We start from the raw sequence: 228,330 nt of genomic DNA, 5'->3' as shown, positions 1-228,330 counted from the left end.
GAGTGCCGCATCACCGCCGCACCGGCGCGCCTGGCTGCCGGCACGCTGGTGGTCGATCCGCTGACCGCCAAGCGCCTGCAACTGGTGGCTGGTGATCAAGTGCGTGCGGTACCGTTGTCTGCTGCCCGGGAGTCGAAATAATGAATGCGTTGTATATCGCAGGGAGCTGGCTGGCTGGCCAGGGTGAACGCTTTGAGTCGCTGAACCCGGTGACCCAGCAAGTGGTCTGGGCCGGCAATGGCGCCAGCGTCGAGCAGGTCGAATCCGCGGTGCAGGCCGCACGCCAAGCGTTCCCGGCCTGGGCCAAGCGCCCGCTGCAAGAGCGCATCAGTGTGCTGGAAACCTTTGCCGCCACCCTGAAAAGCCGCGCCGATGAAATCGCCCGCTGCATTGGTGAGGAAACCGGCAAGCCTCTGTGGGAATCGGCCACCGAAGTCACCAGCATGGCCAATAAAATCGCGATCTCGGTGCAAAGCTACCGCGAACGTACCGGCGAGAAGAGCGGCCCTCTGGGCGACGCCACCGCTGTATTGCGCCACAAGCCTCACGGTGTGGTCGCCGTGTTCGGCCCTTACAACTTCCCAGGCCACTTGCCCAATGGGCATATCGTCCCGGCCTTGCTCGCGGGTAATACCGTGTTGTTCAAACCGAGCGAGCTGACCCCTAAAGTGGCCGAGCTGACGGTACAGTGCTGGGTCGAAGCCGGCCTGCCAGCGGGCGTGTTGAACCTGCTGCAAGGCGCGCGCGAGACCGGGATTGCCCTGGCCTCAAATCCAGGTATCGACGGGCTGTTCTTCACTGGCTCCAGCCGCACCGGCAACCACCTGCACCAGCAATTCGCCGGGCGCCCGGACAAGATCCTCGCGCTGGAAATGGGCGGCAACAACCCGCTGGTGGTGGACCAGGTGGCCGATGTGGACGCTGCGGTCTATACCATCATCCAGTCGGCCTTTATTTCCGCCGGCCAGCGCTGCACCTGCGCCCGGCGCCTGCTGGTACCGGAAGGCGCCTGGGGTGATGCACTGCTGGCGCGCCTGGTGGCGGTCAGCGCGACCATTGCCGTCGGTGCCTACGACCAGCAACCGCCGCCGTTCATGGGCTCGGTGATCTCCCTGGCGGCGGCCAAGGCCTTGATGGAGGCCCAGGAGTTGATGCTGGCCAACGGCGCCGTGGCGCTGCTGGAAATGACTCAGCCCCAGGCGCAGGCAGCCTTGCTGACGCCAGGCATCATCGACGTCACGGCCGTGACCGAGCGCGAGGACGAAGAGCTGTTCGGCCCGTTGCTGCAAGTGATTCGTTACGCGGATTTCGAAGCGGCGATCAGTGAAGCCAACAACACCCAGTACGGCCTTGCCGCTGGTCTGTTGTCGGACTCCGAGGCGCGTTACCAGCAGTTCTGGCTGGAGAGCCGGGCCGGTATCGTCAACTGGAACAAGCAACTGACCGGCGCCGCCAGCACCGCGCCCTTTGGCGGGGTAGGGGCATCGGGCAATCATCGCGCCAGTGCGTATTACGCGGCGGATTATTGCGCGTACCCGGTGGCGTCCCTGGAAACCCCGAGCCTGGTCTTGCCGGCCGCGCTGACTCCGGGTGTGACGCTGATCTAAATGTGGCAGCTGGCTTGTGTGGGAGCTGGCTTGCCTGCGATGCGGGCACCTCGATCTTTCAGTCAGATTGAGGGGATGCCATCGCAGGCAAGCCAGCTCCTACAATTGATCGGGTTTGCAGAGACAGATTTGTGGTGTGTTGAAGACCTTTGATGCCTATAAAAACAGATGTTCGTGGAGCCTCGCCGATGAAATCCTGTGAAGTCAATTTTGACGGTCTCGTGGGGCCGACCCATAACTACGGCGGTTTGTCCTACGGCAACGTCGCGTCCCAGAGCAACAGCCAGCAATCTTCCAACCCCAAGGAAGCGGCGTTGCAGGGCCTGGCGAAAATGAAAGCCCTGATGGACATGGGCTTTGTGCAAGGCGTGCTCGCCCCCCAGGAACGCCCGGATGTGGGCGCATTGCGCCGCCTTGGCTTTGCCGGTAGCGACGCCCAGGTGATCCAGCAGGCGGCCAAGCAAGCCATGCCGTTACTGGTGGCCAGTTGTTCCGCATCGAGCATGTGGGTGGCCAACGCCGCCACGGTCAGCCCGAGTGCCGACACGGCCGACGGCCGCGTGCATTTCACCGCCGCCAACCTCAACTGCAAATACCACCGCAGCATCGAACACCCGACCACCAGCCGCGTGCTGGGGGCCATGTTTGCTGACCAGAAGCACTTCGCCCACCACGCCGCGTTGCCGGCCGTGGCGCAGTTCGGTGACGAAGGCGCGGCTAACCACACGCGTTTCTGCCGCGAATATGGCGAGGCGGGCGTGGAGTTTTTTGTGTTTGGGCGCAGTGCGTTCGACACCCGTTACCCGGCGCCGCAAAAGTACCCGGCGCGCCAGACCCTCGAAGCGTCCCAGGCGGTTGCGCGCTTGCATGGCCTGCAGGATGACGGTGTGGTCTACGGCCAGCAGAACCCGGCCGTGATTGATGCCGGTGTGTTCCACAATGATGTGATCGCGGTGGGCAACGGCGAAGTGTTGTTCTATCACGAGGATGCGTTCCTCAATACCGAGCAAATGCTGGCTGAGCTGCAGGCCAAGCTGGGCAAGGTTGGCGGCAACTTCCAGGCGATCTGCGTGCCCCGCGCCCTGGTCAGCGTCGAAGACGCCGTGCGCTCTTACCTGTTCAACAGCCAGTTGCTGAGCCGCGCCGACGGTTCGATGCTGTTGATCGTGCCCGAAGAGTGCCACAACAACGAGCGCGTCTGGCACTACCTGCAAAGCCTGACCCGTTCCGGTGGGCCGATCGGCGAAGTGAAAGTCTTCGACCTCAAGCAGAGCATGCAGAACGGCGGCGGCCCGGCCTGCCTGCGTTTGCGCGTGGCGCTGAAGGAGGCTGAACTGGCGGCGGTCAACCCAGGGGTTATCATGACGGCACCGCTGTATGAAACGTTGACCCAATGGGTCGGCAAGCACTACCGCGACAGCCTGCGCGAAACCGACCTGGCTGACCCGCAGTTGCTGCTCGAATGTCGCACGGCATTGGATGAACTGACGCAAATCCTTAAACTGGGCTCGGTTTATCCTTTCCAGATCAATTAAAGCCCCACGGCTGAGACTTATTTATGACCACCGATACCCTGAAGCTGATCCTTGAAGACACCGACGGCACCCAGCTGGAAACCTCCTGCACCCGCCTCGCCGTGGTGTGGCAGGGCAAGGAAATCTGGATCCAGCACGACGGCCGTGGCCAACTGCTGATCGGCGTGGACGTGGAAGAGGGTGATGCCGAATACGCCAACCTGCTGATGCGCCCCCTGGCGACCAACCTGATGAGCCTGCAACTGGAAATGGAACCGGCCGACGTTGAAGGTGATGACGACGATCACGTCCACGGCCCAGGCTGCAACCACTAAGGAAGCTGCTCTATGCTCGCCCTCGGCAAACTGCTTGAACTGACCCTCGCCGGTCGTGAACCGGCGCAAAAAATTCAACTGACTGTCGACGGCGTGCAGATGCGCTGGCTCAGTGAGGGCGCCCTTGAAGTGCGGCCTCCCGAAGCCCGGGACAACGGCGCCGATGTGCTGCTGTCGTCCGGTATCCATGGCAACGAAACCGCGCCGATCGAATTGGCCGACCGCTTGTTGCATGGCATTGCCCGTGGGGAGATCAAGCCTCGCACCCGTATTCTGTTCCTGTTCGGCAACCCCGAGGCCATACGCCGCGGCGAGCGTTATCTCGAGCAGGACGTCAACCGGCTGTTCAACGGCCGTCACGAACAAAGCATCGGCCCTGAAGCCATGCGTGCCGCCGAGCTTGAGCAGTTGGCCCGCACCTTCTTCAGCGTGCCCGGCCGTAGCCGCTTGCACTACGACCTGCACACGGCCATCCGTGGCTCGAAGATCGAACAGTTCGCCCTGTACCCCTTCAAAGAAGGCCGTCAGCACTCACGCGCCGAACTGGCCCGTTTACGTGCGGCTGGCATGGAGGCGGTGCTGTTGCAGAACAAGACCTCCATCACCTTCACCGCGTTTACCTACGAGCAACTGGGCGCCGAGTCGTTCACCCTGGAGCTGGGCAAGGCCCGGCCATTTGGGCAGAACCAGGGGGTGGATGTGTCGCGCCTGGAAACCCGTCTCAAGCAGATCATCGAAGGTAACGAGCCGGCCACCGAGGGCCTGGACGGCCTGAAGTTGTTCAGCGTGGCGCGGGAAGTTATCAAGCACAGCGACGCCTTCACCCTGCATTTGCCGGCGGACGTGGAGAACTTTTCAGAGCTGGAGAAGGGCTATCTGCTGGCCGAAGACATCGCCAAGACCCGCTGGGTGATCGAGGAGGAGGGTGCGCGCATCATCTTCCCCAATCCGAAGGTCAAGAATGGCTTGCGGGCGGGGATATTGATTGTGCCGACCACAGATGTTGGCCTGGCCTGAACCCCGAGACTGACTCGGTCGAATGTGGGAGCGGGCTTGCTCGCGAAAGCGGTGGATCAGTCATACAGGTATTGACTGACACTCCGCCTTCGCGAGCAAGCCCGCTCCCACATTTGCTTTGCAGTGTCGCTTAAACCGCTACAGCACGCGGCTCATTGCGACGGATCGCGCGGATCTTGTGCAGGGTGTCGGCGCAGGTCTGCGCGGCTTCCTTGCCCTTGTGCACAAAGTGCTCAAAGAAGAAGTTGTGGTGCTCGCTGCCCGCGTGGAAATGATGCGGCGTGAGGGACACCGAGAACACCGGCACTTCGGTTTCCAACTGCACCTGCATCAGGCCGCTGACCACCGATTGCGCGACGAACTCATGGCGATAGATCCCGCCGTCCACCACCAGGGCGGCAGCGACGATGCCGGCGTAACGGCCGGACTTGGCCAGCAGCTTGGCGTGCAGGGGCATTTCAAAGGCGCCGCCGACTTCAAAGAAGTCGATATCCGACTCCTGGTAGCCCTGGACGAGCATTTCGGCGAGGAAGCCTTTACGGCTTTGATCAACAATATCTTTGTGCCAGCAAGCCTGGATAAACGCGACGCGCTCACCGTGGTGGTTTTTGCTCTTGCTGTCGATTGCGGTGGGTTGCATGTTCTGACTCCTGTTTATGAAAAAAACAGGGCGTTATGAATCGAATGGGATTTAAGGGTGCGAGCGGCTGGAGCATGCAGGCATGCCATCAGCGTTCGGCCCTTAGGCGCCAATCCCGTTCTCTCTTCATCCGGACTATGACCGTCGGCCCCGGGATCACACCGGGTCTGCTGACCTTGCCGCCGTCCTGCGTGAGCAGTTCGAGGCGCCAAGCGCTCGCGGGCTATGCGCATTGCGCGCAATTACCGCCGGTGGGGAATTACACCCCGCCCTGAGAACGTTGCCGCCAGAACCCTGGCGGCGGAGAGTTTTTACCATACATTTCGAAAAACTGCATAGGGTGCTTGTTAATATCGACTATCGACAGGTTTGCTGGCAGCTCCATTCAGGAGCCGGCTTGATATTTGCCGGTGATGCCCGCAGTAATCGGTTACAACAGGGAATTCCCCACTCGCAGAGGCAGATTTGATGTCGGTTATTGATCTTCGTAGTGACACCGTGACCCAACCCACCCCTGGCATGCGAGCTGCCATGGCCGACGCCCCCAGCGGCGATGATGTCTACGGTGAAGACCCCAGCGTCAACCTGCTGGAAGCCGAACTGGCCAAGCGCCTGGGCTTCGCTGCGGCGCTGTTCGTGCCTACCGGCACCATGAGCAACCTGTTGGCGCTGATGGCCCACTGCGAGCGGGGCGAGGAATACATCGTCGGCCAGCAGGCCCACACCTACAAATACGAAGGCGGCGGCGCGGCGGTGCTGGGTTCGATCCAGCCGCAGCCCCTGGAAGTCCAGGCCGACGGTTCGCTGGACCTGGCCCAGGTCGCAGAAGCGATCAAGCCGGACGACTTCCACTTCGCCCGCACCCGGCTGTTGGCCCTGGAAAACACCATGCAGGGCAAAGTCTTGCCCATCAGCTACCTGGCCGCTGCCCGCGCATTTACCCGTGAGCACGGCCTGGCCCTGCACCTGGACGGCGCGCGCCTGTACAACGCGGCCGTCAAGCTGGGCGTGGATGCCCGGGAGATTACCCAGCATTTCGATTCGGTTTCGGTGTGCCTGTCCAAGGGCCTTGGCGCGCCGGTTGGCTCGGTGCTGTGTGGCTCCAGTGCGTTGATCGCCAAGGCCCGTCGTTTGCGCAAGATGGTCGGCGGCGGCATGCGCCAGGCCGGCTCGCTGGCGGCGGCCGGGCTGTATGCCCTGGACCATCAGGTGGCGCGCCTGGCCGACGACCATGCCAATGCCCACTGGCTGGGCGACGAGCTGCGCAAGGCCGGCTACAGCGTGGAGCCGGTGCAGACCAATATGGTCTACGTGCAGATCGGCGAGCAGGCCCAGGCCCTGAAGGCGTTTGCCGAGGCCCGTGGGATCAAGTTGAGCACCGCGCCGCGCCTGCGCATGGTCACGCACCTGGACGTCAGCCGGGCGCAGATCGAGCAAGTGCTGGCGACATTTGTCGAGTTTTCCCGGAAATGACCGTGTATACCGTCTAATTGACTGTTTCTATCGTATAAACACGCTGTACCACGGGCAAAGGGCCGATATAATGCGGCCCTTTGCCGTCGCTCCGTCTGATGACGTTTAGCACTGGCCTTTGGCCGCAGCCTCCGTGGAAGAACCTAATGAAAAGCGCAGAAATCCGTGAAGCCTTCCTTCGCTTCTTCGAAGAGCAAGGTCACACCCGTGTCGCCTCCAGCTCCTTGATCCCAGGCAATGACCCTACCCTGCTGTTCACTAACGCGGGGATGAACCAGTTCAAGGACTGCTTCCTGGGCCAGGAAAAGCGCGCCTACACCCGCGCCACCAGCAGCCAGAAGTGCGTGCGCGCCGGCGGCAAGAACAGCGACCTGGAGAACGTTGGCTACACCGCCCGTCACCACACCTTTTTCGAAATGCTCGGCAACTTCAGCTTTGGCGATTATTTCAAGCAAGACGCGATCAACTTCGCCTGGACCTTCCTCACTGGCGTGCTGAAGCTGCCGAAGGAAAAACTCTGGGTCACCGTCTACGCCACCGATGACGAAGCCTACGACATCTGGACCCAGCAGATCGGTGTGCCGGTCGAACGCATGATTCGCATCGGCGACAACAAGGGCGCGCCTTACGCCTCCGACAACTTCTGGACCATGGGCGATACCGGCCCGTGCGGCCCGTGCACCGAGATTTTCTACGATCATGGCGCCGACATCTGGGGTGGCCCGCCGGGCTCGCCGGAAGAAGACGGTGACCGTTACATCGAGATCTGGAACAACGTGTTCATGCAGTTCAACCGCACCGCCGATGGCGTGTTGCATCCGCTGCCTGCGCCGTCGGTCGATACCGGTATGGGCCTGGAGCGGATCAGCGCGGTGATGCAGCACGTTCACTCCAACTACGAAATCGACCTGTTCAAGAACCTGCTGAGCGCGTCGGCCGCGGCCATTGGCTGCGCCAACGACAACCAGTCTTCGCTCAAAGTGGTGTCGGACCATATCCGTTCTTGCGGTTTCCTGATTGCCGACGGCGTGCTGCCTTCCAACGAAGGCCGTGGCTATGTGCTGCGCCGCATCATCCGTCGTGCCTGCCGCCACGGTAACAAGTTGGGCGCCACGGGTAGCTTCTTCTACAAAATCGTTGCCGCGCTGGTGGCCGAGATGGGCGAAGCCTTCCCGGAACTCAAGCAGCAGCAAGCCAACATCGAGCGCGTGCTCAAGGCTGAAGAAGAGCAGTTCTCCAAGACTCTGGAGCACGGCCTGAAGATCCTGGAACAGGACCTGGCTGAGCTCAAAGGTACCGTGGTGCCGGGTGATGTGGTGTTCAAGCTGTATGACACCTATGGCTTCCCGATGGACCTGACGGCCGACATCGCCCGCGAGCGTGAATTGACGGTCGATGAGGTTGGTTTCGAGCGTGAGATGGAAGCCCAGCGTGTACGCGCTCGTTCCGCGAGCTCTTTTGGCCTGGACTACAACACCCTGGTCAAGGTTGACGTGGCGACCGAGTTCACCGGCTATCACGCTACCGTCGGCTCGGCCAAGATCGTGGCTATCTATAAAGATGGCAAGTCGGTCGATGTCTTGAGCGAAGGCGAAGAGGCGGTCGTGGTGCTTGATCAGACGCCGTTCTACGCCGAATCCGGCGGCCAGGTCGGTGACTGTGGTTTCTTGCGTTCGACATCCGGTCGTTTCGACGTGCGCGACACCACCAAGACCGGCGGTGCTTTCCTGCATCACGGTGTGTTGGTGCTGGGTAACCTGACGGTCGGCGCTCCGGTAGAAACTCAGGTTGATGCTGAGGTGCGGCATGCAACCGCCTTGAACCATTCGGCCACCCACTTGCTGCACGCCGCGCTGCGCCAGGTATTGGGCGAGCACGTCCAGCAGAAGGGTTCGTTGGTCGACAGCCAGCGCCTGCGCTTCGACTTCAGCCATTTTGAAGCGATCAAGCCTGAGCAATTGAAGGCACTGGAAGATATCGTCAACGCCGAGATTCGCAAGAACACCCCGGTAGAAACTGAAGAAACCGATATTGAAACCGCCAAGAAAAAAGGCGCCATGGCGCTGTTTGGCGAGAAGTACGGCGACGAAGTGCGCGTGCTGAGCATGGGCGGCAGCTTCTCCGTGGAGCTGTGTGGCGGTATCCACGCCGCGCGCACCGGCGACATCGGCCTGCTGAAAATCACCAGCGAAGGCGGTGTGGCTTCCGGTGTACGGCGTATCGAGGCAGTGACCGGTGCTGCGGCCCTGGCCTACCTGAATGCGGCCGAAGAACAACTCAAGGAAGCGGCGACCCTGGTCAAGGGCAGCCGTGACAACCTGATCGACAAGCTCTCTGCCGTACTGGAGCGCAACCGCCAGCTGGAAAAACAGCTGGAGCAGTTGCAGGCCAAGGCGGCCAGCGCCGCGGGCGACGATTTGTCGGCCTCGGCCCTGGACATCAAGGGCGTGAAGGTTCTGACTGCACGTCTGGACGGTCAAGATGGCAAGGCGCTGTTGGCCTTGGTCGATCAGTTGAAGAACAAGCTCGGCCGCGCAGTGATCCTGCTCGGCAGTGTCCATGAGGAAAAGGTCGTACTGGTTGCCGGTGTAACCAAAGACCTGACTGGCCAACTCAAAGCCGGTGATTTGATGAAGCAAGCCGCCGCGGCAGTGGGCGGGAAGGGCGGTGGTCGTCCGGACATGGCACAAGGCGGTGGTGTAGACGCCGGAGCCCTGGACGCGGCCCTGGCCCTGACCGTGCCGTTTGTCGAGGCCGGTATTTAAGGCGCTGTTAATGAGCCCATGGTCTAGTCATGGGCTCGCTTAGCTGCTGGAAGATTTGTTTATTGGGCGCTCCTTTACGGGCTGAGGCGGCTTAGAAATGGCTTTGATCGTACAGAAATTTGGAGGCACCTCGGTCGGCTCTGTCGAAAGAATCGAGCAGGTCGCCGACAAGGTTAAGAAATTCCGCGATGCCGGCGACGACCTGGTGGTGGTGCTGTCGGCCATGAGCGGCGAGACCAATCGCCTGATCGACCTGGCCAAGCAAATCAGTGGCGATCAGGCGCCGCTGGCGCGTGAGCTGGATGTGATCGTGTCCACCGGTGAGCAGGTGACCATTGCCCTGCTGGCCATGGCGCTGAACAAGCGTGGCGTGCCGGCGGTGTCCTACACGGGCACCCAGGTACGGATCCTGACGGACAGCGCGCATACCAAGGCGCGCATCCTGCAGATCGACGACCAGAAGATTCGTGGTGACCTGAAGGCCGGTCGCGTGGTGGTTGTCGCCGGTTTCCAGGGCGTCGACGAGCACGGCAATATCACGACCCTGGGCCGTGGCGGTTCCGACACCACCGGTGTGGCGCTGGCGGCAGCCTTGAAGGCTGACGAATGCCAGATCTATACCGATGTGGACGGCGTCTACACCACCGACCCGCGCGTCGTGTCCGTGGCCCAGCGCCTGGACAAGATCACCTTCGAAGAGATGCTGGAAATGGCCAGCCTCGGGTCCAAGGTGTTGCAGATCCGGGCGGTGGAGTTCGCCGGCAAGTACAACGTACCGCTGCGCGTATTGCACAGCTTTAAAGAGGGTCCGGGCACCCTCATTACTATTGATGAAGAGGAATCCATGGAACAGCCGATCATTTCCGGCATCGCTTTTAATCGCGATGAAGCCAAGCTGACCATCCGTGGCGTGCCAGACACCCCGGGCGTGGCGTTCAAGATTCTCGGGCCTATCAGCGGCGCGAACATTGAAGTCGACATGATCGTGCAGAACGTTGCGCACGATAACACCACCGACTTCACCTTCACTGTGCACCGCAACGAGTACGATGCGGCCGAACGTATCCTGCAGAACACTGCCAAGGAAATCGGTGCTCGTGAAGTGGTCGGCGACACCAAGATCGCCAAGGTCTCGATCGTCGGTGTGGGCATGCGCTCCCATGCGGGTGTTGCCAGCCGCATGTTCGAATCCCTGGCCAAGGAAACCATCAATATCCAGATGATCTCCACGTCGGAGATCAAGGTATCGGTGGTGATCGAAGAGAAGTACCTGGAACTGGCTGTGCGTGCACTGCACACCGCTTTCGAACTAGACGCGCCGGCCCGACAGGGCGAGTAACGCGTTGCCAGGAAGGCGCGGTTGATCCGCGCCTTTCTTTTTTGTCGGCTGAGGGCGCAAGCCTGTTCTTTTGCCCGTGCTCGACAATACTAAGGCGTGCAGGTCCATGGCCGTTTGGTCATAGGCCCAGGGCCTTTTTTTGCAGACTGTTGTTCCCGAAATGAAATGCGTGAGGAGAAAGGTATGCTGATTCTGACTCGTCGATGCGCAGAAAGCCTGATTATTGGTGATGGCGAAATCACCGTGACCGTGCTCGGCGTCAAAGGCAATCAAGTGCGGATTGGGGTCAATGCCCCCAAAGAGGTGGCCGTCCACCGTGAGGAAATCTACCTGCGGATCAAGAAAGAGAAGGACGACGAACCAAGCCATTAATTTTTATCGTTTTTTATGTTTGCAAACGGGGATGAAGCTGGTTAATATACGCCCCGTGTTGCGGAGAGCTGGCCGAGTGGCCGAAGGCGCTCCCCTGCTAAGGGAGTACACCTCAAAAGGGTGTCGGGGGTTCGAATCCCCCGTTCTCCGCCATTATTTGCTTAGTACGTTGCAATCTGGTTTTTTCGCTAAGTGCTTGAAACTAAACGAAAAAATAGCTTTACATAGAGATTGAACGGCCTATAATGCGCGGCAACAAATGCACTCGTAGCTCAGCTGGATAGAGTACTCGGCTACGAACCGAGCGGTCACAGGTTCGAATCCTGTCGAGTGCACCATTTAAGAGTTAGTTGCAGCAATGCAGATAACTTGGCTTCAACCAGTTGTGATCTGGTATAAAACCACAATCTGCACTCGTAGCTCAGCTGGATAGAGTACTCGGCTACGAACCGAGCGGTCACAGGTTCGAATCCTGTCGAGTGCACCATACAAACAAAAAGCCCGCCTAGTGCGGGCTTTTTGCCGTCTGGGGTTTTTATTTTCCCGTGGGGGTGTGCTTGTGTAGGAATCGTCTGCGGCCTGCATGTTTTTCTCTCGGCCATGTGTTTTCTTTTCTGTCAGCGTCGTCGCAGTTTCATGCGTGCGGCCAACACTCAGCTTTGTTGCGCAAGCGCTTGTTCTTTCCAGTTTTTTAACGTTTAAAACGGCCGGGCGGTGTATCATTGCGCCCGTCAGCCCCGCCGGGGCTTGTGGAATACCTCCATGGACTTACCCAGTAGTTACTCAGTACCCCGTTTTACCAATCATGAATTGACTGATTGATCCTTCCGGCGTGCCCCGCTGCTGGGAGTGGAGTTCGCCTATGACCGAAGTAGAAGTAAAGAAAACACAAGAAAGCCTGCAGGATCGCCTGGCTCAAGTCGTTGAGCTGCTGCAGCGCCAGCGTGTGGTCGAAGATCTGACCCATCGCCAGGAAGGCCCTCATCAAGACCGGGTCGAGAACCTGGTCCATCGGCAGAATCTCGTCGAGTTGCAGCGCAAGCTCGATGACCTGCACTCTGCCGACGTTGCCTACATCCTTGAAGCTCTGCCGCTGGACGACCGTCTGACGCTTTGGCAGTTGGTCAAGGCGGATCGCGATGGCGACATCCTCCTCGAGGTATCCGATTCGGTTCGTGAAACCCTGATCGCCGACATGGACGATCACGAGCTCCTGGCCGCCGCCAAGGAGATGGACGCTGACGAACTGGCCGACCTGGCCCCTGAACTGCCCCGTGATGTTGTCCATGAGCTGATGGAGACCCTCGACGGTCAACAGCGTGAGCGTGTGCGCTCCGCGTTGTCCTATGACGAGGAACAGGTCGGCGCATTGATGGACTTCGAAATGGTCACCATCCGAGAGGATGTCAGCCTGGAAGTGGTCTTGCGTTACCTGCGGCGTCTCAAGGAGCTGCCAGGGCATACCGACAAGCTGTTTGTGGTGGACTACGACGGCATCCTCAAGGGCGTGCTGCCGATCAAGCGCCTGCTGGTCAACGACCCGGACAAACAAGTGGCTGAGGTCATGGCCAGCGACCCGGTGAGCTTTCATCCTGATGAAGACGCCTACGATGCCGCCCAGGCATTCGAGCGTTATGACTTGATTTCGGCCCCGGTGGTCGACAAGAACGGCAAGCTGATTGGCCGTTTGACCATCGACGAGATGGTCGACCTGATCCGTGAGGAAAGCGAAAACGAAGTCCTCAACATGGCGGGTCTGCGTGAAGAGGAAGATATTTTTGCGTCAGTCTGGCGCTCACTGAGCAACCGTTGGGCGTGGCTGGCGGTCAACCTGGTCACTGCGTTCATTGCCTCGCGGGTGATTGGTCTGTTCGAGGGCTCTATCGAAAAGCTGGTGGCGTTGGCGGCACTGATGCCGATTGTCGCCGGTATTGGGGGTAACTCGGGTAACCAGACCATCACCATGATCGTGCGGGCGATGGCCCTGGATCAGGTAAGCACCGGCAACACCTCGCGCCTGATGCGCAAGGAGCTGGCTGTGGGCCTGATCAATGGTCTGGTATGGGGTGGCGTGATCGGCGTGGTGGCCTACCTGCTGTATGGCAGTTGGTCCCTGGGCGTGGTCATGACCGCGGCCATGACCCTTAACCTATTGCTGGCGGCACTGATGGGGGTATTGATCCCCATGACCCTGGCGCGCCTCGGGCGCGATCCTGCGATGGGGGCCAGTGTGATGATCACGGCCATGACCGACAGTGGCGGCTTCTTCATCTTCCTGGGGCTGGCGACGATCTTCCTGCTTTGAACCTATTGGGAGCCGGCACGACGGCTCCTGCACAAAAGTAAAAATCCCGGGCAAAAAAAAGCCAGCGCAAGGCTGGCTTCAGCTTTCAGTTGCCGATTATTCGGCTTCTGCGGCTGCCTCAACGTCATGAGCAATCAGCGACACAAGCGCATTTTGCTGGCGGTGGGACAGTTGGCGAAACCGCTGTAGCAGCTCGCGTTCGTGCAGTGACAGCTCCGGGCTGTCCATACGCATGCTCGGCTCATCACCCAACGCGCCTTCCTGAATAAGGCTTTGCTCCATGCGCGCGATAATTTCAGAGTTCATGCTGCGATGATGATTGCGAGCCACCTCGGCAATGCGTTCCCGCATTCCGTCTGGCAGACGTACGACGAACTTGTCAGCCGTACGGCTGGAATAAATTGCCTGTTTCAATGGGCGCATATATTTAACCGGTTAGTTCAGGGGAGCGGTTTTTGGAATTGGCCGCAACATGTGTGTTAGGACAAGGCTTGCGGACAAATGTTCAACCCGAATTGCAAAGAGGCCGCATCATGCCTCAGTTTTGCCGGTTCCTTGGCGTCAATTCTGTGACAAATATTGAGCTTACTACAGGCTTTGTGCCAGTACTCATTTTCAAATTTGCGGACTGGTTGGAAAACTTTTCTGCGCAAGAACCGGGCCGCAGGCTCTCGCTCCGATGGGGTTTTCGGGCGCATATCCTATAGCAATGTGGCCTTTTGCCCTTAATTTTAAGACTAGTGGCAAATGGCCGATTTGCGAGCCGGGGCGACATAAGGTAGGGCGGTCAGGCGAGCAGGATTGAGACGGTATCAATCTCTCGTCACAGGCAGGGTCAGCGCAGGATCGGGTCGAACTTGAAGCGACGCCCGACGACCATGGCGATCACCAGCGCGACTGTGAATAGGGCACAGGCGCCCAGGCAAAGGGCTTGCCAGTCATTCGACGGAAGGTTGAGTCCCAGAATACCGGTGGCAAGGGCCAGGATCAGAAATAGCCAGACTGTCTTGGTCATGATGGGCTCGCTTAGAAAATCAGGTGTTCAGAAGAGCTGGCGGCCTGTGCACCCTGTGCCAGGTGCACCGATGATTGTCCATCGCCTGTCATCAGGGCCAGTTGAGGCCGTTGTTGAGCGTGGTAGCTGCCCGTTTGGCTGATCTGCGCTGAATCGCTGTCGTTGCCGGCCTGGAAGTGGAATGTCACCAGTACGGCCAAGGCCACGGCGTTCAGAAGCAGAAGGGTGCTGTTCATGGGTCTTTCCCCGTGTTCACGTGCAGGACAGTTTTATAAGTACATAGAGTGCAGTCATCATGCCAGCTATTATTTTGATTTAAATCCTTTTAAAACAATAACTTAAGTTGATCTCAAAAGTATGGCTCATTGCAATATGCAATGATGGCATTTCGCGCCAATGCATTTTGCACGATGGGCTCGGCAGGCCCGTGGGCAACGGCTTATCGCCGATTGGGTGGGATAAAGGCTTACGCCTAAAAAGCTGACGGACGACATGACAAAACCCACCCTGACCGTTAACATGCACGCCGTCCGTCGCAACGCCGTCTGGCCCAGCGCCTGTCATTAGTCCCAGTAGCTCAATTGGATAGAGCATCCCCCTCCTAAGGGGAAGGTTGGCCGTTCGAACCGGCCCTGGGACACCATATTTAGCCGGGTTTGAGCTTTTCTCGCACTTCACCCTCGGTTTGGGCTATAGCCGGGCCAGTGAAAGACATGCGCAAGGCATTTCAAAGCACATCCTCCCCGGCTCAGGATTCGTTCTGCGCTTTGTCACCTCGATTGGGTTAACTGGCTGGTGCAGCCTGCCTCGACTGTCGGGCTGATTGAAAACTGACCCTTCGTCGGAACTTTGTTGGAATGTTGGAGCATCATTTCCAAGTGATGACTTCAAGGCTACAGACGTTGAGTAGCATGGCGATTGCCTGACGCCATTAAGATTAGGGGCTTATCTCCACTTCCCGAACGTCCAGGCCGAGCGCTAGGGCGGGGCCCCCATTTTTCTCTCCCGCCCAGCCCCGCCAGCCCCACATCCCACCCTGCCTTCAAAGCAACTCCTGCGGAGAAATCACCCAAGCGCTGCAGGGCATCTTGTACAGCAGGTGTTCCACAGTGCTGCCGATTAATCGCTCCATGGCCCGATGGCCTATTCGGCCCATCACAATCACATCGGTCTCATAGGCACTCGCGTAGCTGGCAAGCACCTTGGCGGGGTTGCCCATGATCATGTGCTGGCGCTCCGGTGGAATACCGTTGCGCTCCGCCAGTTCGTGGAAGGCATCGGCCTGGGCATCAAACAGTGTCCGGGCTTTGCTGGAGGAGAAGAAGCTTGCGCCATTTTCGAAACCGAATTCATCGGCACTGATAGCTGAAAGGTCGTGGGCATAAATGACGTCTAGTTCTGCGTGACAGATGCTCGCTAGTTTCGCGGCCTCTTGCACAATGGTGTCGTTGAAATCTTTGTATTGCCCGTCGCGATGAAAAGGGTCTACTGCAGCGATGATCTTGCGGGGCAGGGCGTGGTGCATATGGCTGACGAAATGCAAGGGTACCGGGCATTCGCGCAACAGGTGGACATCCAGTGGCGTAAACATCAGGCGTGAAAGCAGCGATTCATGCTCCAGCGCCTTGATCAACACCGCCATGGGTTGTTCTTTGAGGTGGATGAGGATTTCCTGCAAGGGGTCGTTCACCCAGACCACTTCAGTGGTGACATGCACCCCGATTCTGCGCAACGGGCGGGCCTGGTCTTCCAACCATTGGCGATGGCGTTCGACATAGCCGATGCGCATTTGCTCCAGCGCTTGCTCGTTGACCAGCCCGGCCGTTGCCAGCCCCTCGAGATAGTCAAATGCCACGATGTGCAATGCCGCATCCGCAGCCTTGGCCAGGGCGGCGGCTCGATCAAAAGCGGGGCTGTTCTCCATCAAGGGTGGGACGACCAACATGAAGCGTGATTGATCAGACATGACATCTCTCCCGTAGGTAAATGCGCAGGTGCCCGCCCCAATCGCCGCGCAGCCATTGGAACCTGAAACCTCGCAATTAGAGTGTGGCGGACTGCGGGAGGTCGGGTTGATCTTTGTCAAACCCAGGGGGCAATCGGGTGGCAACCCGACGTGCGGTCGGTCAGCGACGAAATTGTTGACCATTATCAATCTTTCCAGTGTTTCCTCGGCGCAGTCTTATAGGCGTGCCGAACCTGGCGCACCCACAGTGGCGGAGGATCACCATGGCGACCATGAAAGCGGCTGTTTTCGTTGAAAAGAACCGGATCGTCCTGGAAGACAAACCCATCCCCACTGTGGGGCCTCTGGATGCTTTGATCCGGATTACCACGACGACCCTCTGCGGTACCGACGTGCACATCTTGCGCGGTGAGTATCCGGTGGCCAAAGGGCTGACGGTGGGGCATGAGCCCGTAGGGGTCATTGAGCAGTTGGGCTCGCAGGTGCGCGGCTTTGTCGAAGGGCAGCGGGTCATTGCCGGTGCCATCACTCCCAGCGGGCAAAGTTACGCTTGCCTCTGTGGCTGTGCTTCGCAGGATGGCCCGGACACCCGCCACGGTTTTCGCGCCACGGGTGGCTGGAAGTTCGGCAATAGTATTGACGGTTGCCAGGCGGAGTACGTGCTGGTGCCAGACGCCACCGCCAATTTATGCCCGATTCCGGACGGCCTCAGCGATGAGCAGGTGTTGATGTGCCCGGACATTATGTCCACCGGTTTTTCCGGGGCAGAGCGCGCCGAGGTCAGCATCGGCGATACCGTTGCGGTGTTCGCCCTCGGGCCAATCGGCCTCTGTGCAGTGGCCGGCGCGCGTCTCAAGGGCGCGACTACCATCATTGGCGTCGATGCCGTGCCTGCGCGGATGAGTGTTGCGCGGCGCCTGGGGGCCACCCATGTGGTCAACTTCAAGGACGGTAATGTCGTCGAGCAAATCATGGCCTTGACCGATGGGCGTGGGGTGGATGTGTCCATCGAGGCATTGGGCACGCAAGGCACGTTCGAGTCCGCTTTGCGGGTCTTGCGCCCCGGTGGTCGGTTATCCAGTCTCGGCGTTTATTCCAGTGACTTGCGCATACCCCTGGATGCCTTCGCCGCCGGGCTCGGGGACTACAGTATTGTCACGACCCTGTGCCCCGGCGGCAAAGAGCGTATGCGCCGGCTGATGGCGGTGGTTAACAGCGGCGGTGTGGACCTGTCACCCCTGGTAACCCATCGTTTCAAGCTCGACGACATTGAAGCGGCCTATGAGCTGTTTGCTCACCAGCAGGATGGTGTGATGAAGGTCGCGATTACGCCGTGAAGATGGGGTTAGAGGGGGTCTGGAGGTCGTCAATGCTAATTGATATCACGCAGGAGCAGGCAACCGCATGCTGGGTTGTGCACATGGAAGGTGTCGCAGTGGAGTTCAAAACCCTGGAAGGTGCGCAGGCATTCGTCAGGCGACTCCGGACGCGTATAGACGCGCCGCATGCCTGGCCGATCAATGTCGATCCGCCCCCTGTCCGGCGAGCGGCCCACGCAGCTCGATAGCCCAGCGACATGGTTGCAACGGTTCGGCCGACCTCGTGGAGTCACGAGTGGGTCGCAAGACAAGGCCAGCATCGATGACAAAACCATGAATGAAACCCTCGGCATGGCAGGCGCGGCAACCGCACTGGGGATCGGTATGCTCATTGGGCTGGAGCGCGAGCGGCACAAAGGGCAGGGACAAGGCCGCGCCTGTGCAGGACTGCGCACGTTTGCGATCACCGCGCTGTTGGGTTATGTGGCGATGCAGGTCGGCGCCGGTCTGCTGGTCGGGATCGTGGCGATAACCCTTGGGTTGCTGGTCACCGTGGCGTACTGGCGCAGCCTGAGCGATGACCCGGGCGTCACCAGTGAAGTGGCATTGATCACGGTTTTGCTGCTGGGGGCGATGTGCAGTACATCGCCCGAACTGGCCATCGCCATCGCCGTGGTGATGGCGGGCCTGCTGACCTATCGACAGAAGCTGCACTACTTTGCCCGTAACCAACTGACTGATGTGGAAGTGCGCGACGGCCTGGTACTGGCGACTGCCGCGCTGGTGGTGCTGCCGCTGGTCCCTGACCGCTTTATCGGCGCCTACGCCGCGATCAACCTGCGCACCATTTGCACGCTCACGGTATTGCTCATGGTAGTGGGGGCGGTGGGGCATATTGCTGTGCGCACCCTGGGCACCCGGTATGGGTATGCAATCAGTGCCATTGCTTCGGGATTTGCCTCCAGCACCGTGACCATTGCCACCATGGGGAATATCGCCGCCAGGGAGCCGGAGAACATCAAGGTCTTGAGTGCCGCCGCGATCTTCTCCAACCTGGCGACGGTCACCCAAGTCGGGCTGATCATGGGGGCGGTCGACAGCAGTCTGTTACGTCATATCTGGGGACCGCTGTTGTGCGGCGCCGCTGCTACAGCGCTGTATGGACTGTGCTTGATGTTTCCCCGGCCTGCGAATGACGTGGGGCAACCGATCAAGGTCGGCGGCGCGTTCAATCTCAAGCTGGCGCTGGTGGTCTCATTGACCATGACCGGCATCACTTTCCTGTCGTCGGTGATGCTCAATCACTTCGGTGAAATCGGAGTCATGCTCACGGCGACCCTGTCCGGCCTCGCCGATGCCCATTCCTCGACAGCATCAATTTCGACATTGGCCAAGTCCGGTCAGTTGCCACTTAGCGCCACCACTATTCCTATACTGATTGCAGTCAGCAGTAACACGCTGAGCAAATGCCTGGTGGCGTGGATCAGCGGCGGGCGACGGTTCGCCGCTTACGTTATCCCGGGCCAGGTCTTGCTGACGCTGGCCATGTGGGCCGGGATCTTGCTTCTTTGAAACACATTCAACCTGGTACCTGATGAAGATCAAGTTGGCTGAGTCGGGTGCGTTCACTCTATAGGTGTCAGCAACCAAAAGGCCACGTGCCGAGGTGTCCCATGTCGCAGGCTCAGCGTTTACTGTTAATTGCCCCCTCAACCCTGACCCGTACACCCGCGTTCGAGCGGGCCGGCGCGTTGGCCAAGGCGATGCAAATGCCTTTGCACATTGTCGCATTTGACTACTTGCAGGCCTTGGCGGTGGCCGGCCTGTTCGCCCCTGAGCAAATGAACCGGGCCCGTGACGGTTATTTGCAAAACCACAGGCAGTGGCTCACGGAGCAGGCGGGGTTGATCAGCCAACACGGGGTGCAGGTCACCAGCGAAGTGGTGTGGGTGCAACACCCTTACGAAGAAATCCTGCACTTTGTCAGTGAGATGCCACTGGCGTTGATCATCAAGGATGCGCAGGAAGAATCAGCCTTGCAGCGGATCTTTTTCGCACCCCTGGACTGGCAGTTACTGCGCGATTGTCCGGTACCTGTGCATTTGGTGACCAACGCGCTCAACCCTCGGCCGCGCAATATCCTGGCCATCGTCGATGTGCTGCGCAATGAGGAGCAGGACAATGTGTTCAACGACCAGATCATCAACGCAGCGGTAAAGCTGGCCAACGAGTGCGATGCCCACCTTGAGTTGATGCATGTGTATGACTGGGCGGCGATCTACGTCCAGGACATGGGCTTTGGTGCCTTGCCCCTGGCCACTGGGATTTATGAGGCGCTGGGCACGACTCAGCGGGAAGTGTTTGCCGCCATGGCTGAACGCCATGGTGTACCGCCAGAGTATCGCCACTTCATCGAGGGCAACCCGGTGTTGAGTATTTGTGAGTTCGCTGCCGAGCATCGCACGGACATCATTGTGATGGGCACGGTTCAGCACAAGGGGTTGAACAAGTTGCTCGGGACCACCGCTGAACAACTCCTGCAGCGGGCGCCCTGCAGTGTGCTGGCAATCAAGCCCGGGCGGGTATTGCAATCCTGAGCAGGCCACGGCCCCGCGCTGGAGCGTTGAGCGCAGCAGCGCGGGGCCGTAGCTCTACAGGTGACGGCTATGGATCACTTGGTGGGGGTCACGGGGATCAATGCATGACTCGAAGCCCAGGGCTCTGACCAGGTTACGCATGGGGATATTGCTCGCGGCATCCACCGAATACATCCGGCGGTAGCCATTCTTGCTGGCGGCGTTGAGCAAATGTTTCATCAGTAGAGTGCCCAGGCCCAGGTGCGCCCATTCATCGGCTACTGTTACTGCGCACTCACAGTCATCCTTGCCAGTAGCGGCGTAACGGCTGATGCCGATCTCGATCAGATGACCGTTTTCGTGCGCCAGCGCGATATAGGCCACTCGATGTTGGTTATCGGTGTCCATCAACGTATTGAGCAGGCTGTCACTGGGCTCGTTGATCTGCGCCAGGAAGCGCATATGTCTCGATTCGGGGGACAAGCGTTTGATAAACGCATACTCACGCTCGCGATCCTTGTCCTCGAGCGGCCGTATCAGTACGTGGCGACCGTCCCTGAGCGCTTCGATCCAGTGTTCTGCGGTGACGGTGGCATAAACTGCCGCCGCCCGATCATTGTGGTCTTTGAAGGTGAGCATGGGTGAACCTCCATCTGATGTGAAAGGCCGGCGCGCGCAGATAAATCTCGCGGTGCTTCCTTTCTACGTCGTTGAGGGCTTTGGGCGCTGATCTGGATCAGCTACTTGTGTTGGCATCCTTGATTTTCGGATGACTGAGGTGGATTACGCGGCGGCCCTGGGCGGATCAGCCATTTACGGAATTGGCGGCCCGTCACCCAGGCAGTTGATTGAAATCAACTGCACCTGCGTCATTAAGAGCGATCAATGGCACTTCCCTTGAGTATTCATGGAGACGGCTATGCATATGACATTTCTCGGTGCTGCGGGCACGGTCACCGGCAGTAAGTACCTGCTGCAGCACCACGACCATCATGTCCTGATCGACTGCGGCCTTTTCCAGGGCTATAAACAGCTGCGGCTGCACAATTGGGATGCGCTGCCGTTTCCGATCGGTGAACTCGATGCGATTGTGCTTACCCATGCCCACCTGGATCACAGTGGCTATCTACCGGTCCTGGTGCGCAATGGCTATCGCGGGCCGGTCTATGCCACGCCTGCGACCTGTGACCTGCTGAAGATCCTGCTGCTAGACAGTGGTCGCCTCCAGGAAGAAGAGGCTGAGTTTGCCAATCGGCATGGCTTTTCCAAGCACAGCCCGGCGGCGCCGCTGTATACCGAACAGGACGCCGAGCGAGCGCTGAAGCTGTTACGGCCGATCGAGCTGCATAACAGGATTGAGATCGTCACCGGCATGACCCTCCAACTGCGCGGCGCCGGGCATATATTGGGCGCGGCCACGGTCGAGGTGGTCGCCGATGGCGTTACGCTTGTGTGCTCGGGAGACTTGGGGCGACCCGACGACCCCCTGATGTTCGCTCCGGAGACCATCGAGCAGGCGGACTACCTGTTGGTGGAGTCGACCTACGGTGACCGCAAGCACCCGGCCGAGCTGCCAGAGGAGCAATTGGCCGACGTCATCACCCGCACCGCGCTGCGCCATGGCATTACCCTGGTACCTTCCTTCGCCGTCGGTCGGGCGCAGTTGCTGATGTACCACTTGTATCGGCTCAAGCAGCAACACTTGATTCCCGATGTGCCGATCTATCTCAATAGCCCCATGGCCACCGACGTCACCACGTTGTACCAGCGTTTTCGCAGCGAACACCGTTTGACCGCGCAGGAGTGCGAAGGCATGTGCCACGTCGTGAAGTTTGTGCGCACCACCGAAGATTCGATCCGCCTGGACCAGCAGCGCACGCCGGCGGTGATTATCGCTGCCAGCGGCATGGCTACCGGGGGGCGGGTGATCCACCACCTCAAGGCGTTGGCCCCCAACCCGATCAATACGCTGCTGGTTCCCGGCTTCCAGGCGGGCGGTACCCGCGGCGCGCAAATTGTCGCGGGGGCTCCTTCCGTGCGTATTCATGGCAAGGAGGTGCCCATCAGGGCCGAGGTGGTGCCGATGCAGTCCCTGTCGGCACATGCGGATGCCGATGAAATCATGCAATGGCTTCGCGGGTTCAAGCAGCCACCGAAACACACCTATGTGGTGCACGGCGAACCCAATGCCTCGGATGTGCTGCGCCGACGTATCAGCCTGGAGCTGGGCTGGTCGGTCTCGGTGCCGGAGTATCGCGATAGCGTCGAACTCAGCGCCACCGATCACCCTTCGAACATATCCGGCTGATAGCAAACAGTCCTTGCCGCTTTACGGCAGGCTCCAGACTGGCCAAGGGGTTGACGCAGCCAGCCGCTGACGCTCGGGTTTTTTCCAGGAGCAGGGCCTCGTTAGCCGTTTGGCCAGTGCCGTCTGGCTGGCGGGCGCGATATATTGTGCAGACCTTGTACCTTGCCCCCGGTCTGAGTGCGTCTGACACGTAACTCACAGAAGAAGGAACTGTTGGGTGTCGAGTTCATCGAAGGCTTCATGCTTCGATAAACCCGAAGTTGTCCCGCTTGTCGGATCAAAATATTCCCGGGTGCCTTAGGTGCCAGGGCTTAACGAGGCTTCGTCTTCAGGCTATCGTGTAAATAGCCTGACACCCACTGCAAGGAGCCGCTCGGAACGCCGATGCGCCAAATCTGGAAATCTTTTCGAGCCCTTTATTTCGCCTCCTTGATGATGCTGATCGGCTCCGGCCTGCTCAGTACTTACCTGGCCTTGCGCCTGGCGGCGGATAACGTCGACAGCCTGTGGGTCGGTGCGCTGATGGCGGCCAACTATTTTGGCCTGGTGCTGGGGGGCAAGATCGGGCATCGCCTGATCGCCCGGGTCGGGCATATCCGGGCCTATGCCACGTGTGCCGGGATCGTCGGTGCGGCGGTGTTGGGCCATGGCCTGGTGGATTGGCTGCCGGCCTGGATCGTGCTGCGGATAATCGTCGGCCTCGGCATGATGTGCCAGTACATGGTCATCGAGAGCTGGCTCAACGAGCAGGCCGACGCCAAGCAGCGGGGCGTGGTGTTCAGCGGTTATATGATCGCCTCCTACCTGGGCCTGGTGCTGGGCCAGCTGATTCTGGTCATGCACCCCCAATTGGGGCTGGAGCTGCTGATGTTGGTGGCGCTGTGTTTCGCCCTGTGCCTGGTGCCGGTGGCCATGACTCGGCGTATTCACCCGGCGCCCTTGCATCCGGCGCCCATGGAGCCACGCTTCTTTATCAAGCGCGTGCCGCAGTCCCTGAGTACGGTGTTGGGTGCCGGCCTGATCGTCGGCTCCTTCTACGGTCTGGCGCCGCTGTATGCGGCCCAGCAGGGGTTGAGCACCGAGCAGGTCGGTCTGTTCATGGGTAGCTGCATTTTTGCCGGCCTGCTGGTGCAGTGGCCGTTGGGCTGGCTGTCGGATCGTTATGACCGTGCGCTGCTGATCCGCTGCTTCGCCCTGTGCCTGGCGGTGGCGGCATTGCCGCTGGCGATCATGACTCAGGTGCCGTTGGAAGTGCTGTTTATAGCCGGCTTCCTGTGCTCGCTGGTGCAGTTCTGCCTGTATCCGCTGGCCGTGGCATTTTCCAATGACCATGTCGAAGGTGATCGCCGGGTCTCGCTCACGGCGATGTTGCTGGTGACCTACGGGGTGGGCGCCAGTGTCGGGCCGTTGCTGGCAGGCGTGGTCATGAAGCTGTTCGGCAACCAGATGCTGTATGCGTTCTTCAGCTTGTGCGCCTTGATCCTGGTCTGGCGCATCCGTCCCAAGGCGGTGACCAATCTGCATCAGGTGGACGATGCGCCGCTGCATCACGTGGCGATGCCCGACAGCATGTCCAGCTCGCCCCTGGTGGCTGCCCTCGATCCGCGTGTGGATGAGCAAGTGGTGCAGGACCAGATGCAAACCACCGCGCCGGAACCTGCGCCCGAAGCCGAACCTGAAGTGGAGCCACAACCTGAGCCCGAGCCGCCGGAGCATCCGGACCCGGAAGACCACCCGCATGACCTGAGCCGGGCCCGTCCCTGAAACGAAAAACGGGCAGTTCCCCAAGGAGCTGCCCGTTTTTTTGTGCCTGTGGTTCGGCGCTTACATATCGTCGTCTTTATCGAACCGGCGCGCCTCGCGCTGCAGTTGGTAAACAAAACGCTCAACCTGACGCTGCACCAGGCCGCTCATGTTGTGGAAGCGCACACCGGCAAAGGTGGTGTTGATCCTTTCTTCAAAGTGCAGGTAACGCAACTCCACCGCCGTGGTCATGCTGCCGAAGGGCAGGGCGGCGATAAAGCGGTCGTAGACCTGGCCCAATTGCAGGCGCTCGGAGATATCACCTTCAAAGCGCAGCTTGCAGCCGGTGGCGGAGATGTCCAGCAACTTGCCGCTGAGAGGCGCCTTGAGTTTCTCGCCGCCCAATTCGATATTCACCAGTTGCGCCAGTTTCAATGCCGCACGAAAGGCATTGCGGCGCTGATGGTAGACCACTTCTTCAGGCAGGCTGCCCTTGTAGATGCGGTGGCCGTCTTTTGTGCCGATGGTCAGGCTGCCATTGCTGTCCCAGGCCACGCGCACGCCTTCGTGGAAACCTTCGATGCGAAATGCTTCGCCATTTTCCAGATAGCGCTCACCTTCGGGCGGGATCATTTCGTCCAGGCTCAGGGTCTTGCTGTCCTTGTCGACATCCACCAGGTAGCTCTGGAAGCGCTGGTTGCGTTCGTGGAAGGTGATGATCAGCGGGTCGTGGCTCTCTTGCAGCAGCCGCAGGGTGCCGGCAATTTCCAGAGGGGTGGTGAGGACCTTGGGTGGCTGCGGAGCATCTTCCGCGTTGAGGGTGTTGAACACGGTTCTTCCATCTCCAGACAAAATACGACTACACGCAAGAACCGGCATTTTGCCAGTATGTGGCGCGCCTTGATAGGCCGCGCGATAAACCGGCGTCAGGCTTGGCTGAGGGTGCTGGGCTTGACCAGCCGTGAGGTGGAGCCCTGGGCGTTATACAGTGCTGGAGGTTCGCCACCGTGGAGGATGCGCAACTGGTTGGCGGTGGTGGCTTGCTGCAGTTGGATCGACTGGCCATTGAGCACATTGGCCTCCTGGCAACTGATCAACAACTGATTGAGCGCTGCGCTCTGAGCCAGCAACTGGTCACCGACCGATGAATGGCTGGCGAGCTGTTCCAGGCCGCTGTGATCAGCGGGCAGGCCCAGGCTGAGCAGGATCTGGCTGCGTTTCTGGCCGTGTTGTTCAAGCAGGATGATCAGCGATTGCTTGCGTGCCAGGATGTCTTCCAGCACGCGCATGTCGCGGCCGCACAGGGCCACGAATTCGTCTTGAAGCAGCTCCAGCAACTGTTGCGCCGGAGCCAGGTCTTCATTGATCAGTTGCAGCAGATTTTCGTCGTGCATGGCTGGCCTTGGGGTTTAAGCGTCCAAAAGCCTGGCGCAGGCCTTGGCCTAGCGCTCGGCTTTGATGATTTTGCCGGCTAAACGGTCGTTGTCGATCTGATAGCTGCCATCGGCAATTGCCTGCTTCAATTCGGCCACACGGGCTTTATTGACCACCGGCTGATCGCGCAGCGAGTCTGTGATCTTCTGCAACTGTTGAGCCTCGTTGCTCAAATGCACCGATTCGCCACTTTGGGTCGAAGCGGTCTGTTCTGCCTTGGCAGGCAGTGCCGGGGCCTTGGCTTCAACGCTGTCCTTGGCCGCGTTGGTACGCGTGCCGCCGGGCGTTGCCTGGGCGCTGTTCAATCGGCTGAAATCAATGACCATGTTAAAAAAACCTCTGGGTAATTGGACGCTTGCCATGTTTTCGGCCATACCCGGACAAACTTTAGGCGCGATCGACAATAAACCTGTGCACCGCCAGATCATGCGCACAGTGTAGGAAAAGCCAGCGTCCCACGCCAGTGATCTATAGCGCCACCTCCACTTGGCCAGGGGCTGTTACCCGAGCCTTGATCACACGTTTGGAGTTGAGGTTCTTCACGCGAATCTGCTCGCTCATCCCGCCACTGGCCAGGGCTTCCCCCGGCATTTTCACGTTCAGCCCCCCGCTGCTGGCGGATATCACCACATGGTCGCCCTTGCGCACCACTTCTGCCTGTTCCAGGTGAACCAGGGTGATGACCTGGTCGGTGACCATTGGTCGGGTCAGTTTTTGCCCGACGGCCTGGTCCACGGAGGTGAGGTAACCCTGTCTGATCTGGCTGATGTCCCGTTCGCGCAGGGCCACGTCTTCAAAACCGATGATGCCGGTGCGCTTGAGCGGGCGGGTGACGGTCACCACGTCACGATACAGGCGGACCTGGGCCGGCACGAACACGGTCCAGGGCGAACTGCCGTCGCAGCGCACGCGCACGGTCACGCGGCCAATGGGCTGGGCGGGGCTTTCCAGGGAGCCTGTCAATTCCTTGTCACACATGGGCATGCGCAAACGCGGGTCCAACTGGTTGACCTGGATTTCATAACGGCCCGGTGTCTGTGTGGTTGCCAGATAATCTTCTACAGTGAACTCAAGAAAGCCTTGAGTGACGCCGATAAGTAGATCAGGCAAGGTGACGTTGTCGGCACGGGCTGCAAGGCCGGTACCCAAGGCAAACAACGCCGTCCAGGCGCAGAGCAATCTGCGGTACTGTGGCGAGCGAAGGCGTCGGGAAACTGTCGTTTTGATGTCCATGGCCAATAAATAGCAAAGCGCGTGCCGTTTTGTGTTGGGTACGCGTCGTACCCGTAAGTTTTGTAGCGTAGGAGTCTGGGCATGGCGGGTGTAATGGATTCAGTGAACCAGCGCACACAGCTGGTAGGGCAGAATCGCCTGGAGTTGTTGCTGTTTCGTCTCGATGGCAAGCAGCTCTATGGCATTAACGTCTTTAAAGTGCGGGAGGTGCTGCAATGTCCCAAGCTCACCATAATGCCCAAGTCCAACCCGGTGGTGTGTGGCGTGGCCAACATCCGGGGTGCGACGATTCCTATTCTTGACCTGGCGATGGCCACCGGCTCTTCCGGCTTGCAGGATCGTGAGAGCCCGTTTGTGATCATCACCGAGTACAACACCAAGACCCAGGGTTTCCTGGTGCGCTCGGTGGAGCGCATCGTCAACATGAACTGGGAAGAGATCCATCCACCACCCAAGGGCACCGGGCGCGATCACTACCTCACGGCAGTGACGCGGGTCGATAACCAGTTGGTGGAAATCATCGACGTCGAGAAGATCCTCGCGGAAGTGGCACCCACGTCGGAGCAGATTTCGGTGGGGGTCGTGGATGAGCAGACCCAGCAAAAGGCCGTGTCCCTGCGGGTGTTGACGGTGGATGACTCCTCGGTGGCGCGCAAGCAGGTGTCCCGTTGCCTGCAGACCGTGGGTGTCGAAGTGGTGGCGCTCAATGATGGCCGCCAGGCGCTGGATTATCTGCGTAAGCTGGTGGACGAAGGCAAGAAGCCGGAAGAAGAATTCCTGATGATGATTTCCGACATCGAGATGCCGGAAATGGACGGCTACACCCTCACGGCCGAGATACGCAACGACCCACGCATGCAAAAATTGCATATCATCCTGCATACTTCATTGTCCGGTGTATTCAATCAGGCGATGGTCAAGAAGGTCGGTGCCGATGACTTCCTGGCCAAATTCCGTCCTGATGACCTGGCATCCCGGGTAGTCGACCGGATCAAATCTGCAGATCACGGCTAGGGGCTTTCTCCCTGGCGGTCACACGAGTTAAGAGGCGGTTTCATTGTCTACGGGTAATTTGGATTTCGAACAGTTCCGGGTATTCCTGGAAAAAGCCTGTGGCATATTGCTTGGTGAAAACAAGCAATACCTGGTATCAAGCCGTCTCAACAAATTGATGGAGCAGCAGGGCATCAAGTCCCTGGGCGAGCTGGTGCAGCGCATCCAGGGCCAACCGCGCAGCGGGCTCAAGGAGATGGTGGTCGATGCCATGACCACTAACGAAACCTTATGGTTTCGCGATACTTATCCCTTCGAGGTGCTCAAGAACAAGGTATTGCCCGAGGCGATCAAGGCCAGCCCTGGCCAGCGCCTGCGCATCTGGTCGGCGGCGTGTTCGTCGGGGCAGGAACCGTATTCGCTGTCGATGTCCATCGACGAGTTCGAGCGGACCAACATGGGCCAGTTGAAGGCAGGGGTGCAAATTGTCGCCACTGACTTGTCCGGCACCATGCTGACCAACTGCAAGACGGGCGAATACGACAGCCTGGCCCTGGGCCGCGGTCTGTCGCCGGAGCGCCTGCAGCGTTATTTCGACCCCAAGGGGGCCGGGCGCTGGGCGGTCAAGGCGCCGATCAAGAGCCGGGTGGAGTTCCGCTCGTTCAACCTGCTGGACAGCTACGCCAGCCTGGGCAAGTTCGACATCGTGTTTTGCCGCAACGTCTTGATCTACTTCTCGGCTGAAGTGAAGAAGGACATCCTGTTGCGCATCCATGGCACGCTCAAGCGTGGAGGCTATCTGTTTCTCGGTGCTTCCGAGGCGCTCAATGGCTTGCCGGATCATTACCAGATGGTGCAGTGCAGCCCCGGTATTATCTACCAGGCCAAGTGATGGTTTGAGCCCGTTCTTCAGGACGCGGCAAGCCGTGCAAACAAGGGAGACCCGCAAGGGTCTCCCTTTTTTGCGCGCGGGATGTTCCCCCTTCTGGAACTTATGTTTCTCAGCTCGCCACGGATGGGTGGGCAAGTTCCGTTCGTTCAAAACGTAAGCCGTGTTGACGAGGGCGCGAAGTCTTTATCGCCACGTTCACCGGAAGGAGGAGGGTATGGGAAACATTTCGACAGAGCATCGTCCGGGAGGTGCACGTTTTGCGTTCGATCCGGTTATTGAATCGCGGCGTGTGCAGGATCCCCCCGCAGGGGCGGCAAGGGGGTGGGCAGGTTCCAGCCCTATGCCTGGCACTCAGGCGTCCGGGGCGCCGAGCATCAGCTTTTCCCCGGTCAATAGTGGGGTTTCGAGACAGGCTTTTAGCTACGACTCTTTTGCCTCCAGTGACTCTCTACCGACAAACGATTTCTCTTCTTTTGGAGGGGGCGATTCAGTCCGTGCCGGACTCAAGGCCGGGAAAGATACCGGGGATGTTTTTGCAGGGTTTTTTCAAGGGCGAAATGGTAACTGCGCCACGGTTTCAGCCATCAAGGCAATGATGGAGCGCTATGGCAAGAAGGAGACCGACCTCTTCAAGGATGTGAAGGAAACCCAGAATGGCTACCACATCACGTTGAAGGACGGGAGTGAGGTGAATTTGACTCGCCAGGAGATGGAGGCGGCAGAGCGTCATGCCGGCTTTAAAGGTAATGATCCTGTGATGAAAAAGACCGCAGTCCTGGCCTATGCGACCAGTGCCAAGAAAGCACAGGAAGCCAACCATGAAAATTCGAAATATGACTTTTCCAAGGCCCTGGACTCCCTTGGCAATGGTGAGCACACCAAGGACGCCTTTATCCGGCTGGGCATGAAGGATCATATTCGGCAGGGAACCGTAAGTGATCTGCAGAATGGCCGGCTGGGCATCATAGAGAAGGACGTCGCGGGGCCCGGTACGGCCCATTCGATGGTGGTGGTTGGAGGGGTAGAGGATCACTGGGGGAGCAAGGGCGGCAGGGTCCAGAGGGGAACCATGACCGGAAACGGCGTCGTATTTAAGGAAAACGTAATCCTTTTGACTTGATGGCGCCTTTAAGGCGCGTGATGCCGATAGTGGAAACCTTGCAAGAAAAGACCTTTGGTTGCTCATCGTCAACCAAAGGTCCCGGCCGGCCATCGCTGGCGGCAACGCCATCGATTATCTCCCCGGCATAAAACGGCAACACCCATTGCCGCTTTCCTGACGTTTCGCGGTCAAGCGTTGCCGCTTTTCCGGCATTGCCACCGGCAATATCTCCCTAAGCCCTTGATTTATGGGCTCTGAAAAACCTGGCATGGCGCTTGCTATAACCCTGTTACAGAAAAGCAGGTCAGCCCCTAAAGGTTTCCGCCATGAGCATCAGCTTCGATAAAGCGCTCGGTATCCATGAACAGGCCCTGGGCTTCCGCGCCCAGCGTGCCGAAGTCCTGGCTAACAACATCGCCAACGCCGATACCCCGAACTACAAGGCTCGGGACCTGGACTTTGCCGCCGTGCTCGCCGCACAGAGCGACAAGACCAAGAACGGCTCCTTCGCCTTGAACATGACCAATAACCGTCATATCGAAGCGCAGGGCCTGAGCAGTGGCGATGAGTCGCTGATGTATCGCACGCCGATGCAGCCGTCGATCGACCAGAACACGGTCGACGCGCAGCTGGAACAATCGAACTACGCCGAGAACTCGGTGAACTTCCAGGCCAGCTTCACCCTGCTCAACAGCAAATTCAAAGGGCTGATGTCAGCCCTGCGCGGAGAATAAGCCATGTCTCTATCCAGTGTTTTCAATATTGCCGGTAGTGGCATGAGCGCCCAGACCACGCGTCTGAACACGGTCGCCAGTAACATTGCCAACGCCGAAACGGTGTCGTCGAGCATCGACCAGACCTATCGCGCCCGGCACCCAGTGTTCGCCACCATGTTCCAGGCCGGTCAGAACGGCGGCAGCGACTCGTTGTTCCAGAGCCAGGATGCTGCCGGCCAGGGCGTGCAGGTGCTGGGTGTGGTCGAAGACCAGAGCAACCTCGACGCCCGCTACGAACCCAATCATCCCGCTGCGAACGAAAAGGGCTACGTGTACTACCCCAACGTCAACGTGGTCGAGGAAATGGCTGACATGATTTCCGCCAGTCGCTCGTTCCAGACCAACGCGGAAATGATGAACACCGCCAAAGCCATGATGCAGAAGGTCCTGACCCTCGGTCAGTGATAAGGGGCGCTAAAGCATGTCCGTCACTAACGATGTGTCGAGTAACTCGACGGTCCAGAGTCTGTTCGACTCCAAGGTCAAGGATGCCAAGTCCACTCAGGGCAACCTGGCCGATACGGCCAAGGCGGCCTCGGGCAACCAGTCCCTGGGCAAGGATGCATTCCTGCAACTGCTGGTCACCCAGCTGAAGAACCAGAACCCGCTGTCGCCCCAGGACAACGGCGCGTTCGTGGCCCAACTGGCGCAGTTCAGCAGCCTGGAAGGCATCAACACCTTGAACGACTCGGTGAACACCATCACCGGCAACTATAAGTCGTCGCAAGCGCTGCAAGCGTCTTCGCTGGTAGGGCGCTCGGTGATTATTGAAACCGACAAGGCCCTGGTTGATACCAGCAAGAGCTTTACCGGCTCGGTTGCCGTGGGGGCGTCGGTGGGCAGTGTCACCGTCAAGGTCACCGACAAGGACGGCAAGCTGGTCAAGACCATCGAGCTGGGCGCCCAGAGCGCCGGCAAGTCGGACTTTATCTGGGACGGTAAAAACGAAGCGGGCGAGCAGCTTGATTCTGGCACCTACACCTTCGCAGCCAGCACCAAGAATGACGCCGGTGATTCGGTCTCCCTGAAAACCTCGCTGCCGGCCACGGTCACCAGCGTGACCTTGAGCCAGACCGGCGGCGAAATGCTGCTCAATCTTTCTGGCGGCATGGGCAGCATCAAGCTGTCGCAAATTCAGACTATCGGTACATAGAGCCGGCTAAATACGGCAAGAGGAGAGAAACATGTCTTTTAATATCGGCCTTAGCGGCCTCTATGCGGCCAACAAACAACTGGATGTGACCGGCAATAACATCGCCAACGTCGCGACCACCGGTTTCAAGTCGTCCCGCGCAGAATTCGGCGACATTTATGCCGCGTCCCGCCTGGGCACCGGCAATAAAACCATTGGCACCGGCGTGAACCTGGCGGCCGTTTCCCAGCAGTTCACCCAGGGTGAAGTCAACGGCAGCGGCGGCGTGCTGGACATGGGTATCCAGGGCGGCGGCTTCTTCGTGCAGAAGGGCAGCGACGGTTCGCTGGAATACACCCGTAATGGCTCGTTCCAGGCGAACAAGGACGGCTACATCACCAACAACACCGGCACCTCGCGCCTGCAGGGCTATGCTGCCGATGAAGATGGCAAGATTTCCAAGAGCGGCCTGACCGATCTGCGGATCAACCTGTCCAACCTGCCGCCTAAAGCGTCGACCAAGGTTGACTCCAGCAGCAACCTGAACTCCTCCAAACCGGTGATCGACCAGACGACCAACCCGTTTGACCCGACTGTAGCGAGCTCGTTTACCGAGCAGTACGGCACCACCTTGTATGACACTCAAGGCAACGCCCATGAGATGGTGCAGTACATGGTGAAAACCGGCTCCAATACCTGGAACTCCTACACCCTGATCGACGGACGTAACCCTGACGGTACGCCGCTCAAGGGAACCGGTGCGGTTGCTCCGGTGGCCTCCACGGTGACATTTGATACCTCAGGCACCTTGACGGGGATCATTACCCCGCCAAGCACCGTATCCAATACCACCCTGACCATCAGCGACTGGAAGCCGGGCGTCATGGAAAATGGCGTGTGGAACCCTGACAACGGGGCTGCTGCCAACCCGGGCGGTATCGCGATCAACATGTCCGACATCACTCAGTACAACTCGGCCAGCTACCGTAACCCGCCGATCACTGATGGCTATGCCACCGGCGAAATCACCGGGCTGAAAATCGACGGCAGCGGTGTGCTGTTCGCCACCTTCAGCAACCAGCAGAGCAAGGCCATCGGCCAGATCTCCCTGGCCAGCTTCAACAATGAGCAAGGCCTGCAGCCTGCCGGTGGCACCACCTGGAAAGAAACCTTTGCCTCGGGCCAGCCTGGCTACGATACACCGGAAGCCGGGACCCTGGGCTCGATCGTGGCCAACTCCCTGGAGAACTCCAACGTCAACCTGACCAATGAGCTGGTGGACCTGATCAAGGCCCAGAGCAACTACCAGGCGAACGCCAAGACGATCTCCACCCAGAGCACCATCATGCAGACCATCATTCAGATGACGTGATGCGCTAGCGCTCGACAAGAAGCCCCTCGGAAGAGGGGCTTTTTTGTGGGCGTTGGAAAATCCCCCGCGACGCGTCAGGTAACGCGGTGAAATCCTTAGGAAGGAACACGCCGCTTCTGCCTTGCCACTGATTGGTCCAGAGCCCTGCGGGCTCATCCATCAGGGGGGCTGAGAATGTGGAGTTCTGGGGTGTCTGCGCCAGGTGCTGGGCGCGCAATGTTTGTACCTGCAGCATCAAGCGTGCCATCGCCTGCCCAGTCCGTAAGCGCAGAGTCTACGGTCACGACGTCGCTGCGCCAGATGTTCGATGCTGAGCAAGGCGCCAGGACCCAGACGGTTCAGGATCTACGCGACAAGTTGAATGCGCTGCGCGAGAAGCTGGGTGACGAGAAATTCAAGGAAATTCTCAACAGTGAGATCAAAGACGCTGATGACAAGTTTCTTGAGTTTCTCAAGCGGTTGCTGGAGGAATGGTTTCCCGAGGATGTAGCACCGCCGACCCCGCCATCGCCAAGAGGTGGCGGCGGGGGTGGCGGCGGCGGTGGCGGTAGAGTGAGTCCGCGTGGGTTTGGCCCCACCGAGTCCATGAGCAATAAGCCGATTACCGAAGGCTCAAAGTATTACAACTACAAACCGGACAATAGTAACCCCGGGGAAAAGCCGAGCAATATCTGGAGCGGCTTCAGCCAGGGCGATGATGGCAACTGCATTACCGTTTCGGCGATAAAGGCCGCCATGATGCGGTACGGCCAGAAACCTACGGACATCTTCAAGGAGGTGAAGGAGACGGCCAACGGCTATGAAGTGACCATGCGCGATGGGGTCAAGGTGTCTTTTACCAAGGACGAATTGAAGCAGGCGGCCACACACGCTCGTTTCAAGGGTGACGACCCTCAGATGTTGACCGATGCCAACTTCCTGTATGCCGCAAGTGCCAAGCGCGCACAGATGGAAAACAACGACGGCACGGCCGGACGCAGTTTCACGGCTGCGATGGACAGCCTCAACGATGGTGAATACTCCCGCGAGGGGCTGGATCGTTTGGGCCTGAAGGGGCTTTACCGGCCGGCGACCGATGCCGACTTGAGAAACAGCAAGGTGGGAACCGTGGAATACAACGGCCACTCAATGGCCGTGATTGATGGCCGCATCGAGTTGTGGGGGCGGCGAGGCGGTGTACCTCAGTCGGGCCTGGCGACTGTGTTGATCTAGCCTGGGCCGGGTTTTTTGCCAGGCAAAAAAAGCCCCCGATACACCACTGGGCATATCGAGGGCTTTTCAGCCTAGGGATTTAAACCCAGGGCAGGCTCAGCTTATTGGCAAGCTTCGCAATCCGGCTCGTCAATCGCGCAGGCCTTTGGCACTGGTGCCGGGCCGGCTGGAGCAGCGAGTACCGAATCGTCACCGTGGTTGCCGCTGGATACAGCGTTCAGCTTGCCGGTGTTGATGGTCGACTTCTCGGTGCTGGTCGCGGCCAGGGCACGGAGGTAGTAAGTGGTTTTCAGGCCACGGTACCAAGCCATGCGGTAGGTCACGTCGAGTTTCTTGCCCGAAGCGCCGGCGATGTACAGGTTCAGGGACTGGGCCTGGTCGATCCACTTCTGACGACGGCTGGCGGCGTCAACGATCCACTTGGTGTCCACTTCGAAGGCGGTCGCGTAGAGCTCTTTGAGTTCTTGCGGGATGCGCTCGATCTGCTGCACGGAACCGTCGTAGTACTTCAGGTCGTTGATCATTACCGAGTCCCACAGGTCGCGGGCTTTCAGGTCGCGGACGAGGTACGGGTTGATCACGGTGAATTCGCCCGACAGGTTCGATTTCACATACAGGTTCTGGTAGGTCGGTTCGATCGACTGCGATACGCCGGTGATGTTGGCGATGGTCGCGGTCGGTGCGATGGCCATGATGTTGGAGTTACGAATGCCTTTCTGCACACGGGCACGTACCGGTGCCCAGTCCAGGGATTCGTTCAGGTCAACGTCGATGTACTTCTGGCCACGCTGCTCGATCAGGATCTGTTGCGAGTCCAGCGGCAGGATGCCCTTGGACCACAGCGAACCCTGGAACGTCTCGTAGGCGCCGCGCTCGTCGGCCAGGTCGCAGGAAGCCTGGATCGCGTAGTAGCTGACCGCTTCCATGGACTTGTCGGCGAACTCGACCGCAGCATCCGAACCGTAAGGAATGTGCTGCAGGTACAAAGCGTCCTGGAAGCCCATGATCCCCAGGCCGACCGGACGATGCTTGAAGTTGGAGTTCTGCGCCTGTGGCACCGAGTAGTAGTTGATGTCGATCACGTTATCGAGCATGCGTACGGCGGTGTTGACGGTGCGTTCCAGCTTGGCGGTGTCCAGCTTGCCGTTGACGATGTGGTTCGGCAGGTTGATCGAGCCCAGGTTGCAGACGGCGATCTCGTCCTTGTTGGTGTTCAGGGTGATCTCGGTGCACAGGTTCGAGCTGTGGACCACGCCCACGTGCTGCTGCGGGCTGCGCAGGTTGCACGGGTCTTTGAAGGTCAACCATGGGTGGCCGGTTTCGAACAGCATCGACAGCATCTTGCGCCACAGATCTTTGGCCTGGATGGTCTTGAACAGCTTGATCTTGCCTGGGTACTGGGACAGGGCTTCGTAGTACTCGTAACGCTCTTCGAAGGCCTTGCCGGTCAGGTCGTGCAGGTCCGGCACTTCGGATGGCGAGAACAGGGTCCACGGGCCGTCATCGAAGACGCGCTTCATGAACAGGTCAGGGATCCAGTTGGCGGTGTTCATGTCGTGGGTACGACGACGATCATCACCGGTGTTCTTGCGCAGCTCGATGAACTCTTCAATGTCCATGTGCCAGGTTTCCAGGTAGGCACATACCGCGCCTTTGCGCTTGCCACCCTGGTTCACTGCGACGGCGGTGTCGTTCACTACCTTGAGGAACGGCACGACGCCCTGGGACTTGCCGTTGGTGCCCTTGATGTACGAACCCAGTGCACGCACCGGCGTCCAGTCGTTGCCCAGGCCGCCAGCGAATTTGGACAGCATGGCGTTATCGTGGATCGCGTGGTAGATGCCCGACAGGTCATCCGGCACGGTGGTCAGGTAGCAGCTCGACAGCTGTGGACGCAGGGTACCGGCGTTGAACAGGGTCGGGGTCGACGACATGTAGTCGAAGGACGACAACAGGTTGTAGAACTCGATGGCACGGTCTTCTTTGTTCTTCTCTTCGATCGCCAGGCCCATGGCCACGCGCATGAAGAACACTTGCGGCAGTTCGAAGCGGATCCCGTCCTTGTGGATGAAGTAACGGTCGTACAGGGTTTGCAGGCCCAGGTAGGTGAACTGCTGGTCACGCTCGTGGTTGATCGCCTTGCCGAGTTTTTCCAGGTCGAAGGTGGCCAGGATCGGGTTGAGCAATTCGAACTCGATACCCTTGGCGATGTAGGCAGGCAGGGCCTTGGCGTACAGGTCGGCCATTTCGTGGTGGGTCGCGCTCTCGGCGACTTTCAGGAAGCCCAGGCCTTCGGCACGCAGGGTGTCCATCAGCAGGCGGGCGGTGACGAACGAGTAGTTCGGCTCACGCTCGACCAGGGTACGGGCGGTCATCACCAGGGCGGTGTTGACGTCGGTCAGGGCCACGCCGTCGTACAGGTTCTTCAGGGTTTCACGCTGGATCAGGTCGCCGTCGACTTCTTCCAGGCCTTCGCAGGCTTCGGTGATGATGGTGTTCAGGCGGCCCAGGTCCAGCGGCGCGAACGAACCATCAGCCAGGGTGATGCGGATCGACGGGTGAGCTTGCACGGCTTCGGCGGACGGCGCGTGTACGGCACGCTCCTTGGCGCGCGAATCACGGTAGATCACGTAGTCGCGGGCCACTTTCTGCTCGCCGGCACGCATCAGGGCCAGTTCGACCTGGTCCTGGATTTCTTCGATGTGGATGGTGCCGCCCGAGGGCATGCGACGCTTGAAGGTCGCGGTAACTTGTTCGGTCAGGCGGGCAACGGTGTCGTGGATACGCGACGAAGCGGCAGCGGTGCCGCCTTCAACTGCAAGAAACGCTTTGGTGATGGCGACGGTGATTTTGTCATCGGTATAAGGAACGACAGTGCCGTTACGCTTGATCACGCGCAATTGGCCGGGCGCGGTGGCGGACAGATCCATATTCGAATCAGCGGCCTGCGGCACGGAGCCTTGCGGGTTCTCGCGAGTTGTGTCGGTTTGCATGGGGGGGTGTCTCCACATTCTATATTTATTTGGGCACCATCACGGTGCCCACCGTTCCGTCCTGAAGCACTTACAACAGGCCTTGGCCTGGCATAACAACCTCGGGGCAGGAGGAAGGGAGCTGTTCGCGCCGCTTCCATGCCGAAGTCTTCGGTTCCGAGCCTTAAGCTCTTTGCCGTATTCCTGAGTGGGTGTTGCTTGTATTGCAACACCCGTACCGCTTTCTCCCATTCGGGGTTGGAAAACAGCAGCCATCCGCGTGCGCGGTTTGGGCTTTCGAAAAAGGTTTAAGTTCCACCAAACAGGAGCAAGAAAGGGCTTGAGTTTCTTGTCTGATTTGTGTTTGGTCTTTTCGCTTGAAACCCTACATGTAGGGTTTTTTTAGCGACGAGGTACAAGATAATGCGTTTTGGAAGGCTTAGCAACGCACTACCTGTGGATAACGCTGTGGGTAAAATGTGTATGAAAGGTGGAACCGCCGTGTAGGCCGCAGTACTGCTGCATCGCACCGTTTGTCACCGAATATGCCAAGCCGAGAACACCCGCTTGGATTTTTGCGGGCGCGAACCCTATCACAAAAAAAGGCGATCACCGAATGCATTTCCTGGCTTGTGTTTGAGGGCGGGGCCATGGCTACAATCGGCCTTCATTCCTACACGATTATGCCCTTTGTGCATGACAAATTAGGTACGGCTGGCGAAGATCAAAATAGGGGGGCTGGCTTGCCCGCTGCCACATTTGAACCTGCGCAGTCCTGACAGATCGCTTATAAAAACGAGGACCACCCGTGGAGCAAGAAGCCTGGCAGGTATTGATTGTCGAGGATGACCAGCGTCTGGCTGAGTTGACCCGTGACTACCTGGAAAGCCACGGCCTGCGGGTCTCGATAGAGGGCGACGGGGCCCAGGCGGTGGCGCGGATCATTGCCGAGCAGCCGGACCTGGTGATCCTCGACCTGATGCTGCCCGGCGAAGACGGCCTGAGCATCTGCCGCAAGGTGCGCGAGCGCTACGACGGGGTGATCCTGATGCTTACCGCGCGAACCGACGACATGGACCAGGTCCTGGGCCTGGACATGGGCGCCGACGACTATGTGTGTAAGCCGGTGCGCCCGCGCCTGCTGTTGGCGCGGATCCAGGCCTTGCTGCGGCGCAGCGAAAGCCCCGAGCCCGCCGTCCCGGAAAAGCAGCGGCGCCTGCAGTTCGGCCCGCTGGTGGTGGACAACGCCCTGCGCGAAGCCTGGCTGCACGACGGCGGCATCGAACTGACCAGCGCCGAATTCGACCTGCTGTGGTTATTGGTGGCCAATGCCGGACGTATCCTGTCCCGCGAAGAAATCTTCACCGCCCTGCGCGGCATCGGCTACGACGGCCAGGACCGCTCCATTGACGTGCGCATCTCGCGGATCCGCCCGAAAATCGGCGACGACCCCATCCACCCGCGCCTGATCAAGACCATTCGCAGCAAAGGCTACCTGTTCGTCCCCGAAGCTGCTGCCGATATGCTGCCGTGAACTCGATCTTCCTGCGCATCTACGGCGGCATGTGCGCGGCGCTGATCCTGGTGGCGCTGCTCGGCGTCCTGGCCCTGCACCTGCTCAATGAGGTGCGCAGCGGCCAGTACCGCGAACGCCTGGCCCACGGCACCTTTGCCCTGATGGGCGACAACCTGCAACCGATGAGCAGTATCGAGCGCCAGCGCGCCCTGGCGGTGTGGGAGCGGTTGCTGGGGATTCCCTTGCAATTGCAGGCGGTAGCGGACGCCCGCCTGGACCTGAGCCAGCGCAATCGCCTGCAACGCGGCCAGGTCCTGGTGGAGCAGACCGGACCCCATGCGGCGCGGGTCTTGCGCCTGGTCAGTGAGAAAGAGGAACTGCTGCTCAGCGGCGAAGTGCAGCAGATCAGCGAGCAATTGGCCCGGGCCACCATTTATTTGCTGGCCGACGAACTGGTGCGGTTTCCGGTGGCCGAGCAGCCGCAACGCTTGGCTGACTTGAAAGAGGCCAAGGGCTTCGGCTTTGAAATGCACCTGCTGAAGCTGGATGAAGCCGATATGGACGAGGACCAGCGGCGTCGCGTGGCCGAAGGCGATACGGTGATGGCCCTGGGCAAGGGTGGCGACTCAATCCGCGTGTTTGCCGGCATGGTCGGCACGCCATGGGTTCTGGAAATCGGCCCGCTGTACCAAATGAACCCTTATCCGGCGCAATGGCTGGTGCTGATTGCCCTGATCGGCCTGACCCTGATCGGCCTGATCGTGTACTTGCTGGTGCGTCAACTGGAGCGCCGCCTGCGTGGCTTGGAGGCGGCAGCCACGCGCATCGCCAAAGGCAACCTGGAAGCCCGGGTGCCGGCGCGCGGGGCTGACTCGGTAGGGCGTCTGGCGGCGGCCTTCAATGGCATGGCCGAGCACTTGCAGCGCCTGCTGGCGATCCAGCGCGAACTGGTGCGCGCGGTGTCCCATGAGCTGCGTACGCCGGTGGCGCGCCTGCGTTTTGGCCTGGAGATGATCGGCGACGCCGCCACGCCCGAAGCCCGGCGTAAATATATGGAAGGCATGGACAGCGATATCCAGGACCTCGACGGCCTGGTGGATGAGATGCTGACCTATGCGCGCCTGGAGCAGGGCTCGCCGGCCCTGAGTTTCCAGCGGGTCGACCTGAGTGCCTTGCTCGATCAGGTGATCGAGGAACTGGCGCCGCTGCGGCCGGGGATCGAAGTGGCGCGGGGGGTGTGCCTGTCATCGGCCCATCTGGACGCTGCCTGGGTCGATGCCGAGCCGCGCTACCTGCACCGCGCCCTGCAAAACCTGGTGAGCAATGCCATGCGCCATGCCCAGTCGCGGGTGCTGATCAGCTACCAGGTGGGCCAGGTGCGATGCCGTATCGACGTCGAAGACGATGGCCCGGGAGTTCCGGAAAGTGCCTGGGAACGGATCTTTACCCCCTTCCTGCGCCTGGATGACAGCCGCACCCGCGCCTCGGGCGGGCATGGCCTGGGCTTGTCGATTGTGCGGCGGATTATCTACTGGCACGGCGGGCGGGCGTTGATCAGCAAGAGCAACAACCTGGGTGGCGCCTGCTTCAGCCTGAGTTGGCCTCGGGACCAGGACAAAACTTGAGCCTGCGGTAGCTATCTATCAGGCGCCGATAGCCACCAAACTCAACAACTGCCCCTCGTGCACCACAAACTGCGCCTCCAGCTCCTTGCCATAACACCACTCACTGGACAGGTCCGTCAGCAACCGCAGGCGCAGCGAGCCTGCCTCAGACCACTCCAGCACCTCGGCATGTTCAAAATAGAAGCGCTTCTGCACGATCGGGTAGAGCGCCTTGAACAGGCTCTCCTTGGCCGAAAACGTCAGCGTCACCCATTGCGCAATCTGCTCTCGTGGCCCGGCGGCCATGCGTTGCAGTTCATCCGGGGTGAGGATTTCCCCGGCCAGGCGCTCGGCCCGTTCAAGGGACAGCAGGTTTTCCAGGTCCATGCCCAGCCCGCGCCATTGCGACTTATGCCCGACGATGGCCGCGGCGTGCCCGGTGCTGTGGGTGATCGAACCGCTGATATGGCCGGGCCATACCGGGGCGCGGTCCTCGCCGATGGCGGGGATGCAGTCCAGGCCTTCGAGCTGTTGCAAGGCGGCGCGGGCACACAGTCTGCCGGCGAGAAACTCGGCCTGGCGCTTGGCCACCGAGCGCTGGATACTGGCCGGTGGCGGCACGGCGCAGCGCTGGAAGTCGCCGGCCTCAAGCAATTTAGGCTCGAAGCGGGTGCTCAGGAACACCGTGCCGGGCAACGTGTCGGGCAGCGGCCAATGGTCATCAAGTGGGGTGCAGCAGGCGGGTATCGGGTTCATGGCGGCTATTCTGCACGGGGCGGCACACACCTGGGTAGCCCGCCGGTTCAGACTGTGTTCAGTTCAATGGCCGTAAACTGCGCAAGCATACCTGCAGGGCCGCTATGATGTTTCCCTGCAGGACAGTGGATTGGCCTTGGAGAGTGTTATGAAATTGCTGGTTGTCGAAGATGAGGCGTTGTTGCGCCATCACCTGTTGACCCGTCTTGGCGACAGCGGCCACGTGGTCGAAGCCGTGGCTAACGCCGAAGAAGCGCTGTACCAGACCGGGCAATTCAATCATGACCTGGCGATCATCGACCTGGGCCTGCCAGGCATGGGCGGCCTGGACCTGATCCGTCAATTGCGGGCCCAGGCCAAGACCTTCCCGATCCTGATTCTCACGGCACGCGGCAACTGGCAGGACAAGGTCGAAGGCCTGGCCGCCGGGGCTGACGACTATGTGGTCAAGCCGTTCCAGTTCGAAGAGCTGGAAGCGCGGATGAACGCACTGCTGCGCCGCTCCAGCGGTTTTACCCAATCGACCATCGTCGCCGGCCCGTTGCTGCTGGACCTCAACCGCAAGCAGGCGTCCCTCGACGAGCAGCCCCTGGCGCTGACGGCCTATGAGTACCGGATCCTCGAATACCTGATGCGCCACCACCAACAAGTGGTGGCCAAGGATCGGTTGATGGAACAGCTCTATCCCGATGACGACGAGCGCGATCCGAATGTGATCGAAGTGCTGGTCGGTCGCCTGCGTCGCAAGCTCGAGGCCCCGGCCGGGTTCAAGCCCATCGACACCGTGCGCGGCCTGGGCTACCTGTTTAACGAGCGCTGCCGTTGATCCGTTCGCTCCGTGTGCGCCTGATGCTGGCGGCCACCACCCTGGCCGTGTTGTTCATGCTGGGGCTGTTGCCGGCGATGCAGGGCGCGTTCAGCCTGGCGTTGCAGGATTCCATCGAGCAGCGCCTGGCGTCGGATGTGACCACGCTGATTTCTGCCGCGCGGGTCGATAACAACCGCTTGCTGATGCCGGCACAGTTGCCCGATGAGCGCTTCAACCTGACCGACAGCCGCCTGCTGGGCTACATCTATGACCGCGAAGGCCATCTGGTCTGGCGTTCGCGGGCCACCAGGGAAAAAAACATCAACTACCGCCCACGCTACGACGGGCGCGGCAGCGAGTTTGCGAAGATTCGCGAGGCCAACGGCCAGGAATTCTTCGTGTACGACGTCGAGGTCAAGCTGCTGGGGGGCAAGAGCGCGGCGTTCAGTATCGTCGCCCTGCAACCGGTGCGCGAATACCAGGTGACCCTTGAGGGGCTACGGGAAAACCTCTACCTGGGCTTCGGCGCCGCCTTGCTGGTGTTGTTGAGCCTGTTGTGGATCGGCCTGACCTGGGGCTTGCAGGCCTTGCGCCGGCTCAGCCAGGAGCTGGATGAAATCGAAGGCGGCACCCGCGAAAGCCTCAGCGAGCAACACCCAAGGGAGCTGCTGCGCCTGACCGGTTCCCTCAACCGCCTGCTGCACAGCGAGCGCGAGCAGCGCACCCGTTACCGCGACTCCCTGGATGACCTGGCCCACAGCCTGAAAACCCCGCTGGCGGTATTGCAGGGCGTGAGTGAAGACATGGCCCAGCGCCCCCAGGACCTTGAGCAGGCGCGGGTGCTGCAGTCGCAGATCGAGCGCATGAGCCAGCAGATCAGCTACCAGTTACAGCGTGCCAGCCTGCGCAAAAGTGGCCTGGTGCGTCACCAGGTGCGCCTGCGCCCGGTGTTGCAGAGCCTGTGCGACACCCTGGACAAGGTCTACCGCGACAAGCGGGTGCGGGTGTCTTTTGCGTTGCCGGAGCAATGCGATGTGCCCATCGAGCAGGGCGCTTTGCTGGAATTGCTTGGCAACCTGCTGGAAAACGCCTACCGCCTGTGCCTGAGCGAGGTGCGCGTGACCCTGGATGAAAGTGCCGATGGCGTGCGCTTGTGCATCGAAGACGATGGCCCCGGCGTGCCACCCGACCAGCGCGCGCGGATCCTGCAGCGCGGCGAACGCCTGGATCGCCAGCATCCAGGGCAGGGGATCGGGTTGGCGGTGGTCAAGGACATTATTGAAAGCTATGGCGCGCGGTTGACCCTGGGGGACTCTCCTTTAGGGGGCGCGGCGTTCAGGATTCATTTTCCGGCGCTGTGACCTTTATTGATTCGCCGGCCCCATCGCAGGCAAGCCAGCTCCCACATTTAACTGTGTTCGCACATCAAAATGTAGGAGCTGGCTTGCCTGCGATGACGCCCGACCAAACACTGCATCTTCAACTCTCCTGCGCCCGATAAGCCCCCGGCGTCACCCCCGTCCACTTCTTGAACGCCCGATGAAACGCCGACGGCTCGGAAAACCCCAGTTGCTCGGCAATTTCCTGCAACGACAAATCCGCCCGCCCCAGATGAAAAATCGCAATATCGCGGCGCAATTCATCCTTGAGTGCCTGGAAACTGGTGCCTTCCTCCCGTAAATGCCGGCGCAGGGTCTGCGGGCTGATGTGCAGGTGCTGTGCCACGGCTTCCAGGTCTGGCCAGGGTGTGCGGTCGCGGCTTAGCAGGCGACGTAGCTGGCTGCTCAGGCTGTCGCCTTCGTCTGGCCGGGACAGCAGGTCGGCGGGGGAGCGTTCGAGGAAGTGTTTGAGGGTGCGTTCATCCTGCAACAGCGGCAGGTTCAGGTAGCGACTGGGGAACACCAGGCTGCTGCTGGCCGCGCTGAACACCAGCGGGCAAGGGAACAGCAGGTCGTATTCGCTGGCATGGGCCGGCATCGGGTAGCTGAAGGTCGCTTGCTCGAGGCGGATACGCTGGCCAATCAGCCAACTGCCGAGGCGATGCCAGATCACCAGCAGGGACTCGCTCAAAAAGTGATCCGGATCCCACAGGTGCGAGTCATCCAGGCTCAGGCGTGCCATGTCGCCTTCACGGCTCAACCGCCAGCGCGGCCCCTGGGGGAACAGGCTGTAGAACAACAATCCGCGCTCCAGCGCCTTCTCCAGGGTGCGGCAATGAATCAATGCGTGGCACATCATGGCGAAAGTCCCGCGCTTGCTCGGTCCATCGGCAAAGCCCAGGTACTCGTCATCCAGCGCCTGCCACAACCGCTGCAACAGCTGCGTGAATTGCTCTGGCGCGATGCGCGCACGGGGTTCTGCCAGCAGTTCCGGGGCAATCCCCAGCTGCTGCAACAGGCTCGAGTAATCGTAGCCGGCCCGGCGCGCGCCGCCCAGGGCAGCGCGGGCGTAATGACTGGCGATGGTGCGTTCGCGCATGCAGGGGCCTCGTCCATTGAGTGGCCGATGGTAGCCATCGCGCCAGGGGCGGACAAGGCGGATATCCGCCAAATTGTAGGACGAGATTGGAGTGATGGGCGGATATCCGCCACCTGACTCAACCAAGAATGCTGCCGATGCACAGCCGACAGGCCCATGGTTTGTGGGCTCCAGGGCTTTTGCGGAAAGTGGCACGCCGTTTGCGATAAGGAATACAGATCTGCCAGCCAGCAGCTCGCCAAAACAAATCCCTCCAGTGCAGGAGGGTTCGCAATTCAAGTGTCGTGGGCAATGGCGGATATTTGCCCCACGGGACTCTTGAGGAAACTTTGCAATGACGACTCGTCAGCCGTTCTACAAAACCCTGTATTTCCAGGTAATCGTTGCCATCGTTATCGGTATCCTGCTCGGTCACTTCTACCCGCAGACCGGTGTGGCCCTCAAGCCATTGGGTGACGGCTTTATCAAGCTGATCAAAATGGTCATCGCCCCGATCATCTTTTGTACCGTTGTCAGCGGCATCGCCGGCATGCAGAGCATGAAGTCGGTGGGCAAGACCGGCGGCTACGCGCTGCTGTACTTCGAAATCGTCTCCACCATCGCCCTGCTGATCGGCCTGGTGGTGGTCAACGTGGTGCAGCCAGGCGCTGGCATGCACATCGACGTTGCGACCCTGGACGCTTCGAAAGTCGCAGCCTACGTCACTGCCGGTAAAGACCAGAGCATCGTCGGCTTTATCCTCAACGTGATCCCCAACACCATCGTCGGCGCCTTCGCCAACGGCGATATTCTGCAAGTGCTGATGTTCTCGGTGATCTTCGGTTTCGCCCTGCATCGCCTGGGTGCCTACGGCAAGCCAGTGCTGGACTTCATTGATCGCTTCGCCCACGTGATGTTCAACATCATTAACATGATCATGAAGCTCGCGCCGATCGGTGCCCTGGGCGCCATGGCGTTCACCATCGGTGCCTACGGTGTTGGCTCGCTGGTGCAACTGGGCCAGTTGATGATCTGCTTCTACATCACCTGCATCCTGTTCGTGCTGGTAGTCCTGGGTGGCATCTGCCGCGCCCACGGCTTCAGCGTCCTGAAACTGGTGCGCTACATCCGTGAAGAGCTGCTGATCGTACTCGGGACTTCCTCCTCCGAGTCCGCACTGCCACGCATGCTGATCAAGATGGAACGCCTGGGTGCGAAGAAGTCGGTGGTGGGCCTGGTTATCCCGACTGGCTACTCCTTCAACCTCGACGGTACTTCGATCTACCTGACCATGGCTGCCGTGTTCATCGCCCAGGCGACTGACACCCACATGGACATCACCCACCAGATCACCCTGCTGCTGGTGCTGCTGCTGTCCTCCAAAGGCGCTGCTGGCGTGACCGGTAGTGGTTTCATCGTACTGGCCGCAACCCTGTCGGCGGTTGGCCACTTGCCGGTTGCCGGCCTGGCGCTGATCCTCGGTATCGACCGCTTCATGTCCGAAGCCCGTGCCCTGACCAACCTGGTCGGTAACGCCGTAGCGACCATCGTTGTGGCCAAGTGGGTCAAGGAACTGGACACCGACAAGCTGCAAAGCGAGCTGGCTTCCGGCGGTACCGGTATCTCCGAAACCCGCGAACTGGATGACCTGGGCGTGGCCGAAGGCCCGGCACCAGCGCTTAAGTAAACGCTGACGCAGTACTGAAAAACCCATCTTCGGATGGGTTTTTTTATGGGCGTACGAGCACAACGGTCACTGTCGATGATGCTTACGGTGATTGCCGCTGCCGCGCAAGATTGCCTACTCTGTGTTCCATCGAATCGGAATCGGAGCTCCCATGTCAGGCCCCTTGGCGTCCCTCAAAGTGCTGGATTTCTCGACCTTGCTGCCGGGGCCTTTTGCTTCGCTGCTGTTGGCAGACATGGGCGCCGAGGTACTGCGCATCGAATCCCCCACGCGCATGGACCTGCTGCGGGTGTTGCCGCCCCACGACCGTGGCGTGTCGGCCAGCCATGCCTACCTCAACCGCAACAAGCGCAGCCTGGCCCTGGACCTCAAGCAGCCCGAGGCGCTGGAGATCGTGCGGCAACTGGTGGCGGAGTACGACATCGTGCTGGAGCAGTTCCGCCCTGGGGTCATGGAGCGCCTGGGGTTGGGGTATGAAGCGTTGAAGGCGATCAACCCGAAGCTGATCTATGTGTCCATCACCGGCTATGGCCAGACCGGCCCCTACAAGGACCGCGCCGGGCATGACATCAATTACCTGGCTTTGTCCGGCGTCGCCAGCTACACCGGGCGCCAGGACAGCGGCCCAGTGCCCCTGGGTGTGCAATTGGCGGATGTGGGCGGCGGCTCGTTGCATGCCGTGGTCGGCCTGCTCGCGGCGGTGATTGCGCGTCAGCACAGTGGGCTGGGGCAGTACCTGGATGTGAGCATGACCGACTGCGCCTTCAGCCTCAACGCCATGGCCGGCGCGGCTTACTTGGCGTGTGGGGTGGAGCCTGGGCGCGAAGACCAGGTGCTCAATGGCGGCAGCTTCTACGATTACTACCGCTCGCGGGGCGGGCGCTGGCTGTCGGTGGGTAGCCTGGAGCCGGGGTTTATGCAGCAATTGTGTACTGCGCTGGGGCGCCCGGAGCTGGCGGCCCAGGGCTTGTCGCCCAAGCCCGAACAGCAAAAGGCCCTCAAGCAGGCGCTGCAAGTGGAGTTTGAGCGGCACAGCTTCGAGGAGCTGTGTGCGTTGTTTGCCGGGGTCGATGCTTGCGTCGAGCCGGTGCTCAGTCTGGGCGAAGCCCTGCAGCACCCGCAGTTGCAGGCCCGCGAGCTGGTGAGCCAGGTGCCCCGCGGGGATGGCTCGTTCCAGGCGCAGATGGCCTGCCCGCTGAAGTTTTCCGAAGGGGTGCCGGAGCCGAGGCATATCGGTGCTGCGGTGGGGGCGCACAGTGATGAGGTGCTGGGGGAGTTGGGTTTCAGTACTCAGCGGATAGCCGAGCTGCGGGGGGCCAAGGTGGTGGGGTAGTGGCTGTTCGGGCCCCATCGCGGGCATGGGTATCTAGACAACTCTTTTATCTAGTGCTGATTGGGTTTGTGTACATATCCGTTGCTGCGGTTACGGCGGCTATTGGTTCCGCCCTTACGGCGGCTCACTTTGGAGAAGCGCCAAAGTAAGCAAAGCGCTCTTGCCCCACCACTCGGTGCCTCGCCTAGGCTCGGCATGCCCGCAGTCAGGCATTGCTCCGTGGGCCCGCCGCGATCGGCCATCCCTGGCCGTGTCGCGGCTACCCCGGCATCCATGCCGGGGTGCCCACTGCGCAATACCTGCCTGCGGCCATCGTGGTTTAACGGGGCGCCTGAGATCAAAAGCCAGATCAAAAGCAGAGCAACAGCAATCCCAAAGCGCGAAACTGCATTCCCTGTGGGAGCTGGCTTGTCGGATCGCCGCATCGCTGCGATGACGCCCGAAAGAACACATCAGAGTGTCAGGTATTCATTTGTCATCGTTAACGACCATCGCAGGCAAGCCAGCTCCCACAGGTGTATGCGCACGCCTCGACGATCAGGTCGGCTGTCAGGCCGCCTCGCTTTGCTTTTGATCTGAGGCGCCCCGTTAAACCACGCTGGCCGTCATCCGATTTTGATTTGGGGGGTAAACCGGCAGGACGCCGGTTTAGCCGCGCTGGGCCATGGATGGCCCATCGCGGCGGCCCCCCAAATCAATGTCGGATGACGGGCACACCGAGCCTGGGCGAGGTGCCGAGTGGTGGGGCAAGAGCCCTAATGAGATGGTCAGCCCGGCACGGGCCCCCGGTAAATCTAGACTTACCGGAAGGCCCACTTTCGCTAAGGAGACCGCTCATGAACAGCTTGGCATTACTTGGTCTTGATATTGGAAAAAGCACCTTTCACCTCGTAGGGCACGACGTACGCGGCCATGAGGTGCTGCGCAAGCAGTTCAATCGAAATCGACTGCTTCAGTTCCTGGCAAAGCTTGAGCCCTGCACGATAGTAATGGAGTCCTGCGGCGGCTCACATTGGCTCGCCAGGAAGCTTATTTCCTTCGGCCACCAGGTGAAACTTATAGCTCCGCAGCATGTGAAACCGTACGTCACCGGCAATAAAAATGACTACATAGATGCCGAGGCAATTTGCGAGGCGGCGTCCCGTCCCAAGGCACGCTATGTTGCGATCAAGACGGTGGAACAGCAGGTGCTCTCGACCCAGCACCGCCTCCGAGAGGCATTGGTATGCCAAAGAACTCAAACCATCAATCGTATCCACGGATTCTTGCTGGAATTTGGAATTGCGCTACCGGCGACCAAAGCCGCCATGAACCAAATTCATCAAATACTGGATGACCCTGCCGCTGAGTTGCCTCAACAGTTGACGCAGTTTATCGAGCATCTGTTGGAAGACATCAAACGGCTTACGGTAGAGATTAAGTCCATCGACCACAGCATCAAGGAACAGGTGGCAGTTGATGACGCGGGAACACGCCTAATGAGCATCCCCGGTATCGGCCCCATCATCGCTAGCGCGCTGCTGGCCGACGTCGGGGACGCTTCCAATTTTCACTCAGCGCGAGACTTCGCTGCTTCGCTGGGGCTGGTGCCAAGGCAGTACTCAACAGGTGGCCAAACCGTCCTTTTGAACATCAGCAAACGTGGTGATAAATACCTTCGAAAGCTCTTGGTTCAAGGCTCGCGGGCAGTTTTGGTGCGCATAGATAAACGCAACGACGCCTTGGGGGCTTGGTGCCGAGACCTGCTGACGCGAAAGCACCCAAACAAGGTTGCCTGCGCCCTGGCCAATAAACTAGCAAGAATCGTATGGGCCGTTTTAGCTCGCGGAGGTAGCTACAACGCGCAGTTGATGACTTGATCGAAACACTACCGGCTTTTGCGACGACAACGATGATGACGATAAACAGCTCAAATCTCGCCTGAGAACCTGGTAAGCAAAACAGCTTTTGAAGCTGAAGCCCTTTTCAAGGACAGGCGGGAGCGACTATTCATCAAGGGCCAAGCGGTGAAACTGCCGACTATGAGCCCGGATACATTAGCGCAAGCATGCTTTACCGCTCATCGTCTGTGGTTGCAGGGGGTGGGCTGACCATACATTTGCTTACTTTGGGCTGGGCCGGCACTCCGGCTCTTCCAAAGTGAGCCGCCGTAAGGGCGGAACCAATAGCCGCCGTAACCCCAGCAACGGATATGTACACAAACCTAGGAATCACTAAAAAGATGTGTAGATACCTATGCCGCGATGGGGCCAGTGAAACCACCCCAAAACCTCACTCCACCCGAGTCTCCCCGGTAAACACCAACGTCCCCCGACACTTGCGGCACAAGTACCGCCGACCCTGGTTCACCAACCCATGGCGCTGGGCCGAGAACGGGAAGTCACTGTCGGCACACGGGCACCGATAGATATAGCGGGTCACCCGCCGACGCTGAATCTCATAGGTGTGGCAGCGATCGGGCGGCAGTTCGTAGACCCCGCGCATGATCAACTGCCATTCCTCGCCATGGGGCTGGATGCGCTCGCCGAACAATTGGTGGGCGATCAGGTGCGCCACTTCGTGGGCCACCGTCTGTTTGAGGAAGTGTTGGCTGTTTTCCCGGTACAACTGGGGATTGAAGCGCAGCAGGTTCTCGTGCAAATGCGCGACACCGGCTTTCTGCCCACGCAGCTTGAGGCTGACCTGGGGGCGTTTGAAGCTTCGTTTGAAAAAGGATTCGGCTTGCAGGAAACAATCTTCGACGCGGGTATTGAGTTGCTCGGGCATGCTGTACATATCTCCAGAGATGTCCAGTATGCCGCATCCAGGGGTGTTTCCGAATCGGTCAGGCGCCGAATGGTCATGCATAACGCAAAAGCCACCTTGCGGTGGCTGTTCCTGCGCTGAAAAGACGGCTAGTTGGTGTAGATCGGACCGACGCCCAGGCCCCAGACAATCACGGTAAACGCCATGATCGCCACCAGGACCACCAGGCCTACCGCCAGTACCGAGCTGGAAAACAGGAAGCCTTCATCGGGGTCGATGCTCATAAAGGTCGGTAGCCCCACATAGAGCAGGTACACCGTGTAGCAGATGGCGGCCGTACCGACGATCATGCCCAGCCACATATGCGGATACAGCGCTGCCAGCCCGCCGATAAACAGGGGCGTGGCGGTATAGGTGGCGAACGCCACGCAGCGCGCCATGCTGGGGTTGGCGTCATAGGTGCGCGCCATCCAGTGGATGAAGGCGCCCATTACCGCAACGCCGCCGAGCATCGCCAGGTAGGACATGATGGTCATCCACAGCGCACTTTCCTGGGTCAGCATGACCGGGGAGCGATTGCCGATGACCCAGCCGACCTGGGTGGTGCCGATAAAAGCTGATACGGCGGGGATCGCCGCGAGAATCAGCGTATGGGTGAGGTACATGTGGCCGATGCTTTCTTCTTTATCGCCACGAATTTCCCGCCATTCCTGGTCGGGATGGGTGAAAAGCCCCACGACGTGATGGATCATGCCAGTCACTCCTGTCGTTATTGCCATCGCCCCCCAAGCGGAGCGCCCGCCGGCCAAGTGGCCTGAAAGGTCTGGATATGTGTGCGACCTTATGTCGCAGTATAGGAAGTCATGACCGGAAAAAGTGTGGGGCTTTAGAGCAAATTGCGCTGTAAACACTGGGCTTAATCGCGCCTGGGTCTGTGACGTGGAATGCAGCCCCCTGTGGGAGCTGGCTTGCCTGCGATGGCGGTGGGTCAGCCATGAATTTGTCGACTGACCTACCGCCATCGGGAGCAAGCCCCTCCCACATTGGAACTCGGTCGTTCATATCGTTAAAATACCCGGCTTTTCGTCCCACACCTTTTCGCGGATCCAAGCGCCATGGGCACCCTTACCGTCAATCAGAACAAACTGCAAAAACGCCTGCGGCGCCTGGCCGGTGAGGCTGTCGCTGACTTCAACATGATCGAAGAGGGCGACAAGGTCATGGTCTGCCTGTCCGGCGGCAAAGACAGCTACACCATGCTGGACGTGCTGCTGCACCTGCAAAAGGTCGCGCCGATCAAATTCGACATAGTGGCCGTCAACATGGACCAGAAGCAGCCCGGGTTCCCCGAGGACGTGCTGCCGGCCTACCTCAAGACCCTGGGCATCGAGTACCACATCGTCGAGAAAGACACCTATTCGGTGGTCAAGGAGCTGATTCCGGAAGGCAAGACCACCTGCTCGCTGTGTTCGCGCCTGCGCCGTGGCACGCTGTACACCTTTGCCGATGAAATCGGTGCAACCAAGATGGCCCTGGGTCATCACCGCGATGACATCGTCGAGACCTTCTTCCTCAATATGTTCTTCAACGGCTCCCTCAAGGCCATGCCGCCCAAGCTGCGCGCTGACGACGGGCGCAACGTGGTGATCCGCCCGCTGGCGTATTGCAACGAGAAGGACATCCAGGCCTACTCCGACTTCAAGCAATTCCCGATCATCCCCTGCAACCTCTGCGGTTCCCAGGAGAACCTGCAGCGCCAGGTGGTCAAGGACATGCTCCAGGAGTGGGAGCGCAAGACGCCGGGGCGTACCGAAAGCATCTTCCGCAGCCTGCAGAACGTGATCCCCTCGCAGTTGGCCGACCGCAACCTGTTTGACTTCACCAGCCTGCGCATCGACGAAACTGCGGCTTCGCGCTTCGTCAACATTGTGAACCTCTGAGCCTTTTCCAGGCTCTGACAGACGGCGCTGATGGGCGCCGTTTTCATTTCAACCCGTAGGAGAGGGCATGCGCGATTACAAATGGCTGCACGAATACTGTCTGAACCGCTTTGGTTCGGCAGCCGAGCTGGAAGCCCACCTGCCCGTGCCCAAGACCCCGGCGCAACTGCGCCAGATCAGCGACGACCGCTACCTGTCGACTCTGTCGCTGCGGGTGTTCCGCGCCGGGCTCAAGCACAGTGTGGTGGACGCCAAATGGCCGGCGTTCGAGCAGGTGTTCTTCGGCTTCGATCCTGAGAAAGTCGTGCTGATGGGCGCCGAGCACCTTGAGCGCCTGATGCAAGACACGCGGATCATCCGCCACCTGGGCAAGCTCAAGAGCGTGCCGCGCAATGCGCAGATGATTCTCGACGTCGAGCAGGAAAAGGGCAGCTTCGCGGCATTGATCGCCGACTGGCCGGTGACCGATATCGTCGGTTTGTGGAAATACCTGAGCAAGCACGGCCATCAACTGGGCGGGTTGTCGGCGCCACGCTTCTTGCGCATGGTCGGCAAGGACACGTTCGTGCCGAGTTATGACGTGGTTGCGGCATTGAATGCGCAGGAGATTGTCGACAAGGCCCCCACCAGCCTGCGGGACCTGGCGACGGTACAGGCGGCGTTCAACCAGTGGCATGCCGAGAGTGGGCGGCCGATGTGCCAGTTGTCGATGATGCTGGCGTTTACCGTCAACCATTGAGACCGCGATGGGGCCTGATCGGCCCCATATAACCCTCAGGCTGGCTGACCTTCCCCCGCCAACCGCCGATTCAACTGGAACCGCCAGCGCACATACAGCAGCGCTGTGCAGAACACCGCCAGGCTTGCCAGCATCTCCAGCACGCCAAACCACTGGCGGTTCGGGTCATAGGCCGCCAGGGCGCCTTTGATGAAATACAGGTTCACCACAAAGCACATCCACGAATGCCCGCGCGCACTGCCCATCAGCATGCCCGGCGCGAGGATCAGCAACGGCACCAGTTCGATCAGCAGGATGACCCAGGGCCGTGCGCCATGCAGGTCGGCGATCAGCAGGTAATACACGCAGAGCAACCCCACCAGGCCGAAAAACGCCAGCAGACTCAAGGCCCGTGCCACTTTGACCCGGGGTTCCAGCCAGGCCTGGGCCGGCAGGACTTTAGGCTTCTTGGCCACGGCCACTCTCCAGTTTCGCCGCAGTCTTCGCCAGGCGCAGGCCCAGGGCACGGCACAGGGCGATTTCATGGGGGTCCAGGGCACGTTTGCCGTCGGCGCCGGAATGGTGGCTGGCGCCGTAGGGCGTACCGCCGCCCTGGGTGTCGAGCAGGGCCTGTTCGCTGTAGGGCAGGCCGGTGATCAGCATGCCGTGGTGCAGCAACGGCAGCAGCATCGACATCAAGGTGGTTTCCTGGCCGCCGTGCAGGCTGGCGGTCGAGGTGAAGACCCCGGCCGGCTTGCCGACGAGGGCGCCGGTCAGCCACAGGTTGCTGGTGCCGTCGAGAAAGTACTTCAAGGGCGCGGCCATGTTGCCAAAGCGCGTCGGGCTGCCCAGGGCCAGGCCCGAACAGTTCTTCAGGTCGTCGAGGCTGGCATACAGCGCGCCTTCGGCCGGGATGCTCGGGGCGACGGCTTCGCACTCGCTGGAGATCGCCGGCACGGTGCGCAGGCGCGCTTCCAGGCCGCCTTGCTCGATGCCTCGGGCAATCTGCCGGGCCATTTCGCTGACCGAGCCGTTGCGGCTGTAATACAGCACCAGGATGTAGGGCGCGCTCACGGCAGAAGCTCCAGGATGTTTTCTGGCGGCCGGCCAATCACGGCCTTGTCGGCAGTGGCCAGGATCGGCCGTTCCATCAGCTTGGGATGGGCGGCGATGGCGGCAATCAATTGCGCCTCGCTGAGGCTGGCGTCGGCCAGGTTGAGGGTCTTGTATTCGTCTTCGCCGGTGCGCAGCAATTGCCGGGCGCTGATCCCCAGCTTGCCGAGCAGGGCTTCAAGCTGCGTGGCGTCCAGCGGGGTTTCCAGGTAGCGCACCACGTTCGGCGTGAGGCCACGGGCCTGCAGCAGTTCGAGCGCACCGCGGGATTTCGAGCAGCGCGGGTTGTGATAAAGCGTCAGATCGGTCATGTGCGGGTCGCATCTTGCGTAAGGTGGCGGGTATTCTACCTGCGCTGCGGCGTGTCCTTAAACCGTAAGAGGCGATCGGCCGCAGCCCACGTTCATTTTTGCTAAGGATTACCCCATGACACGGCGACTGATAGGCGCACTGGCAGTTATCACCACACTCCTGCTCAGCGGCTGCGGCAATGATTATGGCGTTGACCAATACGGCCAGAAAGTCGCGTCCGAGCGCGTCGACAAACAATGGTTGGTGATCAATTACTGGGCCGAATGGTGTGGCCCGTGCCGCATCGAAATCCCCGAGCTCAACGCCCTGGCCGAGCAGCTCAAGGGTCAGCCGGTCAGCGTGTTCGGCGTCAACTTCGATAATGTGCAGGGCGAAGAGCTCAAGAGCGCCAGCGAGAAGCTGGGCATCAAGTTCACGGTACTGGCACAGAACCCCGAGGCGATTTTTGATATCCCGCGCAGCGAAGCGTTGCCGGTGACCTACATCATTGATGACAAGGGCAAGGTGCGGGCGCAGATGTTGGGCGAGCAGACGGCGGCGGGGGTATTGGCCAAGCTCAAGGAACTGCGCGGCTAAACGGTTGCTCGCTGGCGATTGCGGTATGCCCGGCACACCGCAATCGCCAACGGATCAGCCTTCTTCCAGCCACAAACGCAGTGGCTTGCCCTCGGCAGGCCAGAAACGGGTCTGCTCGATGGGCGAGATGTCCCAGCGTTGCACGGTTTCCAGGGCCTTGAAGAAGCGCTGTTCCTGCTCCATCAGGGCTTCGGCACACAGCCTGCGGGTGCTGCCGATCTTGCCGAAGCTGAGTTTGTCACCGTCCAGGCTGTACGGCGCGAACCAGTGGTTGCAGCCGCCATTGCCATAGGCCCGGCCATCGGCACCGAGGGTCACGGTCAGGTGGGCGTAATCCATCAGGGGCCGCTCGCCGATCCACTCCACGATGTAGCTGTGATCCTGCTTGAGCTTGACCTCGTCGCTGGCGCAGCCGGCAAGGCCTGCGCCCAGCGCTGCGACCATCAGCAGGCTCTTCATGGCGCGGCCTGCTGGCATTTCGGGCAACGGTGCGTGTCGCCGACGGTGGCCCAGCCCAACTCGGCAATGCGCGCAGTGGCGGCCGGTTGCAACGGTTCCTTGGTCAACTTGGTTTCCACTGCGAACTCAAACTCCAGCACGGCGTCGCAGCTGTCGCAATTGACCTTCCAGGTGTGAATCTCCAGCTCGCCGAACTTCGGCCCTTGCGCCATGGCAACCCATTGCCCGGCCGGGCGGATGGAGTAGCGCGCATCGCCTTCGACGGTCAGGCGCATCGACAGGGTCTTGCTGCCGCGCAAAGTGACGATCAGCACGTCGCCATGCTTGATCGAGCCACCATTGCCGGTGACTTGATAACGACCGGGCACCAGGGCGCGGCATTCGATCAGGGTGTGTTGTGGGCTCAGCAAACTGAAGCGGAAATCGTGTTCGGCCATGGATCCTCCAAATAGGCGCGGCATCCTATCACGCTCGCCTGTTCACCATGCGCGCGGTAGATGACCGTTGATCATCCCTGTACCAGGTTTTGCGCCTGGCCGTTGGCCCAGGCCTGGATATTGGCCAGGGTGGTCCCGGCAATCGCCGCCAGGGCCTCGCGTGTGAGGAATGCCTGGTGCGCGGTAATGATCACGTTGGGGAAGGTCAGCAGGCGTGCCAGCACATCGTCCTGCAAGGGCAGGTCCGAACGGTCTTCAAAAAACAGCTGGGCCTCTTCTTCGTACACATCCAGGCCCAGGTAGCCCAGCTGTCCATCCTTGAGCGCTTCGATCAATGCCGGGGTGTCCACCAGGCCGCCGCGCCCGGTGTTGATCAGCATCGCTCCCGGCTGCATATGGGCCAGGGATTGCGCATTGATCAGGTGCTTGCTGTCGGCGGTCAGCGGGCAGTGCAGGCTGATGATCTGTGCCTCGGCCAACAACTGGGGCAGGCTGACATAGCGCGCGCCAAGGGCTTCGACCTGCGGATTGGGGTAGGGATCGTATGCCAGCAAGCTGCAGCCAAAGCCGGCCATGATCTTGGCAAAGGTCGCGCCGATCTGCCCGGTCCCCACCACGCCCACGGTCTTGCCCACCAGGTCGAAGCCGGTCAGGCCGTGCAGGCTGAAGTCGCCGTCGCGGGTACGGTTGTAGGCGCGGTGCAGGCGGCGGTTGAGGGCCAGCACCAGGGCCACGGCATGTTCGGCCACTGCATGGGGCGAGTACGCGGGCACCCGCACGATGGTCAGGCCCAGGCGCTTGGCGGCGGCCAGGTCCACATGGTTGTAGCCGGCCGAGCGCAGGGCAATCAGTTGCGTGCCGCCGGCCGCGAGGTGTTCGAGCACCGGGGCGCTGAGGTCGTCGTTGATAAAGGCACAGACCACTTTGTGCTTATCGGCCAGGGCCACGGTGTCGAGGTTCAGGCGTGCCGGTTGGAACTGCAACTCCATGCCCGCGGGCAAGGGTTCGGCGAGAAAGCTGTCGCGGTCATAGGTCTGGCTGCTGAAGAGGATGATGCGCATCAAGGGGCTCCCTGCAAAATAGCGTGTGGTGACACAAAACCTGTGGGCGCCGGCTTACCGGCGCCCACAGGAGATGTTGCCCGTCATTGGCGTTGGGCGTGTTGCTCTGCATCAGGCGTTGACCCGGGCCTCGCTGGCAAGGCGGGCGATGGCCATGTCCAGTTCATCCAGGGCAGCCATGGCCTTGGCGTCATCCTGCTTGAGCAAGGTTTCGGCGCGTTGGCAGGCTGCGCGCAATTGCGGCACGCCGCAGTAGCGGGTGGCGCCGTGCAGGCGGTGGACCCGTTCGATCAGGGCATTGTTGTCGTTGGCTTCGCGGGCGACGCAGACGGCCTCACGGTCAGCTTCCAGGGACGCCAGCAACATGGCCAGCATATCGGCGGCCAAGTCCGCCTTGCCGGCCGCTAGGCGCAGGCCCTCTTCATGGTCAAGTACCGGCAGTTGAGCGGCGGGGCCGTGGCCTTCGACTGCGCGTTCCGGGCCTTGATTGCGTAAGGCCAGGCCGGTCCATTTCAGCACCACCTGGGCCAGTTGCCGCTCGCTGATGGGCTTGGTCAGGTAGTCATCCATGCCGCTTTGCAGCAGGGCGCGTTTTTCATTGGCCATGGCGTGGGCCGTCAGGGCGACGATAGGCAGTGGCGTGCCGTGGCGCTCGCTTTCCCACTGACGAATCGCCTCGGTGCTCTGGCGCCCGTCCATGCCGGGCATCTGCACGTCCATCAGTACCAGGTCGAAGGCTTCTTTCTTCACCGCTTCGATGGCGCTATAGCCGCTTTCCACGGCCTGGACCTTGGCGCCCATGTCTTCGAGCAGGGTCTGTACCAGCAGCAGGTTGGCCGGGTTGTCGTCGACACACAGCACCCGTGGCGCACGGCTGGACAACGGCTCGCCCGGTTCACTGCGCAAGGGGCGCGGGCTGATCAGGTCGGACAGCGCCCGGCGCAATTTACGGGTGCAGGCCGGCTTGGCCTGCAACTGGCTATTGGGGTTGGGCACCGACAGGTTGAACAGCATCTGCTCGGTGGTCGGGCACAGCACCAGCACTTTGCAGCCCAGGTGCTCAAGGTCCCACAGGTGTTGGTTGAGGCGCTCCGGCGGAATATCGTTGGCGGTGATGCCCAGTACCGCGAGGTCGATGGCCTGCTCGGTCTGGTGTGCGCTGGTGATGCCGTTGGTCAGGTTCTCCAGGTTGTTGAACGGCGTGACCTCCAGGCCGCAGTCTTCCAACTGGTGTTGCAGGGCCTGGCGCGCCAGTTCGTGGTTCTCCAGCACCGCCACACGCCGGCCCAACAACGGCGGGGCGGGCAAGTCTTCGATATCGTCGCGGGTTTTTGGCAGGTTGAGGCTGATCCAGAACTCCGAACCCTCGCCTGGCGTGCTGTCGACGCCGATTTCGCCGCCCATCTGCTCGATCAGGCGCTTGGAAATCACCAGCCCCAACCCGGTGCCACCGGGCTGACGGGACAAGGAGTTATCCGCCTGGCTAAAGGCCTGGAACAGGGCGCGCACATCCTGGTTCGACAGGCCGATGCCGGTGTCCTGCACGCTGATGCGCAGTTGCACGCTGTCTTCCTGCTCGTCTTCGAGCATGGCCCGGGCGACGATGGTGCCTTCGCGGGTGAATTTGATGGCGTTGCTGACCAGGTTGGTGAGGATCTGCTTGAGACGCAGCGGGTCGCCCACCAGGGACAGCGGAGTATCGCGGTAGACCAGGCTCACCAGCTCCAGCTGTTTGGCATGGGCGGCCGGGGCGAGGATGGTCAGGGTGTCTTGCAACAGGTCGCGCAGGTTGAACGGGATACTGTCGAGCACCAGCTTGCCGGCTTCGATTTTCGAGAAGTCGAGAATCTCGTTGATGATGCCCAGCAGGTTGTCGGCGGATTTTTCAATGGTGCCCAGGTAATCCAACTGACGGGGCGACAGTTCGCTTTTCTGCAACAGGTGGGTGAAACCGAGGATGCCATTGAGCGGTGTGCGGATTTCATGGCTCATATTGGCCAGGAACTCCGACTTGATGCGGCTGGCCTCCAGGGCCTCCTTGCGGGCCAGGTCCAGCTCGATGTTCTGGATCTCGATGGTTTCCAGGTTCTGGCGCACGTCTTCGGTGGCCTGGTCGATGCTGTGTTGCAGTTCTTCCTGGGCGTTTTGCAGGGTTTCGGCCATGCGGTTGATGCCGGACGCCAACTGATCCAGCTCCTGGCTGCCCAGGGGCGGCAAACGGGTTTCCAGGTTGCCGTCCTTGAGCTGCGCCACCGCTTGTTTGATCTGGCCGATAGGCGAGTTGATCGTGCGGCTGATACGCAGGGCCAGGGCCGCCGTGCAGATCAGGCCGATGGCAATCAACAGCAGGCTGGCGAACAGGCTGCGATAGCCGCGCAGCAGCATGCCGTTGTGGGACAGTTCCAGTTCGACCCAGCCCAGCAGGCGATCGGCTTCGTCGGGAATCAGCTCGCCGGCGAGGTTGCGATGGCGGCCGAACACCGGCAGCAGGTAGCGGGTGGCGTCATTGCCGGTGCGTTGCAGCAGGTGTGAGCTGTTGCCGATGGGCGGCTGGTTGAGCATGGTCGGGCCGGCATGGGCCAGGGCCGAGCGGTCGGGCGCCAGGAAAGACACGGCCCGCACGTCGACTTGCTCCAGGGACTGGGTGGCGATGCGTTCCAGCAGGTCGGTGTTCTTGTTACCCAGTGCCGGTGCCACCAGCGGCGCTAGCTGTTCGGCGATCATCTCGCCGCGATTGAGCAGTTGGGTTTGCAGCTCCGAGAGCTGCATCCAGGTGAAATATCCGCCCAGGAGCAATGCCATCAGGCTGGTAGGCAACAAGGTCAGCAACAGTACGCGGCCTTTTATCCCCATTCTTCTTAGCACGCCACTCTCCTGCTACCACACTGATGTCGAGATTCTACGCAGGCATCCGGCCTGCGCTACCTGCGCAGTGTAGCCATATGAGGGGCTTGGAATCTTGCAAAAGATGCTTGAGGGGGATGATGGCGGGCTTATTGAGCCCATGTCCATTGCTGCGGTGCTCACCGGGACACCTCGGGTTGTCAGGCAGACAAACCAGCTCACAACAGGGGCGTTCGCCGACTACCGATTACGTTGCTGCCGTTTTTTCCACTGATGCCCCACCCACCACCGCCAATACACCATGGTCATGCAGTACGCCAGCGCGCCCAATACCAGGCCCATCACCACCGAGCCCAGGAGGAACGGCTGCCACATGGTCGACAGTTGCCCGCTGATCCATTCCCAGGTCAGTTCATCGGGCAGGGTGCGGGCGGGGATGTTCATCAGCCAGGTGCCGGTCATATAGGTGCAGAAGAACACCACGGGCATGGTAATCGGGTTGGTCAGCCACACCAGGCTCACGGCAATGGGCATATTGCCGCGCACGGAAATGGCGAGGAAGGCCGCCAGCAACATCTGCAAGGGTATGGGGATGAAGGCGGCAAACAGGCCGACAGCCATGGCCCGGGCAACTGAATGCCGATTGAGGTGCCAGAGGTTGGGGTCATGGAGCAGCGTGCCGAGAAAGCGTAAGGACTTGTGTTCCCGAATGCTGGTCGGATCGGGCATGTACCGTTTGAATAAGTGCCGTGGCATAAGGGGTCCAGATCAGTTCGAGGGTCAAGTATGCCCGTATTCTACGAACGGGAAATTCAGACTTTGTGACAAAAAATCATAGTTTGCCCTGAACCACTCGGCTAACACTCAATGGGTCACTCTCAAGGAATGATCCATGCGTACAGGGATGTTTGCGCTGGCGTTAGGGCTGCTGGCGTTGCGCCTGCTGCCCGTCTTGCCGCCGGTCGGTTGGTTGCTGGTGTTGCCGGTGGTGGCGTTGATGCTACTGCCGTTTCGTACTTATCCGCTGGCGTTTTTCCTGTTGGGCCTGGCGTGGGTCTGTTTCAGCGCGCAACGGGCGCTCGACGACCGGCTCGTACCCGCGCTGGACGGCCAGACCCGCTGGCTGGAAGGGCGCGTCAGCGGGCTGCCGCAGCAGAGTGGTGGGGTGGTGCGCTTCGAACTGAGCGACAGCCGGTCACGCCAGGACCGGCTACCCCAGCGCATCCGTGTGAGCTGGCAGGGCGGCCCGCCCGTGCGCAGTGGTGAGCGCTGGCGTTTGGCCGTGACCCTCAAGCGACCCTCCGGCCTGTTGAATTTCCAGGGCTTCGATCAAGAGGCCTGGCTGTTGGCCCAGCGTGTGGGGGCGACGGGGTCGGTCAAGGATGGCCAGCGCCTGGCGCCGGCCCGACATGCCTGGCGCGATGGGGTCCGCCAGCAGCTATTGGCGGTAGACGCCCGGGGGCGTGAAGCCGGGCTGGCCGCACTGGTGCTGGGCGATGGCTCCGGCTTGGCCGCCGAGGATTGGCGCATTTTGCAGGACACCGGCACCGTGCATCTATTGGTCATTTCCGGCCAGCATATCGGCCTGTTGTCGGGGTTGATCTATGCCTGGGTGGCCGGGCTGGCCCGCTACGGCTGCTGGCCCAGGCGTTTGCCCTGGCTGCCTTGGGCCTGCGGCCTGGCATTTGCCGCAGCGCTGGCCTATGGCTTGCTCGCCGGTTTTGCCGTGCCAGTGCAGCGGGCCTGTGTGATGGTGGGGCTGGTGTTGCTGTGGCGCCTGCGGTTTCGCCACCTGGGGATCTGGTGGCCACTGCTGCTGGCCCTGAATGCGGTGCTGCTCCTCGAACCCCTGGCCAGCCTGCAACCGGGTTTCTGGCTGTCATTTGCCGCCGTGGCCGTGTTGCTGCTGGCCTTTAGCGGCCGCCTGGGGCCCTGGCGGGCGTGGTGGGCCTGGACCCGTGCCCAATGGCTGATCGCGATAGGGCTGTTTCCGCTGCTACTGATCCTCGGTTTGCCGATCAGCTTGAGTGCGCCGCTGGCCAATCTGTTTGCGGTGCCGTGGATCAGCCTGTTGGTGTTGCCGCTGGCGCTGGCGGGCACGCTGTTGCTGACGGTGCCATGGCTGGGCAGTGGCCTGTTGTGGCTGGCGGGGGGCGCGCTGGATTGGCTGTTCAAGGCCCTGGCCTGGCTGGCCGGGCACGTGCCCGCCTGGATGCCGGCCGAGGTGCCTGTGGGCTACTGGTTGCTCAGTCTGCTGGGCGCGGTGCTGTTATTGATGCCCAAGGGCATTCCCTTTCGCCTGCTGGGTTGGCCCCTGTTGCTGCTGGCGGTGTTCCCGCCCCGTGAGTCGATCCCGTTGGGCCAGGTGGCGGTGGAGCAACTGGATGTCGGCCAGGGATTGTCGATCGTGTTGCGCACCCGCAACCACGTGCTGTTGTATGACGCCGGGCCACGGGTGGGGGATTACGATCTTGGCGAGCGCGTGGTATTGCCGGCGCTGCGCAAGCTGGGGGTTGGCCAGGTGGACTTGATGCTGCTCAGCCATGCCGACGCCGATCATGCCGGTGGCGCGGCGGCGGTGGCCCGTGGGTTACCCGTCCTGCGCGTGGTGGGCGGGGAAACCCAGGGGTTGCCGGCGTTCCTCGGCACTCAGGCCTGCGTCAGCGGTGAGCAGTGGGAGTGGGACGGCGTGGTGTTCCAGCTGTGGCAATGGGCAGATGCCCGCAACGGCAACGCGAAGTCGTGCGTGCTGCAGGTCCAGGCCAATGGCGAGCGGTTGCTGCTGACCGGCGATATCGACCGCGAGGCCGAGCGGGCCTTGCTGGCCACGCCTCTGGCGGTCGCCACGGATTGGCTGCAAGTGCCCCATCATGGCAGCCGCAGTTCCTCGTCCTGGCCGTTTGTCCAGCAACTGGCCCCCAAGGCGGTGCTGATCTCCCGTGGGCGAGGCAATGGTTTCGGTCATCCGCACCCGCAAGTGGTGGCGCGTTACCAGTATTTGCGCAGCACCCTTTATGACAGCGCCGAACAGGGCGCGGTGCGTCTGCGCCTGGGGGCTTTCGAGGCGCCGGTCATGGCACGCAGCCAGCGCCGTTTCTGGCGCGCGCCTGTCATCGACAGTTACCAAAGGCCGGTGCCTGCGACATGATGGCTGTCGGCCGGCAGGCCCTTCCTCGCCAGCCTATATGCTAAAGTGGCGCACTTTTTCGAGGGGACATTCACTGTGTGGGAATTGGTCAAATCCGGCGGCTGGATGATGTTGCCGATCATTCTGAGCTCCATCGCCGCACTCGGCATTGTTGCCGAACGCCTGTGGACCCTGCGCGCCAGCCGTGTAACCCCTGATCATCTGCTGGGGCAGGTCTGGCGCTGGATCAAGGACAAGCAACTGGACAAGGAAAAGCTCAAGGAACTGCGGGCCAATTCCCCTCTGGGCGAGATCCTCGCTGCGGGCCTGGCCAACTCCAAGCACGGTCGCGAGATCATGAAGGAGTGCATTGAAGAAGCCGCCGCCCGGGTAATCCACGAACTGGAGCGCTACATCAATGCCCTGGGCACCATCGCGGCAATGGCGCCATTGCTGGGCTTGCTCGGTACCGTGCTGGGCATGATTGATATCTTCAGTGCCTTCACCGGGTCCGGCATGACCACCAACGCCTCGGTATTGGCCGGGGGTATTTCCAAGGCCCTGATCACCACGGCGGCGGGCCTGATGGTGGGTATCCCTGCGGTGTTTTTCCACCGATTCCTGCAACGCCGCATCGACGAGCTGGTGGTGGGTATGGAGCAGGAAGCCATCAAGCTGGTGGAAGTGGTCCAGGGCGACCGTGATGTCGACCTGGTCGAGGGCAAAGCGTGAAATTTCGCCGCAAGCCACGGGAAACGGTCGATATCAACCTGGCGTCGTTGATTGATGTGGTGTTCATCCTGCTGTTGTTTTTTGTCGTCACCACCACCTTTACCCGGGAAACCCAACTACGGGTCGAACTGCCGGAAGCCGTCAGCGGCTCGCCGGCCGAAGACCAGCAGCTCAAACAACTGGAGATCACCATCAGCGCCGAAGGGGTGTTTTCGGTGAACAACCAGTTACTCGAGAAAAACGACGTGGCCAGCGTGATGGATGCGCTGCAGAAGGAGTCCGGCGGTGATACGCAAATGCCGCTGTCCATCAGCGCCGATGGCAAGACCCCGCACCAGGCTGTGATCACCGCGATGGATGCAGCCGGCAAGCTCGGTTTCAGCCATTTGCGCATGACCACCGTCGAGGCGGCGGGGCAACCCTGATGGCCTTGTCCGATCGTTTGCTCAAGGCCTGGTATGACGGCCACCCGGCGCTCAAGCTCCTGCAACCACTGGAGGCACTCTATCGCCGGGTGGTCAGGCGCAAGCGCGAGCGGTTCCTGGCGGGTGAGGGCACGATCTACCAAGCGCCGGTGCCTATAGTAGTGGTCGGCAATATCACTGTGGGTGGCACGGGCAAGACGCCGTTGATCCTGTGGTTGATCGAGCATTGCCAGCGCAGTGGCCTGCGGGTCGGTGTGGTCAGCCGTGGCTATGGGGCCAAGCCTGCGCAGTTGCCATGGCGGGTGCAGGCCAGCGACAGCGCGCAAGTGGCCGGCGACGAGCCCTTGTTGATCGTGCAGCGCAGCGGCGTCCCGCTGATGATCGACCCCGATCGCAGCCGGGCGGTGCAGGCCCTGTTGGCCAGCGAGACCCTGGACCTGATCCTGTCCGACGATGGCTTGCAGCATTACCGTCTGGCCCGTGACCTTGAGTTGGTGCTGATCGACAACGCCCGTGGCCTGGGCAATCGCCGCTGCCTGCCTGCCGGGCCGTTGCGCGAGCCGGCCGAGCGCCTGCACAGCGTCGATGCCCTGCTATATAACGGCGCCGGAGCTGATCGCGAGGATGGCTTTGCTTTCCGTCTGCTGCCGACCACGTTGGTCAACCTGCTGACCGGCGAGCGGCGGCCGCTGGACCATTTTCCCGTGGGGCAACGGGTGCATGCGGTCGCGGGCATCGGCAACCCACAACGTTTCTTCAATACCCTCGAAACGCTACACTGGCTGCCGATACCCCATGCGTTTGCCGACCATGCGCCCTACAGCGCCGAGGTCCTGAATTTTACGCCGTCACTGCCCCTGGTCATGACCGAAAAGGACGCGGTGAAGTGCCGCGCCTTTGCCCAGGCACACTGGTGGTACCTTGCAGTCGATGCCGCACCGTCACCGGCGTTTATCGCCTGGTTCGACACGCAACTGATGCGTCTGCTGCCTGCTCGACTTTTGCCTTAAAACGTTTTTATCCAGGAAACCCCCATGGACACCAAACTGCTCGATATCCTCGCTTGCCCGATCTGCAAAGGCCCGCTCAAGCTCAGTGCCGACAAGACCGAACTGATCAGCAAGGGCGCCGGCCTGGCGTACCCGATCCGCGACGGCATCCCGGTGATGCTGGAAAGCGAAGCCCGCACCCTGACGACTGACGAGCGCCTGGATAAATGACCACTGCCTTCACTGTTGTCATCCCCGCGCGCTACGCCTCCACCCGCCTGCCCGGCAAACCGCTGCAGATGATCGGCGCCAAGCCGATGATCCAGCTGGTCTGGGAGCAGGCCTGCAAAAGCAGCGCCCAACGCGTAGTGGTGGCCACTGATGATCTGCGGATCATCGAGGCCTGCAAGGGTTTTGGCGCCGAAGCGGTACTGACCCGTGAAGATCACAACTCCGGCACCGACCGCCTGGCCGAAGTGGCCACGCACCTGGGCCTGGCGCCGGACGCCATCGTGGTCAATGTGCAAGGCGACGAGCCGTTGATCCCGCCGTGTGTCATCGACCAGGTCGCGGCCAACCTGGCCGCCCACGCCGAAGCGCGCATGGCGACCCTGGCCGAGCCTATCGAAGACCTCGAGACCCTGTTCAACCCGAACGTGGTCAAGGTGGTCAGCGACATCAATGGCCTGGCCCTGACCTTTAGCCGTTCGACCCTGCCCTGGGCACGTGACGAATTCGCCAAACAGCGTGATGTGTTGCCGGCGGGCGTGCCGTATCGCCGCCATATCGGCATTTACGCCTACCGCGCCGGCTTCCTGCATGACTTCGTCACCTGGGGCCCGTGCTGGCTGGAAAACACCGAGGCCCTGGAGCAATTGCGGGCCCTGTGGCACGGCGTGCGCATTCATGTCGATGATGCGATGGAAGCGCCGCCGGCCGGTGTCGATACGCCGGAAGACCTCGAGCGCGTGCGTCGGTTGCTGGGGGCTTGATGGAAGTCCTGTTTGTCTGCCTGGGCAATATCTGCCGCTCGCCCACCGCCGAGGGCGTGCTGCGCCACAAACTGCGGGCCGCCGGGTTGGCGGACCAGGTCGAGGTGGCGTCTGCCGGTACCGGTGAATGGCATATCGGCAAGGCCCCGGACAAGCGCAGCCAGCAAGCAGCGCTGCGTCGTGGCTACGACCTGTCGGCCCAGCGCGCCCAGCAGGTGTCGCGCGCCGACTTTGCGCGCTACGACCTGATCCTGGCGATGGACCAGAGCAACCTGCGCAACCTCAAGGCCATGCAACCGGCCCAGGGCAAGGCCGAGCTGGACCTGTTCCTGCGCCGCTACGATGGGGCGGTGGATGAAGTGCCGGATCCGTACTACGACGGCGAGCAAGGTTTCGAGCAGGTCCTGGACCTGATCGAGGCCGCCTGTGATTTGCTGGTGATCGAATTGAAGGGACGGTTATGAGTCTGGATGTGCAGCCCCAGGTTTCCCTGAAGGCCTTTAACAGTTTTGGCATTGATGTGCGTGCGCAATGGTTCGCCGAAGCCCATAGCGACGCCGATGTGCGCGAGGGCCTAGCCTATGCGGCCGCACAGCAGTTGCCGTTGCTGGTGATCGGGGGCGGCAGCAACCTGCTGCTGACCCAGGATATCCCGGCGTTGGTGTTGCGCATGGCAACCCAGGGGATCCGAGTACTGCACGACGACGGCCAGCAGGTGCTGGTGGAAGCTGAGGCGGGCGAGGCCTGGCATCCGTTTGTGCTATGGACCCTTGCACAAGGGTTCTCTGGCCTGGAAAACCTCAGCCTGATTCCCGGCACTGTCGGGGCGGCACCGATGCAGAACATTGGCGCCTACGGTGTTGAGATCAAGGATGTCTTCGCCGGCCTGACCGCCCTCGACCGCCAGACAGGCGAGTTGCGGGATTTCAGCCTGGAGGAATGCAACTTCGCCTACCGCGACAGCCTGTTCAAGCACGAAGTGGGGCGCTGGCTGATCCTGCGGGTGCGTTTTGCCCTGAACCGCGTCGCACACCTGAAACTCGGCTATGGCCCGGTGCAACAGCGCCTGGCGGAGCAGGGCATTGCCCAGGCGACCCCGAGCGATGTCAGTCGGGCCATTTGCAGTATTCGCAGTGAAAAGCTGCCCGATCCTGCGGTCTTGGGCAACGCCGGCAGTTTCTTCAAGAACCCACTGGTCTCCCAGGAGCTGGCGGCGCAGTTGCAGCTGCAATATCCCGATCTGGTGGCCTATCCCCAGGCCGATGGGCAAGTGAAGCTGGCGGCCGGCTGGTTGATTGAAAAGGCCGGCTGGAAGGGCTTTCGCGAGGGTGATGCCGGCGTGCATCGCTTGCAGGCGCTGGTGCTGGTCAATTATGGCGCGGCCACCGGCCTGGATATTTCCAGCCTGGCCCAGCGCATCCAGCGCGATATCGCCGAGCGCTTCAAGGTCGACCTGGAAATGGAGCCCAATCGTTATTGAGCTACGCTTCTAGCGTGTTGAACCAAGCCCTGCATTGCAGGGCTTTTTTGTTAATGCTGGGTTAACTTAGCAGGCTAACGATGCCTGTTTATTGTTCGATAGACCCTGTTTATCAAAGGCCCGGTGAAGACCTGTCTTCACAAGAGAGCCCGATTAGCCTGAGCCATCTGCGTGTACCGACTCCGCTCCCTTGAAAGCGGCAGATAGCTCGACCCCATAATCCAATCACTATGCGGGCGTGCCCATGATTACTCTGAAACTCAACGGTCAAGATCATCCACTGGATGCCACCGAGGATATGCCTCTGCTGTGGGCGATCCGCGATGTAGCGGGTTACAACGGCACCAAGTTCGGTTGCGGCATGGGGCTGTGTGGCGCCTGCACCATCCATATCGACGGTGCGCCGGCGCGCAGTTGCATCACGCCCATCGGCTCGGTCAAAGGGCAGAACGTCAGCACTATCGACAACCTGCATAACGACCCGATTGGCCAGGTGGTGCAGCAGGCGTGGCTGGATACGGCGGTGGCGCAATGCGGTTACTGCCAGGGCGGGCAGATCATGTCGGCCACGGCCTTGCTGAAAACCAACCCCAACCCCAGCGATGCACAGATTGAAGAAGCCATGGTCGGCAATATCTGCCGCTGCGGCACCTATAACCGCATCAAGACGGCGATCCGCCAGGCCGCGACTCAGTTGCAGGGGGCCAAGGCATGAGCCAGTTACCGAGCAATTTCGCCCTGAGCAACCTTAGCCGGCGCGGTTTCCTCAAGGGCGTCGGCGCGACCGGCGCCCTGGTGGTGGCTGCCAGTTGGGGCTTGCCCCAGGCCTTTGCCGACGAAGTGAAGCAATACGGCGGGGCCGCGATGCCCAATGGCCTGGTCGATGATCCCAAGGTCTATGTCAGCATCGCCAGCGATGGCACCGTCACCGTGATCTGCAACCGCTCGGAGATGGGCCAGGGCGTGCGCACCAGCCTGACCATGGTGGTGGCCGATGAACTGGAGGCCGATTGGGCGCTGGTGAAGGTTGCGCAGGCGCCGGGTGACGAAGCGCGTTTTGGCAACCAGGATACCGACGGTTCGCGCAGCATGCGCCATTGGTTCGAACCGATGCGCCGGTGCGGCGCCGCCGTGCGAACCATGCTGGAACAGGCCGCTGCCGAGCAGTGGAAAGTCCCGCTGGGCGAATGCCGTGCACAGTTGCATAAAGTCATTCACCAGCCCAGCGGCCGCGAACTGGGCTATGGCGCCCTGGCCGCTGCCGCCAGCGCGTTGGCAGTGCCGGCGCGCGACAGCCTGCGGCTCAAGCAGCCCTCGGAGTTTCGCTATATCGGCAAGGAAGCCACCAAGGCCATCGACGGTGCCGATATCGTCAACGGCCGGGCGGTGTACGGCGCCGATGTGCATTTTGACGGCATGCTGTTCGCGACCATTGCGCGGCCCAAGGTATACGGCGGCAAGGTCAAGTCGTTCGATGCCAGCGCGGCGCTGAAAGTCCCCGGGGTGATCAAGGTCCTGCAAATCGAAAGCCGACCCATACCCTCGGAATTCCAGCCATTGGGTGGTGTGGCGGTGGTTGCTAGCAATACCTGGGCGGCGATCAAGGGCCGTGAGGCGTTGCAGATTGTCTGGGACGACGGCGCGAATGCTGGCTACAACTCCACCGACTATCGCAAGACCCTGGAGGCCGCGGCGCTCCAGCCCGGCAAAGTGGTGCGCAATACCGGCAGTATCGAGCAGACCCTGAACGATGCCGACAGCACCCTCGAAGCCACGTATTACTTGCCACACCTGGCGCAGTCGCCGATGGAGCCGATGGTGGCCGTAGCCCGTTATCAAGACGGGCGATGCGAGGCCTGGGCTCCGAGCCAGGCACCTCAGGTCACGCGGGAACGGGTGGCCGAGCGCCTGGGCCTGCCGTTCGATAACGTCACGATCCACGTCACCCTGTTGGGCGGTGGCTTTGGGCGCAAGTCGAAACCGGATTTCATCATCGAAGCTGCGCTGCTGGCCAAGGAATTCCCCGGCAAGGCCGTGCGGGTGCAGTGGACCCGTGAAGACGATATTCATAACTCCTACTTCCATACCGTCTCCGCCGAGTACCTCAAGGCCGGCCTGAACCAGGACGGCCTGCCCTCTGGCTGGCTGCACCGCACCGTGGCACCCAGCATCACTGCGCTGTTTGCGCCGGGCATGAACCACGAGGCAGCGTTCGAGCTGGGTATGGGCTTTACCAACATGGCCTACGCCATTCCCAATGTGCGCCTGGAAAACCCCGAAGCGGCTGCCCACACCCGCGTGGGTTGGTACCGTTCGGTGTCGAACATCCCCCATGGGTTTGCCATTCAGAGCTTTGTCGATGAACTGGCCCATAAGGCCGGCCAGGATCCGCTGAAATATCAACTCAAGCTGCTGGGCCCGGATCGTCAGATTGATCCGCGAACCTTGAGTGAAGAGTGGAACTACGGCGAGTCCCCCGAGCGTTATCCGATTGATACCGCGCGCATGCGCGGCGTGCTGGAAACCGCCGCCAAGGCCGCCGGCTGGGGGCGCATGCTGCCCAAGGGGCGCGGCCTGGGGCTGGCGGTGCACTACAGCTTTGTGACCTATGTGGCGGCGGTGATCGAGGTGGAGGTCAAGGATGATGGCACGCTGATCGTGCATAAGGCTGATATTGCGGTGGACTGCGGACCGCAGATCAACCCGGAGCGCATCCGCTCACAGTTCGAGGGCGCCTGCGTCATGGGCTTGGGCAATGCGGTCCTGGGAGAAATCAGCTTCAAGGATGGCAAGGTCCAGCAGGACAACTTCCATATGTATGAAGTGGCGCGCATGTCCCTGGCCCCCCGGGAAATCGCCATACATTTGGTCACGCCAGAAGGAGAGGTGCCCCTGGGTGGCGTCGGTGAGCCAGGCGTGCCACCGATTGCGCCGGCGCTGTGCAACGCGATATTTGCCGCCACCGGCAAGCGTATCCGCAGCTTGCCCGTGCGTTATCAACTGCAGGGCTGGCAGCAGGCGGCGAAAGCCTGATGGACAGCGTGGATCTGAACGTCCTGCGCAGCGTGCTGGAGTGGCGCCGCGCGGGGCAGCGGGTGTTGCTGTACAGCGTGGTCCAGACCTGGGGCAGCGCGCCACGGCCGCCGGGGGCGATGCTGGCCCTGCGCGGCGATGGGGTGGTGATCGGCTCGGTTTCCGGTGGCTGCATTGAAGATGACCTGATCGCTCGGCTTTACGATGGTCGCTTGCCTGACGAAGGGCCGCCGGTGCAACTGGTGACCTATGGCGTGACCCGGGATGAAGCGGCGCGCTTTGGCCTGCCCTGCGGCGGCACCTTGCGCCTGACGGAGGAGCGGGTAGGTGATCCTGCCTGGGTCGCCGAGTTGCTGGCGCGTTGTGAGGCCCATGAAATAGTGGCCCGGGAGTTGGACTTGGCGACGGGCACCGTGCGTCTGAGCGCGGCGAGCCAGTCCGACATTGTCAGTTTTGATGGTGAGCGCTTGCGGGCCATCTACGGCCCGCGCTGGCGCCTGTTACTGATCGGTGCGGGGCAGCTGTCGCGCTATGTGGCAGAAATGGCGCGGCTGTTGGATTTTGAAGTGCTGATCTGCGATCCACGCCAGGAGTTTGTCCATGGCTGGGAAGAACAACACGGGCGCTTTGTGCCGGGAATGCCCGATGAGGCCGTGCTCAATATCCAGACGGACGAGCGCACGGCCATTGTGGCCCTGACCCACGATCCGCGCCTGGACGACATGGCGCTGCTGACCGCGTTGAACTCCCGAGCGTTCTACATTGGTGCCCTGGGCTCGCGGGCCAATAGCCGCAAGCGTCGGGAGAACCTGGCGGTGTTGGGGCTGGGAGCCGAGGCGATTGCGCGGCTGCATGGTCCGATCGGTCTTCATATCGGCAGCCATACGCCGGCAGAGATTGCCTTGTCGCTGATGGCACACATCGTCGCGATCAAGAACGGTGTGGAACTGTTGCAAGCAAAACCGGTGCGGGAGGCGGTCAGTTGACGAGCGCCATTACCGCCATCGTCCTGGCGGCGGGGCAGGGCAGCCGCTTCCGCGCGCAAACTGGCCAAGACAAACTGCTGGCCCCTTGTAGGGGGCGAGATGGAGTGACACGGCCGGTCTTCGAGCAGGTGTTGGTCAATTTACCGGCCAGTATCACCCGGCGCTGGGTCATCACCGCGCCTGCGCGCAGCGAGGTCATTCGCCTGGCCAGGGCATACGGTTGCGAAGTGCTGCTTGTGGATTCGTCGGGCATGGGCGACAGCATTGCGGCTGCCGTGGCCGCCAGTGGCCCGGCGGCGGGTTGGCTGGTGGTGTTGGGGGATATGCCGTTTATCCAGGCGGCGAGTATTGAGCGGGTGATAGAGCGAGTGGAGGGTGTCAGTGTGCCGGTGCATGCCGGTCAGCAGGGCCATCCTGTTGCGTTTGGCCCGGAATTGGGGCCGGCCTTGATGGGGTTGACTGGGGATCGTGGGGCCAGGGCGGTGTTTGCCCTGGCTGAGGTGCGGGAAGTGCAGGTGGATGATCCTGGGGTGTTGTGGGATGTGGACGTGCCGCAATCACTGGAATTCAGGTAGGGGCTGGAAGAGCTGGTCGGGGTGTCAGGTATTTATCCGTCATCGTTAACGACCATCGCAGGCAAGCCAGCTCCCACATGTTGTCTAGTCCTGAAATAGGTTTACACCTATTTCAGTCTCAAAACGCCCGATGCACTGCATCGGGCGTTTTGTATTTCAGGGACAGGTGTGGCCGTTCCCCGTTGTAGATCAGCACCGACTCATCCACCATTTTCACTGCGTCCGCCAGATTTTTAGGGCGATACAGCAGGAACTCGGTCTTCAAAATGCCGTTTATCCTCTCTGCCAGAGCATTCTGGTAGCAGTCATAGCCGTCGGTCATTGAGCATCTGACGCCATGACTAGCGTGCAAGCGTTGATAAAGCTCAGAGCAGTATTGGGCTCCGCGGTCTGAGTGATGGATCAGTGGCAGCGTGCTTCGGCGTTCGCCAACGGCCTTTTCCATCGCTTTGATCACCGACTCGGTATGCAAGCTCTCATGCACATGATGGCCTACGATCTTGCGTGAGTAGGCGTCTGTCACCAGGCTCACATAAGCCACGCTTTCCTGTGTCGGCAGGTAGGTTATGTCTGCAACCCAGACCTGTTCTGGCCTATTGGCCACGACCTGCTCCTGACCTGCTTTGAGCAGGTTGGGATGGCGGCGAAAGCGGTGATGACTGTCCGTCGTTTTGTGGTAAGCCCGTTTGCGCACAACCAGTTTTCGAGCATTGCGCAGGATGCTAAACAGGCGGTCTCTGCCGACCCGCACTGATGCGCCAACTTCGACGCTCATCAGGTAATGCAGCTTGCGCGTGCCTATCCGAGGCTGACGGCGGCGCTTTTCAAGAACAAAGTCCATGACTTCTTGATCTTGACGAGCTCTCTCGTCGAAAGCCCGATTGCGTTGGTAATACGCTTGGCGCGAAATGCCCATGAACAGGCAAGCCCTGGTGATGCTCAGGCCTTGGATTTGCCCTTGCGAGAGGACTTGCCGGGTCGCTTTTTTACGACGGAAACACCGTAGTCATTCTTCAGAACATTCACGACGGCTTCGAAGAATTGCGCTTTCTGATTGCTTAGCGCCAGCTGTTCTTCGAGTTCTTTGATCCGCTGCTCGGGGGTCAGCGGGAGGGTTGGCTCGGTCATGGACCTGCTCCTCGGCTCTCGAATTGAGGCGCCTTGGCTCCAGTCCTGCCGGCCGTACTTGCGTAACCAGACCAGTACCGTGGACCGGCCCTGGATGCCATAGCGCCGTTGAGCCTCTTTATAACTCAACTCGCCCTTTTCGACCTGGTCTACGACCGATAATTTAAAGGCTAACGTGTAGTCACGCTGGCTCCGCCTTTTGCCCGATTCCATTGACTCCTCCTGAAGATAGGTCAGAAGGTGTAAACCTTATTCAGGACGGGACATGTCGCATAAAAAAGCCCCGCCTGATTGCTCAGGCGGGGCTTTTTAATTGCCGTTGGAATTAAGCGAGGGGTTTAGGCTCGTGCTCTTCTTCCAGGGCTTTTGGGTTGTGCTCTACCACTTCTTCAACGGAACGCAGGTTCTCGTCGATGGTTGGGGCAGTGTGCTCAACTTCTGCTTCGATGGCCGGTGCTGGCGCAACCGCTTCGACGACGGCCGGGGCCGCCGCCGCTGCTGCTTCGGCTTCTTTCTGCAGACGCTCGGCTTCACGCTTGCGACGACGCACTTCACGCGGGTCGTTAGGCGCACGGCCGTTTTCGGTCAGGGCGCTGACAGGGGCTTCAACCACTGGGGCGACCACTTCGGCAACCACTGGGGTTTCCACAACCACCGGAGCAGGCTCGGCAACCACAACCGGTTCTGCAACCACCGCTGGTTCGGCGATAACCACTTCAGCAACCGGTGCTGGAGCTTCTTCTACCGGTGCCGGGGCAGGTGCTTCGGCGACGACGGCCGGCTCGGCAGTCCACTGGAAGGCGGTCTGTTCTTCGCGAACTTCACGCACTTCTGGGGTTGCTTCAGCGGCTGGCGCTTCGACAACAGCTTCGACCACAGGCTGGGGCTCAACCACGATTGCAGGTGCAGCCACTACTTCGGCTTCAGGCTGGGCTTCGCGGACCGGTGCAACTTCAACTTCTACAGCGGCAGGTGCTTCGACCACGGTGGTGGCTTCGACAACCGGTGCTTCAACTGCGGCAGTTTCCTGCACGGCAGCGGTGGCACGTTCGGCCTGCTGGTTGGCTTCGGCTTCGGCAGGTGCACTGATGACCGAGCTGGCAACTGCAGCGGTAACGGCCAGGCCAGCAGCCAGTTCGGTGCTGGTCGGTTCGTTGTTGGCGCTTTCTTCAGTGGCTTCGCCGGTCTCTTCCGAGCCTTCGATCACATTGCCGTTGGCGTCACGCTGACGCTCACGACGGTTGCTGCGGCGACGCTGGCCACGGGAGCGGCGGCGTGGACGATCGCCTTCGGCGTTGTCCTGGCCATCTTCCTGTGGCTGTTCGTCGTTGTTCAGCAGTTCTTCTTCGCTGGCTGCGGCAGCCTGCTCGGCGCGTGGTTGACGCTCTTCACGCGGTGGGCGTGGAGCGCGTTCTTCACGGGGCTGGCGGGCCGGGCGTTCTTCGGTCGCGGCATCAGTTGCTACGGCGGCAACAGCTGGGGCAGCGTCCAAAGGTTCACGCAGTTCACGTACACGCTCTTCACGCTCGCCACGTGGCTTGCGATCTTCACGCGGTGCGCGAGGGGCGCGCGGTGCGCGTTCTTCACGTGGTGCACGCTCTTCGCGCGGAGCACGTTCTTCACGGGCTACGGCCGGGGTTTCTTCACGGGCTTCGCGCGGCTGGCGCTCTTCACGGGGTGCGCGCTCTTCACGCGGTGCACGTTCTTCGCGAGGCTTGCGCTCTTCGTCACGGCGACCGTTGCGGTTACGGCTCTGCTGGCGACCGTTGCGACGCTCTTCGTTGCGTGCAGGGCGTTCAGCGGCTGGCTTCTCGACCACGGCTGGAGCAGCAGGCTCTTCCTTGGTGGCGAACAGGCTGACCAGCGACTTCACCAGGCCCTTGAACAGGCTTGGCTCCGGCAGGACGGCAGGCGCGGCCACCGGGGCGGCGACTTCAGTCGGTACCGGTGCGTTGGCACGGGCCGGTGCGGTCTTGACCGCGGCTTCCTGGCGCACCAGGGTGCGGGTTGCGGCGGCTGGCTGGACTTCTTCGACTTCGGCAGCGGCAGCGGCGATTTCGTAGCTGGACTGGCCGCTGTGGGCTTCCGGGCTGTCATCACGCAGGCGCTGGACTTCGAAGTGCGGCGTCTCGAGGTGATCGTTCGGCAGGATCACGATACGGGCACGGGTGCGCAGTTCGATCTTGGTGATCGAGTTGCGTTTTTCGTTGAGCAGGAAAGCTGCAACCGGGATCGGCACTTGTGCGCGGACTTCGGCGGTGCGGTCTTTCAGGGCTTCTTCTTCGATCAGGCGCAGGATCGCCAGGGACAGCGATTCAACGTCACGGATGATGCCGGTGCCGTTGCAACGCGGGCAGACGATGCCGCTGCTTTCGCCCAGGGATGGACGCAGGCGCTGACGGGACATTTCCAGCAGGCCGAAGCGCGAGATACGGCCAACTTGTACGCGGGCACGGTCGGCTTCCAGGCATTCGCGGACTTTTTCTTCCACGGCGCGCTGGTTCTTGGCCGGGGTCATGTCGATGAAGTCGATCACGATCAGGCCGCCGATATCACGCAGGCGCAGTTGGCGCGCGATTTCTTCGGCTGCTTCCAGGTTGGTCTGCAACGCGGTTTCTTCGATGTCGCTGCCTTTGGTGGCGCGCGCCGAGTTGATGTCGATGGACACCAGGGCTTCGGTCGGATCGATCACGATGGAGCCGCCGGACGGCAGTTCGACCACGCGCTGGAAGGCGGTTTCGATCTGGCTTTCGATCTGGAAGCGGTTGAACAGCGGTACGCTGTCTTCGTACAGCTTGATCTTGCTGGCGTACTGCGGCATCACCTGGCGGATGAAGGTCAGGGCTTCGTCCTGGGCTTCAACGCTGTCGATCAGCACTTCGCCGATGTCCTGGCGCAGGTAGTCGCGGATGGCGCGGATGATCACGTTGCTTTCCTGATAGATCAGGAATGGCGCGGAGCGGTCCAGGGACGCTTCTTTAATAGCGGTCCACAGTTGCAGCAGGTAATCGAGGTCCCACTGCATTTCTTCGCTGCTGCGGCCAAGGCCGGCAGTGCGCACGATCAGGCCCATGTCGGCCGGAGCGATCAAGCCGTTCAGCGCTTCACGCAGTTCGTTGCGCTCTTCGCCTTCGATGCGACGGGAGATGCCGCCGGCACGCGGGTTGTTCGGCATCAGGACCAGGTAACGGCCAGCCAGGCTGATGAAGGTGGTCAGGGCGGCGCCCTTGTTGCCACGTTCTTCTTTTTCGACCTGGACGATGACTTCCTGGCCTTCGCTCAGGACGTCCTTGATGTTCACGCGGCCTTCAGGGGCTTTCTTGAAGTATTCGCGGGAGATTTCTTTGAGGGGCAGGAAGCCATGGCGCTCAGAGCCAAAATCGACAAAGGCAGCCTCAAGGCTTGGCTCGATGCGAGTAATCCGGCCTTTATAGATGTTGGCCTTCTTCTGCTCGCGTGCACCGGACTCGATGTCCAGGTCGTAGAGGCGTTGGCCATCTACCAGTGCAACACGCAACTCTTCGGGTTGAGTTGCGTTAATCAGCATTCTTTTCATGTTGTACCGTCGGTTTCCGGGCTGCCGGAAACGGCGTTCGGCACACACGACTTCTCACGGTCGGTGTCAGGTGCGTCAAGAGTGGTTGGCCACTCCAGTGTCCAGCAATACCGGCCAATTGGGCTGGTATCGCGACTTACGCGTCCTGCTTGCTGTGGTGACTTAATAAGCACTCAGTCAGGAGGAGGAATCAACCGGCGACTGTGGACGAGATGAAGCGTCTAAATATAAGCCTAGTGCTACACAGTCCGACGGTTGTGCATCTCCACCCTACACGTATCCCTGATAATTCGGGTGCTGCCGCGCGCAGAATCCGCAGCGGGTTGGCATTTACCGTGTTCTCCAATGGGGAGTTCACGCTCATGGCTAATAACAGGCGTTGTTTCCGAAGCATTCGCCGTGGTCTGGTACAAGACTGACTGCACTTTGTGAACTGGCCGTAAATATCGGCGCAAGAGACGAGTAATCACTCTGTTTCTTGCACTCGCTTCAGGCCTCATGTCACCTGCGCTTGTTACAATCTTGAGCCTTCCAGTGTGGCAAGAGCCCCGTAGGACGGCCTCGCGTCCTGATGAATTGCGATGGTCAGGGGCGGCAGTTTGCCGCGAGTCCTCTGTCCAGGCCGCTTTTGGCGGCGTTCGCGACTATAGCAGCAATGATTAAGTGCTTCAATTCCATAAAAAATTGTTATCATTCCCGACATGACGACTACCACCCCCCCGACCCCCAGCGTCCAGCTGCTTGAGGTCTCGCCGGAATATGCCGGCCAACGCATCGACAATTTTCTTCTGGCCAGGCTCAAGGGCGTGCCCAAGACCTTGATTTATCGCATTTTGCGTAAAGGCGAAGTGCGGGTGAACAAGGGCCGGATCAAGCCTGAGTACAAGCTGCAGGCGGGCGATATCGTCCGGGTGCCGCCGGTTCGCGTGCCTGAGCGTGACGAGCCTGTGCCGCTGGCCCAGGGCCTGTTGCAGCGCCTTGAAGCGTCGATTGTCTTCGAAGACAACAAGCTGATCGTGATCAACAAGCCGTGCGGCATTGCGGTGCACGGCGGTAGCGGCCTGAATTTCGGGGTGATCGAAGCCTTTCGTCAGTTGCGTCCGGATGCCAAGGAGCTGGAACTGGTCCATCGCCTGGACCGCGACACCTCCGGCCTGTTGATGATTGCCAAGAAGCGCAGCATGTTGCGTCACCTGCATACCGCCCTGCGCGGCGATGGCGTGGACAAGCGCTATATGGCCCTGGTGCGTGGCAACTGGGCGTCCTCGATCAAGAGCGTGCGGGCACCGTTGCAGAAGAGCAACCTGCGCTCCGGCGAGCGCATGGTCGAGGTAGACGAGGAGGGCAAGGAGGCGCTGACCCTGTTCAAGGTGCTGCGGCGCTTCGGTGACTTCGCAACCATGGTCGAGGCCAAGCCGGTGACCGGGCGTACCCACCAGATTCGTGTGCATACCCTGCATGCTGGTCACTGTATTGCGGGCGATACCAAGTACGGCGACGAGGGTTTCTCCAAGGAGATTCGTGACCTTGGCGGCAAACGCCTGTTCCTGCATGCCTACATGCTGACGGTGCCATTGCCCGATGGTGGCGAATTGAAATTGCAGGCCCCTGTGGATGAGATGTGGGCCAAGACCGTGGAGCGCCTGAGTGTCGCGCCCTGACTACAAGCTGCTGATTTTTGACTGGGATGGCACCCTGTGCGATTCCATTGGTCGGATTGTCGAGTCCATGCACGTGGCCTCGACCCGTTCCGGCTTCGAGCTGTGCAGTGATCTGGCGGTCAAGGGCATTATTGGCCTGGGATTGCCCGAAGCCATTCGCACCTTGTACCCGCAGATCGCTGACAGTGAGTTGGTAGCGTTTCGCGAGCATTACGCCGATCACTACATTGCCCTGGAGTCCGAGCCTTCGCCTTTGTTTGAAGGGGTGGTGCAGTCGTTGGCGGCATTGCGTGAGCAGGGCTATCACCTGGCCGTGGCCACCGGCAAAGCCCGGCGTGGCCTGGATCGGGTGCTCAAGGCCAATGGTTGGGAGGACTATTTCGACGTCACCCGCGCTGCCGATGAAACCGCGAGCAAGCCCCATCCATTGATGCTGGAGCAGATCATGGCCCATTGCGGCGTGTCTGCCCGTGAGTCGTTGATGGTCGGCGATGCTTCGTTCGATCTGTTGATGGCGCGCAATGCCGGCATGGACAGTGTCGCCGTCAGCTACGGCGCCCAGTCCCCCGAAGCCTTGCAGGCTTACGAGCCGCGACTGACGATTGATCGGTTTTCGCAATTGCACGCCTGGCTCAACCAGGCCCATTAAGTTTTTGCTGGGGTAGATGGCATGACCGATGAGTGGAAGGCACCGACCAAGTCCGGTGCTGACAATGGCGATGATAAAAGCTGGAAGTTGTTGGAAAAGACCCTTCTGGCGGGCGTCCAGGAACAGCGCCGCGCCCGGCGCTGGGGGATCTTCTTCAAACTCCTGACCTTCACCTACCTGATTGGCATGCTGGTGTTGTTCAGTCCTTTGGTCGATATGGAAAAAAGCGCCGCCCGCAGTGGTAGCTATACCGCGTTGATCGAGGTGAGCGGGGTGATTGCCGACAAGGAGTCGGCCAGTGCCGACAATATCGTCAGCAGCTTGCGCACGGCTTTCGAGGATCCCAAGGTCAAGGGCGTGGTGTTGCGCATCAATAGCCCTGGCGGCAGTCCGGTGCAGTCGGGTTACGTCTATGACGAGATTCGCCGGCTGCGTGCCTTGCATCCAGAGACCAAGCTGTACGCGGTAATCTCTGACCTGGGCGCCTCGGGTGCCTATTACATCGCCAGCGCCGCCGACCAGATCTACGCCGACAAGGCCAGTCTGGTGGGTTCGATTGGCGTGACGGCGGCCGGCTACGGTTTTGTCGGGGCAATGGAGAAGCTGGGGGTTGAGCGTCGTACCTACACCTCCGGGGAGCACAAGTCGTTCCTTGACCCGTTCCAGCCGCAAAAGGCTGACGAAACCCAGTTCTGGCAGAGCGTGCTCGACACCACTCATCGCCAGTTCATTGCCAGCGTCAAGCAGGGGCGCGGTGAGCGGCTCAAGGATAAAGAACATCCGGAGTTGTTCTCGGGCCTGATCTGGTCGGGTGAGCAGGCATTGCCGCTGGGCTTGATTGATGGTCTGGGCAGTGCCAGTTCAGTAGCACGGGATGTGATTGGCGAGAAGGAGTTGGTGGACTTTACCGTCCAGGAATCGCCGTTCGACCGTTTCTCCAAGAAGCTGGGGGCCAGTGTGGCGGAGAAACTGGCGCTGTACATGGGCTTCCAGGGGCCGGCCTTGCGCTGATCTCGCGATTGGCATAGCTCAAAATGTGGGAGCGGGCTTGCCCGCGATTGCGGTGGGTCAGCCAACCAATGGGTTGCTGACAGGCCGTCATCGCGGGCAAGCCCGGCTCCCACATTGTTTTTTGTGGGGCTCTCAGGGGATTTGCACGCCTTCGGCCAGCAACATATCCACCAGGCGGATCAGCGGTAGGCCGATGAGGCTGGTGGCGTCTGGCCCTGCGGTGCTCTGAAACAGGCTCACCCCCAGTCCCTCGGCCTTGAAGCTGCCAGCGCAATCGTAGGGTTGCTCGATCCGCAGGTAGCGCTCGATCTGTGCCGGTGCCAATTGGCGCATTGTGACGGTGAAGGGGATGCAGTCCACCTGGCAGTGCCCGGTGTCGCTATTGAGCAGGGCCAGGCCGGTCAGGAAGCTGACCTGTCTGCCGCTGGCCGCCAGCAATTGCTCGCGGGCCCTTTCAAAGGTGTGGGGCTTGCCGATGATCTGGCCGTCCAGGGTCGCCACCTGGTCCGAACCGATGATCAGGTGCCCTGGATGGCTGCCGGCCAGGGCGCGGGCTTTCTCTTCGGCCAGGCGCTTGACCAGGTCGATCGCGGACTCATTTATGCGATGGCTTTCGTCGATATCCGGAGAGCTGCAGATGAACGGCAGATGCAGGCGGTTCAGCAGTTCCCGGCGATAAACCGAGCTGGAAGCGAGTAATAAAGGCAACATGTGGCTCTCCTCAAGGCAGTCGCGGATTCTAGCGAGCGGACAGTCTGGCGCACAGGGCTGAATTTCCTTTGACATGGGCGGGTGCATCCCTATAATGCTGCGCCTATGTTGAATGACCCGATTCCACCTCACGTTGACCCGCGCAAATTGGCTGATCGTGGCACCACCCTCCAAGGTGAAGTGTTGCTGGCCGATTTGGAGAGACTCTGCGACCCGCTTTCCGACACTGTCGGTACGGTGCAGGCTAAATTCGTTTTTGAGCGAGATGAACGTAAATCTGTGGTAATCCACAGCTTTATCGACACCGAGGTCAAAATGGTTTGCCAGCGTTGTCTTGAGCTGGTCACCCTGCCGATCCACAGCGAATGCAGTTATGCTGTGGTGAAAGAGGGTGCGAATACCCAGTCGTTGCCGAAAGGTTATGACGTGCTGGAACTGGGCGAAGATCCTTTGGATCTGCATGCACTGATCGAGGAGGAGCTTCTGCTCGCCTTGCCCATTGTGCCTGCTCATCATCCGGAAGAATGCCAGCAGCCGGCGGGGCTCGATGACGAGTCCGAACCGAGCGAGGACGAGGTAACGCGGTCCAACCCGTTCAGTGTATTGGCGCAGTTAAAGCGTGACCCAAACGTTTAGGAGTTAATCAATTATGGCTGTTCAGCAGAACAAAAAATCCCGCTCTGCCCGTGACATGCGTCGTTCGCACGATGCCCTGACGGCAAGCACTCTGTCTGTAGAAAAAACCACTGGTGAAGTTCACCTGCGTCACCACGTATCGCCAGAAGGCGTATACCGTGGCCGTAAAGTGATCGACAAGGGCGCTGACGAGTAATCACTTGTCTGCTCAAGTCATCGCGATTGACGCAATGGGCGGGGACTTCGGTCCCCGCAGCATTGTCCAGGCATGCATTGCCAGCCTGTCTGCTACGCCCTCGCTGCACCTGACCCTCGTCGGTCAACCTTCCCTTCTTGAAGAACTGATTGCCAGTCATCCGGCTGTGGATCGCGCGCGCCTGACAATAATGCCGGCCAGCGAAACCATCGGCATGGATGAAAAGCCGGCCCAGGCCCTGCGTGGCAAACCTGATTCGTCAATGCGCGTGGCGCTTGAGTTGCTGCGCGATGGCAAGGTCCAGGCCTGTGTCAGCGCTGGCAATACCGGGGCCTTGATGGCGCTGTCGCGGCATGTGCTGAAAACCCTGCCGGGTATTGATCGGCCGGCGATGGTCGCGGCGATTCCGACACAGGGTGGCTATTGCCAGTTGCTGGACCTGGGGGCAAATGTCGATTGCAGCGCCGAGCACCTGCTGCACTTTGCCCTGATGGGCTCGGTCGCGGCCGAGGCGCTGGGTGTGGTGCGGCCACGGGTGGCCTTGCTGAACATCGGCACCGAGGACATCAAGGGCAACCAGCAGGTCAAGTTGGCCGCTAGCCTGTTGCAGCAGGCGCGGGGCTTGAATTACATCGGGTTTGTCGAAGGCGATGGGTTATATCGTGGCGAGGCCGATGTGGTGGTTTGTGACGGGTTTGTCGGAAATATCCTGCTTAAGTCCAGCGAAGGCCTGGCTACGATGATTGCTGCGCGGATCGAGGCGTTGTTCAAGCGCAATCTGGCTTCGCGGCTGGTGGGTGCCTTGGCGTTGCCGTTGATGCGGCGCTTGCAGGCGGACCTGGCCCCGGCGCGGCATAACGGCGCAAGCTTCCTCGGTCTGCAGGGTATTGTGGTAAAAAGCCACGGTTCTGCAGGTGTCCAGGGCTTTCAGAGTGCTATTGCGCGCGCGCTGATCGAGATCCAGGAGAACCTGCCGCAACGCTTGCATGGCCGTCTTGAGGATCTGTTGCCTTAGGCGAATCGGGCCGGGAATGCTTAAATGTGACCGGCCAGTTCAATTGACCATCCAATCTGTCAGTTTCTTGCGCTCCCAGCTGTGGGGCGTCAATTCACCGACGACCAGATCATTAGGGGCTTGTTACATGTCTACATCCCTCGCATTCGTCTTTCCAGGGCAGGGTTCGCAGTCCCTCGGCATGTTGGCCGAGCTGGGCGCGCAATACCCGCTGATCCTGGAAACATTCAAGGAAGCTTCCGCGGCCTTGGGCTACGACCTCTGGGCATTGACCCAGGACGGTCCGGAAGAACTGCTCAATCAAACCGATAAAACCCAGCCGGCCATCCTGACGGCGTCCATCGCGCTGTGGCGCGTTTGGCTGGCCGAAGGCGGCGCACGCCCGGCTTTTGTTGCCGGTCACAGCCTGGGCGAGTACAGCGCCCTGGTTGCGGCAGGCAGTCTGACCCTGGCTGAAGCGGTCAAGCTGGTAGAGCGCCGTGGCCAACTGATGCAAGAGGCGGTTCCGGCCGGGCAGGGCGGCATGGCCGCGATCCTGGGCCTGGACGACGCGGTGGTGATCGAAGCCTGTGCCGAAGCGGCCCAGGGCGAAGTGGTCAGCGCGGTCAACTTCAACTCCCCTGGCCAGGTGGTGATCGCCGGTGCCAAGGCTGCAGTTGAGCGTGCCATCGAAGGCTGCAAGGCCCGTGGGGCCAAGCGTGCCTTGCCGCTGCCGGTCAGCGTACCGTCCCACTGCGAACTGATGCGCCCGGCGGCCGAGCGTTTTGCCGAGTCCGTCGCCGCCATCAACTGGCAGGCACCGCAGGTCCCGCTGGTGCAAAACGTCAGCGCCGACGTGGCCCCGGACCTGGAAACCCTCAAGCGCGACCTGCTGGAGCAACTGTACAAGCCGGTGCGCTGGGTTGAATCCGTGCAGACCCTGGCTGCCAAGGGCGCGACCCAACTGGTTGAGTGTGGCCCGGGCAAAGTCCTGGCCGGTCTCAACAAGCGCTGCGCCGAAGGCGTGTCGACTTCCAATCTCAATACCCCGGATGGCTTCGCAGCCGCCCGCGCCGCACTGGCCTGAACTAAGGAGAAGCCTGCATGAGTCTGCAAGGTAAAGTTGCACTGGTTACCGGCGCAAGCCGTGGCATTGGCCAGGCGATTGCCCTGGAACTGGGCCGTCAGGGCGCGGTAGTGATTGGTACTGCCACCTCCGCCTCGGGCGCCGAGCGTATCGCCGCGACCCTCAAGGAAAACGGCGTGCAGGGCACCGGCCTGGAACTCAACGTGACCAGCGATGAGTCCGTGGCTGCCGTGCTTGCCGAGATCACCGCACAATTCGGTACGCCGGCTATTCTGGTGAACAACGCCGGTATCACCCGTGACAACCTGATGATGCGCATGAAAGACGACGAGTGGTACGACGTGGTCGATACCAACCTGAACAGTCTGTTTCGCCTGTCCAAGGGTGTTTTGCGCGGCATGACCAAGGCGCGTTGGGGGCGAATTATCAATATTGGCTCCGTAGTGGGTGCCATGGGCAACGCAGGCCAAGTAAACTACGCCTCTGCCAAGGCCGGCCTGGAAGGTTTCAGCCGTGCCCTGGCGCGTGAAGTCGGCTCGCGGTCGATTACGGTCAACTCGGTGGCTCCAGGGTTCATCGACACCGATATGACCCGCGAACTGCCAGAAGCGCAGCGTGAAGCGTTGCTGACGCAAATTCCGCTGGGTCGTCTGGGCCAGGCTCAAGAGATCGCCAATGTGGTCTCTTTCCTGGCATCTGACGGTGCGGCATACGTGACTGGGGCTACAATCCCGGTGAACGGCGGGATGTACATGAGTTAAATTGTGACGGATCGCTTCAAAAAAATGTCATACGAGCTGTCTAAAATCCGTTATAAAGCTGCAATCTATTTATAGACAGGTGGTCGGTAGGGTACGAGGGTGAAGCTTTCAGTTGAAAAGCTGAAAAGCCTTTCTATACACTTACCCACTGGCCAGCTGCCTGAATTTGTCCATTAGGAGTGAAAACAAGGTATGAGCACCATCGAAGAGCGCGTCAAGAAAATCGTTGCCGAGCAACTGGGCGTTAAAGAAGATGAAGTGAAAAACACTTCTTCCTTCGTTGAAGACCTGGGTGCCGACTCCCTTGACACCGTTGAGCTGGTGATGGCTCTGGAAGAGGAATTCGAGACCGAAATCCCGGACGAAGAAGCTGAAAAAATCACTACTGTTCAAGCTGCTATCGACTACGTTACTGCTCACAACGACAAGTAATTTGTAGTCGTCGCTTGCTGTTGGGAAAAACCGCACTGCTATAACGGCGTGCGGTTTTTTCTTTAGGTTTGATGCAAAGTGTCGTCATCAAGAAAAAGGAGAGTGCTGTGTCGCGTAGACGCGTCGTAGTCACCGGTATGGGTATGTTGTCGCCACTGGGCACGGATGTGCCGAGCAGTTGGCAGGGCATTCTGGCTGGCCACAGTGGTATTGGTCTGATTGAGCATACGGACCTTTCTGCCTATTCCACCCGTTTTGGCGGCTCGGTAAAGGGCTTCAATGTCGAGGAATATCTCTCGATCAAGGAATCCCGCAAACTCGACCTGTTCATTCAATACGGCCTGGCAGCCGGTTTTCAGGCAGTGCGTAATGCAGGCCTGGAAGTCACCGATGCCAACCGTGAGCGCATCGGCGTGGCCATGGGTTCGGGTATTGGCGGTTTGACCAATATCGAAGAAACCAGCCGCACGCTGCACGAATCCGGCCCTCGTCGAATTTCACCGTTCTTCGTCCCGGGCTCGATCATCAATATGATTTCCGGTTTCCTGTCCATCCATCTGGGTGCCCAGGGGCCTAACTACGCCATTTCCACGGCGTGCACCACGGGCACTCACTGCATCGGCATGGCGGCGCGCAATATCGCCTATGACGAGGCGGACGTGATGATTGCCGGTGGCGCCGAAATGGCCGCCTGTGGCCTGGGCATGGGCGGCTTCGGCGCGTCCCGTGCGCTGTCGACGCGCAATGACGAGCCAACCCGCGCCAGTCGTCCGTGGGACAAGGGCCGTGATGGCTTTGTACTGTCCGACGGTGCCGGTGCCCTGGTCCTCGAAGAGCTGGAGCACGCCAAAGCGCGCGGCGCAACGATCTATGCCGAGTTGATCGGTTTTGGCATGAGTGGCGACGCGTATCACATGACGTCGCCACCCGCCGACGGCGCAGGCGCTGCGCGCTGCATCAGCAATGCGTTGCGCGATGCGAAGATCAATGGCGATCAAGTGCAGTACATCAATGCCCACGGCACCTCGACACCCACTGGCGATCTGGCGGAAGCGCAGGCCATCAAGTCGGTGTTCGGTGAGCACGCCTACAAGCTGGCGGTCAGTTCCACCAAGTCCATGACCGGTCACCTGCTGGGTGCGGCAGGCGCGGTTGAGGCGATCTTCAGTGTGCTGGCGATCAAGGACCAGGTCGCACCGCCGACCATCAACCTGGATGAGCCGGATGAAGGCTGCGACCTGAACTTCGTACCTCACGAGGCGCAGAAAATGCCGATCGACGTGGTGCTGTCCAACTCGTTCGGCTTTGGCGGTACCAACGGTTCCCTGGTGTTCCGCCGGTTCGCCGAGTAATGCGCAGCTGGGTCGACGGTCAGCCAGCGGACGCAGTGCCGCTCAAAGATCGCGGCCTGGCCTACGGCGATGGTTTGTTTGAAACCCTCGCGGTCAAGGCCGGGCAGCCCGTGCTGCTCGACCGCCACCTGCAACGCCTCGACGAGGGTTGCAGGCGCCTGGCGCTCGTTGCGGATCAGGCACTGATCCGCAACGAGTTACTGGCCTATGCGGCGGCCCTCGGTGACGGCGTTCTCAAGTTGATCCTGACCCGAGGCGATAGCCTGCGGGGGTATGGCATCAACGCAGGCGCACCCGTGCGCCGTATCCTGCAAGGCAGCCCACCTGCTACCTATCCCCCGGCCCACGGTTCATCAGGTGTCCGCCTGTTCCCATGTGTCACGCGTTTGTCCGAGCAACCCTTGCTCGCCGGCCTCAAACACCTCAATCGTCTCGAACAGGTCCTGGCTCGCGCCGAGTGGCAGGATGCCGATCACGCGGAAGGATTGATGCTGGATATGTCCGGGCGCGTCATCGAAGGCGTGTTCAGCAACCTGTTCCTGGTGGATAACGGCCAGTTGCTGACCGCCGACCTGAGCCGCTGTGGTGTGGCTGGCGTCATGCGGGCCGAGCTGTTGGCCCGTGCCGAGGCGTTGGGGCTCGTCACGACCGTGACCGATATCAGCCTTGCGCAGCTGCAACGGGCTGACGAAGTGTTTGTCTGCAATAGCGTATATGGCATTTGGCCGGTGCTTGGATGTGGGCCAATGAGCTGGTCGGCCGGGCCGCTCACCCGTAAACTGCAAGGCATTGTTCGCGCGCTATTGGGTGTTTGATTTGAGACGTAAAATTGTATTGCTGCTGGAGATCGGTCTGGTCCTGGCGGGTTTGCTATTGGGCTTTTCCGCCTGGAAGCTGAACTCGGCCTTGAAGCAACCGCTGAATCTGCCCCAGGAGCAATTGCTGGATGTAGCTGCTGGCGCGACCCCTACGGGCACTTTCAATCGTCTGGAAAGTGACGGTGTGCTGGAGGATGCCTTTTGGCTGCGTCTCTACTGGCGCTTCAACCTTGACGGCCAACCGCTGCACAGTGGCGAATACCGCATGACGCCAGGCCTGACGGCCCAGGGCCTGATTGGCCTGTGGCAGCGTGGTGAAGTGGTGCAGTACAGCCTGACCCTGGTGGAGGGCTGGAACTTCCGTCAGGTACGCAGTGCCTTGGCCAAGCATGAAAAGATCGAGCAGACCCTGTCGGGCTTGAGTGACACTGAGGTGATGGAAAAAATCGGCCATCCCGACGTGTTCCCCGAAGGGCGGTTCTTCCCCGACACCTACCGTTTCGTGCGCGGCATGACCGATGTCGAATTCCTGAAGAAAGCCTATAACCGCCTGGACGACGTACTGGCCCAGGAATGGCAGCGACGTGCCCCGGATGCGCCCTATACCGACCCCTACCAGGCGCTGATCATGGCGTCGCTGGTCGAGAAGGAAACCGGCGTGCCTGAAGAGCGTGGGCAGATTGCCGGGGTGTTTGTGCGGCGCCTGAAGATTGGCATGCTGCTGCAAACCGATCCCACGGTGATCTACGGCATGGGCGAGCGCTACAACGGCAAGTTGACGCGCGCGCACCTGAAAGAAGCCACACCCTATAACACCTACATGATCAGCGGCCTGCCGCCGACGCCGATTGCCATGGTTGGCCGCGAGGCGATTCATGCCGCGTTGAATCCGGTACCGGGCAGCAGCCTGTATTTCGTGGCCCGGGGCGATGGCAGCCATATTTTTTCCGATAGCCTGGACGCCCATAACGCGGCGGTGCGCGAGTACCAACTCAAGCGTCGAGCCGATTACCGCTCCAGCCCGGCACCCGCGCCGACCACCGTTGAGCCTGCCGCGCCTGACGCTGCGCCCGCGCAAAGCCCGCAATGACTCTGACTAAGGACTGCCTGTGACTGGCTTGTTTATTACCCTGGAAGGCCCGGAAGGCGCTGGCAAGAGTACCAACCGTGAATACCTGGCCGAGCGCTTGCGGGCTGAAGGTATCGAGGTGCTGCTGACCCGCGAGCCTGGCGGCACGCCCCTGGCCGAGAAGATCCGTGAGGTGTTGCTGGCCACTGGCGACGAGGTCATGCACCCGGACACCGAGCTGTTGCTGGTGTTTGCCGCCCGTGCCCAGCACTTGGCCGAAGTGATTCGCCCGGCGCTGGCCCGGGGCGCGGTGGTGATCTGCGACCGCTTCACCGATTCCACCTACGCCTATCAGGGCGCTGGCCGCGGCCTGTCCCTGGAGCGCATTGCGACCCTGGAGACCTTCGTCCAAGGCGACCTGCGCCCGCACTTGACCCTGGTCTTCGACCTGCCGGTAGACATCGGCCTGGCCCGGGCCAGCGCCCGTGGGCGCCTGGATCGTTTCGAGCTGGAAGGCCGAGCCTTTTTCGAGGCGGTGCGTGCGGCCTATCTCAAGCGTGCCGAAGCCGCGCCGTCGCGCTACTGCCTGCTGGATGCCGCTCAGCCCCTGGAACAGGTGCAGCGGGCCATCGATGAGCTGCTCCCCAAACTGTTGGAGCTGTACCGTGGCTGAAGCCTATCCGTGGCAGGACAGCCTCTGGCAGCAATTGGCCGGGCGTGCCCAGCACGCCCATGCCTATCTGCTCCATGGGCCGGTAGGCATCGGCAAGCGTGCCCTGGCCGAGCGCTTGATGGCCCGCCTGCTCTGCCAGCAGCCGGCAGGGCTGGAGGCGTGCGGGCACTGTAAGTCGTGCCTGCTACTCAAGGCCGGCAGCCATCCGGACAACTACGTGCTGGAACCGGAGGAGGCGGACAAGGCGATCAAGGTCGACCAGGTGCGCGACCTGGTGAGCTTCGTGGTGCAGACCGCGCAGATGGGCGGGCGCAAGGTGGTATTGATCGAGCCGGTGGAGTCGATGAATATCAACGCCGCCAACGCCTTGCTCAAGAGCCTTGAGGAGCCTTCTGGCGATACGGTGTTGTTGCTGGTGAGTCACCAGTCCAGTCGTCTGCTGCCGACCATCCGCAGTCGCTGCGTGCAACAGGCCTGCCCACTGCCAAGCGAGGCCATGAGCTTGCAGTGGCTGGGCCAGGCCTTGCCCGAATGCACTGAGCAGGAGCGGGTCGAATTGCTGACCCTGGCAGCCGGCTCGCCCTTGGCAGCGGTCAGCCTGCAGGCCCAGGGCGTACGCGAGCAGCGTGCGCTGGTGGTCGACGGGGTGAAGAAGTTGCTCAAGCAGGAGCAGTCTGCCACGCAGTTGGCCGAAGGCTGGAAAGACGTGCCGCTGTTGCTGCTGTTTGACTGGTTCTGCGACTGGTCCAGCCTGATCCTGCGCTACCAATTGACCCAGGACGAAAACGGCCTGGGCTTGATGGACATGCGCAAGGTGGTGCAATACCTGGCGCAGAAAAGTGCCCAGGACAAGGTATTGAACATCCAGGACTGGATCCTCGCCCAACGCCAGAAGGTGCTGGGCAAGGCCAACCTGAACCGGGTGCTGCTGCTTGAGGCCCTGCTGGTGCAGTGGGTCGGGCTGCTCGGTCGACGTTGATATTTTCGGGGCCGACGGATGTTTCGTCGGCCAGACACTTCCTGTGACGCAAGTTGTAACTTCTTATGCTCGTAGATTCCCATTGCCACCTTGATCGCCTCGACCTCGCCGCCCACAACGGCTCCCTGGACGCTGCCCTCGACGCTGCGCGTCAGCGTGGCGTCGGGCACTTCCTGTGCATTGGCGTCAGCGCCGAGAACGCCGCCGACGTCAAGGCCCTGGCCGAACGCTATGCCGATGTGGATTGCTCGGTGGGCATCCACCCCCTGGACCTCAAGCCCGGTGAAGCCCCGGCCCTTGAGTGGCTGCTGGACGAACTCAATCACCCGCGGGTGGTGGCTATTGGCGAGACCGGCCTGGACTACCACTACGAGCCGGAAGCCGCCGAGTTGCAGCAAGCCTCGTTCCGCCTGCACCTGCAAGCGGCGCAGCAGACCGGCAAGCCGGTGATCGTGCATACCCGCGGCGCCCGCGCCGACACCCTGGCCTTGCTGCGCGAAGCCGCTCTGCCCCAGGCGGGTGTGTTGCACTGTTTTACCGAGGACTGGGAGATGGCCAAGGCGGCCCTCGACCTGGGGTTCTATATTTCCTTGTCGGGCATCGTCACCTTCCGCAACGCCGAGGCCCTGCGGGACGTGGCGCGCCAGGTGCCGGCCGATCGCTTGCTGGTCGAGACCGATTCACCCTACCTGGCGCCGATCCCCCATCGCGGCAAACCCAACCTGCCGGAATATGTGCGGGATGTGGCGGATTACCTGGCAATGCTGCGCGGCGAGTCGGTGGAGCGTTTTGCCGAGCAGACCACCGCCAACTTCAAGCGTCTGTTCCCGCTGGCCCACGTTCGCTGAATCCCAGGCAAAAAAAACCCGGGTTCTGGGGGGTGAATCCGGGCTAAGACCATTAGGAGTAAACAAGGATACGCGGTCCGTTGGTACCCATATCGGTGTGTCACTTGGGGGAGATGTCACACCGACAGATGAAGTATTGATCAGTATCCCGTGCAGTCCAGCCGCTTCTGGTCGTTTTTTAAACAGATTTGGAATACATCCGCTTCGCTTGAGTTCTCATGGGGCGGCAGTACATCGTGCGAATCTATGCTTTATTTCTGACCGATAGCGCCTGATTCGTTGGCGTGCTGTAAGTTTAGTGTATGGGTTGTTCATATAGACGTTGCCCAACGACCGTGCAGTCGGGATAATCCCTCGCACCGGGTAAAACGTTCCGTCATCGGCACGCTCATCCCTTCCAATACTGACCTCTGCAGACCTCTTTCTATGCACAAAGAACCCCGTAAGGTCCGTGAGTTTCGCCGCCGTGAGCAGGAAATTCTCGACACCGCGCTCAAATTGTTCCTCGAACAGGGTGAAGACAGCGTCACCGTCGAGATGATTGCGGATGCCGTGGGTATCGGCAAAGGCACGATCTATAAGCACTTCAAGTCCAAGGCCGAGATTTACTTGCGCCTGATGCTCGACTACGAGCGCGATTTGAACGAGTTGCTGCATTCGGCCGATGTCGACAAGGACAAGGAAGCCCTGTCCCGGGCGTACTTTGAGTTCCGCATGCGTGACCCGCAGCGTTACCGCCTGTTTGACCGCCTGGAAGAAAAAGTGGTCAAGGGCCACCAGGTGCCGGAAATGGTCGAGGAACTGCACAAGATCCGTGCCTCGAACTTCGAACGCCTGACCCTGCTGATCAAAGGCCGGATCAGCGAAGGCAAGCTGGAAGACGTGCCGCCTTACTTCCATTACTGCGCCGCGTGGGCGTTGGTGCATGGCGCCGTGGCGCTGTACCACTCGCCATTCTGGAGCAATGTGCTGGAAGATCAGGAAGGCTTCTTCCAATTCCTGATGGACATCGGCGTGCGCATGGGCAACAAGCGCAAGCACAGCAGCGACCAGCCTAACCCCGAGACGCCTGCCACCTAAGGCATTCATCCGGGCAATGGCCGGCTGATTTACTGCCGTATGTGATAACCCAGGAATATACTCAGGCAAGGACCTTGCTAAAATCTGATTTATGAGTCAGGTTTTAGCGCGCCCGAATTATCCTCTGCCGGAGTGATCCATGATCGTTGATCGTCAAGGCAGGCGTTTTCGCAATTTGCGGATCAGCCTGACCTCAGCCTGCAATTACGCCTGTACCTACTGCGTGCCCAACGGCAAGCGGCTGGTGGCTGCGCAGGACGAACTCTCGGCCGAGGCCATGGCGCGTGGCGTGGCCTACCTGATCGAGGCAGCGGGCATTGATCGCCTGCGGATCACCGGCGGCGAGCCGCTGGTCAGCCCCAAGCTCGAAACCTTTATGCAGGCCGTCGGGCAGATGGGCTTGAGTGATATCAGCCTGACCACCAATGGCCAGTTACTGGCGCGCAAGTTGCCACTGCTGGTGGATGCCGGCATTCGTCGTATCAACGTGTCCCTCGACACCCTGGATGCCGATGCCTTTCGCGGGATTGCCCGGGGCGGCGACCTGGCCACGGTGCTTGATGGCATGGACCAGGCACGTGCGGCGGGGATCAAGATCAAGGTCAATATGGTGCCGCTGCGCGGGCAGAACCTCGACCAGGTGATGCCGCTGCTGGAATATTGCCTGGCGCGCGGTTATGAACTGCGTTTTATCGAGTTGATGCGCATGGGCCACCTGGCTAGCGACTCCAACGCCTTCCTGCAGCAATTTGTCAGCCTGCAACAACTGTTGAGCCTGATTGGCGAACATCACGAATACCTGCAGGCCGACGCCCCGGTGGATGCCACGGCCGTGCGCTATGAAATTCCCGGCCAGGGCCACTTCGGCGTGATCGCCAATGAAAGCGTGCCGTTTTGCCGAACCTGTTCACGCCTGCGTCTGTCTTCCACAGGTTGGCTGCACGGCTGTCTGTCTTCGAGCAACCGCCACTATGTCGGCGACTTGTTGGACAAGCCGCGTCATCAGGCCTTGCCGGCGTTACAGGGCTTGCTGGTCAAGGCCTTGGGCGATAAGCAGGAAGTGGCGTTTTCGGGCGGGGCGACGGTGATGAAGATCATTGGCGGCTAGCCAGGCAAGCTGGCGCAAAATCTGCATCTCGTGCCCATTCGCCGGTTTTCCGTCACCGGCCTCTGGAGGATAGGATGCGTAGTCTGGTTTTGTTGCTGGCGTCGTTTGCGCTGGGTGGCTGCATGACAGTCAGCGATATGGCCGAAGGCACTCGCTATCAGATGAGCGATGCCGGTTTGCTGGACCACAGCGACACACGTCGTTCCAACTCGGTTCGCATTCAGCCCGATTCCTTTGTGTTTATCGCCCAGGGTGCGTTCACGCCGCCGGGCAGTGCCTACCCGCGACCCAATGTGGTGGCCGAAGAAGCCTTCAACGGTTTTATCGAATACTTCCCCATGGTCCGCCGCGCCCGCGCCCCGGAAGGTTTGGAGCAGGCCATGGCCGAAGCCCGTGAAGCAGGTGCCCATTACCTGTTGTACACGCGGTTCGCCAAGGCTGATGATCGCATTGGCAATGCAGATGAATGGGCCGACCAGGAAGCCCTGGACCGGCTGGGTGTCGACAGTGGCGTGATCCAGATTATGTTGATCGAGACCAGCACCCAGTATTTGATTGATACTGCACGGATCCGCAGTCGTGGCGGTTTACTGACGTTCCACGACAATAAACCCGAAGATTTGCTTGGCCCACCGTTGCGGCAGTACGCCCGCAGCCTGCTGGGCATGAGCGACCAGTAATTCAAAGGAGAACAGCATGACGGGTTCGGCCAAGGCCAATGATTTGTTGGCACAGTTGCCCAAGGGCAAGGGACCGGCTCCGGTTCATCTGTGGAACCCGGATTTCTGTGGCGATATCGACATGCGTATCGCCCGCGACGGCACCTGGTACTACCTGGGCACCCCCATCGGGCGTAAACCGATGGTCAAGCTGTTCTCCAATATCATCCGCCGCGATGGCGATGATTACTTTTTGATCACTCCGGTGGAAAAGGTCGGGATCAAGGTAGATGACGCGCCATTTGTGGCGGTGTCGATGGAGGTCGAGGGGCAGGGCGAAAGCCAACTCCTGCGGTTTACCTCCAATGTCGAAGACGTCATCGAAGCCGGCCCCGAACACCCGTTGCGGGTGGTGATTGATCCGCAGACCCAGGAACCGTCGCCCTACGTGCGGGTGCGCAACAACCTTGAAGCACTGGTTCATCGCAACGTGTTCTACCAGATGGTGGAGCTGGCGGTGACGCGCCTGATCGATGGCGAGAGTTGGCTGGGCATCTGGAGTGGCGGGGTGTTCTTTCCGATAGGCCTGGAACCCAGGGATTGATACCGGCGTGACGCAGAATATCTACGATACCCCAGCCTTTTTCGCGGGCTACAGTCAAATGGGCCGCTCCCTGCAAGGGTTGGCAGGTGCGCCGGAATGGCCCGCGTTGCAGGCGTTGTTGCCGCTGATGCAGGGATTGAAGGTGGTGGACCTGGGCTGTGGTTATGGCTGGTTCAGCCGCTGGGCCCAGGAACAGGGCGCCGAACAGGTGCTGGGGCTGGACGTCTCACAGAAGATGCTGGCGCGGGCGAAGGAAATGACTTCATCCTCGGCCATTACTTATGCCATTGCCGACCTCGAGCAGCTTGATCTGCCCGATGCGGCTTATGACCTGGCCTACAGCTCGCTGGCCTTTCACTACATCACCGATCTACCCGGGCTGTTTGCCCGTATTCATAAAGCCCTGAAGCCGGGAGGACGGCTGGTTTTCTCCATCGAGCACCCGATCTTCATGGCGCCCCGGCAACCGGGCTGGCAGGTCGATGAGCAAGGGCGTAAAAGCTGGCCGCTGGACAGTTATCAACTGGAAGGGCCACGGGTCACCGACTGGCTGGCCAAGGGTGTGATCAAGCAGCACCGTACCCTGGGCACGCTGCTCAACATGTTGATCAAAGCAGGCTTGAGCCTGAGCCATATTGAAGAATGGGGCCCGAGTGCCGCGGACCTTGTGGCCCGGCCAGAGTTGGCGGAGGAGCTGGAGCGGCCGATGATGTTGCTGGTGGCTGCGCAACGCCCAACGCTGTAGGTGATGCCTGGCGAAAGGGCGAGCACTGCGCACTCAAGCGCAGCCTCGCCAGGGCTCGACAGCCGCTACGGCTGGCTTTCCAGCTTGCGGGCGGCGTCCACGCCAGAGGCCGTCAGTTTGATCGGCAGGTGCAGCGCGTGTTCGCCGGCCTCGTTGCAGGTCACGTGGCCTTCCTTGATCAGTCCACGCTCCTGAAGAGTGGCCAGGGTGCTGGCCACGATTTTTTCGCCCCGGTAGTTATCCAGCACCTCCTTACCCAAACCGTTCGGGTGCGCGTGCAGCAGGCGGGTGAGGACTTCTTTCTCCAGGTTTTTATCGACGTTCATGCATACCTCTTCAGGGTCAGTGGTGGGGTAGTGTTCGTCTGTCGGTCAAGGGGTCAAGGTTGTTTCGGTGCGCCGGGCAGGTTGTCATCGTTGCCGCTCGGAGCGGCGTTCTTGCCGGGGCCGATCTTGCCGTTCTCCACATCGGTACCCAGGCCCTGGCGGTTGCCGTCATTGCCTTGGGTGCGTGGGTCGGCACCGTTCTGGATGATGGCTCCGCCATTGGTATCCAGGCCGGTGCCCATGGAGTCTTTGCTCTCTTGGGTGGCAGGGTTGGGCGGGCTGCCAATCGGGTCGGTCTTACCGGTGGAAGGGTCGGACGCGGCGAAGCTGCCTAGAGATACCGCAGACAGCAACCCGGCGAGGGCGAGGGCAGTCACTTTGGAAGTATTCATGGTGGAGCCTCCATAGGAATAAAGTCCTTACCTTAGGTTGGTCTGCCCGCCCTTATTGTTGGTGCCTGGATCACGACGAACGGTGTCAGCTCACCTGTAAGATTTTGTGTTTGGCAACCCGGCGCCAGATCAGGCGCGCCAGCGTAATCAGCCAGTTGAGCAAGGCGATGCCCAGTACGCTCGCCAGTAGGGTCGGTACGCCTTGCTCGACGATCAGCTTGCCGGCCAGCAGCGGGAAGCCGAAGACGCCTATAAAGTACGACAGGCTGAACAGCAGCAAGGCCTGGGACGTGCTGGCGTTCGGCGCTTCATTGGCGGCCAGGCCGTTGATCACCGAATAGGTCAGGCCGTAACCGACCCCCAAGGTAACGGCCGCCAGCAAGTAGCTGAAGCTGTCATGCACGCCGAAGCTCAACAGCAGGATCGACACCACCATCAACCCAGACAACACACAGGCCGACCAGTACGCATCGCGCCTGACCACAAAGCTGGCAATCAATAAACGACTGGTGATTGCCGCCCCCATGAAGCCCAGAAAGAACAGCGAATAATCCAGCCCATGGCGTGCCGCGTAGCTGGTCTGGAAACTCGACAGGCCGCCAAATACACAGCCGCCCAGGCCGACCATGATGATCGCGAACACCGCCTTGGAGCCCAGCACACGCCGGGTGCTGGCCCAGGAGATTTTCGAGACGGCGCCGGCGCCCAGCGAGTTGGGTTGTTGCTGGAGATGGCTGCCCAGGCGCCAGAAGATCAGCACGCCCACGAGGCTTGCGAGGGCCGCGATATAAAACGCGGTTTCCAGGGGCAGGCCCAGGGCGCTGGCCGCCCGTCCCAACAAGGGGCCCGAACCGATGCCGGTCATCATGCTGCCCGACAGCCAGGCGAAATATTTGGCTCTTTGGCTGGGCTGCACCAGCATCGCCACGATGATCGGGCCCAGGGTATAGAACACGCCCCAGCCCAGCCCGAGGGCCAGGCCGAACAGCATCAGGCCCTGGCCAAAACCCGGCGTCAGGGCAAAACCCAGGCAGGCGGCCACCAGCAGGCTCCCCAGGCAGGCAATCGCGCGTGCGGCATCCAGGGCGTCGGCCAGGTGCCCGGACACAATCACCGCGATAAACGTACTGAGCATCGCCATGGAGATCACGCTGCCGGCGTCATGCTCGTTGCCGCCTCTGGAATCAATCAGCAGCGATAACAAAAACGTCGAACCGTACGACAGTGACAGCAGGTAGCTGGCAAGGCACAACAAGGCGAAGAGCTTTCCGCCAACCGGAGCAGTGGGGTGCATGGGCGAACCTGGGCGTCTGTTGGATTTATGACGGACTTTTTACCATGCGCTACCGCCCGGTTTGTTCTGTGGTTACCGGTGCCAACATTGCTGCAGGACGGAGTAATCACCTGCATAAAACCCTGCAAGCGGTCATCAAAGGGCCTTAGTATGTGTCCTTTCTTTTTTAGCCGCAGGCCTGTTCATGACCATCGAGATTCGTCCCGCCGTGCCCAGCGATGCTGCGCAGATCCTGACCTTCATCACTGAACTGGCCGAGTACGAAAAAGCCCGCCACGAAGTGATCGCCAGCGTGGTGGACATCGAGCGCAGCCTGTTCAGCGAAGGCGCTACTGCCCATGGCCTGATCTGCCTGCGTGATGGCTTGCCGATTGGTTTTGCGGTGTTTTTCTTCAGCTATTCCACCTGGCTGGGCAGCAACTGCCTGTACCTGGAAGACCTGTATATCAACCCGGAGCAGCGCGGCGGCGGGGCGGGCAAGAAGTTGCTGCGCCACCTGGCCAAGATCGCCTATGACAATGGTTGTGGGCGCTTTGAATGGAGCGTGCTGGACTGGAACGAGCCGGCCATTGCCTTCTATAAATCCATCGGTGCCCAACCCCAGGAAGAATGGGTGCGGTACCGCATGGAAGGCGACGCATTGCGCGACTTTGCCCAGGGCTGAGATCGGCCCTGTCTTGAGGCCTGGCATTTGCCATAATGGCCGCCGCTTTCGCATTTCTAGATAGGTCCTACATGCAGGAAAACCCACCCATTCCCGCCAAAGACCCCGCGCCCACGGGCACCCAGACCCTGCTGCGCGGCCTGGGCGTGGTGCAGGCGGTGGCGGCCGGCGCGCGTGACCTCAAGGAAATCGCCCGGCGCATCGGCACCACCCGCAGCACCACCCACCGCCTGGCCAGTTGCCTGGTGGATGAGCGCTACCTGCGAGTGGTGCCGCAAGTCGGTTACCTGTTGGGACCGAAGCTGATCGAGCTGGGCTTCCAGGCGCGGGACGAGCTGCCGCTGGTGACGCTGGCGATACCCTACCTGGACGAGCTGTCGGCGCTGACCGGCGACACCATCCACCTGGCGATCCGCGAGTTCGACGATGTGCTGTACCTGCACAAGAACCCCGGGCGCAATGGTCCGGAAATGCGTTCGCGGGTCGGTCACCGCATGCCCCTGGCACGTACCGGGATCGGCAAGGCCTTGTTGCTCGATGACTCGCAAGAGGAGTGGCAGCGCCTGTATCAGGTCAGCTTGCCGGTAGGCGGGAAAAACCTGCACTGGCCGCAGCACCCGGAGCAATCCTGGGAGCAGTTTGAGCAGCGTATGCGTGAATACGTGGCGGGTGGCTATGCATTCGACCTGGAAGACAACGAGCCGTCGATCCGCTGCGTCGCCGCACCGGTGCGCGATGCCAGCCGGCGGATTGTCGCCGGCATCAGCATCGCCAGTACGGTGCCCTACATGCCGCTGGAAAAAATGGCCGAGCTGATCCCCCTGGTCAAGCAGGTCGCAGCGCGGCTGTCCGCAGAGTTGGGCGCGAAGGCCTGATCAGGCCTTCAAGGTGGCCATGTCGATCACGAAGCGGTACTTCACGTCGCCCGCAATCATGCGCGCATAGGCTTCGTTGATCTGGCGGATATCGAGCATTTCGATGTCGCAGGTAATGCCGTGCTCGGCGCAGAAATCCAGGACTTCCTGGGTTTCGGCAATGCCGCCGATCAGCGAGCCGGCCAGGACTTTACGGCCCAATACCAGCTTGGCGGCATTGACCGGCGGGTCGACCGGTTCGATCAAACCTACCAGGATATGCACGCCGTCAAAGCGCAGAACATCGAGGTAGGGGTTCAGATCGTGCTGCACCGGAATGGTGTCCAGCAGGAAGTCGAAGCTGCCGGCGGCGGCTTTCATCTGCTCGGCATCGGTGGACACGATCACATGATCGGCACCCTGGCGTCGGCCTTCTTCTGCCTTGTTCGCCGAGCGGGTGAACAGCGTCACTTCGGCGCCCATGGCCTTGGCGAACTTGATGCCCATATGGCCCAGGCCGCCCATGCCGAGAACCCCCACCTTGTCGCCGGCCTTGACCCCGTAGTGCTTGAGTGGCGAGTAAGTGGTGATGCCCGCGCAGAGGATCGGCGCGGCGCTGGCCAGGTCGAGCTTGGCCGGGATCTTCACCACAAAGTGCTCGCTGACCACGATGCTGTCGGAGTAGCCGCCCATGGTGTTGCTGCCGTCTACCCGGTCCGGGGTGGCGTAGGTCATGGTCGGGCCTTCGAGGCAGTATTGCTCCAGGTCCGATTTGCACGCTTCGCAGTGGCGGCACGAATCCACCATGCAGCCCACGCCGACCAGGTCGCCAACCTTATGGGCGGTGACGCTGGCGCCGACGGCAGTGACCTTGCCGACAATCTCGTGGCCCGGCATCAATGGGTACACGGCGATGCCCCATTCGTTGCGCGCTTGGTGGATGTCGGAGTGGCAGACGCCGCAGTACAGGATTTCGATCGCCACGTCATCGGCGCGTGGGCTACGGCGCTCGAAGGACATGGGGGCGAGGGGAGTGGTGGCCGACTGGGCGGCATAACCGATGGCAGTGTACATGGTGAAAACCTCGCAAAAGCGTGGACGGGAGAGGTGGCGAATTCTGCGCGTCGACCCTGTGGGCGAACATGGCAAATGCTCCGAGTCTCATGCCTATTCGTCCGGGAGTGCCCGTGGATTGGATTCATTGGTCGCCAGACCTGCGATGATGTTCCTATCCCTTTTTCGCGAAGTTTTTTGCCATGTTGTTGACCCGCCATCTTGATGCCAACGCCACGCTGGTTTCCTTGATTGAGGGGCTTACGCCCTGCGACGGTTTTTCCCCGACCCACCTGGCAGGCGTGCAGGTGCTGCGCGCCAGTTGCGACGTGGCGCGCGGGCCGCAGATCTACGAACCGAGCCTGATGTTCGTGGCCCAAGGCAGCAAGCTCGCCTACCTGGGCCCGCGCACCCTGGAGTATGGCGCCGGGCATTACCTGATCCAGGCGATGCCGGTGCCGTTCGAGTGCGAGACGTTTGCCATGGCCGCCGATGCCCCGCTGTATGGCGTGACCGTAGGCATTGATCGGGTGGTGCTGGGCGAATTGGTGATGGCTATGGGCATGCAAGCCGGCCCGCCGCCGGCGGCGCAGACCTTGGAGTCGATGAGCTCGGTGGTGCTCGATGACGCGATGCGCGGTTGCGTCGAGCGGCTGTTGCAGTGCCTGCACGATCCACTGGAAGCCCGGATCATGGGGCCGGCGCGGGTGCGGGAATTATTGTTCACCGCCTTGCGCGGGCCACAGGCCGATGTGCTGCGGGCCCTGGTGGAACAGCAGGGGCAGTTCTCGCGGATTGCCACCTCATTGAATCACCTGCATGCCCATTACGCCGAACCGCTGAACATCGAGACCCTGGCCGGTTATGCGCATATGAGTGCGTCGACGTTTCATGAGCATTTCAAGCGCTGCACCCTGCTGTCGCCGGTGCAGTACCTCAAGCGCTTGCGCCTGCTCAAGGCCCAGCAGTTGTTACTGGCAGAAGGCATGGGTGTGGCGCAGGCGGCGCATAACGTGGGGTATCAGAGTACGTCGCAGTTCAGTCGGGAATATAAGCGCTATTTCCTGCGCAACCCGGGTGAAGAGCGAGCGGCATAGATGATCGTTCCCACGCGGAGCGGGGGAACGAGCAGGCAAGCCCACATTGACTCGAGTCGCCCATAAAAAAGGCTCCCATTTGGGAGCCTCAGTTGGCTTACATATTCGGGTAAGTCGGCCCACCCGCGCCTTCCGGCGTCACCCAGGTGATGTTCTGCGAAGGGTCCTTGATGTCACAGGTCTTGCAGTGCACACAGTTCTGGGCGTTGATCTGGAAGCGCTTCTCGCCGTCTTCCTGGGTGATCACTTCGTACACGCCAGCCGGGCAGTAGCGTTGCGCCGGTTCATCGTAGAGCGGCAGGTTGGTGCCGATCGGGATGCTCGGGTCCTTGAGTTTCAAGTGGCACGGCTGTTCTTCTTCATGGTTGGTGCTGGAGAGGAACACCGAGCTCAGCTTGTCGAAGCTCAGCTTGCCGTCGGGTTTGGGGTAGTCGATCTTCTGGCTGTCCTTGGCCAGCTTGAGGCAGGCGTAGTCCGGCTTGGTGTCATGCAGGGTGAACGGCATTTTGCCGCCGAGGATGTTCTGGTCGAACCAGTTGAAGCCGGCACCGATGATCGGGCCGAACTTGTGCATCGCCGGGCCGAAGTTACGGGTGGCGAACAGTTCCTCATAGAGCCAGCTGGCTTTGAAGCTGTCGACGTAGGCCGTCAGTTCATCACCGCCTTCGGATTCGGCGAACAGACGGTCAGCCACGGCGTCTGCGGCGAGCATGCCGGACTTCATGGCGGTGTGGCTGCCCTTGATCTTGGCCACGTTCATGGTGCCCAGGTCGCAACCGATCAGGGCGCCGCCCTTGAATACCATCTTCGGCAGCGAGTTGATGCCGCCCTTGGCCAGGGCGCGGGCGCCGTAGCTGATGCGCTTGCCGCCTTCCAGGTACTGGGCCAGCACCGGGTGATGCTTGAGGCGCTGGAACTCATCGAACGGCGACAGGAAGGTGTTGCTGTAGGACAGGTCGACGATCAGGCCTACGACCACCTGGTTGTTTTCCAGGTGATAGAGGAACGAACCACCGGTGTTCTCGTTGCGCATGATGTCCAGCGGCCAGCCGGCGGTGTGGACCACCAGGCCTGGTTGGTGCTTGGCCGGGTCGATTTCCCAGATTTCCTTGAGGCCGATGCCGTAGTGCTGTACGTCGGCATCGCTGTCCAGGTTGAAGCGCTGGATCAGTTGCTTGCCCAGGTGCCCACGGCAGCCTTCGGCGAACAGCGTGTACTTGCCGCGCAGTTCCATGCCTGGGGTGTACAGGCCTTCTTTGGGATGACCTTCACGGTCGACGCCGAGGTCGCCGGTGATGATCCCGCGCACTACGCCGTTTTCGTCGAACAGTACTTCCTGGGCCGCGAAACCTGGGTAGATTTCCACGCCCAGGTTCTCGGCCTGCTGGGCCAGCCAGCGGCACAGGTTACCCAGGGAGATGATGTAGTTGCCTTCGTTGTGCATGGTCTTGGGCACAAAGAAGTCAGGCACCTTGGTGGAGGTGTCGCTGCTGCGCAGTACATAGATGTCGTCGCGCACCACCGGGGTGTTGAGTGGAGCGCCCAGTTCTTTCCAGTCCGGGAACAATTCGTTCAGGGCGCGTGGTTCAAATACGGCGCCGGACAGGATATGTGCGCCGACTTCCGAGCCTTTTTCGACCACGCAGACGCTGATTTCCTTACCGGCTTCGGCGGCCTTCTGCTTCAGTCGGCAGGCGGCAGACAGGCCCGACGGCCCTGCGCCGACGATGACCACGTCGAATTCCATGTATTCGCGTTCCACAGGCTATCTCCTACTCAAGGCTCAACAGTTTTTTTTCTAATGGGTGGAGGTTCGGTGTTTTATCTGCCGTCTTCTGCGCCAATTTCTTACAAAAGGGCAGGGGACGACCCACCTTTCTCTCTAGGTGGCGCATTATATCTACACCACTCTCAGCGTCCAATACAAACGTTTGTTTGAATTGCCCGCGAGCTAGGTAAATCAAAGCAACGCGGCTTATATCTGACCATTTTGCTGTATTGACCGGAAAAGGTGTTCCGGTCAATATACGGTCGGTTTTGCGCTTCTCGTAGGCGGACTGCCGGTTTCAAGGCCACGTCCAAAGACAAGGCACTGCTCATGCAGGTTGACGCGCACGTAATGCTGGCGCGCAGTTTACACGTTGCAACGATGAATGACTTGTCAGTCACCCCTGACGAACGGTCTTTATTATTGAGTACGTGCAACGTTACCTGTCATGAAGGCCTGCGTTTTTAGAGGTGCCCTTGTGCGCCGTTGAGCATCTACCGCCAGGTTTATCCGGGCGGCTTCCTTTTCACCGGAGAGTAACGAGGAATCCATGAAGGTTCTTGTAGCTGTCAAACGCGTTGTCGATTACAACGTGAAAGTTCGCGTCAAGGCGGACAATTCCGGCGTCGATCTGGCTAACGTCAAAATGTCGATGAACCCCTTCTGCGAAATCGCCGTGGAAGAAGCCGTACGCCTGAAAGAAAAAGGTGTCGTGACTGAAATCGTCGTCGTTTCCATCGGTCCGACCACTGCTCAAGAGCAGCTGCGTACCGCCCTGGCCCTGGGTGCCGATCGCGCGGTTCTCGTCGAATCCGCTGAAGAGCTGACCTCGCTGGCCGTGGCCAAGCTGTTGAAAGCCGTTGTCGACAAGGAACAGCCGCAACTGGTGATCCTCGGCAAACAGGCCATCGACAGCGACAACAACCAGACTGGCCAGATGCTGGCTGCACTGACCGGTTACGGCCAGGGCACCTTTGCCTCGAAAGTCGAAGTCAGTGGCGACAGCGTTGCCGTGACCCGCGAAATCGACGGCGGCGCGCAGACCGTTTCCCTGAAACTGCCAGCCATCGTCACCACCGACCTGCGTTTGAACGAGCCGCGTTATGCGTCCCTGCCAAACATCATGAAAGCCAAGAAGAAGCCGCTTGAAGTGCTGACTCCGGATGCTTTGGGCGTTTCCACCGCCTCTACCAACAAGACCGTCAAAGTCGAAGCGCCAGCTGCACGCAGCGCGGGTATCAAGGTCAAGTCGGTGGCTGAACTGGTCGAGAAACTGAAAAACGAAGCGAAGGTGATCTGATCATGACTATCCTCGTAATCGCCGAACACGATAACAAGGTGCTGGCCCCGGCCACCCTGAACACCGTGGCTGCCGCTGCGAAAATCGGTGGTGATATCCACGTGCTGGTCGCTGGCCAGAATGTGGGTGCCGTGGCTGAAGCCGCCGCGAAAATCGCCGGTGTGAGCAAAGTACTGGCCGCTGACAACGCTGCCTACGCTCACCAGTTGCCGGAAAACGTTGCCCCTCTGGTTGCAGAGCTGGGCGCTGGCTACAGCCACATCCTGGCTGCCGCCACTTCCAACGGCAAAAACATCCTGCCGCGCGTCGCTGCGCAACTGGACGTTGACCAGATCTCCGAGATCGTTTCGGTCGAAAGCGCCGACACGTTCAAGCGCCCGATCTACGCCGGTAACGCCATTGCCACCGTGCAGTCCACTGCTGCGGTCAAAGTGATCACCGTCCGTGCCACCGGTTTCGACCCGGTTGCCGCTGAAGGTGGTTCGGCTGCCGTTGAAGCGGTGGCTGCCGCGCACGACGCTGGTACTTCCAGCTTTGTTGGCGAAGAGCTGGCCAAGTCCGATCGTCCTGAACTGACCGCTGCCAAGATCGTCGTTTCCGGCGGGCGTGGCATGCAGAACGGTGACAACTTCAAACACCTGTACGCCCTGGCCGACAAGCTGGGCGCTGCGGTCGGCGCTTCCCGCGCGGCTGTTGACGCAGGTTTCGTACCCAACGACATGCAGGTCGGCCAGACCGGCAAGATCGTTGCGCCACAGCTGTACATCGCGGTCGGTATCTCCGGCGCGATCCAGCACTTGGCCGGTATGAAAGACTCCAAGGTGATCGTTGCGATCAACAAGGACGAAGAAGCACCGATCTTCCAGGTGGCGGATTACGGCCTGGTTGCGGACTTGTTCGAAGCTGTACCTGAGTTGGAGAAGCTGGTCTAAACCAGCCGCTTCACTTATAAAGAGCCCGGTCTTATGACCGGGTTTTTTTTGCACGCCACTCTTGATCGGGAAACACGCCATGGAACTGCGTCGCTGGACTGTACTGCTGGGCCTGTCACTGCTGCCGACCGTGTCTATCGCGGCTGGCAAATGCGAGCGCCTAGTGGTGACCGGCAGCCCGGATGCGCCGCCCTACCTGTGGCGTGACCCCCAAGCCCCCACCCACCTGATCGGCGCGAATGCCGATGTGTTGCAACAAGTGGCCAAGGAACTGGGGCTGAAAATCGACCTGCTGTACGGCGGCAAGCGTTCCCTGGCCCTTGAAGAAGTGCGCAGCGGGCGCATGGACATGCTGCTCGACGCGCCGCTGAACGTCAGTGAACTGGAGACCCTGGACTACATCCACCCGGCGCTGATGCAGGCCGATTACCGGGTGTGGACCCGCGTCGACTCGCCCCTGGTCTACGCCAGCGCGGCCGATTTGCATGGCCACAAAGGTGCGGTCTCAGAGCGGGCGCGCCTTTCCCCTGAGTTTGAAACCTTTGCCAGCGAGCACCTGACCCTGGAACGCGTGCCAACCTTGACCCCGGCCTTGCAGAAACTGTTGCTGGGTGAAGTGGACTACGTGCTGGCGGGACGTTACTCCGGCATGGCCATGGCCCAGACCCTGGGGATGAGCAAAGACTTGCTGGCCCGTGAGCTGCCGATTGATCAGCCGGGGCTGTTCCTGGCGATTTCCCACAACTCTGCCTGCAATGATCCGTGGTTGCGCGGACAGCTCGCGAAAAAGATGACAGAATTGGCCGCGTCCGGTCTGACGGAAGCCGCGTTGCAGCGCAATATCGAACGCTGGAAGACGCAGTTGCAGCAACCCGTCGGTACCTCAACAAAGTAGGGATTTTTAGTGACTATTCGACCTCTTTTCGCCGCCCTCGCCGTAGTAACGCTGGCGGGCTGTGCCGCAGATCCTGCGCCGAATGAGCAAATGCGCCTGACCCAGCAAGCCCTGGAGCAAGCCGCCGCCGTGGGGGCCGTTGCTGACGACGTGCCCGAGTTGAAACTCGCCGAAACGAAGCTGGCCCAGGCCAAGGCCGATATGGCGGATGAATCCTACAAGGATGCCCGCATGCTGGCTGAACAGGCCGAACTGGATGCCCGCCTGGCAGAGGCACGGGTGCTGACGCAAAAAAGCCAGGAACAGTTGAATGTCCTCGACACCCGTATCACCCGCCTGCGCAAACAGCTGGGAGATGCTCAATGAACCGTCTGACCTGTGGGCTGCTATTGAGCAGCTTGGTGCTCGGCGGCTGTGCCAGCCACCCCAATAGCGACACTGCGTTGCAACAGGCCGGCAGCGACTTCCAGAAGGTCAAGGAAGACTCCAATGTATTGCGCATCGCGCCCAAGGACGTGATCCGCGCCGGTGAGTCCCTGGCCCGCGCCGACCGTCTGTCCAGCTACTGGGGCAGTGGTGGCGACGTGGTGCATTACGCCTACCTGAGCCAGCGCTACAGCGCGATTGCCCGGGAACATACGCAACTGGTGCTCAACGAAGAACGTGCCGCCAAACGCGAACTGGAGCGCCAACGCCTGCAACTGGCGCTGCGCGAGGCCAAATTGTTGAGCGTGCAACAACAGGGCAAGTGGCTCGAAGAGCAGATCGCCAGCCTGACCACCACCCAGACCGATCGTGGCCTGGTGATGACCCTGGGCGATGTGCTGTTCGACACCGGCCAGGCTGAACTGAAAAACTCCGCCAACCGTACAGTGCTGAAGATCGTGCAATTCCTGCAACTGAACCCCAAGCGCGTAGTGCGGATCGAGGGCTATACCGACAGTACCGGCGGCGAGCAGGAAAACCTCAAACTGTCCCGTGACCGGGCACAGGCCGTGGCGGATGTACTGGTTGACCTGGGCATTGATGACAAACGCATCCAGGTGGAAGGTTATGGCGATCAGTACCCGGTGGAAGTGAATGCTTCCGAACGGGGGCGGGCGCAGAACCGGCGTGTGGAGATTGTCTTCTCCGATGACAAGGGCCAGCTCGGCGCCGCGCGCTGAACCTCAGTTCTTGTGGGCGCCGACTTGCCTGCGATACAGGCGACGCGGACTTTCAACTGAACCGCAGCGATGCCATTGCAGGCAAGCCAGCTCCCACAGGGAATAGGCTGTGTGTCTCGCCCCGTAACCCGATCCTCGATCGGGTTTTTCATGCCCGCCATTGCGTGCTCAACCCCTACAGTTTTTTCTATCACTGCCGCCCGTCCTCGACTATTGTGGCAACTGTCCCCGTACACTTCTAAACTGTGCCGGTATGTTTCACACAAAAATAAAATACCCGTGAAATCGAGTGCTGCGTCATGACCAATCTCTTGCTTTACCAACGTATCGCCCAGCAATTGGCTGAGGATATCCGGCGCGGTGTCTATCAACCGGGTGAGCGCGTGCCTTCGGTGCGCAAGATGAGCTCCCAGCTCAATGTCAGTCATGCCACGGTGTTGCAGGCCTACGCCAATCTCGAGGATCAGGGGTTGATCCGCGCGCGGCCGCAGTCCGGGTATTACGTGCACCAGACCCCGGCCCTGACCGCACCGACGCCGGATATTGCGCGGGTCGAGCGCCCGGGCCTGGTCACACGCAGCAGTATCATTCAACAGGTCTTGGTCGAGTCCCGTCGTGAAGGAGTGTTCCCGCTCGGCGCCGCCGTGCCCAGTGTCGATTACCTGCCGGTACGCGCGCTGCACCAGCAACTGGCCAAGGTCACGCGCTTCCAGAGCCCACGGGCGTTCAGCTATATGTTCAGCCCGGGCTTTGAGCCGTTGCGGCGCCAGGTCGCGATTCGCATGCGCGATGCCGGCGTGGTGGTCGACCCGTCTGAAGTGGTGATCACCCACGGGTGTGTCGATGCGTTGCAGATGTCCTTGCGCGTGCTGACCCGTCCCGGCGACCTGATCGCTGCCGAGTCCCCCACCTATTACGGCCTGTTGCAACTGGCGGACTTGCTCGGCCTCAAGGTCATCGAGATCCCCAGCGACCCGGCCACCGGCATGAGCCTGGAGGCCCTGCAACTGGCGGCCAACCAATGGTCGATCAAGGCCCTGGTGCTGACCACGCGCCTGAGCAATCCCCTGGGCGGCACCATGCCCGAAGAGCGGCAGAAACAGTTGCTGCGCCTGGCCTCGGATTTCGATATCCAGATTGTTGAAGATGATATCTACGGCGAATTGATGTTCGAATTGGGCCGCACCAAGGCCCTCAAGGCGTATGACCGCCTGGACCGGGTGATCTACTGCTCGAGTTTTTCCAAGACCCTGTCCCCCGGCGTGCGCATCGGCTGGATGATTGCCGGCAAATACCAGCAGGAGATCCAGCGCCTGCAGATGTTCAGCACCCACTCGGCGTGCAGCGTCACGCAGATGGGGGTGGCGGCGTACCTGGAGAACGGCGGTTACGACCGGCACCTGCGCTACATTCGCCAGGAATACCGCAAGAACCTCAGCGCCTTCCAGTTGGCGGTGCAGCAGTATTTCCCCGAAGGCACGCAGATGAGCCGACCGACCGGCGGTTTTATCCTGTGGGTCAGCCTGCCGGGCAGGGTCAACACCCAGGAACTGCACGTGCGCGCCCTGCAGCAGGGCATCAGCATTGCGCCGGGGCTGATCTTCAGCAATACAGAACAGTTCAACCACTGTATCCGGCTTAATTGCGGTACCCCGTGGAACCGTGAAGCCGAGCGCGCCTTGATGACCCTGGGCATGCTGGCCAACCAGTTGTGCCAGGAGGCGGCGAGCGGGTTTTGAAGGGCCAAAGACGGGCATGAACGGTAGGTGGCTAATCACCGCGCTTGTCATGCCGCGCTCAACAAGCGAGCATATGGCCTTCTGCCGTTAATGCTGTAGGCGATATGACTTATATTTTTCCTGCCGCGCTGTTGATCTGTCTGGCGGGCCTGTGCAACGCCACGCCTGTACTGGCAGCACCTGCCAGTGCGCCGATCGTGCTGGCAGCCGCTGAACAAAAGCCGGCCCCGGCTAAAAAAACGGTCCAGGCGAAAAAGCCCGCCCCGGTTAAAAAAGCCGCCAAGGTGAAAAAGCGCGCACCTACCGCCAGCAAATCCAAGTCGGCCCGTGAAGTGGCCCAGACCAAGCTGGCGCCTGCACAACTGGACCTCAGTCTGCCCCAGGAAATGGTCCGCCATCTGCAGCCCCTTGGCACCATGCCGCAACCTAGAAACGTACCGTTGTTGCCGCCGATGTTTGATGAGAAGCCGGTCGATAACAGTGCATTCCAGATCAACGGGCGTTTGCTCAGCAATGAAATGCAGTTGCAAATGCGCAATGAAGAGCGACGCGACGTTGAAGGCGCGGCTCTGGATTTTGAATTCAAGAATTAATCTTCCCCGCAAAGTGACCTGATCCACTGACCTTCTGTCGCAGACTGGTCGGTCACTTTTGTTTTCTGCGAAAAACCCCTGTTAGACCATTTTAAAACGGATGTTTTAGGGCGTACTCTAGCCCGGCCATCAACACTATGTCGTCGAGGACCTGTTGGTCATGAAATGCCGTGAAGGCTGTGGCGCCTGCTGTATAGCCCCCTCCATCAGTTCGCCGTTGCCCGGTATGCCTAATGGCAAACCCGCAGGCGAACGCTGCCTGCATCTGTCGGTCGAACAGCTGTGCCAATTGTTTGGCCAGCCGGAGCGGCCTGCGGTGTGCGGTGCCTTTGCGGCAGATCTTGAGGTCTGTGGTAGTAGCCAGGAAGAAGCGATCAGGTTGATCGGCTGGTGGGAGCAGATGACGGCGGCTTAGTGGGCTTTAATGTCAGAACTTCAACAATAAGGAATACACCAATGGGTTCGCTGAAACGAATGGCTGTGTTGTGCGGTTTTACGGTGTTGTTTGCGGCTGCTGCACAGGCAGAAGAGTGGCAGGTTGCCAAGGATGAAGAAGGCATCAAAGTTGCCTTGAGTGAAGTGGCTGGCTCCAAGTACAAGGCTTATCGCGGCGTTACTGTGATCAAGGCGCCATTGGCCAAGGTCCAGGCCCTGCAGGACGATGTCGTCGGTGCCTGTAAGTGGATTCACGAATGCAAGTCGCAGAAGTTGCTCAAGAAGGAAGGCGACAAGAGCTGGACCTACACCCAGTTCAAGGCGCCGTTCCCGGTGACCGATCGTGACTCGATCCTGGAAATCACCACCACCCAGGCTGCCGATGGCAGCGTGACCCGCAAGCTGCTGGAAGTACCCACCTATCTGCCGGAAGAGAAGGGTTATGTGCGTGTGGCCCAGGTAGAAGGCTTCTGGAAACTGGTGCCCAAAGGTGCCGACCAGACCGAAGTGACCTACCAGGTCCACACCGAGCCAGGCGGCAGCGTGCCTTCCTGGTTGGCCAACAAGTTTGTGGTTGAAGCCCCCTTCAACACCTTGAAAGCCCTCAAGGCAGCGGCCGAGAAGCCGTAAGCCCAACCGATCAGGTGCCTCCTGCCTTGAGTGGAACGATCGCCGCGCCCTCAAGGTCCAGATAGGTATAAGCCCATCCATGGGCTTTATCGAGGAGGCACTGATGCAAAACTGGCAAGTTACCTTCGTTGATGATCACGGCGTGCAGTCCGTGGAGCAGTTCAGCTGCGCGCAAAAGCCCAGCCTCGAAGTCGCCGCACAGATGATTCGCGCCAAATTACTGCCCATCCCCGCCAAACTGGACCTCAATGACCTGGACGGTCGCATCGCCGAACCGACGGTGAAAAGCCTGAAGGATCAGAACAGTATCCAGATCCTCGACATCTCTCCCGCCCCCTGAATATTCCCTGTACGTTGTTAAAGCGCTGCTGGTGGAGCTGATAGCTTCGCGCTACTCTGCAAGGGAGATCAGCGAATGAATCGCTAAGGTCTGGTCTTGTCAGCTACATGCTTGTTTTCCTGCGGCGATGTCATTGCCGTCTACCTGCGCTGTTCACGCGCAGGCCCTGGGAAGCACGGAAAGTCTATCCATCGGTTCAGGAGGACGTTTCATGAGCACAGCCTATCAAGAAGACATCAGCACCCACGTGTTACGCCGCATGAAAGAGGGCGGCTTTGACTTTTCACGTTTCCACCCCATCGAGTTCTACGCCATTTTCCCGGATGAGGAACGTGCGCGCCGGGCTGCGGGTCGGTTTCGTGGCGAGTCGATCAATGCCCAGGTCAGTGCGCGGGATGATGGCGCCTGGTTCCTGGAACTAAGCAAGGTCATGTTCGCCACCTATGACGGTATAGGTGATTTCGAGCAGGACTTTGAGGCGGTAGTCGAGCCCTTGGGCGGGATTATCGAAGGATGGGGCGTGAAGCACGAGGTTCGTGGGTTACCCATGTAGTCGCATGATCAATAAAGCAGCGTATCGGCTGACCCTTGGGTCGGCCGATTTTGTTTGTGGCGCGGCAAAGTACTTGGAACTTATTGCGAAAAATCCTCCACAAAAAAAAGGCCACCCGAGCAAGGTGGCCAAAAGGGAAGACCGGAAAGAAGGGGAACCGGTCGGTACTTGCACGAGCAAATTACCGGCGGTGCTGTGGGGATGCTGTAGGACGAATCCTGTTCAGCGAATGAGGGTGATTATCCGCAGGCTTTCCCGGGCAGTGAAATCAACTCTGACTATGCTGGTGATAGGCAATGCCTGCGTCGCTTTGAAGCGCGCGTGGCAACGCGTGGGCGTTAACTGCACCAGGACGGTGCGTAGCAGCCTTTTACTGTATCCAACTGATTGATACTTAAGTGTTTATGCCGCTGGCACGGGCCTTGCGACAGTCCGTTGCGTCCGGGTGACAAGGAGTTCGGCATGATCCGCACTTATTACGATGAAATGTACGATGAGGTCGGCCAGGTTCGACCTCACTATCGCGAGTTTGCCCGCTGGCTGGCTGAAACGCCGCCCGAACTGCTGGCCCAGCGCCGCCGTGAAGCCGATCTGCTGTTTCACCGCGCCGGTATCACCTTCACCCTGTACGGCGACGAACAGGGCACCGAGCGCCTGATTCCCTTCGATACCATCCCGCGCAGCATTCCCGCCAGCGAGTGGCGGGTGGTCGAACGTGGCTGTATTCAGCGGGTCAAGGCATTGAACCTGTTCCTCGCCGACCTGTATCACGACCAACGCATTATCAAGGCCGGGATTATTCCTGCCGAGCAAGTGTTGGCCAATGAGCAATACCAACTGGCGATGCAGGGCCTGGACCTGCACCGTGGTCTCTATTCCCACGTCTCTGGGGTCGATCTGGTACGGGATGGCGACGGCACGTACTACGTGCTGGAAGACAACCTGCGCACCCCCAGCGGTGTGAGCTACATGCTCGAAGACCGTAAGATGATGATGCGCCTGTTCCCTGAACTGTTCGCCGCCCAACGCATTGCGCCGATCGACCATTATCCCAACCTGCTGCTCGACACCCTGAAAAGTTCCAGCCCGCTGGACAACCCCAGTGTGGTGGTACTGACGCCAGGGCGGTTCAACAGTGCGTTTTTCGAACATGCGTTTCTTGCCCGGGAAATGGGCGTGGAACTGGTGGAGGGCGCCGACCTGTTCGTGCGTGACGACCGGGTATTCATGCGCACCACCGACGGGCCCAAGGCGGTGGACGTGATCTACCGGCGTCTCGACGATGCCTACCTCGACCCGTTGGCCTTCAACCCGGAGTCGATGCTCGGCGTGCCGGGCCTGCTGGCCGCCTATCGCTCGGGTAATGTGGTGCTGGCCAATGCCATTGGCACCGGGGTGGCGGATGACAAATCGGTGTATCCCTTCGTCACCGACATGATCCGCTTTTACCTGGATGAAGAACCCATTCTGAAGAACGTTCCGACGTTCCAGTGCCGCAAGCCTGACGAGCTGTCCCATGTACTGGCCAATTTGCCAGAGCTGGTGGTCAAGGAAACCCAGGGCTCCGGTGGCTACGGCATGCTGGTCGGGCCTGCCGCCACGGCCGCCGAGATCGAAGCCTTTCGCGCACGGATCAAGGCCAAGCCCCATGCCTACATTGCCCAGCCGACCCTGTGCCTGTCGACGTGCCCGACCTTTGTCGAAAACGGCATCGCACCGCGGCATATCGACCTGCGGCCGTTCGTCCTGTCGGGCAAGGAAACCCGCGTGGTGCCGGGCGGGCTGACCCGTGTCGCGCTGCGTGAAGGCTCGCTGGTGGTCAACTCGTCCCAGGGCGGCGGCACCAAAGACACCTGGGTGGTGGAGGATTGAAGCCATGTTGAGCAGAACTGCCTCGGATTTATATTGGATGTCGCGCTATCTGGAGCGCGCGGAAAACCTCGCGCGCATGCTGGATGTCAGCTATTCGCTGTCGCTGATGCCCCAGGATGGACGCGGCGATGGCCGGCATGAACTGGCCATGCCCCTGCTGATCACCGGCACCCTGGACGACTATCACGCGCGTCACGGCGAATTGCATGCCGAGCGTTTGTTGCACTTCTTTGCCCTGGACGCCGCCAATCCGGCGAGCATCTACAGTTGCCTGGGTGCCGCCCGCGCCAGTGCCCATGCCGTGCGTGGGCGAATCACCGCCGACATGTGGGAAAACATCAACGCCACCTGGCTGGATATTCGCGTCATCGCCCAGGAAGGCCTGAGCCGTTATGGCATGAGCCGTTTCTGCGAATGGGTCAAGGAGCGCTCCCACCTGTTTCGCGGCGCCACCTACGGCACCATCATGCGCAACGACGCTTTTCGCTTTATTCGCCTGGGCACCTTTATCGAACGGGCGGACAACACTTTGCGCCTGTTGGATGCCCGCTACGAGATGGCCGGTGACCAGGCCGAAGTGGTGATTGATGGCACCGCCCACGCCTACTACCAATGGAGTGCGCTATTGCGGGCCTTGTCGTCGTTCGAGGCCTACACCGAAATCTACCGTGATGCCCCCGGCGCTCGTCAGGTGGCCGAACTGTTGCTGCTGCGTGCCGATGTGCCGCGCTCTTTGCGCGCGTGCAGCGAAGAAATCGACCAGATCCTCGCCAGCCTGCCCGGCCTCAACGGCCGCCCGGCGCAGCGCCTGGCCGCCGAGATGGACGCGCGCCTGCGCTTTACCGCGATTGACGAAATCCTCGAGGAAGGCCTGCACGCCTGGCTGACCGACTTCATCCCCCTGGTGCGCCAGTTGGGTAACGCCATTCACCATTCCTACCTGGAGGCGGCATGAGACTTTCTATCAGCCACGAAACCACCTACCGCTATGAAGACCAGGTGCGCGCGAGCATCCAGTACCTGCGCCTGACCCCTCACGACAGCGAGCGTCAGCATGTGCTCAGTTGGCAGCTGGATCTGCCGCGTCCGGTACGGGCCCAGTTGGACCCGTTCGGCAATATCCTGCATGTGCTGACCCTGGATGAGCCCCATGAATCAATCATCATCGGCGCCCGGGGCCAGGTGGATATCGACGAGTGGCGCGAGGCCGAGCATGACAGCCAGTCGCCATTTCCTTTCCAGCGTTGCACGCGCCTGACCGAGCCGGACGAGGCCCTGCGCGCCTTTGCCGAGCAGCACTGCGGCAAGCGCCGGGATCGCACTGCCCTGATTGACCTGATGCACGCCCTCAACCAGCACATAGCCTATGTGCCGGGCGCCACCCAAGTGGAGACCAGCGCGGCCGAGGCGTTCGCCGGGCGGGCCGGGGTTTGTCAGGATCATGCCCATGCCTTCCTGGCCTGCGCGCGCAGCCTGGGGATCGCCACGCGTTATGTGTCGGGGTATTTGTACAGCGAGGACAGTGAACACCTGGCCAGCCACGCCTGGGCCGAAGCCTGGCTGGATGACGCTTGGTATAGCTTCGATGTGACCAACCAGTTGGCGCGCCCGGAGCGGCATTTGAAACTGGCAGTGGGCCTGGATTACCTCGATGCATGCCCGGTGCGCGGCATGCGCCGTGGCGGCGGGCACGAGCAGATGCATGCCAGGGTATTTGTGGCACCGAGCCCGGTGATTCTGGTGCAGCAGCAATAATCCCCGCCGCATCCTGCTGAAGCCGGCTAGCCGGCTCTATCAGTGCGCGTCGGTTTTGCGCGTGGCCATATGCTTCAAATACCCTACCAGCAACTCCAGGTCGGCATCCGGCAACACGCTGGCGGCAAACGCTGGCATTTTGGCTTGCGGCCAATGCCTCAGGCTCTGGGGATCACGGATATAACGCTTGAGGAAGTCGCCGCCGAAATACTCGGTCGGGCTGTAGGGCAGATTCAGATCCGGCCCTACCTGCGCGTCACCCGCGCCGTTCAGACGATGACAGGCCAGGCAGTTTTTCTGAAACAGGGCAAACCCCTGGTTGATCGGGTCATTCACCGCCAGCGCCGGGTCCGGCAGCAGCGCCGGGAAGCGTTCGGCAACGGTTCTCAGCTGTTTGATCGTCGAGATCTGAAATGGCCATTGTTCCGGGTTGATCCCGCTCGCCTGGGGCCGGGTCCATACCAGATAGAACGGCCCGGCACTGGGTTTGCCAGTGGCCAGTGGCGGCCAAGGATGAACCGGATCTTCCACCGCCAGCCACGCCTGGGCGCCGCTTTGCTGAAGCAGCGGTGCGGCGGCCAGTTCGGCGGCAAAACCATCCAGCGCCACCGCCTGCACATGGTTATGCGCCAGCAGGCCCGGTAAGAGTGCGGCCAGCGGCACCGCGCGATAGGTCATAGTGCGCTTGTAGGAAACGTCATCGACGATCTGCACGGTCTGCGCAGCCGGGTGCTTGAGCAGGTCTGCGGTTTGCCACGTGGTGCGGCTGTGATCCAGCTCGATGGTCAACGAGGCGGCGTTGGCGGGGTAGGCCAGGATCAGCAGCAACAGAACGATAAGGTGTTTCAAGGCAGGGCCCATCCGGCAATGGCGATAGGGTCTCAGGATACCGGACAACCACCACCAAACCGCAGGCAAAAAAGGCAGCCCCGGTTACGGGAACGCTCTAGGCGGTTTCCCGGACGGTGCTGCCAAAAGCTTGAGTATTCAGGTGTGATCGGCCCGCTCAACCAATGATCTTGGTCAGGTTGGGCAAAATCAGAATCAGTGTGGTGGCGAAGAGAATAAGCCCCGCCTGGCGAACTTTCGATTGTTTGAACATGGCTGACTGCCTTTTGTTGTTATTCCTGAGCCAAGCACCATCATTGACTACATTAAGCCGGCTAGATGGCATTTTTCTTACAGCTGCTCCAGCAAGACCCGGCAGCAGCGTCATACACTTCTTACTGATTCAACCTTAGAGCCCTTGTCGGGCTTGACTTAGAACGCTTTCGTATCAAGTTATATTGAAAGCCGTTTAAAAAAGCATGAGGCATATAGCCATCTCCGCCCCAGCCCCTTGGCTAGACAGCTAAAACGATTAACCCGGTGTTTCCGATAGTCTCCTACCGTTCGTCTGAGCGTGGTCGTCAAGGTCAATGAGCGCATCGGTCATTGAATCTGCCCTCGCGGCGCTTAAGGTAAGGGCACGGTCGGCTCTCCCCTTGAGAGCTCCATTGCACAGTGGTTCGAGGACGTCATGACCCAAGCTTTGATCTTTGATGCGATACGTACGCCCCGGGGCAAAGGCAAGGCTGATGGCGCCTTGCACAGCGTCAAGCCGGTGAACCTGCTGGCCGGCTTGCTCACCGCCCTGCAACAGCGCAACGACCTGGACACGCGCCAGGTGGATGACATTGTGCTCGGTTGCGTCACGCCGGTCGGGGATCAGGGTGCGGACATCGCCAAGACCGCCGCGCTGGTGGCCGACTGGGACGTCAGCGTCGCCGGTGTGCAGGTCAACCGCTTTTGTGCGTCGGGCCTGGAAGCGGTCAACCTCGGTGCGATGAAAGTACGGTCCGGCTTCGAGGACCTGGTGGTGGTGGGCGGTGTCGAGTCCATGTCCCGCGTGCCCATGGGCAGTGACGGCGGTGCCTGGGTGCTGGACCCGCAGACCAATATGCACAGCCACTTCACGCCCCAGGGGATTGGCGCCGACCTGATTGCCACCCTGGAAGGCTTCTCCCGCGAAGATGTCGATGCCTTCGCCTTACACTCCCAGCAGAAAGCAGCGCGGGCCAGGTCAGAGGGTTCCTTCAAGAAATCCCTGATCCCGGTGCAGGACCAGAACGGGATCGTGTTGCTCGATCACGACGAATTTATCCGTGGCGACTCAACGCTCGAGGGCCTGGGCAAGCTCAAGCCGAGCTTCGAAATGATGGGGCAGATGGGCTTTGATGCCACGGCGTTGCGGGTCTACAGCCATGTCGAGCGCATCCAGCATGTGCATACACCGGGTAACAGCTCCGGGATTGTCGATGGCGCGGCCTTGATGCTGATCGGCTCCGAGGCCCGTGGTCGTGAACTGGGGCTGCATGCGCGTGCGCGCATCGTTGCCACGGCGGTGACCAGCACCGACCCGACCATCATGCTTACCGGCCCCGCGCCCGCTACTCGCAAGGCCCTGGCCAAGGCCGGCCTGCGGGTCGAGGACATCGACTTGTTTGAGGTCAACGAAGCCTTTGCCTCGGTGGTGCTCAAGTTCATCAAGGACATGGGCATCGACGCTGCCCGGGTCAATGTCAATGGCGGCTCGATTGCCATGGGCCACCCGCTGGGGGCCACGGGGTGCGCGATCCTCGGCACCTTGCTCGACGAACTGGAGGCGCGCCAACAGCGCTACGGCCTGGCCACGCTCTGTGTGGGCGGCGGCATGGGTATCGCCACCATTATCGAACGCCTCTGAGCCTAAGGAATTTGTCATGACCGACGCCATTCGTTACGAAAAAGGCCAGGACCAGATCGTGGTGCTGACCCTCGACATGCCCGGCCAGAGTGCCAACACCATGAACGCGGCCTACCGCGAGGCCATGGCCGCCACCGTCGCGCGCCTGGACGCGGACAAGGACGCGATTGCCGGGGTCATTATTACCTCGGCGAAAAAAACCTTCTTTGCCGGCGGCGACCTCAATGAACTGATCAAAGTCGACAAGCCCCACGCCAAGGCGTTCTACGACATGGTCCTGGGCCTGAAGGCGCAACTGCGCAGCCTGGAAACCCTGGGCAAGCCGGTGGTGGCCGCGATCAACGGCGCGGCCCTCGGCGGTGGCTGGGAGTTATGCCTGGCGTGCCAGCACCGTGTGGCGCTGGATCACCCGGCCGTGCAGGTCGGCTTGCCGGAAGTCACCCTCGGCCTGCTGCCGGGCGGCGGCGGGGTGGTGCGCATGGTGCGCATGCTGGGCCTGGAGAAGGCTTTGCCGTACCTGCTGGAAGGCAAGAAGATCAGCGCGCAAAAGGCTCTGCAGGCCGGGTTGATCGACGAATTGGCGGCAGATCGCGACGAACTGCTGGCCAAGTCCCGGGCCTGGATCCTGGCCAATCCAACGGCCAGGCAGCCTTGGGATATCAAGGGTCATCAGATCCCCGGTGGCACACCGTCCAACCCCAAAGTCGCACAAATGCTCGCCATTGCGCCGTCGATCCTGCGCAGCAAAACCAATGGCTGCTTCCCCGCGCCGGAGAAAATCCTCTGTGCCGCGGTGGAAGGCGCCCAAGTGGACTTCGACACCGCACACCTGATCGAGACCCGCTATTTCACCGAACTCACCACCGGCCAGGTGGCGAAGAACATGATCGGCACCTTCTGGTTCCAGCTCAACGAAATCAACGCCGGTGGCTCACGCCCTGGGGGATTTGCGCCGTATGTCACACGCAAGGTCGGCATCCTCGGCGCCGGCATGATGGGTGCGGGGATTGCCTATACCAGCGCATCGGCGGGCGTGGAGGTGGTGCTCAAGGACGTCACGCTGGCAGCGGCAGAGAAGGGCAAGGCCCACTCGGCAGCGTTGCTGGACAAGAAGGTCAGCCGTGGGCAACTGACCCCTGAGCAGCGCGAAAGCACCCTGGCGCGGATCCATCCTACCGATAGCGATGCCGACCTGGCCGGTTGCGACCTGATCATCGAAGCCGTATTCGAAGACCGCGACCTCAAGGCCAAGGTCTCGGCCGCCGCCCAGCAGGTGGTAGGCGCTGACGCCGTGATCGCTTCCAACACGTCCACCTTGCCCATCAGCGGCCTGGCGAGCGCGGTGCCTGATCAAGGCAAGTTTATCGGCCTGCACTTCTTCAGCCCGGTGGAAAAAATGCCCCTGGTGGAAATCATCAAGGGCGCCAACACCAGCGACGAAACCCTGGCTCGTGGTTTTGATTTCGTACTGCAAATCAAGAAGACCCCGATTGTGGTGAATGACAGCCGCGGCTTCTTCACCTCACGGGTGTTCGGCACCTTCACCAATGAAGGCATTACCCTGCTCGGCGAAGGCGTGGCCGCGCCGATGATCGAGACCGAGGCGCGCAAGGCCGGGATGCCGATTGGCCCGCTGGCGATCTCTGACGAAGTTTCCCTCAGCCTGATGAGCCATATCCGCCAGCAGACAGCCAAGGATCTGCATGCCGAAGGCAAGGCCCTGCCCGAGCATCCGGCGTTTGCAGTGATTGACCTGCTGCTCAATGAGTACAAGCGCCCAGGCAAGGCGGCGGGCGGTGGTTTCTACGAGTACCCCAATGGTGGCCAGAAATACCTGTGGCCAGAACTCAAGGTGCGTTTTGAAAAGCCGGGCCAACAGATTTGCGCCCAGGACGTGCGCGACCGCCTGCTGTTTATCCAGGCCATCGAAACGGTACGGTGTGTGGAGGAGGGCGTGTTGATGTCCACTGCCGATGCCAATATCGGCTCGATCTTCGGCATCGGCTTTGCGGCCTGGACCGGCGGGGCGCTGCAGTTTATCAACCAGTATGGGCTGAACGACTTTGTGGCCCGGGCGCGTTACCTGGCCGAGCAGTATGGCGAGCGCTTCAGCCCGCCAGCGCTGTTGCTGGAAAAAGCCGCCCAGGGCACGACGTTCTAACCTCCCGACCGGGCATGGGTGGGGCTTGCCTTGAAAGGGTATTTCAAGGCAGGCTGGTGGGTGTGCGTTATTCCCATCACCGTGTCAGGTATTTTTTATGTCGCTACGCGTCTGCATTCTGGAAACCGATATCCTGCGTCCGGAACTGGTCGATCAATATCAAGGTTACGGGCAGATGTTCCAGCGCCTGTTTTCGCAGCAGCCGATTGCCGCCGAATTCGTCGTCTACAACGTCATGGAAGGTCACTATCCGGCGGACAGCGAAGTGTTCGACGCCTACCTGGTCACGGGCAGCAAGGCCGACTCCTTCGCTACCGACCCGTGGATCGAAACCCTCAAGGCCTACCTGTTGAACCGCTATGAGCGGGGCGACAAGCTGCTTGGCATCTGTTTCGGCCATCAACTGCTGGCGCTGCTGCTGGGCGGCAAGAGCGAGCGTGCGAGCCAGGGCTGGGGCGTGGGCACCCACAACTATCAATTGGCCGCCAAGGCACCGTGGATGAGCCCGGTGGTGGAAGAATTGACCCTGTTGATCAGCCATCAGGATCAGGTCACGGCATTGCCGGAAAACGCCACGGTGATCGCTTCCAGCGACTTTTGCCCGTTTGCTGCCTACCACATCAATGACCAGGTGCTGTGCTTCCAGGGCCACCCGGAATTTATCCACGACTACTCCCGGGCCTTGCTCGATATCCGCCAGCTCAACCTGGGCGAGCAGATCTATCAGCAAGGTGTCGCCAGCCTTGCACGCGACCACCACGGCGTGACCGTGGCGGAATGGATGATGCGTTTTGTGGCCCACAAGCCGCAGGTTGCCTGACTGTGAGCGGTCGGGGTGGGCAGGCTACAGCCACCCCGAGCGCTTGAAGCTGGCCCACAACCCCGTGCACCCCACCGCGATAAACCCCAGCACCGCAAAATAGCCGTAGTGCCATTGCAGCTCCGGCATATTCTGGAAGTTCATCCCGTAGATCCCGGCCACCGCTGTGGGGAAGGCGAGGATCGCCGCCCAGGCTGCAAACTTGCGCTGCACCACGCTCTGGCGCGAGGCTTCCAGAAGTACGCCGATCTCGATGGTCTGGCTGGCGATGTCGCGCAGGGTCGAAAGGTCTTCCATCTGCCGCGTGACGTGGATCTCCACATCGCGGAAGTACGGGCGCATGTTCTTGTCGATAAACGGGAAGTCCAGCTTCTGCAGTTCCTCGCTGATTTCCACCATCGGCGCCACATGCCGGCGCAGCCGCAGTACGTCGCGGCGCAGGCCATGCAGGTTCTGGATATCGCGCTCATTCAGGGAGTTGCACAACACGTTGTGCTCCAGCGCGTCGATCTCGGCATGAATCGCCTCGCTCACCGGCTGGTAGTTTTCGGTGACAAAATCCAGCAGCGCATAGAGTACGAAATCCTCCCCGTGCTCCAGCAACAGCGGCCGCGCCTCACAGCGCTGGCGCACATAGCCGTAGGACGCCGAGTGGCCGTTGCGCGCGGTGATGATATAGCCTTTGCCGGCGAAGATATGGGTCTCGATAAACTCCAGCTTGCCCTCATGGCGCACCGGCGAGTAGGTCACGATAAACAGTGCGTCGCCAAAGGTTTCCAGCTTGGGGCGGCTGTGTTTTTCCAGGGCGTCTTCGATGGCCAGTTCATGCAGGTTGAACTGGCGTTGCAGGTTGGCCAGCTCCTGGGCGTCGGGCTCTTCCAGGCCGATCCACACAAAGTGACCGGGCTTGGCTGCCCAGGCGGCGCCTTCATCGAGGGTGATATTCTGGATTTTTTTCCCGGCGCTATAGACGGCCGCCGCAACAACTCTACCCATAATGCTGATCGCTTCTTTGACAAGTGGCAGTAACCGGCCAGCTTAGCCTGAAACGCCACCTTGTAGGAGCCGGCTGGCCTTTAGGGTTGTTGCAGTGCTTGATCCATGGCTTCAATACACTCGGCCATCTGCCCCCGGCATTTCTCCATCAACTCGGGCATGTCATCCATCGTCAATCCTGCTGTAGGAATTGGCGCTAATGACCGGATCAAAATATCGCCACTGTTCCAGCGATTGAGCTTCATATGGGTCACATAGGTACTGACGCACACCGGCACAATCGGCACCCCGGCGGCAATCGCCATCTGGAACGCGCCCTTCTTGAACGGCAACAACGATTCGCCCAGGTTGCGCGTGCCTTCCGGAAACACCCAGATCGAAGTTTCTTCGTGTTGCAGGGTATGGGTGGTGGTCAACATCGAGCGCCGCGCCTTCTGCGCATTGCCCCGGTCAATCAGCACATTGCCCGCCAGCCAGAACAACTGCCCGAACAGCGGCACCCACTTCAGGCTCTTCTTACCGATGCATACGGTGCGATAGGGCACTACGTTGCCGAATACGAACAAATCATAGTTGGACTGGTGATTGGCAATAATCACGCAACTGTTCGGCTTGTCGCGCAGCGAATCCACTTGTGCCTTGACCTGCAGGCGTAGGATCCACATGGCGGGCAGGGCATACAGGCGTGCGCACAGGCGGCTGTTATCCGGGTTGAACGGCCGGCACACACCCAGCAATACTCCGAGCACACCGGCGATCAGAAAATGCAGGCCCATCAATAACATGCGTAAACAGTAAAGCATCGACACGGCCCATCGGGACAAAAGGTGGCGCAGTGTACGGACGTGCACTGTATTCGGCAATTACCCCAGTAGAGGTAGGAGATGGGCGATGTTTAAGGACATGTTTCAGCAGATGGAGACAGATGCCATCTAGAGCGGCTGCAAGGCGATTAACACTAGGCCGTAAGAAGAATCCCTGTGGCGAGCGGGCTTGCCCGCGTAGGGCTGCGAAGCAGCCCAAAACTTGCCTGTAGGATCTGACCGGATAATTGCGGTGGCTTTAAAGGGGCTGCTCTGCAGCCCTACGCGGGCAAGCCCGGTCGCCACGGGCTTTGATTGAGGCCGGTGTGGGTGATTAGCCCAAATGTTCCTGGTCCTGGATGATCGCGTTATCCAGCAACTCCAGCAGGGCCTTCCGCACCTTCAGCTTGGTGTGCTTGTGGGCATTCATATTGATCTTCTTCAACTGCCGCGCCGCTTCCAGGGCCGCGGCTTGCAGCTCTTCGGGTGCCACCACCTTATCGAGGAAACCGGCGCTCAGGGCGTCCTGCGGGGTGAACATCTCGGCATTGATCACCGAACGATGAAACGCCGACTTGCGCAAGCGATCCCGCGCCAGTTCAATCCCGGCATGGTGCATGGTCATGCCGATCATCACTTCATTCAGGCCAATGCTAAAGGGCCCCTCGACACCAATCCGGTAATCGGCCGACAACAACAGGAACGCCCCCTTGGCCACTGCATGCCCAGGGCACGCCACAATCACCGGGAACGGGTGCGACAACAGCCGGCGCGCCAGGGTCGAACCCGACGTCACCAGGCTGACCGCCTCTTTAGGGCCAGCCGTCATCACTTTCAAATCATAACCACCCGACAGAATCCCCGGCGTACCGGTGATAATCACCACCGCACGATCCTTCTCGGCCTGGTCCAGCGCTTCATTAAACGCACTGACCACGGCAGGGGAAATGGCATTGACCTTACCGTTGCTCAAGGTCAGGGTCGCGATACCGTCTTCGAGGTGGTAGGCAATCAACTCACTCATGACGCGATTCCTTGTAATACGTTTAATAGAAGGGCAGGCCGCAGACGTTACCCAGCATGACCGCCCCGGTAAAGCGCCATGACTGACTGGCCAGTCAGACTTTCCCCAACCACCTGGCCTGCAGCAGCCTACGACAGCGCTCGCCAGCCCCTGCGCACGCCTGCCGACAAGCCTTGAAAATGGCACAATCGCCACCCTTCACCCCGCGCCGCAGAGAAGGGAGCCGAGATAACCGTCTAAGCGCATGAAAATTCTGAAAAAAACCTTTGCCATCGGAAAAGCTTTCGACTACATTAGCGCGCCTCGACAGACTGAATCAGTTTGACGAGATACGGTGAAGTGTCCGAGTGGCTTAAGGAGCACGCCTGGAAAGTGTGTATACAGGAAACTGTATCGAGAGTTCGAATCTCTCCTTCACCGCCACATTAAGTAAACACAAACCCCCGGTTTTCCTAGAGAAAGTCGGGGGTTTGTGGTTTTTGGCATCCCAAAAATGGCTCCATGGGACCGCCGTGGGCCTGGCGCTCTATTTGGTGCGAAAATGTTAGGCTTGCTGCTCCTGCTTGAGTGATCATTGGACTGCCGTTTCGGCTCAGCTCCTGGTGATCTGCGGTCAACGAATCTATGTCTTATGTGGGGGGGCAGACCTTCCTAGTCCACTGCTTAGTCGCAAGCCATCACGCGCGTTTAATCCCATCAACATTAGATTGGCTGCACCAGCAATCAGCTCTATTACCTGCACCGTGTAAAAACGCGCGTCAAAGGTTCCCGCTGATGCCCATATATTGAGTGCAAGCGCGCATGGCACAAGTACTAATAAGCCGTTAGCGGCAATGAACGGCATTCGCTTCTTCTTCGCATCCACTATGCGCCCCCGCCGTACTCGGCTGAGAAACGTTCCACTTGCCCCAGCCAGAATCATCGCGGGGATAAGTACCCATAGCCCAGGGCTCACTATTAAATGCTTGATCTGAGCTACTGAACTTTTGGTTCCCATTGTTTCGGAAAGAAGGGTTGATAAAAAGAATGTGGCAATGCACAGCAAAGCCAATAGGCTGGCTGTCACGTGGAGTCTTTTGAGCATTGATCAAATACCTGAGTTTTTAGGCGTTATTTCAAGCCGTGCAAATGTTCGGCACCGCTATTTTGGTGAATAGATGTGGCATGCCCGATGCACTTGAGGGGTATCGCCTTAGAGCGTTGGTGAAGTCCGGATGACTGAAGGCTTCCCGGAACCGCTCGACCGATTCCCATATGGCGTAATTCATGAACATATTGCTTCCACCGATGGCCTGATGGAGCTGAGTCGAAATGAAGCCGGCGCGCTGCTTCATCCAATTTGCATCTAGCTCCCATGCACGGAGGAGGTCAGATATGTCGTTTTCATCGACAGTAAAGAGGTTGACCAGTACCACGGGGGACTCGGTGCACCGGAGCTGTTTACTGATAGGTACAACTGGATCAAGCGGGCGAATAGAAAGCATGACGATCTCCAACATGTAAACATGATGACAGTTTGGTGCTATGAGCTTAAAAGCTAGCTCAATTGACATCATGGTGTCAATGTGGAAGAGTTTTCACCATGAATAAGCCCAATTACACTCCCGCTGGACGCGCCATGACCGATTTGGTCCTTGAGATCTTTCGAGCAAGTGCGCGAATGATCACCGCAGGTGATCGACTCGTTGCTGATATAGGTCTCACAAGTGCTCGTTGGCAGCTTCTTGGAACGATCATCAATGCTGATCGTCCGCAACCCGTGTCATGGATCGCCCGAGATATGGGGGCCAATCGTCAAAACGTACAGCGAATCGTCAATGATCTCGTGAAGGATGGCTTGTTGGAGTTTCAGCCGAATCCTCACCATCTCAGGGCACAGCTTGTTGTGCTTACAGACGCTGGAAAAGAGGCGTTCAATCGCGCAATGAGTCTTCAAACTCCATGGATTAACGAGCTTGCTAAGGGGATGGACGTGGCTGAAATTCAGACGACTCATCAGGTTTTGAGCCAGCTTCGCAGCCGTCTTGAGGCTGACTAAAAGAGTTAGCGCCTCGCTACCAATAACGCCGCTTATGTAAAAAAGGCCCCCATACCTCAGCCAGGTCTGGGGGCCTTTTTGTGTGGGCATGGAAACCAGGCCCCGTAGGACTGGTATATCAGTCCCTTCGCCAAAGTTATTGGTGTCGCTGATGCGCCTGCCGGGGCCGGGATCTGCGACGACTTCCGGCCCCGCTTTACCGTGGATGTGCAGTTGTGGGCGAAGACGACGAACGGGTAGTTTCGAATTTCTTCTTCACCGCCACATTCTGAAACCACAACCCCCCAGTTTTCCTAGAGAAAGCCGGGGGCTTGTGATTTCTGCTGCATGGAAAACAGCAATATGGGAATAATGTGGAAACACGCAGAGCCCCTGCGTGTACTCGCTCCCCTCAAGGAAGATCCCATTGAAAGCAGCCCTAGTCGCTCTGCTCCTCACCTGTGCCGCCACCACCGCCCTTGCCACTAACAACCCTGTCGGCTTCCAAACCTCGACCCTGGCAGACCCAAACAAAGAACGCCCGCTGGAGATGGTGGTCTGGTACCCCAGCTCCACCACTGCCACGCCAAAGGTGATTGACGACAACCCGGTGTTTTTCAGTGCCCTGGCTGTGCGTGATGCGCCTGCGGCGGTGGGTGAGTACCCGTTGGTGGTGCTTTCCCATGGTTTCGGCGGCAGTTGGGGCAACCAGGTGTGGTTGGCCAGTGCGATGGCCCAGCGGGGGTTTATCGTGGCGGCGGTCAATCATCCTGGCACTACCAGTAAGGACCGCAGTGCTCAAGCCGCCGCGCAGTTATGGCAGCGGCCGGTGGATATTCGTCGCGCTATCGACGCGGTGCTGGCGCAGCCAAAGCAATTTGGCAAGGTACAGCCCGATCGAATTGCGGTGGTGGGTCATTCGCTGGGCGGTTGGACGGCGCTGGAAGTCGCCGGTGCCCGTTTCGACCCCGAGCGTTTTGCCCAGGACTGCAAGGTTCACCTGCAGTTGGCCCCTTGCGCGGTCTACCAGCAGATGAACCCAGTGCAGGCGCCGTTGGCAGCGGATTTGAGTGACAAGCGGGTCACTGCAATTGTTTCACTGGACCTGGGTCTGTCCCGTGGCTTTACCGATCAAAGCCTGGCGGCGTTGCCGGTGCCGACGTTGGTGATTGCTGCGGGCGTGCCCTCAACGGAGCTTCCCGCCGAGTTGGAATCCGCTGACTTGGCCAAACGCCTGCCAGCGGCAGCGACGCGCTATGTCGAAATCAGCGACGCCACTCACTTCAGCTTTATGGCCGTGTGCAAGCCGGGTGGAGAGGCGTTGATTGAAAAAAGCTCACCAGGCGACGGCATGATCTGCCGCGATGGCGAAGGTGCCCGCCCGCGTGAGGTGATTCAGCAGCAGGTCACTTCATTGATTGTTGAGTTTCTGGCGCAGCCAAAAGGCTAGGCCAACACGTTCAGTTCCCCGCCCGTGGCCCTCGCCTGATCAGGCGTGCGTACACCGCAATATTAATCAGCAAGACCAGGGCGCCCAGGCCCAGTTGGATCTGTGGCGTCAGCCCCGCAGGGTAGATCAGGGCAATGATGTAGTGCTCGATAAACCCTGCGCCATAACCCTCTTGCCCGGCGAGGTGGCGCAGCAGGTTTTCCCAGCGGGTCAGGGGGCAGGGCAGGTGGAAGACTTCTACGGCAACGCCCCAGGCCGCAGCGGGCAGGTGCAGCCACATGACCGGTCGCCACTTGAGGGCAAGCAGGCCGCCGAACAATACGAACAGGATGAAGCCAAGGTGAAACAACACCAGGGAGTCGGCAGCGAGTCGCAAGAGCATAGAAGGGGTCGCGTCAGGTGAGGCTGCCAAGTGTGCTGGATAGAGCCGCTTGAAACCAGAGGCGGGCGGTTGCGGTTGCTTGTAGGCCCGAGGCCCCGTTATTGTGCTGAATCCTTTTAGTCATCTGCCACGGATCTGTTGTGATGAACGCACCGCGTACTGCTGTTGGCCCGATCAAGGCCGTGATTTTCGATATGGACGGGTTGTTGCTGGATACCGAGGGTATCTACACCGAAGTCACGCAGATCATCGCCGAGCGCTACGGCCGTACCTACGACTGGGGCATCAAGCAGCACATCATTGGCCGTGGCGCCCAGGACCTGGCCGAGTATGTGGTCAAGGCGCTGGACTTGCCGATCACGCCTGAGGAGTTCCTGCGTATCCGTGAGCCCTTGATGAGCGAGCGTTTCCCCAAGGCGCTGGGCATGCCGGGCGCCGAGGCGTTGGTGCGGCATTTAAGTGCGCACAACATCCCGATAGCCGTGGGCACCAGTTCGTCGCGCAATTCGTTTGGGCACAAGACCACGTTGCACCGCGAATGGTTTGGCTTGTTCGGTACGATTGTCACCGCCGACGACCCTGAAGTTGGCGCAGCCAAGCCTGCGCCGGACATCTTCCTTACCGCTGCCCGCCGCCTGGGCGTTGCGCCCGAGGATTGCCTGGTGTTTGAAGACTCACCGTTTGGCGTGACCGCTGCCAAGGCCGCGAACATGACTGCCATCGCGGTGCCCGACGAAGCCATGGCCGACAGCAAGTACGCTCACGCTGACCAGATCATCCGCAAGCTCGCGGAGTTCGATCTGGCTGCGTATGGCCTGCCGCCAATGCGCTGAGCGTTGCAAGAGCCGGCAAGCCGGCTCTTATAGGGTGTTCAGGCGCTGAAACCGCCATCAATGGTCAGGCTGGCGCCGGTGATGTAACCGGCTTCCGGCCCTACCAGATAGGCGACAAAGCTGGCCACTTCCTCGACGTGCCCATAACGACCCACCGCCATAAAGCCAATCAGGCTCTCGGCAAATTCACTGTCGGCCGGGTTCATATCGGTGTCCACCGGGCCCGGTTGTACGTTGTTGATGGTAATCCCCCGTGGCCCCAGGTCGCGCGCCAGGCCTTTGGTCAAACCCACCAGCGCGGCTTTGCTCATGGCATAGGGGCCGCCACCGGCGAAAGGCATGCGCTCGGCGTTGGTGCTGCCGATATTGATGATGCGACCCCCTTCGCCCATGTGCCGGGCAGCTTCCTGGGTGGCAATAAACACGCTGCGCACGTTAATGGCCAGGGTCTGGTCAAAGTCTTCCAGTTTGAAATCCTCCAGCGGGCCGACCGCCAGCACCCCGGCGTTGTTCACCAGGATATCCAGGCGCCCGAACGCGTCGACAGTGGCATTGACCGCATTGCGAATGGCCACGGCATCGGCGCTGTCGGCGTGAATCGCCAGGGCCTTGCCGCCGTCGCTGATCACGCTGTTCTGCAGGGCCTCGGCCTTGGCCGCAGAGCTGACGTAAGTAAAGGCAACGGCTGCACCTTGCGCGGCCAGGCGCTTGACGATGGCGGCGCCGATGCCGCGGGAACCGCCCTGGATCAAGGCAACTTTGCCGCTGAGGTTTTGCGTGGTCATGTCGATCTCCCAATGATGCAAGGCGCAGGTGCCTTGTTGTTGGCACCGAGTATTGCCCTCGCGGGCATCCCTCGGTAGACCGTGATTGCTATAGTCTGTGTAAACCAAAAGTTTAGAGTGGTGCGATATGGAAAGCTTCGGCAGTATCGAATGCTTCGTGCGCAGTGCCGAAGGCGGCAGCTTTGCCGAAGCGGCCCGGCACCTGAGCCTGACGCCGGCCGCCGTCGGCAAAAGCGTGGCCAAGCTTGAAGCGCGCCTGGGGGTGCGGCTGTTCCAGCGCAGCACCCGGCGCCTCACATTGACCGAAGCCGGCAAGCTGTTTTTGGAGCAGGTCAGCGCCAGCCTCACCACCATCCAGAATGCCGTGGCCAACCTGGCCAGCGCCGAAGGCCGGCCGGTGGGCACGCTCAAGGTGAGTATGGGCACGGTGTTCGGCAACCGTTATGTGGTGCCGTTGCTGGCGGAGTTTCTGCGGCGCTTTCCCGATATCAGTCCGGATTGGCATTTTGATAATCGCCAGGTCGACCTGATCGGCCAGGGCTTTGACGCGGCCATTGGCGGCGGGTTCGAGCTGCCCCAGGGGGTGGTCGCCCGCAAGTTGACCCCGGCCCACCGGATTCTGGTGGCCTCGCCCGATTACCTGGCCAAGCGCCTGCCCGTGCGCGTCCCCGAAGATTTGGGGCTGTGCAATGGGATCCTGATCCGCTCGCCGCAAACCGGCCGCGTGCGCACCTGGCAACTGACCAACCGCGCCCGCGAACAGCGGCCGTTGATGCTCAAGCCACGCATGACCATGGGCGACTCCGAAGCCGCGTGCTGCGCCTGCACTCAAGGTTTGGGTATTGCCCTGGTCAGCATGCCGATGGCCGTGCCGTTCCTCGACAGTGGCGCGGTGGTGCGGGTGCTGCCGGACTGGTACGTCGATGACGGCAACATCTCCCTGTACTACGCCGAACACAAGTTGCTGCCGGGCAAGACCCGGGTATTTGTCGACTTCATCCTCGAGCAGTTTGCCGAGCAACGCCTGGCGCAGCGGTTCAGCGCGGTATAGCACTCACTGCTGAACTTGCTGCCCGCCAGTGTTCTAAGCTGATACGGGCCAATGGGGCTTGCGACTGTCGAGACCGATCATGTCCATATCACGCGCTTTACTCGTATTTACCAGCCTGGCGTTGATTGCAGGCTCCCCGGCGCTGCTGGCCGATCCCGGCAACGGCAACGGCAACGGCAAGGACAAAGGCAGTGCCCATGGCAATAAGGGTGGTGGCCAGGGTAATCAGGGCCAGGGTGGTGGCAAGAAGGGTGCAGGCGCCCATTACAGCGGCCCGCAAATTGATATCGGGGGTGTGCGGGTAATCCTTGGTGACAACCGCGACTACTGGCGCGGTGGTTCGTCCCTGCCGCCGGGCATCCAGAAAAACCTGGCCCGTGGCAAACCCCTGCCACCGGGAATCGCCAAGAAACTCGATGGGCGCCTGTTGGGGCGGCTGCCCCATTACGACGGCTACGAATGGCAACAGGCTGGCACCGACCTGATCCTGGTGACGATTGCCACCGGGATCATTTATGAAGTGCTCAATGACGTCTTGAACTGATCGAGATCGGCGATTCAGCGTGCGAACCTGCCCGGCCAACCGATGATGTTCTTTGGCCGGGGTGTCCCATAGGTGCGCACCTTCGACGTCGACAACCCCAGCCTCACCAAGGATTCGGCCAGGGTTACCGCTGCAGTCACGCCATCCACCACCGGCACGCCGGTGCGTTGGCGGATCTGTTCATCCAGCCCGGCCATGCCGCCGCAACCCAGGCAGATCACTTCAGCCTTGTCTTCGCTAATGGCCAGTTCGGCTTGGCGCACAATCGCTTCCATGGCCCGCAGCGGGTGTTCCTCCAACTCCAGTACCGCCATGCCGCTGGCCCTTACGGAGGCACAGCGTTCATACAGCCCGGAGAGCTTGAGCCGGTCTTCGATCAGCGGCACCGTGCGATCCAGGGTGGTGACCACTGAGTAAGCATGGCCGAGGAACATCGCGGTGCTGGCGGCAGCATCGGTGATATCCACCACTGGCACGTCCAGCAACTCCTGCAGACCTTCGCGGCCATGCTCGCCATAACCTGCCTGGATCACCGCATCGAACGGCTGATCGTAGGCCATTACTCGGTCCATCACCGCAATGGCCGCCAGATAGCTTTCGAAATTGCCTTCCACTGATTCGGCACCAAAAAACGGCGTCAGCCCGACAATTTCGGTGCCCGCCGCTGCCACGCTGCGAGCCTGTTGGGCAATGGCTTGGGTAATGGATTCGGTGGTGTTGACGTTGACGACGAGAATGCGCATGGGATGACCTCCTGATCAATGACTGACGTTGTCGACAGCGATGCTCTCGCCGCTGATATCGGCATAAAACGGCTGACGCTTGGCGATCAGCAGATACAGCACCCCGGCAATGCCAGCGCCAAACAGCCAGGAGAACGGCGAGACGCTGGCAAACCCCGGCAACAGCGCCAGGACAATGGCAATCACCGCAGCCGGGACAAACGCCGCCACCGCCCGCAGGTTCACCCCGTGGCTGTAGTAATACGCCCCGTTGGGGTCTTCGCTATACAACTGCGGTACGTCGATCCGGCCCTTACGGATCAGCCAGTAATCCACCATGATCACGCCATACAGTGGGCCCAGCAGCGCACCCAGGCCGGAGAGGAAATACACAATCACCAGCGGGCTGTTGTAGAGGTTCCACGGCAGGATGAGCACCGCGAGGAACGCGCTGATCAGCCCGGCGCGCCGGAAGTTCAGGTACTTGGGGGCCAGGTTGCTCAGCACAAAGGCCGGGGCAACGAAGTTGGCCATGATGTTCACCGCCACGGTGACGATCAGGAATGCCAGGCAGCCCAGCACCAGGAACAAGGTATTGGGAATGGCCGCGATGATCTGCGTGGGGCTTTCGATTACCTGGCCATTGAGTTGGAACTGCCCACCGCACAGCAGCACGGTGATGATTGCGAACACCAGGATGTTTACCGGCAGGCCCCAGAAGTTGCCGACCTTGATGGTCTTGCGGCAAGGCGATGAGCGGGCAAAGTCGCAGAAATTGAGGATCAGGGTGCCGTAGATCGCCAGCCACAAGGCGCCGCCGGCAAAGATATTGCGCCACATCTCGCCACCGCTCAGGGGCTCGCGGATCGACCAGGCGATTTGGCCGTCGGCCTGGAAGTACATCCAGCCGGCCAGCGCCGCGACGGTCAGTAGGATAACGGGGCCGGCAAAGCCTTCGTAGCGTCGGACCATTTCCATGCCGTAGGCCAGAATCACCAGTTGCACAAACCAGATCATCACAAAACATGCCCAGCCCAAGGTGGACAGGCCGAGGATCGTGTTGTGGTCGTAGTCGGCAAATCCTGGATTAATCGCCACCAGCAGTACGCGAAAGACGACGGATGCGAGGTAGGTTTGAATCCCGAACCAGGCGATGGCAATCACGGCGCGGATCAACGCAGGAATTTGCGCGCCATGTATACCGAAACTTATCCGGCTGATCACCGGAAACGGCACACCGGTTTTCTGGCCCATGTAGCCGGACAGGTTCATAAAGAAATACACCAACGCCGCGCCGATCCCTAGCGACAACAGAATCTGCCAGGCACCGAGGCCCAGGGCGTACAAGCCGATGGCAAAGGAGTAGTTGGCGATGTTGTGCACATCGTTGGTCCACAGGGCGAAGATGCTGTAGCCACCCCAGCGTCGACCTTCGACTTTGGTGGGCGCCAGGTCCTTGTTGTGCAGGCGTGGGCTCAGCACCAGCGGGCCGGAGTTTGCCGCCGTGGGGTTGGCTGTGGAGGAGGGCAGATCCAGTGCAAGGTTATTTGAGAGACTTGTAGGCATGCCGGCAGGCTCCTGGCATCTGCAGCGAGCGCGAGGGTTAGGCGCGGCTAGCGTGCGGACACGAAGTGTATGTGGGTTGTTGTTTAAGTTGTATACAAAAACTCCAACTCCATAAGCCACTTGTGTGCCAGGTTTATATCTAACAAAACTACCGCTAATTTCGTTTTTATAGGTCGATTGAGTAACCGGCTGAATTTGAAGAAATATAAATTGACCGATTGAACAGGAATTTATTTTTTGGCGGGGATATGGGAATCAAGAATGTAGGAAGTTAGCAGAAATGGGGTGTAACGTTTCGGTGCGTAATGATTAAAGTGCACACAAAAATGGCACTGTTGGTTACGTTTGTGTGTACAGGTTTAATGGTCGCTGGAAACAAATGTGGGAGCTGGCTGGCCTGCAATGGCGCCCGGTATTCAATTACACCGAGGTGATGCCATTGCAAGCCAGCCAGCTCCCACACGCGCTTGTTGCGAGATTTTTCGCAGGTCAGGCTTCAGGCCTTGCTGATGATATTTCCCGCGTGCAGCCCACATTCCTTCTGGGTTGCTTCTTCCCACCACCAGCGGCCTTCACGCTCGTGCTGGTTCGGCAATACCGGACGGGTGCAGGGTTCGCAGCCGATGCTGATAAAACCGCGCTCATGCAGGCTGTTGTACGGCAACTCGAGCATGCGGATATAACCCCAGATCTCTTCACTGGTCATTTGCGCCAGCGGGTTGAACTTGTAGAGCGTGCGCTCGGGGGTGGAGAAGGCGCTATCGACTTCCAGGGCCGCCACCTGGCTACGGGTGCCGGGGCTCTGGTCGCGGCGCTGGCCGGTGGCCCAGGCACGTACGCCGGAGAGTTTGCGGCGCAGCGGTTCGATCTTGCGCACGCCGCAGCATTCGCCATGGCCGTCCTTGTAGAAGCTGAACAGGCCCTTTTCCTTGACGAAGGGTTCCAGCTTGCTCTGGTCCGGCGAGATCAATTCGATATCGATCTTGTAGAAGTCCCGCACCTGCTCGATAAACCGGTAGGTCTCCGGGTGCAGGCGGCCGGTGTCGAGGCTGAAGACCTTGACGTTTTTGTTCAGCTTCCAGGCCATATCCACCAGCACCACATCCTCGGCACCGCTGAAGGAAATCCACAGGTCATCGCCGAACTGGCTGAACGCCAGCTTGAGGATGTCCTGGGCGGACTTGTTGGCATAGGTCGCGGCGAGTTCAGCGACGTCGAAGGCTTGGTTCATCAGGACGGTTCCTACAGGTCAGTGGCGCTGAGCGCTCTATAGGAGTGGGATGTTAACAAAATCCGCTCTGCGTTGCGGTGGCCAGCGCGAATCGCTAGAGTTCGGCAGTCCTTTTGCTCGCTCAACTGAAAAAAAATCCAAATGGGAGTGTCTTGTGGAAATTGCCTGTCTCGACTTGGAAGGGGTGCTGGTTCCGGAAATCTGGATCGCCTTCGCTGAAAAAACCGGTATTGAATCCTTGCGGGCCACCACCCGGGACATTCCCGACTACGACGTCCTGATGAAGCAACGCCTGCGCATTCTCGACGAGCACGGCTTGAAGCTGTCGGACATTCAGGAAGTGATTGCCACCCTCAAACCGCTGGAAGGTGCGATCGAGTTCGTCGACTGGCTGCGCGAGCGCTTCCAGGTGGTGATCCTGTCGGACACCTTCTATGAATTTTCCCAGCCGTTGATGCGTCAACTGGGCTTCCCGACCCTGCTTTGCCACCGCTTGATCACCGATGAAAATGACCGGGTGGTGAGCTATCAACTGCGCCAGAAAGATCCTAAGCGTCAGTCGGTGCTGGCCTTCAAGACCCTGTACTACCGGGTAATCGCTGCAGGCGATTCCTACAACGACACCACCATGTTGGGTGAGGCGGATCGTGGGATTCTGTTCCATGCACCGGAAAATGTGATTCGCGAGTTCCCGCAATTCCCGGCGGTGCATACTTTTGAGGACTTGAAGAAAGAGTTCATCAAGGCGTCGAACCGTTCGTTGAGCCTGTAAGTTATTGAGCGAGGCTGGTTGCCTCATCGCGAGCAAGCCCGCTCCCACATTCGGCCGCGTTTATCCTTTGGGAGCACGGTCGAATGAGGGAGCGGGCTTGTTTGCGATGAGGCCCTCGAAAACGCCAAAGATCAAACTCCCGCAAGCAACTGCTCATAAGGAATGCGCAAACCCTCGTGCAGGCGCTTGATCATGGCCAGGCTCAACTTGCGCTTGTGGTTCAGCACTTCCGACACGCGTCCGCTGGAGCCGATAAAGGGTTCCAGGTCACGGGCCGTCAGGCCCAGTTGGTCCACGCGCGCCAGCGCAGCGGCCAGGTCTTGCGGCGTGTAAAAGGTGGACTTCTCCCTATGGCGATACCCTTCAACCAGGGGTGTTTGGGAGTCGGTGTAAGCCGGATGATTCCCAGAACTCCCTTAAGGCGGCTCTTGCGATTAGTCGCATAAATCAAGCCTTCCAATTTGGGAGAAATTAGGTGTCGCTTCCTGGATTTGTAACTCTTCACAGGGAGCGCGATGTGTAGGAAAAGGGCTTTGTTTTAACGGTGCAAACGATAAAGCGACAGAAGCAATAAGCAGTCGACCCATGTGATCCCTCACAGACGGCCAGGTGGAATGCCAGAGTCAGACGCTATCCCTGCGCCCTGATACTGTCCACGGTGGTTCTGATTCAGGCTCTTTCCCTGGGAGGTTGGCTTACAGCCCTTCCAGTGTTTCCAGCAACACCCGCACCTTGGTCATCGACTCCTGGTACTCCGCCTGCCACTCGGAATCGGCGACGATCCCGCCGCCGCCCCAGCAACAGACCTGGCCATCCTTGACCAGCAGGCTGCGAATGGCGATGGAGCTGTCCATCTCGCCACGCACGTCCAGGTACAACAATGAACCGCAGTACAAGCCGCGCCGGGTCGGTTCCAGTTCGTCGATGATCTGCATCGCACGGATCTTCGGGGCGCCGGTGATCGAGCCGCCGGGGAAGCTGCCGGCGATCAGGTCCAGGGCGTCTTTGTCGTCGGCCAGTTCGCCGGTGACACTGCTGACCAGGTGATGCACGTTGGGGTAGCTTTCCAGGCTGAACAGCTCCGGGACCTTGACCGAGCCGGTGCGGCAGGTGCGGCCCAGGTCATTGCGCAGCAGATCGACGATCATCAGGTTCTCTGCACGATCCTTGGGGCTGGCCAGGAGTTCGGCGGCGTTGGCCGCATCCTCTTGCGGAGTCAGCCCGCGGGGGCGGGTGCCCTTGATCGGACGGGTTTCCACCTGGCGCTGGTTGACCCGCACGAAACGCTCCGGTGACAGGCTGACTACCGCGCCATCATCCGGCAGGCTCTGAAAGCCCGAGAACGGCGTCGGGCAGGCGGCGCGCAAGGCGCAGTAGGCGACCCATGGATCGCCGTTGCAGGCCGCGCGAAAGCGTTGGGCGAAGTTGACCTGGTAGCAGTCGCCGGCCTGGATGTAATCCTGGATCCGCGCCAGGGCCTGTTCATAGGCTGCGGCGCTCAGGTCTGGGGTCATCCGGGTATGCAGCTTGAAGCTGGCCGGGGTGTCGGCGGCCGGTTGGCTGAACAGGGCCAGCAGGCGCAGGCGTTCGCTTTCCGGAAGTTTGGGGTGGAACACCAATTGGCTGGTGCGCGCCTGATGGTCGCTGACCAGTGCCCAGGCGTACAGGCCAAAACGGGCATCGGGCAGGCCGATATCGTCGATAGCCTGATGCGGCAGTTGCTCCAGGTGGCGGCCAAAATCGTAGCTCAGGTAGCCGATCAAGCCGCCGGCGAACGGCAGTTCATAGGGCGCGGGCAGGCTAGCCTCACCCAGCATCGTCAGATTTTCCCGCAGCCGTTGTAAGAAATCGCCACCGCTTTCGTCCGGCCATACCGCCAGGGTTGCTTCCGGCCAGGCGCTGAGCAAGTCATAGCGACCACGCTCGGCTGCCGGTCGGCCGCTGTCCAGCAGCACGGCGCCGGGTGCATGGCGGATCGCCGCAAAATACTCGGCGGGGTTTGCCCGATAGGGCAGGGGATGTACAGAGCAGGTCGACATGCGGGGTGAATCAGCCATGGGGCGGGGAGGGGATTGTAGTCCCCTGTAGGATTTGCTCCTAGAGGGGATGTCGGGGATGGTTGGATAGAGGGCGCAGCCGCGGGGCGCTGTCAGCCTTCCACGGGTGGAATATGCCCAAACATTTCCTGGGCAAACTTCACCCGTTCTTCCGCCGTTTCTGTCACGCCCGCCGCCTTCAGCTCTTCCAGTCGAGCTTCTACGGCATGGGTACGCAAGGTCAGGCCGCAATCGTTGGCAATCTGGATATTCAACCCGGGGCGCGCATTGAGTTCGAGGATCAACGGGCCTTTTTCCTGGTCCAGCACCATGTCTACACCGATGTAACCCAGCCCGCACAGCTCGTAGCAGCCGGCGGCGAGTTTCATGAAACCGTCCCAGTTGGGCAGTTGCACACCGTCCACCGCGTTGGTGGTGTCGGGGTGCTTGGTAATGATGTTGTTCAGCCAGGTGCCGCGCAGGGTCAGGCCGGTGGCCAGGTCCACGCCCACGCCAATCGCGCCCTGGTGCAGGTTGGCCTTGCCGCCGGACTGACGGGTCGGCAAGCGCAGCATGGCCATCACCGGGTAGCCCATCAACACGATGATGCGGATATCCGGCACGCCTTCGTAGCTGATGCTCTTGAAGATCTGGTCGGGCACCACCCGGTATTCGATCAACGCGCGGTCGCGGTGACCGCCCAGGGAATACAGGCCGGTGAGGATGCTGGAAATCTGGTGCTCGATTTCCTCGTGGCTGATGATTTTGCCGGACACCGTGCGATAGCGCCCTTCAAAACGGTCGGCGATCACCAGGATGCCGTCGCCGCCGGCGCCCTGGGCCGGCTTGATCACGAAGTCGCTACGGCCACCGATGATTTCGTCGAGCTTGTCGATTTCTTTCTCGGTGGAAATGATCCCGTACATCTCCGGCACATGGATGCCGGCCTGGATCGCCCGTTCCTTGGTGATGATTTTGTCATCGACAATCGGATACAGGCTGCGCTTGTTGTACTTGAGCACGTAGTCGGCATTACGCCGGTTGATGCCCATGATGCCCCGCGCTTCCAGGGCCTTCCAGGTCTTCCAGAACCCGAACATTACGAATCAGCCTTGAGGAAGGCTTTGAAACGCACTAGCTCGGTCAGGCGGTAGCCACGGTAGCGACCCATGGCCAGCATGAAGCCCACCAGGATCAACAGGATCGCCGGGAAGGTGAACACGAAGTAGATCAACTCCGGCACGCTCATGATCAGGTGGGCCAGGGAGGCAGCGAACAGGGTGCCAATCGCGACTTTCATCGCATGGCCGCCGCCGCGCTCTTCCCAGGTAATGGACAGGCGTTCGATGGTCATGGTCAGGATCACCATCGGGAACAGCGCCACCGACAGGCCGCGCTCCAGGCCCAGCTTGTGGCTGAACAGGCTGATGGCAGCAATCAACACCACGACAAAGGTCAGGACCACCGAGAGCCTCGGCAGCATCTGCAGTTTCAAATGCTCCAGGTACGACCGCAGGGACAGCCCCAGTGCCGTAATCACCGTAAACAGCACGATGCCAAAGCCCAACTGGGTCTCGCGGAACGCCAGGGCAATCAGCACCGGGGTGAAGGTGCCCAGGGTCTGCAGGCCGATCAGGTTACGCAGGATCAGGATCACCAGCACGCCAATCGGGATCATCACCATGATCATGAAGGTCTGCTGGGTTTGCAGCGGCAGGCCGTAGAGCGAGTATTCGAGGAAGTTGGCGTCGGTGTTCTCGTCCGTCAGCTTGGCCAGGCGGATCGCGTTCATCTCGCTGTTGTTCAGGCTGAAGGTCACGGCGGCTTTCTTGCCGCCGTCGACGGTGATCAGGTTTTCATCGCCGGTCCACCACTGCAGGCGGTCGGAGGGCAGGCCCTGTTCGCCGGTTTCCGGGTTGAAGTACAGCCAGTCGTTGCCATTGAAGCTGCGCAGCCACAGTTCCGGGGTTTGCGGTTGGTCGGCTACCAGGCGGATGGTGTGGACCTTTTCCACCGGCACGTGGGCGATGGACAGCAGCAACTCGATGATCTTGGCCTTGTGCGGCGTCGACGGATCGCCCGCCAGCAGCAGCTTGACGTTGTCATCGTTGAGGTTGTTGGTGCGCTTGATGGCTTCGCTGATAAAGGTCTCGACATCGGCCGAGTGCTGGCGGATCGGTGCCAGCAGGGCCTCGGCGGCGATTTTTTCCGGGCCTTCCACGGCGATGCTGTCGCGGAAGGTCGGGCCCTTGACCTTGACCTTTTCGCCGCTGTAGCGCTTGGTCAGCACCAGGCGGTAGTAGAGGGTCTGGTTGCCCTTGGCGCGCCGGGCCGACCAGGTGACCTTGCGGTTGCCGTCGATGCGGTTGACGCTCACCCCATAGTTATTGGAGATGAAGCTCTCATTGAGGCTGACGAAGTCGCGGCTCAGGGGCGGCACGAACATCTGGACCTTGACCGGATCCTTGGCGTTGGCCACGAACTCGACCTTGGCGTCGATGTTCCACAGGTCGTCAGTGGCGTCCTCGGTCACCGGGATGCCGAGAACCAGGATCTGATAGGCCGTGACCGAAATGCCCAGTACCACCAGGATGGCGATCAGAATCTTCAAGTGCATATTAAGAGAGCGCATTGGAATTACTCGGCGGTATGAGCGTCGGCGGCGCAGGCAGGTTTGCCTGCTGCGTATTTAAGACTGGGGTCGACCAGCGCATCAAAGCGTTTCAAGGCTTCGGAGCCAATCAGCAGCGGATATTGGAAGGCGCTGCGGTCAGTCAAGTTCACTTCGATGCTGCGTAAAGCAGTGCCCATGCAGATGTCCAGGGCAATCACCGGACGGGCGGTGTAGTTCTTGTCCTCATCGGGGTCGTAGTCGCCGGCGCGGCGCTTGATCTTGCTGACGCGGGCCAGGGGACGCTCGATGGGGTGCGAATGGGCGGTGTCGATGGCCAGGTAGAAGCGGACCCAGGACTCACCGTTGCGCTTGAAGCGCTTGATGTCCCGGGCACTCAACGACGCAGTCTTGGCGCCGGTGTCGAGCTTGGCGGCGACTTCCAGGTCAATACCCGCCAGCTTGGCGTATTCATTGAGGCCATAGACGGTCTTCTCGGCAGCGATGCCAAGGCCCGGAAACATCAGTAGGCAAAACAATAGGGGGAAGGGCTTGAGTCTCATAGATCCTGAGGCGGTGCAGTGCGATGTTTGATTCAAGGCGACTGGCATTGCTGCGCAAGCTCCCTCGTGCGCCTTTTCATCCGGGGATGTCAGGCAAATGCGGCGGGCATTCTAACATGAAGGTTTTCTGGCGCCAGCGCTGGCAGCCGGCCATGCCCTTGTAGGATGCAAGGCAGGTTATTAGACGATTGTCGACAATGTGCATTTATTCTTTGACTATCAGGGGCTGATTGGCTAGTTTTTGCGACATTGCTTTTAAAGGTGTCGACAATCATGCTGGATCAGCTGGAAATTCCGGTAGTAGGGCAGGACGATTCCCAAACGATGTCTGAGAACGTCTTCCGTCGCATCCAGGCCGCCATCGTCAAGGGCGAGATTGCCCCCGGCAGCAAGATCTCCGAGCCTGAGCTGGCGCGCACCTACGGCATCAGCCGTGGCCCGCTGCGTGAGGCGATCCACCGCCTGGAGGGCCAGCGCCTGCTGGTGCGCGTGCCCCATGTCGGCGCTCGGGTGGTGTCCCTGAGCGAGGCTGAGCTGGTGGAACTCTACGAAATCCGCGAATCCCTCGAAGGCATGGCCTGCCGCCTGGCCGCCGAGCGCATGACCGACGAAGAAATCGAGGAACTGCGCCAAGTCCTGCACACCCACGAGCGCGATGCTGCATTCCAGGCCGGTGTGGGCTACTACCAGCAGGAAGGCGACTTCGACTTTCATTACCGGATCATTCAAGGCGCGCGTAACCGCACCCTGACTCAAATGTTGTGCGGCGAGCTGTATCAACTGGTGCGCATGTACCGCATCCAGTTCTCCGCCACCCCCAATCGTCCACGCCAGGCATTTGCCGAGCATCACCGCATTCTTGACGCGATTGCCGATCGCGACGGTGAACTGGCCGAGTTGTTGATGCGCCGTCATATCGGCGCCTCCAAACGCAATATCGCCCGTCACTTCCCCGACGGCGCCCCCTCGAGAGGTGAGTCATGAGTTCCTATAAAAACAGCACCCCCGGCCAGCGTTTCCGTGATGCGGTCGCCAGCGAACACCCCCTGCAAGTGGTCGGCGCGATCAATGCCAACCACGCGCTGCTGGCCAAGCGCGCCGGTTTCAAGGCCATTTACCTGTCTGGTGGCGGGGTCGCCGCGGGCTCCCTGGGCGTGCCGGACTTGGGCATCACCGGCCTGGATGATGTGCTGACCGATGTGCGCCGTATCACCGATGTCTGCGACCTGCCGCTGTTGGTGGACGTGGACACCGGTTTCGGCTCCTCGGCGTTCAACGTGGCGCGCACCGTCAAGTCGATGATCAAGTTCGGCGCCGCCGCGATCCATATCGAGGACCAGGTGGGGGCCAAGCGTTGCGGCCATCGCCCGAACAAAGAGATCGTGTCCCAGCAGGAAATGGTCGACCGTATCAAGGCCGCCGTGGATGCCCGGACCGATGACAGCTTCGTGATCATGGCGCGTACCGACGCCCTGGCCGTGGAAGGCCTGGAGTCCGCCCTGGAACGTGCCGCCGCGTGCATCGAGGCCGGTGCCGACATGGTGTTCCCGGAAGCCATCACCGAGCTTGAGATGTACAAGCTGTTCGCTTCGCGGGTCAAAGCCCCGATCCTGGCCAACATCACGGAATTCGGCGCGACCCCGCTGTACACCACCGAACAGTTGAAATCTGCCGATGTTTCCATCGTGCTGTACCCGCTGTCGGCTTTCCGCGCCATGAACAAGGCCGCCGAGAACGTCTACACCGCGATCCGTCGCGACGGCACCCAACAGAACGTGATCGACACCATGCAAACCCGCATGGAGCTTTACGATCGCATCGACTACCACACCTTCGAGCAGAAGCTCGACGCGCTGTTCGCCGCCAAGAAGTAAGCGCAGCGCCTCCCAGATAACTACAAAATTGGAGAAGAACCATGGCTGAAGCAAAAGTACTGAGTGGCGCCGGCCTGCGTGGCCAGGTGGCCGGGCAGACGGCACTGTCCACCGTGGGCCAGGCCGGTGCCGGCCTGACCTATCGCGGCTACGACGTGCGTGAACTGGCCGCCGACGCGCAGTTTGAAGAAGTCGCCTACCTGCTGTTGTACGGCGAATTGCCGAGCAAGGCCGAGCTGGCGGCCTACAGCGCCAAGCTGAGCAAGCTGCGTGACCTGCCCCAGGCGCTCAAGGAAGTGCTGGAACGCATCCCTGCCGACGCCCACCCGATGGACGTGATGCGCACCGGTTGCTCGTTCCTCGGCAATATCGAACCGGAAAAAGACTTCAGCGTGCAGCGCGATGTCACTGACCGCCTGCTGGCCGCGTTCCCGGCGATCATGTGCTACTGGTACCGCTTCAGCCACGACGGCAAGCGCATCGACTGCGTGACCGACGAGCCGAGCATCGGCGGGCATTTCCTGCACCTGCTGCATGGCAAGAAGCCGAGCGAGCTGCATGAAAAAGTCATGAACGTGTCGCTGATCCTCTACGCCGAGCACGAATTCAACGCCTCGACCTTCACCGCTCGTGTGTGTGCCTCGACCCTGTCCGACCTGTATTCCTGCGTCACCGCCGCCATCGGTTCCCTGCGCGGCCCGCTGCATGGCGGTGCCAACGAAGCGGCGATGGAAATGATCGAGCGTTTCTCCTCGGCCGAAGACGCCGTGAAAGGCACCCTCGGCATGCTGGAACGCAAGGACAAGATCATGGGCTTTGGCCACGCGATCTATAAAGACAACGACCCGCGCAATGAGGTGATCAAGGGCTGGTCGAAAAAACTCGCCGATGAAGTGGGCGACAAGGTGCTGTTCCCGGTCTCCGAAGCCATCGACAAGACCATGTGGGAACAGAAGAAACTGTTCCCCAACGCCGACTTCTACCATGCCTCGGCGTACCACTTCATGGGCATCCCGACCAAGCTGTTCACCCCGATCTTCGTCTGCTCACGCCTGACCGGCTGGGCGGCGCATGTGTTTGAGCAGCGCGCCAACAACCGCATCATCCGTCCAAGCGCCGAGTACATCGGCGTCGAGCAGCGCAAGTTCGTGCCAATCGAACGTCGCTGAGTGGGGAGACCGACAATCCGGAATTGGTAGCCGAATCAAAAGTGTGGGAGCGGGCTTGCTCGCGAATACGGGGTAACAGTCACTGAATGTGTTGAATGACACACCACATTCGCGAGCAAGCCCGTTCCCACATTTTGACCTCATTCCAATTCTGGGGCGGCACAGGTCTTCCTTTTGTAACTACCGTGACCGAGTCCTGACGATGAACACTGAATTTCGCAAACCGCTCCCCGGCAGCCGCCTGGATTACTTCGACGCCCGTGCGGCTGTCGAGGCCATCACCCCCGGTGCCTACGCCACGCTGCCTTACACCTCCCGCGTGCTCGCCGAAAACCTGGTGCGTCGCTGCGACCCGGCGACCCTCAACGCTTCCCTGAGCCAATTGATCGAGCGCAAGCGCGACCTCGACTTCCCCTGGTTCCCGGCCCGGGTGGTGTGCCATGACATCCTCGGCCAGACCGCCCTGGTAGACCTCGCCGGCCTGCGTGACGCCATTGCCCTGCAAGGCGGCGACCCAGCCCAGGTCAACCCGGTGGTGCCGACCCAACTGATCGTCGACCACTCCCTGGCCGTCGAGGCCGGAGGTTTTGACCCGCAGGCCTTCGAGAAAAACCGCGCCATTGAAGACCGCCGCAATGAAGACCGTTTCCACTTTATCGAGTGGACCAAAAAGGCTTTCAAAAACGTCGATGTGATCCCGCCGGGCAACGGCATCATGCACCAGATCAACCTGGAGAAAATGTCCCCGGTGATCCAGGTGCGTGACGGCGTGGCCTTCCCGGATACCTGCGTCGGCACCGACAGCCACACCCCCCACGTTGACGCCCTGGGCGTAATCGCCATCGGCGTCGGCGGCCTGGAAGCCGAGAGTGTGATGCTTGGCCGCGCGTCGTGGATGCGCCTGCCGGAAAGCGTTGGCGTCGAACTGACGGGCAAGCTGCAACCGGGCATCACCGCCACCGACATGGTGCTGGCCCTGACCGAGTTCCTGCGCCAGCAGAAAGTTGTCGGTGCCTGGCTGGAGTTCTTCGGCGAAGGCGCCTCGGCCCTGACCCTGGGCGACCGGGCCACCATCTCCAACATGGCTCCGGAATACGGCGCCACGGCGGCGATGTTCTACATCGACGCGCAGACCATCGCTTACCTCAAGCTCACCGGGCGTGAAGACGAACAAGTCGCCCTGGTCGAGCAGTATGCGCGGCACACCGGCCTGTGGGCCGATGACCTCAAGGGCGCGCAATACGAGCGTGGCCTGAGCTTCGACCTGTCCAGCGTCGTGCGCAATATGGCCGGCCCGAGCAACCCGCACGCCCGCGTGGCCACCAGCGACCTGGCGGCCAAGGGCATTTCCGGGCAATGGGATGACGTGCCGGGGCAAATGCCCGACGGCGCGGTGATCATCGCCGCCATCACCAGTTGCACCAACACCAGCAACCCACGCAACGTGATCGCCGCCGGCCTGCTGGCGCGCAATGCCAACAAGCTTGGGTTGGCCCGCAAGCCGTGGGTCAAGTCGTCCCTGGCGCCGGGTTCGAAAACCGTGGCCATGTACCTCGACGAAGCCGGGCTGACCAGCGAGTTGGAGCAGCTGGGTTTTGGCGTCGTGGCCTTCGCTTGCACCACTTGCAATGGCATGTCCGGTGCACTCGATCCGGTGATCCAGCAAGAAATCATCGACCGCGACCTGTACGCCACCGCCGTGCTCTCGGGTAACCGCAACTTCGACGGGCGCATCCACCCGTACGCCAAGCAGGCATTCCTGGCTTCGCCACCGCTGGTGGTGGCCTATGCGATTGCCGGTACCATCCGCTTCGATATCGAGAAGGACGTGCTGGGCCTGGACGCCACCGGCAAGGAAATCCGCCTGCAGGACATCTGGCCGAGCGATGAAGAAATCGACGCAGTGGTCAAGGCCTCGGTCAAGCCGGAGCAGTTCCGCCAGGTCTACATCCCGATGTTTGCGATCCACGAGGACACCGGCCCGAAAGTCACGCCGCTGTACGACTGGCGCCCGCAGAGCACCTACATCCGCCGCCCGCCGTACTGGGAAGGCGCCCTGGCCGGTGCGCGTCCGCTCAAGGGCATGCGCCCGCTGGCGGTGCTGCCGGACAACATCACCACTGACCACCTGTCGCCGTCCAACGCGATCATGCTCGACAGCGCCGCCGGCGAATACCTGGCGAAAATGGGCCTGCCGGAGGTCGACTTCAACTCGTATGCAACGCACCGCGGCGACCACCTGACCGCCCAGCGCGCGACCTTTGCCAACCCCAAGCTGTTCAATGAAATGGTCCAGGAAAACGGCAAGATCAAGCAGGGTTCCCTGGCGCGCATCGAGCCGGAAGGCAAGGTCACACGGATGTGGGAAGCCATCGAAACCTACATGGAGCGCAAGCAGCCGCTGATCATCATTGCCGGCGCCGACTACGGCCAGGGTTCGTCCCGCGACTGGGCGGCCAAGGGCGTGCGCCTGGCGGGTGTGGAAGCGATTGCCGCCGAAGGCTTCGAACGCATCCACCGCACCAACCTGGTGGGCATGGGCGTGCTGCCCCTGGAATTTTTGCCGGGTACTGACCGCAAGACCCTGCAGATTGATGGCAGCGAAACCTATGACGTGATCGGCGAGCGCACCCCGCGTGCGCAGTTGACCCTGGTGATCAACCGCAAGAATGGCGAGCGTGTCGAAGTGCCGGTGACCTGCCGCCTGGACACCGCTGAAGAAGTGTCGATCTACGAGGCGGGCGGCGTGTTGCAGCGTTTTGCCCAGGACTTCCTGGAATCGGCGGCGACCGCCTGAAGAGGATAACCATGACACACGTAGCGCAAATCAAGATCGCCGCCACCTACATGCGTGGCGGCACCAGCAAGGGCGTGTTTTTCAACCTCAAGGACCTGCCCGAATCGGCCCAGGTCCCGGGTGCGGCGCGCGATGCCTTGCTGCTGCGGGTGATCGGCAGCCCCGATCCCTATGACAAACAGATCGACGGCATGGGCGGTGCCACCTCGAGTACCAGCAAAACCGTGATCCTCGCCAAGAGCACCCGCGCCGAGCATGACGTGGACTACCTGTTTGGCCAGGTCTCCATCGACAAGCCGTTCGTAGACTGGAGCGGCAACTGCGGCAACCTGTCAGCGGCGGTCGGCTCGTTTGCCATCAGCAGCGGCCTGGTGGATGCGGCCCGCATTCCCCACAACGGCGTGGCCGTGGTGCGGGTCTGGCAGGCGAATATCGGCAAGACCATCATCGCCCATGTGCCCGTCACCAACGGCGCGGTGCAGGAAACCGGCGACTTCGAGCTGGATGGTGTGACCTTCCCGGCGGCGGAAGTGCAACTGGAGTTCATGGACCCGGCAGCGGAAGAAGAGGGCGGCGGCGGTTCGATGTTCCCTACCGGCAACCTGGTCGACGACTTGGAAGTACCGGGTGTCGGCACCTTCAAGGCGACGCTGATCAACGCCGGGATCCCGACGATTTTTATCAACGCCGAAGACCTCGGCTACACCGGCACCGAGCTGCAAGGCGCGATCAATAGCGATCCCAAAGCCCTGGCCATGTTCGAGCAGGTACGGGCCTATGGTGCATTGCGCATGGGCCTGATCAAGCACCTGGACGAAGCGGCCCAGCGCCAGCACACGCCGAAGGTGGCGTTTGTGGCCAAGCCTGCGGATTACCTGGCCTCCAGTGGCAAGGCGATCAAGGCCGGCGATGTGGATCTGCTGGTGCGCGCGCTGTCCATGGGCAAGCTGCACCACGCGATGATGGGGACGGCGGCGGTGGCGATTGGCACGGCGGCGGCGATTTCCGGAACCCTGGTCAACCTCGCGGCGGGCGGTGTGGAACGCAACGCCGTGCGCTTCGGGCATCCGTCCGGCACCTTGCGCGTGGGCGCCGAAGCCAGCCAGGTCAACGGCGAATGGGTGGTAAAGAAAGCCATCATGAGCCGCAGTGCGCGGGTCTTGATGGAAGGCTACGTGCGCGTGCCCGGCGACGCATTCTAAAGCTCTGCGCCGGCCCCGATATGTGAGCGGGCTTGTGTGGGAGCGGGCTTGCCCGCGAGAGCGGCGTGTCAGTCACGCAGATACCAACTGATCCAGCGCTATCGCGGGCAAGCCCGCTCCCACAAGGGGGCGGCGGCCTCTGGATTTATGTACGAGAGCAGGCATTCAGACCTGCCACAAACCACCCACCCTGAGCCTGAGGAAGGAACACACCCAACCCATTTTGGAGTACTGCCATGAGCGCCAACGTCGACCAGAACAACCGCCCCGACTACGACCCGGTTTTGCAGGACATTGCCGATTACGTCCTCAACTACCGCATCGACTCCCCGGATGCCCTGGACACCGCCCGCAACTGCCTGATGGACACCCTCGGTTGTGGCCTGCTGGCCCTGCGTTTTCCCGAGTGCACCAAGCATTTGGGACCGATTGTCGAAGGCACAGTGGTGCCGTTCGGTGCGCGGGTGCCGGGTACGTCCTATCGCCTGGACCCGGTCAAGGCCGCGTGGGACATCGGCTGCATCGTGCGTTGGCTCGATTACAACGACACCTGGCTCGCCGCCGAATGGGGCCATCCTTCGGATAACCTCGGTGGCATTCTCGCCGTCGCTGATCACCTGTCGCAAAAACGCGTGGCCCATGGCGAGGCGCCGCTGACCGTGCGCGCGGTGCTGGAAGCGATGATCATGGCCCACGAAATCCAGGGTGTGATTGCCCTGGAAAACTCCTTCAACCGCGTCGGTCTTGACCATGTGCTGTTGGTGAAAGTGGCCTCCACTGCGGTCTGTGCCAAGTTGATGGGGGCCAACCGCGAACAGATGCTGTCGGCACTGTCTCATGCCTTTGTCGATGGTCAGGCCTTGCGGACCTACCGGCATGCGCCAAACGCCGGGTCACGCAAATCCTGGGCGGCGGGGGATGCATCCAGTCGTGGTGTACGTCTGGCGGATATCGCTCTGCGTGGCGAGATGGGCATCCCCGGCGTGCTGAGCGCACCGCAGTGGGGCTTCTACGACGTGTTGTTCAGTCACACCAACAAGGACCTGGCCCTCAAGCCTGAGGACAAGCGCGCATTCAGTTTGCCCCAGCCCTATGGCACTTATGTGATGGAAAACGTGCTGTTCAAGATCAGCTTTCCTGCAGAGTTCCACGCCCAGACCGCCTGTGAAGCTGCTGTCACCTTGCACCCGCAGGTCAGGCACCGCTTGCACGAGATCGAGCGCATCGTGATCACCACCCACGAGTCGGCCATTCGCATCATTTCCAAGGTCGGCCCACTGGCCAATGCGGCCGACCGCGACCATTGCCTGCAATACATGACAGCCGTGCCCCTGGCGTTTGGCAACCTGGTCGCCGAGCAGTACGAAGATGAGTTCCATACAGCGCACCCGATCATTGATGAGTTGCGCGGCAAAATGGAAATCGTCGAAGATCCACGCTACAGCCGCGAGTACCTGGAAGCGGACAAGCGTTCCATTGCCAACGCGGTGCAGGTGTTCTTCACCGATGGTTCGAGCACCGAGCAGGTCGCGGTGGAATACCCGATTGGCCATCGTCGGCGCCGGGCGGATGGCATTCCTTTGCTGGAAGACAAGTTCAAGGCCAACCTGGGGACACGCTTCCCCGCGCAGCGCAGCGCCGAGATTTTTGCACTGTGCAAGGATCAGGCACGGCTTGAAGCGACGCCGGTGAACCGGTTTGTGGATTTGTGGGTGATATGAGGGCGTCGGGCGGCGAGTTGTGAAGTGGACATACTTTGCTATTCGTACGCCCGACATCGCCGGAACCTTATTCCGATAATGACCAATCAGATAGCCAGATGACCTGTTTTTGCCGGGGCATCCGGGATGCAATGCCCGTGAATCAACTACCTGAATCTGAGAGGTCCACTATGACGAGCGTAAGTCATTCGCAGTACGCACCCAGCCAGCCCTATGAAATGCCTCCCAAACCAGCGTCCGTGCAGAACGAAGGCCGTGCTGAAACGGATGCCCCGCCCGGCGCGCAAGCAGATTCAACTCCACCCCGCCCACCGATGACTGCGCAGCAGCGTGGGCAGTTTGCGGCACATAAAGGCCTGGTCAATGCACCGTCATCCAATGCCAGTACTAACTCGCCTCAACTGGCGCAGCTCTCCCAGGAAAACAACCAGCTGCGTGACAGTCTTAACCAGTTGGTTGCCCACTTCACGCCGATAATCACTGAGCTTGAACAGCAGATAGCAAACCTGGGGCAGCAAGCCGGCATGATGGAGAGCCCTGCAAAAGGGGGCGCCCCATCGAAACAAGATGCCAGTGGCCGCGCAGAAGCAGGGCAGGGCAAAGTGCCGCCTGAAGCCAGTGCTCGCGCAGACAACAACACGCCGGTGTCGGGGTCGGAGGCACCTCGTAGCCTCGAGCAGCTGACTGCTGAAAATGACCAACTGCGCGAGACGATTGAGCGCCTGCAAACCCAGTTCACGGCGGTGGTGACTAAGCTGCAAAAGCAGATCCAGGCGTTGACCCAGAAAATGGGGGGGGCAGATGCCTCCGCAAACGAAGCCCCTGCCGCAGGTCCGAAGACTGACGGCAATGCCCCGTCGGCTCCCCCATCGGCTGAGCAAGCGCCCGGTGCCGAGGACGCTCCAGCAGCGGCTCAGACCCATGAGCCAACGCCACCGGCGAACCGCAGCGCCGACGATCTCATGCGCGACAACCAGCAACTGCGCGCACGTATAGATCAAATGATGACTGAGTTCACCCAGGTGATTACCCAACTGCAACAGCAAGTCCAGCAATTGAGTGCCCAGATCAAAGCCCAGGCGAAGTAAAGGCAAGCGTGCCAATAGGGGCGTTTACCCCCCCCCCCGTTGGCAGCTTGATGCTTCACTCGAACCGCAGGATCACCCGCCGGTTGTGCTTGCTTTTTTTCTCGATTTTCTCGCAGAACACCCGGCCGATTTCTTCGGTGTTGACCACATGGGTGCCGCCACACGGCTGGATATCAATGCCGGCAATTTCAATCACCCGCACCGCGCCCTGGATCACCGGGGGCGCGACCGCCTGGGTGCGGGTGATCTGCAGCAGGGTGGAATATTCGGACGCCGGCATCGACAGCGACTTGACCTCATGGGCCTGCTCGATCAAGGCATTGAGGTCGCGGGTGATGCTCTCCTTGTCCAGGGTCATTTCCGGTAGGTCGAAATCCAGGCGGCCCTTGTCGGCGCTGATGCTGCAACCGGTCACCGGCGCGTCGATGATCGAGCACAGCAGATGCAGGCAGGTGTGCATCTTCATGTGCTGGTAGCGCCGCTCCCAGTCCAGGCCGGCGTCTACCTGTGCGCCTGCGCGCAATGACTCGGGGCAGTGTTCCACTTGATGCCAGATGATCGAGCGCAGTACCGGGTCGCGCACAGTCCCGGTCACGTTGACTCGGCTGCCGTCCGCCAGAGTGAAGTAACCGGTGTCTCCGGGCTGGCCACCCCCGGTGGGGTAGAACAGGGTGTGCTCCAGGGCCACGCCCTGTTCGCTGACGGCAATCACGCGGGCGCTGAAGGCGTTCTGGTAAGGCGCGCTGTCAAACAGCGCCAGGGTTTCCATAGTGTGTACGGACATGTTCATCCTCCAACGATCAGTGGGCTGGTTTGCAGCAGGCGCCGCACCATTGCGCTCAACCCGGGTGGGGAGAGCAGGGTGACTTCGAACTTCGCCCCGCACACCTTCAGGTTCAGGGGCAGGCGCGGGGGATAGGTGGGGGCCTGCAGCGTACGCAGGCGAAACTGCAGGTGATGACGCTCCTTGACCGTGGGCTCCAGCACCACGCCGGACAATGGATGGAAGTCGGCATCCAGCAGCGTGACCCGGTGGCTGATGTCGACTTCACCGACCACATGCAGGCGCTCGTCGAGGGCAAAGGCTCCGAGGTAGTTGCTGGCGTCCGATTCGTCGTTTTTCTGCAACTGGATCTGGTTGACCACCTTGACCTTGGTGCCTGCGGGCACGTCCTGGGTGATGACACAGGAGGGGCTGATAAACACGTTGTCGCCGATCAGCACATACCCGAGCACCCTGGCGCCTGCGCCGACTTCCACGTTATTGCCCAGGCGCGGGTGGCGCTTGCCGTCCGGGTTGTTGGCGATGCCCCGGGCGCCCAGGGTCACGCCACACAGGATGTAGCAGTCATTGCCGATCTCGCAGGTTTCGCCGATTACCGTGCCAAAGCCATGATCCAGCACAAAGCGCCGGCCAATGCGGGCGGCCGGGTGGATTTCGGCGCCGGACAGGAGCTTGCCCTGGTTGCTCAAAGTCAGCGCAATGGCGCAGAACTGGCCGTGGGCCGGGTCGGGAAGGTTCCAGACACAATGCGCCAGCCGGTAATACAGCACGGCCTTGAACGAGGCGTAGGACTCCAGGATCAGTTCACCCCGGCCGCGGGACGCCGGATCGCGCCAGGCGTAGGCGATCAGGTCCTCGGCCACTTCCTGCGCCGCTGGCTGGATCAACTCCGCCAGGTGTGGCTGCAACTGTGCCATCTGCGCTGGCGACAGGGTGGCGATGAGGTGGGTCAGCAACTCATCGTGCAGCTGTTGCATGTCGATAAAGCCTCCCATGGAAGGCACCCCCGTAATTGTCGTTATTCGAAACAGGGCAGATAACTGTCGGCGCTGTCGTACACCATGGTCAGGACGACGGTGTCGGTGGGCAGTTCCGGGGCGAGCTTGGCGATGGCCACCATATTGGCGGCCGACGACAGTCCCAGGCTGATGGCGTCGGTACGCATGATGCGCTTCATCATTTCCAGGCAGTCGAGGCGCGAGACCTTGAGCATGCCGTCCAGCACATTCAGGTTGAGAATGCTCGGGATCAAGCCGATGGACAGGCCCTGGATATGGTGCGGCGCATGGCGGTCGCTGAGCAGGTCGCACTCCTCGGGTTCTACACCCATCACGCGGATCTGCGGCCAGGCGGCCTTGAGGGTTTCACCGATCCCGGTGATATGGCCCCCGGTGCCGATACCGCTGACGAAGTAGTCGACCTGGCGCTCGCCAAAGGCGCGGATGATTTCCGGGGCGGTGGTGTCGCGATGGGTCTGGGGGTTGGCGCCGTTGCGTTGCTGGTTGAGCATGACGAAGCTGGGGTTTTCCAGCTGCAGCTCCATGCACTTTTCGCCATGGGAGTTATTGCCCAGGCGGCTGTCCGACAGCACTACCTTGGCCCCATACAGGCGCAGCAGCTTTTGCTTTTCGGGGCTGTAGTTGTCGGGAATCACCAGCACCACCTTGTAGCCCAGCACATTGCCGGCCATCACCAGGCCGATGCCGGTGTTGCCCCCGCTGGGTTCGATGATGGTTTGCCCTGAGTTACGAATCAGGATGCCCCGGCGCTCGGCGTCGAGGATCATGCCCAAGGCAATCCGTGCCTTGTGGCTACCGCCCGGGTTCAGGGATTCAAGCTTGGCGAAGACCTCGATGCCGAGGTCTTCGGAGAATTGTTCCAGGCGCACGATGGGCGTTTGGCCGATGGCGTCGAGTATGGAGTTGTGCAGCATCAGATAAGTACCCCCAGGCCTGTGATCAGTACAAAGGCATGTCGGGTTCGACGTCGCGCACCCAATGTTTCATGCCGCCTTCAAGCACCCGGGTGTTGGCAAAGCCAGCGGCCAGCAAGGTGCTGGCGGCCTGCTCGGCGCGGATGCCGGCGTAGCAGATCAGGTAATGGGTGTTGTCACGGCTGAGCGTGTCGAGGTGCTCGTCGAGCTGGGCCAGGGGGATGTGCACCACGCCGGGCAGTTGGCATACCTCCAGCTCGCTGGCGTCGCGCACATCCAGCAGGATGTCGGCGCTGCTGCGCTGCTCCAGCAACTGCTTGAGCACCTGGGGCTTGATGTAGTGCTCTGCGGCCAGGCTTGGAGCGCTGCGGATGGCATCGGCACAGACGGTGGCTACGGGCTGATGTTCTTCACGCAGGTCGGAGCAGCACGGGCAGTCGGCGCGGCGCTTGAAACGGATTTCACTGAATTTCATGGCCAGGGCATCAAAGCGCATCAACCGGCCGGACAAGGACTCGCCCAGGCCGATCAGCAGCTTGATCGCCTCGGTGGCCTGGATCATCCCGACCACGCCGGGCAGTACACCGATGACCCCGCCAGCACTGCAATTGGGCGCCAGTTCCGCCGGCGGGGCGTGGGGGTACAGGCAGCGGTAGCAGGGCCCGCCCTGGTAATTGAACACGCTGATCTGGCCGTCGAAACGGTAGATCGCGCCATACACCAGCGGCTTGCCCAATTGTACGCAGGCATCATTGACCCGGTAGCGGGTCTCGAAGTTGTCCGTGCCGTCGATCACCAGATCGTAGGCGCCGACCAGTTCCAGGGCATTGTCGGCGTTCAGCGCGGTGTCGTAGGTGTTGATCCGGATGTGCGCGTTGAGGTCCTGCAACCGGCGCTTGGCGGATTCGACCTTGGGCAGGCCCAGGGTGCTGTTGCCATGCACCACCTGGCGTTGCAGGTTGCTGCTTTCCACCACATCGAAGTCCACCAGGCCCAGGGTGCCGATGCCGGCAGCGGCCAGGTACAGGCTGATGGGCGAGCCCAGGCCGCCGGTGCCGATGATCAACACCCTGGCTTTTTTCAGGCTCAGTTGCCCTTCGCGGCCGACACCCGGCAGGGTGATATGGCGCACATAGCGCTGCACTTCCTCGTTGCTCAAGGACTCGATGTCCATGCCGCCGGAGGTGGCGAGCAGCACTTCGATTTTTGCTTTTTCGGGCAGCGGCTCGTCGGGGCCGATCAGTTCTTCCCCGGCCGTGAACAGGAAGTGTTCCTTGAGCCGGCCGTTGTTCTCGTGGAACAGGTGCGCCCGCAGCTGCGGGTAGCGGGCACAGAGGCCTTCAATGACTTCGCGCAATGTCGATCCGGCACCCTCGAGGGTCGATTCTGGCAACTTGGCCACACGGGCCAGGATGTCGGGGAAAGAGACAGCGTTCATGTACAACTCCGTTTGCAGGTCGTTGAAGGGGTTGAGGGCGAAGTGCGTGCCATCCCAGGCAAACAGCTTCGACCCAAGGGCCTTGCCCTGGCGGACATCCACCACCAGGTAACTGACGGGGTAGATCGGTTCCCCCATGTAGAGGGCCTTGTCCTGATCCTCGTCGCTGAAGTAGGCACCGACATCCGGGTGGGAGTGGTAAATCACCACCACCGGGTTGTCCGTGCGAAAGGCCTTGTTCATCAGCAGCGTGTCGGTCACCGAGAAGGTGTAGCCGTTGGCCGCGCTGCGGGGGTAGGCCTCGGGGTTCTTGCGGTGCAACTCGTTCTGGATATTGCTGCCCAGGTACACGCTGCCGTCGGCAAAGACAAAGCCGCAGCACTCTTCGGGATAGGTGCTGCTGGCGTGGGCGTAGATCTGCTCCAGGGCGGTTTGGCGGAGGACTTCCATGTTTCTCTCGCGTGGTGGGTAAAGGGTCAATTGGGTTTTGCCAGCAGCTTTTCGATCGGCAGCTTGGTGATTGCAAAGCCGGCCAGCAGGATCGCCGAATACAGCATCAGGTCCCGGGACAGTTCCAGGCCTTCGTACCAGGCACCGATGATCACGGCGAACACCGGGAAAATAATGAAGACGAACGACAGGATGATCGGGCTCAGGCGCTTGAGCAGCATGAAGTACACGATAAAACCGCCCACCGACGCTACCAGGCCCAGGTAGAACAGGGCGCTCCAGGACCGCAGGGTGATGGCCTCGAAGGTCGGCGATTCAAACCAGAGGCCGGCGACGAACAGCATCAGCCCGGCAATCCCGATGGGCAGGGTGTTGTAGGTGATCACGCTGATGGCGCTGCCTTTTTGCTTGGTAATGACATAGCACAAGGCATGCATGATCGCGGCGGTCAGAATCGCCAGTACGCCGAAGAACTCGGCATGGTCAAGGTGCAGTCCCTGACTCTTGAGGATCATGTACAGGCTGCCGAAACCGATGCCGATCCCGATGACCTGGGAAAAGTAGATGCGCTCGCGTAGGAACAATGCCGAGAAGATCAGGATAAACACTGGCATACAGCTGAACAGCAGGGCGGTCAGGCCGGACGAGACGTGCATCTCGCCGTAGTTGAGCAGGTAGTACGGCACGCTGAAATAGCACAGGGTCACGAACACAAAGAACCAGCGGCTCTCCCGTGGAAACAGGATTGGTTCGCGCCGCACCAGGGCAAAGCACAGGAACAGCGGAAAGGCGATGAGGAAGCGTAAGCCCGCCGAGGTCAGTGGCGGCACGCTTTCCACCGCGATCTTGATCCCCAGCCAGGTGGTGCCCCAGCTCAGGCAGACAATCAGAAACATCACACTGGTGATCAGGCCAGCCAGCCATTGTTTGTGGTTTTTGGTTTTTTCGGCATTTTCGATGACGGCGGACATTGGCATTGTTTATTGCTTCCCTGAGCCGGAATTGAACTCTATATTGAACTTGTAATTAGAGGTTTCACCCGGTGAATGAACCCGTAAAAGCACACTATTAGGGCGAATGATGGCTGTCAAAACAAATATTGACATGGTGTCAATCATGCGAGAGGGACTGTCCAATGGGCAGGGTGTGAAGTACAAGCGCCTGTCAGATGTCATGGAGCGGGGCATCCTCGAAGGCTTGATCGAACCGGGGCGCAAACTGCCCCCTCATCGGGTGCTTTCCGACAATCTGGGGGTGACCATCGGGACCATCAGCCGTGCCTACGGTGAACTGGAACGCCTGGGCCTGGTGGTGGCACGGGTGGGCGACGGAACATTCGTGCGCAAGCGTGGGATGGAGCGCCAGCGTGACGAAGGCTTTCGCAACGTCAGCGAGGAGCCGCGGCAGTACTTCGATATGAGCCGCAATATGCATATCCCTGGGCAGGAGACCACGTTCCTGGCCCAGAGCTTTGAAACCCTGGCCACCAATGCCAAGTTCCTGCAGGACATCAGCGCCTACACCCCGGACGCCGGCTTGCCCCGCTACCGCGCGGCAGGTGCGCAATGGTTGGTGCAGCGCGACTTTCATCCGATTCCCGAGCAGGTCATCTGTGTCAATGGAGGCCAGCATGGGTTGCTGTGCGCCTTGATGGCGTTGGTGCGCGCGGGCGACACGTTGGTGACCGAGCAGTTGACCTACCCCGGCCTGATCACCGCCGCGCGGATGCTGGGCATTCGCCTGATCGGCCTGGAAATGGATGAGGAAGGCGTGTTGCCAGCAGCCCTGGAGGAAGTCTGTCGCAATCACCGGGTGGCCGCCCTGTACTGCACGCCGACCATCCAGAACCCGACGACGGCGGTGTTGTCGGTCGCCCGCCGTGAGGCACTGGTCAGGGTGTGTCGCGAGCACAACCTGCTGATCCTCGAAGACGAGGCCCACGGTGTGCTGGTGCAAGATCGCCCACCACCCCTGAGTCACTTTGCCCCAGAGCGCACGATTTTGATCAGCAGCCTGAGCAAGGCCGTGTCGGCCGGCTTGCGGGTGGGGTATGTGCATGCGCCACCGGCGCTGGTCAGCCGTATTTCTGCGGCCCTGCGTTCAACCTGCTGGATGGCCACGCCGGTGACCCTGGAGCTGGCCACGCAGTGGATTGAAAACGGCACGGCAGAGCATCTGCTGCGTCAACAGGTCAGTGAAATCAGCCGCCGCAAGGCGTTGGTCGAAGACCTGCTGAGCGGCCTGGAGTACCGGACTCACCTCAACAGCCCGCACTTCTGGATTGAAGTCCCGGAGCCTTGGCGGGCGTCGGAAATCGAGGCTGAACTCAAGCAGAACAATTACCTGATCGCCACGGCAGAAGCGTTTGCCGTAGGGCAGACGGCGGTGCCGCAGTTTATTCGGGCGAGTATCTGCAATACGTCTGAGGATGATCAGTTGCTGAGGGCCGGATTTGATGCGCTGGCTACGGCGCTGGGGCAGGGGGGGGACCGGTTCCACCTGTAAATGTTGTGGCGAGCGGGCTTGCCCGCGTTGGGCTGCGCAGCAGCCCCAAAACCAGGCCCCGATGAGTGTCTGGTGTACCGTGTTCTTCTCTATTTAGGGCTGCTTCGCAGCCCAACGCGGGCAAGCCCGCTCGCCACAGGTTATTTGAAGCGCCGCTCAACACCCTTTTCCACAAGGATCTTTGCCGAAATCTCTTCCACCGAAAAGTGCGTGGAATTGATGTGCGCAATGTTTTCCCGGCGGAACAGATTTTCCACTTCCCGGACCTCGAACTCGCACTGGGCATAGCTCGAATAACGGCTGTTGGGCTTGCGTTCGTTACGGATCGCCGTCAGCCGGTCCGGGTCGATGGTCAGGCCAAACAGCTTGTGCTGATGGGTGCGCAGCACCGCCGGCAGTTGCAGGCGTTCCATATCGTCTTCGGTCAGCGGGTAGTTGGCCGCACGGATGCCGAATTGCATGGCCATGTACAGGCAGGTCGGGGTCTTGCCGCAGCGCGACACGCCGACCAGGATCAGGTCGGCCTTGTCGTAGTAGTGGGTGCGGGCGCCGTCGTCGTTGTCCAGGGCGAAGTTGACCGCCTCGATCCGCTCCATGTAGTTGGAGTTATGGCCAATGGAATGGGACTTGCCCACGGAGTATGAGGAATGTTCACTCAGCTCCTGTTCCAGGGGCGCGAGGAAGGTCGAGAAGATGTCGATCATGAAACCATTGGAGGTCGCGAGGATCTCACGGATGTCCTGATTGACGATGGTGTCGAAAATGATCGGGCGCATACCGTCTTTTTCGGCGGCCAGATTGATTTGTTGTACCATGGCCCGCGCTTTATCCACGTTATCGATATAAGGCCGGGTGAATTTGGCGAAGGTGATGCTTTCGAACTGCGCGAGCAGGCTTTGACCCAGGGTTTCGGCGGTAATGCCGGTGCCGTCGGAGATAAAGAAAGCAGATCGTTTCATTTGAGCCTTGGGCCTTAAGCTGATGACGAATCTTGGATATGATAGGCGCGGTTTTGCCGCCCCACAGTGGGCTGCATTCTCACTTATTTTCCAGGTCCAGGCCACAAACGCCGGTAAATGCTCCTACTGAGCCACCGGCGCCCTGAGCTTTTCCAACACAGTTAGTGGAGAGATCACCTTGGTAGAGTACGTAGTTTCCCTCGATAAGCTCGGCGTCCATGATGTAGAGCATGTGGGGGGCAAGAACGCATCCCTCGGCGAGATGATCAGTAATCTTGCGGGCGCTGGTGTTTCGGTGCCCGGTGGTTTCGCCACCACCGCCCAGGCATACCGCGATTTCCTCGAACTGAGCGGCCTCAACGACCAGATCCACGCTGCCCTGGACGCGCTCGACGTCGATGACGTCAACGCCCTGGCCAAGACCGGCGCACAGATCCGTCAGTGGATCATGGAAGCCGAGTTCCCCGAGAAGCTCAACGCAGAAATTCGCACCGCCTTCGCCACCCTGTCGGCCGGCAACCCGGACATGGCTGTCGCCGTGCGCTCCTCGGCCACCGCCGAAGACTTGCCCGACGCCTCCTTCGCCGGCCAGCAGGAAACCTTCCTGAATATCCGTGGCGTGGAAAACGTCATCCGTGCAGCCAAGGAAGTATTTGCCTCGCTGTTCAACGATCGCGCTATTTCCTACCGTGTGCACCAGGGTTTCGACCACAAACTGGTGGCCCTGTCTGCCGGCGTGCAGCGCATGGTGCGTTCGGAAACCGGGACGGCCGGCGTGATGTTCACCCTGGACACCGAATCGGGCTTCCGTGACGTGGTATTTATTACCGGCGCCTACGGCCTGGGCGAAACCGTCGTACAAGGCGCGGTCAACCCGGACGAGTTCTACGTGCACAAGCACACCCTTGAAGCCGGCCGCCCGGCGATCCTGCGCCGCAACCTGGGCAGCAAGGCTATCAAGATGATCTACGGCGACGAGGCCAAGGCCGGTCGCTCGGTGAAAACCGTTGATGTCGACAAGGCCGAGCGTGCGCGTTTCTGCCTCAGCGATGCCGAAGTCAGCGAATTGGCCAAGCAGGCGATGATCATCGAGAAGCACTACAAGTGCCCGATGGACATCGAATGGGCCAAGGATGGCGACGACGGCAAGCTGTACATCGTCCAGGCCCGCCCGGAAACCGTGAAAAGCCGTACTTCGGCCAATGTCATGGAACGCTACCTGTTGAAAGAAACCGGCACCGTGCTGGTGGAAGGCCGTGCCATCGGCCAGCGCATCGGCGCGGGCAAGGTGCGGATCATCAAGGACGTGTCCGAGATGGACAAGGTCCAGCCAGGTGACGTGCTGGTCTCCGACATGACCGACCCGGACTGGGAACCGGTGATGAAGCGCGCCAGCGCCATCGTCACCAACCGTGGCGGGCGTACCTGCCACGCGGCGATCATCGCCCGTGAACTGGGGATCCCAGCGGTTGTCGGTTGTGGCAACGCCACCCAATTGCTCAAGGACGGCCAGGGCGTTACCGTTTCCTGCGCCGAAGGCGATACCGGCTTCATCTTTGAAGGTGAGCTGGGCTTCGATATCAAGCAAAACTCCATCGACGCCATGCCCGACCTGCCGTTCAAGATCATGATGAACGTCGGCAACCCCGACCGCGCCTTTGATTTTGCGCAGTTGCCGAACGCCGGTGTGGGCCTGGCCCGCCTGGAATTCATCATCAACCGCATGATCGGCGTGCACCCCAAGGCCCTGTTGAACTACGACGGCCTGCCGGTGGAAATCAAGGACAGCGTCGACAAGCGCATTGCCGGCTACAACGATCCGGTAGGTTTCTACGTCGAGAAGCTGGTGGAAGGCATCAGCACCCTGGCGGCGGCGTTCTGGCCGAAGAAAGTCATCGTGCGCCTGTCGGACTTCAAGTCCAACGAATACGCGAACCTGATCGGCGGCAAGCTTTACGAGCCGGAAGAAGAGAACCCGATGCTGGGCTTCCGTGGCGCCTCGCGTTATATCAGCGAAGCATTCCGCGATTGCTTCGAGCTTGAGTGCCGCGCCCTCAAGCGTGTGCGCAACGAGATGGGCCTGACCAACGTCGAGATAATGGTGCCCTTTGTGCGCACCCTGGGCGAAGCGAGCCAGGTCGTTGACCTGCTGGCCGAGAACGGTCTGACCCGTGGTGAAAACGGCCTGCGCGTGATCATGATGTGCGAGCTGCCGTCCAACGCCATCCTCGCCGAAGAGTTCCTGGAGTTCTTCGACGGTTTCTCCATCGGCTCCAACGACCTGACCCAGTTGACCCTGGGCCTGGATCGCGACTCCGGGATCATCGCGCACCTGTTTGACGAGCGTAACCCTGCGGTCAAGAAGCTGCTGGCCAACGCCATCCAGGCCTGTAACAAGGCCGGCAAGTACATCGGGATCTGCGGCCAAGGCCCTTCCGATCACCCGGACCTGGCCAAATGGCTGATGGAACAGGGCATCGAAAGCGTCTCGCTGAACCCCGATTCCGTGCTGGAAACCTGGTTCTTCCTGGCTGAAGGTCAAGCCTCGGCGTAATTGCCATTTGCCGGCCAGCCAGTGTGGCAGGCCGGCATTTCTCATTCTGTACAGGGCGGAACTCCTACCGGACGCCGCCCTTTTTTGTGCAAGAACATTATGCAAAGCAGCAGCAACCTGTTTCCCGTCGCCTTGATCAGCGCTGAGCGTCGTGGCGACCTGAGTGAAGATGTCTATCGCCTCAAGCCTGGCAACAGCCCGGATGGCACCGTAGAACTGGCGGTGACACGCCTGGGCCTGGCCGATGTCGCGCAAAGCCGTGGCATACCGGTGGTGTTGGTGCATGGCAGCTTTTCCAATCGGCGGTTCTGGTATTCGCCCAAAGGTATTGGCCTGGGGGCGTACCTGGCGCGCCAGGGCTTTGATGTGTGGATCCCGGAGATGCGCGGCCACGGGCTTTCCCGACGTAACCACGACTACGCCAAGAATCGCGTCGCCGACTATGCTCGTTACGACTTGCCAGCCATCGCTGCTTTTGTGCGTGAGCAAAGCGCGCAGATTCCGCACTGGATCGGCCACTCGCTGGGTGGTACGACTTTGGCGGCAGCCTTGGGTGGCCAGTATCTGGGCGCGCCGGCTGTCGCGTCGGTGGCGCTGTTTGGCTGCCAGGTCAGTCGTACTTACTGGCCGTTGAAAATTCCGCCGGTGGAGTGGGGAGGGCGCTTGATTTTGAAGCGTTTTGCCCAACTCTCCGGTTCGCGGCTCAAGCGTGGGCCGGAAGATGAGCCCATCGGCCTGGCCTTGGAAAGCATGCGCTGGCACGGTTTGTTCGGGCGTTTTGGCGATGCCGAGCGCGACTGGTGGAAAGGCCTGGCTGAGGTCGATGTGCCGCTGCTGGCAGTGAGTGCCGCAGGCGATCATCAAGACCCGGACTGGGCCTGCCGCAAGCTGTTTGACCAGGTCGGCAGCGAGCACCGCCAATACCTGTGCCTGGGGCGCAAGCAGGGGTTCAGCGGTGATTTCGGGCATGTCGAAATGCTGGTCAGCAAAGCCGCCCAGGCCGAAGTATGGCCATTGGTGCAGCGTTGGTTGAATGATCCACTGACACCTTTGGTCGGCTCGCAGGCGCCTGTGCTCGAGAGCGTCTGAGAAAAGGCTCTGCCAAGGGCGTTTCACTCGCGGTGGCTTGCGGCTAAGATATGACGCTTCGGGATGTTTTGGTCATATTCAGTCGCGCAGTGGCTATTGCGTTACGGTCTGGTGGGTCTGATCATGGTCGCCTGCGCAGTGGCAGGGCTTAAAGAATGCCCCTTGCGATGCGTTTTCCTGATGTAGCTGTGGATGTTCGACACCTTCTTTCACCGACAGGAGCTTCTCGATGAACCATTACGTTACCCCCGACCTGTGTGACGCCTACCCGGACCTGGTGCAGGTGCTGGAGCCGATGTTCGCCAACTTTGGTGGCCGGGACTCCTTCGGCGGCCAGATCGTGACCGTCAAGTGTTTTGAAGACAACTCCCGGGTCAAGGAACAGGCTGAGCTGGACGGCACCGGCAAAGTGCTGGTGGTCGACGGTGGTGGTTCGCTGCGCTGCGCCTTGCTGGGCGACATGATTGCTGATCGAGCGGCGAAAAATGGCTGGGAAGGCTTGGTGATCTACGGTTGTGTGCGTGACGTTGACGTGTTGGCGCAGACCGACCTGGGCGTGCAGGCCCTGGCCAGCCACCCGAAAAAGAGTCATCGCCAGGGTGTGGGCGACCTGGGCGGGGCCGTGACTTTTGCTGGCGTGACATTCCGTCCGGGCGAATATGTCTACGCCGACAATAACGGCGTGATTGTTTCGCCCAGCCCGCTGAAAATGCCGGAATAACCGCAGTAGTCGATGGGGTGAGGATGTTCGAGGAAGAAAACGCGCAGTGGGGGCTGGTGCATGCCCTGGTGCTGGACGGTAAAGGTGGTGCGCGTTCGATTGCCCGGACCGAGCTTGACGACCTGCAACTGCAGCCCCAGGAAAGCCTGTGGCTGCATTGGGACCGCAGTCATCCCCAGACCCAGACCTGGTTGCGCAAATCCAGTGGCCTGAGCGAATTCGCCTGTGACCTGCTGCTGGAGGAGAACACCCGCCCGCGGCTGTTGCCGTTGCCGGACGACGAATTGCTGCTGTTTCTGCGCGGGATCAACCTCAATCCGGGGGCTGAGCCGGAAGACATGGTGTCGGTGCGTATCTTCGCCGCGGCTGAACGGGTCATCTCCCTGCGTCTACGACCCTTGCGCGCCACCGACGAGTTGCTGGTGCAGTTGGCGGATGGAAAAGGCCCCAAGAGCGCTTCCGAGCTGATCTTGTACATGGCGCAGTACCTGACTCATAAAGTGCAGGATCTGGTCAGCGACCTGTCTGAAATCGTCGATATTGAAGAAGAAAAACTGGATGCCGACGAACGGTATACACCGGAACATGGCAACGTCCTGCAGATCCGTCGGCGTGCTGCTGCGCTCAAGCGTTTTCTGGCTCCGCAGCGGGATATTTTTGCGCAACTGACACGTATAAAATTGCCCTGGTTTGTCGATGACGATGCCGACTATTGGAATGAATTGAATAACAGCCTGACCCGTTACCTGGAAGAGCTGGAACTGAGCCGGGAGCGCGTGGGGCTGGTGCTGGAGGCCGAGGATCGGCGTTTGAGCGTGCGTATGAACCGCACCATGTACCGCTTCGGGATCATCACCGGGATCTTTTTGCCGATGAGTTTCCTGACCGGTTTGCTGGGGATCAACGTCGGGGGGATTCCGTTCTCCGAGAGTCCCTATGGATTCGTGGTGGCCTGCCTGTTGATGCTGTCGGTGGCCCTTGGACAATGGTGGTTGTTTCGACGTTTACGCTGGGTTTGACCTGAACGTGACCTGAACGGTCGGAGGGGTCATGTGACCCGACGAATTTTGCCCTCGTCTTTTAATTCACTTGCGAGAGGTCCCTATGCACGATCCGTTTGAACAGTCTTTGCGTGACATGCTTAACGCTTCGCCGTCCAACCGTGACGACGATGCTTGCCTGGGCCGCGTGCTGAAAACCGCCAACCGCCAGGTAGGCGCGGGCGACCTGTTTGGTCTGCTCGGCCGCTGGGTGCCGGCACTGATGATGGCGCTGAACAATGGTTCGGCCCATGTATCACCTGTTTCTCGTCGTAAACCTATTGCTCGCACTGCTGATAAGGCTGATTGAATATGGAACTTGATCTCTGGACACAGAGTCTGGTCACTGCAATGACTGCGTTGTGGACCAAGGTGGCGAATTTCATTCCCAACCTGTTTGGTGCGCTGGTGCTGGTATTGCTGGGTTTTGTCGTGGCCAAGCTGCTCGACACCCTGCTCTCCAAATTACTCGCCAAGCTGGGCCTCGATCGCCTGATGGCTGGCACCGGGTTGACCAAGCTGCTGGGGCGCGCCGGGCTGCAAGTGCCGATCTCTACGCTGATCGGCAAGATCGTCTATTGGTTTGTTTTGCTGATTTTTCTGGTTTCTGCGGCGCAATCACTTGGACTTGAGCGAGTTTCAGCTACGCTCGACATGCTTGCGCTGTATTTGCCGAAAGTATTCGGCGGCGCGCTGGTGTTGCTGGTGGGTGTGTTGCTGGCGCAACTGGCCAATGGGCTGGTGCGCGGCGCTGCCGAGGGTGTAGGCCTGGACTATGCCGGCGGCCTGGGGCGAATTGCCCAGGGCCTGGTGATCATCATCAGTATTTCGGTGGCGATCAGTCAACTGGAGGTCAAGACTGACCTGCTTAACCATGTGATTGTGATCGTTTTGATTACCGTTGGTCTGGCCGTTGCGCTGGCCATGGGGTTGGGAAGCCGGGGAATTGCCGGGCAGATTCTTGCGGGAATTTATGTGCGTGAGTTGTATCAGGTGGGGCAACACGTGCGTGTTGGCGAGGTCGAAGGGCAGATTGAAGAGATCGGTACGGTGAAAACCACGGTGCTGACCGATGATGGCGAACTAGTGTCGCTGTCCAATCGGGTTCTGCTGGAACAGCAGGTCAATAGCCGCTAACCCGGTAACCCTGCTAATGTACGCCGCCGCAAACCTGGGTATCCAGGCTGTGGCGGACATTGACCTGACTGTCGGCACGACTTGTTTTGAATAAAGCCCAAACGCTGTCCACGCGCTATGACCCCCGTGAGCTCTCTGATGAGGAGTTGGTCGCGCGCGCGCACACGGAGCTGTTTCACGTAACACGCGCGTACGAAGAATTGATGCGCAGGTATCAACGCACTCTGTTCAACGTTTGTTCAAGGTATTTAGGGAACGATCGTGATGCGGATGATGTCTGTCAGGAAGTGATGCTCAAGGTGTTGTATGGCCTGAAGAACTTCGAGGGTAAATCGAAGTTCAAAACCTGGCTCTACAGCATCACGTACAACGAGTGCATCACGCAGTATCGTAAGGAACGGCGAAAGCGTCGCTTGATGGACGCGTTGAGCCTTGACCCCCTTGAGGAGGCGTCTGAAGAAAAGACGCCGGCACCCGAGGAGAAGGGCGGGCTTGATCGCTGGTTGGTGCATGTGAACCCAATTGACCGGGAAATTCTGGTGCTACGATTTGTCGCAGAACTGGAATTTCAGGAAATTGCTGACATTATGCATATGGGTTTGAGTGCTACAAAAATGCGTTACAAACGTGCTCTTGATAAATTACGTGAGAAATTTGCGGACAGTACTGAAACTTAGTTCGGTGCAAATATCTCTTACGTGTAGGCAAGTTCTGTTAGACTTGTCGCCGAGTTGTCCCCCGGTATGTGGGACTGCTTTACAATCACCAGATGGGGATTTAACGGATGAAACTGAAAAACACCTTGGGCTTGGCCATTGGTTCTCTTATTGCCGCTACTTCTTTCGGCGTTCTGGCACAAGGCCAAGGCGCAGTTGAAGGCGAGCTGTTCTACAAGAAGCAGTACAACGATAGCGTCAAGCACATCGAAGACGGCTTCAATCCTGGCGCTCGCATCGGTTACTTCCTGACCGACGACCTGTCCTTGAACTTGTCCTACGACAAGACCAACCACACCCGTTCGACTGACGGTACTGGCAACCAGAAGATCAAAGGTGATACCGGCAGCCTCGTTGCTCAGTACCACTTCGGTCAAGCTGGCGTCGACTCCCTGCGTCCATACGTAGAAGGTGGTTTCGGTCACCAGAGCCGTGGCAACGTACGTGCTGACGGCCACACCGGTCGCGATCAGACTACTTTCGCTACCGTTGGTACCGGCGTTAAGTACTACTTCACCAACAACCTGTACGCTCGTGCCGGTGTTGAAGCTGACTACGGTCTGGACAACGGCAAGTGGGACTACTCCGCACTGGTCGGCCTGGGCGTAAACTTCGGCGGTAACGCTGGCGCAGCTGCTCCAGCTCCTACCCCAGCACCAGCTCCAGAGCCAGTTCCAGAGCCAGAAGCTCCGGTTGCTCAGGTTGTTCGTGTTGAGCTGGACGTGAAGTTCGACTTCGACAAGGCCGTTGTTAAGCCTAACAGCTACGGCGACGTGAAAAACCTGGCCGACTTCATGGCTCAGTACCCAGCTACCAACGTAGAAGTTGCTGGTCACACTGACTCCGTCGGTCCAGACGCCTACAACCAGAAGCTGTCCCAGCGTCGTGCTGACGCTGTTAAGCAAGTCCTGGTTAAAGATGGCGTAGCTCCTAGCCGTATCACTTCGGTTGGTTACGGCGAATCCCGCCCAGTTGCTGACAACGCAACTGAAGCTGGTCGCGCTGTTAACCGTCGTGTAGAAGCGTCGGTTGAAGCTCAAGCTCAGTAATTACTGAGTGCTAGAAAAAAGCCCGGCTTAGGCCGGGCTTTTTTTCGCCTGCCATTTGCCTCAGGCGCTTGCCAGCAAGGCGGCTTCCACGGCTGTGGCTGCTACCGCGCCGATCACCAGGATGGCTGGGCTCTTCAAGGCAAACCCCTGGGCATCCTCCTGCATGCGCGCCAGGGAACTGCGGCATTCGCGCTGCTGGGGCATCGAGGCGTTCTCGATCATGGCCACCGGCATATCTGCGGCCATGCCTCCTTCCAGTAACTGCTGGGCAATCTCTGCAAGCTTCGCCACACCCATGTAGACCACCAGTGTCGTGCCACCCTCGGCCAGTGCCCGCCAATTAAGGCTGCTGTCGTCCTGGGTATGGGCGGTGACAAGCGTCACGCCACGACTGATTCCCCGCAGTGTCAGCGGTATGTCGCAGTTTGTTGCACCCGCCAGCCCGGCCGTGATGCCATTGACCAACTCCACGCTGACCCCTCGCTCCTTCAGCCAACTGGCCTCTTCGCCGCCGCGTCCGAAAATGCACGGATCGCCGCCCTTCAGGCGCACCACGCATTTACCCTGGCGCGCATAACGCAGCATCAAGCGATGAATGAAATCCTGGGGTGTGGAACGGCACCCCCCGCGCTTGCCGACGGTAATCACCCGCGTACCGGGGCAATGCTCAAGTACCGCCGGGTTGACCAGATCATCAATCAGCACCACATCGGCCTCGTGCAGGGCCCGTACGGCCTTGAGGGTCAACAACTCCGGATCACCCGGGCCTGCGCCCACCAGCCAGACTTTTGCATTCATAGGTATTGCCCTCACACACTGATAGCGATTGGCTGCGAGGTGCTTGCCAATAGCCGTTTGATTTCGGGGACGCAGGAGCCACATTGCGTGCCGCAGCCCAATGCTTGTTTCAGCCCGTCCAGGTTCAGGCCGCGGCCGATGCCGGCGCATATCGCGCTTTCACTGACGTTTTTGCAGTTGCAGAGAATTCTGTTGCTGGTCGTTCCACCACCGGGCGGCGCGCTTAGCGGTGCCAGCAGCCAGCGGCGTAACTGTTCGTCGGCGCGGCCTTCCAGCCACAGGCTTTGCAGCCAGTGGCGGGCGAGGGTTTCGCCGGCCAGGCGGATCGCGGTAATCCGGCCTTTCTCGATCTTTACCCGTTTACCGATGGAGCGGCGCGGGTCGTCATAGGCCATGACCGGGCCGTCATTGAGGCCCAGCAATCGGTCGATGCTGTTGAGCAGTTGCAGGTCCGGTGCTTCGGTATGGGCAGCCCGCACCAGCAGGGCCGGCCGCTCACGCCCGGTCAGGCTCAGGCTGACGTAGGCAAACTGCTCACAAAGGGGGCGCAAGGCTTCGAAGTGTTGCTGCACATCGCCCTCGATCAGCGCGAACAAGTGCCAGGGCAATTGCACGGCTTCCAGGCGTACGCCGCTGTGTTTGAGTTCCGGCTGTTTCGACAGTGGGTCGAACGCCGGCTGGGTCAGCGCATTGACGCCACCCTTAAGGAAGCGATCGCCCCAATGCATCGGCAGGAATGCCTGGCCGGGTCGCACGCTGTCATCACTGGTCACCGCCACAATCACGTTGGCGCGACGGCTTTTGAGATTGACCAGGTCGCCTTCTTTGAAACGGTGCCGGCGCAGTTCGTCCGGGTGCAGGCTGAGCGATGCTTCGCTGACATGGCCAAAGAGTTGCGCCGCCGTGCCAGTACGGCTCATGCCGTGCCATTGGTCACGCAGGCGGCCGGTGATCAGGGTCAGTGGAAAGCGCGCGTCCCGCTGCTCTTTGGCGGCGCGATAAGGATCAGCGACAAACTGCGCACGACCACTGGCGGTCGGGAAGACGCCATCGGTGTACAGCCGTGGCGTGCCGGCCTGGGCCTTTGCGGGAAACGGCCATTGCTGCGGGCCGATGCGGTCGAGCAGGGCGTGGCTGAGGCCCGACAGGTCCAGGTCCTGACCACGGGTCAGCTGTTTGTATTCATCAAACACCTGCGCGGGCGTTTCAAAGGCAAACAGGCCGGTTTTTTGAGGACGCAAGCGGCGCTCCAGGCGCTGTGCGAAATCCACGGTAATCGCCCAGTCTGGTCGCGCTTCACCCGGTGGGGCGATGGCCTGGCGCACGTGGGAAATGCGCCGTTCGGAGTTGGTCACGGTGCCTTCTTTCTCGCCCCAACTGGCGGCGGGCAACAACAGGTCGGCAAAGGCGGCGGTTTCTGTGGTGCGGAAGGCCTCCTGCAACACCACGAACGGGCACGCGGCCAGGGCCTGGCGCACGTTGTTCTGGTCTGGCAACGATTGCGCGGGGTTGGTGCAAGCGATCCACAACGCTTTGATCTTGCCGGCCTGTACCTGCTCGAACAGTTCAATGGCAGTCAAGCCGGTGCTGCAGGGCAGTTGTTCAACCCCCCAGTAGGCGGCCACTTCGGCGCGATGCTCGGCGTTGCCGGCGTCGCGATGGCCTGGCAGCAGGTTCGACAGGCTTCCGGTCTCCCGGCCGCCCATGGCGTTGGGCTGGCCGGTCAGGGAAAAGGGCCCGCAACCCGGGCGGCCAATGGTGCCGGTGGCCAGGTGCAGGTTGATCAGCGCACTGTTTTTTGCGCTGCCGGCGGTGGACTGGTTCAACCCCATGCACCACAGCGACAGGAAGCTGGGCGAGGTGCCCACCCACTGTGCGCACTGGCGCAGTTGTTCGACACTGATCCCACATAATTGCGTGACCATCTGTGGCGTGTAGTCATGGACCAACCGCTTCAACTCGACCAGACCCTCGGTATGAGCCTGGATAAAGTCGCGGTCGATCCAGTCTTCCCACAACAACAGATGCAAAATCCCATGGAACAACGCCACATCAGTACCGGGCAGGATTGCCAGGTGCATATCCGCCAAGTCGCAGGTGTCGGTGCGCCGGGGGTCGATGACCAGCACTTTCATCTCGGGTCGGCGTGCCTTGGCCTCTTCCAGCCGGCGAAACAGTACGGGATGGGCGTAGGCCATGTTACTGCCGACGATCATCACGCAATCGCTGGCCTCCAGGTCCTCGTAGCTGCACGGCGGCGCATCGGCGCCCAGGCTGCGCTTGTAGCCGACCACTGCCGAAGACATGCACAGCCGGGAATTGCTGTCGATATTGTTGGTGCCCACCAGGGCCCGCGCGAGTTTGTTGAAACTGTAGTAGTCCTCGGTCAACAGTTGCCCGGAGATATAGAACGCCACGCTGTCGGGGCCATGCTCGGCGATGGTGTCGGCGAATACATTGGCCGCGTGTTCCAGGGCCGTGTCCCAATCGGTGCGGCCGCGGGCCAGTTCTTTGCCCAGGCGCAGCTGCGGGTACAACGCCCGCGCCGTCAGATCGCCGGTCAGGTGCAGGCTGGAACCCTTGCTGCACAACTTGCCGAAGTTGGCCGGGTGTGCCGGATCGCCGCTGACCCCGAAGATCTGCGTGCCATCGTGCTCGATCAGCACGCCGCAGCCGACCCCGCAGTAGCAGCAGGTCGATGCCGTGACCTGGCGGTTCATCAACCGGCGTCCCGCAGGGCCAGCATCACCCGGCCGTTTTCCACCCGGGCGTGGTGATGGTGGGCGCAGCCGATATCCGGGGCCTGGGCTTCGCCGGACGCCAGGTCGATCTGCCAGTTGTGCAGCGGGCAGGCCACGCGTTTGCCATAGATCAGCCCCTGGGACAGCGGCCCGCCCTTGTGCGGGCAGCGGTCATCGAGGGCGAACACTTCATCGTCACTGGTGCGAAAAATCGCGATTTCCCCTTTCGGGCCACTGACAATGCGCGAGCCCAGGGAGTTGATTTCTTCGAGGGCGCAGATATCCAGCCAGTTCATAGCACTACCTCCAGCTGTTTGACGGCGATGGTGTCGAATTCCTTCTTCAGCAGCGGCTGCTCCAGGCGCTCTTTCCACGGGTCTTGTTCAAACGACAGGGAGAATTGCAGGCGCTCATTGAGGGCCTGGCGCCGCGCCGGGTCTTCCAGCACGGCCTTCTTGATGTGGTCCATGCCCACCCGTTGCAGGTAGTGCACGGTGCGCTCCAGGTAGAAGGCTTCTTCGCGGTACAGCTGTAGGAAAGCGCCGTTGTACTCACGTACTTCTTCGGCGGTCTTGAGCTTGACGAAAAACTCCGCGACCTCAGTCTTGATCCCGCCATTGCCGCCGATGTACATCTCCCAGCCCGAGTCGACGCCGATAATGCCCACATCCTTGATTCCGGCTTCCGAGCAATTGCGCGGGCACCCGGACACCGCCAGCTTGACCTTGTGGGGCGACCACATATTGAACAGGTCATGTTCCAGCTCAATGCCCAGTTGCGTGGAGTTCTGCGTGCCAAACCGGCAGAACTCGCTGCCAACACAGGTCTTCACGGTGCGGATGGATTTGCCGTAGGCATGCCCGGACGGCATATCGAGGTCTTTCCACACCCCGGGCAGGTCCTGTTTCCTGATGCCCAGCAAGTCGATGCGCTGGCCGCCGGTGACCTTGACCATCGGCACGTTGTACTTGTCGGCCACATCGGCAATCCGGCGCAGCTCGGAAGGATTGGTCACACCGCCCCACATCCGTGGGACTACCGAGTAGGTGCCGTCTTTCTGAATATTGGCGTGGGCCCGTTCGTTGATCAGGCGCGATTGCGGGTCGTCCTTGGCTTCGCCCGGCCAGGTGGAAATCAGGTAGTAGTTGAGTGCTGGGCGGCAGGTGGCGCAACCGTTGGGCGTACGCCAGTTCAGGTAGCTCATGGTGTCGGCGATGGTCAGCAAGTGCTGGTCGCGAATGGCCTGGCGGATTTGCCCGTGATTGAGGTCGCTGCAGCCGCAGATGGCTTTTTCGCTTTTGGGTTTGACGTCGGCGGCGCCGCCCACAGTGTTGATCAGGATCTGCTCCACCAACCCGGCACAGGAGCCGCAGGAGCTGGCGGCCTTGGTGTGTTTTTTCACCTCATCGACACTGAACAGGCCCTGTTCCTGGATCGCCTTGACGATGGTGCCCTTGCACACCCCGTTGCAGCCGCAGACTTCGGCGTTGTCGGCCATGCTCATGGCTTTGTCCTGGCCTTGGTGGCCTACATCGCCCAGGGCGTTTTCGCCGAACATCAGGTGATCGCGGATCTCACCGATGCCATGGTTCTCACGGATCTGCCGGAAATACCAACCGCCGTCGGCGGTATCGCCGTACAGGCAGGCGCCGACCAGTATGTCGTCCTTGATCACCAGCTTCTTATAGACGCCGCCGATAGGGTCGGAAAGGGTGATGGTCTCGGTGCCTTCGCCGCCCATGAAGTCGCCAGCAGAAAACAGGTCGATGCCGGTGACTTTCAGCTTGGTCGAGGTCACCGAGCCTTTGTAAGTGGCGAAGCCCAACTGCGCCAGGTGGTTGGCACACACCTTGGCCTGCTCGAACAGCGGCGCCACCAGGCCGTAGGCAATCCCACGATGGCTGGCGCACTCGCCGATGGCATAGATGCGCGGGTCGTAGGTTTGCATCGTGTCGTTGACCAGAATCCCACGGTTGCACGGGATGCCGGACTGTTCCGCCAGCTCGGTGTTGGGGCGGATACCGGCAGCCATCACCACCAGGTCAGCCGGAATCACCTCGCCATTTTTGAACTGCACCGAGCCCACGCGACCATTGCCGGCGTCATGCAGGGCCTGGGTCTGCTCGCACAGGCGAAACACCAGGCCCCGGCTTTCCAGTTCGGTTTGCAGCAACTGGCCGCTGGTCTTGTCCAACTGGCGTTCCAGCAGCCATTCGCCGATATGCACCACGGTCACGTGCATGCCGCGCAACATAAGGCCATTGGCCGCTTCCAGGCCCAGCAAGCCGCCACCGATGACCACCGCGTGCTTGTGGGTGCGGGCGGTGTCGATCATGGCCTGGGTGTCGGCGATATCGCGGTAGCCAATTACACCCTGCAAGGTATTGCCGGGGATCGGCAGGATAAACGGGGTCGAGCCGGTGGCGATCAGCAGGCGATCGTATTCGGCTTCCGTGCCGTCTTCGGCGATGACTTTGCGCTTGACCCGGTCGATCTGCACCACCTTGCGGTTGAGCAGCAGCTTGATGTTGTTTTGCAGGTACCAGTCCAGGTCGTTGAGCACGATCTCTTCGAACGTCTGCTCACCGGCCAGCACCGGCGACAGCAGGATGCGGTTGTAGTTGGTATGGGGCTCGGCGCCAAAGACCGTAATGTCATACAGCTCGGTGCTCAGCTTCAGCAGTTCTTCAAGGGTGCGAACCCCGGCCATGCCGTTGCCGATCATCACCAGTTTGAGTTTCTTCATGTCGTTCTCCGCAGTGGCTCGACAAATCACGCGCAAACAAAAAAGGCGTCCCGCTAGTTGCCTAGCGAGGACGCCTTTGTCCTGGTCCCGTTCTCTCGGGAAAGCCCCACCTTCGTCGTTGAAGGGTGGGCTGTATGTGGGGGTGTTGTAGAAGCTAATGCAGTGGTTGTGCCAAGTCGCGCAACGCCGGGTTTACTGGGGTTTTAGTGGATGCTCCAAGGTCTTTACGCACCATTTGAAGGCGGGATGCCCACAACTGGCGCACCTGCCTCCTATAGGGATAACAGATACAGCAACAGCAGATTGATCAGCAACGACACCAACGCCAGGGTTTGCCAGACCTTCAGCGGCTCGCGCTCCAGCAGTGGCCGCGGGCGCAGGCTCAGTTCGCGGCGGTCGGCCTGTTCCAGCACCAGCAGCCATTCCTCGGCGGTTTCGTAACGTTGGACCGCCTGTGCCGCCACCGAGCGCTCCAGGCTCTGCTGCAACCAGTCGGGCAGGTCGGGTCGATAACGGCTGGCACTGACTGGTGTGTTGAAGCGGGGGCGCTGGAACGCTTCGATTTCACCGTAGGGATAATGCCCGGTCAGCAGGTAATACAGGCTCACGCCGACGCTGTACAAATCCTGCTGCGGTGTCGGACGTTCGCCGCTGAAGGCTTCGGGCGCGATAAAGCTGGGGGTGCCCGGCAACAGGTGAGCGCGGTCTTCGGATAAGCCGGGGCAATAGGCCAGGCCAAAATCCAGCACCCGCAGTTCGCCGTCTTCCCCCAACAGCAGGTTTTCCGGCTTGATGTCACGGTGCAGGATTTGCCGGCGATGCAGCATGCCCACCGCCCGCAGCAAGCGCTCGGCGATGGACTGCCATTGCGCCAGCGGCAAGGGGCCTTGCTGCTGGAACAGTTCGGCCAGGGTCTGCCCGCTGTATTCACGCATCACATAGTACAAATGCTGACGCCCGCTGCCCGGATGGACTTCAGGAAATGCCCGTCCCGCCACCCGGCGCAAAAACCATTCTTCCGCGAGCAGGGCCTGGGCCGCATCGTTGTCATCGTCGCGACCCGGGGCCAGGGTTTTCAGCAGCCAGGCTTGCTGCTGGGTATCACGTACCCGATACAGCAACGACTGCCGACTGTGCACCAGCACGCACTCCACCTGCCAGCCTTCAAAGGCTTGCCCGGCCTTCAACGGCGGCGGTAGCGGCCACTGCTGCAACTGCACCAGCGCATCACCCAGGGTCGCGGCGCCAAGCTGGTCGATGCGCACCAGCAGGGCGCTGGCATTGTCCTGGCTACCCGCCAGGTGCGCCGCATTGACCAGGGTGTTCACGGCCAGATCCAGATCGGCCTGTTCGCGCAGGATCGCGCGGATGCTGTGATCGGCCAGGGTCGCCCATACCCCATCGCTGAGCAGCAGGAAGCACTCGCCCTGGCGCAGTTCACCGTCGAGAAAATCCACCACCAGATGCTGGTCCAGGCCCAGGGCGCGCTTGAGCACATGCTGCATGCCCGGTTGCTCCCAGACATGTTCTTCAGTGATGCGCTGCAACTCGCCCGCGAACCAGCGATACACCCGGCAGTCACCGACATGGGCCAAGGTAAAACGCTGGCCGCGAAACACCAGGGCACTGAGGGTGGTCAGCAACGGCTGGCCGCCGCCATTGGCCTGCAGCCAGCGATTTTGCGCGAGCAACAGGCGGTCCAGGGCCTGGGCCACGCCCCAGGTTTGCGGCGTGGCGTAGTAGTCCAGGGCCAGGGCCTGCAAGGTCGAGCGCGCGGCCAGGCCGCCGTCGGCGCATTGGCTGACACCATCGGCGATGGCACACAGATAGCCCTTGCTCGCGGCCAGCTCCGGGGCCGGGGTGACCAGGCGCAGGGCGTCCTGGTTTTCCGCGCGCGGCCCAATGGCGCTGGCCTGGGCCACGCTCAGTTGCAGGCTCATCAGACCCGCGCTGCGGTGACGGCAGCCGAACCCCAGGTGGTCCTCCAGCGCCGCTTCACGCCATACAGGCCGAACCACGCCAGCACGCCCAGGCTGGCGAATAGCCACAACGCCAACTGATAGCTGCCGGTGCTTTGCTTGATTGCACCCATACCCGCCGCCAGGGCGAAACCGCCGATACCGCCGGCCATGCCGATCAACCCGGTCATCACGCCGATCTCCCGGCGAAAGCGCTGGGGCACCAACTGGAAGACCGCGCCGTTACCGGCCCCCAGGCCGAGCATGGTGCATACGAACAGGGCCAGTGCAGCGTAGGAACTCGGTAGGTTGAAGCCCACTGCCGCGATGCACACCACCGCCACGCCGTACATACCCAGCAGGGTGCGGATCCCGCCGAAGCGGTCGGCCAGGGCACCGCCCAGGGGCCGCATCAGGCTGCCGCCGAACACACAGGCGGCGGTGTAGTAGCCGGCAGTGACCGGGCTCAAGCCATATTGGTCGTTGAAGTAGCCGGGCAGGGCGCTGGCCAGGCCGATAAAGCCACCGAAGGTCACGCTGTAGAAGAACATGAACCACCAACTGTCGCGGTCGCCCAGGGCCTTGAAGTAGTCGGCCATGGATTTGGCTTTCGGTCGCTCAGGGGCATTGCGCGCCAGCCAGGCGAATACGATCAAGGTCAGGACCAGCGGGATCAGGGCAAAGCCAAACACGTTGCTCCAGCCAAAGGCGGCGGCGATCAGCGGCGCCAGCAATGCGGCGAACACCGTGCCGGAATTGCCCGCACCGGCGATGCCCATGGCCTTGCCCTGGTGTTCGGCGGGGTACCACTGGGAGGCCAACGGCAGGGCCACGGCAAACGAGGCCCCGGCCATGCCGAGAAACAGCCCCAGCAGCAGCGCCTGTTCATAACTGTGGATCCCCAGTTTCCAGGCACAGAACAGCGCCACAATCACGATCACCTGGCCGATCAGGCCGGCGGTCTTGGGCGACAACTTGTCTGCCAGCATGCCCATCAAGAAGCGCAGGATCGCGCCCGCCAGGATCGGTGTGGCAACCATCAGCCCGCGTTGCTGGGTGGTCAGTTGCAGGTCGGCGGCGATCTGCACCGCCAGCGGGCCCAATAGATACCAGACCATGAAACTCAGGTCGAAATACAGGAACGCGGCAAACAAGGTCGGGGTGTGCCCGGATTTCCAGAAGCTTGATTTCATCACGCACCTCAGATTGGGGATCTTGTAGAAGGCCTGGTGATGGAACGGCCAGCGAAGGCCGCCCCACCCAAACGAAAAAACGCCGCCACCGGGTTCGCCTGGGCAAACCGGATGTGCGACGTCTTTGTCGTGGAGGGGCAACCGCCGTTGGTTACCTGGGATGTTTGGTTTGCAAGTCTTGCGCCAATCGGGACACTGCCATCGCGGGCAAGCCCGTTTCCACAGTGGGCGAGGGTAGTTGTGTGTCTCAGCCTAACAATTCACTCATGGCAATAATCTGCTCGGCCACCTGGATCAACTTCTGCTGGCGGCTCATGGCTTGGCGGCGCATCAGGGTGTAGGCCTGTTCTTCATTGCAGTCCTTCATTTTCATCAGCAAACCCTTGGCCAGCTCGATGCGCTTGCGTTCCGCCAGTTGCTGGTCGCGGGCCTGCAGCTGCGCACGCAGGGCCTGATCGCTCTCGAAGCGTGCCATGGCCACATCGAGGATCGGCTGCAGGCGCTGGGCCTGGATGCCCTCGACGATGTAGGCACTGACCCCGGACTTGATTGCCTGGCGCATCACGTTGGGGTCATGTTCGTCGGTAAACATCACGATGGGGCGGGGCTGGTCACGGCTGACCAGCACCACTTGCTCCATCACATCGCGGCCGGGTGACTCGGTATCGATCAGAATCACATCCGGGCGCACCGTTTCGACGCGCGCCGGCAGGTCGATGGTCAGGCCGGACTCGTCGATCACCTCAAAACCGGCCTCGGTCAGTGCACTTTTAAGGCGCCCGACTTTACGCGGGGTGTCATTGATCAGCAGGATTCGCAACATGGCTGGCCTCCCATCAGCGCAAGGCGTGGCGGACGACATCGTCGGCCAGGGCATGCAGGCGGAAGCTACGGGCGTAGGCGGCCGGGTCTGAGCCATCCCAGACCTTGCCGTCGATCAATTGGCTGCTGCGCATGTCCGCGCCCCAGGCTGCCACACCCACCGCCGTCGCGGCCTGGCGATAAAGGTCCAGTTGCTGCACCTGCCGGGCAACGGCGAGGTAGTCAGGGTCGTCACGCAGCAGGCCCCAGCGGCGGAACTGGGTCATGAACCACATGCCGTCGGACAGGTACGGCAGGTTGACCTCGCCACCGCCATGGAAGCGCAACGCGTGCACGTCTTGCCAGTGGTTGCCCAGGCCATCGTCATAAGCCCCGAGCAGGCGCGGTTCGATGCAGTCGAGTGGGGCGTCCAGATATTCCCTGGCGCTGAGCAGTTGCGCGGTGGAGCGGCGGTTCTCCAGGCTGTCGTCGATAAAACGGCTGGCCTCCAGGATCGCCATTACCAGCACGCGGGCGGTGTTGGGGTATTGCTCGACAAACGCCTGGGTGCAGCCCAGGACTTTTTCCGGGTGATCCGGCCAGATCGCCTGGCTGGTGGCCAGGGTAAAGCCCTGGTTCTGCTGCACCGCGCTGGCGCACCAGGGTTCGCCCACACACAGGCCGTCAATCCGCCCGGCCTGCAAGTGCGCGACCATCTGCGGCGGCGGCACCACCACACTCTCGACATCGCGCAGCGGATGAATGCCTTGGCTGGCCAGCCAGTAATACAACCACATGGCGTGGGTGCCGGTGGGAAACGTCTGGGCGAAGGTGAGTTTTGTCCGGCTTTGGTGCACCTTGCGCGCCAGTGCCTCAGGACTGGTCACGCCCTGGTGCTGCAGGCCCTGGGACAAGTTGATGCCCTGGCCGTTCTGGTTCAGGCCCATCAGCACCGCCATGTCGGTTGGTGCCACGCCGCCGATGCCCAGGTGCACCGCATAGATCAGGCCATACAGGCTGTGGGCGGCGTCCAGTTCGCCGCTGACCAGCTTGTCGCGCAGGCCGGCCCAGGATGACTGGCGCTTGAGGTTCAGCGTCAGCCCGTACGGCTGGGCAAACCCTTGGGTCGCCGCGACCACCAGCGAGGCGCAATCGCTCAAGGCCATGAAGCCCAGGTCGAGGCTGCTCTTTTCCGGGGCATCGCTGCCGTTGACCCAGGCCAGGGGGTTATTGGCCTGGCTGTTGCCCACCTGATCACTCATCAACACCTACCTTCTGTGTGAAAAAAGGCGTCGTTCCGTAGGGCGGCTTGCAAGCCTCCTGCAGGTAACGACGCCTTTGTCCTTGAGCCCGTTCCGTCGTTGGTGCGGGCCGCGATACACAAGACAAAGCAAGGCACATGCCACGGCGCAGGGCGAGCCGTGGTTGATCAGGTTTTCATCAAGATTGCATTGCGCGGGCCTTTCACTATGGCGCTCCTTTGGGCAACACCCTTCAGGAAACCCCGCGTGCTTCTTGATCAATCTATCGCAGCGACCTGCAATGCCTTTTTGCAGCGCTGGCTGCTGGGCGGGCTGTTGATGCTCGCTGCCCTGCCAGCCATGGGCGCGACCTACCTGGCGTTGGATGAAAGCCTTTCGGGCTTCTTCACTCGACTTGCGGTGCCCTTGGGGCAGCCCATCGTGGTCAGCAAGCGGGCGGCGGGCAAGCGCATCACCGGGCAATTTGATTTTGCCGACGCGCAAGCGGTCCTCGAGACGGTGGCGTTGCAGCACGAATTGATCTGGTACAGCGACGGCCAGGTGCTACATCTCTACGACGCCAGCGAGGCCAAGAGTTCCGGGGTGATTCTGCGGCACATGAGCGTCGACAGATTGCGTGTGGTCATGCGGCGCGCGGGGCTCGACGAGGCGCGCTACCCGCTGCGCAAGGCCGGTGCGCGATTGTTTTATGTGTCCGGGCCCGCCAATTATGTCGATCACGTATTGCGCCTGGCCCAACTGATGGACCGCCAACGCCCGGCACGGCGCCAGGCGTTGCCGGAAGTCGGTGTCGTGCAGGTGCTGAATCATGACGTGGCAGACCACCAGTACGACATGGGGCTGCAAAAAATCACCGTGCCCGGCATGGCAACGCTGGTCGAGCGTCGGCTTGCCGAGCTTGGGCGCAAGGCCGGCACTGGCGCAGCGGTAATCGCCTACCCACAGGTCAACAGCCTGTTGATCAAGGGAAGCGCGCAGCAGTTGCGGTTTATCAAAGAACTGGTGGCTGAACTGGATATACCCACGCCTCCCGTGATGGGCTCTGTTTCGACCCCCCTGAGCTCTGATCAATACGAGCGCGTCCGGCGTGCATTTGCTCGCATCGCCGAGCAATGAAAGCAGGCATTACCCATGGCGAACGGGGGCTGTTGACCTCGAAAGTTCCTACGAAACACTCCCGGAAAACTTCGAAGCACAGGGTTTTTTCCTAACGTGCAATTGGCTGCGGGTTTCTATAGTCGCGATATCTCCAGGCGGTGCGATATCAATATTCAAGGCGCCGCGTATGTCAGACAGGAACAGAGGTTTGCATGGTTGCTGCAGTTGAGGGCTTGGTCAGGGGCTCCCTCGCCTTTGGTCATTGGAAGTTGCAGGGTGATGGCCGGCTGACCGCCGAAGGTCGCGACATTCAGTTACCCCCCAAGGAGTGTCATGTGTTGCGCTTGTTGCTGGCCACGCCCGGCGTATTGGTGACCAAGGACTACCTGCTGGAGCAGGTCTGGCCCCATATCGACATCGCCGAAGAGTCCCTGACCCGTTGTATCTACTCATTGCGCAAGCAATTGGAGGGCGACAGGCGGTTGATCGCGACAGTGTATGGCCGCGGTTATCGCTTCAATGGCCGGGTAAGGGTGCTCGAGCGGCATGGCCAGGCAGCGCAAGGTGCGGGTGCTCCACGGCGTGCTTGCCCGGCCTGTGGCTGGTACGCCGAAGCGGCTGTCGAGCAGGCATGAAACGAGCCTGCAGGCTGGGGCTGCTGTTACTTATCCTGGGCAAGGCGAGTGAGGCCAGGGCTTATTGTTGGGCTGAGGCCGCCCGCCAATACGATATCGAGCCGGAGTTACTGCAAGCCATTGCCGCCGTGGAGTCCGGCTATCGCGCCGAGGCCATGAACTACAGCAATAACAATGGCAGCCGTGACATCGGCCTGATGCAGATCAACAGCATTCATCTGCCGCGCCTGCTCAAGCAGGGGATTACCGAGCAGCGTCTGTTGGATGAGCCGTGCCTGTCGGTGGAGGTGGGGGCGTCGATTCTGGCCGACTTCATCAAGCAGTTTGGTTACAACTGGACCGCCGTGGGCGCCTACAACGTCGGGCCTGGGGCAGGGGGCGAGCGTGATGCGCTGCGCCTGCGTTATGCGCAGAAGATCTGGGCGCGCTACGAAGAGTTGATGCAGCATCGAAGCGGATGATCGACCGGCGGTGTGCCATGCCTCGCACGTACCCGCCACCCCGGCTATAATCGCCGCCACCTTTCGCCGCCATCCGAGTCAAGCCCGCCCATGTATACCCTGGCCCGCCAGCTGTTGTTCAAACTCTCCCCGGAAACTTCCCACGATCTGTCCCTGGACCTGATCGGCGCGGGTGGCCGCCTGGGGCTCAATGGCCTGGTGTGCAAGGCGCCGGCAAAGATGCCGGTCTCGGTGATGGGGCTCGATTTCCCCAACCCGGTGGGCCTGGCAGCGGGCCTGGACAAGAACGGCGCTGCCATCGACGGCTTTGCGCAGTTGGGTTTCGGTTTTGTCGAGATCGGCACCGTCACGCCGCGCCCGCAGCCGGGCAATCCCAAGCCGCGCATTTTCCGCCTGCCGGAGGCCGAGGCGATCATCAATCGCATGGGGTTCAACAACCTGGGCGTCGATCACCTGCTGGCGCGGGTCCAGGCCGCCAAGTACAAGGGCATCCTCGGGATCAATATCGGCAAGAATTTCGACACCCCGGTGGAACGTGCGGTAGATGACTACCTGCTCTGCCTGGACAAGGTCTACGCCCACGCCAGCTATGTGACCGTCAACGTCAGCTCGCCCAACACCCCGGGCCTGCGCAGCCTGCAGTTTGGCGACTCGCTCAAGCAACTGCTCGAAGCCCTGCGCCAGCGCCAGGAAGACCTGGCGGTACGCCATGGCAAGCGCGTGCCCTTGGCGATCAAGATCGCCCCGGACATGAACGACGAAGAAACCGTGCTGGTGGCCCAGGCCCTGGTGGATGCGGGGATGGATGCGGTGATTGCCACCAACACCACCCTCAGCCGTGCGGGCGTTGAAGGCCTGGCTTTCGGTGACGAGGCGGGTGGGCTTTCCGGCGCGCCGGTGCGTGACCAGAGCACCCATATCGTCAAGGTGCTGGCGGCCGAGTTGGCCGGGCGTTTGCCGATCATCGCCGTGGGCGGTATCACCGAAGGCAAGCACGCCGCCGAGAAAATCGCCGCGGGTGCCAGCCTGGTGCAGTTGTATTCCGGGTTTATCTACAAGGGCCCAGCGTTGATTCGCCAATCGGTGGACGCCATTGCGGCGAGCGGGCTTGCCCCGCGTGGGACTGCAAAGCAGCCCTGAAGCTGCTGCTGCGCAGGCGTTTCAAGCCCATAAAAAAGGGCTCCTCGAAGGAGCCCCTGGGCCGAAGCCCGCCGCCCGGATGGGGCGTGCGTGGTTAAGTTGTTACATTCTTCAAGGTGGTTGTCGGAATTAAGTGCCCTGATTAGCCGACGGCGTGAAGTTCGTTGAGTCTGTGGATCCCCGCAGTGCCGGTCATACCGTCCCAGTTGTCGCCGCGTCCTTCGCGCCAGCCGTTAATCCAGGCTTGGCGTACTGACGGTAGAGTAAATGGGCAAAGCTCACGGGATTTGCCATGAACGCCATACTGATATCCGCGTAAAAATGCTCTTTCCAACGGATCACGCTTAAGTCTTCTCATAGGGTGTTTCCCTCACTTGTTGACTGTCTTGATATCCTTCGGCCTCGTCCGAGGCCGGGCAGAGTTTTTCTGCCGTTGGTGTGGCTCGCTGCCGGCGTGGCGAGCCTCTGTGTCAGCGTCGTTGTGGCGCTAACCTGTGTTGAGTTCTAACCAATAGGTCACATGGTTTCAATGATCGTTTTGTCATAAGCACGTAACGATAACGATGCTATAGCCATAAGCTGGGATGGCTTTTCGCCCCATTTATTGGGCAAAGCCAGCTATGATGTGCCCTGTATAGAGGATGGGTTTAATCCTTTAGTGAGAATACCCGCCGCTTGCAGTCGGTTATTATTCGACGAAGGGTCAGAATATTTCCTTTTGTTGCTCAAATTATCTCTCTGCCCCGGCAATCAAGGCCCTGCAGGTCTGGACACCGGGGTGGAACGGCACACATTCGTGCCACGCGAGCGCTCTTCAAGAAAAGCGCTTGATTGAAAACCGAACGCGCGATGCGTCGCCCGTTCACTTATTGCTGAAAAGCCTGGAATCCCCATGTCGGACCGTTACGAACTCTTCCTCACTTGCCCCAAGGGCCTCGAAGGCCTGCTGATCGAGGAAGCCGTCGGGCTTGGCCTTGAAGACGCCCGCGAGCACACCTCGGCTGTGCGCGGCATGGCCGACATGGAAACCGCCTACCGCCTGTGCCTCTGGTCGCGCCTGGCCAACCGTGTACTGCTGGTGCTCAAGCGCTTCCCGATGAAGGATGCCGAAGACCTGTACCACGGGGTGCTGGATATCGAATGGCAAGACCATATGGTCCCTGACGGCACCCTGGCGGTGGAGTTCAGCGGCCACGGTTCGGGCATCGACAACACCCACTTCGGCGCGCTGAAGGTCAAGGATGCGATTGTCGACAAGCTGCGCACCCCGACCGGTGAACGCCCGTCCATCGACAAGATCAACCCCGACCTGCGCATTCACCTGCGCCTGGACCGTGGCGAAGCGATCCTCTCCCTCGACCTGTCCGGCCACAGCCTGCACCAGCGCGGTTACCGCCTGCAGCAGGGCGCGGCACCGTTGAAGGAAAACCTCGCGGCGGCAATTTTGATTCGTGCCGGCTGGCCGCGCATTGCTGCTGAAAACGGCGCGTTGACTGACCCGATGTGCGGCGTCGGTACCTTCCTGGTGGAAGGTGCGATGATCGCCGCCGACATGGCCCCCAACCTTAATCGCGAGCAGTGGGGCTTCACCGCCTGGCTTGGCCACGTGCCGGCCCTGTGGAAAAAACTCCACACCGAGGCCAGCGAGCGTGCGGCCATCGGCATGAACAAGCCGCCATTGTGGATCCGCGGTTACGAAGCCGATCCGCGCCTGATCCAGCCTGCGCGCAACAACATCGAGCGTGCCGGCCTGAGCCACTGGATCAAGATTTACCAGGGCGAAGTCGGCACCTTCGAGCCGCGCCCGGACCAGAACCAGAAAGGCCTGGTGATCTGCAACCCGCCGTACGGCGAGCGCCTGGGTGACGAAGCCAGCCTGTTGTACCTCTACCAGAATCTCGGTGAGCGTCTGCGCCAGGCGTGCATGGGCTGGGAGGCGGCGGTGTTCACCGGCGCCCCGGACCTGGGCAAGCGCATGGGCATTCGTAGCCACAAGCAGTATTCGTTCTGGAACGGCGCGTTGCCGTGCAAGCTGCTGCTGATCAAGGTCAACCCGGACCAGTTCGTCACCGGCGAGCGCCGCACCCCGGAGCAGCGCCAGGCCGAACGTGAGCAGGCCGCCTACGACCAGGCCCCGACCGAGCCGCAAGAGCGCCAGTACAACAAGAACGGTAACCCGATCAAACCTGCGCCTGCACCGGCGCCAGTGGTTGAGCAGGCGCGCTTGAGCGAAGGCGGGCAGATGTTTGCCAACCGCCTGCAAAAGAATCTCAAGCTGCTGGGCAAGTGGGCCAAGCGCGAGGGTGTCGATTGCTACCGCGTGTACGATGCCGATATGCCGGAATACTCCATGGCCATCGACCTGTACCACGACTGGGTGCACGTCCAGGAATACGTGGCACCAAAGTCCATCGACCCGGAAAAAGCCTCGGCGCGCATGTTCGATGCCCTGGCCGCCATTCCCCAGGCGCTGAACATCGACAAGAGCCGTGTGGTGGTCAAGCGCCGCGAGCGTCAGAGCGGCACCAAGCAGTACGAGCGCCAGAGCGCCCAGGGCAAGTTCACCGAAGTCAGCGAAGGCGGGGTGAAGCTGCTGGTCAACCTCACTGACTACCTGGACACCGGTCTGTTTCTCGACCACCGCCCGATGCGCATGCGCATCCAGAAAGAAGCTGCCGGCAAGCGCTTCCTCAACCTGTATTGCTACACCGCCACCGCCAGCGTGCACGCAGCCAAGGGCGGCGCGCGCAGCACCACCAGCGTCGACCTGTCGAAAACCTATCTGGACTGGGCGCGCCGCAACCTGTCCCTCAATGGCTTCTCCGACAAGAACCGCCTGGAGCAGGGCGATGTGATGGCGTGGCTGGAAGCCAGCCGTGATGAGTTCGACCTGATCTTCATCGACCCGCCGACCTTCTCCAACTCCAAGCGCATGGAAGGTGTGTTCGACGTCCAGCGTGACCACGTGCAATTGCTCGACCTGGCCATGGCCCGCCTGGCGCCGGGCGGGGTGCTGTATTTCTCCAACAACTTCCGCAAGTTCCAGTTGGAAGACAACCTGGGCGAGCGCTATGCCGTCGAGGAAATCAGCGATAAAACCATTGATCCGGATTTTGCCCGTAACCCGAAAATCCATCGTGCCTGGAAAATCACCGCACGCTGATCGACCTTGAAGCCGCAAGCCTGGATTTTTCCGGGCTCGCGGTTTTTTTACGCTGGTCAAAAGAGGGCTCGATGGCTATAACTAACCTCTTAGCCGAAGTAGCGCTCCTGCACGCTGGTGTTTCGAGTTTTGCCTATGCCGTTGCAAGCCGTCCGCCCGAAAATACTGGGATTTATCAGCGAGCAGGCATCCGCTTGGCTGGTGGCATTGGTGGTCTTGCTGGTGGGGGTGGCGCTCACCGCCGTGCTGGCGCTGACCACGGCCGATCGGCATCACCAGCAGGTCCGCCAGCGTTTCCAGTTATTGGTCAACGAGCGCTATAGCCGCCTGGAAGAGCGTTTCGAAGACCAGGAGCAGCGCCTGGGCAGCCTGCAGCGTTTTTTCGTCAACTCCCATGATGTTTCCCGCGAAGATTTCGATGGGTTCGCCCAGCCGTTGCTGTTGCGCGCCCGTGCCTATGCCTGGGCGCCCCGGGTAGCGCGTGATCAGCGCCGGGCGTTCGAACAACAGGTGTCACGCCAGCGTGGCGCGCCTTTCTCCATTCGTGAGTTGAATGAAGCCGGGGCGCTGGTACCGGCGCACGAGCGTGACGAGTACGTGCCGGTGTTGTACAGCCAGACCCAGAGCATCCTCGGCTCGCCCTTGGGGTTTGACCTGCTGGCCCAGCCGTTGCGCCGCTCGACGATCGAGCGGGCGTACCGTTCCGCAACCATTGCCGTATCCCAACCGATGTCGCTGGTGGGGGTGGAGCCGGCGTATACCATGGGCGTGTTGCTGGTAGCACCGGTCACTCGGCCGCCCACCGCGCAAATGCCCTACAACGAACCCTACGGTTTCGTCATGGCGGTGATCAGCATGCGCCAATTGGTAGCCGACGGTTTGCCCAAGCCCGCGCGGGATAACCTGGTGATGCAGATTGTCGACACCTCCGATACTCAACAGCAGGTGCTGTATGAGTCGGACAATCCCGTGGGCGATAGCAGCCTGGAGTCGATCCGCCGGCTGACCCTGGGCGATCATGTCTACGCCTTGAGCCTGCGTCCCAGCCAGGTGTTCGTGCAGGCCAATCACTCTTCGACGAGCAGTATCCTGGCCATGGGCGGTTTGCTCAGCCTGTTGCTCAGTGCCTTGCTCTATGTGCTGGTCAGCCAGCGGCAGCGGGCGCTGAGGCTGGTCCAGCAGCGTACGGGGCAATTGCACCAGCGCGAGTATGAGTTGCGTGGCGCCCATGGCCAGTTGCGCAGCGTGCTCAACGCCGCGACCCAGGTGGCGATCATTGCCACGGACTTGCGGGGCGTGATCAGCACGTTCAATGCCGGCGCCGAGAAGATGCTGGGTTATCAGGCCGACCAGGTGCTCGGTCACATGACCCTCGAAAGCCTGCACCTGGCGCCCGAACTGGAAGCCCGTGCGGTGCAGTTGAGCCAGGCGCTGGGCAAACGGATCATGCCCGGCCAGGCGATGCTGGTGGAGGGCAGCGACAGCCTGCATGAGGCCCGGGAGTGGACGTTGGTGCGCCAGGACGGCAGCCAGTTGACCGTGAATATGCTGGCCACGGCATTGCTTGACGAGCATGGCTTGTGGATCGGGCACCTGGCGATCTGCCTGGATGTCACCGAGCAGAAACGCGCGTATGAGGCCCTGGCGGCGCGGGATCGTTTGCTGAAAAAACTCAGTGCCCACGTGCCGGGCGGGATCTTCCAGTTCACCCTCGAACCCAATGACAACTGGCGGTTTATCTACGCCAGCGATGGTATTCGCGATATCTACGAAATCGACCCGGGGTTGCTGCAACAGGATGCCAAGCAAGTCTTCGAGCGTATTCATCCCCAGGACGCAGAGCGCATCCGCGCCTCTATCCGCCTGTCCGCGCTGCAGTTGAGTCACTGGCGCGAAGAATATCGGGTACAACTGCCGGGCCGGGGCCTGCGTTGGATCCGTGGCGAGGCGACGCCGGAAGAGTTACCCGGTGGCGGTACGCTATGGCATGGCTATGTGTCGGATATCTCCGATCTCAAGCGGGTGGAAGAAGAGTTGCGGGCACTGTCCATCACCGATTCGTTGACGGGTATCCATAACCGTCGCTACTTCCAGGATCGGCTGAAGGCCGAGATGAGTCGGGTGCGGCGTACGTCGGGGTCGCTGGCGGTGATCATGCTGGATATTGATCACTTCAAGCGCATCAATGACCAGCATGGGCACGCGGCGGGGGATGGTGTGCTGCAGGAGCTGTGCCGGCGTATCAGCCTGCGCCTGCGCCGCAGCGATGTGTTCTGCCGCCTCGGCGGCGAGGAATTCATGGTGCTGTGTCCCAATACCGATGGTGTCCAGGCCTACAGCCTGGCCGTTGAGTTGTGGGAAGTGCTGCGCAGTACGCCAATGGACGGCGTCGGCACGGTGACGGCGAGTTTTGGCGTAGCCAGTTGGCGGGTCGATGAGGGCGTGGATGGCTTGTTGCTGCGCGCGGATTCGGCGGTGTATGCGGCCAAGCAGGCGGGCAGGGATCGGGTCGAGGCGCAGCGGTTGCCTGCCTGAGCACCGTATACCTAATGTGGGAGCGGGCTTGCTCGCGATGACGGTGTATCAGTCGCCAGATGTATTGACTGACACACCGTCATCGCGAGCAAGCCCGCTCCCACATTTAGTCCGCAGTGGTTGCAAAAGGTTGGTAAGCCAACCGCTCTATAGGCCCGGCGCAGCCGCCGCCAGCTTCGGCTGGCGATACAGATCCAGCAGCACCTGGTCCAGCACCGACGATGCACCCCACGGCTTCGGATCGTTGAGAATCGCCACCACCGCCCAGGTATTGCCATTGTTGTCACGGCTGAAGCCGGCAATCGCACGTACTGTGTTCAGGGTGCCGGTCTTGACGTGGGCTTCGCCGCGCAGGGCTGTGGTTCTCAGGCGCTTGCGCATGGTGCCGTCACTGCCGGCAATCGGCATCGAGCTGATGAACTCGGCCGCATACGGGCTTCTCCAGGCGGCCTGCAGCATAGTCGCCATTTCCCGGGCGCTGACCCGTTCGGCACGGGACAGGCCGGAACCGTTCTCCATTACCAAGTGCGGAGCCGTGATGCCTTTTTTCGCCAGCCACTGGCGGATCACGCGCTGTGCTGCCCTGGCGTCGTCGCCGTCGGCATCGGTGCGGTATTGCGCGCCGAGGCTGAGGAACAGCTGCTGGGCCATGGTGTTGTTACTGTATTTATTGATGTCGCGGATGATCTCGGCCAGGTCCGGGGAGAACGTCCGGGCCAGGACCTTGGCGGTTTTCGGCACCGGGGCCAGCACATCGCGGCCCTGGATCGTGCCGCCCAACTCTTTCCAGATCGCGCGCACGGCGCCGGCGGTGTAGGTGGCATGGTCGAGCAGCGACAGATACGTCTGCGAGCTGCAGCCATCGCCCAACTGGCCGCTGACGGTCACGGTGACACTGCCGTCGGCGGCGGTGACCGGGTTGTAGCGCACATCACCGGTGCACTGCTTGGCGTTGCTGGCCTTGACCTGATTGTCGATCTGGATGCTGGCAATCGGCGGTTCCACCGAGACCAACACCTTTCCCGAATCATTGCGGGTCACAAAGCGCAGGGCCTTGAGGTTGACCAGCAGGGCGTCCGGCTTGACCAGGAACGGCTTGTTGGCATCGTTGCCGTCGTCGTTGAACTCCGGCAGTTGGGGCTGGATAAAGAAGCCGCGGTCCAGCACCAGGTCGCCGGTGACTTGCTGTACACCATTGGCGCGCAGGTCGCGCATCAGCAGCCAGAGCTTTTCCATGTTCAGCTTGGGATCGCCGCCGCCCTTGAGGTACAGGTTGCCCCGCAGGATGCCGCCACTGAGGGTGCCGTCGGTGTAGAACTCGGTTTTCCACTGATGGTTGGGGCCGAGCATTTCCAGGGCCGCGTAGGTGGTGACCAGTTTCATGGTCGACGCCGGGTTGACCGACACGTCAGCGTTGAACACCGTGGCGCTGCCGGGGCCATTGAGCGGAATCATTACCAGGGACAGGGCATTGTTCTGCAGTTTGGCTTTCTTCAGGGCTTCCTGGACTTTGGGTGGCAGGGTGGTATTGATCGGGGCGGCGGTGACCGAGAGCGCCAGGGGCAAAAGGAAACTGGCGAGTAATATTGGACGCAAGGATTTGATCATAAGAAGTAAGACCCTACTGCAGAGGAGGGTGAATATAGCGGGGGCTATGTAAGAAAATCCCCCAGTGGTCATGAAAGTGTCGGCATTATGCCCCAAGGTGGGGCTACTTGTGCCTCAACCATAGCTGCAAATGATGGATTTTTTTCGCGCTATCGTGCCACCCGTCTTGGATTGCCGGGCAATTCGCGCCTTAAACTGGTAGAGTGCCGGCCGTTAATACTTAAGAGGATTGTTCCAATGGCGACTAACCGTTCCCGGCGTCTGCGCAAAAAACTGTGCGTTGATGAATTTCAAGAGCTGGGTTTCGAACTGAACCTGGATTTCAAAGAAGGTTTGGACGACGAAGCGGTTGACGCTTTCCTCGACGCCTTCCTGACCGAAGCGATGGATGGCAATGGCCTGGACTACGTGGGCGGCGATGACTTCGGTCTGGTCTGCAAAGCCACCCGTGGTTCGGTCAACGAAGAACAGCGTGCAGCGGTTGAAGCGTGGCTCAAGGCTCGCCCAGAGCTGACCCGCGTTGAAGTCAGCGAACTGCTGGACGCCTGGCATCCAGAGACACCGGTTAACCCGGCTGTCTGATGTCATGAAAAAGCGACCCGCCCGGGTCGCTTTTTCGTTTCAAGGTATTAAATTCAGGCCTTGCGCCAGTTCAGAATCACCAGCGTCAACACCCCCGCCACAATCCCCCAGAATGCCGAACCGATGGAAAACAGCGTCAACCCCGACGCCGTGACCATAAAGGTGATCAGTGCTGCTTCCCGTTCCTTGGGCTCATTCATGGCAATGCTCAGGCCATTGATGATCGAGCCGAACAACGCCAATGCGGCAATCGACAGCACCAACTCCTTGGGCAATGCGGCGAACAACGCCGCCAAGGTCGCGCCAAATACCCCGGCAACCCCGTAGAAAATCCCGCACCACACGGCGGCGGTGTAGCGCTTGTTGCGGTCCTCATGGGCATGGGGGCCGGTGCAGATGGCCGCGCTGATGGCGGCCAGGTTGATGCCGTGGGAGCCAAACGGCGCGAGCACCAGTGAGGCCAGGCCGGTGGCGGTGATCAGCGGTGAGGCGGGCACGTCGTAGCCATCGGCGCGCAATACCGCGACCCCGGGCATGTTCTGCGAGGTCATCGCCACCACAAACAACGGAATGCCGATGCTGATGGTCGCCGCCAGGGAAAAGTGCGGCGTGGTCCACACCGGCGTCGCCACTTCCAGGCTGAACCCGCTGAAGTCCAGGAGCCCCATCAACCCGGACAAGGCAGTACCGATCAGCAGCGCCGCCAGCACGGCATATCGAGGCGACAGGCGCTTGATGATCAGGTAGGTAAAGAACATGCCCAGCACCAGGGCGGTGCGGTGCTGCGCGGCGACGAAAATCTCGCTGCCGATCTTGAACAGGATCCCGGCCAGCAGCGCGGCGGCCAGTGAGGCAGGGATTTTCTTCACCAGTTTTTCAAAGCTGCCGGTGAGGCCACAGATCGTCACCAGTACCGCGCAGGTGATGTAGGCACCGATGGCCTCGCCGTAGCTGACCCCGCCCAGGCTGGTAATCAACAGCGCCGCGCCGGGGGTCGACCAGGCAATGGTGATGGGCGTGCGGTAGCGCAGGGACAAGCCGATGCTGCACACCGCCATGCCGATGGAAATCGCCCAGATCCACGAGGAAATTTGCCCGGTGGTCAGGCCGGCAGCCTGGCCGGCCTGGAACATCAGCACCAGGGAGCTGGTGTAGCCGGTCATCATGGCGATAAAGCCGGCGACAATGGCCGAAGGCGAAGTGTCGGCCAGTGGGCGCAGCGGTGCCTGGGTCGCATCGGTCATGGGGCGGTGTTCCTTGTACCTGGGAAATCGTGGAATCAAGCCTAAACTCAAACGTAACTGACTGTTGCAATACAGCCGGTGGCGCAAACAGCCGTACAGTGTGTTGGCGCAACGGGTTGTGTACAATGTGCGCTGTTTTTACGCGATACTTGCCAGCGACCGCTGTACTCTTATTACAGTCAACGTCAATTCGCCGCCGTTCTCCCGACCCGAGTGCCCATGAACGAACAGTTGCAGCCCCTCAAGAAACAGCCGCGAGCCGGTAAGGCCGGTCGCAGTGGAACCCAGGACGATATCGTCTACGCGCATATCTTCGAGGCCATCCTCGAGCAACGCCTGGCGCCCGGTACCAAATTGAGTGAAGAAGCACTGGGCGAGATCTTTGGCGTCAGCCGCACCATCCTCCGTCGCGCACTGTCGCGCCTGGCCCATGAAGGCGTGGTGTTGTTGCGCCCCAATCGGGGTGCGGTGGTGGCCAGCCCAAGCGTCGAGGAAGCCCGCCAGGTGTTCCTGGCCCGGCGCCTGGTCGAGCGGGCGATCACCGAATTGGCGGTGCAGCATGCCTCGACCGAAGAGCTGGCCGAACTGCGGCAGATGGTCAATGACGAGCGCGACAGCTTCTCCCGTGGCGATCGCGGCGCGGGTATCCGGCTCTCTGGCGAGTTCCACCTGAAACTGGCCGAAGCGGCAAAAAATGCCCCGCTGATCAGTTTCCAGCGCAGCCTGGTGTCCCAGACCTCGCTGATCATCGCCCAGTATGAAAGCGGCAACCGCTCACACTGTTCCTATGACGAGCACACCCAGTTGATCGATGCCATCGAGGCTCGGGATGTGGGGTTGGCGGTGAACCTGATGATGCACCACATGGATCACATCGACAGCAAGCTCAACCTCGATGAGGAAAGTGCGTCGGATGATCTGCATGCGGTGTTCTCACATTTGCTGCAGACCAAGAAGCCGGGTCGCTCCTCTATAAAACTGTAAACCCCGATCAAACTGTGGGAGCTGGCTTGCCTTAATGCCAGTCAGTCAAGCGCAGATCCCCTGTGGGAGCGGGCTTGCTCGCGAAAGCAGTGGGTCATGGACCGACGTCTTCGCGAGCAAGCCCGCTCCCACATTTGATTTTCACTGCTTTGAGCATTGCGTTCGCTTAACTGATCGGCATTATGGCTTGCCTGCTCCCGCATTGGTTTGTGGTGCCCTTCAAAATCAGCGTTGATGCACCAGTTGGCCGGCTGCATACGTCTGCATCACCGCCCGATCATCCCCCAGCGTCATCAACACAAACAACGTCTCGGCAATGTCCTTGGCCTGCTTCAAGCGATAGCTGAGCAGTGGCGTGGCGTTGTAGTCCAGTACCAGGAAGTCGGCATCGGTGCCCGGCTGCAGGGTGCCGATCTTGTCTTCCAGGCGCAGCGCTTTGGCGCCGCCCAGGGTCGCCAGGTACAGCGATTTGAACGGGCTCAGGCGTGCGCCCTGCAATTGCATGACCTTGTAGGCCTCGTTCAGCGTCTGCAGCAGCGAGAAACTGGTACCGCCCCCCACATCCGTGCCCAGGCCCACGTTGAGCTGGTGCTTCTCGGCCATCGGCAGGTTGAACAAGCCGCTGCCGAGGAAGAAGTTCGATGTCGGGCAGAACGCGACCGCTGAACCGGCTTCGGCCAGGCGCGCGCATTCGTCGTCGCACAGGTGTACGCCATGGGCGAATACCGAACGTTCCCCCAGCAGCTTGTAGTGGTCGTACACGTCCAGGTAGCCGCTGCGCTCCGGGAACAGCTCCTTGACCCATTGCACTTCCTGCAGGTTTTCACTGATGTGCGTCTGCATGTACAGGTCCGGGTATTCCCCCAGCAACTGCCCGGCGAGGGTCAACTGTTCCGGTGTGCTGGTAGGCGCGAAGCGCGGCGTAACGGCGTAGTGCAAACGGCCTTTGCCGTGCCAGCGCTCGATCAGTGCCTTGCTCTCCTGGTAGCCGGATTCGGCGGTGTCGGTCAGGTAGTCCGGCGCATTGCGGTCCATCATCACCTTGCCGGCGATCATGCGCAGGTCGAGCTTCTCGGCAGCCTCAAAAAATGAGTTCACCGATTGCGGGTGCACACTGCCGAACACCAGGGCGGTGGTGGTGCCATTGCGCAGCAGTTCCTTGATAAAGATATCCGCCACTTCTTCGGCGTGGGCTTTATCGGCGAACTGGCTTTCACAAGGGAAGGTGTAGGTGTTGAGCCAATCCAGCAGTTGTTCGCCGTAGGCCCCGACCATGCCGGTTTGCGGCAGGTGGATATGAGTGTCGATCAGGCCGGGGGTGATCAGCGCGTCCTGGTAATGGGTGATTTCGATATCGGCCGCCAGCGTCGGCAGCAATTCGCTGGCATGCCCGAGGGCGCTGATCTGGCCGTTGTCGATCACCAGCAGGCCGTCCTCGAAATACTCATAGGAGGCGTCAATCCCGACGATGGCGGGGTCGGCGAGGCTGTGCAGAATGGCGGCACGGTAGGCTTTACGAGTCAAAGGCATGGTCGTCTCAATTCATAGCTTGGCTGCGGCGAGATACCGGCAGCAGTTTGGCAATGGGTTCGGCGCTCGCGGTGTGCTGGCCGAAGTTGGCGTTATAGGTGGCGATGATCTCGCCGGCGATGGAGATGGCGATTTCCACCGGCAATTTGCCCTTCACCTCGGTGAGGCCCATGGGGCAGCGCATGCGTTGCAACTGCGCAGCCTCGAAGCCGCGCTCACGCAGGCGGTGTTCAAACTTGACGCGTTTGGTCTGCGAGCCGATCAGGCCGAAGTAGGCAAAGTCATTGCGCTTGAGCAGGGCGGCGGTCAGTTCCAGATCCAGTGGGTGATTATGGGTCATGACGATGCAGTAACTGCCCGCAGGCAGGTCGGCAATTTCATCGACCGGCTCTTCGCTGACGATTTTACGCACGCCCTGGGGGATATGCTCCGGGAATTCCTGTTCCCGCGAGTCGATCCAGCGCACCCGGCACGGCAGGCTGGCCAGCAGCGGCACCAGGGCGCGACCGACATGGCCGGCGCCGAACACGGCAATCTGCGCCTGCACCTGGCCCATGGGTTCGAACAGCAGCACGGTGACGCCGCCACAGCACTGGCCGAGGCTGGCACCGAGGCTGAAGCGCTCCAGATGGGTGTTGTGCTGACCGCTGGCGAGCATGTCGCGGGCGATCTGCATGGCCTTGTATTCCAGGTGGCCGCCGCCGATGGTGTCGAAGGTTTGCGCGGCGCTGACTACCATCTTCGAACCGGCATTGCGCGGCGTGGAGCCGAGCTCTTCGATAATGGTCACCAGCACGCAGGGTTCACCCTGGTGTTGCAGGTCGGCGAGGGCGCTGATCCAGTTGTTCATGTCTACCTCAACATTGCTGTTGTCAGTCAGGCCGTCATCGCGGTCTAGAGCGAAGCCATCTCGGTCTCAGCCTCAACCACCGTCGCCGCCTGCAATTGACGCATCTGCTCACAGCCCCACAACACCCGCTCCGGGGTCGCCGGCGCATCAATCTTCGGTTGATGGCGATAGTCACCCAGGCTCGCCACCGCATCCTTGATCGCGCACCACGAAGCAATCCCGAGCATAAATGGCGGTTCGCCCACGGCCTTGGAATGGAACACCGTGTCCTCCGGGTTCTTGCGGTTTTCTACCAGTTTGACCCGCAAATCCAGGGGCATGTCCGCCACGGCCGGAATCTTGTAGCTGGCCGGGCCATTGGTCATCAGCTTGCCCTTGTTGTTCCACACCAGCTCTTCCATGGTCAGCCAGCCCATGCCCTGGATAAAGCCGCCTTCGACCTGACCAATGTCGATGGCCGGGTTCAGCGAGGCGCCCACGTCGTGGAGGATGTCGGTGCGCAGCATCTTGTACTCGCCGGTCAGGGTGTCGACGATCACTTCGCAGCAGGCTGCGCCGAAGGCGAAGTAGTAGAACGGCCGGCCCCGCGCCTGGCTGCGGTCGTAGAAAATTTTCGGGGTCTTGTAGAAGCCGGTACTCGACAGCGACACCTGGGCGAAATACGCCTGCTGGATCAGCTCCTCGAACGTCAGGATCAGCTCACGCACCCGCACATGGCCGTTGTGGAACTCCACGTCCGCCTCGCTGACGTCGTACTTGCGCGCAGCGAACTCCACCAGGCGTTGCTTGATGGTTTCGGCGGCGTTCTGCGCGGCCTTGCCGTTCAGGTCGGCGCCGCTGGAGGCGGCGGTCGGCGAGGTGTTGGGCACCTTGTCGGTGTTGGTCGCGGTGATCTGCACCCGGTCGATTTCCACCTGAAAGATCTCGGCCACCACTTGCGCGACCTTGATGTTCAGGCCCTGGCCCATCTCGGTGCCGCCATGGTTCAAGTGGATGCTGCCGTCGGTGTAGATATGGATCAACGCGCCGGCCTGGTTGAGGAAGCTGGCGGTAAACGAAATACCGAACTTCACCGGCGTCAGCGCCAGGCCCTTTTTCAGGATCGGGCTGTGGGCGTTGTACAGGCGGATCGCTTCGCGGCGTTCGGCGTACTGGCTGCTGGCCTCAAGCTCGGCGGTCATTTCTTCGAGCATGTTGTGCTCGACGGTCTGGTAGTAGTGGGTGACGTTGCGCTCGGTCTTGCCATAGTAGTTGGCCTTGCGCACGGCCAGCGGGTCCAGGGCCAGATGGCGGGCGATGGCGTCCATCACTTCCTCGATGGCGACCATGCCTTGCGGGCCGCCGAAACCACGGTAGGCGGTGTTGGAGGCGGTGTTGGTCTTGCAGCGATGACCGTTGACGGTGGCATCGCCCAGGTAATACGCGTTGTCGGAGTGGAACATCGCCCGGTCGACAATCGAGTTCGACAGGTCCGGCGAGCAGCCGCAGTTACCCGCCAGGTCCAGATTGATCCCGTGCAGGCGGCCGTTGTCGTCGAAGCCCACGTCGTATTCGATGTAGAACGGGTGGCGCTTGCCGGTCATCAGCATGTCTTCGACCCGTGGCAGACGCATCTTGGTCGGCTGGCCGGTCAGGCGCGCCACCACTGCGCACAGGCATGCCGGGCTGGCGGCCTGGGTTTCCTTGCCGCCAAAACCACCGCCCATGCGGCGCATATCCACCACGATTTTGTTCATCGACACGTCCAGTACTTCGGCCACCAGTTTCTGCACTTCGGTGGGGTTCTGGGTGGAGCAGTAGACGATCATGCCGCCGTCTTCGGTGGGCATCACCGAGGAGATCTGGGTCTCCAGGTAGAAGTGTTCCTGGCCGCCGATATGCAGGGTGCCCTGGATACGGTTTTTCGCGCTCGCCAGGGCGCTCGCCGAATCACCGCGCTGGTGGGTGTGGCTGTCCAGCACGAAATGTTTATTGCGGAAGGCCTCGACCACATCCAGCACCGGCTCCAGGTCTTCGTATTCGATCACCGCGGCCATGGCCGCCTTGCGTGCGGTTTCCAGGTCGCGGGCGGCGACGGCCAGGACTACCTGGCCGACGAACTGCACGGTGTCGATGGCCAGCAACGGGTCGCCGGGCATCAGCGGGCCGATGTCTTTCAGGCCCGGTACGTCTTCGTGGGTGATGACAATGCGCACACCGTCAAAGGCGTAGCAGGGTGCGGTGTCGATACTGAGGATTCGGGCGTGGGCGCGGTCGGACATGCGCGCATACAGGTGCAACTGGTTGGGGAATTCCAGGCGATCATCAATGTACTGCGCTTCGCCCGACACATGCTTGGCGGCGCTGTCATGCTTGACGCTACGCCCGACCCCGGACGTCAGGTCCTGGGCAAACTGCGCGGCCATTTCGGCTTGGGTTTTTACCACGGCGTGATGGTTAGACATAAGCGGTCACCCGAGTCTCGATGTGCGGCGTTTGCAGTTCGATGAAGTATTTGCGCAGCAGGTTCTGGGCGCTGAGCAGGCGGTATTCCTTGCTCGCACGGAAGTCCGACAGCGGGGTGAAATCCTCGGCCAGGGCCGCACAGGCTTTCTCCACGGTGGCGCTGTTCCAGGTGGCGCCGATCAGCAGGGCCTCGCAGTGTTGTGCGCGTTTGGGGGTGGCGGCCATGCCACCGAAGGCGACGCGGGCATCGCTGATCACCCCATTGTCGAACTTCAGATTGAAGGCTGCGCAGACTGCCGAGATGTCATCGTCCAGGCGCTTGGAAACCTTGTAGGCGCGAAACAGCGCGTGGCCCTTGGGCACGATGATCTTCTCGATGAACTCACTGTCCTGACGGGCAGTGACGCGGTAGTCGATAAAGTAGTCTTCCAGGGCCAGGGTGCGGCGCACGTTGCCCTTGCACAGCACGATCTGCGCGCCGAGGGCGATCAGCAGCGGCGGCGAGTCACCGATGGGCGAGGCGTTGCCGATATTGCCGCCGAGGGTGCCCTGGTTGCGGATTTGCAGGGAGGCGAAGCGGTGCAGCAGGTCGCCGAAGTCCGGGTACTCGTGGTGCAGCGCGCTGTAGCAGTCGGAGAGGGCGGTAGCGGCGCCGATTTCCAGGCGGTCGTCAAAGGTCTCGATGCGCTTCATGGCTTCAATGTTGCCGACGTAGATCATCACCGGCAGCACGCGGTGGAACTGGGTGACCTCCAGCGCCAGGTCGGTACCGCCGGCCAGCAGCCGGGCTTGGGGGTAGGCGTCGTAGAGGTCGGCCAGGTCGGCGACGGTCAGGGGCACCAGGCAGCGTTTGTCGCCGCTGTTCAGTTCGCCGGTTTGCGTCGGCGCGATGGCCTTGAGGCGGGCGATGGTCTGCGCCTCGCGGCTGTCGAACTGGTCCTGGGGCTTGTTGCAGCAGGCTTGCTCGGCAGCGGCCAGGATCGGCCGGTAGCCGGTGCAGCGGCACAGGTTGCCGGCCAGGGCTTCGTGGGCCTTGGCGCTGTCGGGGGCGTCGCTGTTTTTTTGCAGGGCGAACAGCGACATTACAAAACCGGGGGTGCAGAAACCGCATTGGGAACCATGGCACTCGACCATGGCCTGTTGCACGCTGTGCAGTTGGCCCTGGTGCTTGAGGTCTTCCACGGTGATCAGTTGTTTGCCGTGCAGGGATGAGACAAACGTCAGGCACGAATTGAGGCTGCGATAGCGAATCTGCTCGGCACCTTGCTCGTCGGTATGCAGCTCGCCGACTACCACGGTGCAGGCACCACAGTCGCCGCTGGCGCAGCCTTCCTTGGTTCCGGATTTGCCCAGGTGCTCACGCAGGTAGTTGAGCACAGTCAGGTTCGGGTCCAGGTCATGCTCGCTACGGAGCTCCTGGTTGATTAAAAACTGGATCACGGAAGGCCTCGCAGACTCATTATTGTTGTTAACCGCTTTGCGCCGAATCTAGTCATGTCTGACTTTTCGGTCAACGATTTTCTGACCAGAAGGTCAAGAAAATGCGATTGCAACACCTTTGATTATGGTTCAGATCCCTGTAACCGCCGTTTTCAGGGGCGCCTGGGCTTTATCGTCTGCTTATTTCATGCCAAATTCGGCGTTGCTGGCTCAGTGATTGCGCTACACTGCCGCCCTTGTACCGATAGCAGATTTTGAAGGGAAAACATGACGTTCAAGGCGCCGGATAGTCTTGCCGAGCAAATCGCTCACCACCTCGCCGAACGCATCATTCGCGGCGATCTCAAGCCTGGGGAGCGGATCCAGGAACAGAAAGTCACGCTGGCGCTGAATGTCAGCCGTGGCTCCGTGCGCGAAGCCTTGCTGATCCTCGAGCGACGGCACCTGATCGCCATCCTGCCGCGCCGTGGCGCCCACGTCACCGAGCTCACCGCGCACAAGGTGCAGAGCCTGTGCACGCTGATGAGCGAGCTGTACATCCTGCTGGGCAATGCGGTCGCCGAAGGCTGGCAGACCCAGGCCGACATGGCGCCCTTCGTGCAGATCCAGCAACGGCTGGTGAGCAATTTCGAGCGCCAGGACATCCGCGCTTTTGTCGAAGAATGCTTCAATGTCATGCGCGCCGCGTACCCCTTTGCCAATAACCCGTACCTGCAGGAAACCGTCGAAAATCTGCAACCGGCGATGAACCGCGCCTATTACCTGGCCCTGGATCAACGCAAGGCGTCGATGAGCGAGTACCTGGCGCTGTTCGAGCAACTGCTCGCCGCTGTACTGGCCCGTGATCTGCCGCAGATCCGCCAAGTGCTCTCGGCCTATGGCCAGCGCAGTTGTTCACTGGTTATCGCAGCCCTGGCGGACGCCTAAGCGTGCGGCTCAAATGCATCAAACTGGCGGGGTTCAAATCCTTCGTCGACCCGACCACGGTGAACTTCCCCAGTAACATGGCGGCAGTGGTCGGGCCCAATGGCTGCGGCAAGTCGAACATCATCGACGCCGTGCGCTGGGTGATGGGCGAGAGCTCGGCGAAAAACCTGCGTGGCGAGTCGATGACCGACGTCATCTTCAATGGCTCCACCAGCCGCAAGCCGGTCAGTCAGGCCAGCATCGAACTGGTGTTCGACAACTCCGACGGTACCCTGGTGGGTGAATACGCCGCCTACGCGGAAATCTCCATCCGCCGCAAAGTGACGCGCGACAGCCAGAACAGTTACTTCCTCAACGGCACCAAGTGCCGGCGCCGCGACATTACCGACATCTTCCTCGGCACCGGCCTGGGCCCGCGCAGCTACTCGATTATCGAGCAGGGCATGATCTCCAAGCTGATCGAAGCCAAGCCCGAGGACCTGCGCAACTTTATCGAGGAAGCGGCCGGTATCTCCAAGTACAAGGAGCGCCGCCGCGAGACCGAAAACCGCATCCGCCGCACCCACGAAAACCTCGCGCGCCTGACCGACCTGCGTGAAGAGCTGGAGCGCCAGCTGGAGCGCCTGCACCGCCAGGCCCAGGCCGCCGAGAAATACCAGGAATACAAAGGCGAAGAACGCCAGCTCAAGGCGCAACTCTCGGCGCTGCGCTGGCAGGCCTTGAATGACCAGGTGGGCCAGCGCGAAGCGATTATCGGCACCCAGGAAATCAGCTTCGAAGCCCTGGTGGCTGAGCAGCGCAATGCCGACGCCAGCATCGAACGCCTGCGTGACGGTCACCATGACTTGTCCGAGCGCTTCAACCTGGTGCAGGGCCGCTTCTATTCGGTGGGCGGCGATATTGCGCGGGTCGAGCAGAGCATCCAGCACGGCCAGCAGCGCTTGCGCCAGTTGCAGGATGACCTGAAGGAAGCGGAGCGAGCGCGCCTGGAAACCGAGTCGCACCTGGGCCACGACCGCACCTTGCTGCTGACCCTCGGCGAAGAGCTGGACATGCTCATCCCCGAGCAGGAAATCACCAGCGCCGCCGCCGAAGAGGCCGCCGCCGCCCTGGAAGAATCCGAAACCACCATGCACGGTTGGCAGGAACAGTGGGATGCGTTCAACCTGCGCTCCGCCGAGCCGCGGCGCCAGGCTGAGGTGCAGCAGTCGCGCATCCAGCAACTGGAAACCAGTATGGAACGCCTGGCCGAGCGCCAGCGCCGGGTCCTGGAGGAGCGCGCCTTGCTGGCCGCTGCCCCGGAAGACGCGGCGATCATGGCGCTGAGCGAGCAGTTGGCCGAAAGCGAAATGACGCTCGAAGAGCTGGAAGCCAGCGAAGAACAGCAAGTGGAGCGCCTGGAGCAATTGCGCCAGGAACTGCAGCAGGCGACCCAGGCGCAGCAGCAGGCCCAGGGTGATTTGCAGCGCCTCAACGGGCGCCTGGCCTCCCTTGAAGCCTTGCAGCAGGCGGCACTGGATCCCGGCACGGGCACCGCAGAATGGCTGCGTGACCAGCACCTGGCCGAGCGTCCGCGCCTGGCCGAAGGCTTGAAGGTCGAAGCCGGTTGGGAACTGGCCGTGGAGACCGTGCTTGGCGCGGATCTGCAGGCGGTGCTGGTGGATGACTTTGGCGGGTTTGATCTGGCCGGTTTCACCCAGGGCGACTTGCGTCTGCTCAGCCCGGCAGCCGATGGCACCCGCGTGCCGGGCAGCCTGTTGGATAAAGTCGAGGCGCCGATTGATCTGTCGCCCTGGCTGGGCCAGGTCAAGCCGGTGGACTCCCTGGAACAGGCCCTGGCGTTGCGTGGCCAATTGGCCTCTGGCGAAAGCCTGATCAGCCGCGACGGCTACTGGGTCGGCCGGCACTTTTTGCGGGTGCGCCGCGCCAGTGAAGCCGAAAGCGGCGTATTGGCCCGTGGCCAGGAAATCGTCAACCTGAGTGCCGAGCGCGAAGAGCGCGAGGCGACCCTGGAGTCCCTGGAAACCCAACTGCAAACCCTGCGCGCCACCCAGCGCCAGCAAGAGACCGGCCGCGAACATTTGCGCCGCCTGTTGCAGGACGAAGCGCGCCAGCAGGGTGAATTGAAAGCCCAGCTCTCGGCCAGCAAGGCCAAGGCCGAACAGTTGACCCTGCGCCGTACCCGTCTCGATGAAGAAGTGGCCGAGATGGGCGAACAGCGCGCCCTCGAACATGAACAAGTCGGCGAAGCGCGCCTGCAGTTGCAGGATGCCCTCGACAGCATGGCCCTCGACACCGAGCAGCGTGAACTGCTGCTGGCCCAGCGTGACAGCCTGCGTGAACGCCTCGATCGGGTACGCCAGGAAGCACGCCAGCACAAGGATCACGCCCACCAGTTGGCGGTGCGCCTGGGCTCGTTGCGCGCTCAGCACGATTCCACGCGCCAGGCCCTGGAGCGCCTGGAGATGCAGTCCGAACGCCTGACGGAAAAGCGCGAGCAACTGAGTCTCAACCTGGAGGAGGGCGAGGCGCCCCTGGAAGAGCTGCGCTTGAAGCTCGAAGAGTTGCTCGATAAACGCATGAGCGTCGACGAAGAACTCAAGACCGCGCAGATCGCTCTGGAAGACGCCGACCGCGAACTGCGCGACGCAGAAAAGCGCCGGACTCAGGCCGAGCAGCAATCACAATTGATCCGCAGCCAGCTCGAACAGCAGCGCATGGAATGGCAGGCCCTGACGGTGCGCCGCAAAACCTTGCAGGATCAGTTGCTGGAAGATGGCTACGACCTGCACGGCGTACTCAATACCTTGACCGCCGAGGCCAACGAGAAAGAAGCCGAAGAAGAACTTGAGCGCATTGCCGCGCGCATTCAGCGACTCGGCGCGATCAACCTCGCCGCCATCGACGAATACCAGCAGCAGTCCGAGCGTAAACGTTACCTGGATGCCCAGAACGCCGATCTGGTGGAAGCCCTGGACACCCTGGAAAACGTCATTCGCAAGATCGACAAGGAAACCCGTAACCGCTTCAAAGATACCTTTGATCAGATTAATGGCGGTTTACAGGCCTTATTCCCAAAAGTTTTCGGCGGTGGCAGCGCTTACTTGGAACTGACGGGCGAAGATCTACTCGATACAGGGGTAACGATCATGGCGCGGCCTCCGGGCAAGAAGAACAGCACCATCCATTTGTTGTCCGGCGGCGAGAAGGCCCTGACCGCATTGGCCCTGGTGTTTGCCATCTTCAAGTTGAACCCGGCGCCGTTCTGCATGCTCGATGAAGTTGACGCGCCGCTGGATGACGCTAACGTTGGACGCTATGCCCGCCTGGTTAAAGAGATGTCCCAGACGGTGCAGTTCATCTATATCACCCACAACAAGATCGCCATGGAAATGGCGGATCAATTGATGGGGGTGACCATGCATGAACCGGGCTGTTCGCGACTGGTGGCGGTGGATGTGGAAGAGGCGATGGCAATGGTGGAAAGTTAGCGCCAAGTTGCTAGCTTCAAGGGGCATGAGTGTCGGCTTGAAGCTTATGATTTGTAGCTTAATTCCTGCGTCAGCCGACACATTTTGCGCCAACTGTGTAAAGTTATCTTTGGTCGTGCTAGTTTAATGTCAATTTTTCGTATGCGTGGGCAAAACGTCAGTCAGAACATAGAGTTGGCGCCACGTTTTAAAGCGGTTTGCACGGTGCTAAACCCCTTATTTTTCAGCATTTTTTATAGAGGCAAGGGATTACATGGAAATCGGTCTGCGCGAGTGGCTGATCGTCATCGGCATTATTGTAATAGCCGGTATTCTTTTTGATGGCTGGCGCCGTATGCGCGGCGGCAAGGGCAAGCTGAAATTCCGTCTGGACCGTAACCTGTCCAATTTGCCCGACGACGACGGCGCTGCCGAGCTGCTGGGGCCGCCCCGTGTCCTGGACACCCATAAAGAGCCGCAGCTGGACGAGCACGACCTGCCGTCGATGAGCGCCCCGGTGCGTGAAGCCCGCGAACCGTCGTCCAAACGTGGCAAGCGCGGCAGCGCTGCTGTGGCCGAGCCGCATCAGGGCGACCTGAACCTCGACGTGGACGAAGGCCCGAGCTTCAGCAGCCGCGATGGTGATTTCCCGGATGAAAGCCCGGCCAAGAGCGCGCCACGTGAGTCCACCAAGGACCAGCCGGCAGCTGAAGAAGTGCTGGTGATCAGCGTGATCTGCCGCGACGCGGCCGGTTTCAAGGGCCCGGCGCTGTTGCAGAACATCCTGGAAAGCGGCCTGCGTTTCGGCGAGATGGATATTTTCCACCGTCACGAAAGCATGGCCGGCAACGGTGAAGTACTGTTCTCCATGGCCAACGCGGTCAAGCCGGGCACCTTCGATCTGGACGATATCGACCTGTTCAGCACCCCTGCCGTGAGCTTCTTCCTCGGCCTGCCAGGCCCGCGTCACCCGAAACAGGCGTTCGACGTCATGGTGGCCGCAGCCCGCAAGCTGTCCCAGGAGCTCAATGGCGAGCTCAAGGACGACCAGCGCAGCGTGCTGACCGCCCAGACCATCGAACACTACCGTCAGCGCATCGTCGAGTTCGAGCGTCGCGCCCTGACACAGAAACGCTGAGGACGGGTCTTCAGCGTTGTCAGTAGAATTAAGCGCACTAACATATTGAGCAGCTTCGGCTGCTCTTTTGCTTTATGAGAGAACACCCATGACCGCCGCCCACACCCGCATTCTCGAGCTGCGCGCTGAACTGGATCAGCACAACTACCGTTACCACGTACTCGACGAGCCGAGCATTCCGGACGCCGAATACGACCGGCTGTTCCACGAACTCAAGGCGCTGGAAGCCGAGCACCCGGACCTGGTGACTCGCGACTCACCGACGCAGCGGGTCGGCAGTGCGGCGCTGTCGGCCTTTACCCAGGTGCGTCACGAGATCCCGATGCTCAGCCTGGGCAACGCCTTTGATGAAACCACCATGCTGGAGTTTGATCGCCGCGTTACCGAGGGTCTCGACCTGCCGGTGGGCGATCTGTTTGGCGGTGGTGCGGCGGTGGAATACAGCTGCGAACCCAAGCTCGATGGCCTGGCGGTCAGCCTGCTGTATCAGGATGGCGAGTTGGTGCGCGGCGCGACCCGTGGCGACGGCACCACGGGCGAAGACATCAGCGTGAATGTGCGCACCGTGCGCAATATCCCGCTGAAACTGCAGGGCGCGGGCTGGCCGGCGACGCTGGAAGTGCGCGGTGAAGTGTTCATGTCCAAGGCCGGTTTCGAGCGTTTGAACGCCACGCAACTGGAAGTCGGCGGCAAGACCTTCGCCAACCCGCGTAACGCGGCGGCGGGCAGCCTGCGCCAACTCGACTCGAAGATCACCGCCAGTCGCCCCCTGGAGTTCTGCTGCTATGGCGTGACCACGGACATCAGCGACACCCATATCGGCAACCTGCAGCAGTTGCAGAAGTGGGGCATGCCCATCAGCCACGAGTTGAAGCTGGCCAAGGGGATTGAGGATTGCCTGGCGTACTACCGCGACATCGGTGAGCGGCGTAACAGCCTGCCCTATGAAATCGACGGTGTGGTGTTCAAGGTCAACAGCATCGCCTATCAGCGTGAACTGGGCTTTCGCGCCCGCGAGCCGCGCTGGGCCATCGCCCATAAGTTTCCGGCGATGGAAGAACTGACTGAATTGCTCGACGTTGAATTCCAGGTCGGCCGCACCGGCGCGGTGACGCCGGTGGCGCGCTTGAAGCCGGTCAAGGTGGCGGGAGTCACCGTATCCAATGCGACATTGCACAACATGGACGAAGTGGCGCGCCTGGGCTTGATGATCGGTGACACCGTGATCATCCGCCGTGCCGGTGATGTGATCCCACAGGTCGTGTCGGTGGTTACCGAGCGTCGCCCGGAAAATGCCCGCGCCGTGCAGATCCCGGAAAGCTGCCCGGTGTGCGGTTCCCATGTGGAGCGCACGCAACTGGTCAAGCGCAGCAAGGGCAAGGAAACCGTCAGCGAGGGCGCGGTGTATCGCTGTGTCGGGCGCCTGGCCTGTGGTGCGCAGCTCAAGCAGGCGATTATCCATTTTGTCTCGCGCCGGGCCATGGATATCGACGGCCTGGGCGACAAGACCATCGAGCAGTTGGTCGATGAGAAACTCATCGGCTCGCCGGCGGACCTGTACAAGCTCAAGTACGAACAGATCATCGACCTGGAAGGCTTCGCCGATGTTTCCAGCAAGAAACTGATCGCCGCCATCGAAAACAGCAAGACCCCAACCCTGGCGCGGTTCATCTACGCCCTGGGTATTCCCGATGTGGGTGAGGAAACCGCCAAGGTCCTGGCGCGTTCCCTGGCGTCCCTGGAGCGTGTGCAGCGGGCGTTGCCGGAAGTGCTGACGTACTTGCCGGATGTGGGCCTGGAAGTGGCGCACGAGATCCACAGCTTCTTTGAAGACGGGCACAACCAGCAGGTGATCGGCGCGCTGCTGTCGCCGGACGAGTGCGCGCTGGTCTTGCAGGACCAGGGTGAGCTGAGTGCCGAGTTCGCTGCCAGTACCACCCTGGGCGGCCTGCTCGACAAGTTGCATGTACCTTCCGTGGGGCCGGGAGCCGCGCAGAAGCTGGCGGACAGGTTTGGCTCCCTGGAGGGTGTTATCCAGGCCGATTGGCTGGATATGCGCCAGGCGCTGCCGGAGAAGCAGGCCAAGGCCGTGCGTGAGTTCTTCGATAACCCGGACAATGCCCATCGTGCGCTGGCCATCGAGCAGCAGCTCAAGGACTTCGGCATGCATTGGCAGAGCGAGAAGAAGGTGGTTGAAGGCTTGCCCGAGGCGGGGCATACCTGGGTGCTGACCGGCTCGCTGGAATTGATGAGTCGCGACGTGGCCAAGGCAAAGCTCGAAAGCCTGGGGGCCAAGGTGGCGGGTTCGGTCTCGGCGAAGACCCATTGCGTGGTCGCCGGGCCGGGTGCCGGCTCGAAACTGGCCAAGGCCAGCGAGCTGGGGCTGAAGGTCCTGGACGAAGAGGCTTTTGTCGCCTTCCTGGCCAGCCATAACATTCCCCTCTGATGACCGTTCCCACGCTTTGCGTGGGAATGCATTCCAGCACGTTCCGCGACCCAACAGCGGACGTAGAGGCCCATGGCGTCATTGCCAGGCAGAACGTGGGAACGATCTTGCGCGGTAAATGATCTAGTCTTGGGCACGCCCCTGGAGAGATCGCCATGTACCGCTTCTTCGAACAGCTCAGTTCGCGCATCGCCGCGCCATTCATGGGCGGGGCTTCGCGCAACAGCAAGGTCTGGCAGTGCCGTTGCGGGCAATCCCTGTTTTTTCGCAACAGCCAATGCCTGGCCTGTTCGGCGCTGTTGGGTTACCTGCCCGAGCAAGGCCGGCTGGCGTCCCTGCAACCGGGGTCAGTGGTCGATACCTGGCTGCAGGACGACAACCTCGACGCCGGCGCCTGGCGTCGCTGCGCCAACCTCGATACCCCTGCGGCCTGCAACTGGCTGATCCCGGCCTACAGCACCGCGCCGCTGTGTGTGGCGTGCAGCCTTAATCGCACCATTCCCGACCTGTCGATTCCGGAAAACCCCGAGCGCTGGCGCAAGGTGGAAACCGCCAAACGCCGGCTGGTGGCGCAATTGATCAGCCTGGGGTTGCAGGTGATCCCCAAAACAGTCGACGAGACCAATAGCCTGGCTTTTGACTTCGTGGGTATCGACCTGGCAGGCAAGGCCCCCACCACGGGCCATGCCAATGGCTTGATCACCCTGGATATCAAGGAGGCCGACGACGAGCACCGCGAGAAAATCCGCGTGCAGATGCGCGAGCCGTACCGCACCTTGCTCGGTCACTTCCGCCATGAGGTCGGCCACTACTATTGGGATCGCCTGATCGCCGGCAGTCATTGGTTGCAGCCGTTTCGCAGCCTGTTCGGCGACGAACGCGCCAGTTATACCGACGCCCTCGACCAGCACTACCAGAACGGCCCGCGCCCGGACTGGCAGCAAACCTGCGTCAGCGCTTACGCCACCATGCACCCCTGGGAGGACTGGGCAGAAACCTGGGCCCATTACCTGCACATGATGGACGCGGTCGACACCGCCCTGGGGTTTGGCATGAGCGCACGGGAGATGGACCTGGACTACCAGCCATTTCCCCTCACCACCCTCTATGACCCGCAGCACCCTGGCGGCGCGGCGTTCCTGTCGTTCGTCAACGCCTGGATCGAGCTGGCCGGCATGCTCAACGAACTGTCCCGCAGCATGGGGCAGCCGGATTTCTATCCCTTCGTGCTACCGCCGGCGGTGATTGCCAAGTTGCACTTCATCCACTTGGTGATCCAGGAAGAGGGCGGCCGTGCGGATGAGGTATTGAAAGCCCAATGATCAAAAGGTGCGAGGGTGTTCTTGAGGGCTATGGCAAGTACTTGAACCTCTTGGCTTTTTAATCCTGCGCCAACGGTTGTAACTTCCGATGAGATCGGTACAATGGCCCCGCTTGCCGAGAGGCCAGCGTCGTTATGGTGACCCCATCGGTCCCCCCGCAACGATTACCCGTGAACCTGGTCAGATCCGGAAGGAAGCAGCCACAGCGGGAACATTGTGTGCCGGGGTGTGGCTGGTGGGGTTGCCTCCATAACGCCCCCTCGCAACAACCCTCTTGTTTATTCCGCTATCCAATTCATCAGAATTTTTCACTTGCCCAGGCCTGATTGCGCCCGAGGCCAAGCTATTTGTACGCCGCGATTGCTCGCGGCGTTTTCGTGTGTGGCGATCAGCCTTTGTTGCGGTTGAAGAACTTGCGTGCGCCTGCCAGCAACGCCACCACGCCAATCACCAGAAACTTCTTGGCGGCCAGCAGGAAGATGCCGATCTTGGCAAACAGCCCGGCCTTGCCGGCAATCCCGCCAGCGACCAGCGCGGCCAGGCCATAAGAGGCCAGCTTGTCGGTGCTCGGGTTGTAGTCGGTGTAGAGGTTGCCGTCGGTGAAGTTGGTGAAGGCCAGGACCTTGGGCAGTTCCTGCTTGATGGTGGGCAGGTCGGCCATGGCGGCGACGGCGTTGAGTTCCAGCACGCCCTCGCGGCCCAGCACGCGGATGCTGTAGTTGAGGGTGTTCTGCTCGGCGTCGTCGGCTTTCAGTTCCCGGGCCCAGTACATCTTGTGGGACGGTTGATCGTAGTGCGGCGGTTCGGCCCAGCCCAGCAGGTGCAGGCCGGCATAGCCTTGCTTCTGGCGTTCCTTGTTGTCCTCGGCATCGTCTTCCTGCATTTGCTTGAGCAGTTCGGTGTAGTCGATTTTTGCCGCATCTTCGTCGGAAATATGCCCGTCGTCCTTGTAGCTGACAATCACGCCCCAGCCGCGTGCCGACAGTGGGCTGACGGCCTTGGGCACGATCATGCCCAGGGTGTTGAAGCCCGGCGGGTTGCCCCAGCCGTCGGTGAGCAGACGTTCGGTGTCGTTGGGATCCAGATAGTAGAACTCGTCGTTGAGCTTGAGCGTAGCGATGCCGCCGGGCAGGGTGACGGTGCCGGTTTGCTGCTTGAGGGAGGCGAGGAAGTGCTCGGCGGTTTCGGCGGGTGCGCTGGCTTCGACTGGCGCCGGGGCTGCGGTGGCATAGACCGGTGCGGCAGGCAGGCTCAAGGCGGCTGCCGCCACCAGCAGGCGGAGGTAGTTCATGGTAGTCCCTTACATTTTGAAATAACTTCGCGAGAGGATACCGAATCTGCCTGGGCCGCGCGAGTATGCTGGCAAAAGGCGTGGCCCAGCGCCTGCCAGGAGAGGGGCTGTCCGGTCGGATCATGTCAGTAGGCAAAGAGCAAAGAACAGGCGACGTCAGTGGCCTGCTCTTTTTTATGTCGTACGAGCTCTAAGGCTTGGACAAGGCCTGGTCTACCGCCGCTATCAGCTTTCCCAGATCCTTCGGGGTGGCTTTATGAATGACACCGAACAGATAAGCGCGCTGTTCTTCCTCATCGCCCAGATCGGCAAAAAAGACTTTCAGCTTCACTCCCAAGGCCTCCGCAAACAAGAACAGAGCGTCAACGCTGGGTGTATAGGTGCCGGTTTCGAAGCGGCTAATGGTTTTAGGGTCAAAACCGGTTTTCTCACCTAGTTCAGCCTGAGTAAGCCCCGCTACCTTTCGGTAGCGTCTGATGGCTGGACCCAAACTTGAAATTTGCATCGCTCAATTCCCATTTAGAATCAAGAACTTAACGATAAATATTGGCATTAGACAACGGCACGCACCATCACCTTTTCTTGCAAAATGTGATGTAATTCGTAGAATCGGCGTTTAGGACAAGTATTTGGCGGTGTCGTTTCACAGGGCACCTTTATGAAACAGGAAATCATTGCTTTCTCCTCACTTTCATAAAGGTAGTTGCAAAACAGTTGCTTGGCCGCAGCGCCAAGCTCGCTCTTGCGCGCCCACGCAACCCTCGCCTTTCACACCAGACGCTCGAATTAAAGCCTAGTTGATCTTCGCTAAACCGAAGGTCAGGTGCTGGGCAAAACCTGGTTTGGCTGCCCAATGGCGCCAGCCAGCCGATTGACGGTTTACCCGTCTGGAAATACCCCTCCATCTGCAGGATCTATCCGATCCTGAGCAGGTGGATCGAATGCTGTCCATGGAGCTTTAAAGTGCGCGTCAATTTGCCGGTCACCACAGTTGAACAGACTTTCGGGGAGCAGCAACGGCTCATTTCCGCAACTGACATCAATAGCCACATTACTTACTGCAACGACGAGTTTGCCGCCATGAGCGGCTTCACCCAGGCTGAACTGATAGGCAGTACCCACAATCTGGTGCGCCACCCGGACATGCCGCCCGCGGTCTTTGAGCTGATGTGGCGCTACCTCAAGGCCGGCCAGAGCTGGATGGGCGTGGTCAAGAACCGCTGCAAAAACGGCAACTTCTATTGGGTCAGCGCCTATGTGACGCCGATCCTCGAAGATGGTCGCCTGGTAGGTTATGAGTCGGTGCGGGTCAAGCCGACGCGCGAGCAGGTGCGGCGTGCCGAAGCGCTCTACGCACGCTTGCGTGCCGGGCGTTCGGCGGTTTCGCCGTTGCAGCGCCTGGGCCAGGTCGGCAATGCCCTAGCCGTTCCCGCCCTGGCGGCAGTGCTCGCTGGCGGGGCGATGCAATGGTTGCCGGGCGGGTGGGCGCAGGCCTCTGTCGCGCTGCTGTTTCTTGGCCTCGGCGCCTGGGCGCACCTGCGTCTGGGGCAGCAGCTCAAGCAGATTGTCGAGCACACGCCCAATACCTTTTCCGACCCTATCAGCGCCATGACCTACAGCGATGCGCTGGGCCCGGCTGCGCAACTGGAAATGATCCTGATCAGCGAAGAGGCGCGCTTGAAAACCGCGCTCACGCGTCTGAGCGACCTGGCCACCCAGATGGCCGAGGCTGCTGCTCATTCCAGCATGTTATCGGGCACCACCGAGTCGGCGCTGCTGGAGCAACGCGCGGAAACCGATATGACCGCCGCCGCCATGACCGAAATGGCCGCGTCCATCGCCGAAGTGGCAACCCATGTCCAGCAGACCGCCAGCGAAGCCCGCACCGCCAATGACCTGGCTGAGCAGGGCAGCCATGTTGTCGGCACCACACGCGAGGCGATTCAACTGCTGGCCAGTACTGTCACCCAGATCAACCAGGCGGTGGGCCATCTGGCCGACCAGACCCAGGAAATCCGTGTGGCCGCTAGCATGATCCAGGCCATCGCCGACCAGACCAACCTGCTGGCCCTGAATGCCGCTATCGAAGCGGCGCGGGCCGGCGAGCAAGGCCGTGGTTTTGCCGTGGTGGCCGATGAAGTGCGGGCGCTGGCGGGCAAGACCCGACAGTCGACCGAGCAGATCCAGGGCATCATCCAGAGTTTGCGTGCCGGGGCCGATCAGGCGGTGGACATTGCCAGCACCGGTATTCAAGAGGCCGAGCAAGGCGTGCAGCAGGTACTGCAAGCGCAACAGGCACTGCTGGGCATTCGTCAGGCGGTGGAACGCATTACCGGCATGAGTCAGCAAATGGCTGCAGCCTCACAGGAACAATCCCACGTCGCAGAGGATGTTTCACAACAGATCAATAACGTCGCGGCCACGGTACAAAAGACAGCGGGCAACGCCAACGCTGCAGTCACCCGGGGCCGGGAACTTGAAAGCATCTCTTCCGGGTTGCGTGCCCTGGTCGAGCGGTTCAACCGCTAGCCACCTAGAGCCACATTCATGGATGAGAAATACCGCAGGGCCGTGGATGCCGCCGCCATTTTCTCCGAGACAGACCTCACCGGCCGCATCACCTACGTCAACGACCAATTCTGCGGCATGTCCGGCTACAGCCGCGACGAGTTGCTGGGGCGTAACCACCGGATCCTCAGCTCCGGATTGCACCCTGCCGGGTTTTTCCAGGGCATGTGGCGCACCATCACCGAAGGCCGGGTCTGGCGCGGGGAAATCTGTAACCGCGCCAAGGATGGCTCGTTGTACTGGGTCGATAGCACCATGGTGCCGCTGGTCGATCAGCGTACCGGGAAGGTGCAGAAGTACGTGTCGATTCGTTTTGACGTCAGCGAAAAGCGTCAGTTGCTGCAGACCCTGCAATGGCGGGTCGGTCACGATGTGCTGACCGGGCTGCCCAATCGCGCTTACCTCTCCGAATTGCTCGTGCAGTCCCTGGAGTTTTCCCGCAACGAGCAAATCCCCCTGGCGGTGTGCATGCTCGACCTGGATGGCTTCAAGGCCGTCAACGACGGCTATGGGCATGCCAGTGGCGACTTGTTGCTGGTGGAGGTTGCGCGCCGTCTGCGTGAGATTATTCGTGGCGAAGATGTGGTCGCCAGGCTGGCCGGTGACGAGTTTGTACTGATCCTGCGCTACGTGCGCGATGCCGATGAGCTTAACGGCGCGCTGCGGCGGATCCTCACGGCCATCTCCGAGCCGTATTCGATCCAGGGCGCGCAGATCAACGTGTTTGCCAGTATCGGCGTGACCTTGTTCCCCCTGGACGATGAAGACGCCGATACGTTGCTGCGCCATGCCGACCAGGCCATGTATGTGGCCAAGCAAAGTGGCCGCAACCGCTACCAGCTGTTTGACGTGTCCCTGGAGCAGGAGGTCAAGGCCACCCACCAGACGGTCCAGCAGATTCGCCAGGCTCTGGCGGCGGGGGAGTTGTGCCTGCACTTCCACCCCAAGATCAACCTGCGCCACGGCCAGGTGGTGGGGTTTGAAGCGTTGCTGCGCTGGCAGCATCCGATGCGCGGGTTGGTGGCGCCCAAGGATTTCCTGTCGTTGATCGAGCAGACCGACCTGATCGTGGATGTCGGCGAGTGGGTGATGGATCAGGTGCTGGCGCAGATGCGTCAGTGGCAGGAGGCTGGGCACTGCTGGCCGGTCAGCGTGAACATCGCGGCCCGGCATTTCCAGCGTGCGGATTTTGTCGAGCGCCTGCAGCAACTGCTGGCCCAGCATCCCGATGTCGCGCCACACATGCTTGATCTGGAAATTGCCGAATCGGTGGCCATCGACCATATCCAACGGGTCACCGAGCACCTGGCGGCGTGCCAGGCGCTGGGGGTGCGGTTTTCCCTGGATGATTTCGGCACCGGCTATTCCTCCCTCAGCTACCTCAAGCGCCTGCCGACCCAGACCATCAAGATCGACAAGTCGTTTGTGCGTGACATCCTGCACGACAAGGACGACCTGGCCTTGACCCAGGCGGTGATCGGCCTGGCCCGGGCATTTGGCCGCGAAGTGATCGCCGAGGGCCTGGAAACTCTTGAACATGGCCAGTTGCTGCTGCGCATGGGCTGCGAAGTGGCCCAGGGTTATTACTTCGCCCAGCCCATGCCGGCTGACGAGGTGCCGGCCTGGGCCGCCGGGTTTGACCTGCTCAACTATGGTGCGGGCGACGATTGAGGCGGGCGCTCGCGGTCACCGGTGTAGAGCCTGATGATGCCGTCAATCTCCCCCGACATCTTCATGCGCAGCAATGTGCGCAAAATGTGCTGCACGGGCAAGGCTGGGTCGTTACGCACGTAGCAGCCCAGGCTCTGCTCCTCGATCACGGCCACTACGTGCAGCCTGCGGTCCACGGGTAGCCGCTGATTGAAGCGCTCCAGGGCCCATTCGTTGGTGACGGCATACCTGAAGCGTCCCGCCACCAGCTTGTGCAGCACTTGCTCTTCGCTGCGGGCGTCGTCGCGCTGCAGCTGGCCGTTGGCGAACAGCGGCTCGAGAGTCGGGTAGCTGTAGTTGAGCACGGTGCCGATATTCTGCGCAGCCAGCTTCGCCACATTCACCGACAACGGCGGGGCGTGGACGCTGACCAGCACATTACGCTGCACCAGCAAGGGGATGCTCCAGACATAATCGCCGGACAGGTTGCTCAGCCACGCCTGTGCGACGTAGCAGCGCACATCAATTTCGCCATGCTCCATGGCTGGGGCGATGCGGGCTCGGGCCAATACCTGGAACTGCGCCGGATGGCCAACCTGGGTGGCCAGGCTTAACATCAGGTCATACAAAATGCCCTGGGTCGGCTGGCCGGCCTCGATCTGCACCAGGGGCATGGCCCAGCTGTCGGAAATGGCGAAGCGCAACGGGGCGGGTGCCGCCAGGCTCAGTGTGGTGATCATCCATAAAGCGCCCAGGACTACGCGCATAAACTCTCCGAGATCAGCCCTTGGGAGGGGAGGCCACTACCAGCTTAGTCAGATTAGGCGAGCGTGCCGGATGCAATTTCGCCCCTGCTCCGCTAGCATTACCGGCTTCCGCTTCCCAGTTGCGACGGTTTTCGATGAGTTATCAGGTTCTTGCACGTAAATGGCGTCCGCGCTCGTTCCGCGAAATGGTCGGCCAGACCCATGTGCTCAAGGCTCTGATCAATGCCTTGGACAGCCAGCGGCTGCACCACGCCTACCTGTTCACCGGCACTCGCGGGGTGGGCAAGACCACCATTGCGCGGATCATTGCCAAGTGCCTGAACTGTGAGACAGGCATCACCTCCACCCCCTGCGGCACCTGCTCGGTGTGCCGGGAGATCGACGAGGGGCGCTTTGTCGACCTGATCGAGATCGACGCCGCGAGCCGCACCAAGGTCGAGGACACCCGCGAACTGCTCGACAACGTGCAGTACGCCCCCAGCCGTGGCCGCTTCAAGGTCTACCTGATCGACGAAGTGCACATGCTTTCCAGCCACTCCTTCAACGCCCTGTTGAAAACCCTGGAGGAGCCGCCGCCCTACGTTAAATTCATCCTGGCCACCACCGACCCGCAGAAACTTCCTGCAACGATTTTGTCGCGGTGCCTGCAGTTCTCCCTGAAGAACATGACCCCCGAGCGGGTGGTCGAGCATTTGACCCACGTGCTGGGGGTGGAGAACGTGCCGTTCGAAGACGACGCGCTGTGGCTGCTGGGCCGCGCCGCCGATGGTTCGATGCGCGACGCCATGAGCCTGACCGACCAGGCCATTGCCTTCGGTGAAGGCAAAGTGATGGCCGCCGATGTGCGCGCCATGCTCGGCACCCTCGATCACGGGCAAGTGTTTGACGTACTGCATGCGTTGATCGAAGGCGATGCCAAGGCGCTGCTCGAAGCCGTGCGCCATTTGTCGGAGCAAGGCCCGGACTGGAATGGCGTGCTCTCGGAAATTCTCAACGTGCTGCACCGCGTCGCTATCGCCCAGGCGCTGCCTGAAGGGGTCGATAACGGCCACGGCGACCGCGACCGCGTGTTGGCCCTGGCCCAGGCGTTGCCGGCCGAAGATGTGCAGTTCTACTACCAGATGGGCCTGATCGGGCGCCGAGACCTGCCCTTGGCCCCGGACCCGCGCGGCGGCTTTGAAATGGTCATGCTGCGCATGCTGGCGTTCCGCCCGGCGGACACCGCCGATGCGCCGAGACAGCCGCTAAAGCCAGTGGGGATCAGCCAGGCCACAGTTGATTCCGCCAAACCAGTGGCTGGCGCGGCGGTCGTCGCGCCAGTGATCGCGCCGGAACCTGTGGCAGTCACTGCCGCCCCGGTCGCGGTTGAGCCGGTGGCGCCTGTAGCGGTGCCGGAGCCGGTTGCCGAGCCTGAGCCCGCGCCTGTGGTCGATCTGCCCTGGAACGACCCGGTAGAGGCCGTGGCCGAGCAGGAGCCTGCAGTCGAGGCCGTGCTGGAAACCACCAGCGAGCAGCCCGAGCTCACGCCCATGCCCACGCCGACCCCCGATAGCGTAGTGCCGGACGCGCCGGAATGGGTCGCCGCCCCCGTGCCCGAGCCGACCATCGCCGAAGTGGACGCCGCTATCCCCGGCATCGACCTGGATGACGAACCGCCGCTGGACGAAGATTACATCGAGCCGGACATGGATTCGGCCTACAGCTACCTGGACGACCTGGCCAGCGAACACACCGCCGAGCCCGCGCCGGAGCCCGAGGCAGAACCTGCCGCGATGCCGGCCACCGGCCTCGCCCTGCAATGGCTGGAGCTGTTCCCGAAATTGCCGATCTCCGGCATGACCGGGAGCATCGCCGCCAACTGCACGCTGATTGCCGTCGATGGCGATCACTGGCTGTTGCACCTGGACCCGGCCCACAGTGCCCTGTTCAACGCGACCCAGCAGCGCCGCCTCAACGACGCCCTGAATCAGTTCCACGAACGCACCCTGACGGTGACCATCGAGCTGATCAAGCCCGAGCAGGAAACCCCGGCCCAGGCCGCCACCCGTCGCCGGCTCAACCGCCAGCGCGAGGCCGAGGAGTCGATCCAGGCCGATCCGCTGATCCAGCAGATGATGGAGCAGTTTGGCGCGGTGGTGCGACACGATACTATTGAACCTGTCGAAGCCCAGGCTGCAGCGGGCTGATAATTGCAGGCGCCGTGCCTTGAGGCTCGGCGCCGTATTGATCCACGTACTTTTGAGGTGATTCCCATGATGAAAGGTGGCATGGCCGGCCTGATGAAGCAGGCGCAGCAGATGCAGGAAAAAATGGCCAAGATGCAGGAAGAACTGGCCAACGCCGAAGTCACCGGTAAAGCCGGTGGCGATATGGTCAGCGTGGTGATGACCGGTCGTCACGACATCAAGCGTGTGAGCATCGACCCAAGCGTATTGCCGGGCATTGGCGAAGACGACCTGGAAATGCTCGAAGCCTTGTTCGCTGCGGCCGTCAACGACGCCGTGCGCAAGATCGAAGCCAACAGCCAGGACAAAATGTCCGGCGTGACCGCGGGCATGCAACTGCCGCCGGGCATGAAGCTGCCGTTCTGATCGACTCGCGCGACTGCAAAAATGCCAGGCATCGTGCCTGGCATTTTTGTTTGTGTCGGGCACAATCGAACGTCAGCCTTGCAATGGCTGTCTGCACTCTATACCGCTGAATTCAATCACCGATATAAAGGAGCCCCGCTGATGACCGAAGCCATGACCCTTAACCAGCGCATCGTCCTGGTATCCCGCCCGCAGGGTGCGCCCGTGCCGGAAAACTTCCGCCTGGAGCGCGTAGCGCTGCCAGACCTCGCAGACGGCCAGGTTCTGCTCAAGACCCTGTTCCTGTCCCTTGACCCCTACATGCGTGGGCGCATGAGTGACGCGCCGTCCTACGCCGCGCCGGTAGAAATCGGCGAGGTGATGACTGGCGGTGCTGTGAGCCGCATCGAGCAGTCGCGCAACCCCAAGTTCGAGGTGGGCGACCTGGTGGTCGGCGCCACCGGCTGGCAAAGCCATAGCATCAGCGACGGACGCAACCTGATGCCGGTGCCCAAGGGCCTGCCGAGCCCGTCCATGGCCCTGGGTGTGCTGGGCATGCCCGGCATGACGGCCTACATGGGCCTGATGGATATCGGCCAACCCAAGGCCGGGGAAACCCTGGTGGTGGCGGCGGCCTCCGGTGCGGTGGGCTCGGTGGTCGGCCAGGTGGCCAAGCTCAAGGGCCTGCGGGTGGTCGGCGTGGCCGGCGGTGCGGACAAGTGCCGTTATGTGGTGGAGGAGCTGGGGTTTGACGCGTGCATCGACCACAAGAGCGCGGACTTTGCCGAAGAGCTGGCCCAGGCCTGCGACAAAGGGGTGGATATCTATTATGAAAACGTCGGCGGCAAGGTCTTCGACGCTGTGCTGCCCTTGCTCAATCCCAAGGCACGGATCCCCCTGTGTGGCCTGATTGCCGGCTACAACGCCCATGAGGCGCCCACCGGCCCTGATCGCCTGCCAGCGCTGCAACGCACCCTGTTGACCAAGCGCGTGCGTATCCAGGGGTTTATCGTGTTCGACGACTATGGCGACCGCCACCCGGAATTTATCAGCGCCATGGCGCCCTGGGTGCGGGACGGCAAGGTCAAGTTCCGCGAAGACGTGGTCGATGGTCTGGAGCAGGCTCCCGAGGCCTTTATCGGCCTGTTGGAAGGGCGCAACTTCGGCAAGTTGGTCGTGCGTATTTGACGCTTATCCGAGGCGCGGGTATAAACCGCGTCTCGTTGTTTTGTCGGACCTTTGCCCCATGAGCTTCAGCCCTCTGATTCGTCAACTGATCGACGCCCTGCGCACCTTGCCGGGCGTGGGCCAGAAAACCGCCCAGCGCATGGCGCTGCAACTGCTGGAGCGTGACCGCAGCGGTGGCTCGCGACTGGCCCAGGCCTTGAGCCAGGCCATGGACGGTGTGGGCCATTGCCGCCAGTGCCGCACCCTCACCGAAGAAGAACTGTGCCCGCAATGCGCCGACCCCCGTCGCGACGATACGCTGCTGTGCGTGGTCGAAGGGCCGATGGACGTCTACGCGGTGGAGCAGACCGGCTATCGCGGGCGCTACTTCGTGCTCAAGGGCCACCTGTCGCCGCTCGACGGCCTGGGGCCGGAGGCCATTGGTATCCCGCAGTTGGTGGCGCGCATTGAAGGGCAGGGCACCTTTACCGAGGTGATTCTGGCCACCAACCCGACGGTGGAAGGGGAAGCCACGGCGCATTACATCGCCCAACTGCTGACCAACAAAGGCTTGATCACCTCGCGCATCGCCCATGGCGTGCCGTTGGGTGGCGAGCTGGAACTGGTGGACGGCGGCACCCTGGCGCACTCGTTTGCCGGGCGTAAACCTATCGCGCTCTAAGCCCAATATCCTCTGGCACGCTGGCTTGTGTGGGAGCTGGCTTGCCTGCGATGGCATCGCCTCGGTCCTCCTGATACACCGCAGTGCCTGCATCGCAGGCAAGCCCGCTCCTACATGGGTTCTGCGTTCGGCTTGATAACCAAGCAAGCGCTTGGTAAGTTCGCTCCATCTCTGCATGGAGCTTGCCGATGTCTGCCTACCAGGAATATTTCGACCCCAGTCACCAATTGGTCCGCGACAGCGTGCGCCGTTTTGTCGAGCGCGAGATTCTGCCGGGCATCGAGCAATGGGAGGAGGCCGAACACTTCCCCCGCGAGCTGTACCTCAAGGCCGGCGCGGCGGGGATTCTCGGCATTGGCTACCCTGAAGCCCTGGGCGGCAGCCATGAGGGCGACCTGTTCGCCAAGGTCGCCGCCAGCGAAGAGCTGATGCGTTGTGGCTCCGGTGGTGTAGTGGCGGGGCTGGGCTCGCTGGATATCGGCCTGCCGCCCGTCGTCAAATGGGCGCGCCCCGCAGTGCGCGAGCGCGTGGCCCCGCAGGTGCTGTCCGGTGAGAAGATCATGGCCCTGGCCGTCACCGAGCCCGGTGGCGGCTCCGACGTGGCCAGCCTGCAAACCCGTGCGGTGCGCGATGGCGATTGTTATCGGGTCAGTGGCAGCAAGACTTTTATCACCAGTGGCGCACGCGCCGACTACTACACCGTCGCCGTGCGTACCGGCGGGCCTGGCTTTGCCGGCATCAGCCTGTTATTGATCGAGAAGGACACGCCTGGCTTCACCGTCGGCCAGCCGCTGAAGAAGATGGGCTGGTGGGCGTCGGACACTGCCGAGCTGTTCTTCGATGATTGCCAGGTGCCGGTGGGTAATCTGATCGGCGGCGAAAACATGGGCTTTGCCTGCATCATGGGCAACTTCCAGAGCGAGCGCCTGGCCCTGGCATTAATGGCCAATATGACCGCGCAGATGGCCCTGGAAGAGAGCCTGAAGTGGGCTGCGCAGCGGCAGGCCTTTGGCAAGCCGATTGGCAAGTTCCAGGTGCTCAAGCACCGCCTGGCGGAGATGGCCACGGCGGTCGAGGTTTCCCGCGAGTTCACTTACCGCCAGGCGGCGAAGATGGCGGCGGGCAAGAGCGTGATCAAGGAGATCTCCATGGCCAAGAACCTGGCCACCGACACCGCCGACCGCGTGACGTATGACGCGGTGCAGATCCTGGGTGGCCTGGGCTATATGCGCGGCAGCCTGGTGGAGCGGCTATACCGCGACAATCGGATTTTGTCGATTGGCGGCGGGACCCGGGAGGTGATGAATGAAATCATCAGTAAGCAGATGGGGTTGTGATTGAGGGGGCTCCCACCTTTGAATGGGTTCACAAATCAAAATGTGGGCTTGCCCGCGATGAAGCCCACAAGACCCGCGCAAATTACCGCTCAGTCAACCCAAACTGCGTCAAACAGAACGTAGGAATTCCCATATCCTCCAGACGCTGCGAGCCGCCCAACTCCGGCAGGTCAATAATCGCCGCCGCCTCAAAAATCCGCGCGCCCATGCGCCGCGTCAGGTTCGCTGCAGCAATCAAGGTGCCACCGGTGGCGATCAAGTCATCGAACATCAACACCGAATCCCCTTCACACAGGCTGTCGGCGTGCACTTCGAGGAAGGCTTCGCCGTATTCGGTCTGATAGCCCTCGGACAGCACGTCCGCTGGCAGCTTGCCTTGCTTGCGGAAGAGGATCAGCGGCTTGTTCAGTTGGTAGGCAATCACCGAACCGATCAAAAAGCCCCGGGCGTCCATCGCGCCGATATGGCTGAACTCGGCTTCGACGTAGCGGTGGATAAAGGTGTCGGCCACCAGGCGCATGGCCTTGGGCGACTGGAACAGCGGCGTGATATCACGAAAGATCACCCCAGGCTTGGGGAAGTCGATGACGGGGCGAATCAGGGATTTGATGTCGAAGGCGTCGAAAGTCATCGTCGGGAGTCCTGGGCGCAAAGACCCAGCAGTATACCTGCGGCCTCGCCGGTTGGCTTGGCCACAAGTGTCGCGCCCCTCGTGCGCCGATCAGCCGTCGAGGGAGCCGCCGGCCAGCGCGCAGAGCTGGATCGGGTCGAGGATGTGCACTTCCTTGCCCTCGGCGGCAATCAGTTCGTTCTGCTGGAAGCGCGTGAACACCCGGGACACGGTTTCTACCGCCAGGCCCAGGTAATTGCCGATTTCGTTGCGCGACATGCTCAGGCGGAACTGATTGGCCGAGAAACCACGGGCGCGGAAGCGCGCCGACAGGTTGACCAGGAAGGTGGCAATCCGTTCGTCGGCGGTTTTCTTCGACAGCAACAGCATCATTTGCTGGTCGTCCCGGATTTCCCGGCTCATCACTCGCATCAACTGGCGGCGCAACTGCGGCAATTGCAGGGCCAGTTCATCCAGGCGTTCGAAGGGAATCTCGCACACCGACGTGGTTTCCAGGGCCTGGGCCGACACCGGGTGGATCTCGGTGTCCATGCCCGATAGGCCGACCAGCTCGCTGGGCAGGTGGAAACCGGTGATTTGCTCTTCGCCACTATCGCTCAGGCTGAACGTCTTCAAGGCGCCCGAGCGTACTGCATAGACGGAATCGAACTTGTCGCCCTGGCGAAACAGAAACTCGCCTTTCTTCAGTGGGCGACCACGTTTAACGATTTCGTCCAGCGCATCCATGTCTTCCAGATTCAGCGAAAGTGGCAAGCAGAGGGGAGCCAGGCTGCAATCCTTGCAGTGAGCCTGGCTATGAGCGCGCAGTTTAACTGGCTCGGACATTTCTTAAATCCTTGTGGGAAAACACACATAAGACGTAAGGGTACCGCACTGAGGGACTATCAAGCCAGCCTGTACAAAAAACCGGCAGAGATATAAAGATTTTTACCCGGTGGCCGATGAACTGCTAACGACCAAGAGCTTGGAGGCTCACGATATGCTTTCCATCGACGGCAATCTTCCGTCCCGCACCACTGTGCCGACGCTGCTTGAACCGAAAAAAACCAGCACCGTGGGCGCCGGTACCGAATCAACGGCGCTGGGTGAAACCCAGCCTGCCGAAGGCGTGAGCGTGACCTTTTCCGGTGCGTCGCTGAAGGCTGCCAGCGCCGAGAAGACGGCCAACGATGATATCGAAGAAAGCGGGCTGGACGAGAACGTGCAGAAACTGCTGAAAATGATTCGCCAGTTGAAGCAGCAGATCGCGGAAAAGATGGCAGAGATGTCGGCGATCATGTCCGACAAGCGCCTCAGCCCGGAGCAGGTCCTGGCGAAACTGAGCGGCGTGCAATCGGCGCTGGGCGGCTTGCAAGCCTCGCTGACCGGCGCCTATGCGTCGTTGAGCGAAGCGATGAAGAACCTGAGCGCCGAAGACGCGGTGAAGGCCGCCTCGTTGATGGCCAAGTAACCCGGCTCAGATCACCCGTGAAAAGCGCTGCCTATTCTGTTGCTCCAGATAGGCATCGAACACCATGCACACCGAGCGCACCAACAGGCGCCCGGCTGGCAGCACCCGGATTCCCTTGGCGTTGAGTTCGATCAGGCCGTCTCCGGCCATTACTTCGAGTTGCGGCCAGAGCTCGGCGAAATAACCGCGAAAATCCACGGTGAAGGCCTGCTCGATGCTGTCGAAGTCCAGGCTGAAGTGACAGATCAGCTGTTGGATCACCGCCCCTCGTAAACGATCGTCCGCCTTGCACAGCAGGCCGCGACTGGTGGCCAGTTGCGCGCCGGCCAGGGCATTCTGGTAATGACTCAGGTCGCTGCTGTTCTGGCAGTACAAGTCACCAATCTGACTGATGGCCGAAACGCCGAGCCCGATCAAATCGCAATGACCGTGGGTGGTGTAGCCCTGGAAATTGCGTTGCAGGGTGCCCTCTTCCTGGGCGATGGCCAGTTCGTCGTCGGGCAGGGCGAAGTGGTCCATGCCGATGTAGGTGTAGCCGGCGGCTGTCAGCTGCTCGATGGTTTCCTGCAGCATCTGCAACTTGACGGCGGGAGCCGGCAGGTCTTCGCTGTTGATCCGTCGCTGGGGCAGGAAGCGTTCCGGCAGGTGGGCATAGTTGAATACGGACAGGCGGTCGGGTTGCAGGCTGATGACTTCGGCCACCGTGTGGGCGAAATGCTCGGGGGTCTGCTTGGGCAGGCCGTAGATCAGGTCAATGTTGATCGAGCGAAACTGCAGGGTGCGCGCGGCGTCAATCACCGCGCGGGTCTCTTCCAAGCTTTGCAGGCGATTGACCGCCCGTTGCACCTCGGGGTCCAGGTCCTGCACGCCGATGCTCACACGGTTAAAGCCCAGTTCACGCAACAGGCCCATGGTGGCCCAGTCGGCTTCCCGTGGGTCGATCTCAATGCCGTAGTCGCCGGAATCGTCATCCAGCAGGTTGAAGTGTTGGCGCAGTTGCGCCATCAGTTGGCGCAATTCGTCGTGGCTGAGAAAGGTCGGGGTGCCGCCGCCAAAATGCAGCTGTTGCACCTGTTGGTGGGGGTCCAGGTGGCAGGCCACCAGTTGAATCTCTTGCTCCAGGCGCTGCAGGTAGGCCTGGGCGCGACCGCGGTCCTTGGTAATGACTTTGTTGCAGGCGCAGTAGTAGCAGATGTTCGCGCAGAACGGCACGTGCACATACAGCGACAGCGGGCGCACGGCCTTGCGGCTGTCGCGCAGGGCGTGCAGCAGGTCAAAGGTGCCGACCTGGCTGGTGAATTGTACGGCGGTGGGGTAGGAGGTGTAGCGCGGTCCTGCCAGGTCGTAGCGATGAATCAGATCAGTGTCCCAACGAATGGCGTCGAGCATGCGGGCGTTCCCCGGATTGGCTAGTGGGCCGAGTCTAGGGGCATGGCTGGGCGGTCATCTTGATTTGTATCAACGGGGAGCGGCGCTATGCCACATGGCCTTTTAGTGGCCCATCAGCCAGTGCTGATGGGGCCCGGGTAGGGTCCAGATACCGAACACAATCACCAGCAGGCCGCCGGCCATGCGCACACTGCGCTTGCGTAACAGCGCGGTGACGCGCTCCGCCGCCAGCCCGGTGGCGAGCAGTACCGGCCAGGTGCCGAGGCCAAAAGCGAGCATCAGCAACCCGCTGTCCACGGCGTTGCCCTGGCTGGCCGCCCACAACAAGGTGCTGTAGACCAGGCCGCACGGCAACCAGCCCCACAGCGCGCCCAGCAGCAGGGCGCGGGGCAGGCTGGACACCGGTAGCAAACGGTTGGCAAACGGCTGGATATGCCGCCACAGGCCGCGCCCGAGGCTTTCGATACGGGTCAGGCCGCTCCACCAGCCGGCCAGGTACAAGCCCATGCTGATCAGTAGCAGGCCGGCCAGGATGCGCATGAACATCGCCGCCGGGCTGTTGGCCACGGCCCAGCCGGCCAGGCCGATCAATACGCCGGCGGCGGCATAGCTGAGGATGCGTCCCAGGTTGTACGCCAGCAGCAGGCGAAACCGCCGGCTGCGCTGTTCCGGGGGGATGGCCAGGGTCAATGCGCCCATCAGGCCGCCGCACATCCCCAGGCAATGGCCGCCGCCCAGCAGGCCGAGGATCAGCGCGGAAACCAGCAGCGGCGCGAGGTCAAGCATGGGGCGGCGCCGGCTCGTCAGGCTTGGCCGGTGGCTGCGGGTGGCTGCTGGCCTCGTCGACAGCGGCCAGGTGCTTGGGATCCTGGTCGTCGAACAGCACGCTGTGGGCCGGCCCGTCGAGGTCGTCATACTGGCCGCTGTCCACCGCCCAGAAGAAGATGTAGATAGCGATGGCGACGATCAGCAGCGCCGCGGGAATCATTACGTAAAGAGCTGGCATCGCTACTCCATGCCCGCGCGGCTCAAGCCGGCAGCGGGCGGTGCTGTGGGGTGGTGCTCGCGGCACTGGCGCGCGGCAGGCGCGTCAGGCGCAGGGCGTTGAGGACCACGGTCAACGAACTGAGGGACATGCCGATCGCGGCCCAGATCGGCGTGATCCAACCGAGGGCGGCGAACGGCAACATCAGGCCATTGTACAGCCCGGCCCACAGCAGGTTTTCAATGATTACCCGGCGCGTACGCCGCGCCAGGCTGAACGCTTGCACCAGGGCATCCAGGCGGTTGGACAGCAGCACCGCGTCGGCGCTGGTTTTTGCCAGGTCAGTGGCCGAGCCCATGGCCACGCTGATATCCGCCGCGGCCAATACCGGCACGTCATTCACGCCGTCACCAAGCATCAACACCTTGCGGCCTTCCTTGTGCAACTGTTGCAGCACTTGCAGCTTGTCATCCGGGCGCAGGCCGCCACGGGCTTCATCAATCCCCAATTCGGCGGCGACGCTGGCGACCATTGGCGAGCTGTCGCCCGATAGCAGCAAGGTACGCCAGCCCCGCGCCTTGCACGCGGCCAGCAGTGCCGGCGCATCGCTGCGCAGGCGATCATCCAGGACAAACCAGGCCAGTGCGCCGCCAGTATCGCCCAGCAGCAGCCATTGGCCAGCGTCTTGCGGCGAATCGGGAATCGCGCAGCCGCTTAATTCACAGACGAAACCGGGCTGGCCGATCCGCAGCAGGCGTTCACCGACCCGGCCTTCGAGCCCCAGGCCGGGGGTGCTGAGCACTTCATCAGCCGCCAGCGGGGCGCGGCCGAAGGCCCGGGCAATCGGGTGTTCGGAGCGGTTTTCGAGGGCGGCGGCCAGGGCCAGGGCCAAGTCGCTGCTCATGCTGCCCAGTGGCCGGATGGCGCGCAGGGCCAGGCGGCCCTCGGTGAGGGTGCCGGTCTTGTCGAAAATCACTGTGTCGATCTGGTTCAAGCCTTCCAGCACATGGCCTCGGGTCAGCAACAGGCCGAGTTTGTGCAGGGTGCCGGTGGCGGCAGTCAAGGCGGTGGGGGTTGCCAGGGACAAGGCGCATGGGCAAGTCGCCACTAGCATTGCCAGGACAATCCAGAACGCCCGCGAGGGGTCCAGTTCCCACCACAGCAGGCCAATCACGGCGGCGGCGATCAGCGAGCAAAGCAGGAACCATTGCGCGGCGCGGTCGGCGATCTCGGCCAGGCGTGGCTTTTCGGCCTGGGCCCGCTCCAGCAGGCGCACGATGGCCGACAGGCGGGTGTCATGGCCCAGGGCGCGCACTTCCACGGTCAGCGCGCCTTCGACGTTGAGAGTGCCGGCGGTGACGCTATCGCCGGCTTGTCGCGGTTGTGGCAGGTATTCGCCGGTGAGCAGGGATTCATCAATGCTCGACTGGCCATCCAGGATCACCCCATCAGCCGGCAGGATCGCACCCGGATGCACCAGCACCCGGTCGCCCAGGGCCAATTCGGTGAGCAGGATGCGTTCGCTCTGGCCATCGCCTTTGAGGCGCAGGCACGAGGCCGGCAGCAGGTTGACCAGTTGCGCAGTGGCGGCGGCGGTGCGTTCTCGGGCGCGGCGCTCCAGGTAGCGCCCGGCCAGCAGGAACAGGGCGAACATGCCTACGGCATCGAAATACAACTCGCCCACCCCCGTGATGGCGGTCCAGATGCCCGCCAGGTAAGCGCCGCCAATGGCCAATGACACCGAGACATCCATGGTCAGGTGGCGGGTGCGCAGGTCGCGCATGGCGCCCTTGAAAAACGGTGCGCAGCTGTAGAACACAATGGGGGTGGTCAGAAACAGCGCGACCCAGCGCAGGATCACGTGCAGCTCGGGGCTCAGGTCGATATTGAATTCCGGCCAGGTGGCCATGGTCGCCATCATCGCCTGGAACCACAGCAAGCCGGCGACCCCGAGTTGGCGCAGGGCCAGGCGGTTTTCGCTGGCCAGTTGTTCGGCGGCGCGGTCGGCCTGATACGGGTGAGCGGCGTAGCCAATCTGGCGCAGCTCGCTGAGCACCTGGCTCAACGGCAATTGCGCGTCGGCCCAGCGCACATGCAGGCGATGGTTGGACAGGTTCAGCCGCGCCTCGGCCACGGCCGGCAGGCTGCGCAGGTGTTTTTCGATCAACCAGCCACAAGCGGCGCAACTGATGCCTTCCATCAACAGGGTGGCTTCGGCCAGGTCGCCGTCGTGGCGCACGAAGGGCTTTTGCACATCGGCGCGGTCGTACAGCGCCAATTCGTCGACCAGTTGCACCGGCAAGGCTTCGGGGTTGGCCGAGGCTTCACTGCGGTGCTGGTAGTAGCTTTCCAGCCCGCCCGCGACAATTGCCTCGGCCACCGCCTGGCAACCCGGGCAGCAGAGCTCGCGGGGCTCGCCGAGGATCACCGCGGTGAAGCGGTTGCCGGGCGGGACGGGGAGGGCGCAGTGGTAGCAGGGGGTTGGGGTGGTCATGGCTTTGGATCTGTGTGGGCAGGGAGGGCCTCATCGCGGGCAAGCCTGCTCCCTCTGTAGGAGCAGGCTTGTCCGCGATGCGCGAAGAGCAGGTTTTCAGTTCTTCAGGTCTTCAGCACCCTGCAACGGCTCGTCACCCAACTTCAAGTCGGTGCCATGGCTGACTTCTTCCTCTTCAAACATACGCCACGTACGGTCGCCTTCGACCCCCAGCAGCTCGACGAAGCGGCGGCCTTCGACCTTGTCGGTCACCTGGCCGATATAACGCCCCGGCTCGCTCTGGCTGCGGGTGAGCACGACCTTGCGGTCTTTCTCCGGCTGGGTCGGCGAAATCAGGTTCAGTTCCAGAGTGGTCGGCCCGCTGTTGCCCGTGAGAAACAGCTCCACTTCCCCGGTCAGTTCATCCAGGTGCAGGGTGGCGCGCATTTGCAGGGTCTGGGCCAGCAATTCGCGGTCCAGGGAGCGGTTGATGCCTTTGCCGGCCTCGTAGTAGTTGTCGTTGACCAGGTTGTCCGGGTTGTTCACCGCGATGGTCACCATGGACAAGGTCAACGTCACCGAGCAGGCCAGGATGGCAATGATGATCCAGGGCCAGAGGTGCTTGTACCAGGGGCTTGCGGCAGTTGCTACGGGCATTGTTCTGCTCTCTTTTAACGAATTTGTGGGCCGATGAATCGGCTCTTGGCTTCAACGTGGACGCTGTCATCGTCAGCATCCTTGAGGATGAATTTCACCTCGTTGGTGCTCGATGGCATTTGTTCCGGCGCGCTCGACAGCTCCACCGGCATGGTGAAGATTTCCCCGGCGGCGACCTTGATTTCGCGCTTGCCTTGTAGCTTGAGGTCCGGCAGGCCGCTGGCGTCCAGCGCGTAGGTGTGATCGCGCTGGTCCTTGTTCATGATTTTCAGGCTGTAGACGTTCTCGATCCGCCCTTCGGCGTTTTCGCGGTACAGCACGCGGTCCTTGCTGACGTCGAAACCCACCAGCGAACGCATGAAGAACGCCGTGGCCAGCAGGGTGATCATCGCCAGCAGCACCAGCGCATAGCCGATCAGGCGCGGACGCAACTTGTGGGTCTTTTGCCCCGACAGGTTATGTTCGGTGGTGTAGCTGATCAACCCACGAGGGTAGTCCATCTTGTCCATGATCGTGTCGCAAGCGTCGATACAGGCCGCGCAGCCAATGCACTCAATCTGCAGGCCGTCACGGATGTCGATCCCGGTGGGGCAGACCTGTACGCACATGGTGCAGTCGATGCAATCCCCCAGGCCCAGGGCCTTGTAGTCCACGCCTTTCTTGCGCGGGCCTCGGGCTTCGCCGCGACGCGGGTCATAGGAAACGATCAGGGTGTCTTTGTCGAACATCACGCTCTGGAAGCGCGCATACGGACACATGTAGATGCACACTTGCTCACGCAGCCAGCCGGCGTTGCCGTAAGTGGCGAGGGTGAAGAAGCCAACCCAGAAGTACGACCAGCCATCGGCCTGGCCGGTGAAGAACTCGAAGACCAGTTCGCGAATCGGCGAGAAGTAGCCGACAAAGGTCATGCCGGTGACAAAACCGATCAGCAGCCACAGCGTGTGCTTGCTGAGTTTACGCAGGAACTTGTTGGCGCTCATCGGCGCCTTGTCCAGCTTGATCCGCTGGTTGCGGTCGCCTTCGGTGACCTTTTCGCACCACATGTAGATCCAGGTCCACACGCTTTGCGGGCAGGTGTAGCCGCACCAGATACGCCCGGCGTACACGGTGATAAAGAACAGGCCGAACGCCGAGATGATCAGGATGCCCGACAGCAGGATGAAGTCCTGGGGCCAGAATGTCGCACCGAAAATGAAGAACTTGCGCTCTGGCAGGTTCCACCAGACGGCCTGGTGTCCGCCCCAGTTCAGCCATACCGTACCGAAGTACAGCAGGAACAGGCCGGCACCGCCGAGCATCCGCAGATTGCGGAACATCCCGGTGAAGGCTCGAGTGTAGATTTTCTCCCGCGAGGCGTAGAGATCGACAGTGTTGCTGGTTTTTTTGGCAGGCGGGGTAACGTCGTGTACCGGAATCTGATCGCTCATCATTGCATCCCACGGCAGTGGAGATTTGCCTCGGCCAGTACGTGCCAACCGGGGTCAAAATAGGGGTCTAGCAGTGGCGCAATGATACGCCTGTAGTACGGGTGAACGGGTGCGACCTTTGGTCGCGTTGGGGGAAATCAATTGATGGTGTACGTGACTTGAATCAATTGACAGGAGGAGTATGGACGGTTTTTCAGGGCTCGAAGGTCATTGGTCCCACGGGTTGATCAGTTTCACGCCGCTGCTTTGGAAGTCGGCGACATTGCGGGTGACCACGGTCAGGCCATGAACCAGAGCGGTTGCGGCGATCAGCGCATCACCTTCGTTAGCGCGATCTGGCACATGCAGGCTGGCGCAGCGCAAGGCCACGGCAGCGTCAATTGGCAGGATCCTGGCATCGAAGGCCGGCATGACATGGCGTTTGAGCCAGGTGCGCAAGACCTTGCCCTGCGCGGGGTCACGGCGTTCCATTCGCAGCACCCCAGTCTCCAGTTCCTTCAAGGTAATCGCCGAAATATACAGGCGTGGCGCAGCGACGGTTTTGGCCCACGCCACCACATTTTTGTCGGCTTGGGGTTTGCGTAACTCGGAAATGACATTGGTATCGAGCAGATACATCAAGAGAGGTCCACGGGTCGATGGATAATTACGGCACGTTCGGTTTCAAACTCGATATCCGCCGCTTCGGGCATCACCAACAGGTCAACAATATCGGCGTTGATGCCTGTCAATTTTTGGTAGTCCTCAATACTTAGCAGCACATGAGCAGGCTTGCCTCGGTCGGTAATAAAAACCGGTCCTTGGCGCGCGGCTTTTTTGGCACCGCTTGTGTCTTGGTTGAATTCGCGGCTGGAGATTGTCGTGATAGTCATGGGGCGCCTCCCAGCGGGATGGGGGAATGTAGTTACGTTACTAC

General features: G+C 60.9%; 209 protein-coding genes, 5 tRNA genes, 1 other RNA gene, 2 pseudogenes and 1 riboswitch (1 of these 218 only partly in view). Of the genes and pseudogenes, 136 read left to right on the top strand and 81 right to left on the bottom strand.

The window, feature by feature from the left end; all coding sequences use genetic code 11:
* The 5 genes from astA to astE form a co-directional block, all read left to right on the top strand.
* Positions 1–141 carry the final stretch of an arginine N-succinyltransferase gene (gene astA / locus HU773_RS20855; RefSeq protein ID WP_057960449.1) on the top strand. It extends 885 nt beyond the left edge of the window, so 141 of the gene's 1,026 nt are visible here — the last part of the coding sequence; the start codon falls outside the window, past its left edge; the stop codon is at positions 139–141.
* Positions 138–1,607: a succinylglutamate-semialdehyde dehydrogenase gene (gene astD, locus HU773_RS20850; protein ID WP_164844863.1), complete on the top strand. Its 1,470-nt coding sequence runs from the start codon at positions 138–140 to the stop codon at positions 1,605–1,607. Before astA ends, astD begins: the two co-directional genes overlap by 4 nt.
* A 188-nt stretch (positions 1,608–1,795) precedes the next feature.
* Complete coding sequence (astB, locus tag HU773_RS20845; RefSeq protein WP_057439710.1) at positions 1,796–3,142, top strand: N-succinylarginine dihydrolase; 1,347 nt, start codon at positions 1,796–1,798, stop codon at positions 3,140–3,142.
* Between the two features lie 23 nt (positions 3,143–3,165).
* Positions 3,166–3,456 carry a hypothetical protein gene (locus tag HU773_RS20840; protein ID WP_029294458.1) on the top strand — a complete coding sequence of 97 codons (291 nt, stop codon included), beginning with the start codon at positions 3,166–3,168 and terminating at the stop codon, positions 3,454–3,456.
* A gap of 12 nt (positions 3,457–3,468) precedes the next feature.
* Entirely contained in the window at positions 3,469–4,473 is a 1,005-nt protein-coding gene (gene astE / locus HU773_RS20835; protein ID WP_057960447.1) for a succinylglutamate desuccinylase, read from the top strand.
* Positions 4,474–4,603: 130 nt separating this feature from the next.
* On the opposite strand, the gene HU773_RS20830 is transcribed toward astE, so the two are convergent.
* Positions 4,604–5,113, bottom strand: coding sequence for a 6,7-dimethyl-8-ribityllumazine synthase (locus HU773_RS20830; RefSeq protein ID WP_057960446.1), 510 nt, complete (start codon positions 5,111–5,113; stop codon positions 4,604–4,606).
* A gap of 113 nt (positions 5,114–5,226) precedes the next feature.
* A riboswitch (FMN riboswitch) is annotated at positions 5,227–5,396 on the bottom strand.
* A 185-nt stretch (positions 5,397–5,581) separates the two neighbouring features.
* Between HU773_RS20830 and ltaE the strand changes: the two genes are divergently transcribed.
* From ltaE to mgtE, 8 genes are all read left to right on the top strand, one after another.
* Positions 5,582–6,586: a low-specificity L-threonine aldolase gene (gene ltaE / locus HU773_RS20825; RefSeq protein WP_186626023.1), complete on the top strand. Its 1,005-nt coding sequence runs from the start codon at positions 5,582–5,584 to the stop codon at positions 6,584–6,586.
* A gap of 146 nt (positions 6,587–6,732) precedes the next feature.
* Complete coding sequence (gene alaS / locus HU773_RS20820; protein ID WP_057960444.1) at positions 6,733–9,351, top strand: alanine--tRNA ligase; 2,619 nt, start codon at positions 6,733–6,735, stop codon at positions 9,349–9,351.
* A 97-nt stretch (positions 9,352–9,448) separates the two neighbouring features.
* Entirely contained in the window at positions 9,449–10,690 is a 1,242-nt protein-coding gene (locus tag HU773_RS20815; protein ID WP_057439706.1) for an aspartate kinase, read from the top strand.
* Positions 10,691–10,873: 183 nt separating this feature from the next.
* A complete protein-coding gene (gene csrA, locus HU773_RS20810; protein WP_003178872.1) occupies positions 10,874–11,062 on the top strand; it encodes a carbon storage regulator CsrA in 189 nt (62 codons plus the stop codon).
* Positions 11,063–11,124: 62 nt separating this feature from the next.
* Positions 11,125–11,215 (top strand) — tRNA-Ser (locus HU773_RS20805).
* A gap of 108 nt (positions 11,216–11,323) precedes the next feature.
* Positions 11,324–11,400: transfer RNA gene (locus HU773_RS20800), tRNA-Arg, on the top strand.
* 72 nt (positions 11,401–11,472) lie between these two features.
* Positions 11,473–11,549 (top strand) — tRNA-Arg (locus tag HU773_RS20795).
* A gap of 375 nt (positions 11,550–11,924) precedes the next feature.
* On the top strand, positions 11,925–13,367 hold the full coding sequence (mgtE, locus tag HU773_RS20790; protein ID WP_057960442.1) for a magnesium transporter: 1,443 nt from the start codon (positions 11,925–11,927) through the stop codon (positions 13,365–13,367).
* 96 nt (positions 13,368–13,463) lie between these two features.
* Here mgtE and HU773_RS20785 read toward each other — a convergent pair whose 3' ends face one another.
* The 3 genes from HU773_RS20785 to HU773_RS20775 form a co-directional block, all read right to left on the bottom strand.
* Complete coding sequence (locus HU773_RS20785; protein WP_057439705.1) at positions 13,464–13,790, bottom strand: Arc family DNA-binding protein; 327 nt, start codon at positions 13,788–13,790, stop codon at positions 13,464–13,466.
* 412 nt (positions 13,791–14,202) lie between these two features.
* Complete coding sequence (locus tag HU773_RS20780) at positions 14,203–14,382, bottom strand: PA3371 family protein (RefSeq protein WP_057960441.1); 180 nt, start codon at positions 14,380–14,382, stop codon at positions 14,203–14,205.
* A gap of 11 nt (positions 14,383–14,393) precedes the next feature.
* Positions 14,394–14,618 (bottom strand): hypothetical protein, encoded by a 225-nt coding sequence (locus HU773_RS20775; RefSeq protein WP_057960440.1) that lies wholly within the window; start codon positions 14,616–14,618, stop codon positions 14,394–14,396.
* A gap of 330 nt (positions 14,619–14,948) precedes the next feature.
* Between HU773_RS20775 and HU773_RS20770 the strand changes: the two genes are divergently transcribed.
* Positions 14,949–15,025, top strand: a tRNA-Arg gene (locus tag HU773_RS20770).
* 399 nt (positions 15,026–15,424) lie between these two features.
* Here the strand turns inward: HU773_RS20770 and HU773_RS20765 are convergent.
* A complete protein-coding gene (locus HU773_RS20765) occupies positions 15,425–16,348 on the bottom strand; it encodes a universal stress protein (RefSeq protein WP_120733942.1) in 924 nt (307 codons plus the stop codon).
* Between the two features lie 263 nt (positions 16,349–16,611).
* On the opposite strand from HU773_RS20765, the gene HU773_RS20760 reads away from it, so the two are divergent.
* From HU773_RS20760 to HU773_RS20750, 3 genes are all read left to right on the top strand, one after another.
* A complete protein-coding gene (locus HU773_RS20760) occupies positions 16,612–17,685 on the top strand; it encodes an NAD(P)-dependent alcohol dehydrogenase (protein WP_057444072.1) in 1,074 nt (357 codons plus the stop codon).
* A 315-nt stretch (positions 17,686–18,000) separates the two neighbouring features.
* Positions 18,001–19,239, top strand: coding sequence for an MgtC/SapB family protein (locus tag HU773_RS20755; RefSeq protein ID WP_120733940.1), 1,239 nt, complete (start codon positions 18,001–18,003; stop codon positions 19,237–19,239).
* A 101-nt stretch (positions 19,240–19,340) separates the two neighbouring features.
* On the top strand, positions 19,341–20,264 hold the full coding sequence (locus tag HU773_RS20750) for a universal stress protein (RefSeq protein WP_057960437.1): 924 nt from the start codon (positions 19,341–19,343) through the stop codon (positions 20,262–20,264).
* A 54-nt stretch (positions 20,265–20,318) separates the two neighbouring features.
* On the opposite strand, the gene HU773_RS20745 is transcribed toward HU773_RS20750, so the two are convergent.
* On the bottom strand, positions 20,319–20,882 hold the full coding sequence (locus HU773_RS20745; protein WP_057960436.1) for a GNAT family N-acetyltransferase: 564 nt from the start codon (positions 20,880–20,882) through the stop codon (positions 20,319–20,321).
* 280 nt (positions 20,883–21,162) lie between these two features.
* Between HU773_RS20745 and HU773_RS20740 the strand changes: the two genes are divergently transcribed.
* Together HU773_RS20740 and HU773_RS20735 are read left to right on the top strand one after the other, a co-directional pair.
* The gene (locus tag HU773_RS20740) at positions 21,163–22,551 is read left to right on the top strand and encodes an MBL fold metallo-hydrolase RNA specificity domain-containing protein (RefSeq protein ID WP_169990015.1); all 1,389 of its coding nucleotides are present in this window, start codon (positions 21,163–21,165) and stop codon (positions 22,549–22,551) included.
* A gap of 384 nt (positions 22,552–22,935) precedes the next feature.
* Complete coding sequence (locus HU773_RS20735; protein ID WP_057960434.1) at positions 22,936–24,315, top strand: MFS transporter; 1,380 nt, start codon at positions 22,936–22,938, stop codon at positions 24,313–24,315.
* Between the two features lie 60 nt (positions 24,316–24,375).
* On the opposite strand, the gene HU773_RS20730 is transcribed toward HU773_RS20735, so the two are convergent.
* The 4 genes from HU773_RS20730 to flgA form a co-directional block, all read right to left on the bottom strand.
* On the bottom strand, positions 24,376–25,125 hold the full coding sequence (locus HU773_RS20730) for a flagellar brake protein (RefSeq protein WP_120733932.1): 750 nt from the start codon (positions 25,123–25,125) through the stop codon (positions 24,376–24,378).
* Positions 25,126–25,220: 95 nt separating this feature from the next.
* Positions 25,221–25,688 (bottom strand): flagella synthesis protein FlgN, encoded by a 468-nt coding sequence (locus HU773_RS20725; RefSeq protein ID WP_057439691.1) that lies wholly within the window; start codon positions 25,686–25,688, stop codon positions 25,221–25,223.
* A 48-nt stretch (positions 25,689–25,736) separates the two neighbouring features.
* Positions 25,737–26,054 carry a flagellar biosynthesis anti-sigma factor FlgM gene (flgM, locus tag HU773_RS20720; RefSeq protein WP_057960432.1) on the bottom strand — a complete coding sequence of 106 codons (318 nt, stop codon included), beginning with the start codon at positions 26,052–26,054 and terminating at the stop codon, positions 25,737–25,739.
* A gap of 142 nt (positions 26,055–26,196) precedes the next feature.
* Positions 26,197–26,961: a flagellar basal body P-ring formation chaperone FlgA gene (flgA, locus tag HU773_RS20715; protein ID WP_057960431.1), complete on the bottom strand. Its 765-nt coding sequence runs from the start codon at positions 26,959–26,961 to the stop codon at positions 26,197–26,199.
* A gap of 81 nt (positions 26,962–27,042) precedes the next feature.
* Here flgA and HU773_RS20710 point away from each other — a divergent pair, with 81 nt between their 5' ends.
* From HU773_RS20710 to HU773_RS20675, 8 genes are all read left to right on the top strand, one after another.
* Positions 27,043–27,975: a chemotaxis protein CheV gene (locus tag HU773_RS20710; protein WP_057439688.1), complete on the top strand. Its 933-nt coding sequence runs from the start codon at positions 27,043–27,045 to the stop codon at positions 27,973–27,975.
* Between the two features lie 43 nt (positions 27,976–28,018).
* The gene (gene cheR / locus HU773_RS20705) at positions 28,019–28,846 is read left to right on the top strand and encodes a protein-glutamate O-methyltransferase CheR (RefSeq protein WP_057439687.1); all 828 of its coding nucleotides are present in this window, start codon (positions 28,019–28,021) and stop codon (positions 28,844–28,846) included.
* Positions 28,847–29,060: 214 nt separating this feature from the next.
* Positions 29,061–29,966, top strand: coding sequence for a hypothetical protein (locus HU773_RS20700; RefSeq protein WP_128593708.1), 906 nt, complete (start codon positions 29,061–29,063; stop codon positions 29,964–29,966).
* A 308-nt stretch (positions 29,967–30,274) separates the two neighbouring features.
* Positions 30,275–30,682: a flagellar basal body rod protein FlgB gene (gene flgB, locus HU773_RS20695; protein ID WP_057439685.1), complete on the top strand. Its 408-nt coding sequence runs from the start codon at positions 30,275–30,277 to the stop codon at positions 30,680–30,682.
* Positions 30,683–30,685: 3 nt separating this feature from the next.
* Positions 30,686–31,129 (top strand): flagellar basal body rod protein FlgC, encoded by a 444-nt coding sequence (flgC, locus tag HU773_RS20690; protein WP_029294486.1) that lies wholly within the window; start codon positions 30,686–30,688, stop codon positions 31,127–31,129.
* A 16-nt stretch (positions 31,130–31,145) separates the two neighbouring features.
* Positions 31,146–31,877: a flagellar hook assembly protein FlgD gene (gene flgD, locus HU773_RS20685; protein WP_057960429.1), complete on the top strand. Its 732-nt coding sequence runs from the start codon at positions 31,146–31,148 to the stop codon at positions 31,875–31,877.
* Positions 31,878–31,908: 31 nt separating this feature from the next.
* The gene (gene flgE, locus HU773_RS20680; protein ID WP_057960428.1) at positions 31,909–33,228 is read left to right on the top strand and encodes a flagellar hook protein FlgE; all 1,320 of its coding nucleotides are present in this window, start codon (positions 31,909–31,911) and stop codon (positions 33,226–33,228) included.
* A gap of 216 nt (positions 33,229–33,444) precedes the next feature.
* A complete protein-coding gene (locus HU773_RS20675; protein ID WP_225923815.1) occupies positions 33,445–34,440 on the top strand; it encodes a F0F1 ATP synthase subunit delta in 996 nt (331 codons plus the stop codon).
* Positions 34,441–34,541: 101 nt separating this feature from the next.
* On the opposite strand, the gene HU773_RS20670 is transcribed toward HU773_RS20675, so the two are convergent.
* On the bottom strand, positions 34,542–37,433 hold the full coding sequence (locus HU773_RS20670; protein ID WP_057960426.1) for a ribonucleoside-diphosphate reductase subunit alpha: 2,892 nt from the start codon (positions 37,431–37,433) through the stop codon (positions 34,542–34,544).
* Positions 37,434–38,220: 787 nt separating this feature from the next.
* Between HU773_RS20670 and HU773_RS20665 the strand changes: the two genes are divergently transcribed.
* A complete protein-coding gene (locus HU773_RS20665; RefSeq protein ID WP_057960425.1) occupies positions 38,221–38,946 on the top strand; it encodes a response regulator in 726 nt (241 codons plus the stop codon).
* Entirely contained in the window at positions 38,943–40,553 is a 1,611-nt protein-coding gene (locus HU773_RS20660; protein ID WP_057960424.1) for an ATP-binding protein, read from the top strand. The genes HU773_RS20665 and HU773_RS20660 overlap by 4 nt, the downstream gene beginning before the upstream one ends.
* Before the next feature lie 18 nt (positions 40,554–40,571).
* On the opposite strand, the gene HU773_RS20655 is transcribed toward HU773_RS20660, so the two are convergent.
* Positions 40,572–41,288, bottom strand: a complete 717-nt coding sequence (locus HU773_RS20655) for a 4'-phosphopantetheinyl transferase family protein (protein ID WP_057439681.1) — start codon at positions 41,286–41,288, stop codon at positions 40,572–40,574.
* A gap of 148 nt (positions 41,289–41,436) precedes the next feature.
* Between HU773_RS20655 and HU773_RS20650 the strand changes: the two genes are divergently transcribed.
* Together HU773_RS20650 and HU773_RS20645 are read left to right on the top strand one after the other, a co-directional pair.
* The gene (locus tag HU773_RS20650; RefSeq protein ID WP_057960423.1) at positions 41,437–42,114 is read left to right on the top strand and encodes a response regulator transcription factor; all 678 of its coding nucleotides are present in this window, start codon (positions 41,437–41,439) and stop codon (positions 42,112–42,114) included.
* Positions 42,111–43,457, top strand: coding sequence for an ATP-binding protein (locus HU773_RS20645; protein ID WP_057960422.1), 1,347 nt, complete (start codon positions 42,111–42,113; stop codon positions 43,455–43,457). Before HU773_RS20650 ends, HU773_RS20645 begins: the two co-directional genes overlap by 4 nt.
* A 118-nt stretch (positions 43,458–43,575) precedes the next feature.
* Here the strand turns inward: HU773_RS20645 and HU773_RS20640 are convergent, their stop codons facing one another.
* Positions 43,576–44,574, bottom strand: coding sequence for an AraC family transcriptional regulator (locus HU773_RS20640; protein WP_057960421.1), 999 nt, complete (start codon positions 44,572–44,574; stop codon positions 43,576–43,578).
* Positions 44,575–44,908: 334 nt separating this feature from the next.
* Here HU773_RS20640 and HU773_RS20635 point away from each other — a divergent pair, with 334 nt between their 5' ends.
* The 3 genes from HU773_RS20635 (at position 44,909) to HU773_RS20625 (ending at position 49,432) form a co-directional block, all read left to right on the top strand.
* On the top strand, positions 44,909–46,240 hold the full coding sequence (locus tag HU773_RS20635; protein ID WP_057439678.1) for a dicarboxylate/amino acid:cation symporter: 1,332 nt from the start codon (positions 44,909–44,911) through the stop codon (positions 46,238–46,240).
* A gap of 151 nt (positions 46,241–46,391) precedes the next feature.
* A complete protein-coding gene (locus HU773_RS20630; RefSeq protein ID WP_057960420.1) occupies positions 46,392–47,573 on the top strand; it encodes a CaiB/BaiF CoA transferase family protein in 1,182 nt (393 codons plus the stop codon).
* 836 nt (positions 47,574–48,409) lie between these two features.
* Positions 48,410–49,432: an IS110 family RNA-guided transposase gene (locus HU773_RS20625; RefSeq protein ID WP_120732161.1), complete on the top strand. Its 1,023-nt coding sequence runs from the start codon at positions 48,410–48,412 to the stop codon at positions 49,430–49,432.
* Between the two features lie 412 nt (positions 49,433–49,844).
* On the opposite strand, the gene HU773_RS20620 is transcribed toward HU773_RS20625, so the two are convergent.
* On the bottom strand, positions 49,845–50,339 hold the full coding sequence (locus HU773_RS20620; RefSeq protein WP_057960419.1) for a SprT family zinc-dependent metalloprotease: 495 nt from the start codon (positions 50,337–50,339) through the stop codon (positions 49,845–49,847).
* Between the two features lie 128 nt (positions 50,340–50,467).
* A complete protein-coding gene (locus HU773_RS20615) occupies positions 50,468–51,070 on the bottom strand; it encodes a Yip1 family protein (RefSeq protein ID WP_057960416.1) in 603 nt (200 codons plus the stop codon).
* 363 nt (positions 51,071–51,433) lie between these two features.
* Between HU773_RS20615 and ttcA the strand changes: the two genes are divergently transcribed.
* Entirely contained in the window at positions 51,434–52,258 is an 825-nt protein-coding gene (gene ttcA, locus HU773_RS20610) for a tRNA 2-thiocytidine(32) synthetase TtcA (RefSeq protein WP_057439627.1), read from the top strand.
* 67 nt (positions 52,259–52,325) lie between these two features.
* Positions 52,326–52,997, top strand: a complete 672-nt coding sequence (locus tag HU773_RS20605) for a DNA-3-methyladenine glycosylase I (protein WP_057960415.1) — start codon at positions 52,326–52,328, stop codon at positions 52,995–52,997.
* Positions 52,998–53,032: 35 nt separating this feature from the next.
* Here HU773_RS20605 and HU773_RS20600 read toward each other — a convergent pair whose 3' ends face one another.
* The 3 genes from HU773_RS20600 to arsC are packed head-to-tail and all read right to left on the bottom strand — an operon-like array spanning position 53,033 to position 54,400.
* Complete coding sequence (locus HU773_RS20600; protein ID WP_057439625.1) at positions 53,033–53,452, bottom strand: DUF2069 domain-containing protein; 420 nt, start codon at positions 53,450–53,452, stop codon at positions 53,033–53,035.
* Positions 53,436–54,050, bottom strand: a complete 615-nt coding sequence (gene wrbA / locus HU773_RS20595; protein ID WP_057960414.1) for an NAD(P)H:quinone oxidoreductase — start codon at positions 54,048–54,050, stop codon at positions 53,436–53,438. Before wrbA ends, HU773_RS20600 begins: the two co-directional genes overlap by 17 nt.
* Positions 54,047–54,400, bottom strand: a complete 354-nt coding sequence (gene arsC / locus HU773_RS20590) for an arsenate reductase (glutaredoxin) (RefSeq protein WP_057439623.1) — start codon at positions 54,398–54,400, stop codon at positions 54,047–54,049. Before arsC ends, wrbA begins: the two co-directional genes overlap by 4 nt.
* 115 nt (positions 54,401–54,515) lie before the next feature.
* Between arsC and HU773_RS20585 the strand changes: the two genes are divergently transcribed.
* The gene (locus HU773_RS20585) at positions 54,516–54,977 is read left to right on the top strand and encodes a TlpA disulfide reductase family protein (RefSeq protein WP_057439622.1); all 462 of its coding nucleotides are present in this window, start codon (positions 54,516–54,518) and stop codon (positions 54,975–54,977) included.
* Between the two features lie 54 nt (positions 54,978–55,031).
* On the opposite strand, the gene HU773_RS20580 is transcribed toward HU773_RS20585, so the two are convergent.
* The 5 genes from HU773_RS20580 to HU773_RS20560 form a co-directional block, all read right to left on the bottom strand.
* The gene (locus HU773_RS20580) at positions 55,032–55,436 is read right to left on the bottom strand and encodes an META domain-containing protein (RefSeq protein ID WP_057960413.1); all 405 of its coding nucleotides are present in this window, start codon (positions 55,434–55,436) and stop codon (positions 55,032–55,034) included.
* Entirely contained in the window at positions 55,433–55,873 is a 441-nt protein-coding gene (locus tag HU773_RS20575) for a hypothetical protein (RefSeq protein ID WP_057960412.1), read from the bottom strand. The genes HU773_RS20580 and HU773_RS20575 overlap by 4 nt, the downstream gene beginning before the upstream one ends.
* Positions 55,874–55,944: 71 nt before the next feature.
* Entirely contained in the window at positions 55,945–56,934 is a 990-nt protein-coding gene (locus tag HU773_RS20570) for a 2-hydroxyacid dehydrogenase (protein ID WP_120733922.1), read from the bottom strand.
* Between the two features lie 111 nt (positions 56,935–57,045).
* Complete coding sequence (locus tag HU773_RS20565; RefSeq protein WP_186626293.1) at positions 57,046–59,799, bottom strand: response regulator; 2,754 nt, start codon at positions 59,797–59,799, stop codon at positions 57,046–57,048.
* A gap of 219 nt (positions 59,800–60,018) precedes the next feature.
* Positions 60,019–60,534 carry a DUF2062 domain-containing protein gene (locus HU773_RS20560; protein ID WP_186626292.1) on the bottom strand — a complete coding sequence of 172 codons (516 nt, stop codon included), beginning with the start codon at positions 60,532–60,534 and terminating at the stop codon, positions 60,019–60,021.
* 136 nt (positions 60,535–60,670) lie between these two features.
* On the opposite strand from HU773_RS20560, the gene HU773_RS20555 reads away from it, so the two are divergent.
* From HU773_RS20555 to HU773_RS20500, 12 genes are all read left to right on the top strand, one after another.
* Positions 60,671–62,926 carry a DNA internalization-related competence protein ComEC/Rec2 gene (locus HU773_RS20555; RefSeq protein ID WP_186626291.1) on the top strand — a complete coding sequence of 752 codons (2,256 nt, stop codon included), beginning with the start codon at positions 60,671–60,673 and terminating at the stop codon, positions 62,924–62,926.
* A 75-nt stretch (positions 62,927–63,001) separates the two neighbouring features.
* Positions 63,002–63,637 carry a MotA/TolQ/ExbB proton channel family protein gene (locus HU773_RS20550; protein WP_029299724.1) on the top strand — a complete coding sequence of 212 codons (636 nt, stop codon included), beginning with the start codon at positions 63,002–63,004 and terminating at the stop codon, positions 63,635–63,637.
* Complete coding sequence (locus HU773_RS20545; RefSeq protein ID WP_029299722.1) at positions 63,634–64,062, top strand: ExbD/TolR family protein; 429 nt, start codon at positions 63,634–63,636, stop codon at positions 64,060–64,062. Before HU773_RS20550 ends, HU773_RS20545 begins: the two co-directional genes overlap by 4 nt.
* Positions 64,062–65,072, top strand: a complete 1,011-nt coding sequence (gene lpxK / locus HU773_RS20540) for a tetraacyldisaccharide 4'-kinase (RefSeq protein ID WP_120733918.1) — start codon at positions 64,062–64,064, stop codon at positions 65,070–65,072. Before HU773_RS20545 ends, lpxK begins: the two co-directional genes overlap by 1 nt.
* A 24-nt stretch (positions 65,073–65,096) precedes the next feature.
* Entirely contained in the window at positions 65,097–65,282 is a 186-nt protein-coding gene (locus HU773_RS20535) for a Trm112 family protein (protein ID WP_003174668.1), read from the top strand.
* Complete coding sequence (kdsB, locus tag HU773_RS20530) at positions 65,279–66,043, top strand: 3-deoxy-manno-octulosonate cytidylyltransferase (RefSeq protein WP_120733916.1); 765 nt, start codon at positions 65,279–65,281, stop codon at positions 66,041–66,043. The genes HU773_RS20535 and kdsB overlap by 4 nt, the downstream gene beginning before the upstream one ends.
* Positions 66,043–66,507, top strand: coding sequence for a low molecular weight protein-tyrosine-phosphatase (locus HU773_RS20525; protein WP_057439613.1), 465 nt, complete (start codon positions 66,043–66,045; stop codon positions 66,505–66,507). The genes kdsB and HU773_RS20525 overlap by 1 nt, the downstream gene beginning before the upstream one ends.
* A complete protein-coding gene (murB, locus tag HU773_RS20520) occupies positions 66,504–67,523 on the top strand; it encodes a UDP-N-acetylmuramate dehydrogenase (RefSeq protein WP_120733914.1) in 1,020 nt (339 codons plus the stop codon). The genes HU773_RS20525 and murB overlap by 4 nt, the downstream gene beginning before the upstream one ends.
* A 244-nt stretch (positions 67,524–67,767) precedes the next feature.
* The gene (locus HU773_RS20515; protein WP_057960403.1) at positions 67,768–68,238 is read left to right on the top strand and encodes a (2Fe-2S)-binding protein; all 471 of its coding nucleotides are present in this window, start codon (positions 67,768–67,770) and stop codon (positions 68,236–68,238) included.
* Positions 68,235–70,556, top strand: a complete 2,322-nt coding sequence (locus HU773_RS20510) for a xanthine dehydrogenase family protein molybdopterin-binding subunit (protein ID WP_186626290.1) — start codon at positions 68,235–68,237, stop codon at positions 70,554–70,556. Before HU773_RS20515 ends, HU773_RS20510 begins: the two co-directional genes overlap by 4 nt.
* The gene (locus HU773_RS20505; protein ID WP_169990637.1) at positions 70,556–71,542 is read left to right on the top strand and encodes an XdhC family protein; all 987 of its coding nucleotides are present in this window, start codon (positions 70,556–70,558) and stop codon (positions 71,540–71,542) included. Before HU773_RS20510 ends, HU773_RS20505 begins: the two co-directional genes overlap by 1 nt.
* On the top strand, positions 71,539–72,117 hold the full coding sequence (locus tag HU773_RS20500) for a nucleotidyltransferase family protein (RefSeq protein WP_178118177.1): 579 nt from the start codon (positions 71,539–71,541) through the stop codon (positions 72,115–72,117). Before HU773_RS20505 ends, HU773_RS20500 begins: the two co-directional genes overlap by 4 nt.
* A 118-nt stretch (positions 72,118–72,235) precedes the next feature.
* Here HU773_RS20500 and HU773_RS20495 read toward each other — a convergent pair.
* Both HU773_RS20495 and rne read right to left on the bottom strand, forming a co-directional pair.
* A protein-coding gene (locus HU773_RS20495) for an IS3 family transposase (RefSeq protein ID WP_162947727.1) occupies positions 72,236–73,458 on the bottom strand; the annotation gives its coding sequence in 2 pieces (ribosomal slippage) (positions 72,236–73,107 and positions 73,107–73,458; 1,224 coding nt in all).
* Positions 73,459–73,570: 112 nt separating this feature from the next.
* Positions 73,571–76,801, bottom strand: coding sequence for a ribonuclease E (rne, locus tag HU773_RS20490; protein ID WP_169989591.1), 3,231 nt, complete (start codon positions 76,799–76,801; stop codon positions 73,571–73,573).
* A gap of 701 nt (positions 76,802–77,502) precedes the next feature.
* Here rne and rluC point away from each other — a divergent pair.
* The 3 genes from rluC to sppA are packed head-to-tail and all read left to right on the top strand — an operon-like array spanning position 77,503 to position 80,122.
* Positions 77,503–78,462 (top strand): 23S rRNA pseudouridine(955/2504/2580) synthase RluC, encoded by a 960-nt coding sequence (rluC, locus tag HU773_RS20485; protein WP_005790558.1) that lies wholly within the window; start codon positions 77,503–77,505, stop codon positions 78,460–78,462.
* Entirely contained in the window at positions 78,449–79,111 is a 663-nt protein-coding gene (locus tag HU773_RS20480) for an HAD-IIIA family hydrolase (protein ID WP_057439607.1), read from the top strand. Before rluC ends, HU773_RS20480 begins: the two co-directional genes overlap by 14 nt.
* Positions 79,112–79,132: 21 nt before the next feature.
* Entirely contained in the window at positions 79,133–80,122 is a 990-nt protein-coding gene (gene sppA, locus HU773_RS20475) for a signal peptide peptidase SppA (protein ID WP_057439606.1), read from the top strand.
* A 132-nt stretch (positions 80,123–80,254) separates the two neighbouring features.
* On the opposite strand, the gene HU773_RS20470 is transcribed toward sppA, so the two are convergent.
* Entirely contained in the window at positions 80,255–80,833 is a 579-nt protein-coding gene (locus tag HU773_RS20470) for a Maf family protein (RefSeq protein ID WP_057960397.1), read from the bottom strand.
* 105 nt (positions 80,834–80,938) lie between these two features.
* Between HU773_RS20470 and HU773_RS20465 the strand changes: the two genes are divergently transcribed.
* From HU773_RS20465 to HU773_RS20385, 17 genes are all read left to right on the top strand, one after another.
* Complete coding sequence (locus HU773_RS20465) at positions 80,939–81,469, top strand: YceD family protein (protein ID WP_057960396.1); 531 nt, start codon at positions 80,939–80,941, stop codon at positions 81,467–81,469.
* Between the two features lie 13 nt (positions 81,470–81,482).
* Entirely contained in the window at positions 81,483–81,665 is a 183-nt protein-coding gene (gene rpmF, locus HU773_RS20460; protein ID WP_004371305.1) for a 50S ribosomal protein L32, read from the top strand.
* A gap of 4 nt (positions 81,666–81,669) precedes the next feature.
* The gene (gene plsX, locus HU773_RS20455) at positions 81,670–82,680 is read left to right on the top strand and encodes a phosphate acyltransferase PlsX (protein WP_081044296.1); all 1,011 of its coding nucleotides are present in this window, start codon (positions 81,670–81,672) and stop codon (positions 82,678–82,680) included.
* Between the two features lie 127 nt (positions 82,681–82,807).
* The gene (gene fabD, locus HU773_RS20450; RefSeq protein WP_186625660.1) at positions 82,808–83,746 is read left to right on the top strand and encodes an ACP S-malonyltransferase; all 939 of its coding nucleotides are present in this window, start codon (positions 82,808–82,810) and stop codon (positions 83,744–83,746) included.
* 17 nt (positions 83,747–83,763) lie between these two features.
* On the top strand, positions 83,764–84,507 hold the full coding sequence (gene fabG / locus HU773_RS20445; protein ID WP_057439602.1) for a 3-oxoacyl-ACP reductase FabG: 744 nt from the start codon (positions 83,764–83,766) through the stop codon (positions 84,505–84,507).
* Positions 84,508–84,699: 192 nt separating this feature from the next.
* The gene (gene acpP / locus HU773_RS20440) at positions 84,700–84,939 is read left to right on the top strand and encodes an acyl carrier protein (RefSeq protein ID WP_057439601.1); all 240 of its coding nucleotides are present in this window, start codon (positions 84,700–84,702) and stop codon (positions 84,937–84,939) included.
* Between the two features lie 107 nt (positions 84,940–85,046).
* Positions 85,047–86,291, top strand: a complete 1,245-nt coding sequence (gene fabF / locus HU773_RS20435) for a beta-ketoacyl-ACP synthase II (protein ID WP_057960393.1) — start codon at positions 85,047–85,049, stop codon at positions 86,289–86,291.
* The gene (gene pabC / locus HU773_RS20430; protein ID WP_057960392.1) at positions 86,291–87,106 is read left to right on the top strand and encodes an aminodeoxychorismate lyase; all 816 of its coding nucleotides are present in this window, start codon (positions 86,291–86,293) and stop codon (positions 87,104–87,106) included. Before fabF ends, pabC begins: the two co-directional genes overlap by 1 nt.
* Before the next feature lies 1 nt (position 87,107).
* Complete coding sequence (gene mltG, locus HU773_RS20425) at positions 87,108–88,199, top strand: endolytic transglycosylase MltG (protein WP_057960418.1); 1,092 nt, start codon at positions 87,108–87,110, stop codon at positions 88,197–88,199.
* Positions 88,200–88,218: 19 nt separating this feature from the next.
* The gene (gene tmk / locus HU773_RS20420) at positions 88,219–88,851 is read left to right on the top strand and encodes a dTMP kinase (RefSeq protein WP_057960391.1); all 633 of its coding nucleotides are present in this window, start codon (positions 88,219–88,221) and stop codon (positions 88,849–88,851) included.
* The gene (locus HU773_RS20415; protein ID WP_057439598.1) at positions 88,844–89,830 is read left to right on the top strand and encodes a DNA polymerase III subunit delta'; all 987 of its coding nucleotides are present in this window, start codon (positions 88,844–88,846) and stop codon (positions 89,828–89,830) included. Before tmk ends, HU773_RS20415 begins: the two co-directional genes overlap by 8 nt.
* A gap of 65 nt (positions 89,831–89,895) precedes the next feature.
* Positions 89,896–90,678: a TatD family hydrolase gene (locus HU773_RS20410; RefSeq protein WP_120733904.1), complete on the top strand. Its 783-nt coding sequence runs from the start codon at positions 89,896–89,898 to the stop codon at positions 90,676–90,678.
* A 426-nt stretch (positions 90,679–91,104) separates the two neighbouring features.
* Entirely contained in the window at positions 91,105–91,758 is a 654-nt protein-coding gene (locus HU773_RS20405; protein ID WP_057439597.1) for a TetR/AcrR family transcriptional regulator, read from the top strand.
* Between the two features lie 139 nt (positions 91,759–91,897).
* A complete protein-coding gene (locus tag HU773_RS20400; RefSeq protein ID WP_057960389.1) occupies positions 91,898–92,866 on the top strand; it encodes a GTP 3',8-cyclase MoaA in 969 nt (322 codons plus the stop codon).
* Positions 92,867–92,940: 74 nt separating this feature from the next.
* Positions 92,941–93,546 (top strand): DUF4823 domain-containing protein, encoded by a 606-nt coding sequence (locus tag HU773_RS20395; protein WP_057439595.1) that lies wholly within the window; start codon positions 92,941–92,943, stop codon positions 93,544–93,546.
* 16 nt (positions 93,547–93,562) lie between these two features.
* A complete protein-coding gene (locus HU773_RS20390; RefSeq protein WP_057439594.1) occupies positions 93,563–94,129 on the top strand; it encodes a DUF1285 domain-containing protein in 567 nt (188 codons plus the stop codon).
* 7 nt (positions 94,130–94,136) lie between these two features.
* On the top strand, positions 94,137–94,874 hold the full coding sequence (locus HU773_RS20385; protein ID WP_057960388.1) for a class I SAM-dependent methyltransferase: 738 nt from the start codon (positions 94,137–94,139) through the stop codon (positions 94,872–94,874).
* A 65-nt stretch (positions 94,875–94,939) separates the two neighbouring features.
* On the opposite strand, the gene HU773_RS20380 is transcribed toward HU773_RS20385, so the two are convergent.
* The 3 genes from HU773_RS20380 to HU773_RS20370 form a co-directional block, all read right to left on the bottom strand.
* On the bottom strand, positions 94,940–95,200 hold the full coding sequence (locus tag HU773_RS20380) for a hypothetical protein (RefSeq protein ID WP_057960387.1): 261 nt from the start codon (positions 95,198–95,200) through the stop codon (positions 94,940–94,942).
* A 53-nt stretch (positions 95,201–95,253) separates the two neighbouring features.
* A complete protein-coding gene (locus HU773_RS20375) occupies positions 95,254–95,592 on the bottom strand; it encodes a hypothetical protein (protein ID WP_057439593.1) in 339 nt (112 codons plus the stop codon).
* 85 nt (positions 95,593–95,677) lie between these two features.
* Positions 95,678–96,886 carry an MFS transporter gene (locus HU773_RS20370; RefSeq protein WP_186625661.1) on the bottom strand — a complete coding sequence of 403 codons (1,209 nt, stop codon included), beginning with the start codon at positions 96,884–96,886 and terminating at the stop codon, positions 95,678–95,680.
* A gap of 184 nt (positions 96,887–97,070) precedes the next feature.
* Between HU773_RS20370 and HU773_RS20365 the strand changes: the two genes are divergently transcribed.
* Together HU773_RS20365 and HU773_RS20360 are read left to right on the top strand one after the other, a co-directional pair.
* Positions 97,071–97,550: a GNAT family N-acetyltransferase gene (locus HU773_RS20365; RefSeq protein WP_057439591.1), complete on the top strand. Its 480-nt coding sequence runs from the start codon at positions 97,071–97,073 to the stop codon at positions 97,548–97,550.
* A gap of 71 nt (positions 97,551–97,621) precedes the next feature.
* Positions 97,622–98,425 (top strand): IclR family transcriptional regulator, encoded by an 804-nt coding sequence (locus HU773_RS20360; protein WP_115128745.1) that lies wholly within the window; start codon positions 97,622–97,624, stop codon positions 98,423–98,425.
* Here the strand turns inward: HU773_RS20360 and HU773_RS20355 are convergent, their stop codons facing one another.
* On the bottom strand, positions 98,426–99,478 hold the full coding sequence (locus HU773_RS20355; protein WP_057444959.1) for an NAD(P)-dependent alcohol dehydrogenase: 1,053 nt from the start codon (positions 99,476–99,478) through the stop codon (positions 98,426–98,428). It lies immediately after the preceding gene.
* Between the two features lie 182 nt (positions 99,479–99,660).
* Here HU773_RS20355 and HU773_RS20350 point away from each other — a divergent pair, with 182 nt between their 5' ends.
* Positions 99,661–100,554, top strand: coding sequence for an AraC family transcriptional regulator (locus HU773_RS20350; RefSeq protein ID WP_057439589.1), 894 nt, complete (start codon positions 99,661–99,663; stop codon positions 100,552–100,554).
* Between the two features lie 97 nt (positions 100,555–100,651).
* On the opposite strand, the gene HU773_RS20345 is transcribed toward HU773_RS20350, so the two are convergent.
* Complete coding sequence (locus tag HU773_RS20345; protein ID WP_115128743.1) at positions 100,652–102,316, bottom strand: electron transfer flavoprotein-ubiquinone oxidoreductase; 1,665 nt, start codon at positions 102,314–102,316, stop codon at positions 100,652–100,654.
* A gap of 556 nt (positions 102,317–102,872) precedes the next feature.
* Between HU773_RS20345 and HU773_RS20340 the strand changes: the two genes are divergently transcribed.
* The 15 genes from HU773_RS20340 (at position 102,873) to HU773_RS20270 (ending at position 114,532) form a co-directional block, all read left to right on the top strand.
* Positions 102,873–103,622, top strand: coding sequence for an electron transfer flavoprotein subunit beta/FixA family protein (locus HU773_RS20340; protein ID WP_057960382.1), 750 nt, complete (start codon positions 102,873–102,875; stop codon positions 103,620–103,622).
* A 2-nt stretch (positions 103,623–103,624) separates the two neighbouring features.
* Positions 103,625–104,554, top strand: coding sequence for an electron transfer flavoprotein subunit alpha/FixB family protein (locus tag HU773_RS20335; RefSeq protein ID WP_057960381.1), 930 nt, complete (start codon positions 103,625–103,627; stop codon positions 104,552–104,554).
* A gap of 79 nt (positions 104,555–104,633) precedes the next feature.
* Positions 104,634–105,449: a substrate-binding periplasmic protein gene (locus HU773_RS20330; RefSeq protein WP_057439586.1), complete on the top strand. Its 816-nt coding sequence runs from the start codon at positions 104,634–104,636 to the stop codon at positions 105,447–105,449.
* Positions 105,450–105,458: 9 nt separating this feature from the next.
* Entirely contained in the window at positions 105,459–105,815 is a 357-nt protein-coding gene (locus HU773_RS20325; protein ID WP_057439585.1) for a DUF4398 domain-containing protein, read from the top strand.
* Positions 105,812–106,615: an OmpA family protein gene (locus HU773_RS20320; protein ID WP_057960379.1), complete on the top strand. Its 804-nt coding sequence runs from the start codon at positions 105,812–105,814 to the stop codon at positions 106,613–106,615. The genes HU773_RS20325 and HU773_RS20320 overlap by 4 nt, the downstream gene beginning before the upstream one ends.
* Before the next feature lie 299 nt (positions 106,616–106,914).
* Positions 106,915–108,354, top strand: coding sequence for an aminotransferase-like domain-containing protein (locus tag HU773_RS20315; protein ID WP_057960378.1), 1,440 nt, complete (start codon positions 106,915–106,917; stop codon positions 108,352–108,354).
* Between the two features lie 104 nt (positions 108,355–108,458).
* Positions 108,459–108,947: a translation initiation factor 2 gene (locus tag HU773_RS20310; protein WP_115128740.1), complete on the top strand. Its 489-nt coding sequence runs from the start codon at positions 108,459–108,461 to the stop codon at positions 108,945–108,947.
* Positions 108,948–109,107: 160 nt separating this feature from the next.
* A complete protein-coding gene (locus HU773_RS20305; protein ID WP_076961156.1) occupies positions 109,108–109,362 on the top strand; it encodes a YkgJ family cysteine cluster protein in 255 nt (84 codons plus the stop codon).
* A gap of 41 nt (positions 109,363–109,403) precedes the next feature.
* Positions 109,404–110,012 carry an START domain-containing protein gene (locus HU773_RS20300; RefSeq protein ID WP_057439582.1) on the top strand — a complete coding sequence of 203 codons (609 nt, stop codon included), beginning with the start codon at positions 109,404–109,406 and terminating at the stop codon, positions 110,010–110,012.
* Positions 110,013–110,115: 103 nt separating this feature from the next.
* Positions 110,116–110,352 carry a hypothetical protein gene (locus HU773_RS20295; protein ID WP_225923814.1) on the top strand — a complete coding sequence of 79 codons (237 nt, stop codon included), beginning with the start codon at positions 110,116–110,118 and terminating at the stop codon, positions 110,350–110,352.
* Positions 110,353–110,563: 211 nt separating this feature from the next.
* The gene (locus HU773_RS20290; RefSeq protein ID WP_029299641.1) at positions 110,564–110,905 is read left to right on the top strand and encodes a ribonuclease E inhibitor RraB; all 342 of its coding nucleotides are present in this window, start codon (positions 110,564–110,566) and stop codon (positions 110,903–110,905) included.
* Positions 110,906–110,909: 4 nt separating this feature from the next.
* Positions 110,910–111,296: a hypothetical protein gene (locus HU773_RS20285; protein ID WP_186625663.1), complete on the top strand. Its 387-nt coding sequence runs from the start codon at positions 110,910–110,912 to the stop codon at positions 111,294–111,296.
* A gap of 71 nt (positions 111,297–111,367) precedes the next feature.
* A complete protein-coding gene (locus HU773_RS20280; protein ID WP_186625665.1) occupies positions 111,368–112,777 on the top strand; it encodes a circularly permuted type 2 ATP-grasp protein in 1,410 nt (469 codons plus the stop codon).
* Positions 112,778–112,781: 4 nt separating this feature from the next.
* Positions 112,782–113,732: an alpha-E domain-containing protein gene (locus HU773_RS20275; protein WP_186625667.1), complete on the top strand. Its 951-nt coding sequence runs from the start codon at positions 112,782–112,784 to the stop codon at positions 113,730–113,732.
* On the top strand, positions 113,729–114,532 hold the full coding sequence (locus tag HU773_RS20270; RefSeq protein WP_057960372.1) for a transglutaminase family protein: 804 nt from the start codon (positions 113,729–113,731) through the stop codon (positions 114,530–114,532). The genes HU773_RS20275 and HU773_RS20270 overlap by 4 nt, the downstream gene beginning before the upstream one ends.
* Positions 114,533–114,571: 39 nt before the next feature.
* Here the strand turns inward: HU773_RS20270 and HU773_RS20265 are convergent, their stop codons facing one another.
* A complete protein-coding gene (locus HU773_RS20265) occupies positions 114,572–115,393 on the bottom strand; it encodes a c-type cytochrome (protein WP_370694589.1) in 822 nt (273 codons plus the stop codon).
* Between the two features lie 145 nt (positions 115,394–115,538).
* Positions 115,539–115,748, bottom strand: coding sequence for a hypothetical protein (locus HU773_RS20260; protein WP_128592835.1), 210 nt, complete (start codon positions 115,746–115,748; stop codon positions 115,539–115,541).
* A 303-nt stretch (positions 115,749–116,051) separates the two neighbouring features.
* On the opposite strand from HU773_RS20260, the gene HU773_RS20255 reads away from it, so the two are divergent.
* The 3 genes from HU773_RS20255 (at position 116,052) to HU773_RS20245 (ending at position 120,238) form a co-directional block, all read left to right on the top strand.
* A complete protein-coding gene (locus tag HU773_RS20255; RefSeq protein WP_057960371.1) occupies positions 116,052–117,257 on the top strand; it encodes an acetyl-CoA C-acetyltransferase in 1,206 nt (401 codons plus the stop codon).
* Between the two features lie 16 nt (positions 117,258–117,273).
* Positions 117,274–119,418 (top strand): 3-hydroxyacyl-CoA dehydrogenase NAD-binding domain-containing protein, encoded by a 2,145-nt coding sequence (locus HU773_RS20250; protein ID WP_057960370.1) that lies wholly within the window; start codon positions 117,274–117,276, stop codon positions 119,416–119,418.
* Between the two features lie 97 nt (positions 119,419–119,515).
* A complete protein-coding gene (locus HU773_RS20245; RefSeq protein ID WP_057439578.1) occupies positions 119,516–120,238 on the top strand; it encodes an amidotransferase in 723 nt (240 codons plus the stop codon).
* A gap of 24 nt (positions 120,239–120,262) precedes the next feature.
* Here HU773_RS20245 and HU773_RS20240 read toward each other — a convergent pair whose 3' ends face one another.
* The 3 genes from HU773_RS20240 to HU773_RS20230 form a co-directional block, all read right to left on the bottom strand.
* Positions 120,263–121,234 (bottom strand): magnesium and cobalt transport protein CorA, encoded by a 972-nt coding sequence (locus tag HU773_RS20240; protein WP_057960369.1) that lies wholly within the window; start codon positions 121,232–121,234, stop codon positions 120,263–120,265.
* Positions 121,235–121,314: 80 nt separating this feature from the next.
* Positions 121,315–122,037, bottom strand: a complete 723-nt coding sequence (locus tag HU773_RS20235; RefSeq protein WP_115128734.1) for a 1-acylglycerol-3-phosphate O-acyltransferase — start codon at positions 122,035–122,037, stop codon at positions 121,315–121,317.
* A gap of 334 nt (positions 122,038–122,371) precedes the next feature.
* The gene (locus HU773_RS20230) at positions 122,372–123,061 is read right to left on the bottom strand and encodes a crotonase/enoyl-CoA hydratase family protein (RefSeq protein ID WP_057960362.1); all 690 of its coding nucleotides are present in this window, start codon (positions 123,059–123,061) and stop codon (positions 122,372–122,374) included.
* 333 nt (positions 123,062–123,394) lie between these two features.
* On the opposite strand from HU773_RS20230, the gene HU773_RS20225 reads away from it, so the two are divergent.
* A tRNA-Ser gene (locus tag HU773_RS20225) sits at positions 123,395–123,484 on the top strand.
* A 692-nt stretch (positions 123,485–124,176) separates the two neighbouring features.
* On the opposite strand, the gene HU773_RS20220 is transcribed toward HU773_RS20225, so the two are convergent.
* Positions 124,177–124,545, bottom strand: a complete 369-nt coding sequence (locus tag HU773_RS20220; protein WP_169989627.1) for an antibiotic biosynthesis monooxygenase family protein — start codon at positions 124,543–124,545, stop codon at positions 124,177–124,179.
* Positions 124,546–124,643: 98 nt separating this feature from the next.
* Here HU773_RS20220 and HU773_RS20215 point away from each other — a divergent pair, with 98 nt between their 5' ends.
* Both HU773_RS20215 and HU773_RS20210 read left to right on the top strand, forming a co-directional pair.
* On the top strand, positions 124,644–125,099 hold the full coding sequence (locus HU773_RS20215; protein WP_169989628.1) for a MarR family winged helix-turn-helix transcriptional regulator: 456 nt from the start codon (positions 124,644–124,646) through the stop codon (positions 125,097–125,099).
* Between the two features lie 406 nt (positions 125,100–125,505).
* The gene (locus HU773_RS20210; protein WP_186625669.1) at positions 125,506–126,528 is read left to right on the top strand and encodes an alpha/beta hydrolase family protein; all 1,023 of its coding nucleotides are present in this window, start codon (positions 125,506–125,508) and stop codon (positions 126,526–126,528) included.
* Between the two features lie 10 nt (positions 126,529–126,538).
* Here HU773_RS20210 and HU773_RS20205 read toward each other — a convergent pair whose 3' ends face one another.
* The gene (locus HU773_RS20205; RefSeq protein ID WP_057439546.1) at positions 126,539–126,910 is read right to left on the bottom strand and encodes a DUF2784 domain-containing protein; all 372 of its coding nucleotides are present in this window, start codon (positions 126,908–126,910) and stop codon (positions 126,539–126,541) included.
* Positions 126,911–127,053: 143 nt separating this feature from the next.
* Here HU773_RS20205 and HU773_RS20200 point away from each other — a divergent pair, with 143 nt between their 5' ends.
* Positions 127,054–127,743: an HAD-IA family hydrolase gene (locus HU773_RS20200; RefSeq protein ID WP_057439545.1), complete on the top strand. Its 690-nt coding sequence runs from the start codon at positions 127,054–127,056 to the stop codon at positions 127,741–127,743.
* 38 nt (positions 127,744–127,781) lie between these two features.
* On the opposite strand, the gene HU773_RS20195 is transcribed toward HU773_RS20200, so the two are convergent.
* Positions 127,782–128,528, bottom strand: a complete 747-nt coding sequence (locus HU773_RS20195; RefSeq protein WP_057444986.1) for a 3-oxoacyl-ACP reductase family protein — start codon at positions 128,526–128,528, stop codon at positions 127,782–127,784.
* 127 nt (positions 128,529–128,655) lie between these two features.
* Here HU773_RS20195 and HU773_RS20190 point away from each other — a divergent pair, with 127 nt between their 5' ends.
* Together HU773_RS20190 and HU773_RS20185 are read left to right on the top strand one after the other, a co-directional pair.
* Complete coding sequence (locus tag HU773_RS20190) at positions 128,656–129,579, top strand: LysR family transcriptional regulator (protein ID WP_057960359.1); 924 nt, start codon at positions 128,656–128,658, stop codon at positions 129,577–129,579.
* 79 nt (positions 129,580–129,658) lie between these two features.
* The gene (locus tag HU773_RS20185; protein WP_057439544.1) at positions 129,659–130,123 is read left to right on the top strand and encodes an anti-virulence regulator CigR family protein; all 465 of its coding nucleotides are present in this window, start codon (positions 129,659–129,661) and stop codon (positions 130,121–130,123) included.
* A gap of 14 nt (positions 130,124–130,137) precedes the next feature.
* Here HU773_RS20185 and HU773_RS20180 read toward each other — a convergent pair whose 3' ends face one another.
* The 3 genes from HU773_RS20180 to HU773_RS20170 all read right to left on the bottom strand — a co-directional run bounded on the left by HU773_RS20180 (position 130,138) and on the right by HU773_RS20170 (position 133,642).
* Entirely contained in the window at positions 130,138–130,866 is a 729-nt protein-coding gene (locus HU773_RS20180) for an aspartate/glutamate racemase family protein (protein ID WP_057960357.1), read from the bottom strand.
* A 15-nt stretch (positions 130,867–130,881) separates the two neighbouring features.
* Positions 130,882–132,411, bottom strand: a complete 1,530-nt coding sequence (locus HU773_RS20175) for an NCS1 family nucleobase:cation symporter-1 (protein WP_115128728.1) — start codon at positions 132,409–132,411, stop codon at positions 130,882–130,884.
* Between the two features lie 496 nt (positions 132,412–132,907).
* Positions 132,908–133,642: a phosphoadenylyl-sulfate reductase gene (locus HU773_RS20170; protein ID WP_057960355.1), complete on the bottom strand. Its 735-nt coding sequence runs from the start codon at positions 133,640–133,642 to the stop codon at positions 132,908–132,910.
* Positions 133,643–133,796: 154 nt separating this feature from the next.
* On the opposite strand from HU773_RS20170, the gene thrH reads away from it, so the two are divergent.
* On the top strand, positions 133,797–134,414 hold the full coding sequence (gene thrH / locus HU773_RS20165; protein ID WP_057439541.1) for a bifunctional phosphoserine phosphatase/homoserine phosphotransferase ThrH: 618 nt from the start codon (positions 133,797–133,799) through the stop codon (positions 134,412–134,414).
* A gap of 131 nt (positions 134,415–134,545) precedes the next feature.
* On the opposite strand, the pseudogene HU773_RS20160 reads toward thrH, so the two are convergent.
* From HU773_RS20160 to rloA, 5 genes and pseudogenes are all read right to left on the bottom strand, one after another.
* Positions 134,546–134,713: pseudogene (locus HU773_RS20160) on the bottom strand (helix-turn-helix domain-containing protein); the annotation flags it as partial.
* Positions 134,714–135,109: 396 nt separating this feature from the next.
* Entirely contained in the window at positions 135,110–136,453 is a 1,344-nt protein-coding gene (gene pabB, locus HU773_RS20155; protein WP_057439539.1) for an aminodeoxychorismate synthase component I, read from the bottom strand.
* 110 nt (positions 136,454–136,563) lie between these two features.
* Positions 136,564–137,550: an alpha-L-glutamate ligase-like protein gene (locus HU773_RS20150; protein WP_057960353.1), complete on the bottom strand. Its 987-nt coding sequence runs from the start codon at positions 137,548–137,550 to the stop codon at positions 136,564–136,566.
* On the bottom strand, positions 137,550–139,082 hold the full coding sequence (gene rloB / locus HU773_RS20145) for an osmotic stress tolerance membrane protein RloB (RefSeq protein ID WP_057960352.1): 1,533 nt from the start codon (positions 139,080–139,082) through the stop codon (positions 137,550–137,552). The genes HU773_RS20150 and rloB overlap by 1 nt, the downstream gene beginning before the upstream one ends.
* 5 nt (positions 139,083–139,087) lie before the next feature.
* Positions 139,088–139,624: a retropepsin-like aspartic peptidase RloA gene (rloA, locus tag HU773_RS20140; RefSeq protein WP_057960351.1), complete on the bottom strand. Its 537-nt coding sequence runs from the start codon at positions 139,622–139,624 to the stop codon at positions 139,088–139,090.
* 273 nt (positions 139,625–139,897) lie between these two features.
* Here rloA and HU773_RS20135 point away from each other — a divergent pair, with 273 nt between their 5' ends.
* The 7 genes from HU773_RS20135 (at position 139,898) to HU773_RS20105 (ending at position 149,475) form a co-directional block, all read left to right on the top strand.
* Entirely contained in the window at positions 139,898–140,608 is a 711-nt protein-coding gene (locus tag HU773_RS20135) for a GntR family transcriptional regulator (protein ID WP_057439536.1), read from the top strand.
* Positions 140,605–141,498 carry a methylisocitrate lyase gene (prpB, locus tag HU773_RS20130; protein ID WP_029298299.1) on the top strand — a complete coding sequence of 298 codons (894 nt, stop codon included), beginning with the start codon at positions 140,605–140,607 and terminating at the stop codon, positions 141,496–141,498. The genes HU773_RS20135 and prpB overlap by 4 nt, the downstream gene beginning before the upstream one ends.
* A 41-nt stretch (positions 141,499–141,539) precedes the next feature.
* Positions 141,540–142,667 carry a bifunctional 2-methylcitrate synthase/citrate synthase gene (prpC, locus tag HU773_RS20125; RefSeq protein WP_057439535.1) on the top strand — a complete coding sequence of 376 codons (1,128 nt, stop codon included), beginning with the start codon at positions 141,540–141,542 and terminating at the stop codon, positions 142,665–142,667.
* Positions 142,668–142,869: 202 nt separating this feature from the next.
* Complete coding sequence (gene acnD, locus HU773_RS20120) at positions 142,870–145,464, top strand: Fe/S-dependent 2-methylisocitrate dehydratase AcnD (RefSeq protein WP_186625671.1); 2,595 nt, start codon at positions 142,870–142,872, stop codon at positions 145,462–145,464.
* Positions 145,465–145,475: 11 nt separating this feature from the next.
* Entirely contained in the window at positions 145,476–146,666 is a 1,191-nt protein-coding gene (prpF, locus tag HU773_RS20115) for a 2-methylaconitate cis-trans isomerase PrpF (protein ID WP_057960349.1), read from the top strand.
* A 236-nt stretch (positions 146,667–146,902) separates the two neighbouring features.
* On the top strand, positions 146,903–148,387 hold the full coding sequence (gene prpD, locus HU773_RS20110) for a 2-methylcitrate dehydratase (protein ID WP_169989633.1): 1,485 nt from the start codon (positions 146,903–146,905) through the stop codon (positions 148,385–148,387).
* A gap of 170 nt (positions 148,388–148,557) precedes the next feature.
* A complete protein-coding gene (locus tag HU773_RS20105) occupies positions 148,558–149,475 on the top strand; it encodes a hypothetical protein (RefSeq protein ID WP_186625673.1) in 918 nt (305 codons plus the stop codon).
* Between the two features lie 55 nt (positions 149,476–149,530).
* Here the strand turns inward: HU773_RS20105 and HU773_RS20100 are convergent, their stop codons facing one another.
* The 5 genes from HU773_RS20100 to HU773_RS20080 are packed head-to-tail and all read right to left on the bottom strand — an operon-like array spanning position 149,531 to position 155,000.
* Entirely contained in the window at positions 149,531–150,259 is a 729-nt protein-coding gene (locus HU773_RS20100; protein WP_115128717.1) for an alanyl-tRNA editing protein, read from the bottom strand.
* Positions 150,260–150,261: 2 nt separating this feature from the next.
* Positions 150,262–151,254 (bottom strand): serine O-acetyltransferase, encoded by a 993-nt coding sequence (locus HU773_RS20095; protein ID WP_120733866.1) that lies wholly within the window; start codon positions 151,252–151,254, stop codon positions 150,262–150,264.
* A 23-nt stretch (positions 151,255–151,277) separates the two neighbouring features.
* Positions 151,278–152,192 (bottom strand): PLP-dependent cysteine synthase family protein, encoded by a 915-nt coding sequence (locus HU773_RS20090; RefSeq protein ID WP_057439531.1) that lies wholly within the window; start codon positions 152,190–152,192, stop codon positions 151,278–151,280.
* A 25-nt stretch (positions 152,193–152,217) separates the two neighbouring features.
* Positions 152,218–154,080 (bottom strand): molybdopterin-synthase adenylyltransferase MoeB, encoded by a 1,863-nt coding sequence (gene moeB, locus HU773_RS20085; protein WP_186625674.1) that lies wholly within the window; start codon positions 154,078–154,080, stop codon positions 152,218–152,220.
* A 26-nt stretch (positions 154,081–154,106) separates the two neighbouring features.
* On the bottom strand, positions 154,107–155,000 hold the full coding sequence (locus HU773_RS20080) for a DMT family transporter (protein WP_162947804.1): 894 nt from the start codon (positions 154,998–155,000) through the stop codon (positions 154,107–154,109).
* A 160-nt stretch (positions 155,001–155,160) separates the two neighbouring features.
* Between HU773_RS20080 and HU773_RS20075 the strand changes: the two genes are divergently transcribed.
* Positions 155,161–156,585 carry an aminotransferase-like domain-containing protein gene (locus HU773_RS20075; protein WP_057960367.1) on the top strand — a complete coding sequence of 475 codons (1,425 nt, stop codon included), beginning with the start codon at positions 155,161–155,163 and terminating at the stop codon, positions 156,583–156,585.
* 140 nt (positions 156,586–156,725) lie between these two features.
* Here the strand turns inward: HU773_RS20075 and ppsR are convergent, their stop codons facing one another.
* Entirely contained in the window at positions 156,726–157,544 is an 819-nt protein-coding gene (gene ppsR, locus HU773_RS20070; protein ID WP_032863389.1) for a posphoenolpyruvate synthetase regulatory kinase/phosphorylase PpsR, read from the bottom strand.
* A gap of 178 nt (positions 157,545–157,722) precedes the next feature.
* Here ppsR and ppsA point away from each other — a divergent pair, with 178 nt between their 5' ends.
* The 8 genes from ppsA (at position 157,723) to HU773_RS20030 (ending at position 165,850) form a co-directional block, all read left to right on the top strand.
* The gene (gene ppsA, locus HU773_RS20065) at positions 157,723–160,098 is read left to right on the top strand and encodes a phosphoenolpyruvate synthase (RefSeq protein WP_029298284.1); all 2,376 of its coding nucleotides are present in this window, start codon (positions 157,723–157,725) and stop codon (positions 160,096–160,098) included.
* A gap of 99 nt (positions 160,099–160,197) precedes the next feature.
* Positions 160,198–161,187: an alpha/beta fold hydrolase gene (locus tag HU773_RS20060; protein ID WP_057960344.1), complete on the top strand. Its 990-nt coding sequence runs from the start codon at positions 160,198–160,200 to the stop codon at positions 161,185–161,187.
* Positions 161,188–161,416: 229 nt separating this feature from the next.
* Positions 161,417–161,908, top strand: coding sequence for a ribonuclease E activity regulator RraA (rraA, locus tag HU773_RS20055; RefSeq protein ID WP_029298280.1), 492 nt, complete (start codon positions 161,417–161,419; stop codon positions 161,906–161,908).
* A gap of 23 nt (positions 161,909–161,931) precedes the next feature.
* Entirely contained in the window at positions 161,932–162,927 is a 996-nt protein-coding gene (gene cmaX, locus HU773_RS20050) for a divalent cation transporter CmaX (RefSeq protein WP_057439526.1), read from the top strand.
* An 85-nt stretch (positions 162,928–163,012) separates the two neighbouring features.
* Positions 163,013–163,258, top strand: a complete 246-nt coding sequence (locus HU773_RS20045; protein WP_038442312.1) for a hypothetical protein — start codon at positions 163,013–163,015, stop codon at positions 163,256–163,258.
* Positions 163,259–163,260: 2 nt separating this feature from the next.
* Positions 163,261–164,085: a mechanosensitive ion channel family protein gene (locus tag HU773_RS20040; protein ID WP_057439525.1), complete on the top strand. Its 825-nt coding sequence runs from the start codon at positions 163,261–163,263 to the stop codon at positions 164,083–164,085.
* Between the two features lie 86 nt (positions 164,086–164,171).
* Positions 164,172–164,762, top strand: coding sequence for an RNA polymerase sigma factor SigX (gene sigX, locus HU773_RS20035; protein WP_057439524.1), 591 nt, complete (start codon positions 164,172–164,174; stop codon positions 164,760–164,762).
* A 107-nt stretch (positions 164,763–164,869) separates the two neighbouring features.
* Complete coding sequence (locus tag HU773_RS20030) at positions 164,870–165,850, top strand: OmpA family protein (RefSeq protein WP_057444927.1); 981 nt, start codon at positions 164,870–164,872, stop codon at positions 165,848–165,850.
* Positions 165,851–165,910: 60 nt separating this feature from the next.
* Here the strand turns inward: HU773_RS20030 and cobA are convergent, their stop codons facing one another.
* From cobA to HU773_RS19990, 8 genes are all read right to left on the bottom strand, one after another.
* On the bottom strand, positions 165,911–166,648 hold the full coding sequence (gene cobA / locus HU773_RS20025) for a uroporphyrinogen-III C-methyltransferase (protein ID WP_057960343.1): 738 nt from the start codon (positions 166,646–166,648) through the stop codon (positions 165,911–165,913).
* An 11-nt stretch (positions 166,649–166,659) separates the two neighbouring features.
* The gene (locus tag HU773_RS20020; protein WP_169989635.1) at positions 166,660–169,368 is read right to left on the bottom strand and encodes a nitrate reductase; all 2,709 of its coding nucleotides are present in this window, start codon (positions 169,366–169,368) and stop codon (positions 166,660–166,662) included.
* A complete protein-coding gene (nirD, locus tag HU773_RS20015; RefSeq protein ID WP_057439522.1) occupies positions 169,368–169,685 on the bottom strand; it encodes a nitrite reductase small subunit NirD in 318 nt (105 codons plus the stop codon). The genes HU773_RS20020 and nirD overlap by 1 nt, the downstream gene beginning before the upstream one ends.
* The gene (gene nirB, locus HU773_RS20010; RefSeq protein ID WP_169960532.1) at positions 169,682–172,135 is read right to left on the bottom strand and encodes a nitrite reductase large subunit NirB; all 2,454 of its coding nucleotides are present in this window, start codon (positions 172,133–172,135) and stop codon (positions 169,682–169,684) included. Before nirB ends, nirD begins: the two co-directional genes overlap by 4 nt.
* A 272-nt stretch (positions 172,136–172,407) precedes the next feature.
* On the bottom strand, positions 172,408–174,075 hold the full coding sequence (locus tag HU773_RS20005) for a bifunctional protein-serine/threonine kinase/phosphatase (RefSeq protein WP_186625682.1): 1,668 nt from the start codon (positions 174,073–174,075) through the stop codon (positions 172,408–172,410).
* Complete coding sequence (locus HU773_RS20000) at positions 174,075–175,286, bottom strand: nitrate/nitrite transporter (RefSeq protein WP_057960340.1); 1,212 nt, start codon at positions 175,284–175,286, stop codon at positions 174,075–174,077. Before HU773_RS20000 ends, HU773_RS20005 begins: the two co-directional genes overlap by 1 nt.
* Before the next feature lie 247 nt (positions 175,287–175,533).
* Positions 175,534–176,109, bottom strand: coding sequence for an ANTAR domain-containing response regulator (locus HU773_RS19995; RefSeq protein ID WP_057439520.1), 576 nt, complete (start codon positions 176,107–176,109; stop codon positions 175,534–175,536).
* A gap of 13 nt (positions 176,110–176,122) precedes the next feature.
* Positions 176,123–177,349, bottom strand: coding sequence for a CmpA/NrtA family ABC transporter substrate-binding protein (locus tag HU773_RS19990; RefSeq protein WP_120733854.1), 1,227 nt, complete (start codon positions 177,347–177,349; stop codon positions 176,123–176,125).
* 246 nt (positions 177,350–177,595) lie between these two features.
* Here HU773_RS19990 and HU773_RS19985 point away from each other — a divergent pair, with 246 nt between their 5' ends.
* The 4 genes from HU773_RS19985 to HU773_RS19970 all read left to right on the top strand — a co-directional run bounded on the left by HU773_RS19985 (position 177,596) and on the right by HU773_RS19970 (position 180,683).
* The gene (locus HU773_RS19985; protein ID WP_225923813.1) at positions 177,596–178,465 is read left to right on the top strand and encodes a secretin N-terminal domain-containing protein; all 870 of its coding nucleotides are present in this window, start codon (positions 177,596–177,598) and stop codon (positions 178,463–178,465) included.
* A gap of 194 nt (positions 178,466–178,659) precedes the next feature.
* Positions 178,660–179,082, top strand: coding sequence for a winged helix-turn-helix domain-containing protein (locus tag HU773_RS19980; protein ID WP_169960529.1), 423 nt, complete (start codon positions 178,660–178,662; stop codon positions 179,080–179,082).
* Complete coding sequence (locus HU773_RS19975; protein WP_186625680.1) at positions 179,079–179,543, top strand: transglycosylase SLT domain-containing protein; 465 nt, start codon at positions 179,079–179,081, stop codon at positions 179,541–179,543. The genes HU773_RS19980 and HU773_RS19975 overlap by 4 nt, the downstream gene beginning before the upstream one ends.
* A 90-nt stretch (positions 179,544–179,633) precedes the next feature.
* A complete protein-coding gene (locus tag HU773_RS19970; RefSeq protein ID WP_057960337.1) occupies positions 179,634–180,683 on the top strand; it encodes a quinone-dependent dihydroorotate dehydrogenase in 1,050 nt (349 codons plus the stop codon).
* A 142-nt stretch (positions 180,684–180,825) separates the two neighbouring features.
* Here the strand turns inward: HU773_RS19970 and rmf are convergent, their stop codons facing one another.
* A complete protein-coding gene (gene rmf / locus HU773_RS19965; protein WP_002553055.1) occupies positions 180,826–181,041 on the bottom strand; it encodes a ribosome modulation factor in 216 nt (71 codons plus the stop codon).
* A 534-nt stretch (positions 181,042–181,575) separates the two neighbouring features.
* On the opposite strand from rmf, the gene rlmKL reads away from it, so the two are divergent.
* Both rlmKL and HU773_RS19955 read left to right on the top strand, forming a co-directional pair.
* Positions 181,576–183,846 (top strand): bifunctional 23S rRNA (guanine(2069)-N(7))-methyltransferase RlmK/23S rRNA (guanine(2445)-N(2))-methyltransferase RlmL, encoded by a 2,271-nt coding sequence (rlmKL, locus tag HU773_RS19960; RefSeq protein ID WP_057439518.1) that lies wholly within the window; start codon positions 181,576–181,578, stop codon positions 183,844–183,846.
* A gap of 135 nt (positions 183,847–183,981) precedes the next feature.
* Positions 183,982–186,381, top strand: a complete 2,400-nt coding sequence (locus HU773_RS19955) for a sensor domain-containing diguanylate cyclase (RefSeq protein ID WP_057960335.1) — start codon at positions 183,982–183,984, stop codon at positions 186,379–186,381.
* 147 nt (positions 186,382–186,528) lie between these two features.
* Here the strand turns inward: HU773_RS19955 and dacB are convergent, their stop codons facing one another.
* Positions 186,529–187,989: a D-alanyl-D-alanine carboxypeptidase/D-alanyl-D-alanine endopeptidase gene (gene dacB / locus HU773_RS19950; RefSeq protein ID WP_186625625.1), complete on the bottom strand. Its 1,461-nt coding sequence runs from the start codon at positions 187,987–187,989 to the stop codon at positions 186,529–186,531.
* Between the two features lie 237 nt (positions 187,990–188,226).
* Between dacB and HU773_RS19945 the strand changes: the two genes are divergently transcribed.
* Complete coding sequence (locus tag HU773_RS19945) at positions 188,227–188,571, top strand: YggL family protein (protein WP_038442289.1); 345 nt, start codon at positions 188,227–188,229, stop codon at positions 188,569–188,571.
* A gap of 53 nt (positions 188,572–188,624) precedes the next feature.
* On the opposite strand, the gene HU773_RS19940 is transcribed toward HU773_RS19945, so the two are convergent.
* Positions 188,625–189,815, bottom strand: coding sequence for a benzoate/H(+) symporter BenE family transporter (locus HU773_RS19940; protein WP_057439514.1), 1,191 nt, complete (start codon positions 189,813–189,815; stop codon positions 188,625–188,627).
* A 219-nt stretch (positions 189,816–190,034) separates the two neighbouring features.
* Here HU773_RS19940 and HU773_RS19935 point away from each other — a divergent pair, with 219 nt between their 5' ends.
* Complete coding sequence (locus HU773_RS19935; RefSeq protein ID WP_186625623.1) at positions 190,035–190,799, top strand: GntR family transcriptional regulator; 765 nt, start codon at positions 190,035–190,037, stop codon at positions 190,797–190,799.
* A 225-nt stretch (positions 190,800–191,024) separates the two neighbouring features.
* Here the strand turns inward: HU773_RS19935 and guaD are convergent, their stop codons facing one another.
* From guaD to xdhA, 4 genes are read right to left on the bottom strand one after another with little or no spacing between them, the layout of a single operon-like run.
* The gene (gene guaD, locus HU773_RS19930; RefSeq protein WP_057439512.1) at positions 191,025–192,329 is read right to left on the bottom strand and encodes a guanine deaminase; all 1,305 of its coding nucleotides are present in this window, start codon (positions 192,327–192,329) and stop codon (positions 191,025–191,027) included.
* 7 nt (positions 192,330–192,336) lie between these two features.
* Positions 192,337–193,179, bottom strand: coding sequence for a xanthine dehydrogenase accessory protein XdhC (gene xdhC / locus HU773_RS19925; RefSeq protein WP_057960333.1), 843 nt, complete (start codon positions 193,177–193,179; stop codon positions 192,337–192,339).
* 44 nt (positions 193,180–193,223) lie between these two features.
* The gene (xdhB, locus tag HU773_RS19920; RefSeq protein ID WP_186625621.1) at positions 193,224–195,623 is read right to left on the bottom strand and encodes a xanthine dehydrogenase molybdopterin binding subunit; all 2,400 of its coding nucleotides are present in this window, start codon (positions 195,621–195,623) and stop codon (positions 193,224–193,226) included.
* Positions 195,616–197,064, bottom strand: coding sequence for a xanthine dehydrogenase small subunit (xdhA, locus tag HU773_RS19915; protein ID WP_186625619.1), 1,449 nt, complete (start codon positions 197,062–197,064; stop codon positions 195,616–195,618). The genes xdhB and xdhA overlap by 8 nt, the downstream gene beginning before the upstream one ends.
* Before the next feature lie 267 nt (positions 197,065–197,331).
* On the opposite strand from xdhA, the gene HU773_RS19910 reads away from it, so the two are divergent.
* The 6 genes from HU773_RS19910 to ffs all read left to right on the top strand — a co-directional run bounded on the left by HU773_RS19910 (position 197,332) and on the right by ffs (position 206,608).
* Positions 197,332–197,991: a GntR family transcriptional regulator gene (locus HU773_RS19910; protein ID WP_057439508.1), complete on the top strand. Its 660-nt coding sequence runs from the start codon at positions 197,332–197,334 to the stop codon at positions 197,989–197,991.
* Between the two features lie 2 nt (positions 197,992–197,993).
* Positions 197,994–201,482 (top strand): chromosome segregation protein SMC, encoded by a 3,489-nt coding sequence (gene smc / locus HU773_RS19905; protein ID WP_057960330.1) that lies wholly within the window; start codon positions 197,994–197,996, stop codon positions 201,480–201,482.
* 253 nt (positions 201,483–201,735) lie between these two features.
* Positions 201,736–202,599: a cell division protein ZipA gene (gene zipA, locus HU773_RS19900; RefSeq protein WP_057444921.1), complete on the top strand. Its 864-nt coding sequence runs from the start codon at positions 201,736–201,738 to the stop codon at positions 202,597–202,599.
* A gap of 88 nt (positions 202,600–202,687) precedes the next feature.
* Entirely contained in the window at positions 202,688–205,045 is a 2,358-nt protein-coding gene (gene ligA / locus HU773_RS19895) for an NAD-dependent DNA ligase LigA (protein ID WP_186625617.1), read from the top strand.
* A gap of 155 nt (positions 205,046–205,200) precedes the next feature.
* Positions 205,201–206,367 carry a zinc-binding metallopeptidase family protein gene (locus HU773_RS19890; RefSeq protein ID WP_186625615.1) on the top strand — a complete coding sequence of 389 codons (1,167 nt, stop codon included), beginning with the start codon at positions 205,201–205,203 and terminating at the stop codon, positions 206,365–206,367.
* 144 nt (positions 206,368–206,511) lie between these two features.
* An RNA gene (gene ffs, locus HU773_RS19885) (signal recognition particle sRNA small type) lies at positions 206,512–206,608 on the top strand.
* A gap of 147 nt (positions 206,609–206,755) precedes the next feature.
* Here ffs and HU773_RS19880 read toward each other — a convergent pair.
* Together HU773_RS19880 and HU773_RS19875 are read right to left on the bottom strand one after the other, a co-directional pair.
* Positions 206,756–207,658 carry a DUF2167 domain-containing protein gene (locus HU773_RS19880; protein WP_057960327.1) on the bottom strand — a complete coding sequence of 301 codons (903 nt, stop codon included), beginning with the start codon at positions 207,656–207,658 and terminating at the stop codon, positions 206,756–206,758.
* 190 nt (positions 207,659–207,848) lie between these two features.
* Entirely contained in the window at positions 207,849–208,163 is a 315-nt protein-coding gene (locus HU773_RS19875; RefSeq protein ID WP_029298195.1) for a helix-turn-helix domain-containing protein, read from the bottom strand.
* Positions 208,164–208,621: 458 nt separating this feature from the next.
* Between HU773_RS19875 and HU773_RS27855 the strand changes: the two are divergent.
* From HU773_RS27855 to HU773_RS19865, 3 genes and pseudogenes are all read left to right on the top strand, one after another.
* Positions 208,622–208,903: pseudogene (locus HU773_RS27855) on the top strand (PAS domain-containing protein); the annotation flags it as partial.
* A 216-nt stretch (positions 208,904–209,119) separates the two neighbouring features.
* On the top strand, positions 209,120–210,187 hold the full coding sequence (locus HU773_RS19870) for a methyl-accepting chemotaxis protein (protein WP_370693745.1): 1,068 nt from the start codon (positions 209,120–209,122) through the stop codon (positions 210,185–210,187).
* An 18-nt stretch (positions 210,188–210,205) separates the two neighbouring features.
* A complete protein-coding gene (locus HU773_RS19865; RefSeq protein WP_057960325.1) occupies positions 210,206–211,897 on the top strand; it encodes a putative bifunctional diguanylate cyclase/phosphodiesterase in 1,692 nt (563 codons plus the stop codon).
* Here HU773_RS19865 and HU773_RS19860 read toward each other — a convergent pair.
* Positions 211,876–212,643: a substrate-binding periplasmic protein gene (locus HU773_RS19860; RefSeq protein ID WP_057960324.1), complete on the bottom strand. Its 768-nt coding sequence runs from the start codon at positions 212,641–212,643 to the stop codon at positions 211,876–211,878. The two genes, HU773_RS19865 and HU773_RS19860, sit on opposite strands and share 22 nt — an antisense overlap.
* A 134-nt stretch (positions 212,644–212,777) precedes the next feature.
* Between HU773_RS19860 and dnaX the strand changes: the two genes are divergently transcribed.
* The 5 genes from dnaX to HU773_RS19835 all read left to right on the top strand — a co-directional run bounded on the left by dnaX (position 212,778) and on the right by HU773_RS19835 (position 218,399).
* Positions 212,778–214,829, top strand: a complete 2,052-nt coding sequence (gene dnaX / locus HU773_RS19855; protein ID WP_057960323.1) for a DNA polymerase III subunit gamma/tau — start codon at positions 212,778–212,780, stop codon at positions 214,827–214,829.
* A gap of 66 nt (positions 214,830–214,895) precedes the next feature.
* Positions 214,896–215,234, top strand: a complete 339-nt coding sequence (locus HU773_RS19850) for a YbaB/EbfC family nucleoid-associated protein (RefSeq protein ID WP_057439500.1) — start codon at positions 214,896–214,898, stop codon at positions 215,232–215,234.
* Positions 215,235–215,375: 141 nt separating this feature from the next.
* Complete coding sequence (gene curA, locus HU773_RS19845; protein WP_057439499.1) at positions 215,376–216,401, top strand: NADPH-dependent curcumin/dihydrocurcumin reductase; 1,026 nt, start codon at positions 215,376–215,378, stop codon at positions 216,399–216,401.
* Positions 216,402–216,459: 58 nt separating this feature from the next.
* Positions 216,460–217,062, top strand: coding sequence for a recombination mediator RecR (gene recR / locus HU773_RS19840; protein ID WP_057439498.1), 603 nt, complete (start codon positions 216,460–216,462; stop codon positions 217,060–217,062).
* Positions 217,063–217,250: 188 nt separating this feature from the next.
* On the top strand, positions 217,251–218,399 hold the full coding sequence (locus tag HU773_RS19835; RefSeq protein ID WP_057439497.1) for an acyl-CoA dehydrogenase family protein: 1,149 nt from the start codon (positions 217,251–217,253) through the stop codon (positions 218,397–218,399).
* A gap of 82 nt (positions 218,400–218,481) precedes the next feature.
* On the opposite strand, the gene HU773_RS19830 is transcribed toward HU773_RS19835, so the two are convergent.
* A complete protein-coding gene (locus HU773_RS19830; RefSeq protein WP_057439496.1) occupies positions 218,482–219,030 on the bottom strand; it encodes an adenine phosphoribosyltransferase in 549 nt (182 codons plus the stop codon).
* Between the two features lie 90 nt (positions 219,031–219,120).
* Positions 219,121–219,855, bottom strand: coding sequence for a fumarate/nitrate reduction transcriptional regulator Fnr (gene fnr / locus HU773_RS19825; protein ID WP_032863348.1), 735 nt, complete (start codon positions 219,853–219,855; stop codon positions 219,121–219,123).
* Positions 219,856–220,009: 154 nt separating this feature from the next.
* On the opposite strand from fnr, the gene HU773_RS19820 reads away from it, so the two are divergent.
* Positions 220,010–220,480, top strand: coding sequence for a hypothetical protein (locus HU773_RS19820; protein WP_057960322.1), 471 nt, complete (start codon positions 220,010–220,012; stop codon positions 220,478–220,480).
* 6 nt (positions 220,481–220,486) lie between these two features.
* Here HU773_RS19820 and hemN read toward each other — a convergent pair whose 3' ends face one another.
* The 8 genes from hemN to HU773_RS19780 all read right to left on the bottom strand — a co-directional run bounded on the left by hemN (position 220,487) and on the right by HU773_RS19780 (position 228,286).
* A complete protein-coding gene (gene hemN, locus HU773_RS19815) occupies positions 220,487–221,869 on the bottom strand; it encodes an oxygen-independent coproporphyrinogen III oxidase (RefSeq protein ID WP_057960321.1) in 1,383 nt (460 codons plus the stop codon).
* Between the two features lie 102 nt (positions 221,870–221,971).
* Complete coding sequence (locus tag HU773_RS19810) at positions 221,972–222,655, bottom strand: sulfite exporter TauE/SafE family protein (RefSeq protein WP_057439492.1); 684 nt, start codon at positions 222,653–222,655, stop codon at positions 221,972–221,974.
* The gene (ccoS, locus tag HU773_RS19805) at positions 222,648–222,875 is read right to left on the bottom strand and encodes a cbb3-type cytochrome oxidase assembly protein CcoS (protein ID WP_057960320.1); all 228 of its coding nucleotides are present in this window, start codon (positions 222,873–222,875) and stop codon (positions 222,648–222,650) included. The genes HU773_RS19810 and ccoS overlap by 8 nt, the downstream gene beginning before the upstream one ends.
* A 22-nt stretch (positions 222,876–222,897) precedes the next feature.
* Entirely contained in the window at positions 222,898–225,348 is a 2,451-nt protein-coding gene (locus HU773_RS19800) for a heavy metal translocating P-type ATPase (protein ID WP_186625613.1), read from the bottom strand.
* A gap of 96 nt (positions 225,349–225,444) precedes the next feature.
* Positions 225,445–225,984, bottom strand: a complete 540-nt coding sequence (locus HU773_RS19795; protein ID WP_057960318.1) for a FixH family protein — start codon at positions 225,982–225,984, stop codon at positions 225,445–225,447.
* 14 nt (positions 225,985–225,998) lie between these two features.
* A complete protein-coding gene (gene ccoG, locus HU773_RS19790; RefSeq protein WP_186625611.1) occupies positions 225,999–227,414 on the bottom strand; it encodes a cytochrome c oxidase accessory protein CcoG in 1,416 nt (471 codons plus the stop codon).
* 207 nt (positions 227,415–227,621) lie between these two features.
* The gene (locus HU773_RS19785; RefSeq protein WP_057439489.1) at positions 227,622–228,032 is read right to left on the bottom strand and encodes a type II toxin-antitoxin system VapC family toxin; all 411 of its coding nucleotides are present in this window, start codon (positions 228,030–228,032) and stop codon (positions 227,622–227,624) included.
* Positions 228,032–228,286 carry a type II toxin-antitoxin system Phd/YefM family antitoxin gene (locus tag HU773_RS19780; protein WP_029300038.1) on the bottom strand — a complete coding sequence of 85 codons (255 nt, stop codon included), beginning with the start codon at positions 228,284–228,286 and terminating at the stop codon, positions 228,032–228,034. Before HU773_RS19780 ends, HU773_RS19785 begins: the two co-directional genes overlap by 1 nt.
* Positions 228,287–228,330: the final 44 nt, after the last annotated feature.

Source organism: Pseudomonas shahriarae (assembly GCF_014268455.2).
GTDB classification, from domain to species: Bacteria; Pseudomonadota; Gammaproteobacteria; order Pseudomonadales; family Pseudomonadaceae; genus Aquipseudomonas; species Aquipseudomonas shahriarae.
Note: the sequence above shows the minus strand (reverse complement) of the source record. Positions and strands in the feature narration are given on the sequence as shown.

What these genes read in the sequence shown, in the direction of transcription:
- acnD (WP_186625671.1), top strand. Translation starts at nt 142,870, where the DNA reads ATGAACACTGAATTTCGCAAACCGCTCCCCGGCAGCCGCCTGGATTAC.
- HU773_RS20575 (WP_057960412.1), bottom strand. Translation starts at nt 55,873, where the DNA reads ATGGCCGAACACGATTTCCGCTTCAGTTTGCTGAGCCCACAACACACC.
- HU773_RS20735 (WP_057960434.1), top strand. Translation starts at nt 22,936, where the DNA reads ATGCGCCAAATCTGGAAATCTTTTCGAGCCCTTTATTTCGCCTCCTTG.
- HU773_RS20205 (WP_057439546.1), bottom strand. Translation starts at nt 126,910, where the DNA reads ATGCTCTTGCGACTCGCTGCCGACTCCCTGGTGTTGTTTCACCTTGGC.
- curA (WP_057439499.1), top strand. Translation starts at nt 215,376, where the DNA reads ATGACCGAAGCCATGACCCTTAACCAGCGCATCGTCCTGGTATCCCGC.
- HU773_RS19865 (WP_057960325.1), top strand. Translation starts at nt 210,206, where the DNA reads ATGGATGAGAAATACCGCAGGGCCGTGGATGCCGCCGCCATTTTCTCC.
- fabD (WP_186625660.1), top strand. Translation starts at nt 82,808, where the DNA reads ATGTCTACATCCCTCGCATTCGTCTTTCCAGGGCAGGGTTCGCAGTCC.
- csrA (WP_003178872.1), top strand. Translation starts at nt 10,874, where the DNA reads ATGCTGATTCTGACTCGTCGATGCGCAGAAAGCCTGATTATTGGTGAT.
- HU773_RS20250 (WP_057960370.1), top strand. Translation starts at nt 117,274, where the DNA reads ATGACCGACGCCATTCGTTACGAAAAAGGCCAGGACCAGATCGTGGTG.
- HU773_RS20305 (WP_076961156.1), top strand. Translation starts at nt 109,108, where the DNA reads ATGAAATGCCGTGAAGGCTGTGGCGCCTGCTGTATAGCCCCCTCCATC.
- prpD (WP_169989633.1), top strand. Translation starts at nt 146,903, where the DNA reads ATGAGCGCCAACGTCGACCAGAACAACCGCCCCGACTACGACCCGGTT.
- HU773_RS20360 (WP_115128745.1), top strand. Translation starts at nt 97,622, where the DNA reads ATGCAGGAAAACCCACCCATTCCCGCCAAAGACCCCGCGCCCACGGGC.
- HU773_RS20650 (WP_057960423.1), top strand. Translation starts at nt 41,437, where the DNA reads ATGAAATTGCTGGTTGTCGAAGATGAGGCGTTGTTGCGCCATCACCTG.
- HU773_RS20320 (WP_057960379.1), top strand. Translation starts at nt 105,812, where the DNA reads ATGAACCGTCTGACCTGTGGGCTGCTATTGAGCAGCTTGGTGCTCGGC.
- HU773_RS20105 (WP_186625673.1), top strand. Translation starts at nt 148,558, where the DNA reads ATGACGAGCGTAAGTCATTCGCAGTACGCACCCAGCCAGCCCTATGAA.
- HU773_RS20465 (WP_057960396.1), top strand. Translation starts at nt 80,939, where the DNA reads ATGTTGAATGACCCGATTCCACCTCACGTTGACCCGCGCAAATTGGCT.
- HU773_RS19835 (WP_057439497.1), top strand. Translation starts at nt 217,251, where the DNA reads ATGTCTGCCTACCAGGAATATTTCGACCCCAGTCACCAATTGGTCCGC.
- prpF (WP_057960349.1), top strand. Translation starts at nt 145,476, where the DNA reads ATGACACACGTAGCGCAAATCAAGATCGCCGCCACCTACATGCGTGGC.
- HU773_RS20815 (WP_057439706.1), top strand. Translation starts at nt 9,449, where the DNA reads ATGGCTTTGATCGTACAGAAATTTGGAGGCACCTCGGTCGGCTCTGTC.
- HU773_RS20030 (WP_057444927.1), top strand. Translation starts at nt 164,870, where the DNA reads ATGAAACTGAAAAACACCTTGGGCTTGGCCATTGGTTCTCTTATTGCC.
- recR (WP_057439498.1), top strand. Translation starts at nt 216,460, where the DNA reads ATGAGCTTCAGCCCTCTGATTCGTCAACTGATCGACGCCCTGCGCACC.
- HU773_RS20375 (WP_057439593.1), bottom strand. Translation starts at nt 95,592, where the DNA reads ATGAATACTTCCAAAGTGACTGCCCTCGCCCTCGCCGGGTTGCTGTCT.
- dnaX (WP_057960323.1), top strand. Translation starts at nt 212,778, where the DNA reads ATGAGTTATCAGGTTCTTGCACGTAAATGGCGTCCGCGCTCGTTCCGC.
- HU773_RS20560 (WP_186626292.1), bottom strand. Translation starts at nt 60,534, where the DNA reads ATGCCACGGCACTTATTCAAACGGTACATGCCCGATCCGACCAGCATT.
- HU773_RS20135 (WP_057439536.1), top strand. Translation starts at nt 139,898, where the DNA reads ATGCTGGATCAGCTGGAAATTCCGGTAGTAGGGCAGGACGATTCCCAA.
- prpB (WP_029298299.1), top strand. Translation starts at nt 140,605, where the DNA reads ATGAGTTCCTATAAAAACAGCACCCCCGGCCAGCGTTTCCGTGATGCG.
- HU773_RS20635 (WP_057439678.1), top strand. Translation starts at nt 44,909, where the DNA reads ATGACGACTCGTCAGCCGTTCTACAAAACCCTGTATTTCCAGGTAATC.
- HU773_RS20365 (WP_057439591.1), top strand. Translation starts at nt 97,071, where the DNA reads ATGACCATCGAGATTCGTCCCGCCGTGCCCAGCGATGCTGCGCAGATC.
- flgB (WP_057439685.1), top strand. Translation starts at nt 30,275, where the DNA reads ATGAGCATCAGCTTCGATAAAGCGCTCGGTATCCATGAACAGGCCCTG.
- HU773_RS20510 (WP_186626290.1), top strand. Translation starts at nt 68,235, where the DNA reads ATGAGCCAGTTACCGAGCAATTTCGCCCTGAGCAACCTTAGCCGGCGC.
- HU773_RS20195 (WP_057444986.1), bottom strand. Translation starts at nt 128,528, where the DNA reads ATGACCACGCAAAACCTCAGCGGCAAAGTTGCCTTGATCCAGGGCGGT.
- hemN (WP_057960321.1), bottom strand. Translation starts at nt 221,869, where the DNA reads ATGCTCGACGCCATTCGTTGGGACACTGATCTGATTCATCGCTACGAC.
- ccoG (WP_186625611.1), bottom strand. Translation starts at nt 227,414, where the DNA reads ATGAGCGATCAGATTCCGGTACACGACGTTACCCCGCCTGCCAAAAAA.
- HU773_RS19940 (WP_057439514.1), bottom strand. Translation starts at nt 189,815, where the DNA reads ATGACCGATGCGACCCAGGCACCGCTGCGCCCACTGGCCGACACTTCG.
- HU773_RS20020 (WP_169989635.1), bottom strand. Translation starts at nt 169,368, where the DNA reads ATGAACCGCCAGGTCACGGCATCGACCTGCTGCTACTGCGGGGTCGGC.
- HU773_RS19875 (WP_029298195.1), bottom strand. Translation starts at nt 208,163, where the DNA reads ATGCAAATTTCAAGTTTGGGTCCAGCCATCAGACGCTACCGAAAGGTA.
- ltaE (WP_186626023.1), top strand. Translation starts at nt 5,582, where the DNA reads ATGTCGGTTATTGATCTTCGTAGTGACACCGTGACCCAACCCACCCCT.
- HU773_RS20775 (WP_057960440.1), bottom strand. Translation starts at nt 14,618, where the DNA reads ATGAACAGCACCCTTCTGCTTCTGAACGCCGTGGCCTTGGCCGTACTG.
- HU773_RS20570 (WP_120733922.1), bottom strand. Translation starts at nt 56,934, where the DNA reads ATGCGCATCATCCTCTTCAGCAGCCAGACCTATGACCGCGACAGCTTT.
- HU773_RS20370 (WP_186625661.1), bottom strand. Translation starts at nt 96,886, where the DNA reads ATGCACCCCACTGCTCCGGTTGGCGGAAAGCTCTTCGCCTTGTTGTGC.
- HU773_RS19860 (WP_057960324.1), bottom strand. Translation starts at nt 212,643, where the DNA reads ATGCGCGTAGTCCTGGGCGCTTTATGGATGATCACCACACTGAGCCTG.
- HU773_RS20390 (WP_057439594.1), top strand. Translation starts at nt 93,563, where the DNA reads ATGACGGGTTCGGCCAAGGCCAATGATTTGTTGGCACAGTTGCCCAAG.
- HU773_RS20700 (WP_128593708.1), top strand. Translation starts at nt 29,061, where the DNA reads ATGGGAAACATTTCGACAGAGCATCGTCCGGGAGGTGCACGTTTTGCG.
- HU773_RS20615 (WP_057960416.1), bottom strand. Translation starts at nt 51,070, where the DNA reads ATGATCCATCACGTCGTGGGGCTTTTCACCCATCCCGACCAGGAATGG.
- HU773_RS20045 (WP_038442312.1), top strand. Translation starts at nt 163,013, where the DNA reads ATGCACGATCCGTTTGAACAGTCTTTGCGTGACATGCTTAACGCTTCG.
- HU773_RS20620 (WP_057960419.1), bottom strand. Translation starts at nt 50,339, where the DNA reads ATGCCCGAGCAACTCAATACCCGCGTCGAAGATTGTTTCCTGCAAGCC.
- HU773_RS20755 (WP_120733940.1), top strand. Translation starts at nt 18,001, where the DNA reads ATGAATGAAACCCTCGGCATGGCAGGCGCGGCAACCGCACTGGGGATC.
- HU773_RS20765 (WP_120733942.1), bottom strand. Translation starts at nt 16,348, where the DNA reads ATGTCTGATCAATCACGCTTCATGTTGGTCGTCCCACCCTTGATGGAG.
- xdhB (WP_186625621.1), bottom strand. Translation starts at nt 195,623, where the DNA reads ATGTCTAACCATCACGCCGTGGTAAAAACCCAAGCCGAAATGGCCGCG.
- HU773_RS20200 (WP_057439545.1), top strand. Translation starts at nt 127,054, where the DNA reads ATGAACGCACCGCGTACTGCTGTTGGCCCGATCAAGGCCGTGATTTTC.
- HU773_RS20040 (WP_057439525.1), top strand. Translation starts at nt 163,261, where the DNA reads ATGGAACTTGATCTCTGGACACAGAGTCTGGTCACTGCAATGACTGCG.
- HU773_RS20515 (WP_057960403.1), top strand. Translation starts at nt 67,768, where the DNA reads ATGATTACTCTGAAACTCAACGGTCAAGATCATCCACTGGATGCCACC.
- zipA (WP_057444921.1), top strand. Translation starts at nt 201,736, where the DNA reads ATGGAAATCGGTCTGCGCGAGTGGCTGATCGTCATCGGCATTATTGTA.
- HU773_RS19880 (WP_057960327.1), bottom strand. Translation starts at nt 207,658, where the DNA reads ATGAACTACCTCCGCCTGCTGGTGGCGGCAGCCGCCTTGAGCCTGCCT.
- rmf (WP_002553055.1), bottom strand. Translation starts at nt 181,041, where the DNA reads ATGAGAAGACTTAAGCGTGATCCGTTGGAAAGAGCATTTTTACGCGGA.
- HU773_RS19975 (WP_186625680.1), top strand. Translation starts at nt 179,079, where the DNA reads ATGAAACGAGCCTGCAGGCTGGGGCTGCTGTTACTTATCCTGGGCAAG.
- fabG (WP_057439602.1), top strand. Translation starts at nt 83,764, where the DNA reads ATGAGTCTGCAAGGTAAAGTTGCACTGGTTACCGGCGCAAGCCGTGGC.
- HU773_RS19970 (WP_057960337.1), top strand. Translation starts at nt 179,634, where the DNA reads ATGTATACCCTGGCCCGCCAGCTGTTGTTCAAACTCTCCCCGGAAACT.
- HU773_RS20605 (WP_057960415.1), top strand. Translation starts at nt 52,326, where the DNA reads ATGCGCGATTACAAATGGCTGCACGAATACTGTCTGAACCGCTTTGGT.
- HU773_RS20335 (WP_057960381.1), top strand. Translation starts at nt 103,625, where the DNA reads ATGACTATCCTCGTAATCGCCGAACACGATAACAAGGTGCTGGCCCCG.
- HU773_RS20725 (WP_057439691.1), bottom strand. Translation starts at nt 25,688, where the DNA reads ATGCACGACGAAAATCTGCTGCAACTGATCAATGAAGACCTGGCTCCG.
- HU773_RS20585 (WP_057439622.1), top strand. Translation starts at nt 54,516, where the DNA reads ATGACACGGCGACTGATAGGCGCACTGGCAGTTATCACCACACTCCTG.
- HU773_RS20625 (WP_120732161.1), top strand. Translation starts at nt 48,410, where the DNA reads ATGAACAGCTTGGCATTACTTGGTCTTGATATTGGAAAAAGCACCTTT.
- HU773_RS20170 (WP_057960355.1), bottom strand. Translation starts at nt 133,642, where the DNA reads ATGAACCAAGCCTTCGACGTCGCTGAACTCGCCGCGACCTATGCCAAC.
- rloB (WP_057960352.1), bottom strand. Translation starts at nt 139,082, where the DNA reads ATGCGCTCTCTTAATATGCACTTGAAGATTCTGATCGCCATCCTGGTG.
- rluC (WP_005790558.1), top strand. Translation starts at nt 77,503, where the DNA reads ATGACGACTACCACCCCCCCGACCCCCAGCGTCCAGCTGCTTGAGGTC.
- HU773_RS19820 (WP_057960322.1), top strand. Translation starts at nt 220,010, where the DNA reads ATGCTTTCCATCGACGGCAATCTTCCGTCCCGCACCACTGTGCCGACG.
- HU773_RS20300 (WP_057439582.1), top strand. Translation starts at nt 109,404, where the DNA reads ATGGGTTCGCTGAAACGAATGGCTGTGTTGTGCGGTTTTACGGTGTTG.
- HU773_RS19830 (WP_057439496.1), bottom strand. Translation starts at nt 219,030, where the DNA reads ATGACTTTCGACGCCTTCGACATCAAATCCCTGATTCGCCCCGTCATC.
- HU773_RS20350 (WP_057439589.1), top strand. Translation starts at nt 99,661, where the DNA reads ATGTTGTTGACCCGCCATCTTGATGCCAACGCCACGCTGGTTTCCTTG.
- HU773_RS20185 (WP_057439544.1), top strand. Translation starts at nt 129,659, where the DNA reads ATGTCCATATCACGCGCTTTACTCGTATTTACCAGCCTGGCGTTGATT.
- HU773_RS20830 (WP_057960446.1), bottom strand. Translation starts at nt 5,113, where the DNA reads ATGCAACCCACCGCAATCGACAGCAAGAGCAAAAACCACCACGGTGAG.
- HU773_RS20760 (WP_057444072.1), top strand. Translation starts at nt 16,612, where the DNA reads ATGGCGACCATGAAAGCGGCTGTTTTCGTTGAAAAGAACCGGATCGTC.
- flgD (WP_057960429.1), top strand. Translation starts at nt 31,146, where the DNA reads ATGTCCGTCACTAACGATGTGTCGAGTAACTCGACGGTCCAGAGTCTG.
- HU773_RS20505 (WP_169990637.1), top strand. Translation starts at nt 70,556, where the DNA reads ATGGACAGCGTGGATCTGAACGTCCTGCGCAGCGTGCTGGAGTGGCGC.
- HU773_RS20290 (WP_029299641.1), top strand. Translation starts at nt 110,564, where the DNA reads ATGAGCACAGCCTATCAAGAAGACATCAGCACCCACGTGTTACGCCGC.
- HU773_RS20275 (WP_186625667.1), top strand. Translation starts at nt 112,782, where the DNA reads ATGTTGAGCAGAACTGCCTCGGATTTATATTGGATGTCGCGCTATCTG.
- HU773_RS20470 (WP_057960397.1), bottom strand. Translation starts at nt 80,833, where the DNA reads ATGTTGCCTTTATTACTCGCTTCCAGCTCGGTTTATCGCCGGGAACTG.
- HU773_RS20220 (WP_169989627.1), bottom strand. Translation starts at nt 124,545, where the DNA reads ATGCTTTCTATTCGCCCGCTTGATCCAGTTGTACCTATCAGTAAACAG.
- HU773_RS20355 (WP_057444959.1), bottom strand. Translation starts at nt 99,478, where the DNA reads ATGTACACTGCCATCGGTTATGCCGCCCAGTCGGCCACCACTCCCCTC.
- pabC (WP_057960392.1), top strand. Translation starts at nt 86,291, where the DNA reads ATGCGCAGCTGGGTCGACGGTCAGCCAGCGGACGCAGTGCCGCTCAAA.
- HU773_RS19800 (WP_186625613.1), bottom strand. Translation starts at nt 225,348, where the DNA reads ATGACCACCCCAACCCCCTGCTACCACTGCGCCCTCCCCGTCCCGCCC.
- HU773_RS19850 (WP_057439500.1), top strand. Translation starts at nt 214,896, where the DNA reads ATGATGAAAGGTGGCATGGCCGGCCTGATGAAGCAGGCGCAGCAGATG.
- rlmKL (WP_057439518.1), top strand. Translation starts at nt 181,576, where the DNA reads ATGTCGGACCGTTACGAACTCTTCCTCACTTGCCCCAAGGGCCTCGAA.
- ligA (WP_186625617.1), top strand. Translation starts at nt 202,688, where the DNA reads ATGACCGCCGCCCACACCCGCATTCTCGAGCTGCGCGCTGAACTGGAT.
- HU773_RS20100 (WP_115128717.1), bottom strand. Translation starts at nt 150,259, where the DNA reads ATGTCCGTACACACTATGGAAACCCTGGCGCTGTTTGACAGCGCGCCT.
- rne (WP_169989591.1), bottom strand. Translation starts at nt 76,801, where the DNA reads ATGAAAAGAATGCTGATTAACGCAACTCAACCCGAAGAGTTGCGTGTT.
- HU773_RS20285 (WP_186625663.1), top strand. Translation starts at nt 110,910, where the DNA reads ATGATCAATAAAGCAGCGTATCGGCTGACCCTTGGGTCGGCCGATTTT.
- HU773_RS19870 (WP_370693745.1), top strand. Translation starts at nt 209,120, where the DNA reads ATGCAATGGTTGCCGGGCGGGTGGGCGCAGGCCTCTGTCGCGCTGCTG.
- lpxK (WP_120733918.1), top strand. Translation starts at nt 64,062, where the DNA reads ATGGCCTTGTCCGATCGTTTGCTCAAGGCCTGGTATGACGGCCACCCG.
- HU773_RS20075 (WP_057960367.1), top strand. Translation starts at nt 155,161, where the DNA reads ATGGCTGTCAAAACAAATATTGACATGGTGTCAATCATGCGAGAGGGA.
- kdsB (WP_120733916.1), top strand. Translation starts at nt 65,279, where the DNA reads ATGACCACTGCCTTCACTGTTGTCATCCCCGCGCGCTACGCCTCCACC.
- HU773_RS20580 (WP_057960413.1), bottom strand. Translation starts at nt 55,436, where the DNA reads ATGAAGAGCCTGCTGATGGTCGCAGCGCTGGGCGCAGGCCTTGCCGGC.
- HU773_RS20410 (WP_120733904.1), top strand. Translation starts at nt 89,896, where the DNA reads ATGCTCGTAGATTCCCATTGCCACCTTGATCGCCTCGACCTCGCCGCC.
- moeB (WP_186625674.1), bottom strand. Translation starts at nt 154,080, where the DNA reads ATGGAAGTCCTCCGCCAAACCGCCCTGGAGCAGATCTACGCCCACGCC.
- HU773_RS20395 (WP_057439595.1), top strand. Translation starts at nt 92,941, where the DNA reads ATGCGTAGTCTGGTTTTGTTGCTGGCGTCGTTTGCGCTGGGTGGCTGC.
- flgE (WP_057960428.1), top strand. Translation starts at nt 31,909, where the DNA reads ATGTCTTTTAATATCGGCCTTAGCGGCCTCTATGCGGCCAACAAACAA.
- cmaX (WP_057439526.1), top strand. Translation starts at nt 161,932, where the DNA reads ATGTTCGAGGAAGAAAACGCGCAGTGGGGGCTGGTGCATGCCCTGGTG.
- HU773_RS20400 (WP_057960389.1), top strand. Translation starts at nt 91,898, where the DNA reads ATGATCGTTGATCGTCAAGGCAGGCGTTTTCGCAATTTGCGGATCAGC.
- HU773_RS20840 (WP_029294458.1), top strand. Translation starts at nt 3,166, where the DNA reads ATGACCACCGATACCCTGAAGCTGATCCTTGAAGACACCGACGGCACC.
- HU773_RS20710 (WP_057439688.1), top strand. Translation starts at nt 27,043, where the DNA reads ATGGCGGGTGTAATGGATTCAGTGAACCAGCGCACACAGCTGGTAGGG.
- HU773_RS20240 (WP_057960369.1), bottom strand. Translation starts at nt 121,234, where the DNA reads ATGGGTAGAGTTGTTGCGGCGGCCGTCTATAGCGCCGGGAAAAAAATC.
- HU773_RS20670 (WP_057960426.1), bottom strand. Translation starts at nt 37,433, where the DNA reads ATGCAAACCGACACAACTCGCGAGAACCCGCAAGGCTCCGTGCCGCAG.
- HU773_RS19780 (WP_029300038.1), bottom strand. Translation starts at nt 228,286, where the DNA reads ATGACTATCACGACAATCTCCAGCCGCGAATTCAACCAAGACACAAGC.
- HU773_RS19910 (WP_057439508.1), top strand. Translation starts at nt 197,332, where the DNA reads ATGACGTTCAAGGCGCCGGATAGTCTTGCCGAGCAAATCGCTCACCAC.
- HU773_RS20655 (WP_057439681.1), bottom strand. Translation starts at nt 41,288, where the DNA reads ATGAACCCGATACCCGCCTGCTGCACCCCACTTGATGACCATTGGCCG.
- HU773_RS20675 (WP_225923815.1), top strand. Translation starts at nt 33,445, where the DNA reads ATGTTTGTACCTGCAGCATCAAGCGTGCCATCGCCTGCCCAGTCCGTA.
- HU773_RS20235 (WP_115128734.1), bottom strand. Translation starts at nt 122,037, where the DNA reads ATGCTTTACTGTTTACGCATGTTATTGATGGGCCTGCATTTTCTGATC.
- HU773_RS20260 (WP_128592835.1), bottom strand. Translation starts at nt 115,748, where the DNA reads ATGACGCTGCTGCCGGGTCTTGCTGGAGCAGCTGTAAGAAAAATGCCA.
- HU773_RS20740 (WP_169990015.1), top strand. Translation starts at nt 21,163, where the DNA reads ATGCATATGACATTTCTCGGTGCTGCGGGCACGGTCACCGGCAGTAAG.
- HU773_RS19935 (WP_186625623.1), top strand. Translation starts at nt 190,035, where the DNA reads ATGAACGAACAGTTGCAGCCCCTCAAGAAACAGCCGCGAGCCGGTAAG.
- arsC (WP_057439623.1), bottom strand. Translation starts at nt 54,400, where the DNA reads ATGACCGATCTGACGCTTTATCACAACCCGCGCTGCTCGAAATCCCGC.
- astB (WP_057439710.1), top strand. Translation starts at nt 1,796, where the DNA reads ATGAAATCCTGTGAAGTCAATTTTGACGGTCTCGTGGGGCCGACCCAT.
- HU773_RS19995 (WP_057439520.1), bottom strand. Translation starts at nt 176,109, where the DNA reads ATGTTGCGAATCCTGCTGATCAATGACACCCCGCGTAAAGTCGGGCGC.
- xdhC (WP_057960333.1), bottom strand. Translation starts at nt 193,179, where the DNA reads ATGAACAACTGGATCAGCGCCCTCGCCGACCTGCAACACCAGGGTGAA.
- HU773_RS20785 (WP_057439705.1), bottom strand. Translation starts at nt 13,790, where the DNA reads ATGCGCCCATTGAAACAGGCAATTTATTCCAGCCGTACGGCTGACAAG.
- rloA (WP_057960351.1), bottom strand. Translation starts at nt 139,624, where the DNA reads ATGAGACTCAAGCCCTTCCCCCTATTGTTTTGCCTACTGATGTTTCCG.
- HU773_RS19795 (WP_057960318.1), bottom strand. Translation starts at nt 225,984, where the DNA reads ATGCCCGTAGCAACTGCCGCAAGCCCCTGGTACAAGCACCTCTGGCCC.
- mgtE (WP_057960442.1), top strand. Translation starts at nt 11,925, where the DNA reads ATGACCGAAGTAGAAGTAAAGAAAACACAAGAAAGCCTGCAGGATCGC.
- HU773_RS20180 (WP_057960357.1), bottom strand. Translation starts at nt 130,866, where the DNA reads ATGCGCATTCTCGTCGTCAACGTCAACACCACCGAATCCATTACCCAA.
- rraA (WP_029298280.1), top strand. Translation starts at nt 161,417, where the DNA reads ATGAACCATTACGTTACCCCCGACCTGTGTGACGCCTACCCGGACCTG.
- HU773_RS20245 (WP_057439578.1), top strand. Translation starts at nt 119,516, where the DNA reads ATGTCGCTACGCGTCTGCATTCTGGAAACCGATATCCTGCGTCCGGAA.
- ppsR (WP_032863389.1), bottom strand. Translation starts at nt 157,544, where the DNA reads ATGAAACGATCTGCTTTCTTTATCTCCGACGGCACCGGCATTACCGCC.
- HU773_RS20295 (WP_225923814.1), top strand. Translation starts at nt 110,116, where the DNA reads ATGCAAAACTGGCAAGTTACCTTCGTTGATGATCACGGCGTGCAGTCC.
- guaD (WP_057439512.1), bottom strand. Translation starts at nt 192,329, where the DNA reads ATGCCTTTGACTCGTAAAGCCTACCGTGCCGCCATTCTGCACAGCCTC.
- HU773_RS20095 (WP_120733866.1), bottom strand. Translation starts at nt 151,254, where the DNA reads ATGGGAGGCTTTATCGACATGCAACAGCTGCACGATGAGTTGCTGACC.
- HU773_RS20405 (WP_057439597.1), top strand. Translation starts at nt 91,105, where the DNA reads ATGCACAAAGAACCCCGTAAGGTCCGTGAGTTTCGCCGCCGTGAGCAG.
- HU773_RS20525 (WP_057439613.1), top strand. Translation starts at nt 66,043, where the DNA reads ATGGAAGTCCTGTTTGTCTGCCTGGGCAATATCTGCCGCTCGCCCACC.
- HU773_RS19955 (WP_057960335.1), top strand. Translation starts at nt 183,982, where the DNA reads ATGCCGTTGCAAGCCGTCCGCCCGAAAATACTGGGATTTATCAGCGAG.
- dacB (WP_186625625.1), bottom strand. Translation starts at nt 187,989, where the DNA reads ATGATCAAATCCTTGCGTCCAATATTACTCGCCAGTTTCCTTTTGCCC.
- flgA (WP_057960431.1), bottom strand. Translation starts at nt 26,961, where the DNA reads ATGGACATCAAAACGACAGTTTCCCGACGCCTTCGCTCGCCACAGTAC.
- HU773_RS20640 (WP_057960421.1), bottom strand. Translation starts at nt 44,574, where the DNA reads ATGCGCGAACGCACCATCGCCAGTCATTACGCCCGCGCTGCCCTGGGC.
- HU773_RS20175 (WP_115128728.1), bottom strand. Translation starts at nt 132,411, where the DNA reads ATGCCTACAAGTCTCTCAAATAACCTTGCACTGGATCTGCCCTCCTCC.
- acpP (WP_057439601.1), top strand. Translation starts at nt 84,700, where the DNA reads ATGAGCACCATCGAAGAGCGCGTCAAGAAAATCGTTGCCGAGCAACTG.
- HU773_RS20315 (WP_057960378.1), top strand. Translation starts at nt 106,915, where the DNA reads ATGACCAATCTCTTGCTTTACCAACGTATCGCCCAGCAATTGGCTGAG.
- HU773_RS20745 (WP_057960436.1), bottom strand. Translation starts at nt 20,882, where the DNA reads ATGCTCACCTTCAAAGACCACAATGATCGGGCGGCGGCAGTTTATGCC.
- HU773_RS20310 (WP_115128740.1), top strand. Translation starts at nt 108,459, where the DNA reads ATGACTTATATTTTTCCTGCCGCGCTGTTGATCTGTCTGGCGGGCCTG.
- HU773_RS20555 (WP_186626291.1), top strand. Translation starts at nt 60,671, where the DNA reads ATGCGTACAGGGATGTTTGCGCTGGCGTTAGGGCTGCTGGCGTTGCGC.
- sppA (WP_057439606.1), top strand. Translation starts at nt 79,133, where the DNA reads ATGACCGATGAGTGGAAGGCACCGACCAAGTCCGGTGCTGACAATGGC.
- HU773_RS20280 (WP_186625665.1), top strand. Translation starts at nt 111,368, where the DNA reads ATGATCCGCACTTATTACGATGAAATGTACGATGAGGTCGGCCAGGTT.
- HU773_RS20090 (WP_057439531.1), bottom strand. Translation starts at nt 152,192, where the DNA reads ATGCTGCACAACTCCATACTCGACGCCATCGGCCAAACGCCCATCGTG.
- murB (WP_120733914.1), top strand. Translation starts at nt 66,504, where the DNA reads ATGAGTCTGGATGTGCAGCCCCAGGTTTCCCTGAAGGCCTTTAACAGT.
- HU773_RS20270 (WP_057960372.1), top strand. Translation starts at nt 113,729, where the DNA reads ATGAGACTTTCTATCAGCCACGAAACCACCTACCGCTATGAAGACCAG.
- HU773_RS20215 (WP_169989628.1), top strand. Translation starts at nt 124,644, where the DNA reads ATGAATAAGCCCAATTACACTCCCGCTGGACGCGCCATGACCGATTTG.
- HU773_RS20780 (WP_057960441.1), bottom strand. Translation starts at nt 14,382, where the DNA reads ATGACCAAGACAGTCTGGCTATTTCTGATCCTGGCCCTTGCCACCGGT.
- HU773_RS19990 (WP_120733854.1), bottom strand. Translation starts at nt 177,349, where the DNA reads ATGAGTGATCAGGTGGGCAACAGCCAGGCCAATAACCCCCTGGCCTGG.
- HU773_RS20630 (WP_057960420.1), top strand. Translation starts at nt 46,392, where the DNA reads ATGTCAGGCCCCTTGGCGTCCCTCAAAGTGCTGGATTTCTCGACCTTG.
- HU773_RS20005 (WP_186625682.1), bottom strand. Translation starts at nt 174,075, where the DNA reads ATGAGCCTGCAACTGAGCGTGGCCCAGGCCAGCGCCATTGGGCCGCGC.
- HU773_RS20230 (WP_057960362.1), bottom strand. Translation starts at nt 123,061, where the DNA reads ATGAGTGAGTTGATTGCCTACCACCTCGAAGACGGTATCGCGACCCTG.
- HU773_RS20535 (WP_003174668.1), top strand. Translation starts at nt 65,097, where the DNA reads ATGGACACCAAACTGCTCGATATCCTCGCTTGCCCGATCTGCAAAGGC.
- HU773_RS19980 (WP_169960529.1), top strand. Translation starts at nt 178,660, where the DNA reads ATGGTTGCTGCAGTTGAGGGCTTGGTCAGGGGCTCCCTCGCCTTTGGT.
- ttcA (WP_057439627.1), top strand. Translation starts at nt 51,434, where the DNA reads ATGGGCACCCTTACCGTCAATCAGAACAAACTGCAAAAACGCCTGCGG.
- HU773_RS20265 (WP_370694589.1), bottom strand. Translation starts at nt 115,393, where the DNA reads ATGGGCCCTGCCTTGAAACACCTTATCGTTCTGTTGCTGCTGATCCTG.
- HU773_RS20150 (WP_057960353.1), bottom strand. Translation starts at nt 137,550, where the DNA reads ATGTTCGGGTTCTGGAAGACCTGGAAGGCCCTGGAAGCGCGGGGCATC.
- HU773_RS20380 (WP_057960387.1), bottom strand. Translation starts at nt 95,200, where the DNA reads ATGAACGTCGATAAAAACCTGGAGAAAGAAGTCCTCACCCGCCTGCTG.
- cobA (WP_057960343.1), bottom strand. Translation starts at nt 166,648, where the DNA reads ATGAATGCAAAAGTCTGGCTGGTGGGCGCAGGCCCGGGTGATCCGGAG.
- prpC (WP_057439535.1), top strand. Translation starts at nt 141,540, where the DNA reads ATGGCTGAAGCAAAAGTACTGAGTGGCGCCGGCCTGCGTGGCCAGGTG.
- HU773_RS20000 (WP_057960340.1), bottom strand. Translation starts at nt 175,286, where the DNA reads ATGAAATCAAGCTTCTGGAAATCCGGGCACACCCCGACCTTGTTTGCC.
- HU773_RS20750 (WP_057960437.1), top strand. Translation starts at nt 19,341, where the DNA reads ATGTCGCAGGCTCAGCGTTTACTGTTAATTGCCCCCTCAACCCTGACC.
- HU773_RS20340 (WP_057960382.1), top strand. Translation starts at nt 102,873, where the DNA reads ATGAAGGTTCTTGTAGCTGTCAAACGCGTTGTCGATTACAACGTGAAA.
- HU773_RS20330 (WP_057439586.1), top strand. Translation starts at nt 104,634, where the DNA reads ATGGAACTGCGTCGCTGGACTGTACTGCTGGGCCTGTCACTGCTGCCG.
- flgC (WP_029294486.1), top strand. Translation starts at nt 30,686, where the DNA reads ATGTCTCTATCCAGTGTTTTCAATATTGCCGGTAGTGGCATGAGCGCC.
- nirB (WP_169960532.1), bottom strand. Translation starts at nt 172,135, where the DNA reads ATGAAGAAACTCAAACTGGTGATGATCGGCAACGGCATGGCCGGGGTT.
- HU773_RS19785 (WP_057439489.1), bottom strand. Translation starts at nt 228,032, where the DNA reads ATGTATCTGCTCGATACCAATGTCATTTCCGAGTTACGCAAACCCCAA.
- HU773_RS19890 (WP_186625615.1), top strand. Translation starts at nt 205,201, where the DNA reads ATGTACCGCTTCTTCGAACAGCTCAGTTCGCGCATCGCCGCGCCATTC.
- astE (WP_057960447.1), top strand. Translation starts at nt 3,469, where the DNA reads ATGCTCGCCCTCGGCAAACTGCTTGAACTGACCCTCGCCGGTCGTGAA.
- pabB (WP_057439539.1), bottom strand. Translation starts at nt 136,453, where the DNA reads ATGTCGACCTGCTCTGTACATCCCCTGCCCTATCGGGCAAACCCCGCC.
- alaS (WP_057960444.1), top strand. Translation starts at nt 6,733, where the DNA reads ATGAAAAGCGCAGAAATCCGTGAAGCCTTCCTTCGCTTCTTCGAAGAG.
- HU773_RS20255 (WP_057960371.1), top strand. Translation starts at nt 116,052, where the DNA reads ATGACCCAAGCTTTGATCTTTGATGCGATACGTACGCCCCGGGGCAAA.
- nirD (WP_057439522.1), bottom strand. Translation starts at nt 169,685, where the DNA reads ATGAACTGGCTGGATATCTGCGCCCTCGAAGAAATCAACTCCCTGGGC.
- flgM (WP_057960432.1), bottom strand. Translation starts at nt 26,054, where the DNA reads ATGGTCATTGATTTCAGCCGATTGAACAGCGCCCAGGCAACGCCCGGC.
- HU773_RS19945 (WP_038442289.1), top strand. Translation starts at nt 188,227, where the DNA reads ATGGCGACTAACCGTTCCCGGCGTCTGCGCAAAAAACTGTGCGTTGAT.
- HU773_RS19810 (WP_057439492.1), bottom strand. Translation starts at nt 222,655, where the DNA reads ATGCTTGACCTCGCGCCGCTGCTGGTTTCCGCGCTGATCCTCGGCCTG.
- rpmF (WP_004371305.1), top strand. Translation starts at nt 81,483, where the DNA reads ATGGCTGTTCAGCAGAACAAAAAATCCCGCTCTGCCCGTGACATGCGT.
- HU773_RS20060 (WP_057960344.1), top strand. Translation starts at nt 160,198, where the DNA reads ATGCAAAGCAGCAGCAACCTGTTTCCCGTCGCCTTGATCAGCGCTGAG.
- ccoS (WP_057960320.1), bottom strand. Translation starts at nt 222,875, where the DNA reads ATGCCAGCTCTTTACGTAATGATTCCCGCGGCGCTGCTGATCGTCGCC.
- fnr (WP_032863348.1), bottom strand. Translation starts at nt 219,855, where the DNA reads ATGTCCGAGCCAGTTAAACTGCGCGCTCATAGCCAGGCTCACTGCAAG.
- HU773_RS20190 (WP_057960359.1), top strand. Translation starts at nt 128,656, where the DNA reads ATGGAAAGCTTCGGCAGTATCGAATGCTTCGTGCGCAGTGCCGAAGGC.